Here is a 224,586-nt window from a genome sequence, read left to right as displayed (position 1 = left end):
AGCTCCCCGTCCAGGCCCCGCACGACCAGCGTGGGGCACTGGACCTGGGACAGCTCGTCCCAGTGCGCGTCGTAGACCCACGTCGCCCGGGACTCCAGCATCTGGCGGCGGGAGAAGACCGGGCGCCAGCCGTCCGCCCGCTCGGCCATCACCTCGGCGAAGAACTCGCCGCGTGCCGGGGAGGGGCGTTCCACCCAGGGGTCGTCCTCGCCGAACCACTTCCGTACGTCGGCGAGCGTCGCGAACGGCACCGGCCACGCCTTGAACCAGTCCTCCCACTCCCGCTGGGAGGCCGCTCCGAGCGCCGAGGCCCGCATGTCGCAGACGACCAGGGCGCGCACCAGGTCCGGGCGCTTGGCGGCGAGCTGCCAGGCGGTCAGGGCGCCCATGGAGTGGCCGATCAGGGTCACCGGGCCGAGGCCGAGCTGCTCCACCACGGCTTCCGCGTCGGCGACGTAGGCGTCACGGGTGAAGGGCCCGTCGGAGGGCTTCTCGCTGCGGCCGTGGCCGCGCTGGTCGAGGGCGACGGCCCGGTGCCGCTCGGACAGCCACCTGGCGGTCGCCGCCCAGTGCGAGGAGCGGCCCATCAGGCCGTGCAGCAGGAGGACGCCGGGAAGCGGCTCAAGGTCGCCTCCGCCCTTGGGAGGGTCGGTGAACTCCCAGGCGGCGAGGTGTGCGCCGTCGGCTCCGGTCACGTCGATGCGCCGCACCATATGGCCTGGCACCCCCTTCTCGTACGGATTCCGGGTATCCGGGTACTCGTCCCTCGCCTGCTTCCGGCTGGTGTCCACCCAAGCTATCGAACTCGTATTCGAACATCGGGATGCAGCGACCAAGAACCCTCTTTCGAGTGACAGCGCTCAAGGATTGGCGTTCGCTGCCGAGGGGAGATCTTCTTCGGGAGGCGGGCCGCTCGGGGAAGACGGTCCGCGGGGGTCGGCCTGAAGAGCTCGGGGCTCCAGGCCGACGCAGGGGAGGACAGGCCCCGGCGCCTCAGGGCGCCGGGGCCCTCCTCGTGCGGTTCGTACGACGGGCGCATCCCGCGCCTCCTCCCCGGCCGTGCGACGGGCCCGGTCGGCAGCCTCACTCACGACGTGTGCCCCGGTTTCCTGTTCCGCAGACACAGCGTGGCACGCGATCCGTCCGGCCGCTGGGATTCCGATACGAAAGTGGTCGGGGGAAGGAGACCTCAAATCCCCTTCCCCCGACCGGAGTTGACCTTCGCGGAGCGTTCGGCGCCCGGCTCAGCGCTTGGCGACGAAGACGTGCGACGCCGTCTCCGCGTCCAGCTCCGCCGCCTCGCCACTGCTGCCGACCAGCACCCCGCCGGGCGACTCGGTCACGCTGACCACCGAACCGGGCTGCACGCCCGCGCGGCGCAGCGTGTACATCAGCTGGGCGTCGGTCTGGATGGGCTCGCCGATGCGCCGTACGACGACCGTCTTGCCCTCCGGGCCCGGCGCGAGGTCGTTCAGGCTGACCATGCTGTCGTCCAGGAACGGGTCGGCCTCGGACTTCTCGCCGAGCTCCTCCAGACCCGGGATCGGGTTGCCGTACGGGGACTCGGTGGGGTGCCGGAGCAGTTCGAGGACGCGGCGCTCGACCGCCTCGCTCATCACGTGCTCCCAGCGGCACGCCTCCGCGTGCACCTGCTCCCACTCCAGGCCGATCACGTCGACGAGGAGGCACTCCGCGAGCCGGTGCTTGCGCATCACGCGCGTGGCCAGCCGACGGCCCTCCTCGGTGAATTCCAGGTGCCGGTCGCCCGCGACCGTCACCAGGCCGTCGCGCTCCATGCGGGCCACGGTCTGACTGACCGTCGGACCGCTCTGGTCAAGGCGCTCGGCGATGCGGGCGCGCATGGGGACGACGCCCTCCTCCTCAAGTTCGAGGATGGTGCGGAGATACATCTCCGTGGTGTCGATCAGTCCGGACATGTGTGCCCCTCGATGCTGTGACAGAAATCGTCGTGCGCTCGGTCTTCGTGCTCGGTTGTGCTCAGTCGTCCTGCGCCGGCCCTGTCCCAATTCTGACGCATCGCACTGACAACCGTGCCGGGGCGGGGCGCGGCCGTATTGACAGGTCGCGGCTCCAGACCGCAACGTGATCCGCGGCACGGACGCCGCCCCTGTTCGTAACCTTGGGTAACTGCCCCGCATTCCCGACACCCCGGACGAAATCGTCACTGGAAAGGCCCTCCGCGATGAGCGAGAACAAACTGGCCGGTCAGTTCTTCGACGCGGCGATCGGGCTGCTCCATCGCGTACGGGACGAGGAGGCCGACTCCGTCGCGGCGGCGGGCACCGCCATCGCCGACACCGTGGCCTCGGGCGGCAGGCTCTTCGCGTTCGGCGCGGGCCACTCCTCGCTCGCCGCGCAGGACGTCGTCTACCGCGCGGGCGGGCTCGCCCTGATGAACCTCCTCGCGGTGCCCGGCGTCGTCGGCATCGACGTCATGCCCGCCACCCTGGGCTCCGCCCTGGAGCGCGTGGACGGCCTCGCGGGCGCGGTGCTCGACAGCAGCCCCGCCAAGCCCGGCGACGTCCTCGTGGTGATCTCCCTGTCGGGGCGCAACGCGCTCCCCGTCGAGATGGCGATGAACGCGCGCGCCCTGGGGCTCAAGGTCATCGGCGTGACCTCAGTGGCTTACGCGGAGGGCACCAGGTCGCGCCACAAGTCGGGCAGCTTCCTGAAGGACCACTGCGACATCGTGCTGGACAGCAAGATCGCCGTCGGTGACGCGGAACTGACGAAGGACGGCATCGACGCACCCTTCGCCCCCGCCTCGACCGTGGTCACCACGGCACTGATGCAGGCCGTCATGGCGGCCGCGGCGGGCGAACTCGCCGACCGGGGCGTCGAGGTGCCGCTGTTGCGGTCGGGGAACGTCGACGGGGGCCACGAGTGGAACGGCCGCGTGATGACCGAGTACAGGGACCGGATCTTCTTCCGCCACTGATCCGTCACTGACCTGCCGCCGACCCGTTCACCGACCCGTCCCACCGACCCGTTCGCTGCCCCGTCGCCGTTGCCGCCCCTCGGGGTGTCACCCGCCCCTCAGTACCTGTGCCAGGTCCACCGAGGCGGCCACCCGTACGGCGATGCTCTCCGCGTACGTCGCGTCCGGGCGCTCGAAGGCGGGGCGGGTCGCACCGCGCAGGAAGGTGACCGTGCCCACCGTCCGGCCCCGGCTGCGCAGCACCGTGCACAGGGCGTGCACGGCGTCCCTGGGCCACTGCCGCTCCGTCGCCCACCCCTCCTGGTCCGTGCGCGGGCCCGCGCTCGCGCGCACCGCCCCGGTGCGGTCGAGCGCCTGGAGTGCCGGGTGGCCCTCCCCGTACCGCACCGGAATTCCCGCCTCCGCGTTGTCCCCGTTGCACGGTCCCGGCTCACCCTCCGGGGTGACCGCGACCCGCACCAGCCGCTCTCCGCGCAGTACGTCGATCAGGGCGTGGTCCGCGAACCCGGCGAGGCCGAAGTCCAGGTAGGCCGCGGCGGCCTCCATGGGGTCCTCGCACTCGGCGGCCGTACGGGCCGCCCGCTGCAACTGGTTGCCCCGGAACCGGAGCCTGGCGGCCTCCTGCTCGGCCGTCTTGGCCTCGGTGACGTCCTGGAACAGCCAGCCGACCCCCAGCGGCACCGGTTCCTCCGCAAGCGGCGAGGCGAGGCGCAGGAAGCCGCTGCGCCAGCAGCGCCGCCGCTCCCCCTCCGGGGTGCGCAGCGTCACCCACAGGTCGACGGGCGCGGGCGGGGTGCCCTCCGCCAGTACGTGCTGCAGGGCGCCCTCCAGCTCGTCGACGCCCTGCACGACGGTGTCGCCCAGCGGGCGCCCCAGGAGCGTCGTACGGCCGCCGCCGAGGGCCCGTGCGGCGTGCACGTTGACCACGGTGGGGCGCAGGTCGACGTCGACGAGGACGACGCCCCAGGAGGCGTCCTCGAAGAGCACCTCGCTCAGCGCGATGGCGCGCTCCAGGTCGATCTGGGCGTGCACCTCGCCGAACGCGCTGTAGACCCCGGCCGGTTTGCCGTCCGCGCCGGTGACCGCCGCCGACTGCGTCCGTACGAGGACCCGGCTGCCGTCCTTGCGCAGCAGGGCGAACTCGTGGACCTGCCGCCCTCCCCCGTGCATGGCCGCCATCAGCCGTGCCTGCACCTCGTCGGCGTCGGCGCTGCGCACCGCCCACCCGGCGAACCCCTGCCGTCCCACGGCGTCCTCGGCACTCCAGCCGAGGATGCGGGTCGCCTCGCGGTTCCAGTGCGTGACGACCCCTTCGGCGTCGAAGGCGCACAGGGCGGCGTCCATGCCGTCGAGGAGCGCGGCGAGGAGTTCCGCCCCCACTCCGGCCTCGGGCTCAGGCCCAGCGGTTCCGTTGCTCAGAGAAGCATTCACCCGGCACCCCCGCAGGTGTTCACCTGTGCTGCACATCGGATCATTCAACTCGAACGTGACGCAGAGCACACCGGCTTCGGTGAAATCGAAGTGCTCCGTTAATTCGGTTGAGGCCGCCCCGGAGGGCTCCTAATGTGTGGCCCACACTGAAAGGAGGTGATTCGGAAGATGTTCTCTTTCCGGACTCGTGAGGTGACTGCGGGCTAGTTGCCCGTCGTCGCACTCAGTGCGGTACCGGCGCAGCCGGTTCCAATCCAAGCAGTCACCGCCCCGCGGGCTCGCCGGTAAGTCCGGCCGGCCCCCTCCTCGGAGGGGACCAGAGCCCGCGGGGTTCTGCGTTTCCCGAGCGTCTTCCCGAGTGTCTTCCCGAGCGCTTTCCCGTGCGGCTACGGATTCAGGCGCTGCACCGACCAGTCGCCCGCGTCCGTCCTGGCGTAGCGCAGCCGGTCGTGCAGGCGGTTCTCGTGGCCCTGCCAGAACTCGACCTCCTGGGGCACCACCCGGAAGCCGCCCCAGTGCGGCGGCACCGGGACCTTCTCGCCCTCGGGGTAGCGGGCCGCCAAGTCGTCGTACGCGCTGGTCAGTTCCTCGCGGGAACCGATGGGCCGGGACTGGTTGCTCGCCCACGCGCCGAGCTGGGAGCCGTGCGGGCGGGTGCGGAAGTAGGCGGCGGTCTCGGCGCGGGAGACGCGGGCCGCGGTGCCGGTGACGATGACCTGGCGGGCGATGCGGTGCCAGGGGAAGAGCAGCGAGACGTACGGGTTCGCCGCGAGTTCCTCGCCCTTGCGGGACTGGTAGTTGGTGAAGAAGACGAAGCCTTCGCCGTCGTACGCCTTCAGGAGCACCGTACGGGTGCTGGGACGGCCGTCGGGGGTGGCGGTGGCGACGACCATGGCGTTGGGCTCGTCCAGGCCCGCGGTGACCGCCTGACGGAACCAGTGGGCGAACTGTTCCATGGGGGTGGCCGCCAGGGCCTTCTCGGCGAGCGGTTCGCTGCGGTACTGCTCGCGCATGACGGCGGGGTCGACGGTGGAACCCTCGGTCGAGGAGGGGTCGGATGCGGCGGGGGCTGTGTTCGGCACGGGGCCATCCTGCCGCAGGGGGTACGGCGCGTCCGCACAGAGGGTGCACGCACGTGCGGTGAGGTGCGGGCGCAGTCTTCCCGGACCCAACTGCCCTTAACCCTCTCGTCAGTGGGTCGTGCAGTGTGCCTGTTCTCACGCTTCCCCGCATCGGTGGAACCCGCCAAAATCCCCGGTGGAGCCACTGTCGCCTCCCCACAGCAGGGGTATCGTTCCTGCCTCCCGCCGCATGGCCTACACGCATAGAGGAGCCGCCTGATGTCCGACTTCGTACCCGGACTTGAGGGAGTCGTCGCGTTCGAAACGGAGATCGCCGAACCGGACAAGGAGGGCGGGTCGCTCCGCTACCGCGGCGTCGACATCGAGGATCTCGTCGGGCACGTGTCCTTCGGGAACGTGTGGGGTCTGCTGGTCGACGGGGCGTTCAACCCGGGACTGCCGCCCGCCGAGCCGTTCCCGATCCCGGTGCACTCCGGCGACATCCGCGTCGACGTGCAGTCGGCGCTGGCGATGCTCGCACCCGTGTGGGGCCTGAAACCCCTCCTCGACATCGACGAGGCCACCGCCCGCGACAACCTGGCGCGGGCCGCCGTGATGGCCCTGTCGTACGTCGCCCAGTCGGCGCGCGGCCAGGGGCTGCCGATGGTGCCGCAGAGCGAGATCGACAAGGCCGACTCCGTGGTCGAACGTTTCATGATCCGCTGGCGCGGCGAGCCCGACCCCAAGCACGTCAAGGCGGTCGACGCGTACTGGACGTCGGCGGCGGAGCACGGCATGAACGCCTCCACGTTCACCGCCCGCGTCATCGCCTCCACGGGTGCCGACGTGGCCGCCGCCCTGTCTGGTGCGGTGGGCGCGATGTCCGGCCCGCTGCACGGCGGTGCGCCCTCCCGCGTGCTCGGCATGATCGAGGAGATCGAGCGCACCGGTGACGCCCGTGCGTACGTCCGCCAGGCGCTCGACAAGGGCGAGCGGCTGATGGGCTTCGGCCACCGCGTGTACCGCGCGGAGGACCCGCGCGCACGCGTCCTGCGGCGTACGGCCAAGGAGCTGGCGGCCCCGCGCTTCGAGGTGGCGGAGGCCCTGGAGAAGGCCGCGCTGGAGGAGCTGCACGAGCGCCGCCCCGACCGGGTGCTGGCGACGAACGTGGAGTTCTGGGCGGCGATCATGCTGGACTTCGCGGAGGTCCCGGCGCACATGTTCACGTCGATGTTCACGTGCGCGCGCACGGCCGGCTGGTCGGCGCACATCCTGGAGCAGAAGCGCACCGGCCGTCTGGTGCGCCCGTCGGCGCGGTACGTGGGTCCCGGCGCGCGGAACCCGCGGGAGGTCGCCGGGTTCGAGGACATCGCGGGCTGAGGTCCGTACCTGCGGCACGGGTAAGGGGCGGCCTCCCGGAGGCCGCCCCTTACCCGTGTCCCCTACGGCTTCCGCAGTGCTTCCTCCAGCAGGTGCGCCCACTGGGCCACCACCCTGTCCCGGCGCGCGGTGTCGTCGGTGAGGAGGTTGGCGAGTCCGAGCCCGCGGGCCATGTCGAGGAAGCCCTGCACGATCTCCCGGACGCCGGGGCGGCTCTCGTCGGCGTGCAGGAGCTCCACCGCTGTGCGGTGGCTCTCGCGGCCGACCCTGGCCTCCAGCTCGGTGACCCGGGCGCGCAGCTGTTCCTCGTTGGAGGCGGCCACCCACAGGTGCAGGGCGGCCCGGAAGAGCGGCCCCGTGTACAGGTCGACGATGGCGCCGACGACGGCCGCTATGTGGTGTCCCGGCAGGGCGCGCAGTGCGGAGGAGCGTTCTTCGGCGACGTACTCGACGGCGGCGGTGAAGAGGTCCTCGCGGGTGGGGAAGTGGTGCTGGGCGGCCCCCCTGGACACGCCCGCCTTCTCGGCGACGACGGACACCGTGGAGCCCGCCCAGCCACGCTCGGCGAGACAGGCCACGGCGGCCTCCAGCAGGCGTCTGCGGGTGGCCCGGCTGCGGTCCTGCTTCGGAGCGGTCACAACAGCCACGCGGGGTCCCGTCGTTCGAGGTGTGCGGTGACGCCCTCGCGCGCCTCGGCGGACGCGAACAGCGCTGCCGAGCGTTGTACCAGGTCCTCCGCGTCCTGGTCGAAAGCGTCCCGCATGGCGGCCGTGAGCAGCCGCTTCGTCTCGGCGAGGCCCTGCGGCGACGCCCTGCGCAGTGCGTCCAGCACAGGTGCGACGGCGTCGTCCACATCCGGTGCCGTGGCGGTGAGCAGTCCGATCTCCCGGGCGCGCGGCCCGTCGAACACCTCCCCGGTGAGGAAGTACCGGGATGCCGCCCGGGGGTCGAGGCGCGGCAGCAGCGGGATCGAGATGACGGCGGGGGCCACCCCTATCCGTACCTCCGAGAACGCGAAGTCGGAGGTGTCGGAGGCGAACGCCATGTCGCACGCGCCGAGCAGCCCGAGGCCGCCCGCGCGCGCGTGCCCGTCGACGCGCGCGATGACGGGCTTGGGCAGTTCGGCGATCTGCCGCAGCAGGGCGACGAACGCGTAGGGGCTGGCGGGCGACTTGAGGTCGGCGCCGGCGCTGAAGGTGTTGCCGCTGTGCGCGAGCACCACCGCCCGCACCGAGGAGTCCTTGCCGTAGCGGTCGAGGGCCATCCCCAACTCGCCCACGAGGGAGGCCGAGAGGGCGTTGCGGTTCGCGGGCGAGTCCAGGGTGAGGGTGGTGATGCCTCGGTCGTGCGTGGTGGGGGCCAGGGCCTGCCGTGTCACTGGTGTCGTTCCCTTTCTCGGAGCTCCCGGCGCAGGATCTTGCCGGAGGCGGCACGGGGCACCGCGTCGGTGAATTCAACGCGGCGCACCTTCTTGTAGGGGGCGACGCGTTCGGCGACGTACGCGATCACGTCCTCCTCCGTGAGGTGTGCGGCGTGCGTCTGCCGTACGACGTACGCCTTGGGGATCTCGTTGTTGTCCGAGTCGTATACCCCGATCACGGCGGCATCCGCGATGCCGTCGTGGGTGAGCAGGAGCGCTTCGAGGTCGGCGGGGGCGACCTGGAAGCCCTTGTACTTGATGAGTTCCTTGACGCGGTCGACCACGAAGAGCCAGCCGTCGGCGTCGGTGCGGCCGATGTCTCCGGTGTGCACCCAGCCGTCGGCGTCGATCATCTCGGCGGTGGCGTCGGGACGCCCCAGGTAGCCCTTCATGCGCTGCGGGCCCCGGATGGCGATCTCGCCGTCCTCGCCGACGCCGAGGTCCTTCCCCGGCGTCTCCAGGGACAGGATGCGCATCTCGGTGCGCGGGAGGAGCTTGCCGACGGTGCCCGGGGGCGGGTTCTCGGCGTTCAGGGGCACCACGTGCGTCCCCGGGGACAGCTCGGTCATCCCGTACGCCTGGAGGACCGGCGGGAGCCCCAGACGGTCCGCACAAGCCTTCGCGAGGTTCGCGTCGAGCGGGGCGGCGGCGCTGACGACGTACTCCAGCGAGGAGAGGTCGTAGCTGTCGACGGCGGGGTGCTTGGCGAGGGCGAGGACGATCGGCGGGGCGACGAAGAGGGCGTTGATGCGCTGGTCCTGGATGGTCCGGAGGAACTGTTCGAGCTCGAAGCGCGGCAGGGTGACCACCGTCGCGCCGTGTGCGAGGGGGACGTTGACGAGGGCGGTCAGACCGTAGATGTGGAAGAACGGCAGGACCGCCAGAAGCCGGTCGCCGGGCTTCATCGGGATGAACGGTTCGAGCTGCGCCATGTTCGTGGCGATGGAATGGTGGGTGAGCATGACGCCCTTGGGGACGCCGGTGGTGCCCGAGGAGTAGGGCAGTGCGGCGACGTCCTCGCGGGGGTCGATGCCGATCTGCGGCTCGGGGTCGGTACTGGCGAGCAGGTCCAGTACGGAGCGGTGGCCGGGAGCACTGTCGCAGACGAGGATCTCCGCGATGCCGCCGGCGAGTTCGGCGGCCCGCTGGGCCGTCTCCAGGAGAGGCGACACGGTGACGATCCAGCGCGCCGAGGAGTCGCGGAGCTGTTTGGCGAACTCCTCCGCGGTGGCCAGTGGATGCACGGTGGTGACCGAGGCGCCTGCCCTGGTGGCGGCGAAGAACACCATTGGGTAGGCGACGGTGTTGGGACTGTGCAAGGCGAGCACGTCACCCTTGCGGAGGCCCGATGCGGCCAGTGCTGCGGCGATCCTGCGGTGGTAGGCGTCGAGCTGGGCGTACGTCAGGGTGGTGCCGTTCGTCCCGTCGATGAGCGCGGGGGTGTCTCCGTACTGTGCGGCGTGTCCGAGTACCGCCTCGTGCAGCGGCAGTTCGACGTCCGGCACATCGGCGTACTCACTGTGGAACACCATGCTGACGGTCCCCTTCGACACGATGGTGCGACGGTGTGCGCGACCGGTGCGACGGTCGTGCACGGAGTGTGGACGGACAGGATGCGTGCTGCCGGCACGACTTGGGGAGACCCCGGCTGAGGTCCGTCCGGGTCCGTCCGAGGCCCGTCCGGGGCCGTCCGGGGTCTCCGTGCGCCCGGTGCGGTTCAGTACGACTTCGGGAGCCCCAGGGACTGGTGGGAGACGAAGTTGAGGATCATCTCCCGGCTGACGGGGGCGATCCGGGCCACCCGGGAGGCGACGATCAGCGAGGCGAGCCCGTACTCGCGGGTGAGTCCGTTGCCGCCGAGGGTGTGGACGGCCTGGTCGACGGTCTTCACACAGGCTTCCGCCGCCGCGTACTTGGCCATGTTGGCGGCCTCCCCCGCGCCCATGTCGTCGCCCGCGTCGTAGAGGGTGGCGGCCTTGCGCATCATGAGGCGGGCCAGCTCGATCTCTATGTGCGCCTGCGCGAGGGGGTGCGCGATGGCCTGGTGGGCGCCGATGGGCGTCTTCCAGACCGTGCGCTCCTTGGCGTACCGGACGGCCCTGCCGAGGGCGTAGCGGGCCATGCCGACGGCGAACGCGGCGGTCATGATGCGCTCGGGGTTGAGCCCCGCGAAGAGCTGGAGGAGTCCGGCGTCCTCGTCGCCCACGAGGGCGTCGGCGGGCAGCCGTACGTCGTCCAGGACGAGCTCGAACTGCTTCTCCGGGGCCTGGAGTTCCATGTCGATCCGGGAGCGCTGGAAGCCGGGGGCCTCGCGCGGAACGATGAAGAGGCAGGGCTTGAGGCTGCCGGTCCGCGCGTCTTCCGTCCGCCCGACGACGAGCGTCGCGTCGGCGATGTCGACGCCCGACACGAACACCTTGCGGCCGGTGAGGACCCAGGTGTCGCCGTCGCGGCGGGCGGTGGTGGTGATGCGGTGGGAGTTGGACCCGGCGTCGGGCTCGGTGATGCCGAAGGCCATGGTGAGGCTGCCGTCGGCGAGGCCCGGCAGCCACTGGGTCTTCTGCGCCTCGGTGCCGAAGCGGGCGATGACGGTGGCGCAGATCGCGGGCGAGACGACCATCATGAGGAGCGGCGATCCGGCCGCCCCCAGCTCCTCCAGGACGATGGAGAGTTCGGTGATGCCGCCGCCGCCCCCTCCGTACGCCTCCGGGATGCTGACGCCGAGGTAGCCGAGCTTGGCGGCCTCGGCCCACAGCTCGTCGGGGTGGCCCTCTTCCGCGACGACCTTCGTCAGGTAGTCGCGTCCGTAGCGCTTGCCGAGGGCGGCGACGGCGGCGCGGAGCGCCTGCTGCTCCTCGGTCTCGATCACACTGTTCGCGGTGCTGCTCATGCTTCCTGGTCCTCCTGTGCACTGGTGTCCGTGACGACGGCGAGCAGGGTGCCCACCTCGACCTGGCGGCCGGGGGCGGCGTGGAGTGCGGTGAGCGTGCCGGAGGCGGGAGCGGTGACGCGGTGCTCCATCTTCATGGCCTCCAGCCACAGCAGGGGCTGTCCCGCTGCCACGTGAGCCCCTTCCACGAGCCCTTCGGCGACCCGTACGACCGTCCCGGGCATGGGGGCGAGGAGGGAGCCGGGGGCGGTGCGGGAGGTGGGGTCGGGGAAGCGCGGGACGGGGGTGAGGGTGTGCGAGCCGGTGGGGGTGTCGACGTAGACGGTGCTCGCGTGCACCTGTACGAGGTGACGGCGCCGCACCCCGTCGACGTCGAGGACGACCTCCTGGGGGGTGACGGACACGACCCGGTCGACGCCCTCCACCTGATAGCTGCCGTCGCGCTCGCGCCGGTAGCGGACTTCATGGCCGTTGTACGTCTTGCTCTGGGGCTGCGAAGGGACGTTGCGCCACCCCCCGCCGAAGCGGCTGCCCCGGCTGGCGGCGTCCGCGAGTGCGGCGGCGACGGCGGCGAGGTCTTCGCCGGGCTGCGGCGTGGTGAGGGCGTCGAGGTGACGGTCGTAGAAGCCGGTGTCGACCTGCCCGGTGCGGAAGTCGGGGTGGCGCAGGGAGCGCACCAGGAGGTCCCGGTTGGTGACGGGTCCGTGCACGCGGGTGCGGGCGAGGGCGTGCGCGAGGGCGCGGACGGCTTCGGCGCGGGTGGGCGCGTGGGCGACGACCTTGGCGAGCATGGGGTCGTAGTGCACGCCGACGGTGTCGCCGCTCTCGAAACCGGTGTCGAGGCGCAGTCCGGGCCCGGTGGGGACGTCCAGGGCGTGCAGGACGCCGGTCTGGGGCCGCCAGCCGTTGGCGGGGTCCTCGGCGTACAGGCGGGCCTCCACGGCGTGCCCCAGGGCTTCCGGGGGCGTCTGCGGGAGGGCGTGCCCCTCGGCGATGCGGATCTGAAGGGCGACGAGGTCGATGCCGAAGACCGCCTCGGTGACGGGGTGTTCGACCTGGAGGCGGGTGTTCATCTCCAGGAAGTAGGCCCTGCCGCTGTTGTCGACGAGGAACTCGACAGTGCCCGCGCCGACGTACCCGACAGCGCGCGCGGCGGCGGTGGCGGCGTCGTGCAGAGCACCGCGCCGCGTGTCGTCCAGCCCCGGTGCGGGGGCTTCCTCGATCACCTTCTGGTGCCTGCGCTGGAGGGAGCAGTCGCGGGTGCCGAGCGCCCATACGGTGCCGTGCGCGTCGGCGAGCACCTGCACCTCTATGTGGCGTCCGCGCTCGACGTACGGCTCGGCGAAGACCTCGCCGTCGCCGAAGGCGGAACGCGCTTCGGCGGAGGCGGCCTTCACCTCGGCTTCGAGCTGGGTGAGTTCCCGGACGATACGCATGCCGCGTCCGCCGCCCCCTGCCGCCGCCTTGAGGAGGAGGGGCAGATCGGCCTCGGTGGCGGTCGCCGGGTCGACGGGAGCGAGGAGCGGGACTCCGGCCTCCGCCATGAGGGCCTTGGCGCGGGTCTTGGACGCCATGGCCTCGATGGCGGGCGGGGGCGGCCCGATCCAGGTCAGCCCGGCGTCGGTCACCGCGCGGGCGAAGTCGGCGTTCTCGGAGAGGAACCCGTACCCGGGGTGCACGGCGTCCGCCCCGGCGGCGAGGGCGGCCTTCACGATGAGTTCGCCGCGCAGGTAGGTGTCGGAGGGCGCTGCCCCCGGGAGACGTACGGCCGCGTCCGCCGTACGGGTGTGGAGTGCGTCGGCGTCCGGGTCGGAGTGGACGGCGACGGTGTCGATGCCCAGTTCCGCGCAGGTGCGGAAGACGCGGCAGGCGATCTCGCCCCGGTTGGCGACGAGGAGGGTGCTGATCATCGGGGTCGGGTTCATGGGTGCTGCCTCACATCCGGAAGACGCCGAAGCCGCCGCGCACGCCCTCGACGGGGGCCGTGTGGATCGCGGACAGGCACAGGCCGAGGACGGTGCGGGTGTCGCGGGGGTCGATGACCCCGTCGTCGTACAGCCGCCCGGACAGGAACATCGGGAGGGACTCCGACTCGATCTGCTGCTCCACCATGGCGCGCAGTCCCGCGTCCGCCTCGTCGTCGTACGGCTGCCCCTTGGCGGCGGCCGAGGCCCGCGCGACGATCGAGAGCACCCCTGCGAGCTGCTGGGGGCCCATCACGGCGGACTTGGCGCTGGGCCAGGCGAAGAGGAAGCGGGGGTCGTAGGCGCGCCCGCACATGCCGTAGTGCCCGGCTCCGTACGAGGCTCCCATGAGGACCGAGAGGTGCGGGACCCTGGAGTTGGCGACGGCGTTGATCATCATCGCGCCGTGCTTGATGATGCCGCCCTGTTCGTACGCCTTGCCGACCATGTAGCCGGTGGTGTTGTGCAGGAAGAGCAGGGGGATGTCGCGCTGGTTGGCGAGCTGGATGAACTGGGCGGCCTTCTGCGACTCGGCGCTGAACAGCACTCCCTGGGCGTTGGCGAGGATGCCGATCGGATAGCCGTGGAGGGTGGCCCAGCCGGTCACCAGGCTGGTGCCGTACAGCGGCTTGAACTCGTCGAAGTCGGAGGCGTCGACGATGCGGGCGATCACTTCGCGGGGGTCGAAGGGGATCTTGAGGTCGTCGGGGACGATGCCGAGGAGTTCTTCCTGGTCGTAGCGGGGCTCGACGACCTGGGCGGGGTCCGGGTCGGGGTGCGCCTTGCGCCAGTTGAGGCGCGCGACGATACGGCGGGCCTGGCGCAGGGCGTCGCGCTCGTCGACGGCGTAGTGGTCGGCGAGACCGGAGGTGCGGGCGTGCATCTCGGCGCCGCCGAGGGACTCGTCGTCGCTCTCCTCGCCGGTGGCCATCTTGACGAGGGGCGGGCCGCCGAGGAACACCTTGGACTGTTTGCTGATCATGACGGTGTGGTCGGACATGCCCGGGACGTACGCGCCGCCTGCGGTGGAGTTGCCGAAGACGACGGCGATGGTGGGGATTCCCGCGGCGGACAGGCGCGTGATGTCGCGGAAGAGCGCCCCGCCGGGGATGAAGATCTCCTTCTGGGAGGGGAGGTCGGCGCCGCCCGACTCGACGAGGCTGATGCAGGGGAGGCGGTTCTCGTACGCGATCTGGTTGGCGCGGAGTGCCTTCTTGAGGGTCCAGGGGTTGGAGGCGCCGCCCCGGACGGTGGGGTCGTTGGCGGTGATGAGGCATTCGACGCCCTCGACGACGCCGATGCCGGTGACCATGGAGGCGCCGACGGGATAGTCGCTGCCCCAGGCTGCCAGGGGGGACAGCTCCAGGAAGGGGGTGTCGGGGTCGAGGAGGAGCTCGATGCGCTCCCGGGCGAGGAGTTTGCCGCGGGTGTGGTGGCGGGCGACGTACTTTTCGCCGCCGCCGGAGAGGGCCTTCTGGTGGGCCTCTTGGAGGGTGGCGATTGTGGCCGCGGTGGCGGTGCGGTGGGTGGTGTAGGCGGGGGTGGTGGGGTCGAGGGTGGTGGGGAGGGTGGTCATGGGGTGGCCTCTCCGGGGGCGGGGGGCTTGGCCCTGGCGGGCGGCTCGGGCACTGGCGGGTGGAGGGGTGGGGCTCCGTGCGGGTGGGTGGGAGCTGGCGTTCAGGCCGCTGCGCGGGGCGTTTTCTCCCCTCTCCGCCCCTTCCCTAAAGCGCTTGGCCGCGCGGCTGGTTCCGTTACGTGCGGGTGCTTTGTGGCTGGTCGCGCCCGCGCGGCGGAGCCGCACAGTGACACCGCCCCGCGCCCCTGGATGCCCTTCGGGCATCGCCAGGGGGCGAGTGGCGCAGCCGCAGGCGAACCGGTCACAGGAGGGCCTCCGGGACGTCCGTGTGGCGGGAGCGGAGCCATTCGCCCAGGGCCTTGGCCTGGGGGTCGAAGCGGGACTGGGAGGCGACGCCCTCGCCCAGGAGGCCCTCGATCGTGAAGTTCAGGGCGCGCAGCTGGGGGAGCACGGTGCGCGTCACCGTCAAGTCCGCCGTCTCCGGCAGGAGTTCCTGGAGGCGGGCCACCGTGAGGTGGTGGGCCAGCCAGCGCCACGCGTCGTCCGTGCGGACCCAGAGGCCCACGTTCGCGTCACCCCCCTTGTCCCCACTGCGGGCTCCCGCCACGAGCCCGAGGGGGGCCCGGCGCGTCGGCCCGGCGGGCAGCGGGCGCGGAAGGTCGGGCTCGGGGACGGGGGCGAGCGGCCGGGTCCTGGTCGGGGCGCGGACCTCCTGAGTGTCCCCGGACGGGAGGACCGCCACATGAGGCACCGTCGCCGCGTCGACGTACCGCGCCTCGAAGACCCCGTAGGGCGCCCCCTTCCCCGGCGGCGCGGTGACGTGGAAGCCGGGGTAACTGCCGAGGGCCAGCTCCACGGCCGCCCCGCTCACCGCCCGCCCGACCTTCTCCGCGTCCGGGTCGCGCACGACGAGCCGCAGCAGAGCGCTCGCGCGCTCCTCCGTGTCGGCGTCCTCGCGGTCTGTGCGGGCCAGTTCCCAACGCACCTCCGCCGGGCGCCCCTTGGCCCCGCCGAACGCCTCCTCGACCTGCCCCCGCACCAGCTCCGCCTTCTCCTCCACGTCGAGCCCGGTGAGCACGAAGACGACCTCGTTGCGCCAGCCCCCGACGCGGGTGAGCCCCGTCTTGAGGGTGGGCGGAGGCTCCTCGCCCCGTACGCCGGTGATGCGCACCCGGTCCTGGCCGTCCTGCGTCAGCGAGACCGTGTCCAGGCGGGCCGTGACATCGGGGCCCGCGTAGCGCGCGCCGCCCGTCTCGTAGAGGAGCTGGGCGGTGACCGTACCGGTGTCGACGACGCCGCCCGTGCCGGGGTGCTTGGTGATGACGGACGAGCCGTCGGCGCGGATCTCGGCGAGCGGGAAGCCGGGGCGGCGCACATCGTGCGCGCCGAAGAAGGAGTAGTTGCCGCCCGTGGCCTGGGTGCCGCATTCCAGTACGTGACCGGCGACGACCGCGCCCGCCAGCTCGTCGTACGCCTCGGGGCCCCAGCCGAACCAGTGCGCGGCGGGCCCGGTGACCAGGGCGGCGTCCGTGACGCGGCCCGTGACGACGACGTCCGCCCCCGCGTCGAGGCAGGCGGTGATTCCGGCGCCGCCGAGGTAGGCGTTGGCGGTGAGCACGCCCTCACCCCACTGACCGTTTCCGATCAGGTCGTCCCCCTGTACGTGACCGACCTTGACCGGTATCCCTAACCGTCCTGCCAACTCCCGTACCGCTGTCGCGAGTCCGGCGGGGTTGAGCCCTCCGGCGTTGGTGACGATCTTGACGCCCCGGTCGTGGGCGAGACCGAGGCCGGTCTCCAGTTGGCGCAGGAAGGTCTTGGCGTATCCCTGGGCGGGGTCCTTCAGACGGTCGCGGCCGAGGATCAGCAGGGTGAGTTCGGCGAGGTAGTCGCCGGTGAGGACGTCGAGTTCGCCGTCGGTGAGCATCTCGCGCACGGCGTCGAAGCGGTCGCCGTAGAAGCCGGAGGCGTTGCCGATGCGCAGGACCTCCAGCCGGGGCGAGGCCCCGGACCGGGTCACGAGCCCGACCCCTCGGCGGCGGCCCCCTTCGGCGCCCGCCCCTCCCCCGGCGGCCCCGCGAACGCCTGCGCGATGTCCAGCCACTGGTCCGCCTCCGCGCCTTCCGCACGCAGCGCCAGGTCCGCACGGTGGGCGCGCTGGGTGGCCAGGAGGCAGAAGTCGAGCGCCGGTCCTGTGACGCGCTGGGCGGCGTCCTCCGGGCCGTACGCCCACGACTCGCCCCCGGGACCCGTCAGTTCCACCCGGAAGTCCTCCTGCGGCGGCTTGAGGCCCCGCGCGACGTACGCGTAGTCGCGGGCCCGGACGCCGATCCTGGCGACCTGGCGCAGGCGCGGCGTCGGCGTGCGGTGCACGCCCAGCGCGTCGGCGACGTCCTGGCCGTGCGCCCAGGTCTCCATCAGGCGTCCGGTGGCCATGGAGGCGACGCCCATCGACGTCCCGTACCAGGGGAACCGGGTGCCCGAGGGGGCGTCGGCCAGGACGCCGTGCAGGCGCTCGCGGCCCGCGCGCCAGCGGGCGAGCAGTTCGGCGGGCGGCACGGACGCCCACGCGTCGGCGCTCTCGTCGACGAATCCGCCGGGGTCCGCCGCCGCCCGCCCGACCTCGGCCGCGAACGCGCCCGGATCCGTCGCGGACAGCAGCGCGACCGAGTCGGTCCAGGCGAGGTGGGCTATCTGATGGGCGACGGTCCAGCCGGGGGCCGGGGTCGACAGGCGCCACTGGGCGTCGGTCAAGTCCCTTACGTGAAGATCGAGTTCGGCGCTCTCGTCGCGCAAGTCGCTGATTACCGCATCGAGTTCGGACACGTGGCGCTCCCGTCGGGGCATGGCTGCGTGTCCCGGAGCATGGCAGCCCCCGCAGAAACAAGCAAGCGTGCTTGAATCTCGCGGGGGCTGCCGAAGGAGGCCGGAATGTCTATTTCTGGGGGAGTGCGCGGCGGGTCTGGCTGCGTACCGCGCCCACGCTCGCACCGATCACCAGCGCGATGGCCAGCGCGTCGACCAGCGACAACGCCTGGTGCAGGATGAGGAATCCGGCACCGGCGGCGATCGCGGGCTCCAGGCTCATGAGGACCGCGAAAGTCGGTGCGGGCATCCGGCGCAGGGCGATCAGTTCGAGGGTGTACGGCAGGACCGACGACATCAGCGCGACGGCCGCGCCGAGGCCGAGCGTCACCGGGTCGAGCAGCTTGCTCCCGGCTTCCATGACGCCGAGCGGGAGGCTGAGGAGCGCCGCGACCGCCATCGCGAGGGCGAGCCCGTCGACCTGCGGGAAGCGGCGTCCGGTCTTCGCGCTGAAGACGATGTACGCCGCCCAGCACGCACCCGCCGAGAGCGCGAAGGCCGCCCCGACTGGGTCGAGGCCGCCGAAGCCCGCCGCGCCGAGGAGGGCGACTCCGGCGAGCGCCAGGCCCGCCCACAGCACGCTCGACCACTGCCGGGAGCCGAAGACGGACAGTGCGAGGGGGCCGAGCACCTCCAGGGTGACGGCGGCGCCGAGCGGGATGCGGTCGCCCGCCTGGTAGAAGAGGCCGTTCATACCGGCCATGGCGACACCGAAGACGACGATCGTGCCCCAGTCCCGGCGGGTGTAGCCACGGACGCTGGGGCGGCACACCAGGAGCATCACGACGGCGGCGACGGCCAGGCGCAGGGTGACGACGCCGAGCGCACCGGTCCTGGGCATGATCAGCACGGCGAGCGCCGAACCGAACTGGACGCTCAGACCTCCGGCGACGACGAGCGCCACGGGGCCCAGGGCGGTGGCACGGCTGCGCCTCACGGAGGGAGCGGTGGCGACCGCGGCGGCGGCTTCCACGTCCAGGAGAGGGGCTGGGGCGCCCCGGGTGCCCTGGGCGCCTCGGGGCTCAGCGGCGTTCACTGTGGTGCACCTCGCGTTCAATGGGATGTACTCCCATGATGGCACGGGAGGTTGGGGCGTCCGTAGGGGATGCCGAGGGCGGGCGGAGGCTCCGGCGACCGGCGGCCGTTCACCCCAGCCCCTCCGCCAGCACCTCCGCCAGATGCCTCCCCCGTACCCCTCCCAGCTGCTCCGCCTGCGTCCGGCACGAGTAGCCGTCCGCCAGGACCGAGCCGCCCTCCGGCAGCCCCCGCATCCCCGGCAGCAGTTGTTCCTCCGCGCACGCGGCCGACACCTCGTAGTGGCCCTTCTCGAAGCCGAAGTTGCCCGCGAGGCCGCAGCAGCCGCCCGCCAGTTCCCCCACCAGGCCCGCCTTCTCCCGCAGTCGGCGGTCCGCGCCGTCGCCCAGTACCGCGTGCTGGTGGCAGTGTGTCTGGCCCGTCACGGGCCGGTCGACGCGCGGCGGCGTCCACTCCGGCGCGTACTCCTCCAGCGCCTGCGCGAACGTGCGTACGCGGGAGGCCAGCTCCGCGGCCCTCGGGTCGTCGCCGAGGAGCTCCGGCAGGTCGCTCTTGAGGGCCGCCGCACAGCTCGGTTCCAGGACCACCAGGGGAAGGTCCGCGGGTACGGCTGCCAGCGTCCGCCGCATGACCTCGCGGGCGCGGTCCAGCTGCCCCGTGGAGACGTACGTGAGGCCGCAGCACAGGCCCGCGCGGGGCAGCCGCACCCGCAGCCCCGCCGCTTCCAGCACCTGGACCGCCGCGATGCCCACAGAAGGCGAGAGGTGGTTGGTGAAGGTGTCCGGCCAGAGCGTGACGAGGGGGGCCGACGCCGGGGAGGGAGTGCGGGGGCGGTCGGCGGCCCAGCGGCGGAAGGTACGGGTGGCCAGGGGCGGGATCGGGCGCTCGGGGGTGATTCCGGCCGCCCTCCTGGCGAGGGAGGACAGGAGTCCGTTCCGCGAGGCCGCGTTGACCGCGCCCGCCAGGGGAGACGCCAGGCGGAGCCACTCCGGGAGGCGGCCCAGCGCGTAGTGGGAGGCGGGCCGCACCCGTCCCGCGTAGTGGTGGTGCAGGAACTCCGCCTTGTACGTCGCCATGTCGACGCCCACCGGACAGTCGCTCCTGCACCCCTTGCAGGACAGGCACAGGTCGAGTGCGTCACGCACCTCCTCCGAGCGCCAGCCGTCCTCGATCACCTCACCCGCCAGCATTTCGTGCAGCAGTCGCGCGCGCCCGCGCGTGGAGTGCTCCTCCTCTCCGGTGGCACGGAAGGAGGGGCACATGACGCCGCCTGCCGTGGTGGCCGTCGTACGGCACTTGGCGACGCCCACACAGCGGCGCACGGCGGCCGAGAAGTCACCGCCGTCGTGGGGATAGGCGAAGGCGACGTCGCGCACCGGGGCAGGCGGCAGCACGGCGAAGCGGAGGTTGTCGTCCAGGCGGGCGGGGCGGGCGAGCATCCCCGGGTTCATGCCGCCGACCGGGTCCCAGGCGTCCTTGAACTCCTCGAAGAGGGCGACCAGTTCACTCCCGTACATCCTCGGCAGGAGTTCGGCGCGGGCCTGGCCGTCGCCGTGTTCGCCGGAGAGGGAGCCGCCGTGGGCGGCCACCAGGTCGGCGAGCTCCTCCGAGAAGGCGCGGAAGCGGGCGACGCCCTCGCCGCTCAGCAGGTCGAAGTCGATGCGTACGTGGATGCAGCCGTCACCGAAGTGTCCGTACGGGGTCCCGCGCAGGCCGTGCGCGAGGAGGAGCGCGCGGAAGTCGCGCAGGTAGGCGCCCAGCCGGGCCGGGGGAACGGCGCAGTCCTCCCAGCCAGGCCATGCCTCCGAGCCGTCCGGCATGCGGGTGGCGGTGCCGCTGGCGTCCTCCCGGATGCGCCACAGGGCCCGCTGTCCGGCCGCGTCGGCCACGACCGTGCCGTCGACGGCGTCCGCGCCCCGGACGATCTCCCGGGCCCGCACACGGGCTTCTGCGGCGCTGTCGCCGCCCGTCTCGACGAACAGCCAGGCCGTCCCGCGCGGCAGCAGCCGCCGCTCCCGCTCCGGCACGAGGTCGGCGGCCATGCCCTCGACGGTCAGCGGGCCGTACGGCAGGAGGCCGGGCGCCGCCTCGGCGGCCGCGCTCTCGTCCGTGTATCCGAGTACGGCGAGGGCCCGCGCGCGGGGTGCGTCCACCAGGGAGACGACGGCCTCGGTGACCACCCCGAGGGTGCCCTCGCTGCCGCAGAAGGCGCGGGCGAGATCCACCCCCTTCTCGGGGAGGAGCGTGTCGAGGGCGTATCCGGAGATCCTGCGCGGCAGTTCGGGGAAGCCCGTGCGCAACAGTGCGAGGTTCTTGTCCACAAGGGTGCGCAGACCTGTGGACAGCAGTGCCTGTGGAGCGTGGTCCCAGCCGCCGCGCGACAGGTGCAGGCGGTCGCCCCCGTAGGTGAGGACCTTCAGCTCGCGCACCTGGTCCGCCGTGGTGCCCCAGGCCACCGAGTGCGATCCGCAGGAGTTGTTGCCGATCATGCCGCCGAGGGTGCAGCGGCTGTGCGTGGACGGGTCGGGGCCGAAGGTCAGTCCGTGCGGAGCGGCCGCGGCGCGCAGCTCGTCCAGTACGAGACCGGGCTGGACGACCGCCGTACGGGAGGCGGGATCCAGGTCGAGGAGGGCGCGCAGGTGGCGGGTGGTGTCCAGGACGACGCCCGTGCCGGTCGCCTGGCCCGCGATGGAGGTGCCGCCGCCGCGCGGGACCACCGGCACGCCGTGCGCCCGGCAGACGGCGAGCGCGGCGGCGATGTCGTCGCTGTCGCGCGGGGCGACGACTCCCAGCGGGACCCGTCGGTAGTTCGACGCGTCCATCGTCATGAGGGCCCGCGAGGCGGCGTCGAAGGACACCTCTCCGCGCACGGCCGACCTCAGGTCTGCTGCCAACTCGGTCGTCTCGCCCTGTCGTTCAGCCATGCGTCCAGCATGCACGGTGCTACGAATCGGGCGGAGTCGGTCGACTTGTCCCCCTGTTCAGCACGGGATCCGCTCATAGAAACAAACAAGAACTTTCCCAACTGATCATCAACTCTCCTATAGTGGGCACGCTTTAGACGGACATTCCGCTTCCGTTTCACCACCCCGGACATCCGGAACCACCCCGGAGACCCGGAGCCACCCCGAGCCACCCCGAGCCACTCCAAGAGGGCCCCTTCCATGTCGTTGCGCCGCACGTCCGCACTGGTCCTGTCGATCTCGGCGGCCGTCAGCGGCCTGCTGCTCCTGGGGGCGGTGCTCCTCGCCCCCGCAGAGGTGAAGACTCCGCTGGCCTGGGGCGGCGGGGCGGTGGCCCTGCTGCTGACCGCCGCCGTCACCGTCGCCACGCGCGCCACCGTGCGCGCACGCGCCCTCGCGGGGGTTCTCGCGCGCGGGCAGGCGGACGCCGACCGGTTCATCGGCGAGACCCTCCCGCAGCTCGTCACGCGGCTCCGGGCGGGCGACTCCGCGTCCACCGCGCTGAACGTCGCCACGCGGGGGCTGGGAGAGCTGGACAACGCGAACGCCCGGGCGCTGCTGAACATCCTCGCCACCGAGGTCGGACGCGGCGAGTCCGCCCGCGCGGCAGCCATGTCGGCGTGCGCGAACGCGGCAGGCCGCATGCAGGCGCTCGCGACGGGCATGCTCGCGGACCTCCGCGAGATGGAGCACCGGCACACCGACGAGGACGTGCTCGGCGACCTCCTGCACCTCGACCACCGCACCGCACAGGCCGGTCGCCTCGCGGACAGTATCGCCATCCTCACGGGTGCGCGTTCCGGTCGCAGATGGGCAAAACCGATCGTGATGGAGTCGGTTCTGCGCGGGGCGATGGGGCGTATCAACGGCTACCAGCGTGTTCGGCTGCACTCCACGAGCGAGGTCGCGGTCGCGGGTCACGCCGCCGAGGGCGTCATGCACGCCCTCGCCGAACTCCTCGACAACGCGGCGAACTTCTCGCCGCCGACGGCCGAGGTCCACGTCTACGTGGAGGAGGTCCCGGCCGGGGTCATCATCACGGTCGAGGACAGCGGCCTGGTCATGAGCGACGTACAGCTGCGGCGGGCGGAGCGCGCGGTGTGCACGAAGACGCCGCTGGACCTGACGGGGCTCTCGGGCACGCGGCTCGGGCTCGCGGTGGTGGGGTGCCTGGCGCGCAAGCACAACTTGACGGTGTCGTTCCGGCCGTCGGCGCGGGGTGGGACGGGGGCACTGATTCTGCTGCCGCAGGAGGTGCTGGCGCAGGTGGTTGCTCCGGCGCCCGTTCCTGCTCCTGCTCCTGCTTCTGCTCCCGCTCCCGCTCCCGCTCCAGTGCAGGTGTCCGCTCCGGCTCCGGCTCCGGCTCCGGCTCCGCTTCCGATTCCGGCACCGGCGCAGGTGCGCGCGCTGCCGCCAGTGCAGGTGCCCGTGCCTGGTGCCGACGTACGGGAGGAGCCGACGACGCTTCCCGTACGGCGGCGGGAGGTCGCGCCCGAGCGTGCCCGCGAGCACGTCCGTGCGGAGGAGCCCGGTCAGGGGTCCGACACCACTGGCGGGCTTCCCCAGTTCGGGGAGAGCGGGCTGCCGAAGCGGCGGCGGGGGCGCACGTTGGCCGCGGCGCATCCCGAGGGGCCGGAGGCGCCGGCCCGGCCTGCTCCTGAGGCGGCGGCGCGGCGGAATGCGGCGAATCGTTTCAGCACGTTTCGGCAGGCCGTGCAGGGTCAGGCCCTGCCTCCGGCGGCTCCGTCCCCGGGGCCCCGTTCCTCGGACGAGGGAGGGGCTGTGGACAGGCCGTCCAGTGGCTGAGGGCCCCCGGGGTGCGCCTGCGGCGGGCGCCCTTCCCCGCCCCTTCACCTCAACCCTGCGGGGCCGAGGTCCCGTTACGTGCGGGGACGTCGTGGCGGGTCGCGCCCGCGCGGCGGAGCCGCACATCGACACAGCCCCGCGCCCCTGAAGGCATGCTTCGCAGCCCCATCCCGCACAGCACCCCCACCACCCCCGAGAAACCCCCCGCACCCGGAAGGCAACGAGATCCGATGACCGCCACCACCGACGAAAAGCTCAACTGGCTGCTGGAGAGCCTCCTGGAGCGCACCCCCGGCGCCCGGCACGCCCTCGTCCTGTCCCGGGACGGCCTCAAGCTGTGCCGTACTCCCGAGCTCTCCGTCGATCAGGCAGATCAGCTCGCCGCCATCGCCGCGGGCATCCAGAGCCTCACGCATGGCGCCTCGATCGAGTTCGGCGACGGGACCGGTGGCGTACGTCAGGCGATGGCCGAGTTCTACGGCGGCATCCTGTTCATCGTCGAGGCCGGCGCGGGCGCCCACCTCGCGGTCGTCGCGGGCGAGGACTCCGACGTCGGCCTCATCGGCCACAACATGAACGAACTCGTCGAGCAGCTCGGCGAACACCTCAGTGCGGAACCCCGCGCCAGCAAGGACGCCGACAGCACCCTCTCCGCATGAGTACCGGGGGCAGCAGCAACACCCCCGGCCACCCGGCGCGCCGGACCACGCCCCGCCCCGGCCGCGACGACTCCCCGGACCGGCTGTACACCGTCACCGGTGGCCGCAGCCGTACGCACTCCGACGCGTTCGACCTGGTCACCCTGGTCGTCGCCGAGTGTGCCCCGGTGCCCGGCATGCAGTCCGAGCACGCGGCGATCCTGCGCATGTGCGACTACCCGGTCGCCGTCGTGGAGATCGCCGCCGAGCTGGGCCTGCCCGTGAGCATCACGCGCATCCTGCTGGCCGACCTGCTCGACACCGGCCGGATCAGCGCCCGCCACCCGCGCGCCGCCCCCGAATCCGCGCAACTCCCCGAACCCGAACTCCTGGAGCAGGTGCTCGTTGGCCTCCGCAACCTCTGAACAGGCGCAGCAGCAGGCGCTGCAACAGGCGCAGGAACAAGTGCAGCAGCAGGCGCTGCAACAGATCCCGCGCGCCCAGCGGCAGCTGTCCCGCACCGCCGACAACGGCCTCAAGATCGTCGTCGTCGGCGGCTTCGGCGTCGGCAAGACGACCCTCGTGCGCTCCGTCAGCGAGATCCGTCCCCTCAACACCGAGGAGACGATGACCCGGGCGGGCGAGAGCGTCGACGTCCTCGACGGCGTCTCCGCCAAGACCTCGACCACGGTCGCCTTCGACTTCGGCCGGATATCCGTCGACGCCCGCACGGTCCTCTACCTCTTCGGCGCGCCCGGCCAGGAACGCTTCTGGTTCCTCTGGGACCGCCTGTTCTCCGGCACCCTCGGCGCGGTCGTCCTCGTCGACACCCGCCGCCTCGCCGACTCCTGGTACGCCATCGACCGGCTGGAACACCACGGCACCCCGTTCGTCGTGGCCCGCAACGACTTCGGCGACGCCGCCCACCACACCGACGCCCAGGTGCGCGAGGCACTCGACCTGCCCGAGCACATACCGATGGTCACGTGCGACGCCCGCGACCGGGAGTCGTCGAAGAACGTGCTGATCACCCTCGTCGAGCACCTGTACACCCTGTCCACCGCGGCCCGCACGACGCCCACCGCGGAAGCCGCCGCAGCCCGAGGGAGCACCTCCCAGTGACCACACCGCCCCCGGGCTGCCCCGCGCACGCCGGCAGCACCGGAGAAGTCCGGGTCCCGCTCTCCGGCCCCCGCTTCCAGACCGACCCGGTCGCCCTCTACCGCGAGATGCGCCGCGCGCACGGCCCCGTCGTCCCGGTCGTCCTGCCCGGCGACGTACCGGCCTGGCTGGTCGTCGGCTACCGCGAGCTGCACCAGGTCACCTCCGACCCGGTGCTCTTCTCCCGCGACTCCGAGCTGTGGAACCAGTGGCCGCGCATTCCCGCCGACTGGCCGCTGCTGCCGATGATCGGCCGCAAGCAGCCGTCGATCCTCTACACGGTCGGCGAACGCCACACCCGCCGCGCCCGGCTGATCAGCGACGCGCTGGAGGCGGTGGACCCCTTCGAACTGCGGCGGATCGCGGAGCAGTTCGCGGACGGGCTCATCGACGCGTTCTGCACCAAGGGCGAGACCGACGTCATCAACCGGTACGCGATGCTGCTCCCGGTCCGCGTCCTGGCGAAGGTCTACGGCATCCCCGACGCCCAGGGCCCCGACCTCGTCGCCGCCCTGAACGACATGATCGACGGCCGGGAGCGGGCCCTCGCGGGCCAGCAGCACGTCGCGGCGACCTTCCAGGCGCTCATCGCCGAGCGGCAGGCCGCGCCCGCCCACGACGTGGCATCCGCCATGCTGGCGGCCGGTGCCGGGCCCGACGGCTTCAGCCCTGAGGAGATCCTCCAGGACCTGATGGTGATGATGGCCGCCGGCCACCAGCCGACCGCCGACTGGATCGGCAACACGCTGCGTCTGATGCTCACCGACGACCGGTTCACCGCCTCGCTCTCCGGTGGTCGGCACAGCGTCGCCGAGGCCATGAACGAGGTGCTCTGGGAGGACACCCCCACCCAGAACGTGGCGGGCCGCTGGGCCTCCCGCGACATGCGCCTGGGCGGCCGCGCGGTCGCCTCGGGCGACCTCCTCCTGCTCGGCCTGGCCGCCGCGAACGGCGACCCCCAGGTCCGTACCGACGCCTCCGTCCTGACCGGCGGCAACAACGCGTTCTTCTCCTTCGGGCACGGCGAGCACCGCTGCCCGTTCACCGCGCAGGAGACGGCGGAGGTCATCGCCCGTACGGCCGTGGAGGTCCTGCTCGACCGGCTGCCGGACATCGACCTGGCCGTGCCCGCCGCGTCCCTCACCCGTCGCCCCTCCCCCTGGCTGCGCGGACTGACCGCACTGCCGGTGACGTTCACGCCCACCCCCGCCCTCAGAGGCACCGCATGACCGAACTTGGAGGCACCGCATGACCGACACGACCGCAACCCCCGCCCCCCTGACCTGCCCCGTCACCGGGGCCGGGGCGGCAGCGGAGGCGATAGTCCTGGACCCACTGGTCAGTGACCTCGTCGGCGAGGGCGCGAGACTCCGCGCGGCGGGCCCGCTGGCCCGCGTCGTGCTTCCCGGCGGGGTGCCCTGCTACGCCGTGACCCACCACACCGAGGCCCGCGCCCTGCTCAACGACCCGCGCGTGGTCAAGGACATCGGCCACTGGAACGCCTGGCAGCGCGGCGAGATCGCCATGGACTGGCCCCTGATCGGCTTCGTCAACCCGGGCCCCTCCATGCTGACCGTGGACGGCCCTGAGCACCGCCGCCTGCGGCTGCTGGTCGCCCAGGCGCTGACCGTGCGCCGGGTGGAACACCTGCGCGGCAACATCGAGGCGATCACCGACGCCCTCCTGGAGAACCTCTCCTCGCACACCGCGAACGAGGTCGTCGACCTGAAGGCCCTGTTCGCGGCGCCGCTGCCGATGCAGGTCGTCACCGAGCTGATGGGTGTCGAGCAGGTCGTCAGCCCCCGTCTGACGGCGGTCTTCGACCGGTTCTTCTCCAGCGAGACCGAGCCGGGCGAGATGCCGAAGGTGATCGCCGAGATCGACGAGATCTTCACCGCCGTCATCGCGGAGAAGCGCGCCACCTCCTCGGACGACCTCACCAGCGCCCTGCTCAACGCCTCGGAGGAGGGCGACCGGCTCACCGAGGAGGAACTCCTCAACACCATCAAGGTCATGGTCATCGCCGGTCACGAGACGACGATCAGCCTGATCCTCCAGGCCGTCATCGGCCTGGAGACCCACCCCGACCAGCGCGCCAAGGTGATGGCGGGCGAGGTCTCCTGGGAGGCCGTCATCGAGGAGACGCTGCGCTGGTCCACGCCGACCTCGCACGTCCTCCTCCGGTACGCGACCGAGGACGTGCCCGTCGGCGACAGCGTGCTGCCCAAGGGCGAGGGCCTGGTGATCTCGTTCGGCGCGCTCGGCCGTGACGAACTGGTCCACGGCGACACGGCGGAGGACTTCGACATCACCCGCGAGAGCGGCGTGAAGCACATCTCCTTCGGGTACGGCCCCCACGTCTGCCCCGGCGCGGCGCTGGCCCGCCTGGAGGCGGCCGTCGCCCTGCCCGCCCTGTACGCGCGCTTCCCCGACCTCACCCTCGCGGTGCCCGCCTCCGACCTCCGCAACAAGGCCGTCGTCACCCAGAACGACCTCGTCGAGGTGCCCGTACGCCTGGGCAAGCGGACCTGACCTGCGTCTTCCCGTACAGGGATCTCGTACGAACCGACGACACGAGCCGGAGTGTCCGTCGTCTCATCCGCCGGACGGATGTAACGACCGCCCCCCACAAGGGGCTACGCTCCGGCTCGTGGCTGAGATCCAGATTCCCGCTGACATCAAGCCCGCCGACGGCCGTTTCGGCGCGGGCCCCTCCAAGGTACGGACGGAGGCGCTCGACGCGCTTGCCGCCACCGGCACTTCCCTCATGGGCACGTCCCACCGCCAAGCCCCGGTCAAGAACCTGGTCGGCTCGGTCCGGGACGGCGTGCGCGACCTCTTCTCCCTCCCCGAGGGCTACGAGGTGATCCTGGGCAACGGCGGTTCCACCGCCTTCTGGGACGTCGCGACGCACGGCCTGATTGACAACAAGTCCCAGCACCTGTCCTTCGGCGAGTTCTCGTCGAAGTTCGCGAAGGCGGCCAAGCTCGCCCCGTGGCTGGCCGACCCGACCGTGATCGCCTCGGACCCGGGCACGCACCCGGACCCGAAGGCGGAGGCGGGCGTCGACGTCTACGCGTACACCCACAACGAGACCTCCACCGGTGTCGCGGCCCCGATCAAGCGGGTCGCGGGCGCGGACTCCGGGTCCCTCGTCCTGGTGGACGCCACGTCCGGTGCGGGCGGCCTGCCGGTCGACATCACCGAGACCGACGTCTACTACTTCGCCCCGCAGAAGTCCTTCGCGGCGGACGGCGGCCTGTGGCTGGCGGCGTTCTCCCCGGCCGCCCTGGAGCGCGCGGCGCGCATCCACGCGTCGGGCCGTCACGTCCCGGAGTTCTTCTCGCTCCCGACGGCGATCGACAACTCGCTGAAGAACCAGACGTACAACACCCCGGCTCTCTCCACGCTGTTCCTGCTCAACGAGCAGCTGACCTGGCTGAACAAGCAGGGCGGCCTGGACTGGGCGGTGAAGCGCACGGGCGCCTCGTCGAACGCGCTCTACTCCTGGGCGGAGACGTCGAAGCACGCGACGCCCTTCGTCACCGACCCGGCGAAGCGCTCGCAGGTCATCGGCACGATCGACTTCGCGGACGGCATCGACGCGGCGGCCGTCGCGAAGGCCCTGCGTGCCAACGGGATCGTCGACACGGAGCCGTACCGCAAGCTGGGCCGCAACCAGCTGCGGGTGGCGATGTTCCCGGCGGTCGACCCGGCGGACGTGCAGGCGCTGACGGCGTGCATCGACTACGTCATCGACCAGCTCTGACGCGTTTTCCGTACGGAGTGGAGGGCCCCGGCGCACCCAACGTGCGCACCGGGGCCCTTCGCGTTCACCCGAAGGCCATTGTCGAGGCGAACATCCCCGGCATCAGGAACTCCTTGTAGTCCCCTCCGCCCGGCACCACCATCGCCGCCCCGAAGACGAATCCGTACAGCAGTACGGAGACGATCGGGAAGCCCAACTGCCAGACGATGAGGGAGGGTTGACGCTGGTAGGCGGTCAGACTGCGGCGGGCGACGTTCCATCCGTCGGATACCGCCCAGCCCAGTCGCCCGACAGGGCCCGGGTCCTGCACCTTCAGTTCCACCGCGCTCATGCCGCGACCTCCTCGGCCCGCTCGTTCTCCGAGATCTCCGTACGGTGCCCGGTCAGGCTCAGGAACACGTCGTCCAGGCTCGGCCTGCGCAGCCCGATGTCCTCGACCGCGACCCCCTGGTCCTGCAAGGTCCGCGCCACCTCGGTCAGCGCGGCCACCCGGTCGGCGACCCGCGCATGCACCTTGCGCTCCAACCCCACGCATTCCGGCGACACTTCGGACACTCCCGCGACCACCTTCAGCACCACCGGCAGGTCGGCCGCCTGCTCCACGACGACCTCGATACGGTCCCCGCCGACCTGGCTCTTCAGCCCGTCCGGGGTGTCGTCGGCGATGGCCCGCCCCCGGTCGATGACCGTGATCCGGGAGGCCAGCCGGTCGGCCTCCTCCAGGCACTGGGTGGTCAGCAGTACGGTCGTGCCGCGTTCCACCAACTCCCGGAGGGATGACCAGACTTCGAGGCGCCCGCGCGGGTCGAGCCCGGTCGTCGGCTCGTCCAGGAACAGGACCTCCGGGGCCAGGATCATCGACGCGGCGAGGTCGAGCCGCCGCCGCATGCCTCCGCTGTACGAGCCCGCGTTCTCGTCGGCGGCCTCGACGAGGCCGAACTGTTCGAGAAGCTCCCCGGCCCGCGCCCTGGCCCGGCGCGATCCGAGGTGGAACAGCCGCCCGAACATCTCCAGATTCTGACGCCCGCTCAGGATCTCGTCCACGGCGGCGTACTGCCCGGTCCGCCCGATCCTCGTCCGCACTTGCCTGGCCTGCCGCGCCACGTCGAGCCCGGCGACCTCGGCCCGGCCCCCGTCCAGCGACAGCAGTGTCGCCAGGGCGCGGACCGCCGTGGTCTTCCCCGCTCCGTTCGGCCCGAGCAGGCCGTGCACGGTGCCGCGCCGGACGGTCATGTCGAAGCCGTCGAGGGCCTTCTTCTCGCCGTAGACCTTACGCAGCCCTTCCGCGCGGACCGCGCAGTCGCCTTAACCTTGGTCGATGTCGCTCATGGAACGCCCCTTCCCATCGAACTGGGTACACCGTACTCTAATTCGGGTACGTCGTACCCAGTTTCCGAGAAATAGGGTGACCCCCATGAGCGACACGGACAGCACGAACGGAACGAAGGACCTGGACGAGGGCTTGAGCGAGGGCCCGAACGAGGACCTGGAAGAGATCACGGAAGCCCGCGTCGGCGCGCTGCGCCCCAGCCTCGAACTCCTCTGGGGCACCGACGAGCGCCCCGCCCGAGGCCCCAAGCGGGGCCTCTCCCTGGAGGCGGTCGTCGACGCGGCGGTCCGCCTCGCCGACGCGGAGGGCCTCGACACCCTCTCCATGCGCCGCCTCGCGAGCGAGCTCGGCACCGGGACGATGTCGCTCTACCGGTACGTCCCCGGAAAGACGGAGCTGCTCGACCTGATGCTGGACCGGGTCCAGAGCGATCTGATCGAGGCCCACAACCCCGCCGAGGCAACGGACTGGCAGGGGGCCGTGTCGGCGATCGCGCACGGCACGCTCGAACTGCACCGCAGGCACCCGTGGCTGCTCAAGGTCAACCAGAGCCGCGCCCTGCTGGGCCCGCGCTCGCTGAACACGCTGGAGGCGTCACTGAAGGGCCTGCGCGCCATGACCGGCTTCACCGACCCCGAACTGCTCTCGGTCATCCTCGCGGTGAACAGCTTCGCGGCCGGAACCGCCCGCATGGAGATCGAGGCGACGGAAGCCGTGGACGAGACCGGCCTCGACCACGACTCCTTCTGGGCGGGCCAGCAGCCCTACCTGGAGAGGGCGATGCTGAGCGGGGACTACCCGGCGATGGCCGCCCTCTCCGAGGACACCTTCGACCCCTCCTTCGACCACTTCGCCTTCGGCCTGGAGCGGCTGATCGACGGGTTCGCGGTGCTGGTGGAGCGGCGCGCGGGCAGCTGATCCGGCGCGGGTACGGGCGCGGGTACGGAGCCGCCGCCGTGCGGACCGACGACTGCGTGCCGGTCCGCACGGCGGCGGGGGTGGGGCGGGGTGGGGCTGTTGGCCCCGCACGTTCCTAGCTGTACGAAGAGCAGTAGGCGTACGGGGTGATCTGGAAGGTGGTCGCCGAGGAGTTCATCTGCTGCCAGGAGACCTTCCACGAGTTGGTCGGCAGGTCGGCCTTGCTCTGCCAGAACCAGTTGTCGAGGTTCCCGTCGCTCTGGGTCCGGGCACCGTGCAAGAAGCCGCCGCCCGTCACCTGCGAGCCTGCGGGGCACACGGCGGTGGCCGTGACGTTCTGGCCCCGAGTGGTGGGCAGCATGACCGGAGGGCCCGCCACCTCGGTCACCTTGGGAAGCTTGTTGGGCCCGGGGTCGCCCTTCTCACCCTTGGCTCCGTCAGCCCCGGCAGGACCGGTGGGCCCGGCGGCACCGGTGGGCCCGGCAGGACCGGTGGGTCCAGCAGGACCGGTGGGCCCGGCGGCACCGGTCTCGCCCTTCGCACCGTCCGCACCGGCCGGACCCGTGGCGCCAGCCACGCCGGTGTCACCCTTCTCGCCCTTCTCGCCCTTCACACCGTCCGCACCAGCCGGGCCCGTGGGACCAGCGGCACCGGTGTCACCCTTCGCACCAGCGGGGCCAGCAGGGCCAGCAGGGCCAGCAGGGCCAGCAGGGCCAGCAGCACCGTCCGCGCCCGCAGGCCCGACCGGCCCGGTCTCACCCTTCACACCGTCCGCACCAGCAGGCCCAACCACACCGGTGTCACCCTTCGCACCGGCAGGACCAGCAGGGCCGGTCTCGCCTTTCACACCGTCCGCACCAGCAGGGCCGACGGGGCCAGCGCGGCCATCCGCGCCCGCAGGCCCGGCCGCGCCGGTGTCACCCTTCTCGCCAGCGGCACCCGTCTCACCCTTCGCACCAGCAGGGCCAGCAGCACCCGCAGGCCCGACCGGTCCGGTCTCACCCTTCACACCGTCCGCACCAGCAGGACCCGTCGGACCAGCCGCGCCGGTGTCACCCTTCTCGCCAGCGGGGCCAGCGGGGCCGTCCGCACCCACAGGCCCGGCCGGGCCCGCCGGGCCTGCGGGGCCGCTCGCACCGTCGGCTCCGGTGTCACCCTTCTCGCCCTTCGGGCCCGCCGCACCAGCGGCCCCCTCCGCACCCTGGGGGCCAGCCGGACCGGCCGGACCCGCAGGACCCTCGGGGCCCACGTCACCCTTCCGAGCGGAAGCACCGGGCTCTCCCCGCTCACCCTTGTCGCCCTTCGGGCCGACCGGGCCGACCGGGCCGACCGGGCCGGTGTCCCCCCTCGGGCCCACGGGTCCCGGCTCGCCCCTGTCCCCCTTGTCGCCCTTCTGGCCCTTGCCCCCCTCGTCGTCCTTCGGGCACCACGGCACGTACGCCAGGTTCGTCACGTACCGCGCGCTCATCCACCCGGTCCTGTCGTACAGCCGGTACCAGATCGAGTTGCCCGCGACGTTCTGACCACGCACCTTGCACTTCAGGTTCACGCGCGCACCCGGCCGGTACTCGCCGATGCGCGGCGGTACCGCAGCCGGTTTCGTCCGGACGAACTGGCCGATCCGGGAAGTGACCTTGCCCGGCACGGGCCGCGCCGCCGCGGCGGGCTCCGGGGAAGTGGCGGCGAGATCCGCGAGAGTCGTGGCCTGCGCGACGCCGGGGGCCACCAGCGCCGCAGAGACGCCGAGTGTCACCACCCCGGCACCCAGGCGGCGGGCGGCGTCCGACCGGAAAGTTGACGATGCTGACACTGGCGTCCCTTTTCTGATGTTGCGTCAGATGGCAGGGCCAGTGTGGAGTGACCGATCTTCGGACAATCATCCGGCGCGCTGGCATGCACCCAAGTGGCCGATCACCCACAGTCCGCCACGAACCGGCACCCGCGCTGACCGGAGCCACCAGGCCGAAGGCCCGCTCTCCGCGTCCTCGCCTCCCGCCACCGCCTACCTCTTCCGGCGGAACCCCAGCCACGCCAGCACCGCCACCCCCGCAAGCCCCAGCACCAGCACGCCCTTCCCCGACAGCCCCGTGTCCTCCGGTGAACCGGACCCACCGGACCCACCGGAGCCGGAGCCCGAGCCCGAGCCCGACGGGGACTCGGAGGTCCCGCCTCCGGGAGTGGCCCCCTCGCCCTCCTCCACCGCCAGCGCGAACACCTCGCTCTGCTCCCCCTCCGCCCCGAACAGCATCGTCCTCCCGTCCGGCGTGAACGTCACCGACTCCGCCTGCCCCCGGTAGCCGATGCCGAGCCCCTTCCCCTCCCCCATCTGGGGCCACGCGAAGCTCTCCGCCCCCAGATACGACCGCAGCACCAGCCGCTTCCCGTCCGGCGAGAACGCCCCGTCCGTCACCCACGGAATCCCGTGCACCTTCCGGAACACGTTCGTCCGCCCGGAGTCCAGCTTCGAAGGCCCCTCGTAGAGCCCCGCCCCGTCCTCCTCCTTGGACCCGATGTACACCCGCCCCGTCTTCGGATGGACCATCATCGCCTCCGCGTTCCGCGCCCCGTCCGCGTACTTCACGTCGTACTGAGTGGCCCGTACGGTCTGGTCCTTCAGCTCCTTCGGCTCGGGAAACCGGTAGATCCACACGTGGTCCCACGACCCGCCCAGGTTGTCCCCGATGTCCCCCACGTACACGTCACCGTCCGGGCCGACCGAGATCGCCTCCATGTCACGGGGCTTCCCGACCCCCTTCATCGTGATCCGCGCGACGGTCTCCCCGGTCCTGGAATCCACCGCGTACACGTACGGCCCGTCCTGGTCGTTGTGCGTCCAGTACACGCCGGGGTGCGCGCGGCTGGCCGCGAGCCCGCTCGACTCCGTGATCCGGGGGTCCTTGATCGTGAACCCCCCGTCGTCCGCGACGGCCACCGCCGGGGACACGAGGGCCAGCCCCAGAGCGGCGACCGCGACTACACACGTACGAGAAGAGCGCATGCACCCAAGTGTTCAGCATCACGATGCAGCCCCCGCGTCCCATCCCCGAAGATGATCGGATGCACAGCTTCCTCTTCGTCGGTGACTCCATGACCATCGGCTGTCCCGGCGACTACACCTGGCGCTACCGCATGTGGCAGCACCTGGAAGCGACGACGCCCGGGGAGTACGAGATCGTCGGCCCCCGCACCACCCTGTACGACCCGGCCACGGCCGCCCCCACCTCGCACGCGTACGCCGCCGAGGACTTCACCGCCCGCCGCCACCTCGCGGGCTGGGGCGAGGGCTGGCTGCACATGGCCCCGGCGATCCGCTCCACGGTCCTGGAGACCGGCGCGGACACCCTCCTGGTCTCCCTCGGCCTGATCGACCTCGGCTTCTACACGAACGCCGAACAGACCGCCGCCAACCTCGACCTCTTCCTCACCGAGGCCCGCGCCGCGAACCCCCGCATCCGCGTCGCCGTCCACCCGGTCATCCCCAACGTCCGCGCCGAGCGCGACGCCCCCTTCGCCGCCCAGTGCGCCCGCTTCAACGAACTCCTCGCCACGACGGTCGCCGACCGGGGCTCCGCCGCCTCACCCCTCCTGCTGGCCACGCCCCATCCCACGTACGACATCCACACAGACACGTACGACGGCACGCACCCGGGCCCGACCGGCGAACACAAGCTCGCCGCGGCCTTCGCCGACGCGATGCACCAGGCGTGGGGCGTCGGTGCCGCATACTCCCTGAATCATGAATTCGCGTAAGCCGCAGAAGGCCACGGGCTCCTCGGGGCCCACCCCCGCCCCACCCGAGATCACGTACACCAACTGCCGCCGCTGCGGCACGGAGATAGCGGGCCTCGACGGCCGTTACGCGTGCGGCGTCTGCGGCTGGACGAACCACTACTCGGAGGGGTACCACACCCTGCCCACCGCCCAGGACGACCCGGACTGGACCGGGCCCAACTGCCGCTGATCCAGGCGCTGTTCGCTGCGCCTGCGCGTGGGCATGCGCGTGGGCATGCGTGCGCCGGGGCGGGGAAGCCGAACTCCCCGCCCCGGACGCCGCTCAGCGCCTCACGGCCCTCAGTTGTAGTGCGGCAGGATCTCCGCCGAGCCGCCCGAGCCGCCCGACAGCCCCGGCCGCGTCGTCATGCCGCCACCCGACTCCGGGGGCACCCCCGCCGACTCGCGCGGGTCCGGCCGTGCGGGCACACCGCTCGTCACGGGAGCCGAGGGAGGGGCCGCACTGCTGGTCTCCGGCGCGGGAGGCGGTGCCGCACTGCTCGACACGGGTGCCGAGGGCTGCGGCTTCCCGGACTCGGGCGGCGATCCCGGCACACTGCTCGACGCGGGCGCGGAGGGACGCGTCGTACTGCTCTCCGAGTGCGTCGGCAGCGCCGACGACGGAGCGGACCCAGGGGTCGACGGGGCCCCTGAAGGACACAGCCACGAGCCGTCCCCGTCACCCTCTGCCGCAGCCTGACCCGCCGCGCGGGCCCGGTCCCCAGCGGGTTCCGAAGGTACGTCCGTCGCGCCGCCGGAATCCGGCACGGGCGGAGGCGTCGTCCCACCCTCCGACTCCGGGGGCTCGGGGGCACTGCTCGACGCAGGAGGCTCGGGCGCACTGCTCGAAGCAGGAGGCTCCGGCGGACTGCTCGACGCAGGGGGCTCGGGGGCACTGCTCGACGCAGGGGGCTCGGGGGCACTGCTCGATGCCGGAGGCTCGGGCGGGCTGCTCGACACCGGCGGCTCCGGTGCACTGCTCGACACCGGCGCGGACGGCGGCGTCGACGACGGCTCCGCCCCAGGAGCCGACGGCGGCGCCGATGACGACGGCCCGCCGGGGCCGCACAACCCCAGATAGGTGCCCACGCCCTCCGAAGCGGACGCGTTGACGACCACCACCCCCGCCGACCCGGCGGCCAACACAACGGCTAACGCCGTGGTGACGATTCTTGCCTTCATGGAGCCCTCTTCCGTGCTTCGCCCGAAACGGGTTCAAGATCGCATCAGCCCCATATTGGCGAACCCCGCTAACACTCCACTAACGCCCAACACACCCACCCCACACGCCACTTCACATCCACCCGCCAGCCACTTTCCCCCCACCTCTCCTCACTTCACCTCAGCCGCCCCGCCAACCACGGCGAGAGCAGATTCGACGGCACCATCTCCTTGTACGTCTCGTCCCCCGGCAGCGGTACGACGAGGAAGTAACCGGGCGGGAGGAGGCGGCCCTTCACATACGCCAGCCCCCCGTACACCGACCGCAGGAACGCGGGCACCGAGTCGCGCGGCACGTCCGGCACGTCCACCCCGTCGACCACGAACCTCGCGTCCCCGTCCGCGTACAACTGCACGGCCACCACGGGCGACCCGCTCAGCTCGACGAACGCGTCGTGCGGCAGCGCGCCGCCCGCGTCCGTCACCGCGAAGACACCCGCGCCGGTGCGCCGCGTCACCTGGTCGGTCCCGATGTCGTCCGTCACCTTCACCTCCCGCCCGTACTGGCGCGCGACCTCACGGATCGCGGCGACGGCGGATTCGGTCGACGGCAGCTTTTCCTGTCCCATCCCTTGATCATCGCGCAGGGCCGTCCGGGTGGCACCCCGGGCCCCGGCCCGTGTGCGGCATGACCTGCGGCCCTCACCGCCCTGCCACCACCAAGGCCCTCGCGTCCCACGCGCCGGGGACGATCGCGCCCCGCGTCCGCACCCCACGTCTACGCACTGACCTGCACATTCATGGCCCGGTTGGCAGCCCGCACCCCCCAGGTGTCAGGATTGCCCCCATGACGATCCAGACGTACTTCGACATCACGATCAACGACGAGCCCGCGGGCCGCATCACCTTCAACCTCTTCGAGGACGTCGTCCCGAAGACGGCCGAGAACTTCCGCGCCCTCTGCACGGGCGAGCAGGGCTTCGGCTACGCCGGATCCTCCTTCCACCGCGTGATCCCGGAGTTCATGCTCCAGGGCGGCGACTTCACGCGCGGTGACGGCACCGGCGGCAAGTCGATCTACGGCGAGAAGTTCGCGGACGAGAACTTCCAGCTGAAGCACACCAAGCCGGGTCTGCTCTCGATGGCCAACGCGGGCAAGAACACGAACGGCTCGCAGTTCTTCATCACCACGATCGTGACCGGCTGGCTCGACGGCAAGCACGTCGTGTTCGGTGAGGTCGCGGACGAGGAGAGCATGAAGCTCGTCAAGAAGATCGAGTCGCTCGGCTCGCAGTCGGGTCGCACCTCGGCGAAGATCACGATCGCCTCTTCCGGCCAGCTCTGACCGGCGGCCGCCTCGGCGGCCTCCGCACGGGTTCCCCGACGGCCCGGCGTCTCCCCGACGCCGGGCCGTCGCCCCCTCCCCGGAAGCCCCGGAAGCCCCGGAAGCAGGGAGCAAGTCCGCTACCCCACAAGGCGGTTGGCGAAGGTGGACAGGGTGTACGTACCGATCCCGAGGACGACTTCGAGGGCGTTGCGCCGCGTGTACCCGTGCGCGTAAAACGCTTCGAGCCGGGCGTCGTCGACCTCCCCGCGCCCGTCCAGCACGGCACACGTGAAGACGCGTACGGCTTCCAACTCGGCGGATTCCAAAGGGCGTTGCTCCGCGAGCGCCGCGACGAGCGACTTCCCCGCCCCCAACTTCTCCAGTTTCCCCGCATGCATTCGCACGCACAGCCCGCACTCGTTGCGCGCGGCGACCGTCATGATGACGACCTCCCGCGCCACCGGCTCCAGCGTCACGCTCTCGAACAGCGCGCTCATCCGCAGGAACCCGTTCAGCAGCTCGGGCGACTCGGCCTGCTTCGCGGCCGGGGGCGGCACGGAGCCGAGGTTCTTGGCGATGCCCTCAAGGGCCCGGACGGAACCGGCGGGGGCCGTCTCGACGGTGTGCTCGGCGAAGGGTTCGGTGAAGGGCACGGGCGACTCCTCAGTCGTACGTCGCAGAACCTAGAATGGACAACATGGTTGACGACAAGAAGGTAAACCAGGTTGTCGAACAGGGCAAGGGGATCCCGCACGCCGAAGGGGCCGACACCCCCGGCTGGGAGCTGCCCTTCCTCCTCCTCGCCGGTTTCCGCTCCCTGATCGACCGCCTGCACACCGAACTCGCCGCCCAGGGCCACCCCGACGCCCGCCCCGCCCACGGCTTCGCCATGCAGGCGATCGGCCAGGACGGGGCCACCGCCAGCGAACTCGGGCGTCGGCTCGGCATCTCCAAGCAGGCCGCGGGCAAGACCGCCGACCGCCTCACCGCCCTCGGTTACGTCAGTACCGCCCCCGACCCCACCGACGCCCGCCGCAAGCTCCTGCGCCTCACGCCGCACGGCCTCGACGCCCTGAACCGTTCGGCGGCGATCTTCGAGTCGCTGCGCGCCGAGTGGGCGGAGTCCGTCGGGCCCGGCCGCGTACATGATCTGGAGGCCGCGCTCCGTACGGTCGTCCCCGCGTCGGACCGGTACCGGCTGGACGCGGCGGGGTGGCTGGGCGGGTAGACCGGTACGGGACCCCGCACACCGGCGGCCTGGTCCCCGGGGGCCATTGGCCCTAGTCCCCAGGTCCCCTTGCGTCGAGTGCGCTCGAAGGCGTTGGCTTGGGCGGCATGAAGTACACACAGCTCGGACGCACCGGACTCAAGGTCAGCCGTCTCGTCCTCGGCACGATGAACTTCGGACCGCAGACCGACGAGGCCGACAGCCACACGATCATGGACGCCGCCCTCGGCGCGGGCGTCAACTTCTTCGACACCGCGAACGCGTACGGGTGGGGGAACAACAAGGGCCGCACCGAGGAGATCATCGGGTCCTGGTTCGCCCAGGGCGGCGGGCGGCGCGACAAGGTCGTCCTCGGGACGAAGGTGTACGCCAACATGGCGGGCGACGGCGAGGCCCCGTGGCCCAACCACGACAAGCTCTCGGCGGTCAACATCCGCCGCTCCGTCGAGGCCAGCCTGCGGCGGCTGGGGACGGACTACATCGACGTCTACCAGTTCCACCACATCGACCGGTCGACCCCCTTCGAGGAGATCTGGCAGGCCGTGGACGTGCTCGTGCGGCAGGGGAAGATCCTGTACGCCGGGTCGTCGAACTTCGCGGGCTGGCACATCGCGCAGGCGAACGAGACCGCGCGGCGGCTCGGGTCGTACGGTCTGGTGAGTGAGCAGTGCCTGTACAACCTCGCCGAACGGCGTGCCGAGATGGAGGTCGTCCCGGCGGCCCGGCAGTACGGGCTCGGGGTCATCCCTTGGTCCCCGCTGCACGGCGGGCTGCTCGGCGGCGCGCTGCGCAAGGAGCGCGAAGGCGGAGGCTCGCGCACCGCTTCGGGGCGGGCCGCGGAGGAGCTGGCGAAGCCGGAGGTGCGGGCGCGCGTCCAGGCGTACGAGGACCTGCTCGGCAAGCACGGCATCGAGCCCGGCGAGGCGGCGCTGGCCTGGCTGCTGACGCGGCCCGGCGTCACCGGACCGATCGTCGGCCCGCGCACCGCCGACCAGCTCGCGTCCGCGCTGCGGGCGGTCGAGCTGGAGCTTTCGGGGGAGGTGCTGGGGTCCCTGGACGAGATCTTCCCGGGGCCGGGGGCCTCGCCGGAGGCGTTCGCCTGGTGAGAGCTGTCTCGGGCCTGTCCGGCGGACAGGCCCTAGTTCCCGACGACGGACGCCGCCGCGATGACGACGAACAGGAGGACCAGGACACCGGCCATGATCTGGTTGCGGATTTTGGGATTCACGTATCGAGCGTAACCGGCGGGGCGGGTGGGGACGCTCACCGCCCCAGGGGCCACGCGTCGACGGTCTCGTAGCGCGGGCTCGTGTGCGGGTTGCTGCGTACGAGGGTGAGCTCGGACACCGTCCAGGGCGTGCCGGTGAAGGGGGCGAGGGCGGCGAGGTACGGGCCGAGGTCCGGATCTCCCGCCCTCGCCTCCTCGCGTCGGCTCCGGGTACGGGCGAGGGTCAGGTGCGGGCGGAACGGCAGACCGGTGTCGGGCTCGACCCCGGCCTCCCGGGCGGCGTCCCCGGCGGCCCGGGCCAGGCGGTGCAGCTTCGCCGTCTCCCCGGCGGCTCCGGCCCACAGGGCGCGGCCCGAGAAGTGGCCGCCGCCCCGGAGGGCGAGGGAGAAGGGCGCGGAGTCCTGGGCGGCGTACGCGAGGGCGCGGCCCAGCGGGGGGATCAGGTCCTCCTCGACCTCGCCGAGGAAGGCGAGGGTGAGGTGCCAGCCGGGACGGCCGGTCCAGTGGAGGGCCCCGCCCCCCGGCAGCTCTGCCAACCGGTCGACGGCCGCGCCGAGTTGGGCGAGGGCTTCGGGCGGCGGGAGGACGGCGGCGAAGAGTCTCATACGGCCATTCTGACCGGCCGTGGTGGAGGGGTGGGCCGCACAGGGCTTGGCTGCGGGTGCCCTCCGCGTGCCCTCTACCGCTCCCCGGCCGCGCTCTCGATCGCCGCGAGCATGAGGTCCAGGGCGCCCTCGAACGCCGAGCCCGCCATCACCGGCAGGTACTCCCGTACCGCGTGGAGATGCGGGTACTCCTCCCGCGAGACCTCCGCGTACGCCGACTTCCACGCCCCCGCGTCCGCCTCCTGCTGTTCCGGCCGCAGGCCCTGGGAGGCCGCGTCCAGGGCCGCATGGCCCAGCACCGTGTCCACGAACGCGTGGTAGTACCGCACCGCCCTCTCCTCGTCGAAGCCCGCCGCGAGCAGCAGGCCGACGCCCGTGTCGATGGCGCGCTGCTCGTTGGGGAGGCGGGTGACGCGGAAGCCGGACAGCAGGGCCGCGCGCGGGTGGCGCTGGGCCGAGTGGTACGCCCGTATGCCGAACTCCCGCAGTGAGGCACGCCAGTTGGCGGGGTCCGGGTCGGTGCTCAGGCCCGACATCGTCTCGCCGATCAGGCGGTCGCCGAGCGCCAGGTGCAGGTCCTCCATCGAGCGGAAGTACCGGTAGACCGCGCTCGGGTCGGCGCCCAGCGCCCGGCCCAGTCTGCGCATGGTGAGCGCTTCGGCCCCATGCTCCTCGACCAGCGCGAGCGCCTTCTCGACGATCGACTCCGCGGACAGCACCGCCCCGGACCGCGTCGGCCTGCGCCGCTTGCGCTCGGCGGGGATGCGCGTTGTGCCGTCGCCGTCGCTCGTCGCCACCACCGGGGCCACCCCTCCCTCGCCGTACACCTTCTCGCCGTACACCTTCTCGCCGTACATCCTGCGCGCGCCAGTTAACCATCGCGTTACGACAACACCATTGACATAACTCTGACGGCGGCTGTTTCATCGGCGCACACCACCCATACGCCCCGTACCCGCAGGAGTGTGCGCCGTGCCCCCGAACACGCAGCAGCCACCATCCACGCAGCCGTCGGCCCCCGCGCTGCGCCGCTCCCTCGGCGTCAAGGACGGCATGGCCATCGCCGCCTCCAGCACCGCCGCCACCACCAGCATCGGCATCGGGATGGGGTCGCTGGCCGCGTACGCGGGCCGTCAGACGCCGATCCTCCTGCTCCTCGCCTTCCTGCCGATCGTCGGCATCGCCCTCGCCTACGCCCGCCTCAACCGCACCGAGCCCAACTGCGGCTCCGGCTACACCTGGGTGGGACGGACCATCGGGCCCTGGTCCGGGTTCCTGACGGGGTGGGTCGTCCTCGTCGGCACCATGATCTTCATGGCGTACACCGGGGCGGTGACCGGCTCGGTCATCCTCCAGTTCCTCAACAAGCTGGGGATCGACTCCGCCTTCGGCATCGCGCTCGACCCGTCCGCCACCGGCATCAGCACGGTGGTGGGGCTGATCGCCCTGGTCGTGGTCACCATCACCGCCATCACGGGCGTACGGGGCGCCACGCGCCTCCAACTCGGCCTGCTGGTCTTCGAGTACGCGGTACTGATCGTCTTCTGCGGGTGGGCGATCCTGGTCGGCGACCAGCCCTTCTCCTTCTCCTGGCTGAACCCCTTCGAGATCTCCTCCGGGCAGGCGCTCGCGCAGGGCCTCGTGCTCGCCGTCTTCATCTTCTGGGGCTGGGACGCGGCGTTCAGCGTGAACGAGGAGAGCAAGGACCCGCGCGACGCGGCCCGGGGCGGCTTCATCGCCCTCTTCACCATGCTCGGGCTCTTCCTCTTCGCCTCGATCGCCTTCCAACGGGTCATGGACACCAACGAGTTGATGGAGAACGGTCCGGCCGCCCTCACCTTCCTCGGTTCCTCCCTCGCCTCCGAACCGTGGGCCTCGCTCCCCCTCGCCGCCCTGATGTGTTCGGCCTTCGCCTCGCTCCAGTCGAGCGTCATCCCGACCGCGCGCGGCAACCTCGCCATGAGCCGCGACCGTACGCTGGGCAAGATGTGGTCCCGGTTGCACCCGCGCTTCGGCACCCCGGCGATCGGCACGCTCGTCCTGATGGCGATCGCCGCCGGGATCTCCGTCCTCGCGGTCGGCATCCCCAAGCTCAACGACATGATCCTCACCGCCGTGAACTCCATCGGCCTGACGGTGTCCCTCTACTACGGCCTCACCGCCATCGCCTGCGCGGTCCGCTTCCGGGCCAACCTGCGGGCGGGTGCCCGCGAGGCCATCGCCTCGGTGATCGTCCCGGCGGTGAGCGGGCTGGCGCTCTTCGGGCTCGGCGGGTACCTGGCGTACACCTACGCCACGATGAGCGACCACTTCGAGGCCAGTCCCGACAACGGCTGGTTCATGCTGACCATTCCGGTGCTGGTCATCGCCTCCGGCCTGGTGGCGGCGGCCGTCGCCAAGTGGGTCCGCAAATCCCCGTACTTCACCCCGGAGGGCCGGGGCCGGGGCACCGACCCGGACGCGGTCGTCCTGCCCATGGACACAGCGGCCACCCCTCTCTGAACCTCTCCGACCACCCCCTTCTTCCGCAAGGAGCACCACCCATGCCGACGTTCGACCAGCCCGCCGACCTCGTCTTCACCGGCGGCCCCGTGCACACCGTCGACGCCGCCCGGTCCCGGGCGACCACCGTCGCGGTGCGCGGCGGGCGCATCGTCGCCGTCGGGCACGACGAGGTGCGCGACCTGATCGGACGCGGCACCCACGTCGTCGACCTCGCCGGGAAGCTGCTGCTCCCCGGCTTCCAGGACGCGCACGTCCACCCGGTCGGCGGCGGCGTCGAGATGGGCCAGTGCGACCTGACCGGCGGGCGGAACGCGGCGGAGTACCGCGAGATCATCCGTGCGTACGCCGACGCCCACCCCGAAGCGGAGTGGATCACCGGCGGCGGCTGGTCGATGGACGCCTTCCCCGGCGGCACCCCCGAGCGCGGTTTCCTCGACGAGGTCGTACGGGACCGCCCCGTCTACCTGGTCAACTGCGACCACCACGGCGGGCTCGCCAACTCCCTTGCCCTGGAGCTGTGTTCTGTCACCCGGGACACCCCGGACCCGGCCGACGGCCGACTGGAGCGGGACCCGGACGGCGTACCCACCGGGATGCTCCAGGAGGGTGCGATGGCCCTGGTCTCGGCCCACGTCCCCGCCCCCGGCCAGGACGAGATCCTCGCCGGGCTCCTGCGCGCCCAGCGTCTCCTGCACTCGCACGGCATCACCGCCTGGCAGGACGCCATGGTCGGCACGCACGCGGGCATGACCGACCCGTCCCCGGCCTACGCGAAGGCCGCCCGGGAGGGCCTGCTGACCGCCAGGGTGAACGGCGCCCTGTGGTGGGACCGCGCCAGGGGCGAGGAACAGATCCCCGAACTCATCGCGGCGCGCGCCGAGTTGGAGATCGGCGACCGGCTCCGCGCGTCCACCGTAAAAATCATGCAGGACGGCGTCGCCGAGAACCACACGGCCGCGATGCTCGACCCCTACCTCACCTCCTGCGGCTGCCCCTCCGACAACTCGGGCATCTCCTTCATCGACCCCACGTCCCTCTGCTCGTACGTCACTTCACTCGACGCGGCGGGCTTCCAGGTGCACTTCCACGCGCTGGGCGACCGAGCCGTACGGGAGGCGCTGGACGCGGTCGAGGCGGCCCGTACCGCGAACGGCTGGGCCGACACGCGCCCGCACCTGGCCCACCTCCAGGTGGTCCACCCGTCCGACGTCCCCCGCTTCCGCGCCCTCGGCGCTTCGGCCAACATCCAGGCCCTGTGGGCGGCCCACGAACCCCAGATGGACGAGCTGACCATCCCCTTCCTCGGCCCCGAGCGTGCCGCCCACCAGTACCCCTTCGGCGACCTGCTCCGCTCCGGCGCGACCCTCTGCGCGGGCAGCGACTGGCCGGTCAGCAGCCCGGACCCGCTGGCCGCCCTCCAGGTCGCGGTGACCCGCCGCGAGCCCGGGGCCTCGGCGGACGTCCCCGCCTTCTTCCCGGAACAGCGCATCGACCTGGGCGCGGCGGTGGCCGCCTACACCGCAGGCACCGCCTACGTGAACCACCTCGACGAAACGGGCTCCATCCGCCCGGGAATGCTCGCCGACCTCGCCGTCCTGGACCGCGACATCTTCGCGGGGGCGGCGGAGGAGATCGCGGAGGCGCGGGTGGTGGGGACGTACGTGGGCGGCGAGGCGGTCTACGGGGCGTAGGCCGGGGACCGGCCGGAAGGCGCCGGGGCCGGGAGTGCGCCGGTGCGCTGAGGGGCCGCCCCTTGGGGCGGCCCCTCCACCCACGGGGGCTACGCCACCGCCACCAGGTCCTTGTTGCGGCGGCCCGCCCTCGCACTCGGCACCAGCCGGAAGTGCTCGTGCCCCCGGCGCAGATCCACCTTCGGCCGCAGCCCGCCGACGCGAAGGAGCAGCGCGCCGACCCCCAGCGCCGCCACCGCCGAGATGACCCCGCCCGCCGCGAAGCCGATCCGGGCCCCGTACGTGTCGGTGATCCAGCCCAGCAGCGGCGCCCCCAGCGGCGTACCGCCGGTGAACACCATCATGAACAGGGCCATCACCCGCCCCCGCATCGCGGGATCGGTCGCCATCTGCACGCTCGAATTCGCGGTGACGTTCACCGTGAGTCCGAACATCCCGATCGGCACCATCATCGCCGCGAACATCCAGAACGACGGCGCGAACGCGGTCACCGCCTCCAGCACGCCGAACAGCAGCGCGGCCCCCACCAGCAGCCGCAGCCGCGACGTCCCGCGCCGGGCCGCCAGCAGCGCACCCGCCAGCGAGCCCGCCGCCATCAGCGTGTTCAGGAGCCCGTACGTTCCGGCGCCCTCGTGGAAGACGTCGTCCGTGAAAGCACTCAGCCAGATCGGGAAGTTGAACCCGAACGTCCCGATGAAGCCCACCAGCACGATCGGCCAGATCAGCTCCGGGCGGCCCGCGACGTACCGCAGCCCCTCCCTCAACTGGCCCTTCCCGCGCGGCGTCCGCTCCACCTTGTGGAGTTCCGACATCCGCATCATCAGCAGTCCGGCGATCGGCGCCAGGAAGGAAAGCCCGTTCAGCAGAAAGGCGTACCCACTTCCCACCGCCGTGATGAGCACGCCCGCCACGGCGGGCCCCACCAGCCGCGCCGACTGGAAGTTCGCGGAGTTCAGGCTGACGGCGTTGCGCAGGTCCTTCGGCCCGACCATCTCGGCCACGAACGTCTGGCGCGCCGGATTGTCGACCACGGTGACGAGCCCGCCCACGAAGGCGGTCGCGTACACGTGCCAGACCTCCACGTTGCCGCTCAGCGTCAGGGCGGCCAGCGCCAGGCCCGTGAGCCCCATCGCCGACTGGGTCACCAGCAGCAGGGGCCGCTTGGGCAGCCGGTCGGCCAGCACGCCTCCGTACAGCCCGAAGAGCAGCATCGGCAGGAACTGCAACGCGATGGTGAAGCCCACCGAGGAGGCGGACCCGGTGAGCGAGAGCACCAGCCAGTCCTGGGCGATGCGCTGCATCCAGGTGCCGGTGTTGGAAACGACTTGCCCGCTTGCGAAGAGCCGGTAGTTCCGGTTCCTGAGCGAGCTGAACATGGATTGCTTGGGGGTGGTCGGTGCGGGGGCGGAGTCTGCTCCGGATCCCGTACTCAAAGTGGGTTCGCCTCCTCGACGGCGCGCGGGGTTGTTGTCGGCAGGGCCCACCCTGAACGGTTCCTACAAGTGGGCGAGTTTCTCCAGGACCGGGGCGGCAGCGCGCAGCTTCGCCCAGTCGTCCTCGTCCAGACCGTCGGCGAGGTGTGCCAGCCAGACGTTCCGCTTGCGGCGGCTCTCTTCGAGCATCGCCTCGGCGGTCTCGGTCTGGCTGACCACCTTCTGGCGGCGGTCCTCGGGGTGCGGCTCCAGCCGGACCAGTCCCTTGGCTTCGAGCAGTGCCACGATGCGCGTCATGGACGGCGGCTGTACGTGCTCCTTGCGAGCCAGCTCGCCCGGGGTGGCGCTGCCACAGCGGGCCAGGGTGCCGAGCACCGACATCTCGGTGGGGCTCAGCGACTCGTCTACTCGTTGGTGCTTCAGACGCCTGCCCAGCAGCATGACTGCGGAGCGGAGGGCGTTCACGGCGGCGGCGTTGTCGCCGTGGGACAGGTCAGGCATGTTTGTTAGCGTAACTCATTACCCACGCTAAAGACCACCTGAATCACAGGCGTACGGGCAGCGGTGGCGGATGTCACCGCACATGTCACCCGTACGAGTGAGCCGCGACCGGAAAGTGACACACCCGGCCGACCCCCGGCCCGACTCTGGGCAGATGGATTCGTCAGTGCTCAGCCTGCGGATAGACGGCGACCTCCTCGACCGCCTCCGGGACCGTGCCGCAAAACGCGGAATGAGCGTCCAGGACTATGTGACCCGGACGCTCATTCGCGACGACTTCGACGAGCGCTTCAAGACGGCGGTCGACGAGACGGAGAAGTTCTACGGGCTGACGTGACAGCCCGTTCCGGCGGACCTACGTGAGACCCCGTACCGGCGGACCTACGTGAGACCCAGCGCCGGCATCAGGTAGTAGAAGGCGAACACCGCCGACACGGCGTACATCGCCACCGGCACCTCGCGCCCTCGGCCCGCCGCGAGCCGCAGCACGCAGAAGCTCACGAAGCCGATGCCGATGCCGTTCGTGATCGAGTACGTGAACGGCATCATCAGCATCGTCAGGAACGCCGGGATCGCGATCGTGTAGTCGCTCCAGTCGATCGCCCTGACCGAGCCCGCCAGGATCATGAAGCCGACCGCGAGCAGCGCGGGCGTCGCCGCCTGCGACGGGACCATCGTGACGATCGGCGTCAGGAACAGGCCGACCGCGAAGAGCCCGCCCGTCACCATGTTGGCGAGACCCGTGCGCGCGCCCTCACCGACACCCGCCGTGGACTCCACGAAGCAGGTGGTGGCGGAGGACGAGGTGCCGCCGCCCGCGGCGACCGCGAGCCCGTCCACCAGAAGGACCTTGTTGACGCCCGGCAGGTTGCCCTTCTCGTCCGTCAGCCTGGCCTCGTCGCCGACCGCGAGGATCGTGCCCATCGCGTCGAAGAAGCAGGACAGCAGCACCGAGAAGACGAACAGGACGCCGGTCAGGATCCCGACCTTCTCGAACCCGCCGAACAGGCTCACCTTGCCGACGAGCCCGAAGTCGGGCAGAGCGACCGGGTTGCCGGGCCACTGGGGCGTCGTCAGGCCCCAGCTCTTCGCGTCCAGGCCCGCGACCTGGTGAATGACCATCGCGACCGCCGTCATGACGACCATCGAGATCAGGATCGCGCCCGGCACCTTGCGGGTCATCAGGGCGAGCGTCAGCAGCACGCCCAGGACGAAGACGAGCACCGGCCAGCCGGTGAGGTGGCCGCCCGTGCCGAGCTGGAGCGGGACGGTGGTGTGCGCGGCGTCCGGCATGCGCGTGACGAAGCCGGAGTCGACGAGGCCGATCAGCATGATGAACAGGCCGATACCGATGGCGATGCCCTTGCGCAGGCCCAGCGGCACCGCGTTCATCACGCGCTCCCGGAGCCCCGTGGCCACCATCAGCATCACGATGACACCGGCGAGGACGACCATGCCCATCGCGTCGGGCCAGCTCATCTGCGGCGCGAGCTGGAGGGCGACGACGGTGTTGACGCCGAGGCCCGCGGCGAGCGCGATCGGTACGTTGCCGATGACCCCCATCAGCAGAGTCGACAGGGCGGCGGTGAGCACGGTCGCCGTGACCAGCTGACCGTTGTCGAGCTGGTTCCCGTACATGTCCTTGGCGCTGCCGAGGATGATCGGGTTGAGCACGATGATGTACGCCATCGCGAAGAAGGTGGCGAGACCGCCGCGCAGTTCGCGGCCGACGGTCGAACCCCGCTCGGTGATCTTGAAGAACCGGTCGAGTCCGTTGACCGGCCCCGTCGGCTGCGTCGCGGACGACTCGGGGGCGGGCGGTTGCTCGGCGGCATCCACCGGGGAGCTGGCGGGGGGCATGCGTGACCTCACGGGAGAAGGACAGGAGCGGGGCGAAATTCGGCCTGACTTGGAGGTTTAAACGAACGGAACAAGTCAAACCAAGGCAGTTTCAGTATGAATGCATAACAGGAAGATCGGTATCTCCGCGCGTAGACCCTTGTCCCGACTGGCCCGACGGCCTTGCCGCGACCCCCTCACGAGTGCCGCCTACACTGACTCGCATGGCGAAGTGGACAGCGAAGCACGAGGCACCCGAGCCCCTGGAGGGGCCCGTCGTCGGCACGATCGTCGGCGGCACGATCATCTGGTTCGTGCTCTTCCTCGCCCAGGCCGCCTTCTACGGCTGGTTCGCCGACCGCGACCTGATCTGGTGGTACTGGACTCCGCTCGCCGGTGCGGGCCTCGGCCTCATCGGCATCTGGTACGTCCGTGGGCGCGACGCCGCGCTGAAGAGGTTCGCTGCGGAGAAGGCGGCCCAGGAGGCTGCCGAAGCCTCCCCCTCCGCCCCGTAACCGACCAAAGTCGACCGGCGTGTACGTCTTCGGGTCCGGCCGCATCGTCCGAGGGTCGGATCTTGCCCTCCGGTGGCCCTGAAATTCGGCTACTCGACGGGTGAACCCGAACATCCGGCCGTACCGTCGGTGCCATGACGCACATTGACGCGGGCTCGGAGCTGGACCCCGTACACCCGGTGAAACCACCCGCCTCAGAAGGGCCCGTCGCCGTGCGCGCGAGGGGGCTGACCGCCGCCGAGGTGGCGGAGCGGATCGCGCGGGGCGAGGTCAACGACGTACCGGTACGGAGTTCGCGCTCCACGGCGGAGATCGTCCGGGGCAACGTCTTCACCCGCTTCAACGCGATCATCGGCGTGCTGTGGATCATCATGCTGTTCGTCGCGCCGATCCAGGACAGCCTCTTCGGCTTCGTGATCATCGCGAACACCGGCATCGGCATCATCCAGGAACTGCGCGCCAAGAAGACCCTCGACGGGCTCGCGGTCATCGGCGAGGCCAAGCCCACGGTCCGTCGTGACGGCGTGGCCGCCGAGATCTCGACCTCCGAGATCGTCCTCGGCGACGTCATCGAACTCGGCCCCGGCGACAAGGTGGTCGTCGACGGCGAGGTGGCCGAGGCCGACAGCCTCGAAGTCGACGAGTCGCTGCTGACCGGTGAGGCCGACCCGGTCCTGAAGAAGCCGGGCGACGTGATGATGTCCGGCTCGTTCGTGGTCGCGGGCGGCGGCGCGTTCACCGCGACGAAGGTCGGCCGGGAGGCGTACGCGGCACAGCTCGCCGAGGAGGCGTCCCGCTTCACCCTCGTCCACTCCGAGCTGCGCTCCGGCATCTCCACGATCCTCAAGTACGTGACGTGGATGATGATCCCGACGGCGATCGGCCTGATCATCAGTCAGATGGTCGTCAAGGACAACGACTTCAAGAACTCCGTCGCCCGCACCGTCGGCGGCATCGTCCCGATGATCCCCGAGGGCCTCGTCCTCCTCACCTCGGTCGCCTTCGCGATCGGCGTGATCCGCCTGGGCCGCAAGCAGTGCCTCGTCCAGGAACTCCCCGCGATCGAGGGCCTGGCCCGCGTCGACATCGTCTGCCTCGACAAGACGGGCACGCTCACCGAGGGCGGCATGGACGTCACGGAGCTGCGCCCGCTGGGCGGGGCCGACGAGGCGTACGTACGGCAGGTGCTCGGCGCACTCGGCGAGTCCGACCCGCGCCCGAACGCCAGCCTCCAGGCCATCAAGGACAAGTACCCGGACGAGGCCGAGTGGCGGGTCCAGGAGTCCCTGCCCTTCTCCTCCGCACGCAAGTACAGCGGTGCCTCCTTCAGCGACGGTACGGGCGAGAACTCGACGTGGCTGCTGGGAGCGCCGGACGTCCTGCTGCCCTCCGGGGACCCGGCCCTCGCCGAGATCGACGAGCTGAACGCCCAGGGCCTGCGCGTCCTGCTCCTCGCCCGCGCGGCGGGCGAACTGGACGACCCGCAGGTGGGCGCCGGTGCCACGGCGACCGCCCTGGTGGTCCTGGAACAGCGTCTGCGCCCCGACGCGGGCGACACCCTCGCCTACTTCGCCGACCAGAACGTCCAGGCCAAGGTCATCTCCGGCGACAACGCCGTGTCCGTCGGCGCGGTGGCCGCGAAGCTCGGCCTGCCCGGCGCGGAGAACACCGTCGACGCGCGCACCCTCCCCACCGACCAGGCCGAGATGGCGAAGGTCCTGGAGTCCAACGCGGTGTTCGGCCGCGTCACCCCGCAGCAGAAGCGGGACATGGTCGCCGCCCTCCAGTCGAAGGGCCACACGGTCGCCATGACCGGCGACGGCGTCAACGACGTCCTCGCCCTCAAGGACGCCGACATCGGCGTCTCGATGGGCTCCGGCTCGGAGGCCACCCGCGCCGTCGCGCAGATCGTCCTCCTCAACAACAGCTTCGCCACCCTCCCCTCGGTGGTCGCCGAGGGCCGCCGCGTCATCGGCAACATCACCCGCGTCGCGACGCTCTTCCTCACGAAGACCGTCTACTCGGTGCTCCTGGCGATCCTGGTGGTCTGCTCGCAGGTCGACTACCCCTTCCTCCCCCGCCACCTGACGCTGCTCTCCACCCTCACCATCGGCGTCCCCGCCTTCTTCCTCGCGCTCGCCCCCAACAAGGAGCGCGCGAAGCCGCACTTCGTGAAGAGGGTGATGCGGTACGCGATCCCCAGCGGCACCATCGCGGCCGTCTCCACCTTCACGACGTACCTGATCGCCCGCCACTACTACACGGGCCCGGACGCCCTGGCGGCCGAGACGAGCGCGGCGACCCTGACCCTCTTCCTGGTCTCCATGTGGGTGCTGGCGATCATCGCCCGCCCGTACACGTGGTGGCGGATCGGGCTGGTCGTGACGATGGGCCTCGGCTTCCTGATCGTGCTGGTCGTGCCGTGGCTCCAGAACTTCTTCGCGCTGAAGCTGATCGGGACGACCATGCCGTGGACGGCGGTCGGCATCGCGGTGGCCGCCGCCGCGCTGCTGGAGCTGTCGTGGCGCTGGGTCGGCAAGAAGTGGCCCGCGTGACGCACTGAGCGGCTTACGGAAGTACGCAGCGCGGGGCCCGACCGGATCCACCGGTCGGGCCCCGCCCTCCTTGAGTGGCGAACTAGTCGAACCAGCGGTTGCGGGCCAGTTCCGCCGTCCGCGTCGGGTCCTCCAGGAGGGCCGCCACCTCGAAGCGCCTCGGCCACTGGCCCGCCGCCCAGGCGAGCCCCGCCGCCACGCCCTCCAGCGTGGCCGCGTGCAGCGAACCGTCGGGCGTCTGCCGCCAGTCCAGCTCCACGCCGCCCGCGAGGAGCTCCTCGTGCTCGTAGTACGACGTCGGGGCCGCCGGGCCCAGGAGCTCGCGCACCTCCCCGGGCACCTCGTGCGCCGTCCCCTCGGACGTCACCTGCGCCGGTACGGTCTCGCTCAGCCGCCGCACCTGGAGCAGTTCGGCGAGCGCGCCCGCGCGGGACGGGGCGACCGGCAGCAGCGGCAGCCCCACCGTCAGCGGAAGCAGGTCCGGGGCGTCGACGACGAGCGCGTCGGCCGCGTCCACGACCTCCACCCGCCCGTCCGTGACGACGCACAACTCCTCGGGTACGGTGACCTGTTCCGGGTCGAGGTCCGCCAAGGCGGTGTAGAGCGCGTGGAGTTGAGAGGTCGTCACCTCGCTCCGCGGGTCGGTCATCCGGTCGAGCAGCTCCGCCGCACCGCCCGGCTCGGCGAGCAGCGAGGCGAGGGTCGTCCGTACGCCCAGCGCCCTCAGCACCTGCTCGTCCGCAAAGCCGGTCGCGTCCGCCTCGTCGTACAGGCCCTCAAGCAGCGCGTCCCCGCCCGCCGCGAGCAGGCCCGCCGGGCGGCGTCCGTCGAGCACCGGGTGGTCGCGCAGCCACCACGCCGTGTACGGGCGCACGGACTGCGTCGTGCCGTCGGGCAGCAGCACCCGCACCTGCTGGGTGAGGGCGTCGCGCAGCGGGGGCCGGGCCAGCAGCGCGAGGGCCTGCGGCCACTTGTCGTCGTCGACCAGGTCCAGGTCCCGTACCGCCACGATCTCCGTCGCGACGGGCGGCAGCGGCGTGTCCGGCAGCCGGTCCAGGACGTCCTCGCACCACACGTCGACCGCGTCGAGGAGCCCCGCGTCGTCGGGTTCGGCGAAGTCCCCGTCGCGCGGCTCGAACTCGTCCGGGTCGAGGACGACGTCCGTCGCCCGTACGAGCGCGAAGTTGGCAAGGACGCCGACCGCCGCCAGCACCTCACCCCCCCACCGCTCCGCCAGTTCGGCTTCGCAGAGGGCGAGTTCGTCCTCCCGCATGACCTGCGCGAAGTGGCTACCGGGCACCACCAGCTCCCCCGCGGGGGACAGCTCGCCGTCCTCGTCGGGGAGGGCCAGCGCGCCGAGCCAGGGTTCGTCGCCGGGGGCCAGGTCCGCATCCCGTACGAGACCGAGAACGGCGTCGGCCAGCTCCTCCGCGTCGAGCCCGTCCTCGTCCCACACGTCGGAGCCGTCGAGGGAGGCGGCGACCGCGGCCCGCACCTGAGGCGTCGTGAGCACCGCACGCGGCGTCGCGGGGAGCGCGCCCAGCTTCTCCAGGAGCGGATGGGCGGCGTCGGCGTGCGCCACCCGCAGCCCCAGCCGGGCGAGTTGCCGCGCCGCGTCGGCGGACGTGTCGGGGAGCGGCAGGAGGACCTGCCGGGGGCCGATCGCGGTGCGCCCGTTGGCGAGCGGCACCGGAAGCCCGGCGAGGCGGTCCGGGTCGACGCCCGCCAGGGACTCGTACAGCCGGTGCCACCAGCCGGGAGCCCGCTCCGCGCCCGCGATCCGCTCGATCGCGTCGCCGAGCGGGAGCCGCCCGACGCCGAGCGTGCGCAGCTCGGCACGCCGCTCAAGCCCGGCGGGCAGCAGGGTGGGAAGGACCTCGGCGAGGACCCGTACCGTCTCCTCCCCCGCCCCCTCCACGACCTCCGCCTCGAACGGGCGCAGCGCGGGCTGCTCCTCGGTCGGGTGGGCGGGCAGCAGGAAGGCGACGCGGGGCAGCCGCGCCACGATCGCGGCGCGCAGCGCCCCGTCCAGCTCGCCCTTGCCGAGGGGACCGGGGGTGAGGCTGATCGTCCCGACACCGACCGGATCCCAGTCCCGGAGCAGTTCCGCGTACGCGTCGGCCGCCCGCTCCACCAGGAAGTCGGTCAGCGGCCCCGGCGCGGGGTGACGGCGCGCGGTGTCCAGCGGGAAGGAGGCGATGAGCAGCGCGGGCACGCCCAGCGGCTCGTCGGTGGGCGTCGGCGCGTGCACGACGCGGGCGGTCCGGGGCGGCAGCGGAGCCCCGTCGTCGTCGACGGGAACGGCCCAGGTCAGGGACCAGTGGGGCCGCAGCCGCTCCTCGACGGGCCGGTCGGCGAGAAGATCGCGGGCAAGGGGTCCTGAGGCGGCGGAGGTGCGCCAGCGGGTGGGGCCGTGCGCACTGTCGTCGACGTGCGTGTACGGGCCGTCGACCGACCGGGTCAACGTCCGCACCCCGTCCGGGGTGTCGACGGCGACCTCGGTCAGCCCCGGCAGGGTGAGCAGCAGCGCGTCGTCGATCGCGGCGAGCAAGTGCTCGACGAGGGCGACGGCGGCCGGGTCGCGCAGCGGCAGGACGACGACCGTGTCGTACCCGTCCGGCGCGGAGCCCTCGGCGGGCAACGGCAGCCGCAGCAACGGGACATGCCCGTCCCGGCGGCGCAACTCATCAATCAGCCCGGGGCTCTTCAGCGCGGCGGCCTCCTCCGCCATGCCCCTGGCTTCGGCGAGGGACCACCGCACGCCGCCGTGCCGCCCGAGCACGGCGGGCTCGTCGCTGACCGCGAGTACGGCGGCGAAGCCGACGCCGAAGCGGCCTACGGCGGTCTCGGTGTCCTCGCGCTTGGCGGAGGCCCGCAGGGTGCTGAGGGACTCCGCGCCGACGGCGTCCAGCGGCGCCCCGGTGTTCGCGGCGGCGAGGAGGGCGGGGCTGTCGGCGGTGGCGGGGTGCAGCGTCAGCCGCAGCCGCCCCTCGACCCCGGCGCGCCCGGCCGCGTCCGCCGCGTTCTGGGCCAGCTCGACGACGAGGCGGTCGCGGTAGCCGCCGAGGGCGAGGTCCTCCTCGGCGTTGGCGTCCTCGCGGAAACGGGCCGGGGTGGCGGTCCAGGCGTCGAGCACCCCGCGCCGGAGCCGGGCGGTGCCGAACGGGTCGCCGGGGGCGGTGTCTTCGGCCCCGGTCGTGTCCGTCTCCTGAACGCTCACGGTGGTGCTCCTCTGTCGTGGTCTGCGGCGTGCAAGGTACCGCGCGGCTGACCCTTGCCCCTGCCCGGTGACGGCGGGGTCAGTCCTGCCGGGGGAGCTTTCCGGCTGCGACGCGGGATGCCCCGGAGGGGCATTCAGGGGCGCGGGGAACTGCGCGCCCAGCCACGACGTACCCGCACATCACCGGGACCAGCCGCGCGGCGAGCGCTTTCGGGAAGGGGCGGGGCGGGGAGAAAACGCCCCGCGCAGCGGCCTGAACCCCAGCCCCCACCCACCCGCACCTGCGCCCCGCATCCCCTGCCCCGCCGGACGGCTACGAGTGGCCCAGGTCCTCCGACTCCGGGTCCGGGGAGCCGGGCACCGACCCGCCCTCCGGGTCCGGCCGCAGCGGAAACGCGTCGACCGCCATCGAGTCCAGCACCGGCACCGGCTGCTTCGCGGGCTTCGGCACGACGGCCGCCTCGGAGTGCCCTCCGCAGCCGTACGAGAGCGAGACGACGTGCCCGTCCGCCGGACCGAATTCATTGGCGCAGATGCCGAAAGCCTGCCCCAGCGAGCCGGAGACCGGAATCAGGAAGGCACAGGAGACGCAGGTGGCCGGAGCGGCCAGGGCCATCGGGGTCTTCGCCCCGTACTCCTCGTCCCAGCGGTCCGCCGCCAGGTGGAGGCCGTAGCGGGACAGGACCCGGGCCCGGCGCATGCCGAGTTCCTCGGCGACCGAGGTGATCGAGCCCCGGACGGGCGGCACCGGAGCGGCGGCGAGCTCCGCGTCCTCCGCCTCGACGAGGGACTCCATCTCCTCCGACAGCAAGGAGTTCGGCGGCGGGGCGTCCTCGCCCGTCCAGCCCGGCTCCAGGCGGAGGTCTTCGGCCTCCGTCGGGAGCAGGTCGCCGGGACCCATGTCACCGGGACGCAGCCGCTCGCTCCACGGCACCCATTCGGGCGGCTGGAGGGAGTCGGGGCCGGGGAGCAGGACGGTCTCGTCGATCGTCACGAGCTTCGCGCGGGAGGCGCGTGCCACCGTGACGGCCCAGCGCCAGCCCCGGTAGCCGGGCTCCTTGGCCTCGAACAGATGGGTGACCACCCGGTCGCCCTCGGAGAAGAGAGTGACGTGCTCGCCCACCACCCCGGGGAAGGCGGCCTCCTCGGCGGCCTCGCGTGCGAGGTCGACCGCTTCGGCGCACAGGCGGTCAGGGGTACGGCTTCTCGTCGTCGCAGCACTCACAGGTTTCGCTTCTCTCCTACGCCGTATCACGGGTGCGCCTGCCGAGGAGGGATGTAGACGGATGCACGAGCTGCGGGCGGAGCGGACCAAAGGGCCGCGTCGACGTCCGCGCCCGTCCTGCCTACGTGTCTCGGGCACACCTTCCGGGATCCATTCTGCGGGATCGCTGAGAGGCGCGCGGCCGAGAACAACCGCCGGTGGCGCGCTACGCACGCTACCCCCTCCGCCGCCCCCATCCCACCTGCACGTCCGAATCCCGGTTCGGGTCGGGTGGGGTCGGCGCGTCGTTGGGGCACTATGGCGTGGTGGCCGGTACTCGTACATCGTCACGCTCGTCCGTCTCAACTGGGCCGCTGCGCAAGGCGGGCCGGGCGGTCGGACGCGCCCTCCACCTGCCGTTCACCGGTACGGCGAAGGGCATCCGGCGGGCCACGCACGCGCACGGAGCGGGTGAGTCCGGGCTCGGGAAACTGATCGAGTTGCACGCCGTCAACGGCGCGGGCGACGTATTGATCACAATTGCGCTCGCGTCGACAGTTTTCTTTTCCGTGCCGACGGATGAGGCGCGGGGCCGGGTGGCCCTGTACCTGGCGATCACCATGGCGCCCTTCACTCTTCTCGCCCCGGTCATCGGGCCGCTGCTCGACCGGCTGCCGCACGGGCGGCGGGCCGCCATGGCGGGCGCGATGCTGGCGCGGGCGGTGCTGGCGCTGGCGATGTCGGGTGCGGTGGCGACCGGCGGGATCGAGCTGTATCCGGCCGCGCTGGGCGTGCTGGTGGCGTCCAAGGCGTACGGAGTCGTCCGCAGCGCGGTCGTGCCGAGACTCCTTCCACCGCGCTTCTCCCTGGTCAAGGCGAACTCGCGGGTGACACTGGCCGGACTCCTGGCGACCGGGGCCGCCGCTCCGATCGGGGCGGCCTTGCAGCGGATCGGCCCGGCCTGGCCGCTGTACGGGGCGTTCCTCGTCTTCCTCGCGGGGACGTTCCTGGCCTTCTCCATGCCGGGGAAGGTCGACTCCGCGAAGGGCGAACGGCGGGCGCACCTGGCGTCGGAGCACGTGGGCGAGGCGCAGACCAAGACGGGGCTGCGGGACGTGGGGCCCTCCGTGGTGCACGCCCTTCAGGCGAACGCGGCGCTGCGCGCGCTGTCGGGGTTCCTGATCTTCTTCCTGGCCTTCCTGCTGCGGCAGCATCCGCTGGCCGGGCAGAGCGCCGCCGTCTCGCTCGGGATCGTCGGGGTCGCGGCGGGTCTGGGCAACGCGGTGGGGACCGGGGTGGGGGCGTGGCTGAAGTCCCGCGCGCCGGAGCTGATCATCGCGACCGTGCTGGGGGTCGCGCTCGGGGTGTCCGTAGTGACGGCGGTCTTCTTCAGCGGGTTCCTGGTGGCCGTGCTGGGGGCGACGGCGGGGCTGTGCCAGGCGCTCGGGAAGCTGTCGCTGGACGCGCTGATCCAGCGGGACGTGCCGGAGGGCGTGCGGAACTCGGCGTTCGCCCGCTCGGAGACGTTGTTGCAGGTGGCGTGGGTGATCGGAGGTGCGATCGGGATCGCGCTGCCGTTGGTGGCGTGGCTGGGCATGGGGGTCGGGGCGGCACTGGTGGCGCTGGGGGCGCTGGTGGCGGTACGGGGGCTGCTGCGGGCTGCACGGGCGAAGGGGCGGGCCGCGCTCGCGTAGTCCCGGGAGCGCCCCCGCGGATGCTCCCGGAAACGCGTCCACGGACACCGGACACCCCGGAAACCCCCCGACGCAGCCCAGCCCACTCGGAGCGATAGCCTTCGCGCATGACCGTTGCGCTGTTCTCGGGCCAGGCCCGCCGTACCACCGCCGCCCTGGCTGTCGCCTCCGCGGGGCTTCTCCTCCTGTCCGCCTGCGACAAGCCGACGCCGCGTGCGACCGTGACGGTCGGCTCGGACTCGGTGAACACCGAGGCCGCCTGCTACGGCGAGAAGGGCCTCAGCGAGAAGGAAGCCCCGGGCTGCCTGAACAAGAAGCCCACCCAGACCATCAAGGTCGCCGCGGAGGACAAGGTCCGCCTGGGTGTCGACCCCGAGATCGCCGAGAACGGCTGGACGATCTTCATCAACGGCCAGCCCGCCGAGCAGGAGCCGTTCAAGAAGACCTACCGCTCCATCCCCGGCAGCGCGTTCTTCAACAGCGGCCAGCAGGGTGCCCCGGCGGTCAAGGAGGCGACGGTCAGCGTCGTCGAGACCAACGCCACCACCAAGAAGCTCGTCGGTGTGTACAGCTTCAAGCTGGAGAAGTCCTCCTGACGGGGGCCGAACCTCTCGTGAACGTCCTCGTCGTGACCGCTGTCCCCGCTGAGCGGGACGCGGTCACGCGTGCGTTCGGGGCGGACCGGGCAGCGCACCTCACCGTGCTCGCGGGCGGCGTCGGCCCCGCATCGGCCGCCGCCGCCACCGCCCGTGCGCTGGCCACCGGTGCGTACGGTCTGGTGATCTCGGCCGGGATCGGCGGCGGTTTCGCGGACCGCGCCCCCGTCGGCTCCGTCGTGGTCGCGGACGCGATCGTCGCCGCCGACCTCGGGGCCGAGACCCCGGACGGGTACGTGCCCGTCACGGGCCTCGGCTTCGGCACCGTCGAGCACCTGCCTCCGGCCGATCTCGTACGGGTGACGAGCGAGGCCGCCGCAGCCGCCACCGGCACCGTCCTCACGGTCTCCACCGTCACCGGCACGGCCGCCCGCGCCGCCGAGCTGGGCGCCCGCCACCCGCGCGCCGCCGTCGAGGCGATGGAGGGCTTCGGGGTGGCGGAGGCCGCCGCGCTGTTCGGCCTTCCCGTACTGGAGATCCGCGCGGTCTCCAACGCGGTGGGTCCGCGCGACCGCGACGCCTGGCGGATCGGGGAAGCGCTCGCCGCACTGAGCGACGCGTTCGGGAAGATCGGGCCCGTACTGGAGGGTTGGACACCACATGACTGACCACATGACCACTGACGCCGTACAGATCGCCTTCTCGCCCTGCCCCAACGACACCTTCGTCTTCGACGCGTGGGCGCACGGCCGCATCCCCGGGGCCCCCGCCCTGGACGTCACCTTCGCGGACATCGACATCACGAACGGCATGGCCGAGCGCGGCGAGTTCGACGTGCTGAAGGTGTCGTACGCGGTGCTGCCGTGGGTGCTGGACGACTACGCCCTGCTGCCGTGCGGCGGGGCCCTCGGCCGGGGCTGCGGCCCGCTCGTCCTGACCCGCGAGGCGGGCGTGGACCTCACCGGCAGGACCGTCGCGGTGCCGAGCGAGCGCTCGACGGCGTACCTGCTGTTCCGGCTGTGGGCGGCCGACGTCGTCCCGGGCGGGGTCGGCGAGGTCGTGGTGATGCCGTTCGACCAGATCATGCCCGCCGTGCGGGACGGCAAGGTCGACGCGGGACTCGTCATCCACGAGGCCCGCTTCACCTACCAGAACTACGGTCTGCACAAGCTCGCCGACATGGGCGAGCACTGGGAGGCGACCACCGGGCTGCCCATCCCGCTGGGCGCGATCATCGCGAAGCGTTCGCTGGGCGAGACACGGCTGCGGGAGCTGGCCCGGGCCGCGCGGACGTCCGTACGGATGGCGTGGGACGAGCCGTCGGCGTCCCGCCCCTACGTCGCGGCGCACGCCCAGGAGATGGACCCGGCCGTCGCCGACCAGCACATCGCGCTGTACGTGAACGAGTTCAGCGCCGACCTCGGCGAGGACGGGTACGCGGCCGTCCGAGGGCTCCTGGAACGCGCGGCGGCCGAGGGGCTCGTTCCGCCCCTCGGCCGCGACGCGCTGAGCTTTCCCTAAGCGCTTCTCCCAGGCGTTTTCCCAGGCCCTAGACGTCCAGCTGGTCCGCCACCGCGCGCAGCAGGCCCGCGATCTTCGCGCCCGCCGCCTTGTCGGGGTAGCGGCCCCGCTCCAGGGACGGGGTGATGTTCTCCAGGAGCGTCGTGAGGTCCTGGACGATGGAGGCCAGTTCGTCGGGCTTGCGGCGCTGCGCCGCGGCCACCGAGGGGGTCGGGTCGAGGACCGTCACCGAAAGCGCCTGGTCACCGCGCTGACCCGCGACGACACCGAATTCGACGCGCTGTCCGGGCTTGAGGCTCTCGACACCGGCCGGGAGCACCGAGGAGTGGACGAAAACGTCGCCGCCGTCGTCGCGGGAGAGGAAGCCGAAGCCCTTCTCGCTGTTGAACCACTTGACCTTGCCGGTAGGCACCGTCTGTCCTCGTCCTCGTACTCGTCGGGTCCGGACGGCCGCGAAAACGGGTCCGGATAGCACTGCAGCGGGTCTCCAGTGACCCGCCACTCACCAGGCTAATGCTCTGTACGCCGCTGACAAGAGCCGCCGGAGCTTCCCGCGTTCCCGCCCTGTGGCCGCCCCGGAGCCGTCGGGCCCCGGGCCGACTCCCAGGGCTGGGAACTACCCTTGCCGGGTGAGCAATGAAACCCGTACGACAGAGTCCTCGGAGTCCACGGCCGGCGATCGGCTGGTTCGCGTCGGTGGAGTCGTCTTCTTCATCGGGGCTGTCGCGACGCTGGTGACGGTGGCGCCGCTGTTCCTGGGCACCGAACCCTTCCCGTCGATCGCCTACGCGGTGTGCATGCTGATGGGCGTCGGTTTCGTGGTCGCGGCGGCCGGTGTGCTGACGTCGATCGCGGCGCAGCGGCGCGCGGCCCGCGGGGTCTGACCCGCAGGGTCTGAGGGGCGCACCGGCGTCGGGCGTCGAAGGCGAGGGCGCGGGCCGGGTGCCCGTCGTGTTCCTGACCGCGAGCGACGGCGCCGTGGAGAAGTTAGCCGGGCCGACCGTGGGCGACGACCACATGACGAAGCCCTTCAGCCTGGCGGAGCTGATCGCCCGCATCCGCTCCGTACCGGACCGCACGCGGGACGCGGGACGCGCATTGACGCGATAGCACCTCTGGGACCACGTCCGGGAGTACGGCTTCGGGGGCGACGCCGCAGCCATCCGGACGGTCCATCGGGTACGTGTCACGGGTACGGGACGACGGGCGGGCCGTCGCGGAGGTGAGGCGGCCCTCAACGCAGGGGTGGGCATTCGGGGCCGTCCCGGCACAATGGCGACATGACTTCCGCGCCTGCCCAGCCCGCCGAAACCCCTCTCTCCGCTCCCTTCGCGATCGGTTTCGACCTCGACATGACGCTGATCGACTCGCGCCCCGGCATCCGGGCCGCGTACCGGCGGCTCTCGGTCGAGACGGGCGTGCCGATCGACGCGGACCTGGTGGTCACGCGGCTCGGCCCGCCGCTGGAGCAGGAGATCGCGAACTGGTTCCCCGCCGAGCGGGTCGAGGAGATCGCCGACCGCTACCGCGCCCTGTACCCGTCGTACGCGATCGAGCCCTCGACGGCGCTGCCGGGGGCGCGGGAGGCGGTCGCGGCGGTCCGGGCGGCGGGCGGCCGGGTGCTGGTCGTCACCGGCAAGTGGGAGCCGAACGCGAAGCTCCACCTGTCCCACCTGGGCATCGAGGTCGACGCGCTCGCGGGCAACGTCTGGGCGGAGGGCAAGGCGCTGGCGCTCCGGGAGGAGGGGGCGCGGGTGTACGTGGGCGACCACCTGGGGGACATCCGGGGCGCGAAGGCGGCGGACGCGGTCGCAGTGGGCGTGACGACGGGTCCGTACGGTGCGGAGGCCCTGCGGGAGGCGGGCGCGGACGTGGTCCTCCGCGATCTGACGGAGTTCCCGGAGTGGTTCCGCTCGGTGACCGGTTCCAGCCCGTCACGCACCTCCGGCCCGTTGGAGGGGTCTCCCCTGCTCGAACGGAGTTGAGAGCTTGGGGGGAGGAAGGGCTTGGGGTGGCCCGCCGCGGGCACCTCCGGGTGCGGTGCACCCGTCGTGGGACCCCGACTCACCCCCGCACGCCCATCGGCGCCCTACGGGCTCATCCGCCGTGCCCGCCACACCACGAAGAGGGCCGAGGCCACCGCCGCCACCCTCATCAGCACCGGCCACAGGCCCGTCAGCGCCTCCCCCATCGCCCCCTCCGCCTGGAGCGACAGCGGGGCGCCCCACTTGCCTTCCGTGCGCCCCCACAGCCACACCGCGCCCCCCACCAGCACCACCCCGGGCAGCCCGATGGCCGCCCACTTCGCCTCGGCGCGGCTGAGCCTGCGCGAGACGTACGTGAGGAACCAGCCGCCCAGCAGGAGCAGCAGGTTCCCGGCCACGGCCCCCGCCACCAGCAGGGCCGCGGCCAGCAGCAGGAAGGGGCTCCCGCGCGGTACCAGCGGGGCCCGCACCGGCTCCTCGGTCCCGCCCTCGGCCTCGGCCTCCTCGACGACCGGTACCCCCGCACGCCGCCTCCGCAGCCCCGCCGGAATCCACCGCCGCCGCCCCTCAGGCTCCGCCTCCCCCTCGGCGGGGCCTTTGCCGGGACCCTTGGCGGAATCCTCCTCGTCCTCCTCGGGCGGCCGGAGTATCTCCGGGATCTCCACACCCCCGGTGAAGCCCGGAACGGCCGTCCCGAGCCCCCCGAACGGGCCCGGTTCCGTGCGCCACCAGTCGGCGTCCCCCGAGCCCAGCTCATCGGTGCCCGCGACATGCGGCGACGAGGGCCCGGACGACGGCGGCGCGGCGTCCCCCTTCTCGAACCCCACCGGCTTCCCGAACCCCGTCGGCTTCCCGAACCCCACCGGCGTCTCGGCCCGCCCCGCCCCGCCCGGGGCGGTGCGCCGCTGCCGGGGCACCTTCCGTGACGTACGGGCGGACAGGACGGCCTCCACCCCGCCCCCGTCCGCCGCGTCGACGATCTCGTCGGGGGTCCCGAGCCTGCCCAGGATCCGCTGCACGGCGGCCGAGCTGTCCGGCCCGCCGATCGCCTTGGACCGCTGCCGGTCGATCTCCCCGCGCAACGCGCTGACCAGGCGCATCCTGTCGCCGGAGGTCAGCTGGCGCTGCTGGGCGAGGTCGCCGACCCGGCTCAGGTAGTCGAAGACCAGCTGGTCGCTCTCGATGCCCACGACGTCCGTCCCTACGTGCTCCGCAGCCTGCTGCGCTGTCTGTCCCGCGTGCCCCGACGGCTTCGGTACGCCGTGAACTCGTACGTGGATCTCGTACCCCGCAAGTGCCCGTCCGCCACGCCCAGTTGCCGACCCGCCCGGGACCGACGTTAGCGCCTGGCGCTCGGGAGGGGGCGCTCCAGGGGCTAACGTGGGGCGGATGGGGACCAGCGAGCGCGACCTGGAGGCGCACGTGCCCGAACAATTCACCACCGGGAACCGCACGGCGGCCGTGACACCGAACACGCCACCGCCGCGCCCGAGCACGCCCTCCGCCCCTCCGGACGCCAGCCCTCCGCGGACCCTGGCCGAGTCCCTGCGCACCCGGCCCGACCCGTCCCTCGCGGCGCTCCTGCGCACCCGCCCCGACCTCCTCAACCCGGTCCCGGGCGACCTCACGCTCCTCGCCACGCGGGCCGGAACCCGGGCTTCCGTGGTGCGCGCCCTGGAGCGGCTCGACCGGTTCTCGCTCCAGGCAGCCGAGGCCCTCGCGGTGGCCCAGGACCCGGCCCCGTACGACGTGCTGCTCCACCTCATGACCGGCGACGAGGGCGACCCGGCGACCGCCGCCGCGCTCCCGCACGCCGTGCACACCCTGCGTGAGCAGGCCCTCGTCTGGGGCGCCGACGACCGGCTCCGCCTGGTCCGCACCGCCCGCGAGCTCCTCGCGCCGTCCGCCACGCACCCGTCCCCCACGGGCCTGGGCCCGACCGTCGCCGAGGCGACCACCGGGATGTCCCCGACCCGCCTCCAGGAGATCCTGCGGGCGATCGGCATCCCCACCACCCACGACCCGGTCTCCGCCGTCCGCGCCCTCACCTCGCTGTTCACCGACCGCCCCCGCATGGACGCCCTGCTGGACACCGCCCCGTCCGACGCGCTCACCGTCCTCGACCGCCTCGTGTGGGGTCCTCCGTACGGCGAAGTCAGCTCGGACCCGGCCCCGCCCGTGCGCTGGCTGCGCGACCACGGCCTGCTCCTGCCCACCAGCGCCCGTACGGTCGTCCTGCCCCGGGAGGCCGCCCTGCACCTGCGTGCGGGCCGCGCCCACCGCACCACGGAACCCGCCCCTCCGGAGCTCGTCCCGGCCCCCGCCCACGACCCGAAGATGGTGGACCTGACGGCGGCGGGCCAGGCGTTCGCCGCCCTGTCCACCGTCGAGGAGCTCCTCAAGGGCTGGGACAGGGGCGGCCCGCCCGTCCTGCGCTCGGGCGGCCTCAGCGTCCGCGACCTCAAGCGGACGGCCACCGCCCGCGACCTCACCGAGCAGTCCACCGCCTTCTGGCTCGAACTCTCCTACGCGGCGGGCCTGCTGGCCTCCGACGGCGAGAGCGACGAGCGCTACGCCCCGACCCCCTTCTACGACACCTGGCTCGACCTCCCGCCGCAGGACCGCTGGTCCAGGCTCGCCGCCGCCTGGCTGCGCGCGACCCGTACGTCGGGCCTGGTCGGCGGCCAGGACGCGAAGGGCCGCACCCTGTCCGTGCTCGGCCCCGACCTGGACCGCTCCGCCGCCCCCGAGGTGCGCCGCCGGGTCCTCACCCTGCTCGCCGCGCTCCCGGAGGGCACCGCCCCCGACCCGGAAGCGGTCCTCGCCCGCCTCCGCTGGGAACGCCCGCAACGCGGCACCACGGGCGAACTCCGCGCCCGCCTCGCCCTGTGGGCCATGAACGAGGCGGAGCTCCTCGGCGTGACCGGCCGGGGCGCCCTGTCGGCCCACGGCCGCGCCCTGGCCGGCCTCGACGGCACGCGGGACACGCGGGCGGGCTCCGACCCCGCCCAGGCGGACACCGACGGCACGGAGGCGGACACCGGGGGAACCCCCGCCTCCCTCCCCACCGAGGCCGAGGCCGCCTCGGCGGCCCTCCGCGCCTCCGCGCTCCTCGCCCCGCTCATTCCCGAGCCCCTGGACCACGTCCTCCTCCAGGCCGACCTGACCGCCGTGGCCCCCGGCCCGCTCCAGCGGCCCCTGGCCGAGACCCTCGCCGCGCTCGCCGACATCGAGAGCCGGGGCGGCGCGACCGTCTACCGCTTCACCCCGGGCTCGGTGCGCCGCGCCCTGGACTCCGGTCTGGCCGCCGCCGACCTGCACGCCTTCCTCGCCGCGCACAGCCGCACCCCGGTCCCGCAGCCCCTCAGCTACCTGATCGACGACGTCGCCCGACGCCACGGCCACCTCCGCGTGGGCTCGGCGTCCTCGTACGTACGCTGCGACGACGACGCCGTACTGGGCGAGATCCTGGCCGACAAGCGCTCGGCGGGACTGGGCCTGCGCCGCCTCGCCCCGACCGTCCTGGCCTCCCGCACCGAACCCGCCGCGCTCCTGGAAGGACTGCGCTCCATGGGCTTCGCCCCGGCCGCCGAATCGGCCGCCGGCGACGTCCTGATCACCCGCGCGGACGCCCACCGCACGCCGCCCCGCACGGCCCCCGCCCCGGTGCCGGAGGGTCCTCCCGTACCGGACGAAACCCTCCTGCACGCGGCGCTGCACGCGATCCGCGCGGGCGACATGGCCGCCCACGCGGTCCACAAGCCCACGGGGACCCCCGCGCCGCACACGCCCGGTTCCTCCCTCCCCCGCACCTCCTCCGCCGAGACCCTCGCGACCGTCCAGGCGGCGGCCATGACGGGCTCGACCCTGTGGATCGGCTACGTCAACGCGGACGGCGCGGCGAGCCAGCGCGTCATCGCGCCCGTACGGGTCGAGGGCGGGTTCGTGACGGCGTACGACCACACAGCGGACCAGGTGAAGACGTACCCCCTGCACCGCATCACGGGGGTCGCGGAACTGGCCGACGACCCGGCCTAGTCGGGCCCGGTCACGGAGTACGGGCGGCGGCGCCCCCGGACCTGCCGAGCCGCCGCCCCCGGCTCCACCGGGACGCCTTCCCGGTCCCGGGTCCCGCCGGCTCGGGCCGCCCGGCGGCGGGACCTCCTGCAGCATCCTCATCGGCGGGACCGTCGGTGACGGGCGGCTCCTCCCGGAACCGCTTCCGGTGCACCACGCGTCCCAGCCGCCTCCCCAGCACCAGGTACCCGATCAGCGCGCCCGTCGTATTCATGATCACGTCGTCCACGTCGAAGGCCCGCCCGGTGACGATCGCCCCCTGCGCCAGCTCGACCAGCACGATCACGGCGACCGTCGCGAAGAGCATCCGCAGGAACCGCCACCGCCTCGGCCCCAGGATCGGCAGCAGCACCCCGAACGGCACCCCCAGCAGGACGTTCCCCCCGACCTGCTTGCAGGCGGCCAGGAAGGTGTAGTCCCGCGCGTACTGCCGCAGCGAGTCCCCCGGCCGCAGATTGCTGTGCACGAGCCCCTCGGAGGCGGGCGAGGGGACCAGGGTCAGCTTGGCCAGGACGACGGAGAAGGCGATCAGCACGAGGAAGGCGAGGAGGATCAGGGCCGTCCGTAAGACCACCCAGGTCCACAGGGGGCGCGGTGCCGCGTCGGCGGCGGGCGTGCGTTCGGCAGTCATGGCCTCTCGCTTACCCCCTCGATCGCGGCTCTCACCCGCCGCCCGGGGGCGCGTGAGGCACACTGGAGGTTTGACCGCGCGCGGAAGGACTCACGGCGTTGAACGGACCTCTCATCGTCCAGAGCGACAAGACGCTCCTCCTGGAAGTCGATCACGAGCGGGCGGACGCCTGCCGTCGTGCCATCGCGCCGTTCGCGGAGCTGGAGCGCGCACCGGAGCACATCCACACCTACCGCCTGACCCCGCTCGGCCTGTGGAACGCGCGGGCCGCCGGGCACGACGCCGAGCAGGTCGTCGACGCGCTGGTGGAGTTCTCGCGGTACCCGGTTCCGCACGCCCTGCTGGTGGACGTCGCCGAGACGATGGCGCGGTACGGGCGGCTGACGCTGAGCAAGCACCCGGTGCACGGGCTCGTGCTGACCTCCACCGACCGCCCGGTGCTGGAGGAGATCCTCCGCTCCAAGAAGGTGCAGCCGCTGGTCGGGGCGCGGCTCGACCCGGACACGGTCGCCGTGCACCCCTCCGAGCGCGGCCAGATCAAGCAGACGCTGCTGAAGCTGGGCTGGCCCGCCGAGGACCTCGCCGGGTACGTGGACGGCGAGGCCCACCCGATCGAGCTGGCCGAGGACGGGTGGTCGCTGCGCCCGTACCAGAAGCAGGCCGTGGAGGGCTTCTGGCACGGCGGGTCGGGTGTGGTCGTACTGCCGTGTGGTGCGGGAAAGACGCTGGTCGGGGCCGGTGCGATGGCCGAGGCGAAGGCGACGACCCTGATCCTGGTGACCAATACGGTCTCGGCGCGGCAGTGGAAGCACGAGCTGGTGAAGCGGACGTCGCTGACCGAGGACGAGATCGGCGAGTACAGCGGTACGAGGAAGGAGATCCGCCCGGTCACCATCGCCACGTACCAGGTGCTGACGACGCGGCGGAAGGGTGTGTACCCGCACCTGGAGCTGTTCGACTCGCGGGACTGGGGGCTGGTGATCTACGACGAGGTGCATCTGCTGCCCGCGCCCGTCTTCAAGTTCACCGCCGATCTCCAGGCGCGGCGGCGGCTGGGCCTGACGGCGACTCTCGTACGGGAGGACGGGCGGGAGTCGGACGTCTTCTCGCTCATCGGGCCGAAGCGGTTCGACGCCCCGTGGAAGGAGATCGAGGCGCAGGGCTACATCGCGCCCGCCGACTGCGTGGAGGTACGGGTCAACCTGACCGACTCGGAGCGGCTCGCCTACGCGACGGCGGAGGCGGAGGAGAAGTACCGCTTCTGCGCGACGACGGCGACCAAGCGGAAGGTGACGGAGGCGCTGGTCGCCAAGCACAAGGGTGAGCAGACCCTCGTCATCGGCCAGTACATCGACCAGCTCGACGAGCTGGGCGAGCACCTCGGGGCGCCCGTCATCAAGGGCGAGACGCCGAACTCGCAGCGCGAGAAGCTCTTCGACGCGTTCCGGACGGGCGAGCTGAGCGTCCTCGTCGTGTCCAAGGTCGCGAACTTCTCGATCGACCTGCCGGAGGCGACGGTCGCGATCCAGGTGTCGGGCACGTTCGGGTCGCGGCAGGAGGAGGCGCAGCGGCTCGGGCGCGTACTGCGGCCGAAGGCGGACGGGCACGAGGCGCGGTTCTACTCGGTGGTCGCGCGGGACACCATCGACCAGGACTTCGCGGCGCACCGCCAGCGGTTCCTGGCGGAGCAGGGGTACGCGTACCGGATCGTGGATGCCGACGATCTGCTGGCGGAGGGGCAGGGGCCGGGGCCGCAGGCGGTGTAAGCGGGGGGTGCGGTGGCTGGTGGTGCGGTGGCTGGCGGTGCGGTGGCTGGTGGTGCGGTGGCTGGCGGTGCGGGTTCCGGGGCGCGGAAGTCCGGGGACGGCAGAGTCGAGGATCTGCACCACCAGCACCAGGGGCGGGGGCGGGGGCAGCAGTGGGCGGGACCCGCCCCCGCCCACTCAGAACTCCCTCACGCCTCCCTCACGTACGTACTCAGGTGGCGCTCGCGCTCACGGGCGTGGCTTTCGCCGCCCGCAGCCGCCACGCCAGCCAGCCCAGCAGGGCCAGTCCCAGGAGCGGGTACGGCGACAGGGCGGGCTGCGCCCACAGGCCGTACGCGATGTCCGTGTCGCCCTGGTGGGGGAAGGCCCAGAAGCTGCGGGCGGTGAACAGCACGGCGAGCACGATCGAGAGCCGGTAGCGTCCCTCGGCCAGCAGCAGCGCCAGCAGCGGCACGCACCACACCCAGTGGTGGGACCAGCTGATCGGCGAGACCAGCAGCATCGTGAGGGCGACGGCGACGATGCCCCACTCCTCCTGCCCGGCCCGCACCGCACGGCGGGCGACCCACAGTCCGGCGAGGCCGACGACGACGGCGCAGGCGAACCAGACGAGGCCGGGCTCCATGGAGTTCATGGCGCGGGCGAGGAGGCCCTGGAGGGACTGGTTGTCGACGATCCAGACCTTGCCGACCCGGTCCGTCTCGAACATCCGCCGGGTCCAGAAGTCCAGGCTCGCCGACGGCAGTACGAGGATGCCGAACAGGACGGTGGCGACGAAGGAGGCGAGGGCGGTGAGGCCGTTGCGGACCTTGCCCGTGATCAGCAGGTACACGATGAAGATCGCCGGGGTGAGCTTGATCCCGGCGGCGATCCCGAGCGCCACGCCCTTGCCGAGGGACCCCTGGGGGCGGGTCAGGTCCCACAGCACCAGGCAGGCCAGCACGAGGTTGATCTGCCCGTACACGAAGGTCTGGAAGACCGGCTCCAGCCAGATCGCGAAGGCGGTGGCGGCCGTCACCAGCTCGGGCCGCTTCGGGAGCTTGGCGAAGCGCCAGGAGAGGCGGACGAGGAGGGCCAGGAGGGCCAGGTTGCCGATGAAGAAGCAGACCTTCATGGCGGTGACCGGCAGCCAGGTCGTCGGTACGAAGAGGATCGCCGCGAAGGGCGGGTAGGTCGCGGGGAGCTTCCACTCGGTCGTCACGAAGTCGTAGAGGCTGGTGCCGTTGACGACGGCCTGCCCCTCGGCCCGGTAGACGAGGGTGTCGCCGAGGGGGATGCGGGTCACCACGAAGAGGGTGGCGAGCGCGACCACCGAGAGGACGAGCAGCAGGCGCGCGGCGAGGAGGGCGCGGGGGCGGGGGGCTGGAGCTTTCCCGCTCGGGGCGCCCTGGTCGCCCTGGGCGCGGGGGGAGGTTACGCGGGCGGCGGCGGCGCGGGCGTTCTCGGTCCGGTCTGTCGTCACGACGGCAACCCTATGAGGGTTCGGCGGGGGCGTGCACGGGTGCGCCCGGTCGGGGGCGGGGGGTTGTGCTGAAGTGCGGGTGCGCGGTGGGGGAGCTCCGTGCGCCGTCAGGGGCGCGGGGCTGTGTCACTGTGCGGCTCCGCGGCGCGTGCACTCCCGGCTCCGTCAGGGGCGCGGGGCTGTACCACTGTGCGGCGCCGCGGCGCGTGCACTCCCGGCTTCGCTGGGGCTGGGGGGTGCGCCCCGTTAGGGGCGCGGGGAACTGCGCGACCAGCCACCCACCCAGCCGCGCGGCCGAGCGCTTTAGGTGAAGGGGCGGGACCGGGGCAGCGCCGCAGGCACCCGGGTGCGGCGCACCCATCGGCGGAGCCCGGGCAGACGGCACCAGGGTGGGGCGCACCCGTCGGCGGAGGCAAAAGCGGGCGGCACCGGGGCGGGCCCGGAGCGAGAGGGGCCGCCCCCTTGCCCGCCCGTCCCGCCCCCGGGGGGCGGCCCCGCCGCCCAAGGAGGCTAGGCGGAGGCGGAGGGCGGAGCCAGCCCGAGGAGGCTGGGCGGAAGCGGAGAGGGGCTGGCCCGCCGCCCAACGAGGTGGGGCGGAGGGCGGCCCCGCCGCCCAAGGGGGCTGGGGAGGCGGAGGGCGGAGCCCGAGGGGGCTCGGCGGAAGCAGAGAGGGGCTGGCCCCCTCGCCGCCCAAGGAGGGCGAGGGGGCGGCCCCGCCCGCCGAGGGCGGGCGGGGGAAGAGAAGGGTGGCCCCGCCGCCCAGGGAAGGGGGTGGAGGGTGGCCCCGCCGCGCAACGAAGGGAGGCGGAGGGTGGGCTCGCCGTGCGAGGGGCCGAGGCGGAGGGTGGGCTCGCCGTGGATGTGGGCGGGGGAAGCGGGGGCACGGAATGACCGAGTGAGCCGGTTCGGCGGTGTTAAGTGGTCAGTGCCTCCGGCAGCTCCTCCGCGTGCCGCACCGAAAGCCCCGACACCGCCCGCGTCAGCGCCACGTACAGCCGCCTCAGCCCCGTCCGCTCGTCCGGCTCCCCCGCCACGATCGCCGCGGGCTCGTCCAGCACGACGTAGTCGTACTCAAGCCCCTTCGCCAGCGACGCGGGCACCAGCGTCAGCCGGGACGACGCCGTCGTCTCCTCACCGGGGGACAGGGGCACGTGCCCCGCCGCCCCCAGCGCCCCCGCCAGCACCGGAATCCGCGCGTCCGCCGCGATCAGCCCGATCGACCCCTCGTGCCGCAGCGCCTCCTCGCACGCCGCGACGACCGCCGCGTCGAGATCGGCCCCCTGCGCGACCCGCGTCACCGACATCGCCCCCGGCGACTCCCGTACGGACGACACGGGGGCGAGCCCCGGCGACATGTACGGCAGCAGCCGTGACGCGTACGCGATCACGTCCCGGGGCACCCGGAAGCCCGCCGTCAGCTCCTCCACCACCGCGTCCGGCTTCCCCAGATGCCCGAGCGCCTCGGCCCAACTCCCCGTCGCCCAGGGCGTGGTGCCCTGCGCCAGGTCCCCGAGCACGGTCGCCGACCCCGTGCTGCACCGCCGCCCCACCGCCCGGTACTGCATCGGCGACAGGTCCTGCGCCTCGTCGAGCACCACGTGCCCGAGCGAGTGCGTCCGCGCCACCAGGTCCCGCGCCTCGTCGATCAGTACGGCGTCCGCCGACGACCACTTCACCGACCGCACCGACCGCGCGGGCTTGGTCCACAGCACGGCGGCCTGCTCCTCCTCGCTCAGCACCCCCTCCGCGTGCGCGGCCAGGAACTCCGCGTCCGACAGGAGCCGCAGCACCAACTTCGCCGGGTCGACCGGCGGCCAGATCGCCTTGACCGCGGCCTTCACCGCGGGGTTGCGGGCCACCGCGTCCTGCACCCGGTCGTCGGGCGCCTCCCCGGCCTGCTCCATCCGTACCAGCACCTGGTGCGAGATGCGCTGCGGAAGGGCCTCGCGGGCCGCCCCGTACCGGATGTCCCGGTCGAGCAACTCCCGTACCAGCTCTTCCAGTTCGTACACGGCAACCCGCCACCGCCGCGAGCCGCGCACCACCACGAGACCTTCCTCGGGCAGGGTCACGTGCGAACGCACCGCACGGCGCAGGACCTCCGCCATCCGGGCATCGCCCTTGAGGACAGAGGCGGCTGACGTTTCATCAGTTCCGAGGATCTCGATTCCCGCACCCTCCCCGCTGGTCACCAGGTCGTCCACCGTCGCCTGCTTGACCTCCAACTCGCCCAGAGCGGGGAGTACTTGCTCGATGTAGTGGAGGAAGGACTTGTTGGGCCCGATGACGAGCGTGCCCGTGCGGGCCAGCCGCTCCCGGTGTGCGTACAGCAGGTAGGCGACACGGTGCAGACCGACCGCCGTCTTCCCGGTCCCCGGGCCCCCCTGCACGCACACCGAACCGGCGAGTCCGGACCGTACGATCTCGTCCTGCTCCGGCTGGATCGTCGCGACGATGTCGCGCATCGGGCCGACGCGCGGCCGTTCGATCTCCGCCTGGAGGAGCTTGCTGGTCAGCGGGTCGTCGGCGTCGGACGGGTCGGAGAGGTGCTCGTCCTCGTACGCGGTGAGCTCGCCGGAGGTGTAACCGAAGCGGCGGCGCAGGCCGACGTCCTGCGGATCCTTCTTCGAGGCCCGGTAGAAGGGCTGCGAGACGGGCGCGCGCCAGTCGATGACCATGGGGTCGCCGTCGGCGTCGTGGACGTGGCGGCGGCCGATGTAGAAGTTCTCGCCGGGGGTGCCCTCGGCGTCCTCCGCGCCGACCGTGTGGAGGTAGTCGAGGCGGCCGAAGAAGAGGGGGGTGTGGGAGAGGTCCGCGAGGGCCTTGATGCGGTCCTCGATCTGGGCGGTGAGGACGACGGCGTTGACCCAGTTCGCGGTGACGTCCTTGATGTCGAGGTTCTCGATGTCCTCGCGCATGGCGCGCAGGGCGGCGCGGGACGCGAAGAGGTGGGCGCGCTCTCTGGCGAGCGGGTCGTCAGAAGAGTCGGCGGTGACGGTGATGATCTCGTGCGCGGGCACGGTGGAGCCTCCGGCTGTACGCGGGCCGGGCGGCCGGGTTCCTTGCGGCGGCCGGGGCCCTGGCGCGGAGCGAGGACCGGGGCGGCCGGGTGTGCGGCTCGGCTCGGCGGGGAAGTCACGTCTGGCTGCCGACCGGTTTCCGTCCGGGCGGCGCGCTCCACGAAAGGGAGGCGGGCAGACGCGCGATTCTAGCTTCGGGGGCGGGTTCTGGCGAATGATTTCTTACGGGGCGGAGGCCGCGGCCCCTCCGAGCGGCCCCTCCGGGCCCTGCGGGTGAGGGCGGATGGGACCCAGGTCTGAGGGGCGGGGCCCGGAGCGTCAGTCTGAGGGTGGAGGGGCGGGAGGGGGAGGTTCACCCCGGGGTCCGATGTGCCGGGGAGGGGCGGCGGACACCATGGATGCATGAGTACAGCGACCTTCACCCCCGGTGCGGGTACGGGCAGGGCAGCCGCCCGTACGACGACGAACACGGACCGCGCGCACACCGGCGCCACGGCGGTCTCCGACAAGCCCCACCGCGTGGCCCGCGCGGTCCGGGCCGTGCGGATCTTCCTGGGGGCGGCGGTGGGCGTCGTCCTGCTGGGGGACTACGCGGACGACTGGAAGCGGGATGTGCGGGCTGGGCGGGGGGAGGGTGGTGACTGGCGCTACGAGCGTGACGCCTGGGCGGCGGGCCAGCATGGCACATCCCCCCACCCCCACCACTGACCCACTCCCCCTCGCCCTCCACTCCACCTCACTCCCTCAGGCTCCGCCCCGCTCCCTCAAGCTCCGCCCAGCCCCCTCTGGCTCCGCTCCCGCCTAGCCTCCTCCTCCACCTCCACCTAGCCCCCTCGGGCTCCGCCTCCACCTAGCCCCCTTGAGCTCTGCCTCCGCCGAGCCCCCTTGGGCTCTGCCCTCCGCCTCCGCCTAGCCCCCTTGGGCGGCGGGGCCGCCCCCCCGGAGGCGGAACGGGCGGGCAAGGGGGCGGCCCCCCTCGCTCCGGGCCCACCCCGGAGCGGCCCCGGCCCGCCCCGGTACCGCCTCGCCCCTCGCGAGGGGGTCGGACCGGTGCTGCCCGCCGTTACCTCCGCCCATGGGTGCGCCGCACCCCGGTGCGCCTGCGGCGGGCCGCCCCAGACCCACCCCTTCACCTAAACTCGCGAGGCTTGGGGTTGGGATGTGCGGGTGCGTCGTGGCTGGGCGCGCAGTTCCCCGCGCCCCTAAAGGGGCGCCCCCCCAGCCCCAGCGGAACCGGGAGCGCACGCGCGGCGGAGCCGCACAGTGACACAGCCCCGCGCCCCTAAAGGGGCGCGCCCACCAGCCCCAGCAGAACCGGGAGCGCACGCGCGGCGGAGCCGCACAGTGGCTCAGGCCCGCGCCCCCGAAGGGGCACCTCCACGCAAGCCCCAGCCAGCAAGGACCGCCCCGCTACGCGTCGAGGACCGCCCTCCACTCCCCCACCGCATCCGCGGAAACGGGCTTCGCCCACCCCTCCGGCCGCGCCGCGCCGCCGATGTGGAACGCGTTGATCCCACCCGCCCGCAACACCGGCAGGTGGTCAAGCCGCAGCCCACCCCCGACCAGGATCTCCGCCCCGTACCCGGGCGAGCCCGCCCGGCCCGCCTCGGCCAGCAGCGTCTCCAGGCCCGCGTCGACACCCTCCGCCGCGCCCGCCGTCAGGTACGTGTCCAGGCCCGGCAGGTCCGCCAGCTGCTTGCGCGCGGCGTCGCGGTCGGTGGCCCGGTCGATCGCCCGGTGGAAGGTCCAGCGGCAGCCGTCCAGCTCCGCCACCAGCCGCTCGACCGCGACGAGGTCCACGGTCCCGTCCGGGTCGAGGAACCCGATGACGAACTCCTCCGCCCCTGCCGCCCGCAGTGCCCGCGCGTCCGCGACCAGCGCGTCCACCTCCGCGGGCGTGCCCGCCGCGAACCCGTCCGCGGATCGCAGCATCACGCGCAGCGGGATGTTCACGGCCGCCCGGATAGCGGCGAAGATCTCGACCGGGGGCGTCAGCCCGTCGGCGGACATGTCCGTCACCAGTTCGAGCCGGTCGGCTCCTCCGGACTGGGCCGCGACCGCGTCCTCGACGTTGAGGGCGATCACCTCCAGGACTGCACGCTCACTCATGGGGTTCGGTTTCCTTCGCCATCGCCGACACGGATATAGGTCTAGTCCAATATCAAGACTAGAGCTCATGGCGGGCCCGCGCACCACCCCCGCACGGCGTGTGATCAACCTCTGCCTGCGACCTGCCTCCGGGGCCCGACATCCAGATACCCCTTGGGGGTATACATCAGCTCCTTGCATCACATGGGGGAGGGGGGTATATATGAAGTCAGCAGATACCCCCTGGGGGTAATGAATAGCCCAAGAGCAAGCCACCCGCGAAGTCGCCGCCACCAGCGCGCCACCAACACACCAGCCCCCTAGCGCCACCAGCGCACCAGCGCCACGGCCACGACGAAGGAGCAGTTCATGCCCGTCCATACCCCGGCACCCGCCCCGGCACCGGCGGCTCCCCCCGCCCACGTCGAGCTCGCCATCGGCGGCATGACCTGCGCCTCCTGCGCCGCCCGCATCGAGAAGAAGCTCAACCGGATGGACGGCGTCGAGGCGACCGTCAACTACGCCACCGAGAAGGCGAAGATCGCGTACGACCGCGAGAACACCGAGGTCGCCGACCTCATCGCCACCGTCGTGAAGACCGGCTACACCGCCGAGGAGCCCGCTCCCGTACGGGACGAGACCCCACCCGACGGCGAGGACGCGGAGGAACCGGCCGACCCGGCCCTCATCTCCCTCCGCCAGCGCCTCATCACCGCCACCCTCCTCGCCGTACCGGTGATCGCGATGGCGATGGTCCCGGCCCTCCAGTTCGAGTACTGGCAGTGGCTGTCGCTGACGCTGGCCGCACCCGTCGTCACGTACGCCGCCTGGCCCTTCCACAAGGCCGCGTGGACCAACGCCCGGCACGGGGCGGCGACGATGGACACGCTCATCTCGGTCGGCACGTCGGCCGCCTTCCTCTGGTCCCTGTGGGCGCTGTTCTTCGGCACGGCGGGCATGGCCGGAATGACGCATCCCTTCGAGTTCACCATCGCCCGCAGCGACGGCGCCGGGAACATCTACCTGGAGGCCGCGGCCGGTGTCACCGCGTTCATCCTGGCGGGGCGCTACTTCGAGGCCCGGTCGAAGCGGAAGGCGGGGGCCGCCCTGAAGGCCCTGATGCACCTGGGCGCGAAGGACGTGACCCTCGTGCGCGACGACGGCGGTGAAGTGACCGTTCCCATCCGGGAGTTGAAGGCAGGGGACCGCTTCCTCGTACGGCCGGGCGAGAAGATCGCCACCGACGGGAAGGTCGTGGAGGGGTCGTCGGCGGTCGACGCCTCGATGCTCACGGGCGAGTCCGTGCCGGTCGAGGTGGCCGTGGGCGACAGCGTCACCGGGGCCACCCTCAACGCGGGCGGGCGGCTCGTCGTCGAGGCGACGCGGGTCGGTTCGGACACCCAGCTCGCCCGGATGGCCAAGCTGGTCGAGGACGCACAGAATGGCAAAGCAGCAGCTCAGCGGCTCGCCGACAAGATCTCAGCGGTCTTCGTCCCGATCGTCATCGCCCTCGCGCTCGGCACGCTCGGCTTCTGGCTCGGGAGCGGGGCCGGGCTGACGGCCTCCTTCACCGCGGCCGTCGCCGTACTGATCATCGCCTGCCCCTGCGCCCTCGGCCTCGCCACTCCGACCGCCCTCATGGTCGGCACCGGGCGCGGCGCCCAGCTCGGCATCCTGATCAAGGGCCCGGAGGTCCTGGAGAGCACCCGCAAGGTCGACACGATCGTCCTCGACAAGACCGGCACCGTCACCACCGGCAAAATGACCCTGCTGTCCGTGCACACCGCGCCGGGCGTCGACGAGGCCGAAGTCCTGCGGCTGGCGGGCGCGTTGGAGAACGCATCCGAGCACCCGATCGCCCAGGCCGTCGCCACGGGGGCCGTCGAGAAGGTCGGCAAGCTCCCCACTCCCGAGGACTTCGCGAACGTTCCCGGGCTCGGCGTCCACGGCGTCGTCGACGGGCACGCCGTACTCGTCGGCCGTACGAAGCTGCTGGCGGATTGGGCGATGGCCCTCCCCGCCGGGCTGGAGCGGGCGAAGGCGGACGCCGAGGCGGCCGGACGTACGGCCATCGCCGTGGCCTGGGACGGCGAGGCCCGTGCGGTCCTCACCGTCGCCGACGCCGTCAAGGACACCAGCGCGGAAGCGATCCGCCGTCTCCGCGCCCTGGGTCTGACCCCGATCCTGCTCACCGGCGACAACAAGGCCGTCGCCGAGGCGGTCGCCGCCGAGGTCGGCATCGACCGGGTGATCGCCGAGGTCATGCCGGAGGACAAGGTCAGCGTCGTCAAGTCCCTTCAGGAGGAGGGCCGTTCGGTCGCCATGGTCGGCGACGGGGTCAACGACGCCGCAGCCCTCGCCCAGGCCGATCTGGGTCTGGCCATGGGCACGGGCACGGACGCCGCGATCGAGGCGGGCGACCTGACGCTCGTACGGGGAGACCTGCGGGCGGCGGCCGACGCGATCCGCCTCTCCCGCCGGACCCTCGGCACGATCAAATCGAACCTCTTCTGGGCCTTCGCCTACAACGTCGGCGCGCTGCCGCTGGCGGCGATGGGACTGCTGAACCCGATGATCGCGGGGGCGGCGATGGCCTTCTCGTCGGTCTTCGTGGTCGGCAACAGCCTGCGGCTGCGGAGCTTCAAGGCGGCGTAGCCGCTCACGGAGAGAGCAGCAGCAACTCCGTGGTGAGGTTGTGGCGGGCCGCGTCCTCCCAGTGGGAAGTGCCGTACGGAGTGCGGAACAGCCTTGGCATGGCGAGGAGTTGGGCGAGTACGGCGGCCCGGCCCGTGCGGAAGTCGGGGTCCGGGACGAAGGCGTACTCGGTACGGACCGCCGAGGCGTAGGCGGCGTAGTCCTCGGGGGCGGAGGCGAGGACGGCGAGATCGGCGTCGCAGAGGGCCTCGCCGTTGGTGTCGCCGTCGTCGGGGTCGTGCGTGACGGTCAGGCGGACCAGCCGGGCGACTTCGGCGACGTCCTCGTCGCCGACGCCCAGCTCGGCGAGGGCCCGCTCGGCGAGCCGCGCCGAGCGCTCCTCGTTGGTGTCGCGCTCGGGGTCGTACACGGCGTCGTGGAACCAGGCCGCGAGGCGTACGAGGTCGGGGTCGGCGGGGTGGTCGGCGAGGGTGTCGAGGTGCGTGAGGACAGCGGCGAGGTGGGTGGGGGTGTGGTAGGCGCGGTGGGGCTCCGCCCAGCGGGTGAGCAGGGCTTGGGCGTACGGGGCGGGGTCGGCCGCACCGGCCGAACCGGCCGAACCGGCCGGGCTGATGGCGGCGATCACCGCGGCCCAGCGGTCGGGAAGGTCGGGAGGCAGGATCGTCATGGAGCCAGTGTGCCTGCCCACGAACACGGAGCCACGCTCCGCCGGGGCCCCGGGGCCGCCACCACTGTGCGGCTCCGCCGGGTCTGGGAGGGTGCGCCCCTTGAGGGGCGCGGGGCTGTGTCACTGTGCGGCTCCGCCGCGGGTGCGCTCCCGGCTCCGCCGGGGCTGTTAGGGGCGCGGGGAACTGCGCGCCCAGCCACGACGCACCCGCACATCCCCACCCCAAGCCTCGCGAGTTTAGGTGAAGGATGGGGTCTCCCCTGCTCGAACGAAGTTGAGAGCTTGGGGAAGGGTCTGGGGCGGCCCGCCGCAGGCGCACCCGGGCGCGGCGCACCCATAGGCGGAGGTAACAGCGGGCAGCACTGGGGCGGGCCCCTTGCGCGGGGCGAGGCGGCACCGGGGCTGGTCGGGGCCGCTCCGGGGTGGGCCCGGAGCGAGGGGGGCCGCCCCCTTGCCCGCCCGTCCCGCCCCCCCGGGGGGCGGCCCCGCCGCCCAAGGGGACGAGGTAAGGCGGAGCCCGAGGGGGCTAGGCGGAGGCGGAGCCAGAGGGGGCTGGGCGGGAGAGGAAGGGCGGAGCCAGAGGGGGCTGGGCGGAGCCCGAGGGGGCTCGGTGGGGAGGGGAGCGAGGCGTGGCGGCCTCGCTCCCCCAGGGGGCTGGGGAAAGGCGGGGCGTATGGGGGCCGAGGGCGTGGGGTGGCGGGGGCCCGCCCCTACGCGCCCGGCCCGCCCGACCCCGGCCCGCCCGACCCCGGCCCGCCCGGTCCCTGTGCAGCCCTCGCATACGCCCGTACGAGAGGCCGAATGTCATCCCTCCGCCACGCCAACGCGAACCGCGACGGCGTGACCCCCCGCACCGGGACCGCCACCACATCCCCCCGCAGCAGCGACGCCGCGTTGCCCGCGGCGACCAGCACCACCCCCTGCCCCGCCACCAGCGCCTCGTACGTCTCGTCGGGGCCGCCCACGACCGCGCCCACCCGCACAGCGACCCCCTTCCTGGCGTCCGTCGCCAGCCAGTAGTCGCGCAGCGGGCCCGCCGAGTCGGGCAGTGCGAGGAAGGGCTCGTCCAGCAGTTCGGAGAAGTCGACCGAGGTGCGCCCGGCCAGCCGGTGCCCTGCCGGAAGGGCGACCAGCCGGGGTTCCTCCGCCAGGACCAGATGCGCGTACCGCGACGGTTCCGGCAGCGGCAGCCACACGTAGGCGACGTCGCTGCTGCCGTCGGCGAGCCCGGCCGTCGGGTCCCCCCAGTCGACCTGCCGCAGCACGGGCGTCGCCTCCGGGTGCGCGTCCGTGAACCGGGAGCGGATCGCGGGCAGGATCCCGCCCCGCGCCGGACCCGTACTCATGCCGATGGTGAGCACACCCGCCGTCGCCGTGCGCAGCGCGGCGATCGCGACCGTCCCCAACTCCCATACGGAACACGTTTGTCGGGCATGCGGCAGCAGCGCCTCACCCGCCTCGGTCAGCCGCACCTCGCGCCGGTCCCGCACGAACAACTCAGCACCGATGGCCCGTTCGAGCTGCCGTATCTGCTTGCTGAGAGCGGACTGAGACACGTACAGCGTCTCCGCGGCCCGGGTGAAGTTCAACTCCGCGGCCACCGCGAGAAAGTAGCGAAGGTCCCTGGTGTGCACATCCATAGCTGATGGTTATCACCGAAGGTCTTGGACGGATACGGACGTGACCCAGCAGAGTTCAATCCGTAACGGGACACCGCCCAGGGCGGGCCCGCCGAAGGCGATCCGGATCGCCCGAAAGCCCCCGGGAGACAAAGACGCCACCGCCGCGGCTGCCGCCCGGCCCGACAGAAGGTACTGGACAGGCACTGGACCCTGACCCAACAGGAGGCCCTACCTTCACCCGCATGAAGATCGTCGTGCACGACACCCTCCCCGCCCACCTCCGCCTCCTCCACCTCCCCGTCCCTGCCCGCCCCGCCGCCCTCCGCGAGATCCTCGCTCCCCTCCACCCCTTCCTCTCCCCCGCTCTCGGCGGCGCCGACCTGGTCGCCCTGCACGAGCAGGGCGTCGGCTTCCCGCTCGACCGCGACGACCCGCGCCTCGTCCCCGCCGTCGAGCAGATGCGGAGGGCCGGGGTCCGGGAACGGATCGAGACGGCCCTCGCCACCGCCCGCGACCGCATCCTCGACACCGCCGCCCCCACCCTCCGCACCCCCGAAACGGTCCACGTCGTCCTCGTCCTCGGCGACCCCGACGACGAACACCTCGTCTCCCGCAGCGCCGGCTACTTCGGCTTCGGCGGCATCCCCGGCGCCGTCCACCTCGTGATGTGGCCGACCCCCACCGCCCTCGCCAAGATCGAGCACGCCGCCGTCCACGAGCTCCACCACAACGTCCGCTACGCCAACGTCGTCTGGGACCCCGAGACCGTCACCGTCGGCGAGCAGGTCGTCGCCGAGGGCCTGGCCGAGGCGTTCGTACGGGAACTGGCCGGGCCGGAAGCGATGGGCCCGTGGGCGACCACCCTCACCGGGGCCGCGCTGGACGACGCGTACGCGAAGGTGACGGCCGGGATCGACGTCTCGGGCATGCAGAACCTGCCCCCGTACGTCTACGGCGACGATTCCGCCGCGTACCTGAACACCACCCCTCTCGGCATCCCCGCCATGGCGGGCTACGCCACCGGCCTGCGCATCGCCGACGCCCACTGCGCGGCCACCGGCCTCACCGCCGCCCAGAGCGTTGCCCTGCCCGCCCGCGACGTACTCACCAACGCGGGAGTACCGACAGTCACCTGAGCCACACTGACCCCATGGAGCACGAGAACCCAGCGGAGAACCCAGCGGAGAAGCCCGCCGAGAACCCTGCCGAGAACCCAGCGGAGAACCCCGCTGAGAACCCCGCCGAGCCCCCCGCCCTCACCGTCGGCCGCACCGCCGCCCTCGTCGGGGTCAGCGTCAAGGCCCTCCACCACTGGGACTCCATCGGCCTCGTCCGCCCCAGCGCACGCACCTGGGCCGGATACCGGGTGTACGGGTCCGAGGACATCGCCCGCATCCACCGGCTCCTCGTCTACCGGGAGTTGGGCATCCCGCTCGCCGAGATCGGCCGCATCCTCGACTCCCCCGGCGCCGACGCCCGCACCCACCTCCGCCGCCAGCGCGCCCAGCTCACGGAGCGCATCGACCGCATGACGCGCATGGTCGCCGCCGTCGACCGCATGCTGGCCGTCTCGCCCCCCGGCGGCATGCGCCTCACCCCCGAGGAACAGGTCTCGGTCTTCGGCGCGGACTGGCAGCCGGAGTGGGTCGGGGAGGCGGAGGAGCGGTACGGCGAGAGCCCGCAGTGGGCGCAGTACGAGGAGCGGGCGTCCCGCCTGACCCGCCAGGAGTGGGAGGAGGTCGCCGCGACCACCCACGCCCTCCACGAGGACCTCGCCACCGCCCTCCGCGCGGGCACCGCCCCCGGCTCCGCCAAGGCGAACGCCCTCGCGGAACGTCAACGCGCCCTGCTCTCCACGTACTTCGACTGCACGTACGGCATGCAGGTGTGCATCGCCCGGACGTACGTCACCGAGCCCGGCTACGCGGACGCCTTCGAGGCCCTGGAGCCGGGCCTCACCGCGTGGCTGCGCGACGCGGTCTTCGCGAACGCGGCGGCGCACGGGGTGGACCCGGAGACGGCGGAATGGGGCTGACCGACAGCCCGGCGGAGTGGGGCTGACCCGCATCACCCCGGCACGTCAGTGGGGCCACTCCAAGCGCACCGGCTCCGCCGGAACCCGCCCGGCCACCAACTCCCGCACCAGAGCGGGCAGTCCGTACGGATAGACCGTCCCGCCCCCCTCGATGAACTCCTCCAGTTCCTTCACCGGCCACCACCGGTGCCCCGCGTGGAAGGCCAGCTCCACCCCCTCAAGCCCGCTCACGTCGACGTCGTACGCGGCCACCCGGCAGTGGAAGAACACATCGCGGAACACCCCTTCCGCCCACCCCAGATCGGCGTACCCGGAAGTCTCCGCGACCATCCCTCCCAGCGCCTCCGCCGACAGCACGAGGCCGGTCTCCTCGCGCAGCTCCCGCGCGGCGGCCTCGGCCAGGGACTCGCCGGGCTCGACGCCGCCGCCGGGGGTGCACCACCCGGGCTCCTCGTCGGCGGCGGCCTCCCCCGCCTTCTCCCGGAAGCCGAACAGCAGCACCCGGCCGCCCTCGTCGATCACCAACACCCGTGCGGACAGCCGCCGTACCTCTTGCTGATCAGTCATCCGGACACCCTAGGCAGGGGCGCCCCGGACGTGGACCCCCGTGCGCACTCCCTCCCTCGTGGGACCCTCCCTCGTGGGGCCTCTCCCGTGGGACCCTCCCTCGTGGGACCTCTCCCGTGGGACTCTCCCTCGCGGAACCTCTCCCGTGGGGCTCTCCCTCGCGGGACCCTCACTCGTGGGGCACGTCCTCCATCGCTGCCCGCTCGGCAGCACTCCTCAGCACGCAGAACTCGTTGCCCTCCGGGTCGGCGAAGACGACCCACCCCCCGCCGTCCGGCTTCCGCCGGTCGTCGAGCAGCTTCGCGCCGAGCCCGAGGTACCGCTCCACCTCGTCGTCGCGCCGCCCGTCGGGCTGGAGGCACACGTGCACCGGGTTCTTGCGGTGCCTGCCCTCGGCCGCCTCGGGGACCTCCGCGAAGAAGAGGCTCATGCCGGTGGGCAGCGGAACGCTGGCGGTCGAGTCCCCTGGCCGGTCCCTGGGGTCCATCGGATGCCCGACGACCCGGCTCCAGAACCCCGCTAGCTCATATGCGTCCACACAGTCGAAGGCCACGTTGTACACGATCGCGCCCATCACTCACACCTTCCGTCACACCGACCACAACTCCCTCTACTGTGCCGGAGGTTCCCCGCCGGGACCCCCCACCCGCACCGCCTCGGCCAACCGCCGGGCGGTCTCCACGTCGCACCGGCCCAGGTCGATCAGCGGCGCGGGAACGTCCCGGGCGCACGACGCGGAGTCCAGCCCCAGCGAGGGAAGGCTCACACCGGCGGCGACCAGGGCCTCACGGAGAGTGCGGATCGTTTCTTCAGCGGCTCGGATACCGAGTTCCTTCGTCGTCATGATCTATATCTCTACCGGCCGTATGGTGCTTATGCATCAAGGGAGTTGAAAGCCCCCGCAAGGGGACCGATGAGATGACCCGTGGGGCCGGGAATGGCCGGGTTCGGCAGCTTGTTGAACGCTGTCATGCCCCCCTCTGATCAGCCGCGTCAACCACACGCCTCCACCCCCGCTCCGGCACCCGTGTCCACCCCCGCATCCGCGTCCGCCCCCGCCCGTACCGGCATGCCGCTCGCCGTGTACATGCTGGGCCTCGCCGTCTTCGCACTCGGCACGAGCGAGTTCATGCTGTCGGGCCTGCTCCCCCCGATAGCCGCCGACATGGACGTCTCGATCCCGCAGGCGGGCCTGCTGATCTCCGCCTTCGCGATCGGCATGGTGATCGGCGCCCCGCTCCTGGCCGTGGCCACGCTCCGCCTCCCCCGCCGGACCACCCTCATCGCGCTGATCAGCGTCTTCGGCCTCGGCCAGGTGGCAGGCGCGCTCGCCCCCACCTACGAGCTCCTCTTCGCGTCCCGCGTGATCAGCGCGTTCGCCTGCGCGGGCTTCTGGGCGGTCGGCGCGGCAGTCGCCATCGCCATGGTGGACGTGGGCTCCCGGGCCCGTGCGATGGCGGTCATGATCGGCGGTCTGAGCATCGCCAACGTCCTGGGCGTTCCCGTCGGAGCCTTCCTCGGCGAGAGCCTGGGCTGGCGCTCCGCCTTCTGGGCTGTGGCCGCAGCCTCCGCCGTCGCCCTGATCGGTGTCGTCACCCTCATCCCCCGCATCCCCCTCCCCTCCGAGAAGCCGAGCCTGAAGCGCGAGTTGGGCATCTACCGCGACCGTCAGGTGCTCGTCTCCATCGTCATCACCGCCCTCGCCGCAGGCGGCGTGTTCTGCGCCTTCAGCTATCTCTCCCCGCTCCTGACCGACGTCGCGGGCCTGGACTCGACGTGGGTCCCCTGGGTCCTCGGCCTCTTCGGCATCGGCGCACTCGCCGGTACGACGGTGGGCGGCATGGTCGCGGACGCGCGCCCCTTCGGCGTCCTGATCGGCGGCATCACCGCCTCCACCGTCCTCCTCGCCGCCCTGGCCCTCTTCGCCTCCACGGCAGCGGTCGCGGTCACCCTCTCCTTCGCCCTCGGCTTCTCCGCCTTCTTCACGGCCCCCGCCCTGAACGCCCGGATGTTCAACGTGGCGGGCGCGGCCCCGACGCTCGCGGGTGCCACGACCACCGCCGCCTTCAACCTGGGCAACACGGGCGGCCCGGCCCTCGGCGGCTCGGTCATCGACGCGGGCTGGGGCTTCTCCTCCACCGCCTGGGCGGGCGCCTCCATGACGATCGTCGCGGTCGCCCTGGTCCTCCTGGCCCTGCGCTGGCAGCGTACGGACGCGAGGGCGTCGAGGCTGGTGGCATCGGGTGCGCCGACCGGTTCGCCGTCCCCGAAGGCGGTCACCGCCTCGTCCTCTGCCTCTTGCTCTTCCTCGAACTAGCACAACCCATTTACATGTAGCCCGCAACCGCCGCCCGTGCCCCCGGTGTCTCCCCTCCCGTACCTGACACGACTGATCAACCCGGGGGAACTCCCATGCGCCTGCGCCGTACCGCTCCGCTCGCCGCCGCCGTCCTCGCGGCCGGACTCGCCCTGACGGCGTGCAACGACAACTCCGGTACGGGGGCCGGGTCGGGCGCGAGCACCGGCGCACCGGCCCCCGACCGGTCGTCCGGGACGTCGGCCACGGGCGGCTCGTCGGAGGGCACCGGCAAGACCACGGGCGGCACGGGCGGCGACACCGGCAAGACCACGGGCGGCGACACCGGCAAGGCGACGGGCGGCACGGGCAGCACGACCGGCGGCGGAGGGATAGCCGCCGCAGCGAAGTGCAGGACGTCCGCGCTGGGCTTCCAGGTCGACCCGGGCGGCGAGGCGACCGCACAGGCCCAGGGCAAGGTCACCATCACCCTCACCAACAAGGGCACGGCCCCGTGCTCCCTCAAGGGCTACCCGGGCGTGGACCTGATGAGCTCCCCCGGCGACACGTGGTCCCTGACCCGCCAGACCTCGGTCAAGCCCAAGGCCCTCACCCTGGACCCGGGCGGCGACGCCTACTTCACGATCACGTACCTCCCCTACTCGGCGGAGGGCAACTCCAAGGACGCCGAGTTCAAGGCCGCCACGATCACCCTGACTCCCCCCGGCGAGACGGAGTCCAAGGACCTCCCCTGGCCGCACAGGACCCCGCTCCTGAAGCAGGACGCGGCCACCCACCCGGGCACGTACGTGGGTCCGGTCACGGACGAGCCCGCCGACGTGTGACCACGACGACCCGCGAGAGAGCGGTGCCGCTCAGCCCGTCCGGTGACCGTGCTTGCGGCGGCGCAGGCCCGCTGCCGTGATGCGGCGGACCAGTTCCTTGCTGCCCACCTCCACCGCGCCCGCCGCGACCGCGTCCGCGTAGCGGGCTTCCGGGACGTCGTAGTGGTCGCGCTCGAAGGCCCTGGGCGGGCAGCCGATGGCGGCGGCGAAGGCGTGGAGTTCGTCGTACGACGCGTCGCTGACCAGGTGCGACCAGAGGCGGCCGTGGCCGGGCCAGGTCGGGGGGTCTATGTAGATCGTCATGCCGGGGGGAGCTTTCCGACGGGGGCGACGGCGACGACGGCCTTCGTGCAGACCCAGTGGGGGTCGGGGCCGAGCTCCGGTTCGACGTCCAGGGCGTGCGGGTCGCCGTCGTGACAGACCGGGCACAGGGGCCAGCGGCCGTACTTTTCGAGAAGCGCGTCCTGTACGTCCTGGGCGATGAGACCCACGACGTACTCGGCCCCCTCGGGCCACTGCTCGACCCACCAGCGGCGGTGCGCGACGGCGTCCTCGACGATCGACACGATGCCGGGGTCCGCGACGTCGCGGGCGGTCAGGTCGGCCATGACCTGGGCGCGGGCGGTGTAGAGGGACTGTTCGAGGGGGGTCATGGGTCCATTGTCGCCCGACGGGACCAAAGTCCCGATGGGTGCGTGACCTACGCACCATTGACGCACCCCCGCCCTGAAAATATCTTTCAGGTATGAGCGACATGGTGAAGGAAAGTTCCAAGGGGTCGGGTGCGAGCCCCACGACCGGGACCACGGCCGCCCCCGCCCCCGCCGCCCTGGCCGCCAAGGTCCGGACCCTCGCCCCCTCCATGACCCGCTCCATGCAGCGCGTCGCCGAAGCCGTCGCGGGCGACCCCGCCGGGTGTGCCGCACTCACCGTGACCGGGCTCGCCGAGCTCACCGGGACGAGCGAGGCGACTGTCGTACGGACGTCACGGCTGCTCGGGTATCCCGGATACCGCGACCTGCGTCTGGCTCTCGCCGGGCTCGCCGCGCACCAGCAGTCCGGGCGGGCCCCCGCCGTCACCGCCGACATCGCGGTCGACGACCCCCTCGCGGACGTCGTCGCCAAGCTCGCGCACGACGAGCAGCAGACCCTCGCCGACACGGCGGCGGGGCTTGACATGGTCCAACTCGGGGCGTCCGTCGCCGCGTTGGCGACCGCCCGGCGCGTCGAGATCTACGGGGCCGGGGCGTCGTCCCTCGTCGGCATGGATCTCGCGCAGAAGCTGCTGAGGATCGGCCTGTTCGCGCACGCGCACAGCGACCCGCATCTCGCCGTCACCAATGCCGTACTGCTGCGGGCCGGGGACGTCGCCATCGGCATCACCCACTCCGGTTCGACGGGCGACACCATCGAGCCGTTGCGCGTCGCCTTCGAGCACGGGGCGACGACGATCGCGATCACCGGACGGCCCGGGGGCCCCGTCGCCCAGTACGCCGACCACGTCCTCACCACCTCCACCGCCCGCGAGAGCGAGCTGCGGCCCGCCGCCATGTCGAGCCGGACGAGTCAACTCCTCGTCGTGGACTGCCTGTTCGTGGGCGTCGCCCAGCGTACGTACGACACGGCGGGCCCCGCGCTCTCCGCCTCGTACGAAGCACTCGCCCACCGCCACGACCCCCGCTCCGCCCGATAAGGAACCCTCACGCCATGACCAGCACCGCCCCGTACGGCGAACTCCGCGCCCAGCTCGACACCCTCACCACCGAGGCGTTCCGCCCCGAGCTCGCCGAGATCGACCAGTTGTCCACGCCCGAGCTGGCCGCGCTCATGAACAGCGAGGACGCGACCGTTCCGGCGGCCGTCGCCGCGCAGCTCCCGCAGATCGCCGCCGCCATCGACGGCATCGCGGCGCGGATGGCGCGCGGGGGTCGGCTGATCTACGCCGGTGCGGGGACCGCAGGGCGGCTCGGTGTGCTCGACGCCTCCGAGTGCCCGCCCACCTTCAACACCGACCCCAGCGAGGTCGTCGGGCTCATCGCGGGCGGCCCCTCCGCCATGGTGAAGGCCGTCGAAGGGGCCGAGGACAGCAAGGAGCTGGCGGCCGAGGACCTCGACGCGCTGAAGCTGACGGGGAACGACACCGTCATCGGCATCTCCGCCTCGGGCCGCACCCCGTACGCCGTCGGAGCCGTCGAGCACGCCCGCGCCCAGGGGGCCCTCACCGTCGGACTGTCCTGCAACGCCGACAGCGCGCTCGCCGCCGCCGCCGAGCACGGCATCGAGGTCGTCGTCGGGCCCGAGCTGCTGACCGGGTCGACGCGGTTGAAGTCGGGCACGGCACAGAAGCTCGTACTGAACATGATCTCGACGCTCGTCATGATCCGGCTCGGCAAGACGTACGGGAACCTGATGGTCGACGTCCGGGCCTCGAACGAGAAGCTGCGGGCCCGCTCGCGGCGCATCGTCGCCCTCGCCACCGGTGCGGACGACGCCGAGATCGAGGCCGCCCTCACCGCCGCCGACGGGGAGGTGAAGAGCGCGATCCTGATCATCCTCGGAGGCGTGGAAGGCCCCACCGCCACGAGCCTGCTCAACGAGGAGCACGGCCACCTCCGCGCGGCCCTCAAGGCCGCCCGCACCACCGTCCGACCCGTCTGACCGTCTGACCCCCACCCCCCGCACAGCAAGGCACCACGCACCATGAGCACCGACACCCCTGAGAACAAGAACCGCGCCACTGCCGCCGCGATCCTTCCGCTCGTCGGCGGCGCGGACAACGTGACCTCGGTCGTCCACTGCATGACCCGGCTCCGGCTGGGCCTGCGCGACCGCGCGCTCGTCCAGGACGACGCCCTGAAGGCGCTGCCCGCAGTCATGGGCGTGGTCGAGGACGACACGTACCAGATCGTCCTCGGGCCCGGCACGGTCGCCCGGGTCACCCCCGAGTTCGAAGCCCTCGTGGCCGAGGGCCAGTCCGCGCACTCCCCGTCGGCCGATCAGCTGGCCGCCGAGGGGGCCGCCCTACGGGCCGCCCAGAAGGCGAAGAACGCCACCCCGTTCAAGCTCCTCCTGCGGCGGATCGCCAACATCTTCGTGCCGCTGATTCCTGCTCTGATCGGCTGCGGCATCATCGCCGGGCTCAACGGACTGCTCGTCAATCTGGGGTGGCTGCCCGCCGTCACCCCGGCGCTGGCGTCCGTCGCGTCCGGGTTCATGGCGCTGATCGCGGTCTTCGTCGGCTTCAACACGGCGAAGGAGTTCGGCGGTACGCCCATCCTGGGCGGGGCGGTCGCAGCGATCATCGTCTTCCCGGGCGTCGCGAAGATCGACGCCTTCGGGCAGACGCTGTCGCCGGGTCAGGGCGGCGTGCTCGGGGCGCTGGGGGCAGCGGTCCTCGCCGTGTACATCGAGAAGTGGTGCCGTCGCTGGGTCCCCGAATCCCTCGACGTGCTGGTCACCCCCACCCTCACCGTCCTGCTGTCCGGGCTGGTCACGATCTTCGGGCTGATGTTCGTCGCGGGTGAGATCTCCACCGCCATCGGTACGGGCGCGGACTGGCTCCTCACCAACACCGGCGCCTTCGCGGGCCTGGTCCTGGGCGGGCTCTTCCTGCCGCTGGTGATGCTCGGCCTGCACCAGGCCCTCATCCCCATCCACACCACCCTCATCGAGCAGCAGGGCTACACCGTGCTGCTGCCGATCCTGGCGATGGCGGGCGCGGGTCAGGTCGGCTGCGCGGTGGCCGTGTTCCTGCGGCTGAAGAACAACCACTCCCTCCGCAACACCATCAAGTCCGCCCTCCCGGCAGGCTTCCTGGGTGTCGGTGAGCCGCTCATCTACGGTGTCTCGTTGCCGCTGGGGCGTCCGTTCGTCACGGCGTGCGCGGGGGGTGCGGCGGGCGGTGCGTTCGTCGGGCTCTTCTCGATGCTGGGTGACAAGGTCGGATCGACGGCGATCGGGCCGTCGGGGTGGGCGCTCTTCCCGCTGCTCCAGGGCAATCAGGGGCTGGGTACGACGATCGCGGTCTACGCGGGCGGGCTGCTCGTCGGGTACGTCGTCGGCTTCGCCGCCACCTACTACTTCGGCTTCACGAAGTCGATGCTGGCGGACATGAACGCTCCGGCGGCGGAGACGGCCGCCGACCCGGCCAGGGCCGAGACCAAGGAACCGGTCAGCGTCTGATGCGCGGCCCCTGCGGTACGAAGCGAGAGCGGTGCTCCCACCCGGGAGCACCGCTCTCGTGCTCCTCGGCGGAGCTCTTCGGACTGTGCGGTCCGCGCCCGGTTGCGTCGTGGCTGGCCGCGCAGTTCCCCGCGCCCCTCAAGGGGCGCTACCTCTGCCAGCAGTCCACGTCCCGCAGCTCCGGCATGCGGTCCCGGGCGAAGACCGGGTCGATGCCCATCCGGCGTTGGGCGCGGTAGTCCTCCAGGAGGCGGAAGGCGATGCCCGAGAGGGGGATGATCGCGGCCATGTTCACCAGCGCCATGAAGCCCATGAAGACATCGGCCAGGTTCCACACGATGGACACGGAGCCGAGGGCTCCGAGGAAGACGGTGGCCAGCACCAGCACCCGGAAGGCCGGCAGGACCCACTTCTTGTCGTCCCCGGTGATGAACTCGATGTTGGACTGGCCGTAGTAGTAGTTCCCGATCATCGAGCTGAAGGCGAGCATGAAGACGACCACCGTCAGGACGTGCCCCGCCCAGTTCCCCAACGACGCGTTCAGCGCGTTCTGCGTGAGGTCCGCACCCTGGCGCGCGCCCGCCAGTTCCGGGTTCGTCGTCAGGATGATGAAAGCGGTCATCGTGCAGATGAGGATGGTGTCGAAGAAGACCCCGAGGGACTGGACCAGACCCTGCTTGACCGGGTGCGAGACCTCCGCCGCCGCGCCCGCGTTCGGTGCCGAGCCGAGGCCCGCCTCGTTGGAGAACATGCCGCGCCGGATGCCCTGCTGGATCGCGGTGCCGATCGCGCCGCCCGCGACCTCCCGGAAGCCGAAGGCCCCGCCCACGATGTCGGCGATGACGCGCGGCAGGTCGTCGATGTTGAGGATCACGACGGCACACCCGAGCAGCAGGTACAGCACCGCCATCACCGGGACGAGGACCTGCGTCACGCTGCTGATGCGCCGGACGCCACCGAAGATCACCAGTCCCAGCAGGGCCGCCAGGGCCGCCCCGATGACCGGCTCCCGCCAGGACGCCGCGCCGCCGAAGGACCCGCCGACGACGGAGACGATCGTGTTGGCCTGCACGGCGTTGAAGACGAAGCCGAAGGTGACGGTGATGGTGACCGCGAAGAGGACGCCCAGCCAGCGCTTCCCGAGGCCGCGCTGCATGTAGTAGGCCGGTCCGCCACGGTACGTACCGTCGTAGTCGCGCACCTTGTACAGCTGGGCGAGGGCCGACTCGACGAAGGCCGAGGCCGCGCCGACCGTCGCCATCACCCACATCCAGAACACCGCGCCAGGACCGCCGAGGGTGATCGCCGCGGCCACGCCCGCGATGTTGCCCGTGCCCACCCGGGCCGCCGCCGAGATGGTGAACGCCCCGAAGGAGGAGACGGACTTGCGCCCGTACGCGTCCGGCTCCGCCTTGTCGCCCAGGACTCTGATCATCTCCGGGAACATCCGGACCTGGACGGCCTTCGAGCGGATGGTGAAGTACAGCCCCGCCCCGATCACGATCGGGATGAGCAGATAGCTCCAGAAGACGTCGTTGATGTCGACGATGACGGAGTCCAGGGTGTCCATGACCCCAGCTTCTGCGCGGACCCGCAGGTCAGCCACCCGGGAACACCCACCTGGGCGGGCCCGAGCCGAGAACGCCACGGGGGCGGCACCCCCGAAGGGATGCCGCCCCAGTGGACCGTACGGAAACCGTACGTACTGCTACCCGCGAGAGGGAGAGGGACTTAGAAGTCCATGTCTCCGCCCGGCATGCCGCCCGGGGCGGCCGCGCCGGCCTTCTCGGGCTTGTCGGCGATGACGGCCTCGGTGGTGAGGAACAGCGCGGCGATGGAGGCGGCGTTCTGCAGGGCAGAGCGGGTCACCTTCGCCGGGTCGAGGATGCCCTCGGCGATCATGTCCACGTACTCGCCGGTCGCGGCGTTCAGGCCGTGACCGATCGGGAGGTTGCGGACCTTCTCGACGACGACGCCACCCTCAAGGCCACCGTTGACGGCGATCTGCTTGAGCGGGGCCTCCAGCGCGAGCTTCACGGCGTTGGCGCCGGTCGCCTCGTCGCCCGTGAGCTCCAGCTTGTCGAAGACGGCCGATGCCTGGAGGAGGGCGACGCCACCACCGGCGACGATGCCCTCTTCGACGGCGGCCTTCGCGTTGCGAACGGCGTCCTCGATGCGGTGCTTGCGCTCCTTGAGCTCGACCTCGGTGGCGGCACCGGCCTTGATGACGGCCACGCCGCCGGCCAGCTTCGCCAGGCGCTCCTGGAGCTTCTCGCGGTCGTAGTCCGAGTCGCTGTTCTCGATCTCGGCGCGGATCTGGTTCACGCGACCGGCGACCTGCTCGCTGTCACCGGCACCGTCGACGATGGTCGTCTCGTCCTTGGTGATGACGACCTTGCGGGCGCGGCCGAGGAGGTCCAGGCCCGCGTTCTCCAGCTTGAGGCCGACCTCTTCGGAGATGACCGTGCCGCCCGTGAGGATGGCGATGTCGTTCAGCATGGCCTTGCGGCGGTCGCCGAAGCCCGGAGCCTTGACGGCGACGGACTTGAACGTGCCACGGATCTTGTTGACGACCAGGGTGGAGAGCGCCTCGCCCTCGACGTCCTCGGCGATGATCAGCAGGGGCTTGCCCGACTGCATGACCTTCTCCAGCAGCGGAAGGAGGTCCTTCACGTTGCCGATCTTCGAGTTGACGATCAGGATGTACGGGTCGTCGAGAGCCGACTCCATGCGCTCCATGTCCGTCGCGAAGTACGCGGAGATGTAGCCCTTGTCGAAGCGCATGCCCTCGGTGAGCTCAAGCTCCAGGCCGAAGGTCTGCGACTCCTCGACCGTGATGACGCCTTCCTTGCCGACCTTGTCCATCGCCTCGGCGATGAGCTCGCCGATCTGGGTGTCGGCGGCGGAGATGGAGGCCGTGGAAGCGATCTGCTCCTTGGTCTCGACATCCTTCGCCTGCTCCAGCAGAGCGGCGGAGACGGCCTCGACGGCCTTCTCGATGCCACGCTTCAGGGCCATCGGGTTGGCACCCGCGGCGACGTTGCGAAGACCCTCGCGGACCAGCGCCTGCGCGAGGACGGTCGCGGTGGTCGTACCGTCACCGGCGACGTCGTCCGTCTTCTTCGCGACCTCCTTGACGAGCTCGGCGCCGATCTTCTCGTAAGGGTCTTCGAGCTCGATCTCCTTGGCGATGGAGACACCGTCGTTGGTGATCGTGGGGGCGCCCCACTTCTTCTCAAGGACGACGTTGCGGCCCTTGGGGCCAAGGGTGACCTTGACGGCGTCGGCGAGCTGGTTCATGCCACGCTCGAGGCCGCGCCGGGCCTCCTCGTCGAACGCAATGATCTTGGCCATGTGAAGTGGTCCTCCCACGGGGTGGATTTCTCCGGACCGGGGGATCGGCGCCCGCGACGGACGGCTTCGCAATGCCCGGGATTCCGTACCCCGACACCTCTCGGCCTCACCGAACCTGGTCCAAGTTCTGTCACTCTCACTGGGAGAGTGCTAACGCCAATGATTAGCACTCGACCCATTGGAGTGCAAGGCCGTCCCGAAGGGATGTCGATGAGGGGCGGTGGTCGGGCGGCGGGTGGGCGCAAGCGGGTACCACAGATCCAGGGGGTTCGCGCACTCGGTACGCCCGGCGTACGCAGGCCGTACGCCGAACGCACCAAGGGCCCGTACCCCTGTGTCGGGATGCGGACCCTTGGTGCGTGAGTGCCGGTAAGTCTTGGTAGTGCGTCGGTGGCCGATCGCGCCGAGATCAGACGGCGAGCTTGACCATGTCCGCCTGCGGACCCTTCTGGCCCTGCGAGATCTCGAACTCAACTCGCTGACCCTCTTCAAGGGTGCGGTAGCCGTCCATCTGGATCGCGCTGTAGTGGACGAAAACATCCGCACCACCGTCGACCGCGATGAAGCCGTACCCCTTCTCCGCGTTGAACCACTTGACGGTGCCCTGAGCCATGCCTAACTCCCCTATTACTGGCCCTTGCGCGAGACCGCACTTCGCGACCCCGGGTCAGACCCCACCCGCCGACAGGAACGCGGTAGGTGTGCGCCGTAGCGCGTCGACCGCGGCTGAATGTATCCGCCCAACTGCCCTCTGCAACAGGTCAATCCGACGAGAATTCTGGGCAGGCTCGAACGCCCGGATCGGTCAACTCCCGTAATTCCAGGGCAAGTCGGGCCGGACATAGCGTGAACATCGGCGTCAAATCGCTCGAACACGCGGGCCGCATCTTGTCGCCTTCTCATATGCACATGGCATGAGCGGCGACCGGGGCTTCCCCTACTCTACCTCTTTCAACCATGCAGAATTGCCCCCTCCGCTTGTGAGCGGAGGGGGCAACTTGGGTTAACGCGGGGCGCGTTGAAGGAGGCCGAGTGCGCCCCCTGCGCGCAGGAGGCGAAGGATCAGCCGCCCGCGACGGCCGGGATGATCGAGACGCCCGCGCCGTCCGGAGTGGCCGTCTGAAGGCCGCTCTCGAAGCGCACGTCGTCGTCGTTCACGTACACGTTGACGAAGCGGCGCAGCTTGCCCTGATCGTCCAGGACGCGCGCGGCGATGCCCGTGTGGTTCTTCTCCAGGTCGGCGATGACCTCGGCGAGGGTCGCGCCCTCGGCGGCCACCTCCGCCTCGCCGCCCGTGTACGTGCGGAGGATGGTGGGGATGCGGACCTTGACGCTCATGGTGTTCGGCCTTCCTTGCGTACGTACGAATCGCTGACGGGTTTCTAGCGGGCCAGACCGGCGTCGCGGAACGCGTCCAGGCTCGGGCGGATGGTCGCGGAGGGCCCGGTCGTCGGGGCCACCGCGTCCAGCGTCTTGAGGCCGTCGCCGGTGTTGAGGACGACGGTGGTGAGGGTCGGGTCGAGCAGACCGGCCTCGATGAGCTTCTTCGTGACGCCGACGGTCACGCCGCCCGCGGTCTCCGCGAAGATGCCCTCGGTACGGGCCAGCAGCTTGATGGCGTCGACGACCTGCTCGTCGTTGACGTCCTCGACCGCGCCGCCCGTACGGCGGGCGATGTCCAGGACGTACGGGCCGTCCGCCGGGTTGCCGATGGCCAGCGACTTGGCGATGGTGTTCGGCTTCTGCGGGCGGACCACGTCCTGCCCGGCCTTGAAGGCGGTGGAGACCGGCGAGCAGCCCTCCGCCTGGGCGCCGAAGATCTTGTACGGCTTGTCCTCGACGAGCCCGAGCCTGATGAGCTCCTGGAGCCCCTTGTCGATCTTCGTGAGCTGCGAGCCGGAGGCGATCGGGATGACGATCTGGTCGGGCAGCCGCCAGCCGAGCTGCTCGCAGATCTCGTACGCGAGCGTCTTGGAGCCCTCCCCGTAGTACGGGCGGAGGTTGACGTTGACGAAGCCCCAGCCCTCGCCGAGCGGGTCGCCGATCAGCTCGGAGCAGAAGCGGTTCACGTCGTCGTAGTTGCCCTCGATGCCGACCAGCTCGCCCCCGTACACGGCGGCCATGACGACCTTGCCCTGCTCCAGGTCGTGCGGGATGAACACGCAGGAGCGGAAGCCCGCGCGGGCCGCGGCGGCGCCCACCGCACCGGCCAGGTTGCCGGTGGAGGAGCAGGAGAGGGTGGTGAAGCCGAAGGCGCGGGCGGCCTCGACGGCGATGGCGACGACGCGGTCCTTGAAGGAGTGCGTGGGGTTCCCGGAGTCGTCCTTGACGAACAGGCCGCCGGTGACGCCGAGTTCACGGGCCAGGTTGTCCGCCTTGACCAGCTTCGTGAAGCCGGGGTTCAGGCTGGGCTTCTCGGCGACGTCGGCGGGGACGGGGAGGAGGGGGGCGTAGCGCCAGATGTTGTCGGGGCCCGACTCGATGAGCTTGCGCAGCTCTTCGGGGCTTCCGGTCGGCAGCTCGTACGCGACTTCCAGCGGGCCGAAACACAGCTGGCAGGCGAAGATCGGGCCGAGCTCGAAGCGCTCTCCGCACTCGCGGCAGGACAGGGCGGCGGCGGGGCCGAGGTCGACGGAGGTAACAGTGGCTTCGGTGGTCTGCACAGCCATGATGGCGAGGTCCTTTCCTCATCTTCCCCGCGACGACTTTCGTACGCGAGACGGAATTGGCACCTTCCTGGCCTGACCTCGCGGTCGGCTGGGGGGTTGCCGGGACTTCAACGGGCCGTTTCCCTCTGTCCCTCTGGATGAGCGCTATGACTCCGGCGGCCGCAGCAGCGGTCCGGGTGTTTGTGTACGCGACGACCCCGACATGCACAGGTCGTCCGCGTTGTTCAAGACTGTAACCGAACCCCCGGACGGGTGTGCCAGACGTCCGGACCGCGAGATGGATCACAAATGTCGCCACGAGCAGACACGAATCAGACACGAGCAGAGGAGTGACGGGCGTGCTGGAAGAGGTGGAGCGCTGGCTTCAGGCGCGGTCCTGGTCGGCCGCCGACCGCCCGCTGGAGCAGCTCCTCGCCGCGAAGGCCGCCCAGGGCGCCGCGAGGCCGCAGACGGTCTCCGTGGTCCTGCCCGCCCTGAACGAGGAAGCCACGGTCGGCGAGATCGTCGCCACGATCCGCCGGGACCTGATGAGCCCGGCCGTCCCCCTGGTGGACGAACTCGTCGTGATCGACTCCGGCTCCACCGACCACACCGCGAAGGCGGCGGCCGAGGCGGGCGCGCGGGTGGTGCACCGGGACGAGATCCTGCCCCGCGTACCGGCCGTGCCGGGCAAGGGCGAGGTCCTGTGGCGGTCGCTCCTGGTCACCACCGGTGACATCGTCTGCTTCGTGGACGCGGACCTGAAGGAGTTCGACGCGTCGTTCGTGTCGGGCATCGTCGGCCCGCTCCTCACCGACCCGGGCGTCGACTTCGTGAAGGCGACGTACGACCGCCCGCTGGACGGCGCCACCGGCCAGGGCGGCCGGGTCACCGAGCTGATGGCCCGCCCCCTCCTCAACCTCCACTGGCCCCGACTGGCCGGATTCGTGCAGCCGTTGGGCGGCGAGTACGCGGCCCGCCGCTCCCTCCTGGAACGCCTCCCCTTCCCCGTCGGATACGGCGTCGAACTCGGCCTCCTCATCGACTCGCTGCACACGGTCGGCCTGGACGCGCTCGCCCAGGTGGACGTGGGCGTGCGCGTCCACCGCCACCAGGACGGCCAGGCGCTGGGACGGATGGCAGCCGCGATCTACCGAACGGCCCAGCTCCGCCTGTCCCGGGGTCATCTGATCCGCCCGGCCCTCACGCAGTTCGAGCGGATCGGCACGGCCTTCGTCCCTCGTACACACCCTGTGGACACGGAGGAGCGCCCGCCGATGCGGGAGATCGCGGAGTACGCGGAGCGGCAGGCGGCATAGCCGTACGGCCGCACTCGCACGCCGGGGGCGGCCGTACGCACGTTTGAGGGGAATCCGTACCGGCTAGGTTTCGCCACATGACTTCCCCGATCGACGCCGCACAGCCCCAGCCGGACCAGGCCCAGTCGGCCCAGGCCCCGTCGGACCAAGCCCCGGCCCCGTCCGGGCAGGCCCGGATCCTCGTCGCCTCCAACCGGGGCCCGGTGACGTACGCCCTCGGTGACGACGGCGGGCTGACCGCCAGGCGCGGCGGCGGCGGGCTGGTCTCGGGCCTGTCCGCGATCGGCCCGGACGCGGGCGCGCTGTGGGTGTGCTCGGCGCTGGGCGAGGGCGACCGGGAGGCCGTGCGGCGCGGGGTCGCGGAGCCGGGCGTACGGATGCTCGACATCGACGCGGACACACACGCGGCCGCCTACAACGGCATCTCGAACTCGGTGCTGTGGTTCATTCACCACATGCTCTACCAGACCCCGACGGAGCCGGTGTTCGACGCGGAGTTCCGGCGGCGGTGGGCGGCGTACGAGACGTACAACCGGGCCTTCGCCGAGGCGCTGGCGCAGGCGGCGGCCCCGGGGGCGACGGTCCTCGTCCAGGACTACCACCTGTCCCTGGTGCCGGGCCTGCTCCGGGCCCTGCGCCCCGACCTGCGCATCGGCCACTTCTCGCACACGCCGTGGGCGCCGGTGGACTACTTCCGCCTGCTCCCGGACGACATCGCCCGCCAGCTCCTGCTGGGCATCCTGGGGGCGGACCGGGCGGCGTTCCTCACCCGGCGCTGGGCGGACGCGTTCACGGCGTGCGCGCTGAACGTGCTCGGCGAGGAGGCGCTCGACGGGAAGCGGATCGGCGTGCACGGCCTGGGCGCGGACGCGGACTTCCTGCGCGAGCGCGCCCACCGCGACGACGTGGCGGAACGTCTCGCCTCCCTGCGCGCACAGGTCGACGGCGGCTCGGCGGACGGCTCGGCGCGCCGCACCATCGTGCGCGTGGACCGCACGGAGCTGTCCAAGAACATCGTGCGGGGCCTGCTGGCGTACGAGCACCTCCTGGACACGCACCCGGAGTGGCGCGAACGCGTGGTGCACATCGCCTTCGCCTATCCCTCGCGGCAGGACCTGTCGGTGTACCGGGAGTACACGGAGGCCGTGCGGAGGACTGCCGAGTCCATCAACTCCCGCTTCGGGACGCCGACGTGGACGCCCGTGGTCCTGCACGTCAAGGACGACTTCGCGCGGTCGCTGGCCGCCTACCGGATGGCGGACGTGGCCCTGGTCAACCCCATCAGGGACGGGATGAACCTGGTCGCCAAGGAGATCCCGGTCGTCTCGGACGAGGGCTGCGCGCTGGTGCTGTCGCGGGAGGCGGGGGCGCACGAGGAGCTGGGCGAGGACGCGATCGTCGTCAACCCGTACGACGTGACGGGCACGGCACAGGCGCTGCACGAGGCGCTGACGATGGAGCCGGGGGAGCGGGCGGAACGGACGAAGCGGCTGGCGGTGGCGGGGACGGCGTTGGCGCCCGCGCGGTGGTTCGTGGAGCAGGTGGAGGCGTTGGAGGGGTGAGAGGGCCCCTCCGGGCGCGCGGGAAACGGCCGAAGGCCCGGAACTCTTTCGAGTTCCGGGCCTTCGGATCCATCTAGTAGCGGGGACAGGATTTGAACCTGCGACCTCTGGGTTATGAGCCCAGCGAGCTACCGAGCTGCTCCACCCCGCGTCGGTAAACACGACAGTACGGGGTTTCGGGCGCGGTGGGAAATCGGTTGACGGGAGCCGGAGGGGCGAAGCCTCGAATGCGGCGCCCCTCCTACACACCCCCGCCCAGCTGCCTCCCCAACTCCCCGAGCATCGCGACCACTTCAGCAGGCCCTGGCAGCAACACGTCCGCCTGCTCGGCGAGTTCCGGGATCGCGGTACCACTGCACACGAGCAGCCCCAGCACCCCGTCCGACCGGAGCTTCTCGACCGCCGCGTACGCGGGAAGGTCGCCGAGGTCGTCCCCCGCGTACAGCACGCAGCGCGCACCCACTTCCCGTACGTACGCCGCCAGAGCGACCCCCTTGTCGACACCGGGCGGCCTCAACTCCAGCACCAGGCGCCCCGGTTCGAGGATGAGCCCGTGCCGGGCGGCGAGCTCGGAGAGGGGGGTGCGGAGGGCCTCGAAGGCGGCCTCGGGGTCGGTGGCGCGCCGGGTGTGGACGGCGACGGCCTGCCCCTTCTCCTCCACCCAGGTCCCGCGCCACGCCCCGTGCGCGTCCAGTACTCCGGGCAGCTCGGCGCGGACGGCGGCGACGCCGGGGTGCGCGGCGGGGGCGCGGACGGTGCCGGAGACGGCGTCCCAGCGCTCGGCCCCGTAGTGCCCGAGGACGACGAGGTGCTCAAGCCCCGGCACCCCGGCGAAGCCGCCGTACCGTACGGCGACACCTGCCGGGCGGCCGGTGACGATCGCGACGGACGCCACGTGCGGGGCGAGGGCGGCAAGGGCGGGCACGGCGCCGGGGTGGGCGCGGGCCTGTTCGGGGTCGGGGACGATGTCGGCGAGGGTGCCGTCGAAGTCGATCGCGACGAGGGCGCGCGCGGGCTCGGCCAGCAGGGCGGCGAGGGCCTCGCGGCCGGCGGTGGTGGACGGTTCGGGAAGAGTGTCCATGCCAGGAGCCTACCGAGCCCGGTCCCGGGCCGAACGGACGCTTCCGGCCTGAGCGGGCGGCCCCCGCGGCACGACCCGCTCGGCACCGGCTAGCGGCGGGCCCTGCGCTCGTCCCGTACCCTCCGCAGCCGCTTCACGGTCGTCGGGTCGTGCTCCCAGGCGCGCGCGTCGTCCAGCAGGGCGTTGAGGAGCTGGTAGTAGCGGGTGGGCGAGATGCCGAGCTGCTCGCGGATGGCGCGCTCCTTGGCGCCGGGTCCGGCCCAGCCCCGCTTCTCGACGGCGAGCACGGCCAGCTCGCGCGCGGAGAGCGCCCCGCCCGGCGCTCCGGCGGGGCCACTCTCACCCTCGTACGGCTGATCAGGGGGCTCAGGGAGCTCGGAGGACATGCACCCAGCCTAGGCCGGGCCACTGACATCGCGCCCCGCTCGCTGCTCCCGCTGCTCCCGCTGCTCCCGCTACTGGAGCGCCGCGCTGTCCAGCGCCGCCGCCTCGCGGGAGAGGACGCCGAGGACGGCGCCCGGGGTGTTGTTCGGCTCGACGGCGTTGCCGATCTCCTGCTTGATGTTCTCGCTGACCCTCGCCCAGGACGTCTTGGCGGACGGGTACGACTGCGAGGACGACAGCGCTTCCAGGAACTTGTGCACCTTCTGGTGCTTGCTGTCGGCAGCCATCTTCTCGGATGCGGAGACGGTGACGGGCAGCAGGTCGAACTCGTCGGCGAAGGCGAGGACGTTCTCGTCGTCGAAGGCGAAGTCGAGGAACTTGCCGATCTCCTTGCGGTGACCGTTCTGCTTGAAGCCCATCATCCAGTCGGCGACGCCCATCGAGGGCCGGGCCTTGCCGTCGGAGGAGGGCAGCGGCGCCATCTCGTACTTCACGCCGTTCTTCTCGGCCTGCTGCATCAGCGACGGGTGGCCGTTGAGCATGCCGACCTCGCCCTTGGCGAAGGCTTCGAAGGCGGCCTTGCGGTTGAGCTTGCCGGGGGCGACGGGGCCGGTCAGGCCGGGCATGACGAGCTTGGTCTTGAGGAACTCGAACGCGTTGATGTTGTCGGCCGAGTTGAGGGAGTACGTACCGATGTCGTCGACGTAGCCGGAGCCGCCGGCCAGCATCCAGTTGAGGGTCTCGGCCTGGGCCTCTTCGGGGCCGAGGGGCAGCGCGAACGGGTAGTTCACGCCCTTGCCCTTGAGCTTCTTCGCGTCGGCGGCGAGCTCGTTCCAGGTCTCCGGGGCGCCGCTGATGCCGGCCTTCTCGAAGAGGGTCTTGTTGTAGAAGAGCTGGCGGGTGCTGGCGACGAAGGGCATGCCGTACTGGACGCGGTTGACCTTGCCGGTCTCGGCGAGGGCGTTCACGAAGTTGGCCTGGGTGGGGATGGAGAGCATTTCGGGCACGGAGTAGAGCTTGCCGTCGGCGGCGTAGTCGGCGTACGCACCGATCTGCGCCATGTCCGGGGCCTCGCCCGCCTTGACCATCTCGCCGACCTTGCGGTCGACGTCGTCCCAGGAGTAGATCTGGACGTCAACCTTGATGCCCGGGTTCTTCGCCTCGAATTTCTTCGCGAGCTTGTCCCAGTACTTCTTCGTGCCGTCGCCGCCGTCGAGGTTGTAGTCGGCGGCCACCAGCTTCAGGGTGACGTCGCCGCCCGTGCCGCCGACGGTGCCGCAGCCGGAGACGGTCGTTGCCATCGCGAGTGCGGCGACTGCCGCGGTCAGACCCAAGTAGCGCCGCTGCACAGCCCGTTCCACCCTTTATCGCCCGTTTTGCTACCCATTGGCGTGGATATCCGCGTGCCCTCGTGAGGCTTCTCGCGTCTCACCCACACCCTTATCCACATGAGTTGTGATTTTGTCTCATGTGCGACCGCAAGGTCTACACCACTTGGGTATCTCTTCCGCAACACCTTCCGCAAATCGCGTACGGCCTGCTAAGCAGGCGGAAGCAAGGTCATCTCCACACTCACCCGTGTTCGCCCGCGTTCGAGGAGTCGTCGCGCATGTCCCGCACCGCAGTTGAGATAGCCACACAGCCGACCTGTTGGCGGCGCGCCGCTGAGTACGCGGCCGACTTCGAGGGGCTTCCCCTGCCTGGTGAGCGCGTTGCGATCACCGGCTGCGGCACTTCGTGGTTCATGGCGATGGCGTACGCGGCACTGCGCGAGGCGTCGGGCCAGGGCGAGACCGACGCCTTCGCCTCGTCCGAATTCCCGGTCGGCCGCTCGTACGACCGTGTGGTGGCAATCACGCGCTCGGGCACGACGAGCGAGGTGCTGGCGCTGCTCGCGGAGGTCAAGGGCACCACTCCCACCCTGGCCCTCACCGGCGACCCCAAAACGCCCATCATGGACGCGGCGGACACGATCGCCGTCCTCGACTGGGCGGACGAGGAGTCGGTCGTCCAGACCCGCTTCGCGACGACGGCTCTCGCTTTCCTGCGGGCGGGCCTGGAGCGCACGGGCACGCTGGCACCGGGCGTGAAGACGGTGACGGAGGCGGCCGTCGACGCGGAACTGGCGATCACTGAGCCGCTCCCGGAGTCCGTCACCTCGGCCGAGCAGTGGACCTTCCTGGGCCGCGGCTGGACGTACGGGCTGGCCCAGGAGGCCGGCCTGAAGATGCGCGAGGCGGCGGGCGCGTGGACGGAGTCGTACCCGGCCATGGAGTACCGCCACGGCCCGATCTCCATCACGGGCCCGAACCGGGTGGCGTGGATGTTCGGCACGCTGCCGGAGGGGCTGGCGGGAGACGTCGCACGCGTCGGCGGAACGGTCGTCGCGCACGCGTCGGCGGACCCCATGGCCGACCTGATCCGCGCGCAGCGGCTGGCGGTGGTCCTGGCCGAGTCGAAGGGCTACGACCCGGACCACCCGCGGAATCTGTCGCGCAGCGTGATCCTGGGCTGACGGGGTCTCTCGGCGGGGACCGCACCTTGGTACGGCCCCGGCCGCGGGGCTGCACCAAGGTGCGGCTCGCCCGCAGGGCTGCGCCGAGGTTGCGGCTCCGCGGCGCGTGCGCTCCCGGCTTCGCTGGGGCTGGGGGGGTGCGCCCCTTTAGGGGCGCGGGGAACTGCGCGACCAGCCACCCACCCAGCCGCGCGGCCGAGCGCTTTAGGTGAAGGGGCGGGACCGGGGCAGCGCCGCAGGCACCCGGGTGCGGCGCACCCATCGGCGGAGCCCGGGCAGACGGCACCAGGGTGGGGCGCACCCGTCGGCGGAGGCAAAAGCGGGCGGCACCGGGGCGGGCCCGGAGCGAGAGGGGCCGCCCCCTTGCCCGCCCGTCCCGCCCCCGGGGGGCGGCCCCGCCGCCCAAGGGGGCTAGGCGGGCGCGGAGTCCCAGGGGGCTGGGTGGAGGCGGAAGGGTGGTTCCGTCGAACCGGGAGGGCGGGGAAGTGGAGCCCCTCCACAGAGCCCCTCCGACCGCCGCGCGGAGCCCGCCCCCGCCCTGGCCGGACCCGCCCACCCCCGCACCCCCACCCGAGGTGAACACTCAGTGGACTAGACCTCTCAGGGCAGACGCGCGACACTGACCCCGTGAAACACGTCATCGCCCTCGATGTAGGCGGCACCGGCATGAAAGCCGCCCTGGTCGCCCCCAACGGCACCCTCCTCCACGAGGCCCGCCGCCCCACCGGCCGGGACCGCGGCCCGGACGCCGTCGTCGAGTCGATACTCGCCTTCGCCGACGACCTCCGCACCCACGGCGAAACCCACTTCGGCGAACCCGCGTCCGCCGCCGGCGTGATCGTCCCCGGCATCGTCGACGCCGAGAACGGCATCGCCCTGTACGCCGCGAACCTCGGCTGGTCCGACGTCCCGATGCGCACGCTCCTCTCCGAGCGCCTCGGCGGCATCCCCGTCGCGCTGGGCCACGACGTCCGCACGGGCGGCCTCGCCGAGGGCCGCATCGGCGCGGGCCAGGGTGCCGACCGGTTCCTCTTCGTACCGCTCGGCACCGGCATCGCGGGCGCGATCGGCATCAACAACACCATCGAAGAGGGAGCTCACGCCTCCGCGGGCGAGATCGGCCACATCGTCGTCCGCCCCGGCGGCGTCGACTGCGGCTGCGGCCAGCGCGGCTGCCTGGAGCGCTACGCCTCCGCGTCCGCCGTCTCCCTCGCCTGGGCCACGGCCACCGGTGACCCCACCGCCGACGCAGCCGACTGCGCGAAGGCGGTCGAGGACGACGACCCCCGAGCCCTCGCCGTCTGGCGCGAGGCCGTCGACGCCCTCGCCGACGGCCTGGTCACCGCGCTGACCCTCCTCGACCCGCGCACGATCATCGTGGGCGGCGGCCTGGCCGAGGCGGGGGAAACCCTGTTCGCCCCCCTGCGCAAAGCGGTGGAGGACCGCGTGACCTTCCAGAAGCTCCCGACGATCGTCCCGGCCGCCCTCGGCGACACGGCGGGATGTCTCGGCGCGGGCCTCCTCGCCTGGGACCTCCTGGCGACGTACGAAGAACCCAGCACGCCCACCACGAGCCCCACCACGCCCACCACGAACCCCACCACGCCCACCACGAGCCCCACCGCACCCCCGGCGCACCCCACCACACCCCCCACCCACGCCATGCACACCGACGTCATGGCCCCCACGGAGGTATCCGACTGATGGCCAGCAGCAAGGTCCAGGTCCTGTCCGGCGCCAAGGTGGTGCTCCCCACCGGCACCGTCGACGGCGGCCGGGTCATCGTCGACGGCACGAGGATCGCGGGAGCGCTCCCCGACACCGCGTCGGCCTCCCCCACGCTCGACCTGACCGGCCACTGGATCGTCCCCGGCTTCGTGGACATGCACGTCCACGGCGGCGGCGGCGCGTCCTTCACCTCCGGCACCACGGAGGAGGTCCTCCGGGGCATCGAGACCCACCGCCACCACGGCACGACGACGATGGTCGCCTCCACCGTCACCAACGACATGGACTTCCTGGTCAACCGCGCGGCCCTCCTCGCCGAGCTGGTCCAGCAGGGCGACCTGGCGGGCCTCCACTTCGAGGGCCCGTTCATCTCCCCGTGCCGCAAGGGCGCGCACAGCGAGTCGCTGCTCCGCGACCCGGACCCCGCCGACGTGCGCAAGCTGATGGACGCCGCGCACGGCACGGCCAAGATGTTCACGCTCGCCACCGAACTGCCCGGCGGCCTCGACTCCGTACGCCTCCTCGCCGAGAACGACGTGATCGCCGCGATCGGCCACACGGACGCCACGTACGAGCAGACCGTCGAGGCGATCGACGCGGGCGCCACCGTCGCCACGCACCTCTACAACGCGATGCCCGCGATCGGCCACCGCACCCCGGGCCCGATCGTCGCGCTCCTCGAAGACGAGCGTGTCACCGTCGAGCTGATCAACGACGGCACGCACCTGCACCCCGCCGCCTTCCAGTTCGCGTACCACCACGCGGGCGCGTCCCGCGTCGCGCTGATCACGGACGCGATGGACGCGGCGGGCTTCGGCGACGGCCAGTACCAGCTCGGCCCGCTCGCCGTCGAGGTGCTGGACGGCGTCGCACGCCTCGTCGAGGGCGGCTCCATCGCGGGCTCGACCCTGACCCTGGACACCGCCTTCCGCCGCTCGGTCACCGTCGACGGCCTCTCGGTCGACGACGCCGTACGCTCCCTGTCCGCCAACCCGGCCCGCCTGCTGGGCGTGGACGACAGGGTCGGCTCGCTCGACCCGGGCAAGGACGCGGACCTGGTCGTGCTCGACGCGGAGTTCACGGTCGTCGGCGTGATGCGCAAGGGCGAATGGGTGATTGAACCCCAAGTGGGTTGATTTCACCTCGAATTCATTTGAAGTGGCTGACCCGTACCCCTGGGCCAGCCACTTTTCTTTTGGCATGATCCCCCTGGCAGGCAGTATAGAAAGCGCTTTCTACGCTGGATGGGCAAGCAACGCTACGGGGGTGGACGCGGATCATGGCCAGGATCCTCACCGTCACGCTGAACACCGCACTCGACCTCACCCACCACGTCCCCGAACTCGTCCCCCACACCTCCCACCGCGTCACGGACGTGAGGGAACGCCCCGGCGGCAAGGGCCTCAACGTGGCGCGCGTGCTCTCCGCCCTCGGCCACGACACGATCGTCACGGGCTTCGCGGGCGGCTCCACCGGCGAGGTCCTCCGCACCCTCCTCGCCGCCGAACTCCCCGCCGACGCGCTGGTCCCCACCGCCGGGAACACCCGCCGCACCCTCGCGATCGTCGACGCGTCGACCGGCGACACGACCCAGCTCAACGAGCCGGGACCGACGATCAGCCCCTCCGAGTGGGAGTCCTTCCTCCTCTCGTACGAGTCCCAGCTGAGCGGCGGCACGGCGGCGGTGGCCCTCTGCGGGAGCCTGCCGCCCGGCATCCACGTGGGCGCGTACGCCGACCTGGTCCGCCGCGCCAGGGCGGCCGGGGTCCCGGTCCTGCTGGACACCAGCGGGGAACCCCTGTTGCGGGGCATCGCCGCCCGCCCCGATCTGGTCAAGCCGAACTCCGACGAGCTCTTCCAGCTCACGGGGTCGCGGGACGCGTACGCCGCGTCGGCGGAGGCACGGAGGAAGGGGGCGCACGCGGTGGTGGCCTCGCTCGGCCCGGACGGCATCCTCGCCAGCACCGACGCGGGGGTGTGGCAGGCCACGCCTCCTGCGCTGGTGCGAGGGAACCCCACCGGGGCCGGTGACTCGGCGGTGGCCGCTCTTCTGGACGGTCTGGTACGCGGCCTCCCCTGGCCGGAGCGGATCGCCCGGGCGGTGGCCCTGTCGGCGGCGACGGTCGCCGCTCCCGCCGCAGGCGAATTCGACACGGAGACCTACGCCTCCCTACTCCCCCAAGTCAAGGTCACCCAACGGACTGCGGGCCCCACACTTCCGTGACCACCGGGCTCGCCTCGCCCCCTTGGGCGGCGAGGCCGCCCAGCCCCCTTGGGCTCCGCCCTCCGCCCAGCCCCCTTGGGCTCCGCCTCCGCTTCCGCCCAGCCTCCTTGGGCGGCGGGGCCGCCCCCCGGGGGCGGAACGGGCGGGCAAGGGGGCGGCCCCCTCCGCTCCGGGCCCACCCCGGAGCACCCCCGCCCAGCCCCGCTACCGCCCGCCCCCTCCGAGGGAGCCCCGCTCCACCCCGTACCGCCCCACCCAGAACAGGAACCCCTCCCATGCCCCTCCACCCCACCGGCGACCTCATCGCCGCCGCCACAGCCCAAGGCACCGCCCTCGCCGCCTTCAACGTCATCACCCTCGAACACGCCGAAGCCATCGCGGCCGGAGCCGAACAAGCCAACTCCCCCGCCGTCCTCCAGATCTCCGAGAACGCCGTCAGGTTCCACGGCGGCAACGTCCTCGCCATCGCCGCCGCAGCCGCCGCCGTCGCCCGCTCCTCCTCGGCCCCGCTCTCCCTCCACCTCGACCACGTCGTCTCCGTCGAGCTCCTGCACGCCGCCCACGAGGCAGGCTTCAGCTCCGCGATGTTCGACGCCTCGAAGCTGAGCTACGACGACAACGTCAAGGCCACCGCCGAAGCCGTCCGCTGGGGCCACCGGCGCGGCATCTGGATCGAGGCCGAACTCGGCAAGGTCGGCGGCAAGGAAGGGGAGGCCGCACTCGACGCGCACACCCCCGGGGTAAGGACCGACCCCCAGGAGGCCGCCACTTACGTCGCGGACACCGGCGTCGACGCCCTCGCCGTCGCGGTCGGCTCCTCGCACGCCATGACCGAACGCACGGCCACCCTCGACCACACCCTGATCGCCGCGCTCAAGGAGGCCGTCCCGGTCCCCCTCGTCCTGCACGGCTCCTCCGGTGTCCCGGACGACGAGATCCGCCGTGCCGTGGCCGCCGGAATGGTCAAGATCAACGTCGGCACGGCCCTCAACACGGCCTTCACGGGCGCGGCCCGCGCGTACCTGGAGGCGAACCCCTCCACCGTCGACCCGCGCAAGTACCTCACCCCCGGCCGCGACGCGATGGCCGCGACGGTGGCGCACTTCCTGACGACGGTCAAGTAGCAAGCAGCGCGCACGCGAAGGCCCCCGCCGGAACACTCAGTCCCGACGGGGGCCCACCTCGCTGTTTCGTCCTACTGCTTCTTCAGCGGCTGCAACGCCACTCTGTCCAGGTTGACCTCACACCCGGCCGGGCACGAGATCACGAACGTGTTCTCGCCCTGCTTGGCGCTCACCTGGGCCCAGGTGTTGGTCCAGCCCTTGTCCCAGGCGTCGGCCTGAGCATTGGCGAAGTTCTTCATCCGCAGCCCGGTCTGGTGCGGCTTGCCGTTGACCGTCAGGTCGGCCTTGGTATCGCGGCCCGGCACTCCGTAATCGACGGACAGCTTGTACTGACCCGCCTCCGGCACCTTCACCGTCCACGTCGCCGACGAATTCGGCTGGCTCAGCGGCACGTACGTCTTCGAATCGGACGTCGCCCCCGGCACGTCCTTCACCGCACTCAGCCCCGGCGACAGCATCAACAGCGCCGCATCCGACTTCGGCAGCTCCGTCGGCGGCTTGTCGCCCTCGGTCGGCTCCGCCGTCGGCGACGGCTTCTGCTGCTGGCCCGAGGTCGCGCCGTCCTTGCCGGACGCCTTGTCCTCCGGCTTGTCCTTGCCGTTGATCAGCGCCACACCGATGCCGATCACCACGGCCGCGACCACCGCGATCGCGCCGATCAGCAGCCCCCGGGTGTTGGGCCCGCGCCCGCGCCCGCCGCGCCCCTGGTCGCCCGGCGACTCGGCCGGACCGCGAGGGGCGCCGCCCGGCTGCGTCTCGGGGGCCGCGTAGTGCGCGTTGGGCTGCCCGTACTGCTGCTGTCCCGGCTGGCCCTGCTGCGGGAACGCCTGGGTCGCCTGACCCTGGCCCTGCTGGCCCTGACCCTGCTGCCCGTACTGGCGCTCGCCGACCGGCCGGACCTGGTTGTACGACGTCCTGGGGACCCCGCGCTGCGACGACGCGCTCGGGTAGCCGTAGCCGCCGCCCGAGCTCGGCGGCTGAGCGCCCGCCGCACGTCCGTCCTCGTAGAGGTAGCCGAACGGATCGTCGTCCTCAGGCGTGCCCGTGCCGTTGTTCGCGGCCGTCATCCCAGCGTCACTCCTCACCATGTTTCCGCCAGCATCGCCGACCGGGCGAGCCTACCTGGTGCGCGCGAACGCCCTCTGGGACGTTGAACACAGCATGCACCGGGGGAAGTGCGGGGAGGAACGCGCGCGGGAGCTACCCCGGAGCCGTCCCGAAGCCACCCCGGAGCTATCCCGCGCGCCGGTGCACTTTCGAACGGGACCGCTTCTCGATGTACATCCGCTGGTCGGCGGACTGGAGGACTTCCTCCACCGTCATCCCGCACTCCGCCCACCCGATGCCGAAGCTCGCCCCGACCCGGACCGCGCGCCCGTCCACCCGGATCGGCGGGATGATCGCGTTGCGCAGCCGGACCGCGAGATCAGCCGCGTCCGCGTTGCCAAGACCGTCCGCCAGCACCACGAACTCGTCACCGCCGAGCCGCGCCACAGTGTCGCCGTCCCGGACACAGGTGGTCAGTCGTCGTGCCACTTCGATCAGAACCGCATCACCGGCCTGGTGCCCGAAGCGGTCATTGATGGACTTGAAGCCGTCGAGGTCGCAGAACAGCACCGCGAGCCCCTTCGTGCCGTCGTCGGGATGCCCGGGGGCGCCCTCCCCCGCACCTTCCTGAGGCGCGACCGTGTGCACGTGGTGGTCGTAGAAACCGGGGTCGCCCTCCTCCATCAGCCCCATGGAGCCGGCGGAACCCATCGGGTTCGCCGAGCCCCTCGGGCTCATCGGGTCGCCGTAGAACCCGTCGTCGTACGCCACCGGTCCACCACTGCCGTCGCCGTACGTCAGCCCCTGGTCGTACGCACCGTCGTACGCCGCGTCCAGCGCCTCCACCGCCGTCGCGCGCACCGCGTGCGGGCGACGGCACAGGCGGGCGGAGAGCCGGGCCCTCAGCTCCGCGCTGTTGGGCAGGCCGGTGAGGGAGTCGTGGGAGGCGCGGTGCGCGAGGTGCAGTTCGTGCCGCTTGCGCTCCTCGATGTCCTCGACGTGGGTGAGGAGGAAGCGGGGCCCGTCGGCGGTGTCGGCGACGACGGAGTTGCGCAGGTTGACCCAGACGAAGCTGCCGTCGCGGCGCTGGAGGCGGAGTTCGGCGCGCCCGCCCTCCGCCGACGTGCGCAGCAGCGTACCGACGTCCTCGTGGTGGACGAGGTCGGCGAAGGAGTACCGGCGCATGGCGGAGGCGGGGCGGCCCAGCAGGCGGCACAGCGCGTCGTTCGTGCGCAGCAGGCGGCCGTGCTGGTCGCCGCCCATCTCGGCGATGGCCATGCCGCTGGGCGCGTACTCGAAGGCTTGGCGGAAGGATTCCTCACTGGCGCGCAGGGCCTGCTGTTCCCGCTCCAGGCGGACCAGGGCGCGCTGCATGTTCGACCTGAGCCGAGCGTTGGTGATGGCGATGGCGGCCTGGGAGGCGTACATCGTGAGCGCTTCCTGGCCCCATGCGCCGGGGCGGCGTCCGCCGCGCGGGCGGTCGACGGAGATCACGCCGATCAGTTCGCCCTCGCCGCCCGATGCGTACATCGGCGCGTACAGGCGGTCTCTGGGGTGCCATTCGTCGGCGAAGCGCGGATCGGGCCCCTCCGTGTGCCACTGCGGAACGTCGTCCTCCATCAGCACCCAGCCCTCGTGGTGCGGGATGAAGTGGAGTGCGCCCCACCGCTCGCCCATCAGCAGCCGCCGCTCCCACGAGCCGCGCGAGCCGACCCGGCCGGTGATGAGGGCCTCGGCCGCGGTGTTCCCCGCGAAAGCGGCCACGACGAGATCACCGTCGGGACGTACGAGATTCACACACGCCAGCTCGTATCCGAGACCGGTGACGATGCCGTCGGCGACGGCCTGCACGGTGTCCGACAGACTGCGTGCGGTGTTGAGGTCAGCGACCACCTGGTGCAGTTGCCGCAGGGTCGCAAGACGGACGTACGGCTCCGACTCGGCCTCCATGGCCCGCTCCCCGAGACCTCGACAGCAACGACAGCAACTCCAGGCTTCTCATCGTCCGATTGCCACCGCCACTGAATCACAGCGCGCCTCCCTCCCGGTACACAGGGTTAACAAATACTTCCTTCTGTGACTCAAGTCACAAGCCAGTAGCGGAAGTTCATGTTGCACTTGTGGGAGCGCTCCCGCCCTGTTCCGGGCACCCGTGTGGCCGAAAACGGGCGGCGAACGGAGGACACGGGACGCGTCCCCCGCAGACCTCGCGCACCCGGGACCCCCGCGGGACCTAGGTCCCGTCTGGTCCCTCTGCCCGATGTGCCCGGCACATGGTCCCGCCTAGCGTTGATCATGTGTTGCAGACGACTGAAGCCACCCCGCAAAGCACCCTCCCTTCACCCCGCCCGTCCCTGATCCCCCATCCTGAGGGGGTGAGCGATGACGAGTTCCGCGCTGCGATGTCCCGCTTGACGGCGGGCGTGACGCTGGTGACGGCCCATGACGAGGACGGCGGCCCGCGCGGCGAGGACGTCGGGATGACGGCGACCGCCTTCATGTCGGTGTCCCTGGAACCACCGCTGGTGATGATCAGCCTGCGCAACGGCTCCCGCATGGACGACCTGCTGGAGGAGCAGCCCCTGTGGGCGGTCTCCCTGCTCTCCGAGAGCCAGCGGCACATCGCGGGGCGGTTCGCGATGAAGGGCCGTCTGAGCGACCGGCTCCTCTTCGAGGACATCCCGTGGAAGCGCGGCGAGGTGTCGGGTGCGCCGCTCGTGGGGGGCGCGCTGGCGGTCGTGGAGTGCCGTACGGAACAGCGCGTGGTGGCGGGCGACCACACCCTGGTGATCGGCCGCGTCCTGGCCGTGGATCTGCCGAGTACGGACGGCGGCCCGCTGACGTACTTCCGGGGCAGGTACCGCCAGCTGAGCTGAGCGCCCGGGACCTGTCCCTACGGGTCCCAACGGGTCCTTACGGGCTCAGTCCCAGCTGCGTCCGGACCGGCCGCCCTTGGTCTGGCTCCGCTGCTTCTTCTCCCGCAGCCGCCGCTCGTTGATCCCCCGTGGGATCTTGGTCGCCCGCCTCGGCTTGGGCGGTGGCGCGGACGCCTCCGCGAGCAGCGAGGCGAGCCGTACGGCGGCCGTCTCCCGGTTCCTCCACTGCGAGCGGTGCTCAGCGGCCTGTACGGAGACGACACCGTCGACCAGCCTCCCGGCCAGCCGCTCCAGGGCGCGCGCCTTCCACACCTCGGGCAGCGCTTCCGTCTTCGCGAGGTCGAAACGCAGCTCGACGCGGGTGTCGGAGGTGTTCACGTGCTGCCCGCCCGGCCCCGACGACCTGGAGAAACGCCACATGAGCTCGGCCTCCGGGAGGGAGACGGAGCCACGGATGACGTAGGGACCAGACATGCGTCCATAGTCCCTGCTCGCAGCGGGTCCGTCACACCGTTTTCGGGGTACGGGTGTGCGCTTCGGCAAAGAAAGTAAAGAGAACCGGGCGATGCTGGAACTTCCTGGGCCCCTGGCCGCGTTAGATGGGGTGACGGTAGCTTCGGGACTCATACCGAAGCCCGCACATCACGCACGAGGAAAGGGACATCCCATGGCAGTCAGCCTCAGCAAGGGTGGCAACGTTTCGCTCTCCAAGGAGGCCCCGGGCCTGACCGCCGTCACGGTCGGCCTCGGTTGGGACGTCCGCACGACCACGGGCACGGAGTTCGACCTCGACGCCTCCGCCATCGCGGTGAACCCCGCGGGCAAGGTCTACTCGGACGGCCACTTCGTCTTCTTCAACAACAAGGCGACGCCGGACCAGTCCATCGTGCACACCGGCGACAACCGCTCCGGTGAGGGCGAGGGCGACGACGAGCAGATCAACGTCAACCTGGCCGCGCTGCCCGCCGACGTCGACAAGATCGTCTTCCCGGTCTCGATCTACGACGCGGAGTCCCGCTCGCAGAACTTCGGCCAGGTCCGCAACGCGTACATCCGCATCGTGAACCAGGCCGGCGGCACCGAGCTCGCCCGCTACGACCTGAGCGAGGACGCCGCCACCGAGACCGCGATGGTCTTCGGCGAGCTGTACCGCAACGGCGCCGAGTGGAAGTTCCGCGCCGTGGGCCAGGGCTACGCCTCGGGCCTCACGGGCATCGCCCAGGACTTCGGCGTCAGCGTCTGATCTCCGCCGTACGAGTCCGGGCCGACCGGCCCGTACGCCTCCGAGGGCCCCGGCCGCCAACCCGCTTCAGCGGCGCGGCGACCGGGGCCCTCGGGCGTGCCCGTCCGGGCTCCTGGAGGGCCGCCGCTCCTCCATCTCGTACCGGATGCGGTCCGCCTTGCCGCGTACGACGTCGGCGGGCAGCCCCCGCTCGGGCCGCGCCGTGTACGGCGTGCTCCGGCAGGGCCCGCACAGTCCGCCGGGAAGGGCCTCGGCCGTTCCCGGCACGCCGCACCCCGTGCACTCCACCGCGATCAGCCCTTGCACCGGGCCCGGGAGTTCCGGCGGCATCTCGTTGATCAGGCGCTGCTGCACGAACCCGAAGGGGTGCCGCACCGGCTGGGGCAGGCAGAAGGTCAGCGTCAACACGAACTGCGACTCGCTCATCCCCCGCTTGAACCACTCCCCCGCGAGCGGTGCGAGCGCTTCGCAGGAGGCGGCGGAGAGGGGTAGCCGCGGCTCGGTCCTGGCGATCCGCGCGAGCGCGCTGTACCCGCGCCGCTCCGCCTCCCCCGGCTCGTCCACCGGTACGCCCGGCTCCTTGCCGGACTCGGGCACGTCGTCGCACAGCAACGCCCGCCACCAGTGCTCGTGCCGCGCGGTGCGGGAGAACCAGGTGCGGGTGACCTGCCGGTATCCCTCCCGCTCCACCCACACTTCCTCGACGAAGCGACGCAGGTGCCCGGCGGTGGTGAGGTACTTCAGCGCGCTGCCGACGGCCATCTGCCCGTACCCCTCCATCTCCTTGGCCAGCGTCTTGATGCTGATGTCGGAGCCGTCGGGGAGAAGGTCGATGTACCGGGCAATCGCCGCTTCCCGCCTGGGCAGGTGGGCGAAGGTGCCGCCGTCGAACGGGAGTTGATCGGGCGCCGCCTTCTTCCCGTACCCGGGCTTGGCCATCGGGTGGGCGGGGGCGTGGAGGGTACGACTAAGCTGCTGAATAGCCATGTGGATCGCCTCTATTCGATCTCGCAGTGGTCAGACCCTCATGCGGCTTAGGCCCCGCATGGGGGTCGTCTTGTTGTGACGCACGGTACACGTCCGCAACACATGGTCGCGACCCGATCACAAGAAGTCATCTCGCGGACGCCGTGGGCAAGTTGAAGCCCGCACGCCCGTCACGCGCACGCGTCCCGCGCTCGGGAAAGGGTGGGTGGGCGGGGATCAGTCCCACCCACCCTTCCGAGTAAAGAAGACTCGAATCTCGCCACCCGGGTCTCAAGCTCCCGAGGGGCCCAACGCACCCCGCGCTCAATCGACTTGGGGCACAGTTGGCACACCCGTTCGCTCTTGACGAGGACTCGCCAGCAAGTGATGGTCGTGCAACGACGCGCAATCGACCGGACTCGGGAGATCACCGTGAGACTAAAGTTCGTCGGAATCGACCCGGACACCGGCCAGCAGGGTTCCCCCACCGTGTGGGTGGACGAGGAGACGGCGGAGCTCGTGTTCCAGGGATGGAAGCCCAGCGCTGAACTCCAGGCCGAGTGCGCCAGGTTCGAAGCGCCCGGTCACGCGCCCGGCATTCCGCCGCACGAGGCCGTGATTCGAGTTCCGGCCCGCATGGTGTCCATCATCAGGAAGGCGTGTGATGTCGCAGAACGACGCTCCCAGCTTTGAAGCACTGCTCGCCGCCGCCGAGCACTCCGCATTCCACTTGGAGATGCGTGACACCTACGACGTGGGCGACGAAGCATCCGACTTCGAGCACTGGCGCAACACCGGGGAACGCGACACCGACCCTGACTCGGCCTACTGGGCTCCGTGGGTCGACCTGATCGGCCGCACTGTGGCTCGGGGCGTAACCGTACGGCGGGCCCGCATCGTCTCCGAACCGGTGACCGAGTACATCCGCTACGAACACGCGGGCGCATCGGTCAACGTGCTCGCCGGGGAAGAAGTGCGCTGGCTGCCTCGGAGGCTGGCTTCGGCCATCCCCTTGCCGGGTAACGACTTCTGGCTCTTCGACCGCACCGCAGTACTGTTCAACCACTTCTCCGGCGACGGAGGTTGGGCCGACCCGAAGTGGGAGATGCGCACGGAACCCGAAGTGATCGAACTCGCCGCCCGAGCCTTCGGGCTCGTCTGGGAGCATGGCATCCCGCACGCAAAGTACGCGGTCTGACCGCATCGTCCACTGGAAGCCTCGCCTTGCCCGCAGCCTCGTCCGCCGCACAAGCAGCCCGCGAAGCCCTCGCCGCTCGGCTGGGGGAACTACGTCGTGCGGCTGGGCTGTCGGGCCGCGATCTGGCACTGCGGTGCGGTTGGAGCCCGGCGAAGTCCTCCCGCATCGAGCACGCCAAGACCCCGCCGTCCGATGCGGATGTCAGGGCTTGGTGCACGGCATGTGATGCCGAGGACCAGGCCCCTGACCTGGTGGCCGCCAACCAGCAGGCCGACCAGATGTACGTGCACTGGAAGCGGCTTCACCGGCACGGTATGCGTCGCGCTCAGGAGGAGATAGTCCCGCTGTACGAAGGGACCCACAGCTTTCGGGTGTACTGCTCCAACGTCGTGCCGGGAATGCTCCAAACCGAGGCTTACGCGACCGCGCTGCTGTCGACGATCGCCACGTTCCAGGACACCCCCGACGACTCCCCTGAGGCCGCCGCCGCGCGTGTGGCACGTTCGCACGTCGTCCAGGACGGCAAGCGCCGGTTCGCCTTCCTCGTAGAAGAGACGGTTCTGCGCTACCGCATCGGCGACGCCCGGACGATGGCTGGCCAGCTTGGCTACCTGCTCGCCGTCATGGCCCTGCCGAACGTCAGCCTCGGGATCATTCCCTTCACCGCGAGTCGACGCGTCTGGCCACTCGAAGCCTTCTACCTGTTTGACGGACACAGGGTGAGCGTGGAGTTGCTGACCGCCGCTGTGAACGTCACTGCACCCAGCGAAGTAGCCGTCTACGCGAAAGCCTTTGCCAAGCTGTCCCCGATGGCCGTCCACGGGGCGGCGGCGCGCTCTCTCATCACGGAGGCAATCGCCGCGCTCGAAAAGCCCGCATGCAAGCTCGCGCAAGAACGTAGAACGGCAACATGACCCGCTTCTAGCCTCATGAGCATGGCCAACACACCGGTCGCCCCACACGGCACCGTCAAGTCCGCCCTCGCCGAGGCCCAGCACGCCGTCGACCTCCTCACTCAGGCCCTCACCGCCGCGCAGGTCACCCTCCCCTCGCTGCGGATCGACCTGACCGGCGCGACTTCTGGTCGCCCCCTGGTCGAGCTCGGCCGTCTCCACGCCGGAGAAGCCCTCCGACTCGCCCAAGCCCTCCGGCCCGGCAGCCCACGCATGGGCACACACGGTGACGGCAAGGGCGGGTCCGACGGGGACAAGCAGCAGTCGCCCCGCGAGTCGGACGGACAGTGGAACCGTCCCGTCTCGAATCCGCCGAAGAAGGATGAAGGGAAGGGAAAGTGAGCTCACCCGAAGAGCTGCTACGAATTCTCACCAACAAGGCGACTGTGGAATCGAGTTGGCGCGAGGTGGTCGCCTCCGTGCCCCGGGCCGCGTTCCTGCCGGAAGTGGTGGAGACTCCGTCCAGAACCGTTTCGCGCCAGGACGACCCGAATGCCTGGCTGGCTGCCGCCTACGACGACCTGCCCCTGATCACGCAGGTGAACGACGGACGGGAGCCCGACGAAGGGGCCTACCGGCTACCCACCTCGTCCAGTTCCTCCCCCTCGCTGATGTTGCAGATGCTCGGGCTGCTCGACGTACGGGACGGGCATCACGTACTGGAGCTGGGCACCGGTACCGGCTATCACGCGGCCTGGCTCGCGCGCCGACTGGGCGACGACCGGGTGACCTCCGTGGAGATCGATCCCGTGCTCGCGGAGGCCGCCGCAAAGAACCTCGCGGAGGCCGGGTTCCGGTCCCGGGTGGTGTGCGGCGATGGGGACGCCGGATGGGCGGACTGTGCTCCGTACGACCGGGTGGTCGCCACCTATGCAGTGCCGTCGGTCCCGTACGCATGGGTCGAGCAGAGTGTCGCCCCGGACGGGCGGATCGTAACGCCCTGGGGCGGGAGCTTCTTCCCGTACTCGTTCGCGACGCTGGAGGTACGCAGGAGGAGGGCCGATCCACCGGTCGCCCAGGGGCGGTTCAGCGGATATCCGGCGTTCATGCGGAGCCGCAACAACCGCCCCCCACGCGGATTCCTGGCCGACTTCCTGCACCACCGGGGGAAGGAGCAGACAGGTAGGACACAACTGTGCCCGCGTGTCCTGGCGGCGGACGCGGACGCCCAATTCTGGGTAGGGCTGGAACTGCCGGATGCCTGGTACCTGCTGGCGGAAGCCGATGACGGCAGTGGGGAGGCGACGTTGTGGGTGCTGGCGGACGACCGTTCGTCGTGGGCCGCTGTCGAGTTCGTACCGGACCGGGAGACATATGAGGTGGGGCAGTACGGGCCGCGGCGACTGTGGGACGAAGTGGAGGCGGCGCACCGGGCCTGGGCCCGCCTCGGCCGTCCCGGGCGCGACCGGGCGGGGCTCAACGTGACGCGGACGGAGGAGTGCGTGTGGCTCGACACCCCGGCGAAGGTCGTTCGTACCCTCCATCACGCTCGCTGACGGAGGCCCGTGTCGACGCCACTACCGCCTGACCTCAGGCCGTGTGCAGCAGCCGGAAGTTCTGGGCCACCACCATCGTGTCGTCGTCGACCGTGAACTCCGGGTCGCCCAGTTCCGCCCGCATCTCCGCACTGTGCCAGAAGGACTCGTGGCCGGTGCGCCAGTCCGCCACGGAGGTGAAGCCCTCACCCTCGTCGACGGCGTGTTGCAGGTCGACGTCCGCGAGGCGGAGGATCCGGACCTCGGTCGTCTCGATCGCTGCGACCCGGCGGCCGTCGGAGTCCACCACGGCCGTCCGGTCGCCCGGCCGGGGCAGGGGATCACCGGCCAGCTCGTAGTCCAGTACGAGACCCGTGGTGGAGGTCTTCTCACCGGACAGGATCGCGGCGACCAGTTGGTCCCGGAGCGGGCCGGGGAAGGCGAATTCCATGACGGGGAGGGCGTTGAGGTCCATGCCGTGCAGGTTACGGAGCCTGCCTTCGGAGGGCTCTCGCATTTACGGGCGAGTCGGGACGCGGCACCTACCACGGGTAACCACAACTCCCCTCCAACCCACACCCGTTGACCGAATATCGGGCAGACTCCGCCACAAATGGACTCTCAACGGACGATCAAGAGGCAAGAGATGGTCAAAAAGTTGTGAGGCAATTGTCGGCACACGGTCATCCCCTGCCGATCAGTGTCACTCTCACATCGCTCAGCTCATACCCCCCACGGAACGAGTGATGGAGAGCGCATGACCCCCCACGTTTCACGGAAGAACTCTGTCCGCGCCGCGGCCCTCGCCGCCGCAGCCGCCATGGTCGTCGTCGGCGTCCAGGCCGGTACCGCCACCGCCGCCCCCGAGAAGGCGCAGCAGGCACAGGTCCCCACGGCCTCCGCCTCCGCCGCCGCCGTACGGGCGACCGCCATCGCATCCGCCCAGGTCAACGCCGGTTCGGCGGCCAGAAGCCTCGGGCTCGGCGCGGGTGAGAAGCTCGTCGCGCGCGATGTCATCAAGGACGCGAACGGGACGGTGCACACCCGTTACGAGCGGACGTACGACGGACTGCCCGTCCTCGGCGGTGACCTCGTCACGCACGTCGCCAAGGGCGGAAAGCTCAAGGGCGTCGACAAGGCGACCGACGCGAAGATAGCCGTGGCGTCGACGACGCCGAAGCTGAAGTCGGCGGCCGCCGCCCGCAAGGTGATCTTCGCGCTCAAGGGCACGCCCGTCCTCGCCTTCGAGACCGTGAAGACGGGCACGAAGAAGGACGGCACGCCGAGCAGGCTGCACACCGTCACCGATGCCAACACCGGCAAGACGCTGTACTCGTTCGACGAGATCGAGACGGGCACCGGCAGCAGCATGTACAGCGGTGAGGTGCCGCTGACCTCGACGAAGGGCGGCTCGGGCTTCGACCTGACCGACGGCGAGCGCGGCGGGCACAAGACGTACGACCTCAAGGGCGGGCAGTCCGGCACCGGCACGCTCTTCACCGACGCCGACGACAAGTGGGGCACCGGCAAGCCGGACGACGCCCAGACCGCCGCCGCCGACGCCGCCTACGGCGCGGCCATGACCTGGGACTTCTACAAGGCCGAGCTGGGCCGCAACGGCATCGCCGGTGACGGCAAGGCCGCCTACTCCCGCGTCCACTACGGCAAGGCGTACGTCAACGCCTTCTGGGACGACAGCTGCTTCTGCATGACGTACGGCGACGGCGAGGGCGACAAGAAGCCGCTGACCTCGATCGACGTCGCCGCGCACGAGATGAGCCACGGCCTGACGGCCGCGACCGCGAACCTTGAGTACGCGGGCGAGTCCGGCGGCCTCAACGAGGCGACCTCCGACATCTTCGGCGCGGCCGTGGAGTTCTTCGCCAAGAACAAGGAGGACGTCGGCGACTACCTCATCGGCGAGAAGATCGACATCAACGGGGACGGCTCGCCGCTCCGTTACATGGACAAGCCGAGCAAGGACGGCCAGTCGCTCGACTACTGGGACGAGAAGGCGGGTGACGTCGACGTGCACTACTCGTCCGGCATCGCCAACCACTTCTTCTACCTGCTGGCCGAGGGCAGCGGCGCCAAGGAGATCAACGGCGTGAAGTACGACTCGCCGACCAAGGACGGGTCGAAGGTCACCGGCATCGGCCAGGACAAGGCATACAAGATCTGGTACAAGGCGCTGTCGACCTACATGACGTCGACGACCGACTACAAGGCCGCCCGTGAGGCGACCCTGAAGGCGGCGACCGACCTGTACGGGGCCGACGGCGTCGAGGCGAAGACCGTGGCCGCCGCCTGGACCGGGGTCAACGTCAAGTAATCAAGTAGGCGTCAGACGTTGGGAGTTGCGGGGCGCTCGCCCCCGTAGAGCCAGACGTCCCAGACCGCCGACAGATCCGCGTCCGTCTTCTCCTCGACGAACGCGGTGAAGTCGGCGGTCGACGCGTTCTTCCCCCGGTACTTCGCGGGCCACTCCTCCAGGATCTCGAAGAAGGTGTCGTCGCCGACCGCCTGGCGGATCTTGTGGAGGACCATGGCCGCGCCCTCGTACACGGGCGCGTCCGTCACCTTCGAGGGTCCGGGCGGGCTCGCGGGCGGGAACTCCCAGTTGGCGTCCACCGCGAAGGCCGCCTCGAAGGACTCCTGCACCGTGTCGCCGCCCTCGATCTCGTCCTCCTCGTACAGCCACTCGGCGTACGTCGCGAAGCCCTCGTTCAGCCAGATGTCCTTCCAGCTCCTGGGTGTGACGGAGTTGCCGAACCACTGGTGGGCGATCTCGTGGAGCTGCGCGTCTTCGAGTGAGCCGTCATTGCCCGTGACGCCTGAGTAGACCGGCTTGGTCTGCGACTCCAGCGCGTAGCCGATGTCCTGCTCGGGGACGACGACCGACCCGATCGAGCCGAAGGGATACGGGCCGAAGTACGTCACGGCCCAGTCCATCAAGTCCGGGATCTGCTTGCGGAGTTCGAGGCTCCCGGCGTCGACGGACCTCTCGGCCGCCGCGTACACCGGGACGGTCCGCCTGGGCGTCTTCCCGTCGGCCTCGAACTCGGCGGTGGCCTTCGACTCCCACACCGCGAAGTCGCCGACCGCGACCATGGCGAGGTAGCTGGCCATGGGCTCGCGCGTCTGCCAGTCGAAGGTGGTGCGGCCGTTCGACGTGACGGGCGGACTCCTCAACTCCCCGTTGGAGATGGCCTTCTGGCCCTCCGGGACGGTCACCTTGATGTCGTACGTCGCCTTGTCGGAGGGGTGGTTGTTGCCCGGGAACCAGGCCATGGAACCGGCGGGCTGGCCGACCGCGACCGACAGCTCGCCGTCCGCCGAACGCAGCCAGCCCTCGCGGGCCTTGTCGACGTCCGTGACGACCTGCGGCGTGCCCGAGTACCGCACGACCGCCGTGAAGGTCTCGCCCTCGCGCAGGTCCCGCTTGGGCCGCAGGGTCAGCTCCGTACCGGCCTGACGGGCGGCGGCCTTCTCGCCCCCGACGGTGGCGCTGTCGACCTTGAGCCCCGCCAGGTCGAGGTTGAACGCGCTGAGGCCCTGGGTGGCCTTCGCGGTGAGGGTGGCGGTGCCCTTGAGGCGGTGGGCGGCGGGGTCGTAGTCGAGGTCGATGGCGTAGTGGGTGACGTCGTAGCCGCCGTTGCCCAGCTTGGGGAAGAGGGAGTCGCGCAGGCCGTGCGTGCCGGGGGTGCCGGTCGGCACCCCCTCGCCGGTGCAGCCGGACACCGCGAGGAGGAGGGCCGCGAGGGGGGCGGCCAGCGTGGTGCGGGGGCTCGGGAGGGGGCGGCGGCTGCGGGAGGGCATCCCCCGATCCTAGGCGGGGCCCCGGCGCCTCGGAGCCCCGGCGACGGCCCGCCCGGCGGTCACGGGACCAAGACGACCTTGCCGATGGTGCGCCGGTTCTCCAGGTCGTCGTGCGCCCTGGCCGCCTCCGCGAGCGGGTAGAGCTGGACGGCCGGGCGGAGCGCGCCCTCGGCGGCCAGGGCCAGGGAGCGGGTCTCCAGGATGCGGATGGCGTCGGGGCCGCCGCCCGCCTTGGCCAGCATGACCGGGCCGAGGACGACCTCGGAGGTGATGGCGCGCTCGGCGAGTTCGGCGTCGGTGAAGGTGAGGGGTTCGCCGTCGTGGACGCCCTTGCCCGACCAGCCGAAGACGAGGTGCTTGCCGCCGGGGGCGAGCAGGTCGACGGCGGCCAGACCCGTGTCGCCGCCGACCGAGTCGAAGACGATCGTCGCCCCGCCGATGCCCCGCTCGGCGAGGAACTGCGCGACCTCGTCCTGCCAGTCCGGGCGGGTGTAGTCGACGGCGAGGTCCGCGCCGTTCTTCTCGACGAGGGCGACCTTGGCGGGCCCCCCGGCCAGCCCGATGACGGTCCCGCCCGCGTTCTTCACGTACTGCACGAGAAGCGTCCCGATGCCGCCCGCCGCTGCCGGTACGACGGCGACGGTCGCGTTCGTGACCTCGGTGAAGCCGAGGATGCCGAGGGCGGTGCGGCCGGTGCCGATCATGGCGATGGCCTCGGCCTCGGAGAGGTTCTCGGGTACGGGGTGGAGCTTGGCGGCGTCGGTGACGGCCAGCTCGGCATAGCCACCCGGGTTCATGCCCAGGTGGGCGACGACACGGCGGCCGAGCCAGGACGGGTCCGTGCCCTCGCCGAGCGCGTCGACGGTGCCCGCGACCTCGCGGCCGGGGACGGTGGGGAGGGCGGGCGGCTCGGGGAAGGGGCCGGGGTTGCCCCGGCGCAGGGACGTGTCGACGAGGTGCACGCCGGCGGCGGTCACGGCGATCCGCACCTGGCCGGGGCCGGGGGCCGGGTCCTCGGTCTGCTCGTACGAGAGGTTCTCGGCGGGACCGAAGGCGTGGAGGCGGATCGCGTGCATGGTCAACTCCCTTAGTGCGCGGGGCCGTTCGTGGAGGTTCCGGCCGCTTCTCGATCACCCTCACACCTCAAGCGCGATTGAGGTCAAGGGGGCGGGCGGTACGGATACGGGGTGCGCGCATCGCGAGCGAGGCGGCCTCCAGGGCGCTGTTGAACGAGACTTCGGCGAGCAGCCCCGGCGCGGCGACTTGGTCCCCGGCGAGGTAGATCCCGTTCCCCCGGTCGATCGCGGGCCGGTCGCGCCAGGTGGTGCCGGGCAGGTCGAGGGCGCCGGTGCGCCCCGCCGCGAGGGCCTCGGAGCGGTACGTGACACGGTCCCGCCAGCCGGGCATGCCGAGGTCGAGGAGCCGCTCGCCGCGCGCGATGCCAACGGCCTTCGACTCCCCCTCCCCGATGGGGAATTGGGCCTGCACGAGGTGCTCACCGGCCGGGGCGAGGGTCCGGTCCTGGGCGGTGAACCGCTCCACCCACCCCGGCGCGTCCAGGTCGGACACGATGAACGCGTCGCCGCGCCGGGCCCGCAGACCGAGGTCGAGGAGCGCGGTCCGCCCGCTCTCCCAGGTCAGGGAGTCGTCACCGAGCAGGGTGCGGGCGGCGGCGAGCGAGGTGGCGACGACGACGGGCCCGCGCCCGGCGGCTTCGGCGAGGCCGGAGGGGGTGACACGGGACGAGGTCTCGATGCGCACACCGAGCGACCGGGCCCGCCCCACGAGCCCGTCCACCACGGAACTCCACCCGCCCACCGGGTACTTGGCCTCGGGCGGCATGGCCAGCACCCGGTGCAGGCGCTCCTGGACGAAGCGGGCGGAGAGGATGCCGGGGTCGTGGTGGAAGAGGGCGACCCCGGCGGCGTTCGCGGCGAACCGGGCATGGCGTTCGCCGACGAGGGCGGCCGCCCAGGAGAAGAAGTCCTCCTCGACGGGGGCCTGTTGGGGGTCGCGGCGGCCGAGACGCATCACGGGCAGCGGGGGCATGCGGTGGAGGGAGCCGTCGCGGTGGAAACGGGTGCGGGCGGCGGCGCTGAGGGGCACGGCCGAGGCGGGCCCGACGAGGTCGCGCTGCTGGAGCCAGGTCCAGAGGGGGCCGCGCGAGTAGAGGGCGTGCGGCCCTTCGTTGGTCTTGTACGGACTGTCGCCGGTGGCGGTGCGGGCGCGTCCGCCGGGGTCGCGGTGGGACTCGTGGAGGGTGACGGGGGCGCCGGACTCGGCGGAGGTGATGGCGGTGACGAGACCGGCGAGGCCGCCGCCGATGACGGTGAGGGGGGTGGTGTCGGCCATGGTGTCTGCTCCCGGTGGGTGGGTGAGTGGATGGGTGGCGTGCTGTGGATGGGTGGTGCGCTGCCTTCGGGAGGGGGACGGATCGGGGCCGCCGGGATGTGACATCCGGCCCGGGGCCTCTTGCGCGACCGCTCGCCGGGGCGTTGTCAGTGGGGTGCGGCAGCATGGGTGCATGGCACGCGATGCGAAGAAGAACCAGGTCCCTGCCGTACGGCGCGCGGAGGTGCGGCTCCCGGAGCTGCTGCCCTTCGAGGGCGGGGAGCTGGAGTCGGAGGGGGACTACGACGGGTTGGAGCTGCGGGACCTGGACTTCGCCGGGCAGGAGGGGCGGGGCGCGAGGTTCATGGACTGCGGTCTGTACGGGGTGGGGCTTGACGAGACGCGGCTGGGTCGGGCGCGCTTCATGGACTGCGTACTGGAGCAGGTTCGCGGCGTCGGGACGCAGCTGGCGGAAGCGTCCCTGCGGGACGTGGAGGTGGTGGACGCGCGGCTGGGCGGTACGCAGCTGCACGGGTCCGGGTGGGAGCGGGTGGTGGTGCGGGGCGGAAAGATCGACTTCATGAACCTGCGGAAGGCGAGGCTGACGGACGTCGTCTTCGAGGGATGCGTGCTGGTGGAACCGGACTTCGGGGACGCACGGCTGACCCGGGTGGAGTTCCGGGACTGCGTACTGAAGGGGGCGGACTTCACGGGCGTGACGATGAACGACGTCGACCTGCGGACAGTGGCTCAGCTGGAGATCGCGAGGGGAGTGGAGAGGCTGAGGGGAGCGGTGGTGAGCCCGACCCAGCTCCTGGACCTGGCTCCGGTCTTCGCGGCGGCGATGGGAGTACGGGTCCTCAGCCCGTCCGGCGATTGAGGACGCGCGGGCGGACCCAACTCAGCCCGTCCGGCGATTGAGGACGCACAGGCGAACCCACCTCAGCCCGTCCGGCGATTGAGGACGCACAGGCGAACCCACCTCAGCCCGTCCGGCGATTGAGGACGCGCGGCGAAGCCGTGCAGGGGGCGAGGGGCGTAGCCCCCATCAGTGACCCCGGCCCCGGCCCCGGCAGAAAGCAAAACCCGCCCCCGACCGGCCCGAGGTCAGCTCACGCGGGGAAACTTGGCCTGGAGCGTCCACAGCGCCGGATTGTCCGCCAGCCCCTCGTGCATGTCGGTCAGATCCGCGATCAGATCGTGCAGGAAGTCCCGCGCCTCGCGCCGCAGCACCCGGTGCCCGAAGGTCAGCGGAGCCTCCTCGACCGGCATCCAGTCCGCCTCGACGTCCACCCACCCGAACCGCCGCTCGAAGAGCATCCGGTCCGTCGACTCCGTGAAGTCGAGCTCCGCGTACTGCCGGTTCGCGGACCGGTTCCCGCGCGGGTCCTGATCCAGCTGCTCCACGATGTCGCACAGCGCCCACGCGAAGTCGAGCACCGGCACCCATCCCCAGGCTGTGGAAACCTCCCGGTCCGCCTTGACGTCGGCGAGGTACACGTCCCCGCAGAACAGGTCGTGCCGCAGCGACCGCACATCCGCACGGCGGTAGTCCGTCTGCGGAGGATCGGGGAAGCGGCGGGAAAGGGAGTAGCCAATGTCGAGCACGTTCCCGATGGTCGCACGGGAGGGGGTGGGGCGGAGAAACGTATCCGCTCACACGTTCGGGTGAAGGAGGGGAGTTCCGGGCAGGCGGCCCGGCCTACCCTGAGAGAGTCGCGCTGCGCGAAGGAGGTCCGCCATGGCACTGCCCGCACCCGAGTGGGACGCGTTCGAGTTCGAGGACGAGTCCGACGAGTTCCAGGACAAGAACCCGGCCATGTCGGTCGACGAAGCCTTCGACATGTTCAGCGCCGTCGCCCCCAAGGGCTGGCGCGTGGAATTGATCGAAGGGGACATCCACATGACGCCTCCCGCCAACGGCGAGCACGAAGAAATCGTCTCCGAGATCAGTGGGCAGGTCCGCGACCACCACCGCAAACTGGGCCGGTACACAGGGGTCGGCCTCGACGTCCCCGGTGCCTCCAAGACCGGCAAGGTCATCCCCGACCTCGTCATCGCCCCCAAGGGCAGCTTCGACGACACGCTGGAGTTCCACGACTCCTCCCCAGTCGTCCTCGTCGCCGAGGTCACTTCCTCCTCCACCGTCGGCAACGACCGCGTCAAGAAGCTCCGGGGCTACGCCCGCGCCGGGATCCCCGTGTACCTGCTCATCGACCGTGAGGCGGGCAAGGCCGTCCTGTGCACGGAACCCGCAGGTGACGACTACGTCAACAAGGTTCCGTACGACATGCCCGGCAAGGTTCCGCTGCCCGCACCGCTCGGCTTCGACCTCGACACGAGCGAGTTCTGACCCTCTCCCCCGCCTACGGCAGCAGCCGCTGCTCCTTCGCCACCGCCACCGCGCCCGCCCTCGTGTCCACCCCGAGCTTGGCGTAGATGCGGCCCAGGTGGGTCTTGACCGTCGCCTCGCTGATGAAGAGCGCGCGGGCGATCTCGCGGTTTCCCAGGCCGTGGGCGAGCTGGGCCAGGATGTCGGACTCGCGGTCCGTGAGCGTGGGGCGGCCGGTGCCGCGCATCTGGGCCATCACCCGGCTCGCGACCGGCGGGGACAGGGTGGTGCGGCCCTGGGCGGCGGAGCGGATCGCGGCGAAGAGCTCCTCGGGGCGTTCGGCCTTCAGCAGGTACCCCGTGGCGCCCGCGGCGATGGCCCGGGTGATGTCGGCGTCCGTGTCGTACGTGGTGAGGACCAGGACGTGGGGGCCGGTCCCGGCGATGCGGCGGGTGGCTTCGACGCCGTCGATGCCGTCGCCGAGCTGGAGGTCCATGAGGACGACGTCGGGGGCGAGCTTGGCGGCGGTCGCGACGGCCTCCTCCCCGTTTCCGGCCTCGCCGACGACCTCGATGTCCGGCTCGCTGGAGAGGAGGGCCAGGAGTCCGGCCCGTACGACCACGTGGTCGTCGCAGAGCAGAACCCGTACGGGAGTGGTGGTCACGGCTGGGGCTCCAGGGGGATCGCGGCGGACAGGACCGTGCCCTCGCCGGGGGCGGACTCGACGGCGAGGGTGCCGCCGAGCTGCTGGACGCGGGCGCGGATCGCGGGCAGGCCGTGGCCCCGTACACCGCTCGGGCCGCGAAGCCCGTCCGTGTCGAAGCCCCGGCCGTCGTCCGCGATGTCGAGGACCACTTGATCATCCAGGTAGGTGAGGGTGAGGGCGGTGGTGGTCGCGTCCGCGTGTTCGTGGACGTTGGCGAGGGCGCCCTGGGCGATGCGGAGCAGGGCGGACTGCACGCGGTCGGGGAGGGGGGTTGCGGGGGGCGTGCCGTCGATGTGGAAGCGGGCGTTCTCGCGGGTGGCGACGGTACGGAGGGCCTCCTCCAGGCCGCCGCCGCGCGCGCCCGCCTCGGCGAGGTCGGCGGGGGCCAGGTCGTGGACGAAGCGGCGGGCCTCGGCGAGGTTGCGTTCGGCGATGGCGGTGGCCGTACGGACGTGGCGGCGGGCGGTCGCCGGGTCCGTGTCCCAGGTGCGGTCGGCGGCCTGGAGCAGCATCTGCTGGCTGGACAGGCCCTGGGCGAGGGTGTCGTGTATCTCGTACGAGAGACGCTGACGCTCCGCGAGAGTGCCCTCGCGGCGCTCGGTGGCGGCGAGTTCGCGGCGGGTGCGGATCAGGTCGTCGATGAGGGCGCGCTGACGGGCGGCCTGGCGCTGCATGTAGACGAAGGTGCCTGCGGCGATGGCGGCCACGGCGGGCGGGGCGAGCAGGAGGGTGGGGTCGAACTCCCCGCCCGCGAGCTGGAGTTGGGCCGCCACGACGAAGGCGGTGAGGAGGGCGACGAGGGCCAGGGAGATCCGGGTGGGGAGGGTGCGCAGGCCCGTGTAGAAGAGCGGGACGGCGCACCAGGCGAAGCTCGGGGCGAGGACGACGAGGACGGCCCAGACGGCGACCACCGCGCCGAGCCGGAGGCGGGGGTGCGGCGGGGCGGGGGTGCGGTCCCGGCTCCGGGCCTGGTCCCGGCTCTGGTCTCGGCCCTGGTCCCGGCCCTGGTCCCGGCCCTGGTCCCGGCCCTGGTCCCGGTGGCCGCCCGCCCGGACGACGTACAGGAGGACGTGGAGGACGGCGAGCGCGATGCTCAGGCCGATGATCCACGGGGTGCGGGCCTCGCCGGGGTGGCGGAGGAGGAAGCGGGCGAGGGAGCCGCCGAGGAGGAGGAAGAAGGCGATGTGGAGGAGGAGGGTGAGGGGGCGGGAGTCGGGGTCGGCCTGGTCCCGGGGCGGGAGGGCGGGGTCCGCTTGAGGGAGGGTGGGATCCGCTTGCGGGAGGGCGGGGCTTCCCTGCGGGAGGGCGGGGTCCACTTGCGGGAGGGCGGGGCTTCCCGGCCGTGAGTCGGGGGTGTGGGGGTGGGCCATGGGGTCCGTGTCCTCGTTCCGGTCGTACGTGGTGCGGTTCCGCCGAGCGTGGCCCGCCCCGGCCCTTTCCCCGGCTCTCCACCTCGTTCGAGCGGGGGAGGCCCCGTCGTTCGCCTCCGGACATCCATCCTCCCCCCTCCGAGGACCACCCCCGCATCAACCGATCGGCTGACCCCCGTATCCGCCCCCCGGCCCGCCGGGAGCAGCCGGAGCACCGACCGTACGGAGCCTTCCCCGCACCCAGGATTGAGGACAGAAGGAGCCAGGCACTCACGCCGCTCCCCGCCCCACAGCCCTCCCCAGGAGCCCACCATGCGCAAGCTCTCCGTCCGCACCCGCGTCCTCACCGCCTCCGCCGTCCTCGCCGCCGTCGGCGCCGGTACCTTCGGCGCGGTCAGCGCCAACGCCTCCGCCCCGGCCGCCGAGTCGCTCGCCGCCGTCAAGGCCGACACCTCGAACCGCAACCTCCAGCAGTCGACGCACCTCACCGTGGCCGCCGCGACGAAGGCCGCCGAGGCCGTCCTGGACGCCGCGAAGAAGGAGAACCAGCGCGTCTCCGTCGCCGTCGTCGACCGCAACGGCAACACCATCGTCACCCTGCGCGGCGACGGTGCGGGCCCGCAGTCCCCCGAGTCGGCCGTGAAGAAGGGCTACACCGCCGTCTCCTGGAACGCCCCCACCTCCGAGCTGGTCAAGCGCCTCGCCCAGGCCCCGAACCTGAAGGACATCCCCGGCACCCTCTTCCTCGGCGGCGGCGCGCCGGTCCAGGCCAAGGGCGCCCCGATCGCGGGCATCGGTGTCGCGGGTGCGCCGAGCGGCGACCTGGACGAGAAGTTCGCGCAGGCGGGTGTCGCGGCCCTGGCCCGCTGATCCGCGCCCCGCAACACACGGGAGTGGGCCCACCCGACAACGGGCCCGCTCCCTTACCGGCCCCAGAAAGGCCCCCCATGGCCACCCCACCCCCCACCCCCGACCACCACCTCCTCACCGCCTCCAAAGCGGGCGACCCACACGCCATCCGCTCCGCCCTCCGCGACGGAGCCCGCGTCACCGCCCGCGACGCAGAACTGCGCACCCCCCTCCTGCACGCCTCCCTCGGCAGCCACGTGGAAGCCGCCCGGCTCCTCGTCGCCGCCGGCGCCGACCCCAACGCGCAGGACCTCCGCGAGGACAACGCCTGGCTGGTCACCGGCGTGACCGGCAACGTCGCGATGATGCGTACGCTGCTGTCCGCCGACCCCGCCCCCGACCTCAAGCTGTGCAACCGCTTCGGCGGCATCTCCGTCTTCCCGGCGAGCGAACGCGGCCACGTCACGTACGTACGAGCCGTCCTCACCGAGACCGACACCGACGTCGACCACGTCAACCGCCTCGGCTGGACCGCCCTCCTGGAAGCCGTCATCCTTGGCGACGGCGGCCGCCCGCACCAAGAAGTCGTGGAGGCCCTGCTCGCGGCAGGCGCCACCCCCACCCTCGCGGACAACGACGGCGTCACCCCCCTCACCCACGCCGAACGGCGCGGCTTCGACGGCATCGCCCGGCTGATCAGGGACGCGTCGTGAAACCCCGCCTCGCCCTCTGGGCCGTCCTCGTCACCGTCGCACTCAGCCTCCTCTCCGCCTGCGCGGGCGCCGCCGAAAGCGCCCCCGAGCGACCCCGCCCCGCGACGGTCACCCCCACCGCGCCCACCCCCGCCTCCTCCCCCACCCCCTCCGGCACCCTCCTCGTCGCCGACTTCGACTCCGACACCGTCACCTTCGTCGACCCGGCCCCCGGCAAGGGCCCGACCGGCTCGGTGCGGGTCGGCACCGCCCCGTACGGTCTCGCCCTCGGGCCGGACGGGCGCGCCTGGGTGGCCACGGCGGAGGGCGTCGCGGTCGTCGACACCCGTACCCGTACGAGCCTCGGCCTGATCCCGTACGCGACGCAGGCGGACGGCCCCGCGACGATGGGCGAGTACCGCGCCGGAGGCATGGGCATCGCCCTCTCCCCGGACGGCAGGCACGCCTACGTCGGCGTCAACGTCCCCGACACCACCGGAGTGCTGGAGGTCATCGACACCACCACCCGCAAGGTCACGGACACCGTCCCCGTCGGCCGCCGCCCCTTCGACGTGGACGTCTCCGCCGACGGCCGCGAGGTCTACGCGACCGGTCACGACTCGTACGACGTGACCGCCGTCCGCACCGACACGCTCAAGCCCCGCCGCCTCGAAGTCGCCCCGTACGGTACGGAGGGCGGCCTCGGCTCCTGGCTGAAGCCGCACTACGCGGCGGTCCGCCCCACCGACGGCAAGCTCCTCCTCCCCTTCGAGGGCGAACGCCTCGCGGTCCTGGACCCGCGCACCGGCCGCGTCACGGTCGAGCCGATGACCGCCAACACCCACCAGCACGGCACGACCGTCACCCCCGACGGCACCCTCTTCGTCGTCGGAACGGGCCCGATCGGCGGCGACGACAAGGAGGCATCCCTGACGATCCGCCGCCCCGACGGCACGGAACGCGTGATCCCCCTGGACGGAGCCCACGAGGCCGTCGCCGTCTCCCGCGACGGCCGCACGGCCTACGTCACCGGAGGCTTCACCCGCGCCGGCTCCTGGGACGGCATCACGGTGGTCGACGTCCCCACCGGCGACACCCGCCGCGTGGCAGCAGGGGTACGGCCGTTGGGCATCGCGGTCCTGACCTGACCCCCGAAAGCCCCGGCCCAAGACGGACCCGAGTCGAAGCCGGGGCGGCCCCTCAGGCCCTATCCCCGCGCCCCGCCCAGCTTCCCCAACGCCCCGTCCGTCAGCCGGTACACGTCCCACTCCCCCTGCGGCCGCGCCCCGAGCGCCTCGTAGAAGTCGATCGTCGGCCGGTTCCACTTCAGCGTGATCTTGCGAGGAACCCCGGGGCTTCAGCCCCGGGAGGAATCGCATCCGGAGTTGAGCGACGCGGAGCGTCGCGGTGTCGTGAACGGCGGAGCAGGACCGGGAGGGAGGTGCCCGCGGAGCGGGACAGCGCCCCGGGTCGACGGAGCCGAGCACCACCACAGGGACTGGGTCACTCGATCGGGTGACCATGTAGGGAGCCGCTGCGATCTGGGTGGCGGGTGGCTATGTTCGGTTGCCATGAAGCTGGTGGTGCAGGTCAAGCTGATGCCGGACGCCGTGCAGGCGTCGGCGTTCGAGCGGACCCTGCCCGCCCTCAACCAGGCCGCCAACGAGGTGTCCGCGCTCTCCTTCGAAGCCTTCGCCCTGCGCGGCGGGGTACGGGAGCTGCGCAAGCGGTGTTACGGGGACCTGCGGGAACGCGGGTTCGGGGCGCAGGCCGCCCAGCACCTCATCAAACGCGTCGCCGACACCTACACCACTCTGCGGGCGAGTATCCGGGCCGGAACCCTCGGTCCGCCCACGGCGAGGCGCCGCCGCAAGGCGGAGTCGAAACCGGTCGCCTTCCGCCCGCACGCCGCCCACACCTTCGACGACCGCTGTTTGTCGTGGAACTACGACGCCCAGACCATCAGCATCTGGACGCTCGACGGCCGGGTGCGGAACGTCCGCTTCGCCTGCTCCCCGAAGACCCTCAAACAGCTCACCCAGTACCGGCGGGGCGAGTCCGACCTGGTCTTTAGGGACGGGAAGTGGTTCCTGTACGCCACCCTCGACGTCCCCGATCCCGAGGTGTACGAACCGCGGGACTGGGTGGGGGTCGACCGGGGCATCGTCAACCTCGCCACCACCAGCGACGGCACCAACCACCAAGGCCGCCGCCTCGGCCGCTACCGCCGCTGGCAGGCCCACAAGCGGGCCGAACTCCAGGCCAAACGCACCCGGTCCGCCACCCAGTTGTTGAAGAAGCGGGCGAAGAAGGAAGCCCGCCACGCCACCCACCTCAATCACAAGATTTCCAAGACAGTCGTTGCGGTCGCCCAACGCACCGGACGCGGTATCGCCCTCGAAGAACTTCGGGGCATCCGCGATCGGGTCACGGTTCCCCGCGACCAGCGCGCACGACTGTCGTCCTGGCCGTTCCACCAGCTCGGGGCGTTCATCGCCTACAAGTGCCGACGCGACGGGGTGCCGTTCATCGAGGTGGACCCGGCCTACACCTCGCAGCGCTGCCCGCGCTGCGGCCACACCGAGCGCGCCAACCGGCCCACTCGGGACCACTTCGCCTGTCGTCGGTGCGGCCTCGCTGGGCCAGCCGACCACGTCGCCGGGGTCAACGTACGCAACCGCGCACGCTCGGCGTGGGCCTTCGTCAACATGCCCGATCCTCCCCCGGCCTAGCCAGGGCAGGAGAAATGTGCCCCGTGACCGCCCTGCCGTAGGGGGCAGTCGGGAGCATAAACAAAGCCGTTCGGACTGAGTCTCCAAGCTCGGTCGTTTACGGCCGAGTAGTTGACCACCGACCACTCCAGCCGCTCGTACCCCCGCTCCACGCACGTCCGCGCCAGCTCGGCCAGCAGCGCCTTCCGTGCCCGCCGCCCCGCACCGTCGGCCGCACGTATCAGGTCCTCCAGGTAGATCCCGTGCACCCCCCGCCACGTCGAGAAGCTCAGGAACCACAGCGCGAACCCGACGGCCTCCCCGCCCTCACCCTCCGCCACATGGGCGAAAGCCGCCGGACTCTCCCCGAAGAGCGCCTCCCGCAGCTGCTCCTCGCTCGCCCTCACCTCGTCCAACGCCTTCTCGTACTCGGCGAGTTCCCGCACCATGGCATGAATCTCCGGAACGTCCTCGACCACCGCTCTGCGAATCATGACCGCACCCTAAGCAGCACCTCCGCCACCACCACATGCGCATCCGGCATCCGGACCTCCCCGTCCCCCAGCTCCCACAGACAGTCCTGGAGCACCCGCCCGAGCGTCCACGCCGCCGCCCGCCCCCGGTCCAGCCCCATCACCTCACTCATCAGATCGAACCGCCGCAGCACCTCCCCCTCCTCGAACCGGTTCTTGATCGCCGGGAACAGCTCGAAGCCCGGGTCCCCCGCCAGCGGCTTCGGATCGATCACCACCCACGGCTCGCCCCTCCCCGAGTCCGCCCGTGGCGCCAGCACGTTCTCCTCGTGCAGATCCCAGTGCAGCAACCGGTCCCCGGCCTCCCCCGCCACCTCCCGCACCGCGCCCGCGCACTTCTCCAGCAGCCTGCGCTCCCCCGGATCGGCAAGACCCGGCAGCAGCTCCGGTACGTCGTCGAGCATCCCGGCAGCGATGTCCCCCAGCCTCCGCACACCCGCCGGAGCGGGCACCGCGTTCAGCCGCGCCAATGCCTCCGCGATCACCTGTACGCCGTCCAGAGCATCCGGCACCCCGCCCAGCGACCGCCCCTCGTCGAGCCGCTCCAGCAGCACGGCCCCGCGCCCGGCATCGGCCGCCAGCACCTCCACCACGCCGCACCCCGCCCACGCCCGCAGCGCCGGAACCTCTCCCTCGTTCTCCTCGTCCCGGAGCTGAAGCTTGAGCACGGCCGCGCCCCCGTCCGCCACCCGCACCACGGGCAGCACGAGCGCCGCCGCCCCGTGCATCGCCGCCCCGTCCCGCCGCAGCCCCCACTCCTCCAGCCACCCACGGACCTGACCCGGCAGTCCGGCCACCCAGGCCCGCTCCTCCTCCCCGTTCCACCGGAGCTGCTCCTCCACCAGCCCTGCCGGGACCTCGACCCCGCCCCCGTACGCGTACCGCTCGCCCATCCCCGTGCCTCCTCAATCGCCGTACGAACCACAGATGCCCGCCCAAATCACCCCATACCCCCACAATCGATCCATGCCCCGCCCCCTCCATCACGCCCTCACCTACCTCCGCTCCACCCCCGGCACCCACCTCTGGCTCCTCGCCCTCTTCGTCACCACCGTCGTCATGCGCCACATGGACCCCGCCTTCACCGACGAGTTCCTCCGCCAGCGCTCCACCAACATCCACCACCTGACCCAGGACCCCAGCCGCGTCCTCATCACCTCCGCCTTCTGGATCGACGGCGACAACGGCCTGCGCGGCTGGCTCCTCTACGCCGTCCTCTACACCCTCTTCCACGCCCCCGCCGAACGCTGGCTCGGCACCGCCCGCTGGCTCCTCGTCGTCCTCACGGCCCACGTCGGGGCCACCTACCTCAGCGAAGGCATCCTCGCCTGGGCGATCCGCCACGGCATCGCCCCGCCGGAATCCGTCAACACCCTGGACGTGGGGGTGAGTTACGCGCTCGCGGGCATCGTCGCCGTGCTCGCCTACCGCATCCCCACCCCCTGGCGCTACCTCTACCTCTTCGGCGTCCTCACCTTCTACGCCCTCCCCCTCGTCACCGGCCGCACCTTCACCGACGTCGGCCACTTCACCGCCGTCCTCATCGGCCTCGCCTGCCACCCCGTCACAAGGAGTCCAAAGCCGCGGCGTCCGCGTACACCCCGCACTCCTCGTACGCCTCCATCAGCTCCGTCCAGAACCCCAGCCCCCTGACCTCCGCGTGCCGCAGCCGCTTCCCGCTCTCCCCGGTCGGCCGCAGCACCTCATACGCCTCCCGCAAACCCTCAGCCACCCCCACCGTCAGCGCCTCCAGCCGGTCCCGCACCAACACGTCCCAGTCCACCGCACCCACCCCCCGCCCCTCCCGGTGCAGCTCCACCAGCGGCAGCTGACGCCCCACCGCCCACACGGCCAACTGCGGCACGTCCCGCCACAGATGCGCGTGCCCGTACCGCTTCCCGCGTCCCATCCGCCCCACCACACCCCGTACGCAACGAGCGATCTCGACCGCCCGCAGCACCCCCACCGCCTCGGTGCTCTCGTTGAAGACCGTGCGGTACGCCTCCCCTCCCCGGTCCGCCCACAGCCGCTCCCTCCCCGCCGCGCCGTCCGCCGCGTGCGCCACCTCCAGCCGAGCCCCCGGCGCCAAACACGCCAGCGCCGACGTCGCCTCCTCAACCGTCATGCACCGCTCGGCCCCGTACGGCTCCCGCACCTCACCCCTGCGCACCGCGAACCGCACCCCGTCCGCCCGGAACTGCCGCATCACCCGCAGCACGTTCGCGTCCCGCACCAACTCGTCCTGCGCGGTCGCCGGGTTCCGCCGCCGGTCCTCCGCGTCCAGCTCTCCCCGTACGACGTCGACGGCAGGCCCCGTCACCAGCTCGACGCGCACCACGGACCGCTCCAGCGACTCGGCGGCCAACCCCTCCGCGACCGCCCTCGCCAGCACCCCCAACCGCTGCACACCATCCAGCACTTCGGGCCCGGACACCTGCACCATCCCCCCGCCCCGCAACCCCGTCGGCACCACCCGCACCTCCCGTGCGCCCAGCACCACGGACCCCACCACCCCGAAGTCCCACGGCCGTTGCCACAACAGCTCCGTCAACTCGACATTGGCAGCACTCTCACCCAGATAGCCGCGACGACCCCCCTCCCACTCCCACTCCACCAACTGATCGGCCCCCACCCACGCCGACCACCGGTGATCACCGATCCGCTCCACCCTCTCCGACCTCAGGACCAGCCCCTCGAAGGACGAGGGCACGGACGACGACACCAGCTGCGGCGGCAGAAACAGAACTTCGGTCATACCCGTCCAACGCCCACACCCCCCACGAGGTCGCGCCCGCACATCCGCCCCCCGACACACCGTCGAGCAGCACCCCCCGACCACACCCCTCCACGCCCATTGCGCCCCCCACCCCCGCCCGCTAGCGTCCCCGCACCACCGCCGACCAGCACCGGCCAGCGCCGACCACCGCACCCGAAGACCAGAAGCCGAAGCCCCGAAGCCGAACAGGACGAAGGCCCGCCATGAGCAGCACCCCCACCCCCCGCACCACCAACGGAGGCATCTCCTTCTGGTACGCCGACCACGGCATACCCACCCCCCGCGAGCCCCTCCCCGGCGATGCGACCGCCGACGTCTGCATCGTCGGCGGCGGCTACACGGGCCTGTGGACGGCGTACTACCTCAAGAAGGCCGTCCCCTTCCTCAACATCACCGTCCTCGAAGCCAAGTTCTGCGGCTACGGAGCCTCAGGACGCAACGGCGGCTGGCTCTACAACGGCATCGCGGGCCGCAACCGCTACGCGAAACTCCACGGCCAGGAGGCCGCCACCCGCCTCCAGCACGCCATGAACGACACCGTCACCGAAGTCGTCACCACCGCCGCAGCCGAGGGAATCGACGCCGACATCCACCAGGGCGGCGTCCTCGAAGTCGCCTACACCCCCGCCCAGTTCAGCCGCCTCCGCTCCTTCCACGCCACCGAACTCGCCTTCGGTGAGAAGGACCGGATCCTCCTCGGCGCCCGCGACACCGCCGCCCGCATCCGCGTCGCCGGAGCCGTCGGCTCCACCTGGACCCCGCACGGCGCCCGCCTGCACCCGGCCAAGCTCGTCAAGGGCCTCGCCGACACGGTCGAGGCGCTCGGGGTCACCCTCCACGAGTCGACCCCCGTCACCGAGATCACCCCGAAGCACGCCCACACCCCCTACGGCACGGTCCGCGCCCCGTACATCCTGCGCTGCACCGAGGGCTTCACCCCGAACCTCAAGGGCCAGAAGCGCGACTGGCTCCCCATGAACAGCTCCATGATCGTCACCGACCCCATCCCCTCCACCCTCTGGGAGACCATCGGCTGGGACGGCCGCGAGAACCTCGGCGACATGGCCCACGCGTACATGTACGCCCAGCGCACCGCCGACGACCGCATCGCCATCGGCGGCCGGGGCGTCCCCTACCGCTTCGGCTCCCGCACCGACAACGACGGCCGCACCCAGCCCGCCACCGTCGCCGCCCTGCGCGACATCCTGGTCCGCTTCTTCCCCACCCTCGCGGGCACCGGCATCGCCCACGCCTGGTCCGGCGTCCTCGGCGTCCCCCGCGACTGGTGCTCCACCGTCACCCTGGACCGCTCCACCGGCCTCGGCTGGGCGGGCGGCTACGTGGGCTCCGGCGTCGCCACCACCAACCTCGCCGCCCGCACGCTGCGCGACCTCTTCCTCCAGGACTCCGGCGAAGGCGGCGCCACCGACCTCACCACCCTCCCCTGGGTCAACCACAAGGTCCGCAAGTGGGAGCCCGAACCCTTCCGCTGGCTCGGCGTCCAGGGCATGTACGCCGCCTACCGCGAAGCCGACCGCCGCGAACTGACCGGCCACACGACCACCACCCACCCCATCGCCCGCTGGGCCGACCGCGTCGCGGGCCGCTGACCGCCGGCGCCTCCGGGCCTGGCGGACCCACCCCCGCCAGGCCCACCCATCACCGACCTACTCGACCTCGACCCCGTGATCCTCGATCAATTCACCCAGACCGCCCCGATACCCCTTCCCACCGGCAACGAAATCCCAGTCGCCACTGCTACGCCGCCGGAAGGACCCCAACACCAGAGCCGTCTCCCCCGGCCTCCCATCCGCCACCGGCAGCCTGCCCAGCTCAGCACCCGACACATCCCGCAACAACACACTCGCATCCGTGAAACCCGACAAGTCGGCACCCGGATTCGTCTCGACATCCACGGACGCCACCAGAACGAGGCGGTCCGCCCCCCTCGGCAACCCGTCGAACGCCACCCGCACAGCAGCCCGATCACCCGCCACACCCGGAACCATGCACACAGCACCGTCCGGCGTCCGGGAATTGTTGAAGAAGACGAAGTACTCCTCCCCCAACACCCGACCACCCGTGCACACCAACGCACAGACGTCCAGCGCCACGGCCCCCGCCCACGTCATACCCAACACGTTGAAGTCGTCGGAACCACTCGCATCGCCCGGCTCCCTGGGCGAGGGAACCGGCGCCACCGCACCCGCACCCGCACCACCCAACCTGCCGCGCAAACCACACCGATGCAGCAGATCCACCAACTCCGTCCCCGACACCAACGTCAACGGCTTCCCCTGAGCAAACGTGTACGACCCCGGCCCGAACCCCGACGTCGTCACCAGAACACCCTTGTTCGCCCCCGCCCCCTGCACCGTCCCAAACAGATCACGCACCGCACTCGGCGGCACCGTGTTCCGATACCGCTTCACCTGAACAATGATCTTCCCGCCACTGATCGGATCCGGATCCAACGCATCCACATCCACCCCGCCATCATTCGACCGCTGCGTCATCACCGCCTGCATCCCCCGAGCCCGGAACAACTCAGCGACCAACCCCTCGAACTCCACCGGATCCATCTCCAGCAAATCCGGCTCACCATCCGCCCCGTGCGACACCACCCCCGACCCCACCTGCTCCGGCAACCGCCCCGGCCGCACCGCCACCCGCTGATCCGGCCGCGCCGACAACTGCCCCCGCAACCCCTCCACCAGACAGTCCACCGCCGCCACGAACTCCAGATTCAACGCCCCAAAAGCAGCCTTCTCCACCATCACCGTGCTCAGAAAAACCTCAGCCGGCTGCCCCGTCACCGGATCCAGACCATCAACGAACCCGTTCAACACCACCGAGTCCAACGCCCCGAACTCATCCGCCACAAACACATCCCGCAACGCCAACAACACACACTGCGCCAACACACTCCGATACAACGCCTTGCGCTGCGTCATCGGACGCGCGGACTCCCGCTCCTCATCAGCACTCGCCACAAAACGCACCGACTTCACCCCAGGAACCACCTCGAACCCCGGCAGCTCCCAATTCAGCACCAGCTGACGCCCACCCCGGTCGAACGCACCCGACACCCGCCGCGGAAACCCCTCCGGCCACGCCGCCGACGCGTACAACGCCGCCGAAAAGAACTCCACCACCGTCTCCGGCTCACCCGCACGCAACGCATCCGCCATCCCGGCAATCCCCGCGTTGTGCCCACGCACCTCCGCCAACCGAGCCGCCGCCCACGCGTCGTACTGCTGCCGATACCCCGCCAACTGCCGCTGCCGCTGCGCCTCCGCCGCCTGCGCCGCATGCCAGTCCCGCTCGAACCGGGCCCGCGCCTCCTCCTGCGCCTGCGCCCGACGCGCAGCGGTCCACCCACCACCCTGCGCCTGATACCGCGCGGGATCCGGCATCACCACCGGCACCGCCAACTGCCCCGGCGCAAAAGGCTCCAACACCTCCGACCGCACCAACGCACCCACCCGGAACGGAACCGCCCGACACCCCGCAGCAAGCAACCCCTCCAACCGGGCCACCTCAGCACCCAGCTCTTCCGTACGCCGCCGCGCCTCCGCCTCACGAAGCTGCCGGTACGCCGCCTGCTGCTGCCGGTCCGCCCGCGCCCTCTCCCGCTCGTACGCACGCTGCTGCTGAACCTGAGCCCGCTGCTGGGCCTCCATCCGGCGCTGCTGCTGCCGCTGCGCCTCCGCCCAGGTGCCGATCAGCCCACTCGACCGACGACTCATCCCGCTGCCCTCCCCCACACGGGGCCAGGGAACGCCGCCCGGACCCCCGTACTGTCCCGGAAACGCAAGTGTCCCGGACCCTGGGGGTCCGGGACAGATGTTTCGTGGAGCCGCCTGTCGGAATCGAACCGACGACATCCAACTTACAAGGTTGGTGCTCTGCCAATTGAGCTAAGGCGGCGCTGCTCACACCGCGAATCGCGCGCACAAGCACTCTCACTTTACACAGCGGCCCCCGTGCTGATCCACGAACTTTCCCCCGCCCCCGTAACCCGCCCGACCACCCGTTCGTTGAACGCACTGAATCGCTGTTCCGACAATCGGACAACGCGACGAAGCGAGGGAGGGGACGTGACCAAGGCACCCGAGCAACCGCTCCCTCCCCGCGTCACCGGCGCCGAGGCCAAGCGCATCAAGCGCGAAGCCCTGCGCATCCCCGACCAGAGCAAGCACCACCAGCGCCCCGCCACCCCCATGAAGCGCCGCGCCAAGGAACCCGGCACCCACCAGCGCGTCTACCGCTACCGCTGCTACCCGACCCCGGACCAGGCAGAACAGCTCGTCGAGACCTTCGGCGCCTGCCGCTGGGTCTACAACGAGGGCCTGACACTGCGCGCCAACGCCTGGCGCGACCACCAGGTCTCAGTCGGCTTCGCCGAGACCTGCCGCGCGCTCACCGGCTGGCGTCAGGCCCGCGAGACGTACTGGCTCCAGAACGTCTCCTCGACCGTCCTCCAGCAGTCCCTCCGCCACCTCGAAAGCGCCTTCACCCGCTTCTTCAAGGGAGGGGCGAATTACCCACAACGCAAGAAGAAGGGCCGCTCCCGCGACTCTGCAACGTACGTACGCACCGGCTTCCGCTGGTTCGAGGACCCCGAGAAGCCTGGCACCGGCCTGATCGCCCTCGCCAAGCAGACCGACCCCCTCGACATCCGCTGGTCCCGCCCGCTCCCCGCAGGCACCACGCCCGTGAAGCTCACCATGACCCGGGACCGCGCGGGCCGCTTCTTCCTCTCCGTATTGGTCGAGGAACACATCGAGCCCCTCCCTCCCGTCTTCCTGCCGGGCACCCACGCCCCGAAGGCGGTCGGCATCGACCTCGGCCTGGCCACCCTCGTCACGCTCGACGACGGCGAGAAGCTGGACCATCCCCGTCTGCTCCGGAAGTACGAGAAGAAGCTCGCCAAGGCGCAGCGCGAGCTGCACCGCAAGAAGAGGGGATCGGCGAACCGCGAAAAGGCACGCCAGGAGATCGCCCGCCTGTACGCCCTGATCAGCGACGTCCGCAGGGACATGCTGGACCAGCTCACCACCCGCCTCGTGCGCGAGAACCAAGTGCTCGTGGTGGAAGACCTGGCCGTCATGAACCTGCTGCGGACGGCCACCGGCCCGGGTCGCAGACGAAAAGCGAAGCTGAACCAGTCGATCCTCGATGCCTCATGGGGCGAGCTCCTGAAGCAGCTCCGCTACAAGTGCGAGTGGTACGGACGGACGCTCGTCATCGTCGACCGCTACTTCCCGTCGACACGACGTTGCTCGTCCTGCCACGTGAAGGGGGAGCGCCTGGATCTCTCCGTACGGAAATGGACGTGCGGCAGTTGCGGCGCGGTGCACGATCGGGACGTGAACGCGGCGCAGAACCTCCGCGAGGAGGGGATGCGGCTGTACGGGCTGGTGGCCGAGGCTCTGCCTCCGGCACGGACCCCGCCACCTGTGATCCGCGCCTCCGAACTGCCGGAGGTACCGCTGGCCGCTTGATGTACATGCTGTACCGGACCGACGGGCCGTCGGCCGTCATGCCTGTGGAGCCCATGTAAGACCGGTGGGGTGCGGTTCTTGAGGACCGTGCTCGGTCGGCAGCGGGTAGTGAAGCAGGAAGTGCTGCGTACGCAGGCCAAAAGGCAACTGCTCTGCCCTCGCACCAGCGGGTCAAAAGTGCGGTGCTCTGCCCACCTCAGCGCACGGTCAAAAGTGGAGGACTCTGCCCACCAGCCAGTCCCCGAACTTTCCCTCCTCGCGAACTACTGACAGAACCCACCCGCCCAGGTAGCGTCACCCCTGGTCCACACATTGGACCAGACCACTTCACTCCCTTACTCGGATCGTCCGGCACGTTCCTGCCGGTGAAGGAGACGCATCACCATGGCGACAGTCACGTTCGACAAGGCCACCCGCATCTACCCGGGCTCCACCAAGCCCGCCGTGGACCAGCTGGAGATCGACATCGCGGACGGCGAGTTCCTCGTCCTCGTCGGCCCGTCCGGCTGCGGAAAGTCGACCTCCCTGCGCATGCTCGCGGGTCTGGAGGACGTCAACGGCGGTGCGATCCGCATCGGCGACCGCGACGTCACGCACCTGCCGCCGAAGGACCGGGACATCGCCATGGTGTTCCAGAACTACGCGCTCTACCCGCACATGTCCGTCGCGGACAACATGGGCTTCGCCCTGAAGATCGCGGGCGTGAACAAGGCCGAGATCCGCAAGAAGGTCGAAGAGGCCGCCAAGATCCTCGACCTCACCGAGTACCTCGACCGCAAGCCCAAGGCCCTCTCCGGCGGTCAGCGCCAGCGTGTCGCCATGGGTCGCGCCATCGTGCGTGAGCCGCAGGTCTTCCTCATGGACGAGCCGCTGTCGAACCTTGACGCCAAGCTCCGCGTCTCGACCCGTACGCAGATCGCGAGCCTCCAGCGCCGCCTGGGCATCACGACCGTGTACGTCACCCACGACCAGGTCGAGGCCATGACCATGGGCGACCGGGTCGCGGTCCTCAAGGACGGTCTGCTCCAGCAGGTCGACTCGCCGCGCAACATGTACGACCGGCCCAACAACCTCTTCGTCGCCGGATTCATCGGCTCCCCGGCCATGAACCTGGTCGAGGTCCCGATCACCGACGGCGGCGTGAAGTTCGGCAACAGCGTCGTCCCGGTCAGCCGTGAGGCGCTCAGCGCCGCCGCCGACAAGGGCGACACCACCGTCACCGTCGGCGTCCGCCCCGAGCACTTCGACATCGTCGAGCACGGCGGCGAGGTCGCGAAGACGCTGTCCAAGGACACCAACGACGCCCCGGCCGGTCTGGCCGTCTCCGTCAACGTCGTCGAGGAGCTCGGCGCCGACGGTTACGTGTACGGCTCCGCCGAGGTCGGCGGCGAGCACAAGGACCTCGTCGTCCGCGTGAACGGCCGCGCCGTCCCGGACAAGGGCACCGAGCTGCACGTCGTCCCGCGCCCGGGCGAGCTGCACGTCTTCTCGACGAAGACCGGCGAGCGCCTCAGCGACTGACCGCCGACAGGCTCCGGCTCCCGGCGGGCTGTCCGGCAAGCACACGGAAGGGCCCCGCACTTCGGTGCGGGGCCCTTCTGCCTGTGCCGTCTGTGCCGTCCACTCCGCCTGCGCCGTCCACGGAATGCGCTTCACCAAGCGCGTCGGTTTATGCGCGGCTTCGTCAAATACCCCGGCGCACGGGGAGTTTTCGATCTCCGTGCGTCAACATCACATTCGAAAAGGAGCATCGAACCATCCCCCGTGAGGGTGACTCAATGTCGCCATATCGTCACCTGCCGCTACGCTCACTCGCGTGACCCACTCAGCCCGCCGCATCGGCCGAACTCTCGCCCTCGTCCTGCCCGTCGTCCTGGTGCTCTCCGGGACCCTGGCCGTCACCCGCGTTCCGTGGGTGGCCGGCACTCCCGAGTCCCAGATGCTCACCGCATCCGCAGAGGACGTCTCCACCAAGGCCAAGTCCCGTGCCCCGCAGGATATTCTGCGCGACCGGCTCCTGGTGGAGCTTCAGGAGAAGGACCCCGGCACCGCCCTCACGCACCTTCAGCGCGAGGTCGAGCGCCGCCCCTCCCTCGCCAAGCACTGCATGAACATCGCCCGTGCCCTCGGCCGCGCCGCCGTCACGCACTACGGCCCCACCCGCGCCCAGTCGTACTCGCGGCCCGTCTGTGACACGTCCTTCGCGTCCGGCGTCGCGAACCACCACAACTGACCACCACTGCCCACGGATTGACGGATACCCGTACGCCGACTGACAGAGCTGACAGCCCTGCCCCCCGAAGGCGGCACGATCCGCGCCGCGTATCGTCCCCTGCATGACCACCCCCATTTCCGCGACGCCCGCGATGCCGACACAGGCCGTTGTCCTGGCCGGTGGCCAGGGGTCGCGACTGCGTCCGTACACCGACGACCGCCCCAAGCCGATGGTCGAGATTCCCGGAACCGGGACTCCGATCATCGGCCATCAGCTTTCCTGGCTCGCCTCCGAGGGCGTCACTGACGCCGTCGTCTCCTGCGGCCACCTCGCGGAAGTCCTCCAGGACTGGCTCGCCGAACAGGCGTCCGAACTCCCCTTGCGCGTCACGACGGTTGTCGAGACGGAGCCGCTGGGCCGGGGCGGCGGCCTGAAGTACGCCGCCAAGCACCTGCCCCACCCCGATCAGCCCTGGTACGCCACGAACGGCGACATCTGGACCCGCTTCTCGCTGCGCGAGATGGCCGCCTTCCACGCCGAGCGCGACGCGACCGCCACCCTCGCCCTGGCCCGCCCCCGCATCCCGTGGGGCGCCGTCGAGACGGACACCTTCGGCAACGTCACGGACTTCATCGAGTCCCCGCCGTCCCCGTACCTCATCAACGCCGGCGTGTACGTCTTCTCCGCCGCCTTCGCGGACCTCCTGCCCGACCTCGGCGACCACGAGCGCACCACGTTCCCCCGCCTCGCCCGCTCCCGCAGCCTGGCCGGGTACCCGCTCCCCCAGGGCGCGTACTGGCGGGCCATCGACACCGCCAAGGACCTCACCGAGGCCGCCAAGGAGCTCGCCGCGCAATTGCGTTGACGGAAGTACGGAAGTCCCCGTGCACACGGGACGCGTACGTACGACGGAGGGGCCCGGCACCAGATGTGGTGCCGGGCCCCTCTCCCACACGGGACGCGTGTGCGTGCGTGTCCCGTCGCTAGCCGAGCAGTCCGCCGATCACCTTGTCGCTGCCGGACCCGCCCGAGCTGCCGCCGTCCGAGCCGCCGGAGGAGCCTCCCGACCCGCTCCCGCCGGAGCTGGACCCGCCGTTCCCGCCACCGCCGCTGCCGCCCGATGAGCCTCGGCCGGACGAGGGGCCCGCTGTCGCCGAGGGGCCCGCCGAGGTCGTCGCCGGAGGGGTGTCGCGGGTGGGCCTACGGCCCGTGGAGCCCTGCGTCTGGCTCGGCCCGGCGGTCGCGCCCGCCGTCGCCGTGGCACGCGGCCCCGCCGAGGTGCTGGGCTTCGCCGACGGGGACACCGAAGCGCTCGCGGAGGGCTTCGGCGCCTTGCGCTGGGGGCCCTGCGGGGTGCGCTGGGCGGCGCCCGGCTCCTTGGGGAGCGGGCGGCCGGGCAGGTGGTTCGCCGGGTCGTCCTCGGGGCCGGGTACGACGACCTCGGCCGAGCGGACCGCCCCGCCGAGCACCGAACCGACCAGCAGCGTCAGGCCGACGACCAGCGTCACCATCAGGAAGCCTCGCCGCAGCACGCGCCGCCGCAGCTCCCACATCTCGCTGCGCGGGCCCAGCGTCCGCCATGCCTCGCCCGCGAGCCGGGAGTCCATCGAGTACACCGGCGCACCGGCGATGATCAGCGGCGACCAGGCGGCGAGGTAGATGATGTCCGGCGCGTCGTACGCGGGGACGCTCTTCCAGCTGACCGTCAGCAGCAGCGCCGCCGACAGCAGCGTCCCGACGACCGCCGCGACTCGCTGCCACAGGCCCAGGATCGTGAGTACGCCCACGATGACCTGGAGGAACGCCACGGTGAGCCCGGCACCGACCGGGTGCTGGAGGCCGAGGTCCCGCAGCGGCTCGGCGAGCGGCCACGGGTGCAGCGAGTTGAGCCACTTGACCATGGAGCCGCGCTCGCCGCCGTCGAAGAAGACGGGGTCGCAGAGCTTGCCCATGCCCGCGTAGATGGAGATGAAGCCGAGGAAGACCCTCAGCGGCAGCAGCACCACGCCGAGGTTCATCCGCCGGTCGGGGTAGAAGGAGTGCCGCGAGCGCCCGTCACCGCGCTCGTTGGACTCCGGCTCCTCTTCCTCGTACGGGAGTTGGTCGCTCTCGTACGTGTCGTACGCGCCCTCGGCCTGCCGCATGCGGGGCAGCATCCGGGTGGGTTCGCCACCCTGGACGGCCGGGGTCTGCATGGTGTCGTCGGTTCCCCCGCCCGGTGGCCCGATGCGCGGGATGAGCTGGGTCGCCCCGGCGTCGAGGTCGTCGGCGAGGCCCGGTGGGGGGCCGGCGGTACGGGTCGCGGTCGAGTTGCGCACGGCCTGGAGGAGTCCGCCGGCGCCGGGGTCGCCCGGCTCGGACCTGCCCGTCCACACGACGGGCGCCCGACGGCGTCCGGCCGCGCCCATCGCTCCTGCTGCGGCCCCGACCGCCGCGCCCGCCCCGCTCAGCACGGGGATCATCGCCGTCCGGTCGTCCAGAGCACCCCGCACCACGGTGGGGCGCGCGCTCTGGCTCGGGGCGAGCTGCACGCGGAAGCTGGCGTGGTTGACGATGACCTGCGCCGGGTCGCAGGGCACCTTGACCATGCTCAGTGCGGGCTGATCGTCGAACCCGGGTGTTCTGGTGTCCACACTCATCTAACCGAGTGATGTGTGTTTAGGACACTGCCTTGACGCCCCTGATCTGTCCGAGACCCGTCAAACCGGCACGTTCTCGCCGACACCGCAGGTCAACACAGGGTAGACGTTCGGGCCTGCCCGGCGGATCCTGCTGCGGTCGCGTGCCCTGGCACGCACATCTGCCGCGTTGTCGTCACTCGACGACGCTCCGCGTCGCCTCAATCCTCCGCCTTGCAGCTGCACGCACCAGACCCCGCTCGGGGCGTTGAACAGTCCAGGGCACTCCTGTGCGGCCTGATCCGCCGGGCAGGCCCGTGGGCCCCGGATCAGATCCGGGGCCCTTCAGCGCAAGCGGACGTGCTACTTCCGGCGGCGCGCCGTTTCGTACAGGACGATCCCGGCCGCGACACCGGCGTTCAGCGACTCGGCGCCGCCGGGCATCGAGATCCGCACCCGGTAGTCGCAGGTCTCGCCGACGAGGCGACCCAGGCCCTTGCCCTCGCCGCCGATGACGATGACGACGGGACCGGCGAGCTGCTCCAGGTCCTCGACCTTGTGCTCGCCGTCGGCGGCGAGGCCGACGATGGTGACTCCGGCCTTCTTGTACTCCTCCAGCGCGCGGGTCAGGTTGGTGACGCGCGAGACGGGCGTACGGGCGGCCGTACCGGCGGAGGACTTCCACGCACCGGCGTTCATGCCCGCCGCGCGCCGCTCGGGCACGACCACGCCGTGGCCGCCGAAGGCGTTGGTGGAGCGGATGATCGCGCCGAGGTTGCGCGGGTCGGTCACGCCGTCGAGGGCGACGATCAGCGCCTGCTCGTTCTTGTCGTGCGCGGCGTCGAGGAGGTCCTGGGGGTGCGCGTACTCGTACGGCGGGACCTGGAGGACGATGCCCTGGTGGTTGAGGCCGTTGGTCATCCGGTCCAGCTCGGCGCGCGGGGCTTCCATCAGGTGGATCTTGCCGCGCTCACCGGCGAGCTGGAGGATGTCGCGGACCCGCTCGTCGTTGTCGATGTACTGCTGCACGTACAGCGTGATCGCGGGAACGCCGTCGCGCAGGGCCTCGTACACCGGGTTGCGGCCGACGACCATCTCGGACGTGCCCTTGGCACCGCCGCGGCGCGGCGCGGGGCGGCGCGTCTGGGCGTGCTTGGCCTTGGCGGTGGCGAGACGGTTCGCCTTGTGCTTCTTGCGGTCCTCCGCCTTCGGGGTCGGGCCCCTGCCCTCAAGCCCCTTGCGGCGCTGGCCGCCGCTGCCGACCTGCATGCCCTTCTTGTTGGTCGTGCGGCGGTTCCTGCGTTGGCTGTTGCCGGCCATGACTACCTGTTTCCTGTGGATCCGGCGATCCACATGGTGATGCAGATCGTCTACGTACGTAAATGAAGTGTGCCGCCCGGGGCTCCGGGCGGCACATCGGAAGGCCCTGGTCCGGGCCCTGCTGACCAAGCCCCTAGCGGGGCCCGAGCGTCCACCTCGGTCCGGACGGGCTGTCCTCGATGACCAGCCCGGACTGCTGAAGCTGGTCGCGGATGGCGTCGGCCGCCGCCCAGTCCTTGCGCTCGCGCGCGGACTGACGCTGGTCGAGTACGAGCCGTACGAGGGTGTCCACGACGCCGTGGAGGTCCTCGCCCCGGTCCGACTCACCGGCCCAGTGCGGGTCGAGCGGGTCGAGACCCAGTACCCCGAGCATGGCACGGACCTCGGTCAGCCTGGCGACCGCGGCTTCCTTGTCGTCGGCGGCGAGGGCGGAGTTCCCCTGCCGGACGGTGGTGTGGATGATCGCCAGGGCCTGCGGGACGCCGAGGTCGTCGTCCATGGCCTCGGCGAACGCGGGCGGCACCTCGGCGGCGGGCTCCACGTGCCCCGCCTTCTCCACGACCCGCTGGACGAAGCCCTCGATGCGGGCGAAGGCGGACTCCGCCTCGCGCAGGGCGTCCTCGCTGTACTCGATCGCGGAGCGGTAGTGCGGGGTGCCGAGGTAGTAGCGCAGCACGATGGGCCGCCACGCCTTGACCATCTCGCTGACGAGGACCGAGTTCCCGAGGGACTTCGACATCTTCTCGTTGGCCATGGTGACCCAGTGGTTGTGCACCCAGAAGTTCGCGAAGTCGTCGCCGAACGCCTTGGCCTGGGCGATCTCGTTCTCGTGGTGCGGGAAGATCAGGTCGATCCCGCCGCCGTGGATGTCGAAGGCCCTGCCGAGGTACTTGTGCGCCATGGCCGAGCACTCCAGGTGCCAGCCGGGACGCCCTCGGCCCCAGGGGGTCTCCCAGGACGGCTCGCCGGGCTTGGCGGACTTCCACATGGCGAAGTCGCGCGGGTCGCGCTTGCCGGTCTCGCCCTCGCCGGAGGGCTGGAGGAGGTTGTCCAGCTCCTGGTTCGACAGCGCGAGGTAGCCCTCGTACGACCGCACGTCGAAGTAGACGTTCCCGTCGGCCTCGTACGCGTGCCCGCGCGCGATGAGTCCGCGCATCATCTCGACCATCTCGGTGATGTGGCCCGTGGCGCGGGGCTCGTACGTGGGCGGGAGGCAACCCAGTGCGTCGTAGCCGGAGTTGAAAGCGCGCTCGTTCTCGTAGCCGATCGACCACCACGGGCGGCCCTGGTCGGCCGACTTCGTGATGATCTTGTCGTCGATGTCCGTCACGTTGCGGATGAAGGTGACGTCGTAGCCTCGGTGGCGGAACCACCGCTGCATGATGTCGAAGTTCAGTCCCGACCGGATGTGTCCGATGTGCGGGGCGGCCTGCACGGTAGCGCCACACAGGTAGATCGAGACACAGCCCGGGACGAGCGGGGTGAAGTCACGCGTCTGCCGGGCGCTGGTGTCGTACAGGCGAATAGTCACCCCACAAGGGTACTGATTGTTTCACGTGAAACGGGCCCGTACCCCGCACCGGAACGGGCGGGATACGGGCGGCCCTCGGGTGACCCGCCGCTCAGATGCTGCCGACGACCTTCCGGGCCGTGACGCGGACGACGACGCGCTCGGTGTCGTTCACCGAGGTCGGGTTGAACTCGGCGTACTTCTTCCCCGTGTACTTCACCGCCAGCTCGTCGATCAGCTCCTGCCCGCCCTCCGTCGTCATCTCGGCGGTCCCCCGGATCTCCGCGTACGAGTACGGGGCGTCGAAGGGCTGGAGCAGCACGGTGACGCGCGGGTCACGGCGCAGGTTCTTCTCCTTCTGCCGCCCGAGCGTGGTGGAGAACAGCACGTCGTCCCCGTCCCGCTTCACCCAGACCGGCGAGACCTGGGGGCTGCCGTCGGGCTGGATGGTGGCGACGGTGATGAAGACGGGGGTGTCGAGGAGGGCCTTGAGGTCATCGCTGAGTGCGGCGGTCACGGCGTTTCGTTTCCTTCCGGGGGTACGAGTGGAGGCTTGCCCCTTACGTCTACCCCGCCGCCCGCTCCCCATGGCGGAGGCAGCGCGCGAGGAGTGCCCGGCAGAACCTCGGCCCCACCCCGGCCCCACCTCCGGCCCCGGCAGATCTCGGACTCGGTACGCCTCAGGCCCCGGCTGAGCCTCGGGCCCGGTAGACCAGGGCGGTGGCGATCGCCGCCAGCCCCTCCGCCCGGCCCGTGAGCCCGAGGCCGTCGCTCGTCGTCCCGGACACCGACACCGGTGCCCCGACCGCCGCGCTCAGCACCTTCTGGGCCTCTTCGCGCCGCTTGCCGACCTTCGGCCGTACGCCGACGACCTGCACGGCCACGTTCCCGATCTCGAAGCCCTCGGCCCGTACGATCCGTGCCGCCTCGGTCAGCAGCGTCACCCCGGACGCCCCGGCCCACTGGGGCCGCCCCGTCCCGAAGTGCGCCCCGAGGTCGCCGACCCCGGCCGCCGAGAACAGCGCGTCGCACGCCGCGTGCGCCACGACGTCGGCGTCCGAGTGCCCGGCGAGACCGAACTCCTCGTCCGGCCAGTGCAGCCCAGCGCACCACAGCTCGCGCCCGCGCTCGAAGGCGTGGATGTCGGTCCCGATCCCGACCAGCGGAATGACAGGGGCAGGGGTCTTCTCAGAAGCCGTCATTGGCCCTCCTCCGTGCGAGTACCGCCTCGGCCAGCACCAGGTCCAGCGGCCGGGTCACCTTGAACGCCTCTTCGTGCCCGGGGACCACCACGACCGGCTGTCCGAGCCGCTCGACCATACCGGCGCAGTCCGTGGCCCCTTCACCCGTCGCCGGTACGGTCTCGTGCGCGCGCACCAGCGTGGCCCGCTCGAAGCCCTGCGGCGTCTGCACGGCCCGCAGCAGCGCCCGCTCGGGCGTCGCGACGACCGGCTCCGGCACCCCGCCCGGCTGCGGCTCGACCTGCTTGACGGTGTCGGCGAGCGGCAGCGCGGGCACCACGGCGGGCGCTCCGGCCCGTACCGCTTCGACGACCGCGTCCACGGTGTCCACCGGGACGAGCGGACGTGCCGCGTCGTGCACCAGTACGGCGGTGATGTCGTCGGGCAGTGCGTCCAGGCCCCGCTTCACGGACTCCTGGCGGGTGTCGCCGCCGGGCACGACCAGGAACTCGGTGCGTTCGGGCAGCGCGTGCTCGTACTCGTCGAGCATGCCCTTGACCTCGGTCTCGCCGTCCGAGGGGGCCACCACGACGACCAGCGACACATACCGGGAAGCGGCCATCGCGCGTACGGCGTGGACCAGCATCGGGGTGCCGTTGAGGGTGCGCAGCGCCTTGGGCGCGCCGGGGCCGAGCCGTACGCCGCGACCGGCGGCCGGGATCACGGCGGCGGTGCGGCCCGGGGCCTGGGAAGGGCTCCCCGGGGGGCTCTCGGAGGGGTGCTCCGCAGGCGCAGAGGGGTGTTCGACTGTCATGGACTACTCCGGAGGTTTGTCGCCTCGCCCCACATGGGTATGGCCACAGCGAGCCGGGCGCACCGCCCTGACCGGACCCTTCCGTGACAGTCGGACGGGGTGGCACACCGGCCTCGCGAAAAACCGCATGCGGGATCAGACGCAGGGGACGTAGAAAAGAAGAATGCCGCGGTGTCCAACGGCCGACTGCGGACACAGTCGGTCGCCGGGCACCACGGCATTGCTCACACCATCAACGCACGCGCCACCAGACCAGCGACGACGCGTGAACGGTTACGACGCGAGAACCTCGTCCAGCAGGGCCTCGGCCTTGTCCTCATTGGTGTTCTCCGCGAGGGCCAGCTCGCTCACCAGAATCTGGCGCGCCTTCGCGAGCATGCGCTTCTCGCCGGCGGAGAGACCACGCTCGCGCTCACGACGCCACAGGTCGCGCACTACCTCGGCGACCTTGATGACGTCGCCAGAAGCGAGCTTCTCCAGATTTGCCTTGTAACGACGGGACCAGTTCGTCGGCTCTTCCGCATACGGCGCGCGCAGCACCTCGAAGACCCGGTCCAGCCCGTCCTGGCCGACCACATCGCGTACACCGACGAACTCCGCATTGTCCGCAGGCACACGAACCGTCAAGTCGCCCTGGGCGACCTTGAGCACCAAGTAGGTCTTGTCCACGCCTTTGATCTGGCGAGTCTCAATGGCCTCGATCAGCGCGGCCCCGTGATGGGGATAGACCACGGTGTCGCCAACCTTGAACGTCATGTGACAGGTACCCCTTCCGTGGCTATCCAGAGTAACACGGAAACTGCTTGTTCTGAATGGCGTTTCCGCAGGTCAGGGCATATCTCGGGGCTTGACAACTGCAACAGGAACGTGCTGCGGAGGGCTTCCGGAAGACGGTATTCGCAGGTGGGAGCGGCTCTGCGGGGGAAGAGAAACGCGTACGTTACACGCACCACAGAGTCCCAGACAGGGCCCGAACGTCCCGTTTTGCCGGGTTCCACGAGGTGAACTTCGTCTACTCCGTTCGGAGATCGATCACTCGTACGGCGGCAATCCCCGCCAATCCCGAATTGATCACGGTCACCCTTGATGGCCCTCTTGATCGCGTGCTTGATCGGCTGCTTGATCGCCCGCGTGATCAATTCTGCGGACCCTCTCGCGCGGCACTCTCCCATTCGGCCGTCAATATCGCGCCAATGCTCCGGCGCGAATTCCGCCAGGCGTGCCGGAGCACCCCGCACGTTCCGGTCCGGCACCTCCCGGGGAGCACCGGGGGCGCGGTGGGGCGGGTCGGGTGCGGGCCCAGGTCGGCGAGTCGATAACCTAAGCCGCAGTTAAGTCCCCCCGTCCGTAACGTCCTAGGAGTTGCCGCGCCCGTGAGCCGCAGCCTTCGACGCGGCACCCTCGCCGCCACCGCCCTCGCGTTCTCGATCGTCACGCTCGCCGCATGTGGCGCCGGCAACGACGCACAGACGCTGCAAGTCAAGCCGGACAACGCCGCGATCTCCGTCGACAACGGCAAGATCAAGATCCAGAACGCGATCGTCATCACCCAGCCCCGCGAGGAGGCCAAGGGTCACGCAGTCGGCGAGGGCCCCGCGGTCGTCGCCGCGACGGTCTTCAACAACGGCGACAAGCCGCAGACCCTGGACTCGGTCAAGCTGGGCGACTCCAGCGCCACGGTGAAGCTCACCCCCGCCAAGGACGACAAGGGCGGCAAGGGCACGATCACCGTCCCCGCCGGCGGTTCGGTGATCATCGGCGGCAAGGGCAACGCCTCCGCCGTCGTGGAGAACGGCCGCGAGGCCGCGAAGAACGGCAACGCCCAGCCCGTCACGTTCTCCTTCAGCGAGACCGGCGACGTGACGCTGCGCGCGTTCGTCGTCCCGGCCGTCGGCCACTTCGAGGGCTTCGGCCCGGACAAGGTCCCGGCCACCCCGGCGGCCACGACGTCCCCCACGGGCTCGCCGACCGGCTCCGCCACCGGCACCCCGGCCACCGGCACCCCGGCCACGGGTGCCTCGGGCACCCCGGCCAAGAAGGACGGCGACAAGGCCGACAAGAACGACGCCGCGAAGAACGACGGGGCGAAGAACAGCCCGACGGGCTCGGCGACGACCGGCGCGGGTCGCTGACACCGCCGCCACCCGTGACGAAGGGGCCCCGCCGGAATCCGATTCCGGCGGGGCCCCTTTCGTACGGCTGCGTACGTCACGTGAGAACGCGGTACGTCACGTAAGAACGCGGCGGTTTACGGCTCGAACTTGTAGCCCAGACCGCGCACGGTGACCAGGTAGCGCGGCGCCCCCGGGTCCGGCTCGATCTTGGCGCGCAGGCGCTTGACGTGGACGTCGAGGGTCTTGGTGTCGCCGACGTAGTCCGCGCCCCACACCCGGTCGATGAGCTGCATACGGGTCAGCACGCGGCCCGCGTTGCGCAGCAGCATCTCCAGCAGGTCGAACTCCTTCAGCGGGAGGTCGATCTTGGCGCCGCCGACGGTGACGACGTGACGGTCCACGTCCATCCGCACCGGACCGGCCTCCAGGGCCGCCGGAGTGACCTCCTCCGGCTCGCCGCGACGGCGCAGCACCGCGCGGATGCGGGCGATCAGCTCGCGGGAGGAGAAGGGCTTCGTGACGTAGTCGTCGGCTCCTATTTCCAGGCCGACGACCTTGTCGATCTCGCTGTCCTTGGCGGTCACCATGATGACCGGCACGTTGGAGCGCACGCGCAGCTGGCGGCAGACCTCGGTGCCGGGCAGGCCGGGCAGCATGAGGTCGAGCAGGACGAGGTCGGCGCCGTTGCGCTCGAACTCGTCGAGGCCGTCGGGGCCGGTGGCCGCGACGGCGACCTCGAAGCCCTCCTTGCGGAGCATGTAGGACAGGGCGTCGCTGAAGGATTCCTCATCCTCTACGACGAGCACTCGGGTCACGGAAGGACCTCCGGGGCAGGGGTGTTCTCACGGATGGGGTTCTTGGTGGTGGTCGCGTACGTGCCGTGGGTGGCCGGAGCCTCGGCCTCGTCGTCGAAGTCCTCGGCCGCGTTGTCGAAGTCCTCGCTGCCGAAGCCCTCCTTGCCGAAGCCGTCGTCGAAGCCCTCGACCGCGTCGGCGTCGCCGGGGCCGACGAGCGGGCGGCCGGGGGTGTGTTCCACCCTGGCCTCCCTGACGGAGCCCGCTTCGGGCAGCCGCAGGGTGAAGGTGGAGCCCTGTCCCTCGGAGCTCCAGACGGTGACCTCCCCGCCGTGCGAGGCGGCCACGTGCTTGACGATGGAGAGGCCCAGGCCGGTGCCTCCGGTGGCGCGGGAGCGGGCCGGGTCGACGCGGTAGAAGCGTTCGAAGACGCGGTCGCGGTCGCTCTCGGAGATGCCGACGCCCTGGTCGGTGACGGCTATCTCTATGAGGTCGCCGCCCGGGGCGGGGACCCGGCGGGCGGAGATGCCGACGCGGGTGCGGGCGGGGCTGTAGTTGACGGCGTTCTCGACGAGGTTGCCGAGGGCGGCGGCGAGCTGGCCCCGGTTGCCCCAGACGTGCAGGCCCGAGGTCCCCCCGGCCTGCATGGTGATCTGTTTGGTCGACGCGGTGTGACGGCTGCGGTCGATGGCTTCCGCGACCAGTTCGTCCACCCGTACGGGCTCGGAGTCCTCCAGCGGGTCGTCGTTCTGCACCCGGGAGAGGTCGATGAGCTCTTGGACCAGTGAGGTGAGGCGGGTCGCCTCGATCTGCATGCGCCCGGCGAAGCGGGTGACCGCCTCGGGGTCGTCGGAGGCGTCCATGACGGCCTCCGACAGCAGGGACAGGGCCCCCACCGGCGTCTTCAGCTCGTGGCTCACGTTCGCGACGAAGTCGCGCCGTACCGCTTCGATACGCCGGGCCTCCGTCAGGTCCTCCACCAGGAGCAGGACCAGGCGGGAGCCGAGCGGTGCCACCCGCGCGGACACCGCGAGGGCCTCGCCCCGGCCGGTCCCCCGGCGCGGCAGGTCCAGTTCGACCTGGCGTATCTCCCCGTCCCTCCGGGTGTCGCGGGCCATGTGCATCATCGGCTCGACGGCCAGCTTTCCGCCTCGGACCAGCCCCAGGGCGTACGCCGCCGAGCTGGCCTTCACCACGTTGTCGCTCTCGTCGAGTACGACCGCGGAGGAGCGGAGCACGGAGAGGACGGTGTCCACTCCCGGCGGCAGCGTGGCGTTCACCTCGGGGCGCACTGCGGCCCTGGTGGGGCGCTTCTGGTCGCGCTCGCTCCAGCGGAACGCCAGCATGGCGATGATGCCGGTGCACAGACCGGCTATCGCTGCTGCTGCGGCCACTGCCGCGTTCACGTCCATGTGCACAAGGTTATGCCTGGTCACTGACACTGCCCCAAGCGAATGGGTGCCAGCTCGAACGTTCGTCGCCCAGAGTTCACCAAGGGGATGGGGCTGGTTCACTTCGGCGGCCGGAACCGGACGCGTACCGGACGGATGGTGGGAACGTGGGGACCGGAGCCCCGCCAGACCCCGGAACACACCGCTGCGCCGCGCGCAGTCGGCCGTACTCAGGAAGTAGGAACCCCCATGCGGGACGCGTACCACGAGGAACTGGACTCGATCGGCGAGGACCTGGTCGAGATGGCCCGGCTGGTCGGCTCTGCGATAGGGCGCGCCACCACCGCCATGCTCGACGCCGACCTGAAGCTCGCGGAGAGCGTCATCGCCGCCGACCAGAAGGTCGACGACCTCCAGCACGACCTGGAGGCGCGCGCGATCGCCCTGCTCGCCCGCCAGCAGCCGGTCGCCACCGACCTGCGCATCGTCGTCACCTCGCTGCGCATGAGCGCGGACCTGGAGCGCTCGGGCGACCTCGCCCAGCACGTGGCGAAGCTGGCCCGGCTGCGCTTCCCTGCCAAGGCCGTGCCGAGCGACCTGCACGCCACCCTCCTGGAGATGGGGCAGCTCGCCCAGCGCCTGATGGCGAAGGCGGCGGAGGTCATCATCACCAAGGACGTCGACCTGGCCCTCCAGCTGGAGCAGGACGACGACGAGATGGACCTCCTGCACCGGACGCTCTTCCAGCACCTGATGGACGACCGCTGGAAGCACGGCATCGAGACCGCCGTCGACGTCACTCTCCTCGGCCGCTACTACGAGCGCTTCGCGGACCACGCGGTGTCGGTCGCCAAGCGGGTCGTGTACCTGGTGACGGGCGAGCACGCGGACGACGTGCAGGCCGCGCAGGACAACGCCGTACAGGCGTAACGGCGCGGGCGTACCGGAGCGGGCCCCGTGCAGGACACATCAACTCTCGTGCTTCCGCGCGCTGTTGATGCGCCTGCCGATCGGGCATGCAATGGGTGGGGGGAGACTCTCCGTCTCTCCTGCCGTGCCTTCGGGCATCGAGCCAGTGGTCCATCGAACACCCGAGGAGATCCCATGGCCGACACCCCCACCACCACCGAATCCCCGCAGGAAGCCCCGGCCCCGGCCCACCTGCCGCTGCTCGGCGCGTGCGGCTGCGGCTCGGGCTGCGGCTGCGGCTGCCAGTCCGGCGCACCGTGCCAGTGCGGCGGCTGCTGCGGCTGACGGCCGAGGAGCACGAGGAGGGGCCCCGCCTGCACCAGGCGGGGCCCCTCGTCGTGTGCTGGTGGGCTACTTCTTCTTGCCCTGGTTCTTGACCGCCTCGATGGCCGCGGCTGCCGCGTCCGGGTCGAGGTACTTGCCGCCCTTGGTGACGGGCTGGAAGTCGGCGTCGAGCTCGTAGTAGAGCGGGATGCCGGTGGGGATGTTCAGGCCGGAGATGTCCTCGTCGGAGATGCCGTCGAGGTGCTTGACCAGGCCGCGGAGGCTGTTGCCGTGGGCGGCGACCAGGACGGTCTTGCCGTCGAGGAGGTCCGGGACGATGCCGTCGTACCAGTACGGGAGCATCCGGTCCACGACGTCCTTGAGGCACTCGGTGCGGGGGCGCAGCTCCGAGGGGATCGTGGCGTAGCGGGGGTCGGCCGACTGGGAGAACTCGGTGCCGTCTTCGAGGGCGGGCGGCGGGGTGTCGTACGAGCGGCGCCAGAGCATGAACTGCTCCTCGCCGAACTCGGCGAGGGTCTGCGCCTTGTCCTTGCCCTGGAGGGCGCCGTAGTGGCGCTCGTTCAGGCGCCAGCTGCGGTGGACCGGGATCCAGTGGCGGTCCGCGGACTCCAGCGCGAGCTGGGCGGTGCGGATGGCGCGCTTCTGGAGCGAGGTGTGCAGCACGTCCGGGAGGAGACCGGCGGCGGTGAGCAGCTCGCCGCCGCGCACTGCCTCCTTCTCGCCCTTCTCGGTGAGGTTGACGTCCACCCAGCCGGTGAACAGGTTCTTCGCGTTCCATTCGCTCTCGCCGTGGCGGAGGAGGATCAGCTTGTACGGTGCGTCGGCCATGCGTACGAGCGTAATCGACATTTCGGCCTCCCCGCGCGGGACCACGGACCGTGGTTCGGGGACCTTCGTCGATTGAGGATCTGCGTCAATTGACTGGCGGGTGCACGGGGGGCGTACGTAAGTTCCGGGTGTTCGGTGAGCCGCTTACATCCCCGGGGGAATCGCATGTCCGCAGCAGGTCTGAGACGCGCCGTGCGCGAGAGCGTCTCGGGGCTCCCCCGGGAGTTCTGGTGGCTCTGGACGAGCACCCTCGTCAATCGGATGGGTGCCTTCGTCGCGACGTTCATGGCTCTGTACCTGACCTTGGACCGGGGGTACTCGGCGACGTACGCGGGGCTGGTGGCCGCGTTGCACGGGCTCGGCGGGGTCGTTTCGTCGTTGGTGGCGGGGGTGATGACCGACCGGCTCGGGCGGCGGCCCACGATGCTGATCGCGCAGGCGTCGACGGCGTTCTCGGTGGCGCTGCTGGGGTTCATGGAGCATCCGCTGGCGATTGCCGGGGTCGCGTTCCTGGTCGGCATGGCGTCCAACGCCTCGCGGCCCGCCGTGCAGGCGATGATGGCCGACATCGTGAAGCCCGAGGACCGGGTGCGGGCGTTCTCGCTGAACTTCTGGGCGATCAATCTCGGGTTCGCGATCTCCTCGACGGGGGCCGGGTTCCTCGCCGAGTACAGCTATCGGGCGGGCTTCCTCATCGAGGCGGCCATGACGCTGGCGTGCGCGGTCGTCGTCTTCGTGAAGCTGCCGGAGTCGCGGCCGGAGCGGACGGCGGCGGAGAAGGCCGACGAGGCGAGCGTCGGGCTCGGCACCGTGCTGCGGGACGGGCGCTTCATGAGCGTCGTGGGGCTGTCGTTCCTGGTGGCGCTGATCTTCCAGCAGGGGTACGTGGCGCTGCCGGTGGCGATGGGGACGGACGGGTTCAGCAGCTCGGACTTCGGGGCCGCCATCGCTGTCAATGGCGTACTGATCGTGGTGCTTCAGATCCCGGTGACGCGGTTCATCGAACACCGGGACCCGAGGCGGCTGTTGGTCGTGTCGTCGCTGCTCGCGGGGTACGGGTTCGGGCTGACGGCCTTCGCCGGGTCGCTCGGGGTGTACGCGCTGACCGTGTGCGTGTGGACGTTGGCGGAGATCATCAACTCGCCCATCCAGACGGGGCTCGTGGTGCGGCTCTCCCCGGTGCACGGGCGCGGGCGCTACCAGGGGATGTACACGATGTCCTGGGCGGTGGCGGCGCTGGCAGCGCCCCTGCTGGGGGGCTTCGTCATCGACCGGTTCGGAGCCGCGTGGCTGTGGGGTGCGTGCGCGGTGATCGGGATGGTGGCCGCGGGCGGGTACTGGCTGCTGATGCGGAAGCTGCCGCAGGAGGAGCGCGGCGGGGTCGCGCAGGTCTCCGTACCGGAGGAGGGGGCGGTGGCCGTGCAGGGGTCGGGGAAGGTCGCTTCGGCCGCGTAGGGCCGCGTAGGGCCGCGTGGGGCACCGGGCCCGTCCGTGCGCATACGTCGATACGTCGATACGTGGCACGGGCGGGCCTTCGCGCGTCAGGGGCGCGGCGCGGTCAGGGGCGCGGCGCGGTCAGGGGCGCGGCGCGGTCAGGAGCGCGGCGCGGTCAGGAGCGCGGCTGCGTCAGGTGCGTGAAGGCGTCCAGGTTGCGGGTGGACTCGCCGCGCGAGACGCGCCAGTCGTACTCCTTGCGGATGGCGCTCGCGAAGCCCAGCTCCAGGAGGGTGTTGAAGGCGCCGTCGGCGGCTTCCAGGACCGAGCCCAGGAGGCGGTCGATCTCCTCGGTAGTGACGGCCGTGAGGGGGAGCTTTCCCGCGAGGTAGACGTCGCCGAGGGAGTCGATGGCGTAACTCACCCCGTACAGGCGCAGGTTGCGCTCCAGGAGCCAGCGGTGGACGGCTTCGTGGTTCTCGTCGGGGTGGCGGATCACGAAGGCGTTCAGGGAGAGGGAGTGCCGGCCGATGATGAGCGACACCGTGGTGGAGAGCTTGCGGGTGCCCGGGAGCTTCACGACGTAGGAACCCGGCTGGGGGCTCTCCCACTCCAGGCCGGCGTCCTTGAGGGTCGCTTCGAGTATGTCCGGCGCCGCTTTCTCAGCCATGGTGCGAGCGTACGTGACGGCGGTGTTCGTGCATCGCGGCGGTGTAGACGTCGGCGGTGGCCGACGCGGCGGTGTCCCAGCCGAATGCCTGCGCGTGGCGGGCGGCGGCCGCGCCCATGGTGTCGACGAGTTCCGGGTGGTCGATGAAGCGGCGCAGGGCGCGCGCGTACGCGGCCGGGTCGTGCCCCTCTATGAGGAAGCCGGTCTGTTCGTCGCGTACGGCGACGGGGAGGCCGCCCACGGCTGCCGCCACGACCGGGGTGCCGGTGGCCTCCGCCTCGATGGCGACCAGGCCGAAGGACTCGCTGTACGAGGGCATGACGAGGGCGGAGGCGGCCCGGAACCAGTCCGCGAGGCGGTCCTGGCCCACGGGCGGGCGGAAGCGGACGACGTCGGCGATGCCGAGGCGGGCGGCGAGCTTCTGGAGCTTCTCGGGCTTGGCCATGCCGCTGCCGCTGGGGCCGCCGACGACGGGGACCACGAGTTTGCCGCGCAGGGAGGGGTCTTCGGCGAGGAGGACGGCGACCGCGCGCAGGAGGATGTCGGGGGCCTTGAGGGGCTGGATGCGGCCCGCGAAGAGCGGGATGAACGCGTCCTGCGGCAGGTCGAGGCGGGCGCGGGCGGCGGCGCGGCCGTCGGCGGGGCGGAAGCGTTCCAGGTTCACGCCGGGGTGGACGACGGCGACGTGGCCGGGGTCGGCCTCGTAGAAGCGGACCAGTTCGTGGAATTCCCCCTCGGTGTTCGCGATGAGGCGGTCGGCGGCGCGGACGATCTGGGTCTCGCCGATGACGCGGGCGGCGGGCTCGGGGGTGTCGCCCTCGGCGAGCGCGGCGTTCTTGACCTTGGCCATGGTGTGCATGGCGTGGACGAGGGGGACGCCCCAGCGTTCGGCGGCGAGCCAGCCGACGTGGCCGGAGAGCCAGTAGTGGGAGTGGACGAGGTCGTAGTAGCCGGGGCGCTGTCCGGCCCACGCCTGCATGACGCCGTGGGTGAAGGCGCAGAGCTGGGCGGGGAGCTCTTCCTTGGCGAGGCCCTCGTACGGTCCCGCGTCGATGTGGCGGACGAGGACGCCGGGGGCCAGCTCCACGCTGGGCGGCAGGCCGCCGGTGGTGGCCCGGGTGAAGATCTCGACCTCGATGTTGATCGCGGCGAGGCGCTTGGCGAGCTCGACGATGTAGACGTTCATGCCGCCCGCGTCGCCCGTGCCGGGCTGGTGCAGGGGCGAGGTGTGCACGCTGAGCATGGCGATCCGGCGCGGCTTGCGGGGGGCCGAGCCGGGGAGCCGCAGGCGCGCCGGAGTGGCCGCTGCCAGTGTGCCGGTGAGTCGGGAGACGTACTGGCTCACGTCGACGGTCCTCCTCGACTGCGCGGGCATGGCGAAGGGGGGCGGTGCCGCCCTTCCGAAGGGGGAGAACAGCGGAATGTCGCGGTCCATTTCCACTTTGCCAAAACATTGCCCGATGGATCGGCGCGTCTACGGCGTCGGGGCCGCCCGTGCGGACCTTGCCGTCGAGGTCGCCTGCGCGGTCCTTGCCGTCGGGGTCGGTATGTCCGGTGCGCCTTAGGATTTCGTTCATGGCCTCCCGCACCGCTTCCTCGCGCCCCGTCGGCGCCGTCACCCGGGGGACCACCAATCCGAACCGGCTGCGGCGTATGGACCGGTGGATCGCCGCCGTCCACGGTCAGGCGTTGCGTCGTACGGAGGGGGCGGTCGCGGTCGACCTGGGGTACGGGGCCGCGCCGTGGACGGCGGTGGAACTGCTGGGGCGGCTGCGGACCGCCGCTCCCGCCGTGGAAGTGACCGGTATTGAGATCGAGCCCGCGCGGGTGGCGGGGGCGAAGCCGTACGAGAGGGAGGGGCTGACCTTTCGGCACGGGGGGTTCGAGGTGCCGCTCGACGGGGGTCGGCGGCCGATGCTGATCCGTGCGGCGAACGTCCTTCGACAGTACGACGAGGAGCAGGTGGCCGCCGTCTGGGAGCGGTTGCGCGGGCGGCTGGCCCCGGGCGGGCTGCTGGTGGAGGGGACCTGCGACGAGATCGGGCGGCGGCACGTGTGGGTGGCGCTGGGGGCGCGGGGGCCCAGGACGGTGACGTTCGCGGCGCGGCTGGCGTCGCTGGACAGGCCGTCGGACCTGGCGGAGCGGCTGCCGAAGGCGCTGATCCACCGGAACGTGCCGGGCGAGCCGGTGCACGCGTTCCTGCGGGACTTCGACCGGGCGTGGGCGGCGGCGGCGCCGTTCGCTTCGCTGGGGGTGCGGCAGCGGTGGGTGCGGGCGGTGCGGGACCTGTCGGCGGACTGGCCGGTGACCGGGCCGCACGCCTCGGACGGCCATGCCCCGGCGGACGGGGAGCGGCGGTGGCGGCAGGGGGAGGTCACGGTGCGGTGGGAGGCGCTGGCACCGGTGGGGTGGGCGTAGGGGGCTGCGGAACTCCCGTACCGGGGCGGAATGCCACGTACCGCCGGACGCGGAATGCCAGGTGCCGCTGCGGGCGGAATGCCACGTACCGGTGAACATCACCGGACTTTTGGGGTGTTGGGGGCATGAGGGGAACGGGAAATCGATCTCGTTCGTCGGACAGGTGTACAGGGAAGGGCCGCAAGGTTCCTGGGGGTCGCGCGGGGATGCTGTTTCCGCCTCTGTCGCTTTCGCGGGAGGCGTGGCAGCATCGCGGCAGGGTCGCCAGGTTACTGACGGTAAATCAGATTCGACTAGTTCCGGGGGGGGAGCTCGTGTACCAACGCCGTAGAAGCAGCCGTGCCGTGGGCGGCCGAGTGGGTGGCCGACGCGTCACGACCGGCAGCCGGGTCACGACCGCGATAGCGCTGGTCTGCGCGCTGAGTGTGCTGGTGCTGCCGGGTCAGGCGTCCGCCGCGCCCGATCCGGGGCCGGGGGTCGGCAGCGACGGGGACAAGAGCCTCGAAGAGGTACGCAGAGAGATAGACGACCTGTACCGGAAGGCCGCGGTCGCCACCGACGCGTACAACCTCGCCGAGGACCAGGCGCAGGGGCAGTCCGGCGAGATCGTGAAGCTGGCCAAGTCGATCGTGGTCGGCGAGGAGAAGATCAACAAGCTCAAGGACCGGCTCGGCGCGCAGGCCCGTGCCCAGTACCGCACGGGCGGTGTGCCGCAGAGCGCGCAGCTGATGCTCAGCGGGAACCCCGACCTCTTCCTGCGCGGCGCGGGGCGGATGCAGCAGGGGCAGTCGGCGGTCAAGTCGATGATCGACGAGCTGAGCCGCACCCAGGAGGACCTGCGCACCTACTCCAAGGACGCGAGCACCCAGTGGACCAAGCTGGAGGCCAACCGCAAGAACAAGGAGAAGGCGCAGAAGGAGGTCAAGAAGCAGATCGCCGCCGCCGAGAAGATAGAGGCCCGGCTGGCGGTGAAGGACCGGGACCGGATGCTGGAGCTGGAGCGCGACGCGCAGTCCCGCTCGCAGACGGCCTGGCTGGGCTCCGGGGCGCTGAAGGGCGGCAAGGGCGGCGCGGGGACCGACCAGGGCCGACGGGCCGTGGCGTACGCGATGGACCAGATAGGCGACCCGTACGTGTGGGGCGCGGAGGGACCGTACGCCTTCGACTGCTCGGGGCTCACCCAGCAGGCGTGGATATCGGCGGGGCGCGGCATACCGAGGACCTCGCAGGAGCAGTGGCGGCTGCTGCCCAGGGTGGCGGTGTCGGACATGCGCCCCGGGGACCTGATCATCTACTTCGCGGACGCGAGCCACGTGGCGATGTACGTGGGGGACGGGGCGATGGTGCACGCCCCTCGCCCGGGGCGGAACGTGACGGTGGCGGGGGCCGGGTCCATGCCGATCCTCGGGGTCGTACGGCCGGGCTGAGAGCGCGTGATCCTTCGGGCTCCGGGCGCGTGACCCCTCTGGCTCCGGGCGCGTGATCCTTCGAGCTGAGGGCGCGTGATCTTTGTCATGGCCCGGGGGCGGGGACGCCCGCTCCCGACCCCCCGCCACAACCCGGTCATGCCGGGCCGCAAGCGGTGAAAACTCCCGGCATATGACCGGGGCGGATTCGTGAACGCCATTCCGTTGGCCCGCCGGGTACCGCTAAGGTCCCCGTTTGGCGGGGCGTCGATCGGCGTCCCACCGTGCCCTCGGGGGGAGGGAAGGAACCGAACCGATGCCCGTACCCATACCGCGGCAGAGAGCAGTGCCCGCCGTGGAAAGCGACGGACAGGGCGGCTCTCCGCACTCCGCACACCAGCTGTCACCCCACCAGACACCCCAGCAGCCGACCGACCTCACGCTGCTGGTCATCGAGAACGACCCCGCCGACGCCGTGGCCGTCCCCGACCTGCTCGACCGGGACTCCACGAGCGGCGGCCGGGTGCGCGTGCGCACCGCGCGCAACCTCACCGAAGCCCACCGTCTCCTGACCGACGACGTCCACTGCATCCTGCTCGATCTGGCCCTGCCCGGCTGCGGTCACTGCCCGGAGTGCACGGAGGCCGACGACGGGCGGGAGGGTCCGGGCCTGGGCGCGCTGCACGACGTACTGCGGATGGCTCCGCACCACGCGGTGCTCGCGCTGACCCCCTCGGACCGGCCCGAGTACGCCGCCGACGCGGTACGGGCCGGGGCGCAGGACTACCTCTTCCGGGACGAGCTGGACGGGCGGCTGCTGAGCCGGGCCATCCGGTACGCAGTGGAGCGCAAGCGCGCCGACACCGCCTCGTACAAGCTGGCCGAGTCCCGGCTGCACGCCCAGGAGAACGCCCGGCTGGAGCGCGGGCTCCTCCCGACGCCGCTGCTGGAGGGCTCGGACCTGAAGTTCGCGGCCCGGTACCGGCCGGGGCGCTCCCGGGCGCTGCTCGGCGGCGACTTCTACGACACCGTCCGCACCCCGGACGGCACCGTCCACGCGATGATCGGCGACGTCTGCGGGCACGGCCCCGACGAGGCGGCCCTCGGCGTGGAACTGCGCATCGCCTGGCGGGCGTTGACCTTCGCGGGCCTGTGCGGGGACGAGCTCCTGTCCACCCTCCAGCGGGTACTGGAGCACGAGCGGGAGAGCGAGGAGATCTTCGCGACCCTCTGCACGGTCGACATCGCGCCCGACGGCCGTCGCGCCGGTCTGTGCCTGGCCGGGCACCCGGCCCCGCTGATCGCCCGGCAGGGGCAGCTCGCACAGCTGATGCCGTTCGACGGCGGGGGCCCCGCGCTGGGCCTGCTGCCGCACGCGCGCTGGCCGCGCAGCCAGGTCGAACTGGGCGGCGCCTGGAGCCTGTTGATGTACACGGACGGCCTGATCGAGGGCAAGATCGCCGGGTCCGACGGTTCGGGCCGCCCCGGCCGGCTCGGCCAGGACGGCATGGTCGCGATGATCAACCGTCAGCTGTCGGAGGGGCTGCGCGGGGACGAACTCCTGGAGGCCGCCATGAGCCGGGTCCGCGAGCTGAACGGCGGCGAACTCACCGACGACGTCGCCCTCCTGCTCCTGGACCGGGACAGCAGGACGGCGAACGGGAAAGCGGCCGGAAAGGGTCAGCGCCCGCCGTTGTAGGGCCCGTAAGGACCGTCGCTGCTGCTGCCACCACTGCGCCGACCGCCGCCGCCCGAGACCTGGCGCAGTGCGGGCCGTACGTCCACCAGGAAGACGATCGTGGCGACCAGGCCCGCGATCTGGAGGAACAGCATGCCCAGCAGCGCGTCTACGGCGACCGTGACGCCGAGGATGATCAGCCAGAAGTTCTTGGACTGCTTGTCGGCCGCCCGGTAGGCGTCCGCACGCGCGGTCGCGGCCAGGACCAGCGCGACCACGGCGAACACCAGGAAACCCCAGTACACCAAGAACGTCAGCGTGCTATCGAACCCGTAGCGCAACATACCGAGCACCGCCTCATCAGCTTGACCACCTCTTGACCGCCTGCCCAAGGTACCCAAACGACGGACCGGACGCCCTTGCGGCGACCCGGCCCGTCGTGTCAGCCCCTGGCCGCCCCTGGGGCCGGGCTGCTACTTCTCCTCGGCAGCCGCCGCCTGCGGCTCCTCAGCCCCGGACACCTCGGCCTTCGGCTCGTCGGCCTTGGGCGCTCCGGCCTTGGGCTCCGGGTCCGGCTCGACCGCGACGGCGATCTCGGTGATCTCCTCGGCGGCCTCGTTGCGCCACTGCTTCACGGCCTGCTCGCCGTGCTCGGCGACCCTCTCGTACGTCTCACGGGCCTTGACCGCGTACTCGGCGGCCACGCCCACGCTCCGCAACGCGAGGTCCTGGGCGGTCTCGCCCAGCTTCTTCAGGTCGGTGTCGAAGGAGCCGACGACCTCGGTGAACTTCGCCTGAAGGGTGGCCTGCGCCTCCTTGGCCTGCGAAGTCACCTTCTCCTGCACGGCCTTGGGGTCGGTCTGGCGGACCTTCTCGAAGCGCTCCGGCGCCTCGTCGGCGAGCTTCTTGGCCTGCTGCACGGCGAGGTCGGCCGTACCGGCGAAGAAGTAGAGGGGGGTCGGGTCGGTGAGGGTCTTTCGCAGGTCATCGCTGATGGCCATAACTGTGGTCCTCCCGGATCGCATCAGTGTGAGGGTGGCGCTTCACTGCCGGCGCTGCCGGAATCGGCACCGGGGGCGTCCTCGGCCGCACTCTCCGTCGCGTTCTCCTTGCGGAAGGACTCGTAGATCTGGAGCAGCACCTGCTTCTGCCGCTCGTTGATCGAGGGGTCGGCCAGGATGACGGCGCGCGTCTCCAGCTCGTCCCGGTCCTTCTCGTCGAGGATTCCGGCCTGCACGTACAGCGTCTCGGCGGAGATCCGCAGCGCCTTCGCGAGCTGCTGGAGGATGTCCGCGCTGGGCTTGCGCAGGCCACGTTCGATCTGACTGAGGTACGGGTTGGACACCCCGGCCGCATCGGCGAGTTGCCGCAACGAGAGCTGCGCGTTGCGGCGCTGCTCCCGCAGGTACTCCCCGAGGTTGCCGACGTTCAGTGAAGCCATGCCCCCGATGGTGCACCCACCCCGCTAACTTTTGCAAGCACTTGCTTGCAAAAGTGCTCCACACCACTCGGGCGCGAGGTGTGACCCGCAGCGTTGTCGGTGGTGCGTGCCATGCTGGAATGCGTGGATCTGGAGGATTTCGCTCGGCTGCGGCGGGCGCGGGACGCGATGGACCGGTACTACGCGGAACCCCTGGACGTGCCCGCGCTGGCCCGGGTCGCCCTGATGTCCCCGGGGCACTTCTCGCGCAGTTTCCGCGCCGCTTACGGGGAGACTCCGTACAGCTATCTCATGACCCGCCGCGTCGAGCGCGCGAAGGCGCTGCTGCGGCGGGGGGACCTGAGCGTGACGGAGGTCTGTTTCGAGGTGGGGTGTACGTCGCTGGGGTCGTTCAGCTCGCGTTTCACGGAGCTGGTCGGCGAGACGCCGAGTGCGTACCGGGCGCGCTCGCACGAGGACGGGGCGTCGCTTCCGGCGTGCGTGGCGAAAGTGATCACGCGGCCGGGCGGGCGGGTCCGGAGGACGGGCGGCGGACGGAAGTCGGACGGGTGAGAACGGTCAGTTCTGGAGAAGCGGCCGAGGGCTCGTCGCCGTAGCGTCGACGGCATGGACATCACACTCGCTCAGTGCTTCATCGCCGTCGACGACCACGACAAGGCGCTCACCTTCTACCGCGACGCCCTCGGGCTGGCCGTACGCAACGACGTCGGGTACGAGGACATGCGCTGGGTCACGCTCGGCCCCGCCGACCGGACCGGCGGCGTCGAGATCGTGCTCGAACCGCCGCTGGCCGACCCCAACGCCCCCGCCGCCGACCGCCGGGCCATGGCGGAACTGCTCGCCAAGGGCTTCCTGCGGGGAGTCATCTTCTCGACCCCCGACTGTGACGCCACCTTCGAGAAGGTCAGGGCGGCGGGCGGCGACGTCATCCAGGAGCCGATCGACCAGCCGTACGGGGTCCGGGACTGCGCGTTCCGCGACCCGGCGGGGAACATGATCCGCTTCACGCAGGCCAAGTAGAGGCGGGGTACGGGCTACGGCGTGGGCGCGTTCGCACGGGCGCGTCCCGCCAGGGCCACGACCAGGGCCGTCGGCGGCAGGAGAAGCAGCCGGGGGCGAGGAGGGCTACTTGGCGGCTTCGAGGGCCGCGCGCCAGACCGGGCTGTCGACGTAGTGGTTGTCGTACAGCTCCGAGGAGTTCTTGATCTCGTCGGGGCTCGCCTCGCCGCGCACGACGCGGTTGAGGAGGCGCAGGTAGTCGAAGCGGGGCATGCCCGGCGTGAAGACGAAGAGGACGTCGGCCTCGCAGCCGGGTGCGGCGGCGAAGGCGTGCGGGGTGTGCGGGGGGACGAGGAGGAAGTCGCCCGCGTTCAAGGTCTCGACGGTGTCGTCGATGAGGACCTGGAGGGAGCCGCCGATGACGAAGAAGAGCTCCGAGGCCCGGGTGTGGAAGTGGGCGGGGGCGCCGACCGCACCGGCCGCGAAGGTGGAGCGGTAGCTGGTGATCGGGCTGCCGTCCGTGCCGCAGTCGGCGAGGAGGGTCATCACGCTGCTCGGGTCGCTGGTGGTCTCGGCGGTGGCGGCACGGGTGAGGAGGGGGCGGGGGGTTGTGGTGCTCTCCGTGGTGTTCATGTGGACAACTCTAGGGAGCGGAAAGACCCCGCACAGGGTGCATTCCTGAGCCGGTCAGTTGGGTCAATTGAGCCGTCCGCCACGCAGTCCGCGCAGGTCACACCCCCACCTTCGGCCGCACCGCCGCCAGGTACTCCGCGATCGCGTCCCGGTTGCGCTGCATGCACTCCACCCGCGCCTGCATCCGCTCCAGCTCCGTCTCCAGCGTGCTCAGCATCTCCGGCGTGGCGTCCGGGAAGTGGATCGTGCGGGGCTTGTCGAGGCAGGGGAGGATCTGCTTGATGATGCGGGTGGGCAGGCCCGCGTCGAGCAGACCGCGGATCTGGGCGACGCGGTCCACGAAGCGTTCGTCGTACAGGCGGTAGCCGTTGGGCGTGCGCTCGGCGGTGATCAGGCCCTGCTCCTCGTAGTAACGGAGCATCCTGCGTGGGGTGTTGGTGCGCTCGGACAGCTCGCCGATGCGCATGCCGTTCACCGTGTGACTCATGGAGGACCCACCTCACCGATCGTCGCGTTGACCCTCACACGAATGTGAGGGTTCGACCCTACGGGCAGGGGGGCGACACACGCCACAGTGCCGGTTGAGCGCAACGTGCCCAGCCGGGCCGGGCGCCTCAGACCTCAAGCCCCGTACGCAGCTGGCGAAACGCGTCGCCCGCCTCCGCCACCGCCACCCCGTACACCGCGTCCGCGCTCTCGCCCGCCTCGATCCGCCGCCAGTTCTCCAGGGCCAGGACCCTCAGTACGACCCCGATCTGCCCGGCGGCGAGGCGGGCCGGAGCGCCGTCGCCCAGCACGTCCGCGAGCGCGTCCGCCAGCGCCGCCTCCGAGCGGAGCAGGTAGGTGAACAGCCGCGCCTCCAGGCTCGGCGTCCCGTACAGCATCCGCTGGTACGCGAGCACTGCCGCGTCGTCGCACAGCCCCGTGATCGGGTCCCGCGCGGCGAGCCTCTCCAGCAGGTGCCGCTCCAGCGCGTCGAGCGCGCCGACGCCCTCCTCCCGCCCGGCCCGCACCACCCGCGCCGACTCGTCCTCGTGGTCGGCGAACCGGTACAGCGCCAGGTCCTCCTTCGCCGGGAAGTACCGGAACAGCGTCGGCTTCGACACCTCCGCCGCAGCCGCCACCTCCGCCACCGACACGGCGTCGAAGCCCCGCTCCAGGAAGAGCGCGACGGCGGCGTCCGAGATGGCCGCGTACGTCCGCTGCTTCTTCAGCTCCCGCAACCCGCTCACGCCCGGCCCCCCTGCTCGCCCATCTCACCCTGACGGGGACGCGCAGGGCCCACGGGTCGCGCCGCGAGCCGTTCCGCAGGGCGGTCGCCCACGCGGCCCGACCCGCCCGCCCTGTTGCCCTCGGTCACCGTGGCCTCCACCTCCGCCTGCTCCTGCTCCTGCTCCTGCTCCTGCTCCTGCTCCTGCTCCTGCTCCTGCTCCTGCTGACGCTCGACGGCCATCCTAGTTATGCGTAAGCCGTACGCAGTAGCGCGTATGCCATACGCCGCGCCGGAGGGTGCGGGGGGATACCGGGACCCTTCACGGGGTCGGCGGAAGCGGAGGTGCGCCCCGCCTCGCCAGCTGCCACAGCCCGTCGAAGTGCTTGACCCAGTGGTCGACGGTCTCCTCGGCCTCGGCGGTGCCCTCCTTCCGCGAGCGGATGTGGAGGTTGGTGTCGAAGCCCTTGGGATCGTAGATCTCCCGCCGGAGCTGGTGGTGACGCTGGCGGGTGGTCACGTCGTACAGGCCGTGGAGCACGATGTCACCGTTGAGGATGCAGACCTTGTCGCGGGGGATGCTGCGGAAGTGGCGGTACTCGAACCGCGCCTCAACGCGTCCGTCGACGCCGAACTGCTCCGCCAGGCCCTGGAGTTGCTGTTCGTAGTCCTGGCAGGACCGGGCGACCCGCTCGCGGAACTCCCGGTCGTCCAACGGCGCGCCGTCCGGGCCCACCTCGGACGGCACCGCCATCTCCACGCTGAAGTCCGGCACCAGAACGGAGATGGTCACCTTGCGCGTTCGCCGAGGGGCCTCCAGCAGTGCCTCCAGCCGGTGGTAGACCTCGTTGAAGAGGGTCTCCCCGGTGTAACCGATGAAGCGGATACTGACCTCGCGGGCCCGGAACGCCTCCCGCACGTACGGGCCCAGCTCCCGCGAGTTGACCCGGGTCCGCACCTCGGGCCGCTCCCCCGCCCCCACCAGCCCCTTGACCGCGTCGTACAGCACGTAGGCGACCAGGCTGAGCAGGGCTCCGCCGAGGAACACCTTGTCCCGCAGGGCATCGCCCACCGGCTTCGAGAACTGGGCCACCACCCCGACGACGGCCACCCCGAGGAGCGCCACCCGGACCGCCACCGACTCGGCCTTCACCATGTACGCCCGCAGACTGCCGGGCCTCGGAGCGCCTCTGCGCCCCCCACCGTCCCCCGACACGCACCCCACCTTCCAACTGGTCTGCCCAGTAAGGCAGTTCAGTGGATCGGTTGCCCCCCGTCGATGCGCGGGGTCTCATGGTCGCCCTGGGGAAGCGCCAGGGCAAGATACGGGTTCATCACGCGTGCGTGCGGCAGGCCCAGCGAGGCCGTGGCCGCGCGCAGGGTCATCGCGTACGAGTCGACGGCCCGCCGCACGTTCGGGGCGTCCAGGCTCGCCCCCGTGACCAGTCGGTCGAGGTCGATGTAGGCGGAGCGGACGATCTCGATCCAGCGGTACGTGTGCGCGTCCCGCATCCAGTCCTGGACGTATCCGCCGTGCTGGGCACCCAGCAGCCGCACCCAGCGGTTCAGCATCCGGCGCCGGATCTCCTGGCTGTGGGGTGTCAGGTGGAGGTGGCGCATCAAGTCGTAGAGCGGATCCCCCACGACCGCCATCTCCCAGTCGATGAGCACGAGTTGGCCCGGCCGGTCGGACCTGACCAGGTTCCAGGGGTTCAGGTCGCCGTGCAGCAGCACGGGCCTGCGGCGGGTGACCTTGCGGCTGCCCAGGATCTCCTGGAGCCGGTCGGCGGAGGGCAGCCCGAGCACCCCGGCGAGCCGCAAGGACTCCTTGGGCAACCTCCTGACGAGAAAGACGAGTTGGTCGCTCAGCCAGCGGTAGAACCCGCCCGGCGGATCGCAGGGCGTCAGCCTGCCCACATCGACTCCGGTCAGCGCGGCGAGCTGGTCCACCAGGTCGTCCGCCTCGTTCGGGCGGAGCCCGTTCACGGGATGCTCGGGCGGCCGGGCGGCCGGGCCCGCGTAGGAATGGACCGCGAACGCGTCCGACGGCACGCTGATGCCGAGTGCCAGCACGCGGGGCGCGCGCACCGCCTTGATGCCCTCCAGCGCCATCAGCACCGTGGACTCGTCGTTGAAGACGGCTTCCCGGCGGGCCGCCGAGGTCAGTTTGCGCCGTACGACCACCGTCCGCTCCCGCACCCGGACGACGGTGTTGAGGTGCCCGGTTCCCTTGAACACGCACTGCGAGGGGGCTGCCCCCTCCGCCGCGAGGGCCTCCATCACCAGGGGTTCGGAGAAGTCCCTGCTGCTCAGATAGCAGTTGGCCACCGGCTGCTGTTCGGGGTGGGAGCTCCTGCGCACCCGCGCCGCGTACCACCGGTACAGAATGCGCTCGATCTCCGGCACGTCGGGCGGCGTGCCCAGCCGCAGCGGCCGCTCCGCGGCGAGGAGTGCCCCGCGCACCGATTCCGCCGCCGCCCGCAGGCCCACGGGTTCCCTGTCGACGCCCAGCGAGCGGGCCGCGCGCATGACGTCCGGATACACGGACTGGGCCCGTTCGAATTCGACGTAGTGACGCAGGTCCACCTCCATGCCGTTGGCGGCCTCGGGCCGGGTCCCGCGCATGGCCCGGAACCACGCCTGCTTCACCTCGTCCCACTGGTGCGCCGGGTACTTCATCCGGACGAGATGGGTGGCCAGCTCGTGCAACGGGTCGCCGTAACTGGCGAGTTCCCAGTCGACGAAGATCAGTGGCGGATCACCGTGGTACGACACGATCACGTTGTCGCGATGGAGGTCGGTGTGGAGCAGGCTGAACGGACGGCGCACCATGGGCGGCACCCGGTTCGCGAATTCCAGTATCGCCTGCTCCGGAATGCCCAGTGCGGCCAACAGCCCGCCGAACTCGGCCCAGTTGGCCTGCCGGACGGTGCACTCGGTGAGCAGCGCCAGATGACGCAGGAAACTGCGGCTCTGCCCGTCCCGGGGCCAGTCGGCCGGCAGGTCGGGCAGGTTCTCCTTGCGTACCTCACCCATCTGGGACATCAGTCCGGCGAGCGCCTCGATCAGCCGGGAGTCGACCGGCTTGCCGTTCTGGCAGATGCTGGCGAGGGTGACGCCCTCCACATAGCTGTGGACCGCCGAGTGACCGCCCTTGGCCAGGCACTCCGGCACGTGCGGCAGCACGCCCGTGAGCGCGTCGAGGATCTGCGACTCGTCGGGCCAGGTCCTGATCACCACGGGAAGCGCGTCGGGAGCGCGCAGCCGGACGGTGACGGGGGTGCCCGGGTTCCGGTCCACCAGCCGGGCCATGGGTTCGGTCAGGGGCGTCAGGAAGTTGCGGTTGTGGAAGCCCCGCGTCATCTCGCCGTTGCGGATGGCGGCCGCGACGAAGGCGTCATAGACGTGCACCGCACTCGGTTTGGGGACCGGCCGGGTCGAAGCGCGGAGCACTACCGTCGCGGAAAGTTCCACAAGCCGCTCCCGAGCAGGTGCGCAGTGACTGTCAGAGGCGCGTCACATTAGTGGCCCCGCGAGGTTTGAGCGCGGTGGGTTACCCCATTGGCACCGGGTGCGTACGTCGTTGAGATGAACGGGAGGCACTCCACGAGGCACACGCGGCCGACGGCCCGACATGCGTACGGCATCGGGCTGCGGCGGTGGCTCAGCGGACCTCCGGGGAGGCCAGGAGGTCCCAGACGGAATCGAACCACTCCTGGGAGTCCGTGAAGAAGACCGACCCCTGGGAATTCGGGTTCCCGTCCTTCACGTACCGGAACAGCACCGCCCGCAGCCCCAGCACGTCGATGGTGTCCAGCTCCTCGCCGTCGGCCAGCTCGATCCGCCGCTCGACGATCTTGTAGTAGCCCTGGAGCGCGATCGTGCCGTTGAACAGGTAGAGCTTGGAGTGCGGGGTCAGACGCACCCTCCTGATCTCCCACGACATCTCGGGCACCAACCGCTCCCTGCGCAGCCCTTCGAGATTCGTCTTGATCAACTGGCTGTGCAGCGAACTGAGTTCGTGCATGCGCACGGCCAGCCGGTCGTCGCCCGAGCCGTCCTTGGGGCTCGGATACGGCATCGTCATCTGCTCGTCCGGGAGCAGCAGCCGCACCGTGATGCTCCTCGGCGCGATCTCCCCTTCGCGCACGCGCTGCACCTGTTCGGTCAGGTGCCCGCTCAGTGTCTCCGCCGTCAGGCTGAACACGTCGAGGGTGACGTCCTCGGCCCCGAACGCCTCCCGCACGACGGTGCGCAACAGACCCGGCCCCGCCTCCTCGTCCGTGTGGATCCGCTGCACCTTGATGACCCGCGTGCCGCTGCCCTGCCGGGCCTCGATCCAGCCCTCGCTGGCGAGCTCCTTCATCACTCGGCGGATGGTGTCCTTGGAGACTTCGAAGCGCTCGGCCAGCTCCCGCTGGGTCGGCAGCAGGGAGCCGGTGGTGTACGTGCCGTCGGACATGGCGTTCCGCAGCGCCGCCGCGACCCGGCGGAACACCTCACCGCCGCCGTCTGCACCAGGGGGACTCGTCACGAGGGGAACGTACCCTCCGCAGGCCGCTTCCCAACCCAATTCCCGCTCAAACACAGGGAATTGCACCGCCCGCGTTAGTCGATCAGCCCGAATGGAAAGAACCCGGTCAGGTCGATCAGCCCAATTGGACCGAAGGTCGGCCGGAAAGGGACGATTCTCATGAACTTCCTCATGCTGCTGGCCGATTCACTGGCCCAGTTCCGCGAGGGGCAGGTCTTTCTGCTCGGCCTGATCGTCGGGCTCCTGATGCTCAACCAGAAGCGCCACCGATGAGCCCCAGCACCTCGCCCAACGAGTCCACCACCACCTCTGCGCCCGCTCCCAGCAGCCTTTCCGTTCTGCGCGCGTCCTTCGCGTAACCCAGGAAGACGACTCCCGCGCGCCGGGCCGCGTACAGGTCCGACGGGGTGTCCCCGATCATCAGGGACTTGGCGGGGTCGGCGTTCAGCGCGCACAGTGCCCTGTTCAGGCAGTCGGGGTCCGGCTTGAGGCGGTCCAGGTCGGCGGTCCGGCCGTAGATGTGGCGGTCGAAGCAGGGGGCGAGGCCGCGCCTGTGGACGTAACGCTCCGCCGCGCGGGGGGAGTTGTTGGTCGCGATGGCCAAGGGGATGCCCAGCGCCGACCATTCACGTATGAGGTCGTCGACGTACGGGGTCGGGGCCGCCGTCGCGGCGGCCCTCAGTTCCTCGTCGGTCAGGGCCGCTTCCAGCTCGCGCACCAGCCGGGACGCGGGGTGGCTGTCGCCGATCGCTCTCAGTACGGCGTGCGGGTCCTGGCGGTCGTCCTCGGACAGCGGCACGGCGTGCCCCCTGCGGGCGAGCCAGGCGATCAGCCGGTCCGCGATGTCGTGCGCGCGGTGTTCGGCGAAGAGCCCGCAGATCGGGCCGTCGAAGTCGAAGAGTACGCAGGTGGCGCCGGTAATCGCCTGTGCCGCCCGCTCGATCACCGGCGCCGCCTGTTCGAGGTCTGTGGTTTCTGGGGTCACTAGGAGAGTGTCAGGTCCGACGTGATGGTGTTCCAGAGTGCGTCGAACCAGTTTGCGGATTGTTCGACGAAGGCCCGGTCGCGTCCGCTCGTCTCGGAGTCGAAGGCGAAGAGCACCGACTCCGCGCCCAGCGCGTCGTACATCTCCAGGTTGACGTCCTCGATCACCTCGGGTCGCCTGGCGACCCGGTAGTACGCGAACAGGGCCTCCGAGCCGTTCAGCACGTACAGCTTCAGCGGCGGCGTGAAGGGGAGGGCCCGGAAGGTGACGCTCACGTCGATGCCGTGGGAGCGGGACAGGGACCTCAGGTTGTTCCTGAGGACCTGGCCCTGGGAGTTGCGCTGTTGCAGCCAGCGTTCATGGACGAGTCCCGCTTCGCTCGGCTCCACGCCCTTGGGGAAGGCCAGGGTGATGCTGCGGGCGGGCAGGAGAATGCGCACCGTGATGCTGGTCGGCTTCACCCGGTTCTCGTGCACCAGCCTGAGCGGCTCCGCGATCGCCAGCATCAGCGACTCCGACGTCAGACTCAGCGTGTCGATCGTGACGTCCTCCGCCTCGAACGCCCTCGTCAGCCGAGGTCCCAGCGCGCTCACCGTCGGCTGCGGCTGCCCGCCCTCCGGGTCCCCCTCCGCCACCACAGGAGATCTCGAAGCCACCCTCGCCGGAGCCCCCCGCGTCGCCTCCGTCAGCAGGCCCTCGCCGTGCAGGATGCGCAGGGCCTGCCGGATCGTGCCCCGCTCCACGCAGAACTCCTCGGCGAGCCTGCCCTGCGTCGGCATCGGCTCGCCCGCCTTGATCTCGCCTCTTCGGATGCGGTCGCGCAGGGTGTCGGCGACTTCCCTGTACGTCCGCTTCCTGCCGTTCCCTGAACTGCTCACGTCGCTCACGACACAACGCTACAACTGCGCGCCATCTAACGGGAGTTGTCGCCATGTTGTTTATGGATCGCGACCAAGTGGGGACAACTTCATTGAGTTGGTTGCTACTTGGCAAACTTGGCTGAGGCAGCGTCGCCTCCCCGCCCCACTCGTCCCGCCAACCGCTCCACCGCTCATCCCGAGGGAGGGACCCCATGCCTGCTCTGCTGCTGCTCTCCGCCGTCCTCGTCATTGGATTCGAGAAGTTCGTCGAGTGGCGCTACGGGGCCGCCGGCTCCATCGGCCTGCTACTGCTCGCCATCGGGGCCAAGGCCAAGAGCCCCGCCTGCGCCAGTGTCGGCGCGACCGTCCTGACGGTCTCCGTGATCGCCCCCGCCGCCCCGTAGCGGGAGCAGAGGCGGCAGGAGCGGAGGCGGCAGGTGCGGCCGGCTGCCGAGGGGGCCGGGTGCACCGCGTACGGCTACCTGGCCGCCAGGTTGAGGTCCTGGCTGATCGTGTTCCAGATCGCGTCGAACCACAGCTGCGACTGCTCCACGAAGGTCCCGTCCCGCTGGCCGCCCGTCCGCTGGTCGAAGGGGAAGAGCATCGACCGCGTGCCCACCGTGTCATACATCTCCAGGGGCTCGTGGTCGTCGAACTGCTCCTTCTGCTTCGTGATCATGTAGTACGCGAAGAGAGCCTCGGAGCCGTTCAGCAGGTACAGCTTCACGGGCGGGGTGAAGGGGAGCGCCCGGAAGGTGACCTTCACGTCGATGCCGTGCGTACGGCGGAGATTGACCAGGTTGTGCCGCAGCACCTGGCCCTGCGCGTTGCGCTGCGAGAGCCAGCGGTGGTGCAGGCGGGCGTCGCTGCCGTCCGCGACCGGCGTCGGGAAGGCCAGGTCGATGTCCCGGCTCGGCAGGAGCACCCGCACCGTCACCCTGGAGGGTCTGATGCGGCCTTCGTGCACCATCCGCAACGCCTCGCCGAAGCCCAGCGTCAGCGACACCGCCGTCAGACAGAGCGCGTCGATCTCCACGTGGTCCGCCTGGAACGCCTCGGTGATGCGGGAGCCCAGCGCCACCATCGTGGGCTGCGGGGGAGCCGCCGCGTTGGTGGCCAGGGCGGCGGGTGCGTCGCCCGCGACCGTGGCGGGCGACCCCTTGGTCACGTTCGTGAGCAACCGCTCCTCGGCGAGGATACGGAGCGCCTGGCGCACCGCGCCGCGTTCCACCTCGTACTCCTGAGCCAACTGGGCCTGCGTGGGCATGCGGTCCCCCGGACGCAGCTGCCCGGCCCTGATCCGGGCCCGCAGCGCATCGGCCACATCACGGTGCGACCTTTTCCGACCGTTCACGGCGGCGCCGACTGTGCTCACAACCAGAACACTACAACTTCACGCCATCTAACGGGAGTTGTTGGCGAACCTGGTTAAAGGTTCTTGGTGCATGGGGACAACTTCAGAAGAGTTGGTCACCAACTCGGCGAAGGTGGCGGGGTGTTCGGGAAGCTGGCCGTTCTCCGGCCGCAGCCCGACCAGCGCACCGCCACCCTCGACCAGTGCCGGGACCAGCACTCCCACGGCCTCACCATCCCGACCACCCCTTGGAGTGATCCCCATGCCCGTCGTCGCACTCCTCACCATCGGCGCCTACTTCCTCGGCGAGATGGTCCAGCAGAAGTTCGGCCTGCTGGGCGTCGCAGCCGTCGGCTTCCTGACCGTCGGCGTCAAGACCAAGAACACCGCCTGCATCAGCATCGGCGCCGTCGCCCTCGCCGTGCTCGGCCAGTCGGCCCTGAACTAGGCCCTGCGACTGGTCCCACCGCACGTCCCACCACAGGTCCCCGCCACACGTCCCGCCACACGTCCCGCCCAAGACCCCTAGAAGATGTCCGGGCACCACGGCTGACGAGCCGTCCGGAACAGCCCGTCCACCCGGGCCGCCGCCCCGTCCACCGCCTCGGACACCTCACCCAGCGCCGCCATCCGCACCGCCGACCGGCCGCCCAGATACAGCGCCCCCAACTCCCGTACATCCAGAGCGAGTTCCGCCTCTTCGGCAGTCGGCACGCACGTCGCGGTCCCCGCCTCGGAGACCTCCAGCCGGAAGCGTCCGCCCGCAAGACCCATCCGGTCCGCCACCTCCAGCACCACCGACCCGCTCCTCTCGTACGTCCTGGCCTCCAGAGCCGACGCGACGTCCAGGACGCGCACCCACAGCCAGTCCGCGGACGTCACCACGCGCGCCGCACGCTGGTCCGGCAGCAGGTCGGGCAGCAGGTCGTCCTGCGCGCGGTAGCCGGTCCGCACCTTCGCCACCCAGTCGATCGAGCACAGGTAGTGCCACAGCGCGCGCTCGGCGTCCGGGGTGACGGCGTTGAGCGTGCTCACGCTCACCGTGTTCACCGGCTGCTTGCCGTCGCCCCACTTGTCGTCGGCCCGGTAGACGGCCAGACCCTCCACCTGCCCGCCCCGCTCGGCCGGTGCCCGGTAGACCACGAAGAAGGCGGGCGTGTACGGCTCGAAGGAGTACGAGGTGAGCCCCGTGCGGTTCTGCCACCATGCCTCGTTGCGGTCGATCGCCCCGCCCTGCGCGGCCCGGAAACGCTCGTGCAGTTCGGGGCCGAGCTTGCGGATCTCCTCGCCGTCGACGAGGTCGATCCGCCCGCCGCACTCGGGCCGCGACCAGTTCGGGTCGAGCCCGGTGCGGTGCGTGTCGATCTCCCACACGTTCACCGAGGTCGCGTGCCCGAAGCCGTACCGCCCGTAGATCGGGTACTCGGCGGCGATCAGCGTCGCCACCACGTCGCCCCGCTCCTTCGCCTCGGCGAGGTCCGCGCGGATCATCCGGCTGAGCAGCCCGCGCCGCCGGTGCGTCGGCGAGACGGTGACGCTGGAGACGGCGTCCGCCCGCACGAAAGCGCCCCCCGGCACCGTGAGCTGCTGTTCGAAGGAGCGGTACGTGGCCACGCACCGCCCCTCGTCGAACGCGCCCCGCGCCCGCCCGAGGTCCAGGCGCGACAGCCGCAGCGCGAGGTCCTCCTCGCTGCACGGAGTCGCCGTCAGGAAGCCGGTGTTGTTGGCACGCGCCCAGTCAGGGACGTCGGCCTCGGTCAGGGTGCGTACGTCGATCCGGTCCGCGTCGGCAGCAGCGGGTACGGGAGCAGGGGCAGCAGCGGAGGCGGAAACGGAGGAAGCGGGGGAAACGGGGGTGGCATGGTCACTCATGCCCCCACGCTAAGCACGCCCCGCTCAGAATGTCGCGCGGATTTCGCCGACCTTCACCGGGCCCCCGAGCAGCGGCGCGTCCCCGATCCTGGCCACCACGTCACCGTCCACGCCCAGCAGCCCGAGCGCCCTGGCCAGCACGGGCCCGAGCGCCCGCCCGGCCCCGTCGTCGATCTTGAAGGCGAGCGCCCTGCCGTCCGGCAGCGCCATCGCCTGCACCGCCTCCGCGCCCATCTTCGACAGCGCGCCCGGCACCTCCCGCATCAGCCACGTGTCGGGCCGCCGCGTCCCCGCCACGTACTCCGGGTGTGCCCGCATCGCGTCCGCCACCCGGCGCTCCGGGCTGCCCTCGTCGGCGGTCACGAAGTACCGGAAGGCCCGCGCCAGACCGACGAGGCTGATCGCCATCAGCGGCGCCCCGCACCCGTCCGTGCCGACGGCGGTGACCTTCTCCCCCGCCGCCCGCTCCACGCACTCCAGCACGAGCCGCTGAAGGGGATGCGCGGGGTCCAGGTACGAGCCCGTGTCCCATCCGTTGAGCCCGCACGCGGCGATCATCGCGGCGTGCTTGCCCGAGCAGTTCATGGTGACCCGCGCCCGCACCTGCCCGGCCGCCAGGTACGCCTCCGCCTCGACGGGGTCCAGCGGCAGGTCGGGCGGCGTCTGGAGGTCGTCCTCCGTCAGCCCGTGCTCGCTGAGCATCTTCCGTACGAGATCGAGCTGGAAGCCCTCCCCCGAGTGGCTCGCGGCGGCCAGCGCCAGCCGCTCGCCCGACAGCTCCAGGCCCGCCCGCAGCACGGCGGCGGCCTGCATCGGCTTGTTGCTGGAGCGGGGGAAGACGGGCGAGGCGACGTCGCCGAGGGCGAGCTCCACGCTGCCGTCGGCCGCGAGCACCACCAGCGAACCCCGGTGATGGCCCTCGACGAAGCCGGATCGGACGACTTCGGCGAGAACCGGGGGTATGACGGAGGTGGCGGCGGGGGCGGTGGAGGTCGTCATCGTCGACAAGGGCCTTCCGGACGGGGACCCGCCCCCCGTCGGCCGCCCCCGGGCGTCCGCCGCGCTCTCACGCGCGGTTTCGCCCGGTCACGCCCTCAATGGAGCAGATCGTCTACTTGTGCTTCGCCCTCACGGTACCTGCGGGCGATCTCCGCACTGCAATCGTCCGCGGTCCGCTGGAGGGCCTGCCGCTGCCGGGAAACCTGCTGTTCGTAGCCGATCAGGCGGCCCATTCCCGCATGCAGCTCTGCGTCCGTCCGGGCGTCGAGGTCGGACAGCTCGACCTCCGCGAGCATGTCGGCGGCCAGCCGCCGGTACTCCTCGCTGCGCGGCGTCGACAGGGTGACGTGCCGGGCGGAGGACCGGTGGCTCGACGGACTGTCCGCGAGGATCTCCGAGAGCCGCTCCACCACCGGTGTCTTGGGCCCGCCCCGCCGCCCCAGCTCGGCGCGCAGGATGTCGATGCGGCCGTGCAGCAGCCGCCGTACGTAACTCAGGTCGGCCTCGTCGCGCTGCGCGCCCTGGCGCAGCGCGCGCAGCTCGGGCAGGCCGAGGATGCCGAGGTCGTTCGGTGGAAACGCCGGGAGCGCGTCGTGGACGCCCTGCACGGTGCGCTGGCCGGGCGCCGGCACCGTACCCACGCCGCCTGCGGCTGCCGCCGCTTCCGCTGTCTGCATCGGTACGGGACCGGGCGGCTGCCCGGCGCCAGAAATGCTCATGAGTGTCCGTCCCCTCGAACGGTGCGGCGCACCGCCTTGTCACGCATCGTGCCACTCATGCCGCTTCCCACGCAGGCACACTGCACCCGTATGGCCCTTGCAGACCGGGGCTTTCTGCGAGCAGGGCATCATGGTCGGCATGCGAGCTGTGGTGCAGAGAGTGGACGGCGCGAGCGTCGTGGTCGGCGGCGAGACGGTCGGGGAGATCGTCGGCGAGGGCCTGTGTGTCCTGGTGGGAGTGACCCACGAGGACACCCCGCAGCAGGCGGCGCAACTGGCCCGCAAGCTGTGGTCGGTGCGGATCCTGGAGGGCGAGAAGTCCTGTTCCGACGTGAACGCCCCGCTCCTGGTGATTTCACAATTCACTCTGTACGGGGACGCCCGCAAGGGCCGCCGCCCCACCTGGAACGCGGCGGCTCCCGGCGAGGTCGCCGAACCGCTGGTCGACGAGGTCGTCACACAGCTGCGGGCGCTGGGCGCGACGGTGGAGACGGGCCGGTTCGGCGCGGACATGCGGGTGTCCTTGACGAACCACGGCCCGTTCACGGTGCTGCTGGACGTCTGAGAGCCGTACGAGAACTCCCTACGGCTCTACGACGACCTCCTGAGCCGCCGCCGTGTCCCCGGCCATCAGCTCGGCGTCGACGGCCACGTTCCGCTTCACCAGGGCCAGGGCGATCGGCCCGAGCTCGTGGTGGCGTACGGACGTGGTCACGAACCCGACCTGCCGCCCTTCGGGCCCGTCGGCGGCCACCCTGACGGGCGTCCCGGACGGCGGCAGCAGCACCTCGCTGCCGTCCAGGTGCAGGAAGACGAGCCGCCTCGGCGGCTTCCCCAGGTTCTGGACGCGGGCGACGGTCTCCTGGCCCCGGTAGCACCCCTTCTGGAGGTGCACGGCGCTCCCGATCCAGCCGAGCTCGTGCGGGATGGTCCGGTGGTCGGTCTCGAACCCGAGGCGGGGCCGGTGCCCCTCGACGCGCAGCGCCTCGTACGCCAGCACGCCCGCCGCGGGCCCGTGCTCGGCCGCGAACTTCTCCAGGTCGCCGCGCGGCAGGAACAGGTCCCGCCCGTACGCGGTCTCCCGTACGACGACGCCGTCCGGGACCTCGGCGATGGACCCGGCGGGCAGCCACACCACCGCGAACGCGTCGGTGCGGTCCTGGACCTCGACCCGGTAGAAGAACTTCATGCTCTCCAGGTACGCGATCAGCTCGCCCTGCGTACCGGGCTCGACGTGGATCCAGACGGTCTCCCCGTCGTCCACCAGGTACAGCGCGTGCTCGACGTGCCCGTTCGCCGTCAGCACCAGCGCCTCGGTGGCCTGCCCCGCCGGCAGTTCCGTCACGTGCTGCGTGATCAGCAGATGCAGCCAGCTCAGCCGGTCGGACCCGGTGACGCCGACGACTCCCCGGTGCGAGAGGTCCACGAAGCCCGTTCCGCCCGCGAGTGCACGTTGCTCACGGAAGAGGTCGCCGTAGTGCGCGGCCACACCCGCGTCGCGTCCCTCGGAGGGAACGGCGCCGGGCAGGGAGAGGAGGGGGCTGCTCGGTGAACTCTGCGAACCCTGTGAACTCGGTGAATTCGACTGCATGCACCCAGCCTACGACTCGGCTCCCGAGCCCTTCTTCGCCGAACAGGCCGCGCACCTGCCAAAGATCGCGAAGTGTTTCATATCGGTCTCGAACCCGAACTCGCCGCGCAGTTTCGCGATGAACTCCCCCGCGACCTCGACGTCCGCCTCGATGACGTCCGAGCAGTCCCGGCACACCAGATGGAGGTGGTGGTGCCGGTCGGCGAGGTGGTACGTCGGCGCCCCGTGCCCCAGGTGCGCATGGCTGACAAGACCGAGCTCCTCCAGGAGCTCCAGGGTCCGGTACACCGTCGAGATGTTGACCCCCGACGCCGTCCTGCGCACCTCGACGAGCAGGTCGTCGGGCGTCGCGTGCTCCAGCTTGTCGACGGCTTCCAGCACAAGCTGACGCTGCGGCGTCAGCCGATAGCCGCGCTGCCTCAGGTCGCTCTTCCAATCGGTGCTCACCACGCCACCCAGTCTAGGCAGCGCGGCGAGCTTCCGTCCCTGTCGTGTGCTCTACCGGAAGAACGCGATGCCGTCGTCCGGCAGGTCGGGGAGGTTCTTGGCCATCGCCTCGACCTCTTCCGGCGTGACGGTCTTCTTCAGGTGCGCCGACATGTACGGGCGCAGCTCGACCTCGGGGGTGGCCTTCTCGCCGACCCACATCAGGTCGCTCTTCACGTACCCGTACAGGCGCTTCCCGCCGGTGTACGGGCCCGAGGCGGCGGTCCGCGCCACGGCGTCCGTCACCAGGTCGATCTGCGGCTTCTGCTGGGCCAGCTCGCCGTACCAGATCTCGACGACGCCGGTGTCGCGGGTCATGACGACCTCGACCTTGCGGTCCTTGTCGATGCGCCAGAAGCCGGACTCGGTCTCCAGCGGCTTCACCTTCTCGCCCTCGGCGTCGAGGATCCAGGAGTGCGACACGTACTCCAGGAAGTCGCGGCCGTCGTGGCTGAAGGTGACTTCCTGGCCGAAGTTGGCCTTCTCCTGGCCGGGGAAGTCGGTGACGCCCGCACCCGTCCACTTTCCGAGGAGGAAGACGAGGGGGACGAGGTCCGGGTGGAGGTCGGACGGAATCTCGATCATGAGGGGCTCAGGCGATCTGTGTGGAGGGTGACCGGTACGGGTTAGCGCTGGCCCTGGTAGAGCTTCTTCACGGTCAGACCGGCGAAGGCGAGGACGCCGACGCAGACCAGGACCAGCAGGGCGGAGAAGACTGCCTCAAGCACGGGGTGCTCCTTGGGATGAGCGAGGTGTGAGTTACGGGCCGGGCCCCAGCTTAGTCCGCCGGGGTCGGGCGCTCTCGGTGAGGTTGGTCGCCTTAGGCTGCCCGCATGGCGAAGAAGCTCGTGATCAAGGTGACCGCAGGGGCCGACGCCCCGGAGCGGTGCTCGCAGGCGTTCACCGTGGCGGCGGTGGCGGTGGCCAGTGGGGTGGAGGTGTCGCTGTGGCTGACGGGTGAGTCGGCGTGGTTCGCGCTCCCGGGGAAGGCGGCGGAGTTCGAGCTCCCGCACTCCGCTCCCCTGCCGGACCTGATCGAGTCCGTCCAGGCGGCCGGGACCATCACCCTGTGCACCCAGTGCGCGGTGCGCCGCGACATCGGCGAGAAGGACGTCCTGGAGGGCGTGCGGATCGCCGGGGCGCAGGTCTTCGTCAGCGAGATCATGGCCGACGGCGTGCAGGCCCTCGTCTACTAGCGCTCTACTACTGGCGCTCTACTCCCGCTTGTGGCGGCCGTCCAGCTCGTCCCACCAGTCGTCGGACCGCCGGTCCCCGGTCGTCTCGTCCCTCCCCCAAGCTCTCGGCTTCGCTTGAGCAGGGGGTACCCCCTCCCGGTCTCCCGGGCCCTTCCGGTTCGCGACCATCGCCGCGAAGGGCGGGATGGCGGCGGCCACCACGCACATCGCGACCGCGACGGGCACCGACCACAGCCGCACGAACGCGCACGCCGTCACGAAGAGGACGAGGCACGTCCCCATCATGAGGAAGTAGCCGCGGCGGCGTCGCGCGTACATGCCTCCACAGTACGTCCGGGGGCCGGGAACGCGGCAAGGCCGGAGAGCCGCACCCTTCGTCACAGGTAATGGCGTCCAACCCCCTGTGGGTGCGGCCCTCCGGCCGGTATGCGTGCCACGGCGCTGCGCCGGAGTCCGGCGGACGGAGTCCGGCGCAGCGGGCCGAAGCCCGGGAGGCGCCCCGGCGCCGAGCGGTGCGAGGGGCGCGTGAAGAGTCAGACCGCGATCGCTACCTCTGCCAGGCCGCCCGGCTGGGCGACGACCGTGCGGTCGGCCGTGCCGCCCGGGACCAGGGCGCGGAGCGTCCAGGTGCCCTCGGCGGCGTAGAAGCGGAACTGGCCGGTGGCCGAGGTGGGGACCTCGGCGGTGAACTCGCCGGTCGAGTCGAGGAGGCGGACGTAGCCGGTGACCGGCTCGCCGTTCTTGGTCACGCTGCCCTGGATGGTGGTCTCACCGGGCTTGATCGTCGAGGCGTCCGGGCCGCCTGCCTTCGCTCCACACATGTTCGCTGTCCTTAGGGGTTGAGGGGCAGGGTTACTTGTTGGCGCCGAGCTCGATCGGGACGCCGACCAGGGAGCCATACTCGGTCCACGAGCCGTCGTAGTTCTTGACGTTGGAGACGCCGAGGAGCTCGTGCAGGACGAACCAGGTGAGGGCGGAGCGCTCGCCGATGCGGCAGTACGCGATGGTGTCGCGGGCCAGGTCGACCTGCTCGGCCTCGTAGAGGGCCTTCAGCTCGTCGTCGGACTTGAAGGTGCCGTCGTCGTTGGCGTTCTTCGACCACGGGATGTTGCGGGCCGAGGGGACGTGGCCCGGGCGCTGCGACTGCTCCTGCGGGAGGTGCGCGGGGGCCAGGAGCTTGCCGGAGAACTCGTCGGGCGAGCGCACGTCGACCAGGTTCTGGTTGTCGATGGCCGCCACGACGTCGTCGCGGTAGGCGCGGATCGACTCGTCCTGCGGCTGGGCCTTGTAGGAGGTGGCCGGGCGGGACGGGATCTGCGCGCCGTCGACCAGGTCGCGGGAGTCCAGCTCCCACTTCTTGCGGCCGCCGTCGAGGAGGCGCACGTCGCCGTGGCCGTACAGCTTGAAGTACCAGAAGGCGTAGGAGGCGAACCAGTTGTTGTTGCCGCCGTAGAGGACGACGGTGTGGTCGTTCCCGATGCCCTTCTCGGAGAGGAGCTTCTCGAAGCCCGCCTGGTCGATGAAGTCGCGGCGGACCGGGTCCTGGAGGTCCTTGGTCCAGTCGATCCGGATCGCGTTGCGGATGTGGTTCTTCTCGTACGCCGAGGTGTCCTCGTCGACCTCGACGAGGGCCACCTTCGGGTCGTCCAGGTGGGCCTCGACCCAGTCGGCGTCGACCAGTACGTCGCTGCGGCTCATGTGTTTCTCCTCCGGGGCAGTTACGGGGGGATACGTCCGTGGGGAATGCGGGTGGCGCGGGGTCCTGAGGGGTGCGCGTGGGTACGGCGGCGGGGCCGCGGGATACGGCGGCGCACGGTGCGGTACGGCGGAGCGGGTGGCGCGACTCGCCCTGGGAAAGCGGGAGTTGGGGCTACGAGGCCCGACGGGTCCCGCTCAGACGGCGCGGCGACAGAGCATGGCGGCGACGCGGCACAGGTCTACTGCCCGCCGCTTCGTGAGGTCCGCCTGTCGCTTCTGCATGGGTCCGATCGTAGGGACGTACAGGTGGGCGTGTCACCGGTGTGTCAGATCGTGAGACAAGAATGTTCGGTGGGTGGGATGAGCGAAGGGGCCGGGAGCGTGCTCCCGGCCCCTCGTCCCCCTTGTGCGCCCGGCGTCCTGCGGAGTGGACCGTTCCGTCTCGGTATCCGGCCAGGCGGGTCCTCACCGGCCAGGTGCACGTTTCTCAACCGGCCAGGTGCACGTTCGTGCCGCTGACGGAGATCTCCATGCCCGTCTGCACCGGAGTGACCTTGTCGAGCTTCAGGCCGTTCGGCAGGCCGCCGATCGGGCGTTCGAAGTCGATCTTCTTGCGGATGATGCCTTCGAGGCCGGGGATGCCCTGCCCGGGGACCTCGTCGGCGCGTACCGCGATGGACCTGCCGCCGTTCTTCAGGCTGACGGTCGACATGACGCTGCGGGTGAACTCCCGGCCGAGGACCGAGGCCGTGCCGGTCACCTTGACCTTGCCGTTCCCGCCGTACGCGAGCTTCACGTCCTTGTCGCCCGCCGCGCGCGTGAGGTCGTCGTACGAGATCACGGCGGTGCCCGTGGCGCGGGCGGCGGTGGCGGAGGTGAAGCTGCTGTTGAGGACCACCTCGTGGAGTTCGGCGGTCATCTTGCCCACCGCCAGCTTCTTGCCGTCGGCGCTGGCTTCGAGGCCGTCCATGGTGACGTCGACCTGTTCGAGTTCCTTGCCCAGGACCTGGGTGAGGAACGGGAAGCCCTTGATGTCGACCGTCGGCTCGGCCGAGAGGCCCTGGCTGGTGCGGACCTTGGAGGCGACCTCGTTCTCCGCGTAGTTGACCGCGAAGCGGTCCGCGGCGACGAAGATGCCGCCGAAGACCACCGCCAGGATGAGAAGTATTCGTATCGCGCGCATGACTGGTGTTCCCCCACCCGCATTCGTCGGCCCCGTACTGACGGTGAGCCTAACCGGTGGGGTTCACACCCTTCACTGTGTCACCACGTGCGCGGTCGTCCGCCCGGTCAGGCGAAGGCCCGGCCCAGCAGGTAGACCGCCGGGGCGGCGGCCGTCAGCGGGAGCGCGACGCCGGCCGTCATGTGCACGAACTTCGACGGGTAGTCGTAACTCGCCACCCGCAGCCCGACCAGCGCGCACACTCCCGCCCCGAGCCCGATCAGCGCCCCGCCCGAGCCGATCCCGTTCACCCCGCCGACCGCGATGCCGGAGCCCGCGGCGGCCAGCAGCGCCACGGCCACCGAGGCGATCGTCGGCAGCGGCAGCGCGCGGGCGACGACCGCGACGGCGACCGCGATCCCGCCGACCGTCATGGCCTGGGGGCTCGCCGCCAGGTGTCCGGCGGCGACGACGGTGAGGGCGGCCGTCGTGACCCCGGCCGTCAGGGCGTACATCCGTTCGTCGGCGGGCATCCCGTTGCGCAGGTGCAGTACGACCGTGAGCAGGACCCAGATCCCGAGCGTGCCCAGGATCGCGGCGGGCGCGTGCAGCCCCTCGACGGCCAGGATCGCGACGTCCGCGACCACACCGCCGAGGAAGGCGAGCGCGATGCCCTGCCGGGCGGGCCACATGCCGTTCAGCCGGAACCAGCCCGCCGCCGTGACCGCCTGGAGCAGCACGACGGGGACCACCAGCGCGAACTGCCCGAAGACCGCCGCCCCGGCGAGCAGCGCGGCCAGCACCGCCGTGATCAGGGCGGGCTTCGTGCCGGGCTCTATGATCGGCGACCGCCCTTCGGCGCGGGCCCGCTGGGCGTCCGTGATCCTGGCGTTGCCGCGGGTCGCGGGGGAGCTGTAGGCGGGGGCCGGAGCCGGGGGGATGTCGTACGGGGCGTGGGCCTGCCCGGTTCCCTGGGTGCCCGTGGCGGGCCGGGGCGGCTCGGGCTGCTGGGCCGGGACCTCGGGCGGGAGGGGCTGGCTGCCGGTGGGCTGGCTGCCGTACGAGCCGTAGGAGGGGTTCTGGCCGTACGAGGGGCTCTGGTCGTACGAGGGGTTCTGGCCGTAGGAGGGGCCGGAGGCGTTCTGCGGCGGGAGGTAGGCCGTGTCCGCCGCCGCGTTCTGCGGCTGGACCGGCTGGACCGGCTGGTACTGGGTGTCCCAGGTCTGGCCCTGCCAGGTCTGCGTGGAGTACGGGTCCTGCGCCGCCGGGGCCGGGCCCTGGGGCGGCTGGTACGGCTGCTGCGCCTGGGCCTGGGGGTCCGGATATGCCTGGTCGCCGTACGAGGAGCCGTACGGGGAGGGGGGCTGCTGCCCGGTCCCGTACGCGTCCTGGCCGTACTCGCCCTGCGGCGGCGGCTGCTGTCCGTACTGCTGGTTCTGCTGGTTCTGCGGGTACGGGTACTGCTCGTTGCTGTGGTTGCTCATGGTCTGGGGTTCACCCTCCTGCGAACGGCGGGAGCACCTCGACCGTGCCGCCGTCGGCCAGCCGTACCGTCCCGTGGTCACGAGTGCCGACGGGGTCGCCGTCGATCAGGAACGAGCACCGCTGGAGGACTCGCGTCAGCTCCCCGGGGTGCCGTTCGCGGACCGCGTCCAGCGCCTCGGCGAGGGTGTCCGCCGCGTACGGCTCCTCGGCGGTGCCCGCAGCGGCCTTGGCCGCCGCCCAAAAGCGGATGGTTCCCGCTGCCACAGCGGCACTCCTCTCGCGCGACGGCCGACGCGCCCCGGGAGTTCCGCGGGCCCGTCAGCCGTACCGGCTCGTCAGCTGCCCATCATGGGCCATCCGCCGCACCCCGGTAGAACCGGCGGGCCGGGGGCGCCGGCCGCCACCATCGCGTCGGCGCTCGCGCGGGGGTGCGCTTCCGTGCGCCCCCTTTGCACCGATGCGTACGAAGGTCCGTACAGCGCGCCGTGCCGGAGCACCACCGAGCTGCCCAGGTCCAGGACCTCGCCGTACGGAGCGTGGTGCGCCGGGTCTTGGGAGTGATCAAGGGAACAGGGAGCGTGCCTTTCCGGTGGGCTATTCTGCTGGGCAGAGGACTCGGGCAGCGTTGCCCCCGGGTCCTTTTGTGCTTTCCGGAAGACCTAAAAACCTCGGAAAGAACAGGGCAAGAGAGCAGGAAATCGGGCACGTCGGACCCCTGGGCGCGGGGGGCGGCAGCCTAGAACGCAGTACGAAGCAGTGCCGTAAACGCCCCCAAGCTCCACAGGGAGCAGGGGGGACCCCCTCCGCAGGGACCGAGGAGGAACCGACGTTATGGGCGAGCGAACCGTGCACCAACCGAAGACGAAGATCCGGCGAGCAGGTGGGGCGCGATGAGCTCTCTGCTGCTCCTCACCAATGCCCTCCAGCCGTCGACGGAGGTGCTCCCCGCGCTCGGCCTGTTGCTGCACAGCGTGCGGGTGGCCCCCGCCGAGGGCCCGGCGCTCGTGGACACCCCGGGCGCCGACACCATCCTGATCGACGGCCGCCGCGACCTCCCGCAGGTCCGGTCGCTGTGCCAGCTGCTGCGCTCCACCGGCCCCGGCTGCCCGCTGATACTGGTCGTCACCGAGGGCGGTCTGGCCGCCGTCACCGCCGACTGGGGCATCGACGACGTACTGCTCGACACGGCGGGTCCGGCGGAGGTCGAGGCGCGGTTGCGCCTGGCCATGGGCCGCCAGCACCTGGCCGTCGACGACATCCCCACGGAGATCCGCAACGGTGACCTGTCGGTGGACGAGGCGACGTACAGCGCGAAGCTCAAGGGGCGGGTGCTGGACCTGACCTTCAAGGAGTTCGAGCTGCTGAAGTACCTGGCGCAGCACCCCGGCCGGGTCTTCACGCGGGCACAGCTCCTCCAGGAGGTGTGGGGCTACGACTACTTCGGCGGGACGCGCACGGTCGACGTCCACGTCCGGAGGCTGCGCGCGAAACTCGGCGTCGAGAACGAGTCCCTGATCGGGACCGTCCGCAACGTCGGCTACCGCTTCGTCGTGCCGGAGAAGGCGGAGAAGGCGGAGCCGAAGCCCTCGCCCGAGAAGCAGCAGGGCAGCCGAGAGGCGGAGAAGGCCCGCGCTCGGGCATCGGCTTCGGTCGAGCGGGGCGGGTCGGCGTAGAGGGTGTGGGGCGGGTCCGTTCCGGACGTGCGGGGCGGGTCCGCTCGGGGCGGGCGGGGCGGGTCTGCTCAGGGCGTGCGGAACAGGTCCGCTCGGGGCGTGCGGAACGGCTCGGTGGTTGTCGCCCGACCGGCGGAATCGCCCGTACCGGAGTAAGTCGGCCGTTCCTTGGGACGACCGGCCTGTGCCCTTGTCTCTCCGCGTAGACTTCCGCGCGTGGCCAAGGTGACGCGGGACGATGTGGCACGACTGGCGGGGACTTCGACCGCGGTCGTCAGTTACGTCATCAACAACGGACCCCGGCCGGTCGCCCCGGCCACGCGCGAGCGTGTCCTCGCCGCGATCAAGGATCTGGGCTACCGCCCCGACCGGGTCGCGCAGGCGATGGCCTCACGCCGTACGGACCTCATAGGAATGATCGTGCCGGACGCCCGGCAGCCGTTCTTCGCCGAGATGACGCACGCCGTCGAACAGGCCGCCGCCGAGCGCGGAAAGATGGTCCTCGTCGGCAACTCCGACTACCGCAACGAACGCGAGATCCATTACCTGCGTGCCTTCCTGGGCATGCGCGTCTCCGGCCTCATCCTCGTCAGCCAGGGCATGAGCGAGAGCGCGGCGGCGGAGATCGACGCGTGGGACGCCCGGGTGGTGCTCCTCCACGAACGCCCGGAGGCGATCGACGACGTCGCCGTCGTCACGGACGACGTGGGCGGCGCGCAGCTCGCCACGCGGCATCTCCTGGAACACGGTCACGAGTACGTCGTCTGCTTCGGCGGCGTCGAGTCCACCCCCTCCGTGGGCGACCCGGTCGCCGACCACGTCGAGGGCTGGCGGCGGGCGATGCACGAGTCGGGGCGCTCGACCGAGGGCCGCCTCTTCCAGGCCCCGTACGACCGGTACGCCGCGTACGAGGTGGCGCTCGGCCTCCTCTCCGGACCCGACCGGCCCCCCGCGATCTTCTGCTCCACGGACGACCAGGCCATCGGCGTGCTGCGGGCCGCTCGCGAACTCCGCATCGACGTGCCGGGGGAGCTGGCGGTGGCGGGCTTCGACGACGTCAAGGAGGCGGCGTTGACGGACCCGCCCCTCACGACGATCTCCTCGGACCGGCCCGCGATGGCCCGCGCGGCGGTGGACCTGGTCCTGGACGACGGCCTCCGGGTGGCGGGCTCGCGCCGCGAACGCGTGAAGCAGTTCCCCTCGGCCCTGATCGTCCGCCGCTCCTGCGGCTGCGGGTAGCCGGTGCCGGGGTTCGCCTGCGGCGGGGCCGACGCCACTACCGGGGGCTACGCCCCTCGCCCCCTGCACGGGCTGCGCCCGCGCGTCCTCGAACGCCGGACGGGCTGATTCCTTACATCGGGCATACGGGAATCTGCCGGGCTTCTTAAGCGCCCCTCAGACGGTTCTCATACTGCGAGCCCAAGCTCATGAGCATGACGACCGAGACCCCCCGCCCCAGCGGCGAGCAGCCCGAGCCCAGCCAGTCGCAGACCCCGTACGCCCAGTACGCCGGGTTCCCCCCGCCTCCGGCCCACGCCCCCACCGCGCAACGCCGCCGCGCCGGTCGGCCCGTCGCCCTGCTCGCCGCCGTCGCGGTCGTCGCCGCCACCTTCGGCGGAGGAGCCGCGTACCTCACGCAGAAGTACGCGGGCGACGACACCACCGGCGTCAACAGCGCGGGAGCCCCCGGCAGCAACGTCTCGCAGTCCAGCATGGGCACCGTCTCCGGCGTCGCCCAGGCCGTCGGCCCCGCCATCGTCGAGATCAGCGCCCAGTCCTCCGCCGGTGCCTCCACCGGTTCCGGCGTCATCATCACCGCCGACGGCGAGGTCGTGACGAACAACCACGTCGTCGCCGGAGCCGACACCGTCAAGGTGACCCTGTCGACCGGCAGGTCGTACACCGCCAAGGTCGTCGGCACGGATCCCGACAAGGACCTCGCCCTGCTCAAGGTCCAGGGCGCGCCCAAGCTCCCCACCGCCAAGCTCGGCAGCAGCAAGGACGTCAAGGTCGGCGACGAGGTCGTGGCGATCGGCTCCCCCGAGGGCCTCTCCGGCACCGTCACGAGCGGCATCGTCTCCGCACTCGACCGGGACGTCACGGTGTCGAAGGACGAGCCCCGCCAGCAGCAGCGCGGCGGTGGCGGCGGCTGGCCCTTCGAGTTCGGCGGCGAGCAGTTCAACGGCGACACCGGCCAGTCCAAGACCACCTACAAGGCCATCCAGACGGACGCCTCCCTCAACCCCGGCAACTCCGGCGGCGCCCTCATCAACATGCGCGGCGAGATCATCGGCATCAACTCCGCGATGTACGCCCCGAGTTCGGGCGGGCAGAGCGCTTCGGGCAGCGTCGGCCTCGGCTTCGCGATCCCCGTCGACACCGTCAAGGCCGACCTGGACGGCCTCCGCAAGGGCGGGTCCGGCGGACAGCAGGACGCCCCGCAACAGCAGGAGCAGCGCGGCGGCGGCCTCATCGGCGGCCTCGGCGTGTAGCGCCTGTCCGGCGTGCAAAGCTGGGTGACGCCCCCGCCCCGTACCGGAGAAGAGCAGGACAGAAGCGACATGACCCCCGCAGCCACTGCCCCCGAAGGACAGTCGTCCGCCGAGCGCATCCTCATCGTCGACGACGAGCCCGCCGTCCGTGAGGCGCTCCAGCGCAGTCTGGCCTTCGAGGGGTACGGGACCGAGGTCGCCGTCGACGGGATGGAGGCGCTGACGAAGACGGCGGCGTACGCGCCCGACCTGATCGTCCTCGACATCCAGATGCCCCGGATGGACGGCCTGACGGCGGCCCGCCGACTGCGCCACGCCGGTGACACCACGCCCATCCTCATGCTGACCGCCCGCGACACGGTCGGCGACCGGGTGTCCGGGCTGGACGCGGGCGCCGACGACTACCTCGTCAAGCCCTTCGAGCTGGACGAACTCTTCGCGCGCGTACGGGCGTTGCTCCGCCGCAGCTCCTACGCCGCCCAGGCGGGCCTGCCCGAGACCCCCGACGACGTCCTCTCCTTCGAGGACCTGCGGATGGACATGGTCACGCGCGAGGTGACGCGCGGCGAGCGGCAGGTCGAGCTGACCCGCACCGAGTTCACCCTGCTGGAGATGTTCCTCGCACACCCCCGCCAGGTCCTCACCCGGGAGCAGATCCTCAAGTCCGTCTGGGGCTTCGACTTCGAGCCCTCGTCGAACTCCCTCGACGTGTACGTCATGTACTTGCGCCGCAAGACCGAGGCGGGCGGCGAACCCCGCCTCGTGCACACCGTCCGGGGCGTGGGCTACGTACTACGGGGCGGCGAGTGAACACCCCTGTCCCCCCGGACGCCCCCGCTCCCCCGGACGCCCCCTCCCGCCGCACCGGCCCCGTCCGCTGGTACCGCCGACTGCCCCTGCGCTCGCGCCTCGCCCTCCTGGTCGCCACCGCCGTGGCCCTCGCCGTCGCCGCAGCGTCCGTGACCTGCTGGTTCGTGACCCGCGAAGCCCTGGTGAATTCTCTGGACAAGGCGCTGAGCAGCAGCCGCCTGAACGACGGCGACGTCGTCCGGCAGATCGAGATCGACGCGGAGGCCGGACAGGCGCGGTGCCTGCGGCAGCTCCCCAAGCGGGACGCGACGAGCGGAGTCGACCGGACCACCGTCCAGGTCGTCACCAAGACCGGCGAGCAGTGCGTGATCTACGGGCGGCAGTCCGTCGCCGTCGGCCCCGAGGACTTCGCCGTGGCCGCCGGACAGGCCACCGAGTCCTCGCACGACGCGCCCGCCTCGACCGGCGAGAAGTACCGCGTCTACACCTACCAGCTCAAGAGCTACCCCCACCTCCAGCTCGCCGTCTCGGTGTCCCGCCCGCTCAGCGAGGTCAACGACCCCCTCGACGACCTGGCGCTCATCCTCCTCGTCGTCGCCGGAGTCGGTGTGCTCCTCGCGGGCGCGGCCGGTCTCTGGGTCGCCCGCAGCGGCCTGCGCCCGGTCGACCGCCTCACCGGCGCGGTCGAACACGTCGCCCGGACCGAGGACTTGAGCCTGCGCATCCCCGTCGAGGGCGACGACGAGATCGCCCGTCTCTCGGCCTCCTTCAACGCGATGACCGCAGCCCTCGCCTCCTCCCGCGACCTCCAGTCACAGCTGATCGCCGACGCGGGCCACGAACTCCGCACCCCCCTCACTTCCCTCCGCACCAACATCGAACTCCTCTCCCGCAGCGAGGACACCGGCCGCCCGCTCCCCCCGGACGACCGCAAGGCCCTCCTCGCCTCGGTCAAGGCCCAGATGACCGAACTGGCCTCCCTCATCACGGACTTGCAGGAACTGGCCCGTCCCGAGACGGCCCCCGGCCATGCCGCGCCGAAGGTCGTCGGCCTGCACGACCTGACCCGCACCGCCCTGGAACGGACCCGGTTGCGCGGCCCGGAGCTGACCTTCGACGTCTCCCTGGCCCCCTGGTACGTACGCACGGAACCGGCCGCGCTGGAACGGGCGTTGGTGAACATCCTCGACAACGCCGTGAAGTTCAGCCCCCCCTCCGGCACGATCGCCGTCCGCCTCCACCTCGGCGAACTGACCGTCCGGGACCACGGCCCGGGGATCCCGCCCGCCGACCTCCCGCACGTCTTCGAGCGCTTCTGGCGCTCGCCTTCGGCCCGCGCCCTGCCCGGCTCGGGCCTCGGCCTCTCGATCGTGGCGCGCGCCGTCCGCGAGGCGGGCGGCGAGGTCGCACTGCGCGCCCCGGCGGACGGGGGCCCGGGCACGGAGGCGGTCGTGCGCCTCCCGGGCGCACCGACTCCGCCGCCGAGCGAGGTTCCGTAAGACCGTCCCCTAGGTCAGACCACGGGGAGCCGGTCCACCAGGAGTTCGAGCCTCTGGTCGGCGAGTTCCGGGGGCAGCCGTCCCGCGCGGGCCAGGGTGGCGAGGCCGTGCAGGGCGGCCCAGAAGGTCTCGGTGAACAGGCCCGGGTGGACGCCGTCCCCCGCGACCTCGCCGAGGGTTTCCAGCAGGGCGGCGAAGGCGTCCTTGAGGGGGGCCGGGGTGTCCTCGCGGGCGTACGCCAGGCCGCCGTCGAGCTGAAACAGGGCGTCGTAGACCGCCGGGTTGCGGGCGGCGAAGTCGAGATAGGCGCGGGCGAGGGCGGCGACCCGCTCGCGCGGGCCGTGCGCGGCGGAGGTCGCGGCCCTGATCGCTGCGGCCATCTCGGTGGCGCCTTCGAGGGCGACCGCGCCGATGATCTCGCGCTTGCCCCGGAAGTGGCTGTAGAGAACGGGTTGGCTGTACTCGATGCGCTCGGCGAGACGGCGGGTGGTGACCGCGTCCCAGCCCTGTTGCTCGGCGAGTTCACGGGCCGTCGCCACGATGAGGCGTTCCCGCTCCGACCGTTCACGCTCCTTGCGTTCTTTAACTGACATGAAAGGAATCCTAGCATCGCTAGACAAGCGAGCGGCAGTAGAGCTAGCGTTGCCACATCACCTAGCAACGCTAGATCCGTGAAGGGGTCACCATGCTGGACGCACTTCAGGTCGTCACCACCGTGCTCGTCGGACTGATGGTGGGGGTGGAGGTCTCCGTCGCCTTCGTCATCAACCGGATACTCGACGCGCTCCCCGAGGACAGCGGCCAACTCGGCCGCGCCCACGGCGGCCGGATGCTCGGAGCCCTGATGCCGTTCTGGTACATCGGCTCGCTCGTGCTCGCCGCGATCTGGGCCGTCGCCGCGTGGGGCCAGCAGGGCACCGGGCTGGTCGTCACCGCCGGCGGACTGCTGATCCTCAGCGTGGTCATGTCGATCCTGCTGCTGGTCCCGATCAACAACCGGGGCAAGACGTGGACCCCGGAGAACCGTCCGGCCGACTGGAAGCAGCAGATGAACCGCTGGGACCGCTTCCACTACGTCCGCGTCGCCGTGATCATCGCCGCCTTCACCCTGCTCGTCGTCGCCCTCGTCTGAGCCCGGGGCTCACGAAGCCGACGAAGACACCTACGAAGACACCCACGAAGACTCGCAAGAAGACTCGCAAGGAGAAGAACGATGCTGCTGAAGAAGATCAACACCGCTCTGGTCGCCGTCCTGCTGCTCTTCGTCCTCTGGTTCGGCTCGGGGTACGTCCTGAGCCCGGAGACCATGGCACCCGGCTTCGGCCTGCCGAGCTGGCCGTCCGGCGACGGCGACGGTTTCCTGGTCGTCAAGGGGATCCGCGACGTCGTCATGGCCCTGACCGTGGGCATCCTGCTGGTGACGGGCCACCGCCGGGCGATGGGCTGGGCGCTGCTGGTGGAGGCCGTCGTCCCGTACGGCGACATGGCCAACGTGCTGGCGCACAACGGCTCCGTGGCCGCCGCGCTCCTCATCCACGGCCTCACCGCGACGCTGATGGTGATACTCGGCCTGCTGCTCCTGCGCGAGACCCGCGCGCCGGGTCGGGCACGCAGCAGCACGGGTGCCGCGCACGCGACGGCATGAGTGCCGCGCCCCTGCCTCCATTACCTCCGACGTCATCGACCGTGCTCCCGCACTGCGGCACCGTGGTGCACGTCGACGAGACCCCCACGGGGTTCGGCCCCAGCCCTGACCGAGGAGTGACCATGACCGCCAAGCCCACCGACGACACCGCACCTTCCACTGCCGAGGACACCCGTCGCGTCGTCCAGGAGTTCCTCACGGCGCGGATGGCCGGGAACGAGGCGCGGATGGTCGAGCTCTTCGCGGACAAGGTCGACTGGCTGCTCGCCGAGAACCCCGCAGCCCCGTGGATCCGGCCGCGCTCCACCGGACCCGAATGCGCCGCTCAGGCGCGGGAGTTGGCCGAGTACACGGTGCCGGAGGACTCCCGGGCCTCCCTTGACGCCTTCCTCGTCGACGGCCCGGACGCCGTCCTGACGGGGCACCTCTCGGGGACCGTACGCGCGACGGGAAAGTCCTTCGAGGGCCCCTTCGCGCTGCGTCTCACCGTCGAGGACGGCCGGATCACCCGACACCACCTCTACGAGCACAGCCTCGCGATCGCCGAGGCGTGCACGGCACCCTGAGCCCTTGTGCTCACGCGCGTGCCCGACGTGGGCGGTGCGCCGGGCGTGTGCCCTCGCGTTCCCGGCGGAGCCGCATCTCCCGGCGGATGCGGGCGGCCTTGCCCCGTACGGCCTTGGGCGAGGGCCCGCACGCGGGGTCGGCGCAGGCGGGGCGTCCGCAGCCCCCTCGATCGCCCTGTGCGCACCGCACCGGTTCCGTACTGCGGCAGGGTCGGCAGAGCCCACCCGTGAAGTCCTCGGGCCGCCCGGCCGCCCCGCATCCGACGCACTCGGTCATCGGTACGGCGAGGGGGGCCGGGGGCAGTTCCGGCGGCAGCTTGGCGAGCAGGCGCGCCTGTACGAAGCCGAAGGGGTGAGTGACCCTGGCGGGCAGCAACAGGGTGAGCGCGTAGACGAGTTGGGTCTCGCTGGCCCCTCGCCGGAACCACTCCCCCGCCGTTTCGGCGAGGGCGTAGCACTCGTTCTCCGACAGAGCCAACTGCGGCTCGCGCCGCCCGAGCCGGGCCAGCGCGCGGAAGCCTCGGCCCTCGTCCCCTCCGCCCCTTTCGGATACGCCCGGCTCGGGGTCGTCGTACCCGGAGGACGGGACGCTCTCGGTGAAGACGTCGTGCCACCAGGCGGCGGGCCGGGGCGTGCGGCTGAAGTGGGACTCGGTGACGTGCCGGACGTTGCCCTCGTCGTCCATGAGCCCGATGCGGCGGCGGTGCAGGTGTCCGGCGGCGGTGAGGGCGTTGAGGGCGGTGCCGATGGCGCACTGGCCGTAGGCGGCCATCTCGCGGGCGAGGGTCTTGATGCTGATGTCGGCACCCTCGGGCAGCCGGTCGATGTACTGCGCGACGGCCGCTTCACGCGTGGGCAGGTGTGCGAAATCGCCCTTGCGGCGGGGTTCCTGGTCGGGAGCTTCGCGCTTCCCGAAGCCGGGAGAGGCCATGGGGTGGGCGGGGGCGTGGAGGGCACGACTAAGCTGGCCAACAGCCATGAGATCGTCCTTCTGAGTTTACGATCGGAATGGTCAGGTCCCTGTGTGGTGCTTCCAACACCCGCAGGGGCCGTTCTGTTGTGACGGACCGTACAGGGTCGCCACGCGCTGCCGCCACTCGATCACGAAACGTCACCCGCCTTGCTGAACGGGCGAGTTGGCTTCCCGCGCATTGCTCGGGCACTGCTTGCGCGCGCGAAGGGCGGGTGGGTGGGAATGTGCCCACCAGCCTCTTCCGAGTAAAAGCGTCTCGACCCTCAGGTCTCGAAGCTCAAGCCTTGAATGCCTGGTCAGGGGCCTGGGGCTGCGGGGCCGGATAGAGGACCGGCAGCGGTGCGCGGCAGGCCGGGCAGCGACTCGTACCGTCCATCCACAGGACGATCTTCTTGCAGGAGGGGCAGAGGACCGCTTCACCCCCGTCCTCGGCACTCAACTCTGCGCTGCCTTGCGTCGCTTGCGCTCCAGGAGATCGGTACGCGATCTCCGGACCTCGGCTTCCAGGGCCAGCAGGAGGTTGAGCCGCCGGGCCAGGTTGAGACAGTCCAGCGCGCTCAGCCGACCGAGGTCAAGGGGGACGCCGGGCTCGTCGAGGCAGAGGGCGAGGTGCGGGAGGAGGGTGCCCGCTTTCACCATGGCTGCGAAGAGCTCGTTGAAGGCGACGGTCGCGGTCTGGTTCTGCCGCTCCTGGGCGGAGTCGCGTGGGGGTGTGGTGTTCATTCCTCTTCTTCCTGCTGTCGGAGCGCTGAACTCCGCTGTTCTCCTTCCAGGTTGACCACTCACGGTTACGATCGGTAGGAGTTCGCTATCGGACTGCGATCGAGGTGCGCGGCATATGCCAGGGATGCGGGAGCCGGACCCCAGCGAGAACATCGAGCAGTACATCGGGAACGTGGTTCAGGAGGCCCGCCTCGCCAAGGCCCGCGCGAAGGTCCCGGGCGAGGACTGGTCCCAGACGTTCCTGGCACGGCGGGTCTTCACCAGCCAGTCCCGAATCTCGGAGGTGGAGACGGGTGACGCGCCGCCGGACACCAGCCTGGCGAGGAAGCTCGAATCGGTGCTGGGACTGCGTCCGCTGGAGCTGGTGAACCTGGTCAAGATCCTGGATCAGGCAACGTACGTGGGCTACGCGAAACCATTCCTCCGCAGACAGCAGGAGGCGGCGATGATCCATGCCTGTGGGCACATTGTTCCTGGCCTCCTGCAAACTGCCGACTACACGCGCGAGTTGATCCTCACCGCAAATGCAGGCACCCCCGAGCAGGTCGACCGCACGATCGAACAGCGAAGGGCCCGCCAGGCCGTCTGGGAGCGGCAGGACCCACCGTGGATGTCCGTCGTCCTCGCCGAGTCCGCACTGTACGGGGCTACTGAGCCGCAACTCGCCCGGCTCATGGAAACCTACGGATCGCCCAACATCACCTTGCGGATTCTCCCGAGCCGAGCAGGGCACATCGTGGGAACCATGTCGATCCTGACCCTCCCCAACGGCACCCGGGGCGCATACACCGAGGGCTTCAACACCGGTTCGTACAGCGAGGAAGTATCCCAAGTCCTCTGGTACCAGAAGGTCTATGATCGCCTCGCTGCCCGCGCACTGGCGGTCGAGGAATCAGCAACGGCAACCCAAAAGGCCCTAAAGAGGTTCCATGAGTAGCGAAACCCTGAACTGGCACAAGTCCTCCTACAGCGGCCCGGTCGCCGACGACTGCGTCGAGGTCGCCGACAACACCCCCGGCCTCACCCACCTCCGCGACACCAAACTCGCCGACGGCAGCCCGGTCATCACCATCACCGACCCCACCTGGAACACCTTCCTGACCCTGGTCAAGTAGGCCCTGCTCCGGCCCTCGCACAGCGCTGGCGTGCACCCAGGAGATGCCCCGGCCCCACCCCTTCGCCTAAAGCGCTCGCCGCGCGGCTGGGTGATGGCTGATCGCGCAGTTCCCCGCGCCCCTGGTGGGGCGGGCCCGGGCCCCGTACATCCCTGGGCGGCGGAGCATCCGGTCCGCCCATACCGGGCGCCCTGAGGTTCACCAAGGACTCGGTGAACCTCAGCGTCGACTTCCTCACCGCCGAAGGGCTCGCGGAGGAGGGCCACGGAAGCCGCCCCGACCTCACCACCGGTGCCGGACACTCGATCAGCGTCGACTCGTACGTGAGCGTCGACGCCTAGCGGACGTGCCGGGGCGACAACGACCTTCACGCCCGGACTTGTGATTGCCGTTGCGGCAGCTTCTACGGTCGTGACCAGGGCCGGAAGGACCGGCCCGCAAGGCGATGCGTACGCGTGAGGAGTGACGGCCATGGACTGGCCGATCGCCGAGGTGGCCCGGATGTCGGGCGTGACCGCCAGGACCCTGCGGCACTACGACGAGATCGGACTGCTCGCGCCAGCCCGGATCGGGGCCAACGGCTACCGGTACTACGGCGAGCGGGAGTTGCTGGACCTCCAGCAGATCCTCGTGCTGCGGGCCCTGGGCCTGGGTCTCGATGACATCGGCCGGGTCCTGACCGAGCAGGTCGACGAGGTGGAGGCCCTGCGCGGCCACCAGCGGCGGCTGCTCGCCGAACGGGACCGGCTCGACACCCTGGCCGCCACCGTCTCCCGCACGATCGCCGAACTGGAGCAGTCCAGGAAGGACGGCAACCCCATGACCATCAACCGCCCCGAGAACCTCTTCGACGGCGTCCAGCCGGAGCAGTACCAGGAGACCCTGCGTGACTTCCCCGAGCACGCCGAGCAGGTCGCGCGGCGCGTCGCGGACATGAGCCCGCAGGACGTCGAGGCCGGGCAGCGCGAGCGCACCGCCCGGATGGCCCGCCTCGCCGAGCTCATGGCCGACGGCCACCCGGCCGGCGCCGAACCGGTGCGGACCGAGATCGACGGTCAGTACCGGGCGCTGACCACCCTGCGGCCGGTGTCCCCGGAGGAGTTCCGGGAGTTCGGCCGCTCCTGCGTCGACAACGCCGCATGGCGTGCCGCCTACGAGGCCGTCGCACCCGGCCTGGCGGCGTTCCAGCGCGACGCCATCGACGCTTACGCCACAGGCCACCTGGCCTGAACGGCAGGTGGGACAGTTCTCGCCGAGTCTGTCCCACCTGCGCTGAGAGCCGACTCACCCCTCCGGGACAGTTGACCTCAACGGAACTTGAGCTTCTAAGTTCGTTCCAGAGCCGCAGGAACCGACCGGCGGCCCTCGTCACCGGAGGTCCGCCATGACCGAACACTCCGCCCCCGCCGACATCCCCGACCGGTACCGCTACGCCGTGATCCCGCACATCATGGTCGCCGACGCCGCCGCCGCGATCGACTTCTACCAGCGGGCGTTCGGCGCGCGCGAGGACTTCCGGGTCGAGGCCCCGGGGGGCGGGATCCTGCATGCCGAGATCGCCGTCGCGGGCTCCGTGCTGATGCTGGGCGACGACATCGCGGACAACGACACCCCGGGCGCGACAGAGCTGCCCTCCTTCGTCCCACCGTCCTCGCTCGGCGGCAGGACCTCCGTCACGCTGCACGTCTACGTGCCGGACGTCGACGGCCTGGTGAAGCGCGCGGAGGCGGCCGGGGCGGAGATCCTTCAGCCTCCGACGGACATGTTCCACGGCAATCGCACGGCCATCCTCAAGGACCCGTCGGGTCATGTGTGGGCGTTCCTGATGCCGCTGGAGGACGTCCCGCAGGAGGAGCTCTCACGCCGCTTGGCCGCCGAGTAAGGGGCACCCGGCAAGCCAACGAGACGGAACGTCTTGCCAGAGGTGCCACAGGGGTCTGTCTTCGTTCAAGCGAGACGGAACGGTTCGTCTCTGTCTTGCGGCCTCAGCCGCCTCTCAAAGGACCCCACTTGTTCCGAGCCCCAAGCACCCCCCTCACCGCAGCCACCACCCAGCTCACCCTCCTCGACCTCACCAAGCGCTACGGCGACCGCACCGTCCTCGACCGGGTGTCCCTCACCGTCCGCCCCGGCGAGAAGGTCGGCGTCGTCGGCGACAACGGGTCGGGCAAGTCGACCCTGCTCCGGCTCGTCGCGGGCCGCGAACTCCCCGACAACGGCACCCTCACCGTCACCGCCCCCCCCCGGCGGCACCGGCCACCTCGCCCCCGCCCTGGTGGAGGAGCTGGAAGCCGCCCTCGCCGCCTTCCCCGGCACCCTGGTCGTCGCCACCCACGACCGCCGCCTCCGCGAGAGCTTCGCGGGCGGGGAGCGGCTGGAGCTGGTGGCCCGGTGAAACCCCGCGCACCGCAGCCACCACCACAACCGAAGCAGAAGGGGCGGCACCCGGGAGATTCCCGGGTGCCGCCCCTTCGCGTGCGTGCGGTCGGACTTACTGCACGATCTTGATGCGGTCCGTGACCGGCGGGGCGATCGGCTTGGCGGCGCTGGAGTTCGCGGCCAGGTAGGCGTTGAAGACGTCCAGGTCGGAGGCCGCGTTGAGCTTGTTCTTGCCGAGGGCGAGGGCGGGGAAGTTGTCGCCGCCGCCTGCCAGGAACTCGTTCATCGCGACGCGGTAGGTCTTGGCCGGGTCGATGGCCGCACCGTTGAGCAGAACCGTGGCGGCGTCGATGCGGTCGGCGCCCTTCTTGGTCAGGTCCAGGGTGTAGGTCAGGCCCTTGGATATCTGGAGGATCCGGGGGGATGCCTCGTTCAGGCCGCTGACCTGCTGCTTCAGGGCCGCGATGAGGTCGGCGCCGGTGAGGTCGACGACGTTCATGAGGTTGGTGAAGGGCTGGACCGTGAAGGCTTCGCCGTAGGTGACGACGCCGTCCCCTTCCGCGCCCGACGCCTTGAAGACGAGGTCCGAGCGGATGCCGCCCGGGTTCATCAGCGCGATCTGCGCGCCGCCCTTGTCGGCTGCGGACAGGCCCTGCTGCTGGGCGTCGGCGATGAGGTTGCCGAGGGGCTTCTCCATCGCCGTGGAGCCACGGCCGTTGATGTCGGCGGAGATGTAGCCCTGGGGGCGGTTCGCGATCGGGGCCGCGAGGACGTTCCAGCGCTCGATCAGGTCCCGCATGTCCGCGCCCAGCTTCTTCCGCTCGGGCTGGTCACGGGTGACGATGTAGTTGCGCGAGGTCGGCGACTTGGCCGTGGTGCGGACGATGTCCTTGGTACGGCGGTCGTAGGTGAGCGTCGTCTCCGTGTAGACCTTGCCGAAGGAGGCGGCGGAGGTCACCAGACGGGGGTTGCCCGCCGGGTCGGGGATGGTGCAGACGTACGACTGGTGGGTGTGGCCGGTGACCAGCGCGTCGACCTTGGGGCTGATGCCCTTGGCGATGGCGGTGATCGGACCCGAGATGCCGTCGCCGGGGCCGGGGCTGTCGCAGTTGTAGTCGTACGCGCTGGAGGCGGGCGCGCCGCCCTCGTGGATGAGCGCGACGATGGACTTCACGCCCTGCCGGTCGAGCTCCTTGGCGTACTTGTTGACGGTCTCTATCTCGTCGTGGAACTTCAGGCCCTTGACGCCGTTGGCCGTGACGACGCCCGGGGTGTTCTCCAGCGTGACGCCGATGAAGCCGATCTTGACGCCGTTCTTCTTCCAGACCGTGTACGGCTTGAGGAGCGGCTTGCCGGTCTTCTCCTTGGTGACGTTCGCGGAGAGGTACGGGAAGTCGGCGCCCTTGAACTTCTTGGGCTTGCCCTTCTTGTCCTTCTCGTAGCAGCCCTCGGTGGGGTGGCAGCCGCCGTTCTGGATGCGGAGCAGTTCCGCGGAGCCCTCGTCGAACTCGTGGTTGCCGACGGAGGAGACGTCGAGCTTCATCTTGTTCAGGGCTTCGACGGTGGGCTCGTCGTGGAACAGCCCGGAGAGCATGGGGCTGCCGCCGATCATGTCGCCCGCGGCGGCCGTGACCGAGTACTTCTTGCCCGCGCGAGCCTTGCGGAGGCTGGTCGCCAGGTGCTCCGCGCCACCGGCGTCGACCGTGCCGACCTTGCCCGAGGAGCCCGCCGGGGGCTCCAGGGTGCCGTGCAGGTCGTTGAAGGAGAGGAGCTGCACGTCGACCGTGCGGGACGGCTTCGGGTGGCCGTTGCCACCGTCGCCGTTTCCGCCGCCGTGGCCCTGCGCGGACGCGGGCAGCGCGGCGACGAGCGCGCCGACGGTGGTGAGACCGGCTGCGGCGACGAGGAACCGGCGGGCGGCACGGTTCGGACGAGGATTCGCTGACATCTGTCCCCTTGTGAGTTCAGCGTGAAGGGTGCGGGGTGCGTTCGAGAGCCTAAAGTCAACGCGCGTAGCGCAACAGGGGGTCACGGGTTACGAGGTGGTTTCCTTTGGCGGTACGTCAGGGTTTGGGTAGATGTCGGCCTTTCGGCCGGAGGCGGCGCGTCGGGTCTGCGTTCCCTCGGCTTTCCCCTCGGCTTTCCCTCGGCTTTCCTTCGGCTTTCCCCTCGGCTTTCCCTCGGCTTTCCCCTCGGCGTTCCCCCTCGCCGTACGCGCGTCTCGCCGTACCCTCGACCCCATGACCAGCGACGCAACCCTTCCCGGCCCCGGCCGCCTCCAGATCCTCGACGCGCTCGACGAGGAGCAGGCCGCCCAGGTGATCGAGCTTCTGTCCGACGCGGCCCGTTCGGACGGCGTGCAGGCCGTTTCCGAGCAGGGGCGGCTCCAGCTGCGCGGCGGAAAGCGAGAGGGAGTCACGCACTTTTTGATCAGCGACCGTGACAGCGGTGACCTCCTCGGGTACGCCCAGCTCGAAGGGGCCGACCCCGTCGAGGCGCCCGCCGCCGAGCTCGTCGTACATCCCGAGCAGCGCGGGAAGGGGTACGGGCGGGCGCTCGGCGACGCCCTCCTGGACGCGTCCGGGCGGCGGCTGCGGGTGTGGGCGCACGGCGGGAAGTCGGCGGCGCGGCATCTGGCGCAGGTGCTGGGGATGACGATGTTCAGGGAACTGCGGCAGTTGCGGAGGCCGTTGACGCAGCCGCTGGACATCGCGGAGCCCGTGTTCCCCGAGGGCGTGCGCGTACGGACCTTCGTGCCGGGGCAGGACGACGCGGCCTGGCTCGCGGTGAACGCCGCCGCGTTCGCGCACCACCCCGAGCAGGGGTCGCTGACGCAGCGGGACCTGGACGACCGGATGGCGGAGGAGTGGTTCGACCCGAAGGGGTTCTTCCTCGCCGTTCGCGAGGAGGGTGGGGAAATCGTCGGGTTCCACTGGACCAAGGTGCACCGCGCCGAGCAGCTCGGCGAGGTGTACGTCGTCGGGATCGCGCCCGGTGCGCAGGGGGGCGGGCTGGGCAAGGCGCTCACCGCGACCGGGCTGCGGCACCTGGCCGCCGAAGGGCTGCCGACCGCTTCCCTGTACGTGGATGCGGACAACGTCGCGGCGGTGACCGTCTACGAGCGGCTCGGCTTCACCACGTACGAAACGGACTTGATGTACCGGACCGAGTCGTAACGAACCCTGATTGACCCCCGACGCACTTTGATTGACCCCCGACGCACCCTGGTTCGTCCCCTAGGGGCCGGTGTCTCGATTGACACCGGCCCCTTTCTGGATCACCCTTTCACTACTTGATTAGTGAAAGGGGGGTGAGTGCGATGGTCGAGTACCGCATCGACCGGCGCAGCGGAGTCGCCACCTACCTCCAGATCGTGCAGCAGACCAAGCACGCCCTGCGGCTCGGACTGCTGGAGCCCGGGGACCAACTCCCCACCGCCCGCGCGGTGGTGGAGGCGACGGCGATCAACCCGAACACCGTCCTCAAGGCGTACCGGGAGCTGGAGCGGGAGGGCCTGGTGGAAGCCAGGCGCGGGATGGGGACGTTCGTGACCCGGTCCCTGGGGGCAGCGCAGCCCGCCGATTCACCACTGCGCGAGGAACTGCGGGAGTGGGCGGGGCGGGCCAGATCGTCAGGGATGGACAAGGACGACGTGGCCGCACTCATCACTTCCGTACTGGACCAGATCTTCGAAGGGGAGCAGGGATGAACGAGGGGGCAGGGATGGCCGAGGGGGCAGGGATGAATGAGGGGGCAGTGCGATGACAACCGCCGCGATCGAGGCCGTCGGGCTCGGCAAGAGGTACGGACGGCTCGGCAAGTGGGCCGTCCAGGACTGCTCCTTCCGGTTGCCGCAGGGGCGGATATGCGCGTTGGTCGGCCCCAACGGGGCAGGGAAGTCAACGCTGTTGGGGCAGCTGGCCGGGCTGATCCGGCCCACCGAGGGCGAGCTGCGCGTGATGGGGAAGGTGCCGGGTGCGGCGCGCGAGCACCTCGCCTTCCTGGCGCAGGAGAAGCCCCTGTACCCGCAGTTCACGATTGACGAGACCTTGCGGATGGGCCAGGAGCTGAATCCGGGACGGTGGGACGCCGAGCGCGCCGTCCGCATCGTCAGGGACGGAAACCTGGATCTGGGGACGAAGGTACGGGAGCTGTCCGGCGGGCAGCGCACCCGCGTCGCCCTCGCCCTGTGCCTGGGCAAGCAGCCCGATCTGCTGCTCCTCGACGAGCCGATGGCCGACCTCGACCCGCTCGCCCGGCACCAGCTGATGGGCAACCTGCTCGCGGAGGCGGGCGACAGCGGCACCACCGTCGTCATCTCCTCCCACATCCTGGCCGAGCTGGAAGGGGCCTGCGACTACCTGCTGCTGATGGAGAACGGGCGGATCCGGCTCGGGGGCGAGACGGAAGAACTGCTCGCCGCGCACGCGCTGTTGTCGGGTCCGGTGGCCGAGATCGTGTCGGGGACGACCGTCGTCGAGTCGAAGGTGACAGGGCGTCACATGACGGCGCTGGTGCGGCGGGACGGGGCTCCGTTCGGGGGCGGCTGGGAGGTCGTCGAGCCGACGCTCGAAGAGCTGCTGCTCGCCCACATGAGGTCGCCCGACGCGCCCCCGCTGCTCACGCCGAGTGCGGAGCCGATCCGCCTGGCAGCGGGGTCGGCGTCGGGGCGTTCCTCGGCGGGGGTGTCCGCATGAGTGCCGTTTCGCTGATGTCCAGGATGCCCAGGGCGGCCAGGCTGAGCGGGCCGCGCTGGGTGACGGCACGTCAACATCGCTTCACGGCAAGGGTGTTCTGCGGAGCGCTCGCCGTCGCCGCGCTCGGCGTGGCGGTCTTCCTCGTCGTGACGGCGCTCGTCGACCCGAAGGGCGCGTTCGCGCGGGACGCGGACACCGGAATGGGGATGCTGCTCCAGCGCGCCCTCTTTGTGACCGGACTGCTGCCCGCCCTGATCGGGGCGTTCGTCGCGGGGCCGCTGGTCGCGCGGGAGCTGGAGTCGGGGACGTACACCTGGCTGTGGACGCAGTCCGTGTCCCCCGTGCGGTGGCTCGCCACGAAGCTCGCGCTGGCGACGGCGGTGACGCTGGGCGGGTCGGCGGTGCTGGTGGTGCTGTTCCGGTTGACCGTGGGCAGCCTGACGGAGCGCGCCACGATGCATCTGGCCTGGGACGGGCCCGCGTACGAGCTGCTCGGTCCCGTGCAGGTCGCGCAGTCCGCGCTGGCCGTCGGGGTCGGCACGCTGGTCGGGTTGCTGATGCGCAGGACGGTGACCGCGATGGCGTTCACCGGGGTTTCGGTGCTCACCGTCCAGTTCGCCTTCTCCGAGCTGCTGCGGGAGAAGCTGTGGCCGGTCGAGACCCTGGTGTCGAAGCAGCCGATGTACGAGGACATGTACACCCCGGGCGTGCGGGTCGTCGAGGACGGCATGCTGACCGCTTCCGGGGAGCGCGTCCTGCCCCGGGAGTGCCTGGCGCAGACGGGCGGCGGCAAGTCGTCGGAGGAGTGCATGATCGACCAGGGCGGGGTCCAGTACTTCATGGACGTGCACCGCGAGGGTCACTTCTGGCCGCTCCAACTCGTCGAGTCCGGACTGCTGTTGGTGGCGGCGGGCATAGCGGTCGCCGTCGCCTTCCGGGTGCTGCGGGGCAAGCATGCGGGGGCGTCGTGAGCATGGCCGTGGCGCTTTCGAGGGGCGTGACGCAGGCGAGGGCTGTCCCCTACCGATACGTACTGCGACAGCACCGGGCCGCCCTGCGGACCGCTCTGGTCCTGGCCGCTCTCGGCTCGGTGCTGCCGCTGGCCGCGACGGTGTGGTCCGGGGCACAGGAGGCGCGGCAGGGGTGGACCTTCGCCGTCGGGGACGTGGTGTCGCTGGGGCTGCCGCTGTTCGGCGGGGTGCTGGTGGCGGGGCCGATGGTCGCCGAGGAGCTGGCCTCGGGGACGTACAAGCTGGCCTGGACGCAGGGCGTCACCCCGGCGCGCTGGCTGGCGGCGAAGCTGCTGGTGCCGGTCGGGGTGCTGCTCGCGCTCACGCTTCCGATGGCGGGGGTGATGGGGGCACTGCGGGACGCGGCGCTGCCGATCGGGCCCGCGCCCGTCGCGTACACGCTCTTCGCGGTGGCCTTCGGGGCGCTGTGCGGGCTGCTGGTACGCCGTACGACTGCGGCGATGGCCCTCGCGGGGCTGGTGCTGGGGGTCACGCTGATGGCGGGCGGGTCCCAGCCGTACGACACGTTCGACGCGCAACTCACCCTGACCGTACCGCTGTTGGCGGGCACGGCCGTGGCGGCCGCGGCTGCCTTCCTGCTCCTTCACCGCGCAGCACGGGGAGACGCTTCATGAGTACGGACACGAGTACGCTGCCGGCCTCGCCGCAGGCCCCCCGGACACGCCCCGGGAACCTGCGGCGGGGGGCGGTCCGCGTGGTGCTGCGGCAGCACCGGCGCGCGATCCAGGTGGCCGGAGTGCTGCTCGGGCTGGCGCTGGTGGCGGCGGTGATGATGCGCTGGGTGGGAGTGGAGGACGGCTCGCCGCTCAGGACGCGGATGCGGAGCCTCACGGAGGACGTCGCCTTCGTGGCGCTGGTGGGGCCGATGCTGCTGGGCGCGTTCGTGGCGGGGCCCATGGTCGCGCGGGAGCTGGAGTCGGGGACGTACAAACTGGCCTGGGCGCAGGGGGTGTCCCCGGCGCGGTGGCTGGTCGCGAAGCTGGGGGTGGCGGCGGGGCTCGCGGTGGCGGGGTGGGTGCTGCTGGGGGTGACGTACCGGGTGGGGCTCGGTGCTTTCGAAGCGGCTCCCTTCCAGTGGCACCAGGCCCACAGCTATGCGGCGTCCGGCATCGCCGGGACCGCGTACGCGCTCCTCGGGGTGGCCTTCGGGGCGCTCGCCGCGCTGTTGGTGCGGCGCACGGTGGTGGCGATGGGGGTGACCGTGGTGGTGACGGGCGGCGTGCTGCTGGCGCTGGGGCGCATACGGGAGTACCTGTGGCCCGTGGTGACGCTGGCGCGCAGGGAGGGGCCCTCGTCCGTGATGGGGATCGTCCCCTCCCAGTGGGAGACGTCCTACGGGATGCTCACCGAGTCGGGGCGGCGGCTGGACTGGGAGCACTGCTGGACCGAAGCGGCGTCGACGGCGTACCCCGACCCGAAGACGTGCATGGCGGCGCGGGGGGCCGTCGAGCACTACTCGGACGTGCACCCGGAGTCCCACTTCTGGCCGCTCCAGCTGGTGGAGACGGGGATCGTGGTGGTGCTGGGGGCGGGGGCGGTGTGGCTGGCGTTCCGGGTGTTGCGGAGGTTGCACGGGTAGGCCGGGGCGGGCCGCATCACTCGGTGGCCGTGAGGTCCTTCGCGTAGTACTCGATGGCCGCCCGGTACTGCCGCACGGAGGCGTCGTCGCTGGTTTCGGCGAGGAGGCGCAGCAGGAGCCGCATGCCTTCGTGCGCCTCGCCCGTGTTGAACAGGGCCATGGAGAGGAAGGTCCTCAGCGCGCCGTCCTCGGGGAACTCCGCCGCCCCGGTGCGCAGGGTCCGCACGGCGTCCTCGTACCGGCCGAGGATCCGGTAGGTGCTGCCGAGGCCGAGGAGCGCGCCCTTGCGGTCGGCCGGGGTCAGGGTCCCGGCGAGCGCGCTCTCGTAGAACGGCACCGCCTCCGCTTCGAGCCCGAGCCGGTCGTGGGCCCATGCGGTCTGGTACGCGATCTCCGCGTCGGCGGGGAAACGCTCGGAGAGGGAGAGGAGGCGGGTGCGGGCTTCCTCGGTGCGGTCGGCGGTGCGCAGGGCTATGGCTTCGGCGAGGAGGGAGGTGCGGTCGTTGAGGGTGGTCATGGGTGCATGATCGCAAGGGATAGGTGCGTCAGCGGACGTAATCCTTGAGTTCCTCGGTGTCGAGCTCGATGCCCACAGGCTCGGGGATCGTGATCGGCAAGCCGAAGGCAACGCTGTGTACGTCCCTGTACTTTCCACTTTCCTGATCGGGCCTGCTGAACACAGACACCTTGCAGGAGTCCCGGTCGATCAGCAGATACACCGGGATACCCGCTGCGGCGTAGGCTGCGGGCTTTTCGACTCGGTCCCGATTGTTGGTGTCCGAGTCGTACGAGGTGACCTCGACCGTCATCAGCACGCCTGCCGGATCGGCCCAGTCTCCGTGGCCTGCGAAGTTCTTCCTCGGCGCGAGCGATCCATCAGGCCGGACCCTTCCCTTCCGGTAGGACCCGACCTTGAGTCCCTGATCCGGTCCGTACAACGCCCACCCGGGTTTATGCTGCATGCATACAGCCCTCAGCCACTCGACGATCTCGTTGTGGTCCCCATCCGGCATGCTTCTGAATCCGATCCGCCCGTTGATGAATTCCAACCTGACGGCGTCGGTCTCCCTCTCCAGGGTCTTGGCGATCCCCTCGAACTCCTCCGGAGACATCTGCACTGCGCGCTCTGCCATAACCGTCATGCTGCACCCCCTTCTGTGCGGGCACCAGTGTGGCGGGACCGGAGCAGCGCCGAGCGGCATCGGGGGATCTTCACCCATCCGGGTGATCAGCCCCCTACCCCGGCGTCACCAGCCTCGCCTCGTACGCGAACACCGCCGCCTGTGTCCGGTCCCGCAGACCCAGCTTCACCAGCACCCGGCTCACGTGCGTCTTGATCGTGGACTCGGCGACGACCAGCCGGGAGGCGATCTCCCCGTTGGAGAGCCCGTTCGCGATCAGGACGAGGACCTCGGTCTCGCGTTCCGTGAGGTCGCCTATCTGGTCGGGCCCGACGGGCCGACGGGCCGACGACGACTCGGTCAGCTTGGAGAACTCGGCGATCAGCCGCTTCGTGACCGCCGGGGCGAGCAGCGCCTCGCCGCGCGCCACCACCCGTACGCCCTCGGCGAGCTGGCGGGCGGACGCGTCCTTCAGCAGAAAGCCGGAGGCCCCCGCGCGCAGCGCCTGGTAGACGTACTCGTCGAGGTCGAAGGTGGTGAGGACCAGCACCTTCGCGTCCCCGTTCGCGGCGACGATCTCGCGGGTGGCCTCGATGCCGTTCAGCTCGGGCATCCGGATGTCCATCAGGACGACGTCCGGGTGCAGCGCCGCCGTCTGCGCGATCGCCTGCCGCCCGTCGACGGCCTCACCGACGACCTCGATGCCGGGCATCGCGTTGAGCAGGACGGAGAACCCTTCCCTGACCATCATCTGGTCGTCGACGATCAGCACCCGGATGGGGTCGGCGGGGGCAGCGGACGGGGCGTGCGCGGTGGTCATGCGGCGGACTCCGGGTGCGGCTCGGCGGGCTCCTTGCGGAGCATCGACGGTACGGCGTCCTCGACGGCGCACCCCTGGGCGGGCACCGGAACGGTGTCCTCCACCGCCCCCGAAGCCACCGACGACGTCGCGGGCACCGAAGCCACGGCCCCCGCACCCACGGTCCCTGCCGCCACCGGCACGAACACCGTCACCTCGAAGCCCCCTCCTGCCGTCGGCTCCGCCGTCATCTCGCCGTCCAGCATCTGCACCCGCTCCCGCATCCCGGTCAGCCCGTGCCCGGCGCCGGGCGACGGCGGGGCGTCGGCCGTGCCGGGTTCGTTGACCACCCGCAGGCCCAGGCCGCCCAGGACGTGGCTCACCTCGACCCTGGCCGCCGCGCCCGGCGCGTGTCGCAGCACGTTGCTCAGGGCCTCCTGGACGATGCGGTACGCCGACAGCTCCACGCCCTGCGGAAGCGCGCGGACCGCACCGGTGGTGGCCAGCTCGACCGAAAGACCGGTCTCCTGGACGTTCGACAGCAGGCGCGGCAGGTCGGAGAGCTGTGGCTGCGGGGCGTCGGGGGCCTCGTAGTCCTCCGCCCGTACGACTCCCAGTACGCGGCGCAGTTCGGTGAGGGCCGCCACCGCGTTCTCCCGGATCGTGGCGAACGCCTGCTCCAGCTCGGGCGGCGGATTCTCCACCCGGTACGGGGCGGCTTCGGCCTGGATGGCGACGACCGACATGTGGTGGGCGACGACGTCGTGCAGCTCACGGGCGATGTTGGTGCGCTCTTCGAGCAGCGTGCGCCGGTCGCGCTCGACGGCGGTGACGGTCCTCTGGGCGACGATCTCTCGCTGCTGGGCGACGATCTCGCGCTCGGCCGTCCGGCGGACGTGGAGGAAGGAGACCAGGAGGAGGGGCAGGCCCACGGCGAGCAGGAACGCGGGCCCGTTGTAGATGACCTGCACGTCCTCCGACAGCATCATCGTGGTCAGCCCCACGTACACCGCCGCGAGGCTCCACATCCAGGCCGCCGCCCGGGGCCGGGTCCTGGCCGCGACCACCGTCATCACCACGAGCATCGCGGCGATGGAGCCGGGCGGCCACGGATACCCCGAGTCGAACGCCCCGATGTTGCCGGTGACCGGAGCCATGATCAGACACGCCCACCAGGCGAGCACCGGCCGGATCAGGCTGAGCGCGACCGGCACCGCCGAGAAGACGCCGATGAAGAACTGCGCCTCCACGTCGGAGTCGGTCGAGTAGCCGATGGCGAAGGTGATGACGGCCAGCACCAGGACCAACACGTGCACCGACCAGGTCGCCACGGCCCGTATCCGCTCCGGCACACGGGCCCACCCGGGACCGTCCGTGCGCAGGGGCGGGAGCGGCCGGAAGGCCAGCGGGGCACGCAGGAGGTCCTCGCGCAGTCCCCGCAGCGCCGTCGCGGCGAGGCGGAATTCCGGGCTTCGGCTGCTGGATTTCTGGTTCACGTTTCCCACGGTAGGACGGGGAACGCCCCAGGTCGTCCCCCGGGGCTCCGACCTTCGGGGTCCCCCTCAGGTACTACACGGCCCACCACCCGGCCCCTCGCTCCGGCCCGCACCTGACGTGCGGACAGGCAGGGTCCGCGATGCAGAGCCTCAGTAGGCGAGTTGCGCGATCTCCTCCGCCACCACCGCACACGCGTCCGCCGCCGGGTCGATCAGCGGGAAGTGGCCCACGTCCTCCAGGAGCGTCAGTCCGACGACCTCGCCCGCCTTCGCCGCCGCCTCCGCGTACGCCTCCGACACCTCGTGCGGAACGGTCGTGTCGGTGCGGCCCTGGACGACGGTGGTCGCGATGCCGGTGGGCAGCAGGGCGGCCGGGTCCGCGTACGGAAGGCGTTCCTCGTACGCCGACTCGCCGCCCAGGAGCTGGGTGACGGCGCCGCCGCACACCTCCATCCGTACAGACGTGGCGAAGTCCGCGATCGGTGCGAGTGCGACCACCCCGCGCAGCGGCGGCGGCCCGTCGAGCCGCCACGGCGCGCCCTCGGGGAGCACGTGCCGGGCGGAGGCCCACAACGCCAGGTGGCCCCCGGCGGAGTGTCCGGTCAGGACGGTGCGGCGGACGTCCGCCTCCGGCAGGGCCTCCTTCGCCAGGTGCGGCAGTGCGTCCAGGGCGGCGGCCACGTCGTCGAAGGTCTCCGGCCAGCGCCCTGCGACAGGCCCCTCCGCCCCCTGATGCGGCAGCGAACTGCCCCTCCGGTACTCGACATTGGCGACCGCGAAGCCCCGCCGGGCCAGGAAGTCCGCGAACGGGGTGATGTGCTGCCTGTCGTACGGTGCCCGCCACGCCCCGCCGTGCAGGACGACCACCAGCGGGGCGGCCCCGGCCCGTTCCCCGCGCGGCGCGTAGAAGTCGATGATCTGGTCGGGGTGGTCGCCGTACGGAACACTGGCGTCCGGGGCGACGGCGGGGAGCGTCGGCGGCTCGTCGAGGGGGAGCCCGGACGGCTCGTCCGGCAGGGGAACGCTCGGCATGACGGCTTCAACCTCCGGGCAATGGCGGTTCGTTCCTACACCCTTTTGGATCATTAAGCGCGGACGCTACCAGGCGCTTTGCGTGCGCGTGGCCACGCCGGGAACCGTTCCCTCCGACGTGGCCACCCGCTCCGTACGCCCTACAGGACCTCGGCGAGCACCCGGGCCGCCCGCTCCACGTCGCCGAAACCGACGTACAGCGGAGTGAACCCGAAGCGCAGCACGTCCGGGTGCCGGAAGTCCCCGACCACACCACGCGCGATCAGGCCCTTCATCACCTCGCCCGCGTCGCCACAGCGCAGGGCGATCTGGCTGCCGCGCTCGGCGTGCGCGAGCGGCGTGACCAGCTCGACCCGGCCCTGCGGGACGTATGCGTTCACGCACTCCACGAAGAAGTCCGTGAGCGCCAGCGACTTCGCCCGTACGGATTCCACGCCGACGCCCTCCCAGACGTCGAGGGAGGTCTCCAGGGCGAGCATCGACAGGATGTCGGGCGTACCGACGCGCCCGCGCACCGCGCCGTCGGCGGGCGCGTACTCCGGGTCCATCCCGAACGGGTTCGCGTGCCCCGTCCAGCCCGGCAGCGGCGAGTCGAAGCGGTCCTGGTGGCGGGCGGCGACGTACAGGTACGCGGGCGAACCGGGGCCGCCGTTGAGGTACTTGTACGTGCAGCCGATCGCCAGGTCCACGCCGTGCTCGTCCAGCCCGACCGGGAGTGCGCCCGCGCTGTGACACAGGTCCCAGACGGCCAGCGCACCCGCCTCGTGGATCGCGGCGGTCAGTCCGGGCAGGTCGTGGAGACGGCCCGACCGGTAGTCGACGTGGTTGAGGAGGACGGCGGCGGTACGGGGTCCGAGAGCGCCCAGCACTTCCTCCGGGCGGACCGGTCGCAGGGTGCGGCCGGTCATGCGGGCGGCGGACTCGGCGATGTACCCGTCCGTGGGGAAGGTGGTCGCGTCGACGAGGACCTCGTCGCGCTCGTCGCCCGCCAGCCGGACCGCACCCACCAGCGCCTTGAAGACGTTGACGCTGGTGGAGTCGCCGACGACGATCTGGCCCGCCGCCGCGCCGACGAGCGGGGCGATGCGGTCGCCGATCCGCTCGGGCGCGGTCCACCAGCCGCTCTCGTCCCAGGACCGGATGAGCAGCTCGCCCCATTCGCGGGAGGCCACGTCCTGGAGGCGTCCGGGGACGGCGCGGGGCAGGGCGCCCAGGGAGTTCCCGTCCAGATAGACGAGCCCTTCGGGGACGCTGAACAGCTCCCTGTACGGGGCGAGTTCATCGGCGGCATCGAGCTCCGCCGCACGTTTCACGTGAAACATCGCCGCCTCGCCCGCTGTCGCGTTCTCAGACATGGCTGCGCGCCGTCCACAGCTCGGGGAACACGTTCTTGCGGGCGCGCTTCTCCAGCCACGCCAGTCCGGCGGAACCGCCGGTGCCGACCTTCGACCCCATGGCACGCCGCGTGGCCACCAGATGGTCGTTGCGCCATCGCCAGACGAGCTCGCCGACCTCGGTCAACGCCTCACCGAGCACGACCAGTTCGGACCGGCCCACGCCGATCTCCTCGGCTCCGTACACCTGCGCCCAGACCGCCTCGACCTCGGGCGAGGGCTCGTACTTCTGCGAGAGGTCGCGGTCCAGGACCTCCTGCGGCACGGGCAGGCCGCGCCGGGCGAGGAGCCGCAACACCTCGTCGTACAGGCTGGGTTGGTGCAGTGCCTTCTCCAGCTCGTCGTACACGCGAGGCGCTCCCCGGTGCGGGACGAGCATCGAGGCGGCCTTGTCGCCGAGCAGGAACTCCATCCGCCGGTACATCGCGGACTGGAATCCGGACCCCTCGCCGAGCGCGCTGCGGTACGAGTTGAACTGGGCGGGGGTGAGGTTGGAGAGCGGCTTCCAGGAGGCGTTCAGGGCCTCCAGCTCTCGGGTGGAGCGCTTCAGCGCATCCAGCGCCACGGGGATCTTCTCTTCGCGCAGCGCGTTCGCCGCCGTCTCCCACTCGTGGACTATGACCGTGAACCACAGCTCCATGACCTGGGTGGTGACCAGGAAGACCATCTCGCCGGGATCGTCGGAGAGAGGGTTCTGGAGGTGGGTGAGTACGTCCGCCTGGACGTAGTCCTCGTACGGTGTGGTGCCCGCGAAGTCGAGGTTCGGGGTCGCCAGACCCACTGACTCGCTGTTGCCGGGCGCCTCGGGGGTGTGCGTCATCGCATGCTCCTCGACACGAACTTCCAGGTAGCGGTCCGCCCCTTCCTTGAAGGATTCTCGGGCCCCGGTCCCCTGCTGGGCAGCATAGTCGGGGCCTCCGGGAGGTGCTCCTCAGAGGGTGGGGCCTGAGAGATACGTCCCGTTCGCGGCATACGGGTGGGCATTGGAGCGGCATCCGCCGAGGCCCTTGATCTGCTGCATCATCACGGGTGCGGGACGCCCGGGGGCGGGGCAGCCGAGGTGTCCGAGGCCCAGCGCGTGGCCCAGCTCGTGGTTGATGATCAGGTGCCGGTACTCGGCGGGCGTTCCGGCGAACTGCGGCGACCCGGTCAGCCACCTCTTGAGGTTCACCACGACGCCCTTCCCGGTTTCGCAGTTCAGCTCGCCGCCGGTGTCGAGGTGGGCCTCGGCGCAGAGCCGGTCGGCGGTCTTCGGGGTGGCGACGCGGATGACGAAGTCGGCTTTCCCCGCGACCAGTTGGAAGCGCCCGCGCCCGTTCCGCGCCCAGCCCCGGGGGTCGGCGACGATGCGCTGGATCTCGGCGGCGGCCTGGTCGGGGGCGACGCCGCTGCCGGTCTCGACCTGGACCTGGTACCGGCGCAGGGTGCCACTGCCGACGGGGGTTCCGGTGAGGCGCGCGGGGGCGAAGGCGCCGGTGCCGGAGGCGGGGACCTGGTGGTCGGCGCGGTCACGGCTCGGGGGGTTGCGGGAGACCTCGCCCGAGCCGCCGGACGCTCCGTCGGTGGCGGCGGGCCCCGGGGCCGCCTTCCCGGTCTCGCCCGTCCCGGTGTCCCAGGCCGCGACGGCGAGCCCGGCGGCGCCCAGTCCGGCGACGAGGCAGAGGAGCGTGACGAGGAACCGGCCCCGGCGGGTGAGGCGGGTGCGGGGACCGGAGCGGGGGCTGGGGCGGGGGCTGGGGCTGCGGCGGGGGCGGGTGCTGGGGCGGGGGCTGGGGCTGCGGCGGGGGCGGGTGCTGGGGCGGCGGGCAGCCGGGTGCCCGGCGGACGGGTTGCTGTAGCGGCCTTGGCCCACGTCAGAGCCCTCCCCTGGTCGGTGCCTCCGGCAGGTGGGGGGAGCGGGGCGAGGAGCCCTCGTGCACCGGCGACGATCTTCCCTCACGGTCCGGGCGATCGTACAGGCGTCTTATCGGCGCCCCTCGGGCTTGCGGGCACGGGGGCGTGTCGCCGCACCGGGACGCCTGGGGAAGCCTGTCGCCGCACCGGGACACCTTCCGCGACGCCCGGGGAAGCCCGCCGCCGCTCCGGGACCGTGCGCCGCCCGGCCCCGGAGCGTACGGGCATACGGGTGTCAGCCCAGGGTGTCCGCGGCGAGCGCGGAGGAGTCCCGGAGGAAGGTGGAGCAGCGGGCGTACTCCTCCTGGTCGCCGATGGACTGCGAGGCGCGGGCCAGGGCGTGCAGGGCGCGCAGGAAGCCTCGGTTCGGCTCGTGCTCCCACGGCACCGGGCCGTGTCCCTTCCACCCGGCGCGGCGCAGGGAGTCCAGGCCGCGGTGGTAGCCGGTGCGGGCGTACGCGTACGACTCGACGACGGAGCCCTTCTCGAAGGCGTCGTCGGCGAGCTGCGCCCAGGCCAGCGAGGAGGCCGGGTACTTCGCGGCGACGTCGGCGGGGGCGGTGCCGTTCGCGAGGAGCTCGCGGGGCTCCGGGTCGTCGGGCAGGTGGGTCGGGGGCGGTCCCCCGAGGAGGTCCTGGTGAATAGCCATGCCCCTAGTCTGCCTTCCCGCTACGACAACCCGGGCCGTTCCCCTCGGTCCGCCGCCTCACCGTGTTCGGTGCGATCCGTGTGATCCGGCTCCAGAGGCGGCGCGGCGACCCCGCAGTGCGTACGGCACTCGCCCTCGGGCACCCCGCCCTTCGGATTCCGTACGGCCACGAACGCGATCAGCGCACCGAGCACCAGCACGCCCGCGCACAGGGGCATCGCCCGCCGGAACGTCGCCCCGAACTCGGCCGCCGAGCGGTACGCGTCCGGCCCCATGCCCGCCAGCAGGGGCAGCGCGGCCACGGCGATGAGCCCGGCGGCCCGGGCGGCGGCGTTGTTGATGCCGGAGGCGAGCCCGGCCCGCCCGGCGTCCACGGACGCCAGAACGGTCGCGGTGAGCGGGGCCACCAGGGTCACCATGCCCATGCCCAGCACCACCACCGCGGGCAGCACATCAGCCACGTACGACGGGCGCTCCCCCACCCGCAGCATCAGCAGCATCCCCGCCGCGCACAGCAGCGGTCCCACGGTGAGCGGGATGCGCGGCCCGATGCGCTGGGCGAGCTCCCCGGAGCGGGCGGACAGGAAGAGCATCAGCGCGGTCGTCGGCAGCATGGCGGTGCCCGCCTGGAGCGCGGAGTACCCGGAGACCACCTGCAACTGGAGCGCGGCCAGGAAGAAGAACCCGGCGAACGCCGCGTACACGCACAGCGTCACGACGTTGATCGCGCTGAACTGCCGCGAGGCGAAGAGCGTGAGCGGCATCATGGGCTCGGCCCGGGTCCGCTCGACGTACAGGAACGCGCCCGCCACCAGCACTCCCACGACGGCGCACCCGATCACGACCGCCGATGCTCCCTGCTCCGGGGCTTCGATGAGCGCATACGTCACCAGGGCGAGCGCCACGGCGGCGAGCGCGGCCCCCAGCACGTCGAACCGCCCATGCGCCTGCGGATCTTTCGACTCCGGCACGTGCCGGAGCGCGACGGGCACGCACAGCGCGGCCAGCGGCACGTTGATGAGGAACGCCCAGCGCCAGCCGGGCCCGTCCACGAGCCATCCGCCGAGGAAGGGGCCGATCGCGGCCCCGATCCCGCCGAGCCCGGACCACAGGCCCACCGCCCGCGCCCGGTCGTCGGGGTGGAACGACGCCTGGATCAGCGCGAGGGAGCCCGGGGTGAGCAGTGCTCCGCCGATGCCCTGCAACGCGCGGGCGGCGATCAGGACGGTCGCGTTGGGTGCGAGCCCGCACAGCAGGGACGCCACGGCGAACCACACGACCCCGATCACGAACACCTTCCGGCGGCCGTACCGGTCGCCGAGCGCTCCGCCGAGGAGGATCAGCCCGGCGAGCGTCAGCATGTACGCGTTGACGGTCCACTGGAGACCGGCCAGATCGGCGTCGAGGTCCTTGCCGATGCGGGGAAGGGCGACGTTGACGACGGTCGAGTCGAGCATGGCCATGCTGGATCCGAGGACGGTGGTGAGGAGGACCCATCGCCCGGTCGCGCTCTTGACGCGGAGCCCTCCGGCACTCTCGATTTCGGCCATAGGAGGATCGTCCCCGCTCCGACCCGCTTCTGCCATGCGGGTGCGCCCCGCCTCAGGTGAAGGAGGGGCACACGCACGGGCCCGGCGCCCTCGGAAGGTGTCCGAGAGGGGCCGGGCCCGTGCGGTAAAGCGTTACTTCAGGCGGGTGCCCGTGGAGCGGAGGGCCGCGCACGCCTCCGTCACCCGCGCAGCCATGCCCGCTTCGGCAGCCTTGCCCCACGTACGCGGGTCGTACTTCGACTTCGTGCCGACCTCGCCGTCGACCTTCAGCACCGCGTCGTAGTTGCGGAACATGTGGTCCACGACCGGACGCGTGAAGGCGTACTGGGTGTCCGTGTCGAGGTTCATCTTCACGACGCCGTTCTCCAGCGCGGTGGCGATCTCCTCGGCCGTCGAGCCCGACCCGCCGTGGAAGACGAAGTCGAACGGGGACGCCTTGCCGTACTTCGAGCCGACGCCCTCCTGGAGGTCCTTCAGCAGCTCCGGACGCAGCACGACGTTGCCCGGCTTGTACACGCCGTGCACGTTGCCGAACGAGGCGGCCAGCAGGTAGCGGCCCTTCTCGCCCAGGCCCAGCGCCTCAGCGGTACGCAGCGCGTCGTCCACCGTCGTGTACAGCTCGTCGTTGATCTCGTGGCTGACGCCGTCTTCCTCGCCACCGGTCGGGGTGATCTCGACCTCAAGGATGATCTTCGCGGCGGCGGCCTTGGCCAGCAGCTCCTGGCCGATGGCCAGGTTGTCGGCCAGCGTCTCGGCCGAGCCGTCCCACATGTGGGACTGGAAGAGGGGGTTCTCGCCACGCGCGACGCGCTCGGCGGAGACCTCGATCAGCGGACGGACGTACGTGTCCAGCTTGTCCTTGGGGCAGTGGTCCGTGTGCAGCGCGACGGTGATGTCGTACTTCGCGGCGACGATGTGCGCGAACTCGGCCAGGGCGACCGCACCGGTGACCATGTCCTTGTTGTGCTGGCCACCCAGGAACTCCGCACCACCGGTGGAGATCTGGATGATGCCGTCGCTCTCAGCCTCCGCGAAGCCGCGCAGGGCAGCGTGCAGGGTCTGGGAGGAGGTCACGTTGATCGCCGGGTAGGCGAACTTCTCCGCCTTCGCCCGGTCGAGCATCTGGGCGTAGACCTCGGGGGTTGCGATGGGCATCTGTCCGCTCCTTGGGATATGCGGGTGTGCGTGCTGGTCCCTGACCTGGGGGCGACGTCATCGTCAGGCCCCATCTTTCCAGACTCTTCACGGGACTCCACCCGACGGATGCCCGCCTCCCGCGTCCCGGAATGTACGAAGGTCGGAGTGTTTCACGTGAAACACTCCGACCTCGGACAAAACCCCAGGTCACAGCCCCGCAGCAGCGGAGCCGGGACCTAGGTCACAACTTCAGGCGAGATCCAGGTCCGCCAGCTGGTACCCGGTCAGGTAGGGCAGCCCCGCGTCCGCGATGGCCTTCGCCGCACCCCGGTCGACGATCGTGGCGACCGCGACGACCTCGCCGCCCGCCTCGCGGACCGCCTCGACGGCGGTGAGCGGCGAGCCACCGGTGGTGGAGGTGTCCTCGACGACCAGGCAGCGACGGCCCTTGACCTCGGTGCCTTCGATGCGGCGCTGCATGCCGTGCGCCTTCTGGGCCTTGCGCACGACAAAGGCGTCGAGGCGCTGACCGCGCGCGGCGGAGGCGTGCAGCATCGAGGTGGCGACCGGGTCGGCGCCCAGGGTCAGACCGCCGACGCAGTCGAAGTCCAGGTCGGCGGTCAGGTCGAGCATGACCTGCCCCACCAGCGGCGCGGCCTCGCCGTCCAGCGTGATCCGGCGCAGGTCGATGTAGTAGTCGGCCTCCAGACCCGAGGAGAGGGTCACCTTGCCGTGGACCACGGCCTTGTCCTTGATCTGCTGGAGCAGTTCAGCGCGTACGTCAGTCATGGTGACGAGCTTAGGGCCTGTCCGGCGGATCAGGTCGTATGGGGTGACCTGCGGTTTCTCGGTGCGGCTGAGCGGGGTCGATGGGGTCTCCCCTGGTCGAGCGAAGCCGAGAGCTTGGGGAAGCGTGCAGCTGCAAGGCGGAGGAGGGAGACGACGCGGAGCGGATGGGGTCTCCCCTGCTCGAACGAAGTTGAGAGCTTGGGGAAGACCGACGACAACGCCGCAGGGGGTCCCCCCTGGTCCTTAAGACCTTGGGGGAGTGCGTGCCAGGGCACGCGACCGCGACAAGATCCGCCGGACAGGCCCTAAGTGGAGGTCAGGAGAGCCGCCGCCACGTCCACGTCGTCGACGCCTCCAGCGGGTCGACGGGCGTGACCAGGCGCGGGAGGGTGTTGAGCCCGTTCGGCGGGCCGGTCTGCGGTTCGACGCACACGGCCGCCTCCTGCTCGTCGTACACGACCACCCACTCCTCGCGGCTGGTCACCTTGATCTCCAGCTCGCCGGGCCAGGTGAGGGTGACGTCGACGCCCTCGGGCATGCCGAAGCAGTCGTCCCAGGGGCTGGGGAGGGGGTCGATGCGGCGGCCGGTGGGGAGGTGGTCCTCGCCGCGCTCCTCCTGCCAGGCGGCGGTGAAGTCCAGGGTCACGTCCTCGCCGCCGAGGTTGCGGCGGAACCAGGGGTGCCAGCCGACCTGGGCCGGGAAGGAGTTGTCGTACGTCTCGACGCCCATGGTGAGCGTGAGCGCGTCGGGCGTCAGCTCGAAGAGCTGGGTGACCCGGCCCGCGTAGGGCCAGGGGCTGGTGAGGTCGTACGTGAACGAGGCCGACGCGGTGTCCCGGGCGGCGGTGCGCCAGCGGGAGTCGCGGCCGGTGCCGTGGATGGCGTGCGGGGCGGAGTTCACCGGGAGCTGGTGAACCTTGTCGCCGTCGCGGAACTGCCCGTTCTCGGTGCGGCCGCACCAGGGGACCATCGGGAAGCTGCCGAAGTGCTTGCCGTTCTCCGGCTGGCGGAGCACCTCGGTGCCGCCGATGCGGAGGCTGTCGATGCGGCAGCCGTCCGCCGGGTCGACGGTCAGCTCGACGTCTCCGGCGGTGAGGACGACACCGGTGTTCTTGTTCTGTTCGCTGGTCACGCTCCGACAGTACTGGCGCGGGGCCCGGGTGTTGGCCGCGTCCGGCCCACCCGCGTCCGGCCCACCCGCGTCCGGCCCACCCGGGTACGGCCCACTCGGGTACGGTTCCCCGCCTGTCGCTACCTGCGTCGGCGCAGTACGCGTCCCACGACCACGGCCGAGGCCACCGCGAGGGCGGCGGCGGGTGCCAGGCGGCGCAGTGTGAACGTGGCGGAGGTGGGAGCCGGGGCCATGACGGGCGCGTACCGGCCGCGCGGCGGCGCGTGGTCGACCTCTTCCGCGCTGCGGCCGATCATCGTGCGGCGGGCGTGCGCGGCCTCGGCGGGGGGCTCGTCGTCGAGGAATGCCTCCGGGATGTCTCCCGGCAGCCCTTCGAGAGCCTCGCGCAGGGCGGCCTCCTCGTCCTCGGGGAGGGGGTCGTCCATGGTCAGCTCTTCGTCACTGAGGCGGTCGAGGGCGGGGTCGGGCTTGGGCTTCGTCGCCTTGGGCTTGGGCTTGGGGTCCGGCTGTGGCTTCGGGGCAGGCTGTGGCTTCGGGGCAGGCTTGGGCTTGGGAGCTTCGGCCTCCGTGGCGAGACTGGCTCCGAAGCGGTCCAGGAGGCGGTGCACGGCGGACTCGACGGTCGGGGCGTCCACTTCGGTGATGCGGCCGTCGCCTTCGGCGGTGCCGGTGAAGCTCAGCATCGTGCCGTCGTCGGCGGGGGCGGTGCGCACGGTCAGGGACAGCTTCACGGAGCCGTTGCCGCGTGCTTCCGAGCCCTCGCCCTCGACGGTGAAGGCGCCCTTGGTGGTGGGTGTGACGGTCAGCGCGCCGCGATAGGTGATGGTGTGGCCGCCGAGGCGGACCTTCAGGCGGCCGGTGAGCGGCGTGGACGACGTGTCGGCGTCCTGCTGGAAGCCGGGGAGGCAGCGGGCCAGCCGGGCGGGGGTGGCGAGCGTTTGCCGTACGGCGGTGGGCGGAACCGGAACGAACACCTCATGGTCCATGGTTCCTGAGCCTACTCAGCCGGGCGGATTTCACACCCCACTCCCCCAGATGCGCCCCCTCCACCGCACCGGTCATTGGCCGTAGCGAGGGTGGATCAGCGTCGAGGGGCCCGCGCCCCCGATCCGGGCGGATTCCGCCGACCTCGCCCCTTCCAGCAGTACCGGCACGGTCAGGGAGCGCAGGTGCGGCGCGTCGGGGGCGATGCCCAGGCCCGGTCGGGTGACCGCGGCGAGGATCAGGCCCCAGTCGCGCGGGGCCCTGGAGTTGCCGGAGGAGCGGTCCGGGCCCGCGCTGAAGTCGGAGAGGCGGCCGGTCGCCCGGTACGGGCGGGTGGCGAGGCCCGCCGCGCGCAGGGTGGCCTCGACGGTCCAGTAGACGTGGGGGCGGGCCCCGATCGGGCCCGCGTGGACCACCATCCGGCCCCCGGGAGCGAGCACGTCCGCCGCCAGCCCGTAGAACTCCTGCGAGTAGAGCTTCGTGGCGGCGGTGATGCCCGGATCGGGCAGGTCGGAGATGACCACGTCGTAGGGGAGGTCGCCGAGCGGCGCCGAACGCAGCCAGCCGAAGGCGTCCGCGTTCACGACGTGGAGGCGGGGGTCCTGGTGCACGCCCCCGTTGAGGGCTACCAACGCCGGGTCGGTGCGCGCGAGTTCCACGACCCCTGGATCCAGCTCGACGAGCGTGACCGTACGGACGTCCGGGTAGCGGAGCACCTCGCGGGCGGCCATTCCGTCGCCCCCGCCCAGGATCAGGACGCGGGCGTGTTTGCCGCGCATCGCGGGGTGGACCAGGGCCTCGTGGTAGCGGTATTCGTCGCGGCTGGAGACGCGGAGTCTGCCGTCGAGGAAGAAGTCCATCGGGCCCGACACACTGCCGGTGATGACGACCTCCTGCGCGTCGGTCTGTACGGCGACCCGCACCCGGTCCCCGTACACCGCCCGTCTCGCGGCCCGTTCGAAGTCGTCGACCAGGACGGTCGCGGTGGCCAGGGAGGTGAGGACGGCGACGTTGACGCCGATCAGCAGCCAGCGGTTGCGCCGCGTGAGCTCGCGCCGGAACAGCCACAGGACCAGGGAGCCCCCGGCGGCCGTGTTGACCGCCCCGGTGAGCAGCGCGCCCGTGAGCTGTCCGAGCATCGGGAGGAGGAAGAAGGGGAAGAGGAGCCCGCCCACGAGCGCCCCCACGTAGTCGGCGGCGAAAAGGTCCGCCACGTCGCCACTCGCATCACCCCCGTCACTCCCATCGCTCCCGTCACTCCCGTAGCCCTCGTGGCTCCCGCCGTCCGGGGAGACCGTGGACGCCGGAGAGACCGGGGAGCCCGCAGGACCGCCCGCAGCGACCGCAGCGACCGCAGCGCCCGGCACCTCCCGCCCGATTCGCTGGATCAGCGTCATCAGCAGCGGGATCTCCGCCCCGATGAGCACGCCGATCGCGAGCGAGAACGCCACCAGCACGTACCGCGCCCCGCCGAACCACGCGAACGACGCGTACAGCACCAGCGCCGAACTGCCGCCCACCGCCGCGAGCCCCGCCTCCAGCATGCCGAAGCCCACGGCCGCCTGGGTGCGCAGGCGC

General features: G+C 71.3%; 223 protein-coding genes, 2 tRNA genes, 3 pseudogenes and 1 riboswitch (2 of these 229 running past the window's edge). Of the genes and pseudogenes, 100 read left to right on the top strand and 128 right to left on the bottom strand.

The features are described from left to right. Together OG897_RS03460 and OG897_RS03455 are read right to left on the bottom strand one after the other, a co-directional pair. Positions 1-713: the 5' portion of an alpha/beta fold hydrolase gene (locus tag OG897_RS03460; RefSeq protein ID WP_266656534.1), read on the bottom strand. It extends 166 nt beyond the left edge of the window; only the first 713 of its 879 coding nucleotides appear in the window; it begins with the start codon at positions 711-713; its stop codon lies off the left edge, out of view. A gap of 531 nt (positions 714-1,244) precedes the next feature. Then, positions 1,245-1,937 carry a metal-dependent transcriptional regulator gene (locus OG897_RS03455; RefSeq protein WP_266652764.1) on the bottom strand — a complete coding sequence of 231 codons (693 nt, stop codon included), beginning with the start codon at positions 1,935-1,937 and terminating at the stop codon, positions 1,245-1,247. Positions 1,938-2,203: 266 nt separating this feature from the next. Between OG897_RS03455 and OG897_RS03450 the strand changes: the two genes are divergently transcribed. Then, entirely contained in the window at positions 2,204-2,959 is a 756-nt protein-coding gene (locus tag OG897_RS03450) for an SIS domain-containing protein (protein ID WP_266652763.1), read from the top strand. Positions 2,960-3,046: 87 nt separating this feature from the next. On the opposite strand, the gene OG897_RS03445 is transcribed toward OG897_RS03450, so the two are convergent. Together OG897_RS03445 and pdxH are read right to left on the bottom strand one after the other, a co-directional pair. Continuing rightward, positions 3,047-4,390, bottom strand: a complete 1,344-nt coding sequence (locus OG897_RS03445) for a PAS domain S-box protein (protein ID WP_266652762.1) — start codon at positions 4,388-4,390, stop codon at positions 3,047-3,049. Between the two features lie 386 nt (positions 4,391-4,776). Then, entirely contained in the window at positions 4,777-5,403 is a 627-nt protein-coding gene (pdxH, locus tag OG897_RS03440) for a pyridoxamine 5'-phosphate oxidase (protein ID WP_266656532.1), read from the bottom strand. 327 nt (positions 5,404-5,730) lie between these two features. Between pdxH and OG897_RS03435 the strand changes: the two genes are divergently transcribed. Next, a complete protein-coding gene (locus tag OG897_RS03435) occupies positions 5,731-6,831 on the top strand; it encodes a citrate synthase 2 (protein WP_266652761.1) in 1,101 nt (366 codons plus the stop codon). Positions 6,832-6,893: 62 nt separating this feature from the next. On the opposite strand, the gene OG897_RS03430 is transcribed toward OG897_RS03435, so the two are convergent. The 10 genes from OG897_RS03430 to OG897_RS03385 form a co-directional block, all read right to left on the bottom strand. Beyond that, positions 6,894-7,478 carry a TetR/AcrR family transcriptional regulator gene (locus tag OG897_RS03430; RefSeq protein ID WP_266652760.1) on the bottom strand — a complete coding sequence of 195 codons (585 nt, stop codon included), beginning with the start codon at positions 7,476-7,478 and terminating at the stop codon, positions 6,894-6,896. Continuing rightward, positions 7,466-8,209, bottom strand: a complete 744-nt coding sequence (locus OG897_RS03425) for an enoyl-CoA hydratase family protein (protein WP_266652759.1) — start codon at positions 8,207-8,209, stop codon at positions 7,466-7,468. Before OG897_RS03425 ends, OG897_RS03430 begins: the two co-directional genes overlap by 13 nt. After that, complete coding sequence (locus OG897_RS03420; protein ID WP_266652758.1) at positions 8,206-9,783, bottom strand: 4-coumarate--CoA ligase family protein; 1,578 nt, start codon at positions 9,781-9,783, stop codon at positions 8,206-8,208. Before OG897_RS03420 ends, OG897_RS03425 begins: the two co-directional genes overlap by 4 nt. A 185-nt stretch (positions 9,784-9,968) precedes the next feature. Beyond that, positions 9,969-11,141, bottom strand: a complete 1,173-nt coding sequence (locus OG897_RS03415; protein ID WP_266652757.1) for an acyl-CoA dehydrogenase family protein — start codon at positions 11,139-11,141, stop codon at positions 9,969-9,971. After that, positions 11,138-13,051, bottom strand: coding sequence for a biotin carboxylase N-terminal domain-containing protein (locus OG897_RS03410; RefSeq protein ID WP_323188046.1), 1,914 nt, complete (start codon positions 13,049-13,051; stop codon positions 11,138-11,140). The genes OG897_RS03415 and OG897_RS03410 overlap by 4 nt, the downstream gene beginning before the upstream one ends. Before the next feature lie 25 nt (positions 13,052-13,076). Next, positions 13,077-14,681: an acyl-CoA carboxylase subunit beta gene (locus OG897_RS03405; protein ID WP_266652754.1), complete on the bottom strand. Its 1,605-nt coding sequence runs from the start codon at positions 14,679-14,681 to the stop codon at positions 13,077-13,079. Between the two features lie 301 nt (positions 14,682-14,982). Further along, positions 14,983-16,701: an acyclic terpene utilization AtuA family protein gene (locus OG897_RS03400; RefSeq protein WP_266652752.1), complete on the bottom strand. Its 1,719-nt coding sequence runs from the start codon at positions 16,699-16,701 to the stop codon at positions 14,983-14,985. After that, entirely contained in the window at positions 16,698-17,507 is an 810-nt protein-coding gene (locus OG897_RS03395) for a TIGR03084 family metal-binding protein (protein ID WP_266652750.1), read from the bottom strand. Before OG897_RS03395 ends, OG897_RS03400 begins: the two co-directional genes overlap by 4 nt. A 109-nt stretch (positions 17,508-17,616) precedes the next feature. Beyond that, positions 17,617-18,519 carry a DMT family transporter gene (locus OG897_RS03390; protein ID WP_266656530.1) on the bottom strand — a complete coding sequence of 301 codons (903 nt, stop codon included), beginning with the start codon at positions 18,517-18,519 and terminating at the stop codon, positions 17,617-17,619. Between the two features lie 172 nt (positions 18,520-18,691). Then, positions 18,692-21,505, bottom strand: coding sequence for an FAD-binding and (Fe-S)-binding domain-containing protein (locus tag OG897_RS03385; protein WP_266652748.1), 2,814 nt, complete (start codon positions 21,503-21,505; stop codon positions 18,692-18,694). Positions 21,506-21,745: 240 nt separating this feature from the next. Here OG897_RS03385 and OG897_RS03380 point away from each other — a divergent pair, with 240 nt between their 5' ends. The 7 genes from OG897_RS03380 (at position 21,746) to serC (ending at position 28,918) form a co-directional block, all read left to right on the top strand. After that, the gene (locus tag OG897_RS03380; RefSeq protein WP_266652746.1) at positions 21,746-23,350 is read left to right on the top strand and encodes a sensor histidine kinase KdpD; all 1,605 of its coding nucleotides are present in this window, start codon (positions 21,746-21,748) and stop codon (positions 23,348-23,350) included. A gap of 230 nt (positions 23,351-23,580) precedes the next feature. Next, positions 23,581-24,009, top strand: coding sequence for a roadblock/LC7 domain-containing protein (locus tag OG897_RS03375; protein WP_266652744.1), 429 nt, complete (start codon positions 23,581-23,583; stop codon positions 24,007-24,009). Next, complete coding sequence (locus OG897_RS03370) at positions 24,006-24,413, top strand: DUF742 domain-containing protein (protein ID WP_266652742.1); 408 nt, start codon at positions 24,006-24,008, stop codon at positions 24,411-24,413. Before OG897_RS03375 ends, OG897_RS03370 begins: the two co-directional genes overlap by 4 nt. A 55-nt stretch (positions 24,414-24,468) precedes the next feature. Next, a complete protein-coding gene (locus tag OG897_RS03365; protein WP_266656528.1) occupies positions 24,469-25,110 on the top strand; it encodes an ATP/GTP-binding protein in 642 nt (213 codons plus the stop codon). After that, on the top strand, positions 25,107-26,378 hold the full coding sequence (locus tag OG897_RS03360; protein ID WP_266652740.1) for a cytochrome P450: 1,272 nt from the start codon (positions 25,107-25,109) through the stop codon (positions 26,376-26,378). The genes OG897_RS03365 and OG897_RS03360 overlap by 4 nt, the downstream gene beginning before the upstream one ends. A gap of 19 nt (positions 26,379-26,397) precedes the next feature. Next, complete coding sequence (locus tag OG897_RS03355; protein WP_266652738.1) at positions 26,398-27,681, top strand: cytochrome P450; 1,284 nt, start codon at positions 26,398-26,400, stop codon at positions 27,679-27,681. A 118-nt stretch (positions 27,682-27,799) separates the two neighbouring features. Continuing rightward, on the top strand, positions 27,800-28,918 hold the full coding sequence (serC, locus tag OG897_RS03350; RefSeq protein ID WP_266652736.1) for a phosphoserine transaminase: 1,119 nt from the start codon (positions 27,800-27,802) through the stop codon (positions 28,916-28,918). 73 nt (positions 28,919-28,991) lie between these two features. Here the strand turns inward: serC and OG897_RS03345 are convergent. After that, positions 28,992-29,249 (bottom strand): annotated as a pseudogene (locus OG897_RS03345) (ABC transporter permease); the annotation flags it as partial. Continuing rightward, complete coding sequence (locus OG897_RS03340) at positions 29,246-30,196, bottom strand: ATP-binding cassette domain-containing protein (RefSeq protein WP_266656526.1); 951 nt, start codon at positions 30,194-30,196, stop codon at positions 29,246-29,248. The pseudogene OG897_RS03345 and the gene OG897_RS03340, both read right to left, overlap by 4 nt. Positions 30,197-30,332: 136 nt before the next feature. On the opposite strand from OG897_RS03340, the gene OG897_RS03335 reads away from it, so the two are divergent. Continuing rightward, a complete protein-coding gene (locus OG897_RS03335; protein ID WP_266652734.1) occupies positions 30,333-31,166 on the top strand; it encodes a TetR/AcrR family transcriptional regulator in 834 nt (277 codons plus the stop codon). Between the two features lie 115 nt (positions 31,167-31,281). On the opposite strand, the gene OG897_RS03330 is transcribed toward OG897_RS03335, so the two are convergent. The 4 genes from OG897_RS03330 to OG897_RS03315 all read right to left on the bottom strand — a co-directional run bounded on the left by OG897_RS03330 (position 31,282) and on the right by OG897_RS03315 (position 32,303). Continuing rightward, positions 31,282-31,743: a hypothetical protein gene (locus OG897_RS03330; protein WP_266652732.1), complete on the bottom strand. Its 462-nt coding sequence runs from the start codon at positions 31,741-31,743 to the stop codon at positions 31,282-31,284. Positions 31,744-31,775: 32 nt separating this feature from the next. Continuing rightward, positions 31,776-31,925, bottom strand: coding sequence for a hypothetical protein (locus OG897_RS03325; RefSeq protein WP_266652730.1), 150 nt, complete (start codon positions 31,923-31,925; stop codon positions 31,776-31,778). A gap of 84 nt (positions 31,926-32,009) precedes the next feature. Next, positions 32,010-32,168, bottom strand: a complete 159-nt coding sequence (locus OG897_RS03320; protein ID WP_266652728.1) for a hypothetical protein — start codon at positions 32,166-32,168, stop codon at positions 32,010-32,012. A gap of 3 nt (positions 32,169-32,171) precedes the next feature. Continuing rightward, positions 32,172-32,303: a hypothetical protein gene (locus OG897_RS03315; protein WP_266652726.1), complete on the bottom strand. Its 132-nt coding sequence runs from the start codon at positions 32,301-32,303 to the stop codon at positions 32,172-32,174. Between the two features lie 263 nt (positions 32,304-32,566). Between OG897_RS03315 and OG897_RS03310 the strand changes: the two genes are divergently transcribed. Next, entirely contained in the window at positions 32,567-32,689 is a 123-nt protein-coding gene (locus OG897_RS03310) for a hypothetical protein (RefSeq protein ID WP_266652724.1), read from the top strand. A 479-nt stretch (positions 32,690-33,168) separates the two neighbouring features. On the opposite strand, the gene OG897_RS03305 is transcribed toward OG897_RS03310, so the two are convergent. Next, positions 33,169-34,164, bottom strand: coding sequence for a WD40 repeat domain-containing protein (locus OG897_RS03305; protein WP_266652722.1), 996 nt, complete (start codon positions 34,162-34,164; stop codon positions 33,169-33,171). 59 nt (positions 34,165-34,223) lie between these two features. On the opposite strand from OG897_RS03305, the gene OG897_RS03300 reads away from it, so the two are divergent. The 3 genes from OG897_RS03300 to OG897_RS03290 all read left to right on the top strand — a co-directional run bounded on the left by OG897_RS03300 (position 34,224) and on the right by OG897_RS03290 (position 35,637). Continuing rightward, positions 34,224-34,916, top strand: a complete 693-nt coding sequence (locus OG897_RS03300) for a GDSL-type esterase/lipase family protein (RefSeq protein ID WP_323187977.1) — start codon at positions 34,224-34,226, stop codon at positions 34,914-34,916. After that, the gene (locus tag OG897_RS03295) at positions 34,903-35,127 is read left to right on the top strand and encodes a hypothetical protein (RefSeq protein WP_266652720.1); all 225 of its coding nucleotides are present in this window, start codon (positions 34,903-34,905) and stop codon (positions 35,125-35,127) included. Before OG897_RS03300 ends, OG897_RS03295 begins: the two co-directional genes overlap by 14 nt. Positions 35,128-35,304: 177 nt before the next feature. After that, on the top strand, positions 35,305-35,637 hold the full coding sequence (locus tag OG897_RS03290; protein WP_266652718.1) for a hypothetical protein: 333 nt from the start codon (positions 35,305-35,307) through the stop codon (positions 35,635-35,637). Here the strand turns inward: OG897_RS03290 and OG897_RS03285 are convergent. Next, complete coding sequence (locus tag OG897_RS03285) at positions 35,617-36,006, bottom strand: hypothetical protein (RefSeq protein WP_266652716.1); 390 nt, start codon at positions 36,004-36,006, stop codon at positions 35,617-35,619. The genes OG897_RS03290 and OG897_RS03285 overlap by 21 nt on opposite strands. 268 nt (positions 36,007-36,274) lie before the next feature. Continuing rightward, positions 36,275-36,727, bottom strand: coding sequence for a hypothetical protein (locus tag OG897_RS03280; protein WP_266652714.1), 453 nt, complete (start codon positions 36,725-36,727; stop codon positions 36,275-36,277). Between the two features lie 218 nt (positions 36,728-36,945). Here OG897_RS03280 and OG897_RS03275 point away from each other — a divergent pair, with 218 nt between their 5' ends. Continuing rightward, positions 36,946-37,443, top strand: coding sequence for a peptidylprolyl isomerase (locus OG897_RS03275; protein WP_266652712.1), 498 nt, complete (start codon positions 36,946-36,948; stop codon positions 37,441-37,443). Between the two features lie 119 nt (positions 37,444-37,562). Here OG897_RS03275 and OG897_RS03270 read toward each other — a convergent pair whose 3' ends face one another. Further along, positions 37,563-38,078 (bottom strand): carboxymuconolactone decarboxylase family protein, encoded by a 516-nt coding sequence (locus OG897_RS03270; protein ID WP_266652710.1) that lies wholly within the window; start codon positions 38,076-38,078, stop codon positions 37,563-37,565. Between the two features lie 35 nt (positions 38,079-38,113). Here OG897_RS03270 and OG897_RS03265 point away from each other — a divergent pair, with 35 nt between their 5' ends. Both OG897_RS03265 and OG897_RS03260 read left to right on the top strand, forming a co-directional pair. Next, positions 38,114-38,653 carry a MarR family winged helix-turn-helix transcriptional regulator gene (locus OG897_RS03265; protein ID WP_266652708.1) on the top strand — a complete coding sequence of 180 codons (540 nt, stop codon included), beginning with the start codon at positions 38,114-38,116 and terminating at the stop codon, positions 38,651-38,653. A 107-nt stretch (positions 38,654-38,760) separates the two neighbouring features. Further along, positions 38,761-39,759: an aldo/keto reductase gene (locus OG897_RS03260; protein WP_266652706.1), complete on the top strand. Its 999-nt coding sequence runs from the start codon at positions 38,761-38,763 to the stop codon at positions 39,757-39,759. A 157-nt stretch (positions 39,760-39,916) separates the two neighbouring features. On the opposite strand, the gene thpR is transcribed toward OG897_RS03260, so the two are convergent. After that, positions 39,917-40,486, bottom strand: coding sequence for an RNA 2',3'-cyclic phosphodiesterase (gene thpR, locus OG897_RS03255; RefSeq protein ID WP_266652704.1), 570 nt, complete (start codon positions 40,484-40,486; stop codon positions 39,917-39,919). Between the two features lie 74 nt (positions 40,487-40,560). Then, positions 40,561-41,343 carry a TetR/AcrR family transcriptional regulator gene (locus OG897_RS03250; RefSeq protein ID WP_266652686.1) on the bottom strand — a complete coding sequence of 261 codons (783 nt, stop codon included), beginning with the start codon at positions 41,341-41,343 and terminating at the stop codon, positions 40,561-40,563. 196 nt (positions 41,344-41,539) lie between these two features. Here OG897_RS03250 and OG897_RS03245 point away from each other — a divergent pair, with 196 nt between their 5' ends. Continuing rightward, complete coding sequence (locus tag OG897_RS03245) at positions 41,540-42,988, top strand: APC family permease (protein WP_266656522.1); 1,449 nt, start codon at positions 41,540-41,542, stop codon at positions 42,986-42,988. Positions 42,989-43,029: 41 nt separating this feature from the next. Next, a complete protein-coding gene (locus OG897_RS03240; protein WP_266652684.1) occupies positions 43,030-44,682 on the top strand; it encodes an amidohydrolase in 1,653 nt (550 codons plus the stop codon). 89 nt (positions 44,683-44,771) lie between these two features. Here the strand turns inward: OG897_RS03240 and OG897_RS03235 are convergent, their stop codons facing one another. Beyond that, on the bottom strand, positions 44,772-46,115 hold the full coding sequence (locus OG897_RS03235; protein WP_323187975.1) for an MFS transporter: 1,344 nt from the start codon (positions 46,113-46,115) through the stop codon (positions 44,772-44,774). A gap of 63 nt (positions 46,116-46,178) precedes the next feature. Further along, a complete protein-coding gene (locus OG897_RS03230; RefSeq protein WP_266652682.1) occupies positions 46,179-46,616 on the bottom strand; it encodes a MarR family winged helix-turn-helix transcriptional regulator in 438 nt (145 codons plus the stop codon). A 154-nt stretch (positions 46,617-46,770) separates the two neighbouring features. Between OG897_RS03230 and OG897_RS03225 the strand changes: the two genes are divergently transcribed. Then, positions 46,771-46,953 (top strand): ribbon-helix-helix protein, CopG family, encoded by a 183-nt coding sequence (locus OG897_RS03225; protein ID WP_266652680.1) that lies wholly within the window; start codon positions 46,771-46,773, stop codon positions 46,951-46,953. Between the two features lie 44 nt (positions 46,954-46,997). Here the strand turns inward: OG897_RS03225 and OG897_RS03220 are convergent, their stop codons facing one another. Next, positions 46,998-48,476: an NCS2 family permease gene (locus tag OG897_RS03220; protein WP_266652678.1), complete on the bottom strand. Its 1,479-nt coding sequence runs from the start codon at positions 48,474-48,476 to the stop codon at positions 46,998-47,000. 203 nt (positions 48,477-48,679) lie between these two features. Between OG897_RS03220 and OG897_RS03215 the strand changes: the two genes are divergently transcribed. Continuing rightward, positions 48,680-48,970: a DUF2530 domain-containing protein gene (locus OG897_RS03215; protein ID WP_266652676.1), complete on the top strand. Its 291-nt coding sequence runs from the start codon at positions 48,680-48,682 to the stop codon at positions 48,968-48,970. 134 nt (positions 48,971-49,104) lie between these two features. Further along, positions 49,105-51,525 (top strand): cation-translocating P-type ATPase, encoded by a 2,421-nt coding sequence (locus OG897_RS03210; RefSeq protein WP_266652674.1) that lies wholly within the window; start codon positions 49,105-49,107, stop codon positions 51,523-51,525. 82 nt (positions 51,526-51,607) lie between these two features. Here the strand turns inward: OG897_RS03210 and OG897_RS03205 are convergent, their stop codons facing one another. Further along, a complete protein-coding gene (locus OG897_RS03205; protein WP_266652672.1) occupies positions 51,608-54,745 on the bottom strand; it encodes a sacsin N-terminal ATP-binding-like domain-containing protein in 3,138 nt (1,045 codons plus the stop codon). A gap of 313 nt (positions 54,746-55,058) precedes the next feature. Then, the gene (locus OG897_RS03200) at positions 55,059-55,970 is read right to left on the bottom strand and encodes a DUF3027 domain-containing protein (RefSeq protein ID WP_266652670.1); all 912 of its coding nucleotides are present in this window, start codon (positions 55,968-55,970) and stop codon (positions 55,059-55,061) included. A 305-nt stretch (positions 55,971-56,275) separates the two neighbouring features. On the opposite strand from OG897_RS03200, the gene OG897_RS03195 reads away from it, so the two are divergent. From OG897_RS03195 to OG897_RS03180, 4 genes are all read left to right on the top strand, one after another. After that, positions 56,276-57,643 (top strand): MFS transporter, encoded by a 1,368-nt coding sequence (locus tag OG897_RS03195; protein ID WP_266652668.1) that lies wholly within the window; start codon positions 56,276-56,278, stop codon positions 57,641-57,643. A gap of 107 nt (positions 57,644-57,750) precedes the next feature. Next, positions 57,751-58,239 carry a DUF2771 domain-containing protein gene (locus tag OG897_RS03190; protein WP_266652667.1) on the top strand — a complete coding sequence of 163 codons (489 nt, stop codon included), beginning with the start codon at positions 57,751-57,753 and terminating at the stop codon, positions 58,237-58,239. A 17-nt stretch (positions 58,240-58,256) separates the two neighbouring features. Next, positions 58,257-58,907: a futalosine hydrolase gene (locus OG897_RS03185; RefSeq protein ID WP_266652665.1), complete on the top strand. Its 651-nt coding sequence runs from the start codon at positions 58,257-58,259 to the stop codon at positions 58,905-58,907. A gap of 4 nt (positions 58,908-58,911) precedes the next feature. Next, complete coding sequence (locus OG897_RS03180) at positions 58,912-59,760, top strand: 1,4-dihydroxy-6-naphthoate synthase (protein ID WP_266652663.1); 849 nt, start codon at positions 58,912-58,914, stop codon at positions 59,758-59,760. Between the two features lie 28 nt (positions 59,761-59,788). Here the strand turns inward: OG897_RS03180 and OG897_RS40770 are convergent, their stop codons facing one another. Beyond that, complete coding sequence (locus OG897_RS40770; RefSeq protein ID WP_323187974.1) at positions 59,789-60,172, bottom strand: cold-shock protein; 384 nt, start codon at positions 60,170-60,172, stop codon at positions 59,789-59,791. Between the two features lie 217 nt (positions 60,173-60,389). Here OG897_RS40770 and OG897_RS03170 point away from each other — a divergent pair, with 217 nt between their 5' ends. From OG897_RS03170 to OG897_RS03160, 3 genes are all read left to right on the top strand, one after another. Next, a complete protein-coding gene (locus OG897_RS03170) occupies positions 60,390-60,644 on the top strand; it encodes a hypothetical protein (RefSeq protein WP_266652661.1) in 255 nt (84 codons plus the stop codon). 58 nt (positions 60,645-60,702) lie between these two features. Further along, on the top strand, positions 60,703-60,870 hold the full coding sequence (locus OG897_RS03165) for a hypothetical protein (protein WP_266652659.1): 168 nt from the start codon (positions 60,703-60,705) through the stop codon (positions 60,868-60,870). 170 nt (positions 60,871-61,040) lie between these two features. Then, positions 61,041-61,745 carry an HAD family hydrolase gene (locus OG897_RS03160; RefSeq protein WP_266652657.1) on the top strand — a complete coding sequence of 235 codons (705 nt, stop codon included), beginning with the start codon at positions 61,041-61,043 and terminating at the stop codon, positions 61,743-61,745. A 104-nt stretch (positions 61,746-61,849) separates the two neighbouring features. Here OG897_RS03160 and OG897_RS03155 read toward each other — a convergent pair whose 3' ends face one another. Further along, a complete protein-coding gene (locus tag OG897_RS03155; RefSeq protein WP_266652655.1) occupies positions 61,850-62,935 on the bottom strand; it encodes a hypothetical protein in 1,086 nt (361 codons plus the stop codon). A 199-nt stretch (positions 62,936-63,134) separates the two neighbouring features. Here OG897_RS03155 and OG897_RS03150 point away from each other — a divergent pair, with 199 nt between their 5' ends. Further along, positions 63,135-65,783, top strand: coding sequence for a helicase-associated domain-containing protein (locus tag OG897_RS03150; RefSeq protein ID WP_266652653.1), 2,649 nt, complete (start codon positions 63,135-63,137; stop codon positions 65,781-65,783). Positions 65,784-65,793: 10 nt separating this feature from the next. On the opposite strand, the gene OG897_RS03145 is transcribed toward OG897_RS03150, so the two are convergent. After that, the gene (locus OG897_RS03145) at positions 65,794-66,453 is read right to left on the bottom strand and encodes a VanZ family protein (protein ID WP_266652651.1); all 660 of its coding nucleotides are present in this window, start codon (positions 66,451-66,453) and stop codon (positions 65,794-65,796) included. A gap of 98 nt (positions 66,454-66,551) precedes the next feature. Between OG897_RS03145 and OG897_RS03140 the strand changes: the two genes are divergently transcribed. Next, positions 66,552-68,219 carry a DNA repair helicase XPB gene (locus OG897_RS03140; protein ID WP_266652649.1) on the top strand — a complete coding sequence of 556 codons (1,668 nt, stop codon included), beginning with the start codon at positions 66,552-66,554 and terminating at the stop codon, positions 68,217-68,219. Between the two features lie 211 nt (positions 68,220-68,430). On the opposite strand, the gene OG897_RS03135 is transcribed toward OG897_RS03140, so the two are convergent. Together OG897_RS03135 and OG897_RS03130 are read right to left on the bottom strand one after the other, a co-directional pair. Continuing rightward, entirely contained in the window at positions 68,431-69,531 is a 1,101-nt protein-coding gene (locus tag OG897_RS03135; RefSeq protein WP_266656518.1) for a glycosyltransferase 87 family protein, read from the bottom strand. A gap of 1,064 nt (positions 69,532-70,595) precedes the next feature. Continuing rightward, entirely contained in the window at positions 70,596-72,701 is a 2,106-nt protein-coding gene (locus tag OG897_RS03130; protein WP_266652647.1) for an AAA family ATPase, read from the bottom strand. A 402-nt stretch (positions 72,702-73,103) separates the two neighbouring features. Between OG897_RS03130 and OG897_RS03125 the strand changes: the two genes are divergently transcribed. Next, positions 73,104-73,409, top strand: a complete 306-nt coding sequence (locus tag OG897_RS03125) for a hypothetical protein (RefSeq protein ID WP_266652645.1) — start codon at positions 73,104-73,106, stop codon at positions 73,407-73,409. 702 nt (positions 73,410-74,111) lie between these two features. Here OG897_RS03125 and OG897_RS03120 read toward each other — a convergent pair. Further along, positions 74,112-74,810, bottom strand: coding sequence for a copper homeostasis protein CutC (locus OG897_RS03120; protein ID WP_266652643.1), 699 nt, complete (start codon positions 74,808-74,810; stop codon positions 74,112-74,114). Between the two features lie 348 nt (positions 74,811-75,158). Here OG897_RS03120 and OG897_RS03115 point away from each other — a divergent pair, with 348 nt between their 5' ends. After that, entirely contained in the window at positions 75,159-77,444 is a 2,286-nt protein-coding gene (locus OG897_RS03115) for a cation-translocating P-type ATPase (protein ID WP_266652641.1), read from the top strand. Positions 77,445-77,448: 4 nt separating this feature from the next. Here OG897_RS03115 and OG897_RS03110 read toward each other — a convergent pair whose 3' ends face one another. Both OG897_RS03110 and OG897_RS03105 read right to left on the bottom strand, forming a co-directional pair. After that, positions 77,449-78,111 (bottom strand): HD domain-containing protein, encoded by a 663-nt coding sequence (locus OG897_RS03110; RefSeq protein WP_266652639.1) that lies wholly within the window; start codon positions 78,109-78,111, stop codon positions 77,449-77,451. Positions 78,112-78,821: 710 nt separating this feature from the next. Further along, entirely contained in the window at positions 78,822-79,751 is a 930-nt protein-coding gene (locus OG897_RS03105) for a LysR family transcriptional regulator (RefSeq protein ID WP_266652637.1), read from the bottom strand. Between the two features lie 224 nt (positions 79,752-79,975). Between OG897_RS03105 and OG897_RS03100 the strand changes: the two genes are divergently transcribed. Together OG897_RS03100 and OG897_RS03095 are read left to right on the top strand one after the other, a co-directional pair. Beyond that, positions 79,976-80,869, top strand: coding sequence for a DUF2268 domain-containing protein (locus OG897_RS03100; RefSeq protein ID WP_266652635.1), 894 nt, complete (start codon positions 79,976-79,978; stop codon positions 80,867-80,869). A 14-nt stretch (positions 80,870-80,883) separates the two neighbouring features. After that, positions 80,884-81,768, top strand: coding sequence for a MerR family transcriptional regulator (locus OG897_RS03095; protein WP_266652633.1), 885 nt, complete (start codon positions 80,884-80,886; stop codon positions 81,766-81,768). A gap of 45 nt (positions 81,769-81,813) precedes the next feature. On the opposite strand, the gene OG897_RS03090 is transcribed toward OG897_RS03095, so the two are convergent. From OG897_RS03090 to OG897_RS03080, 3 genes are all read right to left on the bottom strand, one after another. Next, positions 81,814-82,335, bottom strand: coding sequence for an NUDIX hydrolase (locus OG897_RS03090; RefSeq protein ID WP_266652632.1), 522 nt, complete (start codon positions 82,333-82,335; stop codon positions 81,814-81,816). Positions 82,336-82,504: 169 nt separating this feature from the next. Next, the gene (locus OG897_RS03085) at positions 82,505-82,909 is read right to left on the bottom strand and encodes a VOC family protein (RefSeq protein ID WP_266652631.1); all 405 of its coding nucleotides are present in this window, start codon (positions 82,907-82,909) and stop codon (positions 82,505-82,507) included. 36 nt (positions 82,910-82,945) lie between these two features. Further along, the gene (locus tag OG897_RS03080; protein WP_266652630.1) at positions 82,946-83,179 is read right to left on the bottom strand and encodes a hypothetical protein; all 234 of its coding nucleotides are present in this window, start codon (positions 83,177-83,179) and stop codon (positions 82,946-82,948) included. A gap of 225 nt (positions 83,180-83,404) precedes the next feature. Between OG897_RS03080 and OG897_RS03075 the strand changes: the two genes are divergently transcribed. After that, positions 83,405-84,652 (top strand): Cmx/CmrA family chloramphenicol efflux MFS transporter, encoded by a 1,248-nt coding sequence (locus tag OG897_RS03075; protein ID WP_266656516.1) that lies wholly within the window; start codon positions 83,405-83,407, stop codon positions 84,650-84,652. Between the two features lie 95 nt (positions 84,653-84,747). Next, the gene (locus OG897_RS03070; RefSeq protein ID WP_266652629.1) at positions 84,748-85,476 is read left to right on the top strand and encodes a DUF4232 domain-containing protein; all 729 of its coding nucleotides are present in this window, start codon (positions 84,748-84,750) and stop codon (positions 85,474-85,476) included. A 30-nt stretch (positions 85,477-85,506) separates the two neighbouring features. On the opposite strand, the gene OG897_RS03065 is transcribed toward OG897_RS03070, so the two are convergent. Together OG897_RS03065 and OG897_RS03060 are read right to left on the bottom strand one after the other, a co-directional pair. Continuing rightward, on the bottom strand, positions 85,507-85,779 hold the full coding sequence (locus OG897_RS03065) for a DUF4031 domain-containing protein (RefSeq protein ID WP_266652627.1): 273 nt from the start codon (positions 85,777-85,779) through the stop codon (positions 85,507-85,509). After that, on the bottom strand, positions 85,776-86,129 hold the full coding sequence (locus OG897_RS03060; protein ID WP_266652625.1) for a hypothetical protein: 354 nt from the start codon (positions 86,127-86,129) through the stop codon (positions 85,776-85,778). The genes OG897_RS03065 and OG897_RS03060 overlap by 4 nt, the downstream gene beginning before the upstream one ends. A gap of 101 nt (positions 86,130-86,230) precedes the next feature. On the opposite strand from OG897_RS03060, the gene OG897_RS03055 reads away from it, so the two are divergent. The 3 genes from OG897_RS03055 to OG897_RS03045 are packed head-to-tail and all read left to right on the top strand — an operon-like array spanning position 86,231 to position 89,658. After that, on the top strand, positions 86,231-87,169 hold the full coding sequence (locus OG897_RS03055) for a MurR/RpiR family transcriptional regulator (RefSeq protein ID WP_266656514.1): 939 nt from the start codon (positions 86,231-86,233) through the stop codon (positions 87,167-87,169). Positions 87,170-87,183: 14 nt separating this feature from the next. Further along, positions 87,184-88,134 carry an N-acetylmuramic acid 6-phosphate etherase gene (gene murQ, locus OG897_RS03050; protein ID WP_266652623.1) on the top strand — a complete coding sequence of 317 codons (951 nt, stop codon included), beginning with the start codon at positions 87,184-87,186 and terminating at the stop codon, positions 88,132-88,134. 42 nt (positions 88,135-88,176) lie between these two features. Next, positions 88,177-89,658 (top strand): PTS transporter subunit EIIC, encoded by a 1,482-nt coding sequence (locus OG897_RS03045; RefSeq protein WP_266652621.1) that lies wholly within the window; start codon positions 88,177-88,179, stop codon positions 89,656-89,658. A 148-nt stretch (positions 89,659-89,806) separates the two neighbouring features. Here OG897_RS03045 and OG897_RS03040 read toward each other — a convergent pair whose 3' ends face one another. From OG897_RS03040 to thrC, 5 genes are all read right to left on the bottom strand, one after another. Beyond that, complete coding sequence (locus OG897_RS03040; protein WP_266652619.1) at positions 89,807-91,228, bottom strand: sodium:alanine symporter family protein; 1,422 nt, start codon at positions 91,226-91,228, stop codon at positions 89,807-89,809. Between the two features lie 161 nt (positions 91,229-91,389). Continuing rightward, positions 91,390-93,012 (bottom strand): chaperonin GroEL, encoded by a 1,623-nt coding sequence (gene groL, locus OG897_RS03035; protein WP_266652618.1) that lies wholly within the window; start codon positions 93,010-93,012, stop codon positions 91,390-91,392. Positions 93,013-93,421: 409 nt separating this feature from the next. Beyond that, entirely contained in the window at positions 93,422-93,625 is a 204-nt protein-coding gene (locus OG897_RS03030) for a cold-shock protein (RefSeq protein WP_005315736.1), read from the bottom strand. 449 nt (positions 93,626-94,074) lie between these two features. Further along, positions 94,075-94,350, bottom strand: a complete 276-nt coding sequence (locus OG897_RS03025) for a MoaD/ThiS family protein (RefSeq protein WP_266652617.1) — start codon at positions 94,348-94,350, stop codon at positions 94,075-94,077. A 44-nt stretch (positions 94,351-94,394) separates the two neighbouring features. Then, entirely contained in the window at positions 94,395-95,681 is a 1,287-nt protein-coding gene (thrC, locus tag OG897_RS03020; RefSeq protein WP_266652616.1) for a threonine synthase, read from the bottom strand. Between the two features lie 15 nt (positions 95,682-95,696). After that, positions 95,697-95,825: riboswitch (SAM riboswitch) on the bottom strand. Positions 95,826-96,019: 194 nt separating this feature from the next. On the opposite strand from thrC, the gene OG897_RS03015 reads away from it, so the two are divergent. Both OG897_RS03015 and OG897_RS03010 read left to right on the top strand, forming a co-directional pair. Then, the gene (locus OG897_RS03015; protein ID WP_266652614.1) at positions 96,020-96,979 is read left to right on the top strand and encodes a glucosyl-3-phosphoglycerate synthase; all 960 of its coding nucleotides are present in this window, start codon (positions 96,020-96,022) and stop codon (positions 96,977-96,979) included. Positions 96,980-97,155: 176 nt separating this feature from the next. After that, positions 97,156-98,541, top strand: a complete 1,386-nt coding sequence (locus OG897_RS03010; protein ID WP_266656512.1) for a trehalose-6-phosphate synthase — start codon at positions 97,156-97,158, stop codon at positions 98,539-98,541. 77 nt (positions 98,542-98,618) lie between these two features. On the opposite strand, the gene OG897_RS03005 is transcribed toward OG897_RS03010, so the two are convergent. The 4 genes from OG897_RS03005 to OG897_RS02990 all read right to left on the bottom strand — a co-directional run bounded on the left by OG897_RS03005 (position 98,619) and on the right by OG897_RS02990 (position 101,367). Next, positions 98,619-98,692: transfer RNA gene (locus OG897_RS03005), tRNA-Met, on the bottom strand. A 90-nt stretch (positions 98,693-98,782) separates the two neighbouring features. Beyond that, positions 98,783-99,622 (bottom strand): trehalose-phosphatase, encoded by an 840-nt coding sequence (gene otsB / locus OG897_RS03000; RefSeq protein WP_266652612.1) that lies wholly within the window; start codon positions 99,620-99,622, stop codon positions 98,783-98,785. Between the two features lie 89 nt (positions 99,623-99,711). Further along, positions 99,712-100,008, bottom strand: a complete 297-nt coding sequence (locus OG897_RS02995; protein ID WP_266652610.1) for a DUF3263 domain-containing protein — start codon at positions 100,006-100,008, stop codon at positions 99,712-99,714. A 69-nt stretch (positions 100,009-100,077) separates the two neighbouring features. Further along, positions 100,078-101,367 carry an ABC transporter substrate-binding protein gene (locus OG897_RS02990; RefSeq protein ID WP_266652608.1) on the bottom strand — a complete coding sequence of 430 codons (1,290 nt, stop codon included), beginning with the start codon at positions 101,365-101,367 and terminating at the stop codon, positions 100,078-100,080. Positions 101,368-101,615: 248 nt separating this feature from the next. On the opposite strand from OG897_RS02990, the gene OG897_RS02985 reads away from it, so the two are divergent. The 5 genes from OG897_RS02985 to OG897_RS02965 all read left to right on the top strand — a co-directional run bounded on the left by OG897_RS02985 (position 101,616) and on the right by OG897_RS02965 (position 107,597). After that, positions 101,616-102,521, top strand: coding sequence for an SIS domain-containing protein (locus tag OG897_RS02985; RefSeq protein WP_266652606.1), 906 nt, complete (start codon positions 101,616-101,618; stop codon positions 102,519-102,521). 627 nt (positions 102,522-103,148) lie between these two features. Beyond that, positions 103,149-104,225 (top strand): ROK family protein, encoded by a 1,077-nt coding sequence (locus OG897_RS02980; protein WP_266652604.1) that lies wholly within the window; start codon positions 103,149-103,151, stop codon positions 104,223-104,225. After that, positions 104,225-105,385 (top strand): N-acetylglucosamine-6-phosphate deacetylase, encoded by a 1,161-nt coding sequence (nagA, locus tag OG897_RS02975; RefSeq protein WP_266652602.1) that lies wholly within the window; start codon positions 104,225-104,227, stop codon positions 105,383-105,385. Before OG897_RS02980 ends, nagA begins: the two co-directional genes overlap by 1 nt. Before the next feature lie 143 nt (positions 105,386-105,528). Next, positions 105,529-106,473: a 1-phosphofructokinase family hexose kinase gene (locus OG897_RS02970; RefSeq protein ID WP_266652600.1), complete on the top strand. Its 945-nt coding sequence runs from the start codon at positions 105,529-105,531 to the stop codon at positions 106,471-106,473. Between the two features lie 275 nt (positions 106,474-106,748). Beyond that, on the top strand, positions 106,749-107,597 hold the full coding sequence (locus OG897_RS02965; protein WP_266652598.1) for a class II fructose-bisphosphate aldolase: 849 nt from the start codon (positions 106,749-106,751) through the stop codon (positions 107,595-107,597). Positions 107,598-107,668: 71 nt separating this feature from the next. On the opposite strand, the gene OG897_RS02960 is transcribed toward OG897_RS02965, so the two are convergent. Continuing rightward, the gene (locus OG897_RS02960) at positions 107,669-108,664 is read right to left on the bottom strand and encodes a carbohydrate-binding protein (RefSeq protein ID WP_266652596.1); all 996 of its coding nucleotides are present in this window, start codon (positions 108,662-108,664) and stop codon (positions 107,669-107,671) included. A gap of 166 nt (positions 108,665-108,830) precedes the next feature. Continuing rightward, entirely contained in the window at positions 108,831-110,594 is a 1,764-nt protein-coding gene (cdgB, locus tag OG897_RS02955) for a diguanylate cyclase CdgB (RefSeq protein WP_266652594.1), read from the bottom strand. Positions 110,595-110,917: 323 nt separating this feature from the next. Here cdgB and OG897_RS02950 point away from each other — a divergent pair, with 323 nt between their 5' ends. After that, on the top strand, positions 110,918-111,520 hold the full coding sequence (locus tag OG897_RS02950) for a flavin reductase family protein (protein WP_266652592.1): 603 nt from the start codon (positions 110,918-110,920) through the stop codon (positions 111,518-111,520). 45 nt (positions 111,521-111,565) lie between these two features. Here OG897_RS02950 and arfB read toward each other — a convergent pair whose 3' ends face one another. Then, positions 111,566-111,994, bottom strand: a complete 429-nt coding sequence (gene arfB / locus OG897_RS02945) for an alternative ribosome rescue aminoacyl-tRNA hydrolase ArfB (protein WP_266652590.1) — start codon at positions 111,992-111,994, stop codon at positions 111,566-111,568. Between the two features lie 193 nt (positions 111,995-112,187). Between arfB and OG897_RS02940 the strand changes: the two genes are divergently transcribed. Further along, positions 112,188-112,763 (top strand): TerD family protein, encoded by a 576-nt coding sequence (locus OG897_RS02940; protein ID WP_266652588.1) that lies wholly within the window; start codon positions 112,188-112,190, stop codon positions 112,761-112,763. A gap of 66 nt (positions 112,764-112,829) precedes the next feature. Here the strand turns inward: OG897_RS02940 and OG897_RS02935 are convergent, their stop codons facing one another. After that, complete coding sequence (locus tag OG897_RS02935) at positions 112,830-113,750, bottom strand: hypothetical protein (RefSeq protein ID WP_266652586.1); 921 nt, start codon at positions 113,748-113,750, stop codon at positions 112,830-112,832. Positions 113,751-114,161: 411 nt separating this feature from the next. Between OG897_RS02935 and OG897_RS02930 the strand changes: the two genes are divergently transcribed. The 5 genes from OG897_RS02930 to OG897_RS02910 are packed head-to-tail and all read left to right on the top strand — an operon-like array spanning position 114,162 to position 117,376. Next, the gene (locus tag OG897_RS02930) at positions 114,162-114,422 is read left to right on the top strand and encodes a hypothetical protein (RefSeq protein ID WP_266652584.1); all 261 of its coding nucleotides are present in this window, start codon (positions 114,162-114,164) and stop codon (positions 114,420-114,422) included. Beyond that, the gene (locus OG897_RS02925) at positions 114,394-114,927 is read left to right on the top strand and encodes a DUF6879 family protein (protein ID WP_266652582.1); all 534 of its coding nucleotides are present in this window, start codon (positions 114,394-114,396) and stop codon (positions 114,925-114,927) included. Before OG897_RS02930 ends, OG897_RS02925 begins: the two co-directional genes overlap by 29 nt. Before the next feature lie 26 nt (positions 114,928-114,953). Beyond that, entirely contained in the window at positions 114,954-115,841 is an 888-nt protein-coding gene (locus OG897_RS02920) for a helix-turn-helix transcriptional regulator (RefSeq protein WP_266652580.1), read from the top strand. A 21-nt stretch (positions 115,842-115,862) separates the two neighbouring features. Continuing rightward, the gene (locus OG897_RS02915; protein ID WP_266652578.1) at positions 115,863-116,222 is read left to right on the top strand and encodes a hypothetical protein; all 360 of its coding nucleotides are present in this window, start codon (positions 115,863-115,865) and stop codon (positions 116,220-116,222) included. Next, the gene (locus tag OG897_RS02910) at positions 116,219-117,376 is read left to right on the top strand and encodes a methyltransferase domain-containing protein (protein ID WP_266652576.1); all 1,158 of its coding nucleotides are present in this window, start codon (positions 116,219-116,221) and stop codon (positions 117,374-117,376) included. The genes OG897_RS02915 and OG897_RS02910 overlap by 4 nt, the downstream gene beginning before the upstream one ends. 34 nt (positions 117,377-117,410) lie before the next feature. Here OG897_RS02910 and OG897_RS02905 read toward each other — a convergent pair whose 3' ends face one another. Further along, on the bottom strand, positions 117,411-117,830 hold the full coding sequence (locus OG897_RS02905; protein ID WP_266652574.1) for an ASCH domain-containing protein: 420 nt from the start codon (positions 117,828-117,830) through the stop codon (positions 117,411-117,413). A gap of 282 nt (positions 117,831-118,112) precedes the next feature. Here OG897_RS02905 and OG897_RS02900 point away from each other — a divergent pair, with 282 nt between their 5' ends. Next, complete coding sequence (locus OG897_RS02900) at positions 118,113-119,687, top strand: M4 family metallopeptidase (RefSeq protein ID WP_266652572.1); 1,575 nt, start codon at positions 118,113-118,115, stop codon at positions 119,685-119,687. A gap of 11 nt (positions 119,688-119,698) precedes the next feature. Here the strand turns inward: OG897_RS02900 and OG897_RS02895 are convergent, their stop codons facing one another. From OG897_RS02895 to OG897_RS02885, 3 genes are all read right to left on the bottom strand, one after another. Beyond that, positions 119,699-121,174: a M1 family metallopeptidase gene (locus OG897_RS02895; protein WP_266652570.1), complete on the bottom strand. Its 1,476-nt coding sequence runs from the start codon at positions 121,172-121,174 to the stop codon at positions 119,699-119,701. Positions 121,175-121,233: 59 nt separating this feature from the next. Further along, complete coding sequence (locus tag OG897_RS02890; protein ID WP_266652568.1) at positions 121,234-122,250, bottom strand: zinc-binding dehydrogenase; 1,017 nt, start codon at positions 122,248-122,250, stop codon at positions 121,234-121,236. 67 nt (positions 122,251-122,317) lie between these two features. Then, positions 122,318-123,526, bottom strand: coding sequence for an NAD(P)-binding protein (locus OG897_RS02885; protein WP_266652566.1), 1,209 nt, complete (start codon positions 123,524-123,526; stop codon positions 122,318-122,320). A 172-nt stretch (positions 123,527-123,698) separates the two neighbouring features. On the opposite strand from OG897_RS02885, the gene OG897_RS02880 reads away from it, so the two are divergent. Then, positions 123,699-124,385 (top strand): pentapeptide repeat-containing protein, encoded by a 687-nt coding sequence (locus tag OG897_RS02880; protein ID WP_266652564.1) that lies wholly within the window; start codon positions 123,699-123,701, stop codon positions 124,383-124,385. Between the two features lie 227 nt (positions 124,386-124,612). Here OG897_RS02880 and OG897_RS02875 read toward each other — a convergent pair whose 3' ends face one another. Next, complete coding sequence (locus OG897_RS02875; protein ID WP_266652562.1) at positions 124,613-125,113, bottom strand: hypothetical protein; 501 nt, start codon at positions 125,111-125,113, stop codon at positions 124,613-124,615. A gap of 211 nt (positions 125,114-125,324) precedes the next feature. Here OG897_RS02875 and OG897_RS02870 point away from each other — a divergent pair, with 211 nt between their 5' ends. Beyond that, positions 125,325-125,858, top strand: a complete 534-nt coding sequence (locus OG897_RS02870) for a Uma2 family endonuclease (protein WP_266656510.1) — start codon at positions 125,325-125,327, stop codon at positions 125,856-125,858. 13 nt (positions 125,859-125,871) lie between these two features. On the opposite strand, the gene OG897_RS02865 is transcribed toward OG897_RS02870, so the two are convergent. Both OG897_RS02865 and OG897_RS02860 read right to left on the bottom strand, forming a co-directional pair. Continuing rightward, on the bottom strand, positions 125,872-126,501 hold the full coding sequence (locus OG897_RS02865; protein WP_266652560.1) for a response regulator transcription factor: 630 nt from the start codon (positions 126,499-126,501) through the stop codon (positions 125,872-125,874). Continuing rightward, positions 126,498-127,913, bottom strand: coding sequence for a sensor histidine kinase (locus tag OG897_RS02860; RefSeq protein ID WP_266652558.1), 1,416 nt, complete (start codon positions 127,911-127,913; stop codon positions 126,498-126,500). Before OG897_RS02860 ends, OG897_RS02865 begins: the two co-directional genes overlap by 4 nt. Before the next feature lie 312 nt (positions 127,914-128,225). Between OG897_RS02860 and OG897_RS02855 the strand changes: the two genes are divergently transcribed. The 3 genes from OG897_RS02855 (at position 128,226) to OG897_RS02845 (ending at position 130,602) form a co-directional block, all read left to right on the top strand. Continuing rightward, positions 128,226-128,783, top strand: a complete 558-nt coding sequence (locus OG897_RS02855) for a heme-binding protein (protein ID WP_266652556.1) — start codon at positions 128,226-128,228, stop codon at positions 128,781-128,783. Positions 128,784-128,860: 77 nt separating this feature from the next. Then, positions 128,861-129,475: an ankyrin repeat domain-containing protein gene (locus OG897_RS02850; protein WP_266652554.1), complete on the top strand. Its 615-nt coding sequence runs from the start codon at positions 128,861-128,863 to the stop codon at positions 129,473-129,475. Next, positions 129,472-130,602 carry a YncE family protein gene (locus tag OG897_RS02845; protein ID WP_266652552.1) on the top strand — a complete coding sequence of 377 codons (1,131 nt, stop codon included), beginning with the start codon at positions 129,472-129,474 and terminating at the stop codon, positions 130,600-130,602. The genes OG897_RS02850 and OG897_RS02845 overlap by 4 nt, the downstream gene beginning before the upstream one ends. Positions 130,603-130,661: 59 nt before the next feature. On the opposite strand, the pseudogene OG897_RS02840 reads toward OG897_RS02845, so the two are convergent. After that, positions 130,662-130,784 (bottom strand): annotated as a pseudogene (locus OG897_RS02840) (GNAT family N-acetyltransferase); the annotation flags it as partial. Between the two features lie 241 nt (positions 130,785-131,025). Between OG897_RS02840 and OG897_RS02835 the strand changes: the two are divergent. Beyond that, positions 131,026-132,186: a transposase gene (locus OG897_RS02835; RefSeq protein ID WP_266652550.1), complete on the top strand. Its 1,161-nt coding sequence runs from the start codon at positions 131,026-131,028 to the stop codon at positions 132,184-132,186. On the opposite strand, the gene OG897_RS02830 is transcribed toward OG897_RS02835, so the two are convergent. Together OG897_RS02830 and OG897_RS02825 are read right to left on the bottom strand one after the other, a co-directional pair. Continuing rightward, positions 132,183-132,659 (bottom strand): GNAT family N-acetyltransferase, encoded by a 477-nt coding sequence (locus tag OG897_RS02830; RefSeq protein WP_266652548.1) that lies wholly within the window; start codon positions 132,657-132,659, stop codon positions 132,183-132,185. The genes OG897_RS02835 and OG897_RS02830 overlap by 4 nt on opposite strands. Next, positions 132,656-133,591, bottom strand: coding sequence for an aminoglycoside phosphotransferase family protein (locus OG897_RS02825; protein ID WP_266652547.1), 936 nt, complete (start codon positions 133,589-133,591; stop codon positions 132,656-132,658). The genes OG897_RS02830 and OG897_RS02825 overlap by 4 nt, the downstream gene beginning before the upstream one ends. A 73-nt stretch (positions 133,592-133,664) precedes the next feature. Between OG897_RS02825 and OG897_RS02820 the strand changes: the two genes are divergently transcribed. Further along, on the top strand, positions 133,665-134,351 hold the full coding sequence (locus OG897_RS02820) for a rhomboid-like protein (protein ID WP_266652545.1): 687 nt from the start codon (positions 133,665-133,667) through the stop codon (positions 134,349-134,351). Here OG897_RS02820 and OG897_RS02815 read toward each other — a convergent pair. Further along, entirely contained in the window at positions 134,263-135,453 is a 1,191-nt protein-coding gene (locus OG897_RS02815) for a hypothetical protein (RefSeq protein WP_266652543.1), read from the bottom strand. The two genes, OG897_RS02820 and OG897_RS02815, sit on opposite strands and share 89 nt — an antisense overlap. Before the next feature lie 224 nt (positions 135,454-135,677). Here OG897_RS02815 and OG897_RS02810 point away from each other — a divergent pair, with 224 nt between their 5' ends. After that, positions 135,678-137,084 carry an FAD-binding oxidoreductase gene (locus OG897_RS02810; RefSeq protein WP_266652541.1) on the top strand — a complete coding sequence of 469 codons (1,407 nt, stop codon included), beginning with the start codon at positions 135,678-135,680 and terminating at the stop codon, positions 137,082-137,084. Between the two features lie 57 nt (positions 137,085-137,141). Here OG897_RS02810 and OG897_RS02805 read toward each other — a convergent pair whose 3' ends face one another. Together OG897_RS02805 and OG897_RS02800 are read right to left on the bottom strand one after the other, a co-directional pair. Beyond that, a complete protein-coding gene (locus OG897_RS02805; protein ID WP_266652539.1) occupies positions 137,142-139,223 on the bottom strand; it encodes a restriction endonuclease in 2,082 nt (693 codons plus the stop codon). 105 nt (positions 139,224-139,328) lie between these two features. Then, positions 139,329-139,404, bottom strand: a tRNA-Thr gene (locus OG897_RS02800). A gap of 170 nt (positions 139,405-139,574) precedes the next feature. Between OG897_RS02800 and OG897_RS02795 the strand changes: the two genes are divergently transcribed. The 4 genes from OG897_RS02795 (at position 139,575) to OG897_RS02780 (ending at position 144,061) form a co-directional block, all read left to right on the top strand. After that, the gene (locus OG897_RS02795) at positions 139,575-140,981 is read left to right on the top strand and encodes an RNA-guided endonuclease TnpB family protein (protein ID WP_266652537.1); all 1,407 of its coding nucleotides are present in this window, start codon (positions 139,575-139,577) and stop codon (positions 140,979-140,981) included. A gap of 384 nt (positions 140,982-141,365) precedes the next feature. Beyond that, entirely contained in the window at positions 141,366-142,502 is a 1,137-nt protein-coding gene (locus tag OG897_RS02790) for an ABC transporter ATP-binding protein (protein WP_266652535.1), read from the top strand. A gap of 295 nt (positions 142,503-142,797) precedes the next feature. Further along, positions 142,798-143,214: a hypothetical protein gene (locus tag OG897_RS02785; RefSeq protein ID WP_266652533.1), complete on the top strand. Its 417-nt coding sequence runs from the start codon at positions 142,798-142,800 to the stop codon at positions 143,212-143,214. Positions 143,215-143,317: 103 nt separating this feature from the next. Further along, the gene (locus OG897_RS02780; RefSeq protein WP_266652531.1) at positions 143,318-144,061 is read left to right on the top strand and encodes a nucleotidyltransferase family protein; all 744 of its coding nucleotides are present in this window, start codon (positions 143,318-143,320) and stop codon (positions 144,059-144,061) included. A gap of 118 nt (positions 144,062-144,179) precedes the next feature. On the opposite strand, the gene OG897_RS02775 is transcribed toward OG897_RS02780, so the two are convergent. The 7 genes from OG897_RS02775 to OG897_RS02745 form a co-directional block, all read right to left on the bottom strand. Further along, positions 144,180-145,835 carry a DoxX family protein gene (locus OG897_RS02775; RefSeq protein ID WP_266652529.1) on the bottom strand — a complete coding sequence of 552 codons (1,656 nt, stop codon included), beginning with the start codon at positions 145,833-145,835 and terminating at the stop codon, positions 144,180-144,182. 342 nt (positions 145,836-146,177) lie between these two features. Next, the gene (gene rlmB, locus OG897_RS02770; protein WP_266652528.1) at positions 146,178-147,134 is read right to left on the bottom strand and encodes a 23S rRNA (guanosine(2251)-2'-O)-methyltransferase RlmB; all 957 of its coding nucleotides are present in this window, start codon (positions 147,132-147,134) and stop codon (positions 146,178-146,180) included. Between the two features lie 133 nt (positions 147,135-147,267). Next, entirely contained in the window at positions 147,268-148,665 is a 1,398-nt protein-coding gene (gene cysS, locus OG897_RS02765; RefSeq protein ID WP_266652527.1) for a cysteine--tRNA ligase, read from the bottom strand. A gap of 91 nt (positions 148,666-148,756) precedes the next feature. Further along, entirely contained in the window at positions 148,757-149,161 is a 405-nt protein-coding gene (locus tag OG897_RS02760; RefSeq protein ID WP_266652526.1) for a PPOX class F420-dependent oxidoreductase, read from the bottom strand. A gap of 163 nt (positions 149,162-149,324) precedes the next feature. Next, positions 149,325-149,846 (bottom strand): 2-C-methyl-D-erythritol 2,4-cyclodiphosphate synthase, encoded by a 522-nt coding sequence (gene ispF, locus OG897_RS02755; protein ID WP_266652525.1) that lies wholly within the window; start codon positions 149,844-149,846, stop codon positions 149,325-149,327. After that, positions 149,833-150,639, bottom strand: a complete 807-nt coding sequence (ispD, locus tag OG897_RS02750; RefSeq protein ID WP_266652523.1) for a 2-C-methyl-D-erythritol 4-phosphate cytidylyltransferase — start codon at positions 150,637-150,639, stop codon at positions 149,833-149,835. The genes ispF and ispD overlap by 14 nt, the downstream gene beginning before the upstream one ends. 273 nt (positions 150,640-150,912) lie before the next feature. Continuing rightward, positions 150,913-151,395 (bottom strand): CarD family transcriptional regulator, encoded by a 483-nt coding sequence (locus tag OG897_RS02745; protein WP_003953493.1) that lies wholly within the window; start codon positions 151,393-151,395, stop codon positions 150,913-150,915. Positions 151,396-152,012: 617 nt separating this feature from the next. On the opposite strand from OG897_RS02745, the gene OG897_RS02740 reads away from it, so the two are divergent. After that, positions 152,013-152,771: a DUF461 domain-containing protein gene (locus OG897_RS02740; protein ID WP_266652521.1), complete on the top strand. Its 759-nt coding sequence runs from the start codon at positions 152,013-152,015 to the stop codon at positions 152,769-152,771. A gap of 116 nt (positions 152,772-152,887) precedes the next feature. Here the strand turns inward: OG897_RS02740 and OG897_RS02735 are convergent, their stop codons facing one another. Together OG897_RS02735 and OG897_RS02730 are read right to left on the bottom strand one after the other, a co-directional pair. Beyond that, a complete protein-coding gene (locus OG897_RS02735; protein WP_266652519.1) occupies positions 152,888-153,568 on the bottom strand; it encodes a response regulator transcription factor in 681 nt (226 codons plus the stop codon). Next, entirely contained in the window at positions 153,565-154,959 is a 1,395-nt protein-coding gene (locus OG897_RS02730; protein WP_266652517.1) for a cell wall metabolism sensor histidine kinase WalK, read from the bottom strand. The genes OG897_RS02735 and OG897_RS02730 overlap by 4 nt, the downstream gene beginning before the upstream one ends. A 228-nt stretch (positions 154,960-155,187) precedes the next feature. Between OG897_RS02730 and phoU the strand changes: the two genes are divergently transcribed. After that, the gene (gene phoU, locus OG897_RS02725) at positions 155,188-155,868 is read left to right on the top strand and encodes a phosphate signaling complex protein PhoU (protein ID WP_266652515.1); all 681 of its coding nucleotides are present in this window, start codon (positions 155,188-155,190) and stop codon (positions 155,866-155,868) included. Between the two features lie 174 nt (positions 155,869-156,042). Next, positions 156,043-156,192: a hypothetical protein gene (locus tag OG897_RS02720; RefSeq protein WP_266652513.1), complete on the top strand. Its 150-nt coding sequence runs from the start codon at positions 156,043-156,045 to the stop codon at positions 156,190-156,192. A gap of 66 nt (positions 156,193-156,258) precedes the next feature. Here OG897_RS02720 and OG897_RS02715 read toward each other — a convergent pair whose 3' ends face one another. Next, positions 156,259-157,020 (bottom strand): phosphoglyceromutase, encoded by a 762-nt coding sequence (locus OG897_RS02715; RefSeq protein WP_266652511.1) that lies wholly within the window; start codon positions 157,018-157,020, stop codon positions 156,259-156,261. A gap of 165 nt (positions 157,021-157,185) precedes the next feature. Between OG897_RS02715 and OG897_RS02710 the strand changes: the two genes are divergently transcribed. Further along, positions 157,186-158,475 (top strand): MFS transporter, encoded by a 1,290-nt coding sequence (locus tag OG897_RS02710; protein WP_266652509.1) that lies wholly within the window; start codon positions 157,186-157,188, stop codon positions 158,473-158,475. 154 nt (positions 158,476-158,629) lie between these two features. On the opposite strand, the gene OG897_RS02705 is transcribed toward OG897_RS02710, so the two are convergent. Together OG897_RS02705 and mshA are read right to left on the bottom strand one after the other, a co-directional pair. Next, the gene (locus OG897_RS02705) at positions 158,630-159,124 is read right to left on the bottom strand and encodes a YbjN domain-containing protein (RefSeq protein ID WP_266652507.1); all 495 of its coding nucleotides are present in this window, start codon (positions 159,122-159,124) and stop codon (positions 158,630-158,632) included. Continuing rightward, a complete protein-coding gene (gene mshA, locus OG897_RS02700; RefSeq protein WP_266652505.1) occupies positions 159,117-160,469 on the bottom strand; it encodes a D-inositol-3-phosphate glycosyltransferase in 1,353 nt (450 codons plus the stop codon). The genes OG897_RS02705 and mshA overlap by 8 nt, the downstream gene beginning before the upstream one ends. A gap of 230 nt (positions 160,470-160,699) precedes the next feature. On the opposite strand from mshA, the gene OG897_RS02695 reads away from it, so the two are divergent. From OG897_RS02695 to OG897_RS02685, 3 genes are all read left to right on the top strand, one after another. Beyond that, positions 160,700-161,542 carry a class I SAM-dependent methyltransferase gene (locus OG897_RS02695; RefSeq protein ID WP_266652503.1) on the top strand — a complete coding sequence of 281 codons (843 nt, stop codon included), beginning with the start codon at positions 160,700-160,702 and terminating at the stop codon, positions 161,540-161,542. A 344-nt stretch (positions 161,543-161,886) separates the two neighbouring features. Continuing rightward, complete coding sequence (locus OG897_RS02690) at positions 161,887-162,969, top strand: C40 family peptidase (protein WP_266652501.1); 1,083 nt, start codon at positions 161,887-161,889, stop codon at positions 162,967-162,969. 295 nt (positions 162,970-163,264) lie between these two features. Beyond that, positions 163,265-164,647, top strand: coding sequence for a PP2C family protein-serine/threonine phosphatase (locus OG897_RS02685; protein WP_266652499.1), 1,383 nt, complete (start codon positions 163,265-163,267; stop codon positions 164,645-164,647). Here OG897_RS02685 and OG897_RS02680 read toward each other — a convergent pair. The 3 genes from OG897_RS02680 to OG897_RS02670 form a co-directional block, all read right to left on the bottom strand. After that, positions 164,629-164,970 (bottom strand): DUF2516 family protein, encoded by a 342-nt coding sequence (locus tag OG897_RS02680; RefSeq protein WP_266652497.1) that lies wholly within the window; start codon positions 164,968-164,970, stop codon positions 164,629-164,631. The genes OG897_RS02685 and OG897_RS02680 overlap by 19 nt on opposite strands. A gap of 129 nt (positions 164,971-165,099) precedes the next feature. After that, complete coding sequence (locus OG897_RS02675; RefSeq protein WP_266652495.1) at positions 165,100-165,627, bottom strand: hypothetical protein; 528 nt, start codon at positions 165,625-165,627, stop codon at positions 165,100-165,102. Between the two features lie 23 nt (positions 165,628-165,650). Beyond that, entirely contained in the window at positions 165,651-166,067 is a 417-nt protein-coding gene (locus OG897_RS02670) for a helix-turn-helix domain-containing protein (protein ID WP_266652493.1), read from the bottom strand. 123 nt (positions 166,068-166,190) lie between these two features. Here OG897_RS02670 and OG897_RS02665 point away from each other — a divergent pair, with 123 nt between their 5' ends. Both OG897_RS02665 and OG897_RS02660 read left to right on the top strand, forming a co-directional pair. Continuing rightward, complete coding sequence (locus OG897_RS02665) at positions 166,191-166,619, top strand: helix-turn-helix domain-containing protein (RefSeq protein WP_266652491.1); 429 nt, start codon at positions 166,191-166,193, stop codon at positions 166,617-166,619. Positions 166,620-166,673: 54 nt separating this feature from the next. After that, positions 166,674-167,087 carry a VOC family protein gene (locus tag OG897_RS02660; RefSeq protein WP_266652489.1) on the top strand — a complete coding sequence of 138 codons (414 nt, stop codon included), beginning with the start codon at positions 166,674-166,676 and terminating at the stop codon, positions 167,085-167,087. Between the two features lie 105 nt (positions 167,088-167,192). On the opposite strand, the gene OG897_RS02655 is transcribed toward OG897_RS02660, so the two are convergent. The 9 genes from OG897_RS02655 to OG897_RS02615 form a co-directional block, all read right to left on the bottom strand. Further along, the gene (locus tag OG897_RS02655) at positions 167,193-167,699 is read right to left on the bottom strand and encodes a cupin domain-containing protein (RefSeq protein WP_266652487.1); all 507 of its coding nucleotides are present in this window, start codon (positions 167,697-167,699) and stop codon (positions 167,193-167,195) included. Positions 167,700-167,796: 97 nt separating this feature from the next. Beyond that, the gene (locus tag OG897_RS02650; RefSeq protein ID WP_266656508.1) at positions 167,797-168,165 is read right to left on the bottom strand and encodes a MerR family transcriptional regulator; all 369 of its coding nucleotides are present in this window, start codon (positions 168,163-168,165) and stop codon (positions 167,797-167,799) included. A 148-nt stretch (positions 168,166-168,313) separates the two neighbouring features. Next, positions 168,314-168,931, bottom strand: a complete 618-nt coding sequence (locus OG897_RS02645) for a TetR family transcriptional regulator (protein WP_266652485.1) — start codon at positions 168,929-168,931, stop codon at positions 168,314-168,316. After that, a complete protein-coding gene (locus OG897_RS02640) occupies positions 168,928-169,152 on the bottom strand; it encodes a hypothetical protein (RefSeq protein WP_266652483.1) in 225 nt (74 codons plus the stop codon). Before OG897_RS02640 ends, OG897_RS02645 begins: the two co-directional genes overlap by 4 nt. Before the next feature lie 79 nt (positions 169,153-169,231). Then, positions 169,232-170,125 (bottom strand): hypothetical protein, encoded by an 894-nt coding sequence (locus tag OG897_RS02635; protein WP_266652481.1) that lies wholly within the window; start codon positions 170,123-170,125, stop codon positions 169,232-169,234. A 38-nt stretch (positions 170,126-170,163) separates the two neighbouring features. Continuing rightward, positions 170,164-172,320, bottom strand: a complete 2,157-nt coding sequence (locus tag OG897_RS02630; RefSeq protein WP_323187968.1) for an aminoglycoside phosphotransferase family protein — start codon at positions 172,318-172,320, stop codon at positions 170,164-170,166. 253 nt (positions 172,321-172,573) lie between these two features. Beyond that, entirely contained in the window at positions 172,574-173,443 is an 870-nt protein-coding gene (locus tag OG897_RS02625; RefSeq protein ID WP_266652479.1) for a GntR family transcriptional regulator, read from the bottom strand. A gap of 250 nt (positions 173,444-173,693) precedes the next feature. Next, positions 173,694-174,428: an HAD family hydrolase gene (locus OG897_RS02620; RefSeq protein WP_266652477.1), complete on the bottom strand. Its 735-nt coding sequence runs from the start codon at positions 174,426-174,428 to the stop codon at positions 173,694-173,696. After that, positions 174,428-175,315, bottom strand: coding sequence for a GntR family transcriptional regulator (locus OG897_RS02615; protein WP_266652475.1), 888 nt, complete (start codon positions 175,313-175,315; stop codon positions 174,428-174,430). Before OG897_RS02615 ends, OG897_RS02620 begins: the two co-directional genes overlap by 1 nt. Positions 175,316-175,500: 185 nt before the next feature. Between OG897_RS02615 and OG897_RS02610 the strand changes: the two genes are divergently transcribed. Next, positions 175,501-175,692 (top strand): hypothetical protein, encoded by a 192-nt coding sequence (locus tag OG897_RS02610; RefSeq protein ID WP_266652473.1) that lies wholly within the window; start codon positions 175,501-175,503, stop codon positions 175,690-175,692. A gap of 74 nt (positions 175,693-175,766) precedes the next feature. Here the strand turns inward: OG897_RS02610 and OG897_RS02605 are convergent, their stop codons facing one another. Then, complete coding sequence (locus tag OG897_RS02605; RefSeq protein WP_266652471.1) at positions 175,767-176,663, bottom strand: winged helix-turn-helix domain-containing protein; 897 nt, start codon at positions 176,661-176,663, stop codon at positions 175,767-175,769. 27 nt (positions 176,664-176,690) lie between these two features. Beyond that, positions 176,691-176,867, bottom strand: a complete 177-nt coding sequence (locus OG897_RS02600; protein ID WP_266652469.1) for a hypothetical protein — start codon at positions 176,865-176,867, stop codon at positions 176,691-176,693. A 37-nt stretch (positions 176,868-176,904) separates the two neighbouring features. Here OG897_RS02600 and OG897_RS02595 point away from each other — a divergent pair, with 37 nt between their 5' ends. Next, the gene (locus OG897_RS02595; RefSeq protein WP_266652467.1) at positions 176,905-177,090 is read left to right on the top strand and encodes a hypothetical protein; all 186 of its coding nucleotides are present in this window, start codon (positions 176,905-176,907) and stop codon (positions 177,088-177,090) included. Positions 177,091-177,167: 77 nt separating this feature from the next. Here the strand turns inward: OG897_RS02595 and OG897_RS02590 are convergent, their stop codons facing one another. The 3 genes from OG897_RS02590 to OG897_RS02580 form a co-directional block, all read right to left on the bottom strand. Then, positions 177,168-178,514: a GNAT family N-acetyltransferase gene (locus tag OG897_RS02590; protein WP_266652465.1), complete on the bottom strand. Its 1,347-nt coding sequence runs from the start codon at positions 178,512-178,514 to the stop codon at positions 177,168-177,170. A gap of 24 nt (positions 178,515-178,538) precedes the next feature. Then, entirely contained in the window at positions 178,539-179,513 is a 975-nt protein-coding gene (locus OG897_RS02585; protein WP_266652463.1) for an asparaginase, read from the bottom strand. A gap of 95 nt (positions 179,514-179,608) precedes the next feature. Continuing rightward, entirely contained in the window at positions 179,609-180,232 is a 624-nt protein-coding gene (locus OG897_RS02580) for an ABC transporter substrate-binding protein (protein WP_266652461.1), read from the bottom strand. Between the two features lie 139 nt (positions 180,233-180,371). Between OG897_RS02580 and dtd the strand changes: the two genes are divergently transcribed. Then, complete coding sequence (gene dtd / locus OG897_RS02575; protein ID WP_266652459.1) at positions 180,372-180,797, top strand: D-aminoacyl-tRNA deacylase; 426 nt, start codon at positions 180,372-180,374, stop codon at positions 180,795-180,797. A gap of 18 nt (positions 180,798-180,815) precedes the next feature. Here the strand turns inward: dtd and OG897_RS02570 are convergent, their stop codons facing one another. The 3 genes from OG897_RS02570 to OG897_RS02560 are packed head-to-tail and all read right to left on the bottom strand — an operon-like array spanning position 180,816 to position 182,894. After that, complete coding sequence (locus OG897_RS02570) at positions 180,816-181,823, bottom strand: folate-binding protein YgfZ (protein WP_266652457.1); 1,008 nt, start codon at positions 181,821-181,823, stop codon at positions 180,816-180,818. Positions 181,824-181,832: 9 nt separating this feature from the next. Beyond that, positions 181,833-182,273, bottom strand: a complete 441-nt coding sequence (locus OG897_RS02565; protein WP_266652455.1) for a Fur family transcriptional regulator — start codon at positions 182,271-182,273, stop codon at positions 181,833-181,835. A gap of 48 nt (positions 182,274-182,321) precedes the next feature. Further along, positions 182,322-182,894: an FABP family protein gene (locus OG897_RS02560; protein WP_266652453.1), complete on the bottom strand. Its 573-nt coding sequence runs from the start codon at positions 182,892-182,894 to the stop codon at positions 182,322-182,324. A 248-nt stretch (positions 182,895-183,142) separates the two neighbouring features. On the opposite strand from OG897_RS02560, the gene OG897_RS02555 reads away from it, so the two are divergent. Then, positions 183,143-183,505: a DsrE family protein gene (locus OG897_RS02555; RefSeq protein ID WP_266652451.1), complete on the top strand. Its 363-nt coding sequence runs from the start codon at positions 183,143-183,145 to the stop codon at positions 183,503-183,505. Positions 183,506-183,523: 18 nt separating this feature from the next. Here the strand turns inward: OG897_RS02555 and OG897_RS02550 are convergent, their stop codons facing one another. The 7 genes from OG897_RS02550 to OG897_RS02525 all read right to left on the bottom strand — a co-directional run bounded on the left by OG897_RS02550 (position 183,524) and on the right by OG897_RS02525 (position 188,114). Beyond that, a complete protein-coding gene (locus tag OG897_RS02550; protein ID WP_266652449.1) occupies positions 183,524-183,823 on the bottom strand; it encodes a DUF3099 domain-containing protein in 300 nt (99 codons plus the stop codon). A gap of 215 nt (positions 183,824-184,038) precedes the next feature. Beyond that, positions 184,039-184,326 carry a DUF1416 domain-containing protein gene (locus OG897_RS02545; protein WP_266652447.1) on the bottom strand — a complete coding sequence of 96 codons (288 nt, stop codon included), beginning with the start codon at positions 184,324-184,326 and terminating at the stop codon, positions 184,039-184,041. 31 nt (positions 184,327-184,357) lie between these two features. Beyond that, entirely contained in the window at positions 184,358-185,203 is an 846-nt protein-coding gene (locus OG897_RS02540) for a sulfurtransferase (RefSeq protein ID WP_266652445.1), read from the bottom strand. 195 nt (positions 185,204-185,398) lie between these two features. Next, the gene (locus tag OG897_RS40960) at positions 185,399-185,485 is read right to left on the bottom strand and encodes a putative leader peptide (RefSeq protein WP_353963751.1); all 87 of its coding nucleotides are present in this window, start codon (positions 185,483-185,485) and stop codon (positions 185,399-185,401) included. A gap of 205 nt (positions 185,486-185,690) precedes the next feature. Further along, on the bottom strand, positions 185,691-186,386 hold the full coding sequence (locus OG897_RS02535; protein WP_266652443.1) for a DUF2993 domain-containing protein: 696 nt from the start codon (positions 186,384-186,386) through the stop codon (positions 185,691-185,693). Positions 186,387-186,493: 107 nt separating this feature from the next. After that, positions 186,494-187,849 carry a hypothetical protein gene (locus OG897_RS02530; protein WP_266652441.1) on the bottom strand — a complete coding sequence of 452 codons (1,356 nt, stop codon included), beginning with the start codon at positions 187,847-187,849 and terminating at the stop codon, positions 186,494-186,496. A gap of 10 nt (positions 187,850-187,859) precedes the next feature. Next, entirely contained in the window at positions 187,860-188,114 is a 255-nt protein-coding gene (locus tag OG897_RS02525; RefSeq protein ID WP_266652440.1) for a MoaD/ThiS family protein, read from the bottom strand. Between the two features lie 626 nt (positions 188,115-188,740). Between OG897_RS02525 and OG897_RS02520 the strand changes: the two genes are divergently transcribed. The 5 genes from OG897_RS02520 (at position 188,741) to OG897_RS02500 (ending at position 194,324) form a co-directional block, all read left to right on the top strand. Then, entirely contained in the window at positions 188,741-189,523 is a 783-nt protein-coding gene (locus tag OG897_RS02520) for a response regulator transcription factor (protein WP_266652438.1), read from the top strand. Positions 189,524-189,739: 216 nt separating this feature from the next. Continuing rightward, positions 189,740-190,762: a LacI family DNA-binding transcriptional regulator gene (locus OG897_RS02515; RefSeq protein ID WP_266652436.1), complete on the top strand. Its 1,023-nt coding sequence runs from the start codon at positions 189,740-189,742 to the stop codon at positions 190,760-190,762. A gap of 188 nt (positions 190,763-190,950) precedes the next feature. Further along, the gene (locus tag OG897_RS02510; protein WP_266652434.1) at positions 190,951-192,015 is read left to right on the top strand and encodes a S1C family serine protease; all 1,065 of its coding nucleotides are present in this window, start codon (positions 190,951-190,953) and stop codon (positions 192,013-192,015) included. 69 nt (positions 192,016-192,084) lie between these two features. Next, positions 192,085-192,825, top strand: a complete 741-nt coding sequence (locus OG897_RS02505; RefSeq protein ID WP_266652432.1) for a response regulator transcription factor — start codon at positions 192,085-192,087, stop codon at positions 192,823-192,825. Next, positions 192,822-194,324 carry a HAMP domain-containing sensor histidine kinase gene (locus OG897_RS02500; RefSeq protein WP_266652430.1) on the top strand — a complete coding sequence of 501 codons (1,503 nt, stop codon included), beginning with the start codon at positions 192,822-192,824 and terminating at the stop codon, positions 194,322-194,324. Before OG897_RS02505 ends, OG897_RS02500 begins: the two co-directional genes overlap by 4 nt. A gap of 14 nt (positions 194,325-194,338) precedes the next feature. Here OG897_RS02500 and OG897_RS02495 read toward each other — a convergent pair whose 3' ends face one another. After that, complete coding sequence (locus tag OG897_RS02495) at positions 194,339-194,917, bottom strand: TetR/AcrR family transcriptional regulator (RefSeq protein ID WP_266652428.1); 579 nt, start codon at positions 194,915-194,917, stop codon at positions 194,339-194,341. 92 nt (positions 194,918-195,009) lie between these two features. On the opposite strand from OG897_RS02495, the gene OG897_RS02490 reads away from it, so the two are divergent. From OG897_RS02490 to OG897_RS02480, 3 genes are all read left to right on the top strand, one after another. Beyond that, positions 195,010-195,456 carry a DUF1772 domain-containing protein gene (locus tag OG897_RS02490; protein WP_266652426.1) on the top strand — a complete coding sequence of 149 codons (447 nt, stop codon included), beginning with the start codon at positions 195,010-195,012 and terminating at the stop codon, positions 195,454-195,456. Between the two features lie 81 nt (positions 195,457-195,537). Further along, positions 195,538-195,969, top strand: a complete 432-nt coding sequence (locus OG897_RS02485; RefSeq protein ID WP_266652424.1) for a DUF4267 domain-containing protein — start codon at positions 195,538-195,540, stop codon at positions 195,967-195,969. Positions 195,970-196,091: 122 nt separating this feature from the next. Next, positions 196,092-196,535, top strand: a complete 444-nt coding sequence (locus tag OG897_RS02480) for a nuclear transport factor 2 family protein (protein WP_266652422.1) — start codon at positions 196,092-196,094, stop codon at positions 196,533-196,535. A gap of 10 nt (positions 196,536-196,545) precedes the next feature. Here the strand turns inward: OG897_RS02480 and OG897_RS02475 are convergent, their stop codons facing one another. Together OG897_RS02475 and OG897_RS02470 are read right to left on the bottom strand one after the other, a co-directional pair. Beyond that, a complete protein-coding gene (locus tag OG897_RS02475; RefSeq protein ID WP_266652420.1) occupies positions 196,546-197,514 on the bottom strand; it encodes a hypothetical protein in 969 nt (322 codons plus the stop codon). Between the two features lie 429 nt (positions 197,515-197,943). Next, positions 197,944-198,231 (bottom strand): hypothetical protein, encoded by a 288-nt coding sequence (locus OG897_RS02470; protein WP_266652418.1) that lies wholly within the window; start codon positions 198,229-198,231, stop codon positions 197,944-197,946. A gap of 124 nt (positions 198,232-198,355) precedes the next feature. Here OG897_RS02470 and OG897_RS02465 point away from each other — a divergent pair, with 124 nt between their 5' ends. The 6 genes and pseudogenes from OG897_RS02465 to OG897_RS02440 form a co-directional block, all read left to right on the top strand. After that, on the top strand, positions 198,356-199,168 hold the full coding sequence (locus OG897_RS02465; protein ID WP_266652416.1) for a helix-turn-helix transcriptional regulator: 813 nt from the start codon (positions 198,356-198,358) through the stop codon (positions 199,166-199,168). Then, positions 199,161-199,346, top strand: coding sequence for a DUF397 domain-containing protein (locus OG897_RS02460; RefSeq protein ID WP_266652414.1), 186 nt, complete (start codon positions 199,161-199,163; stop codon positions 199,344-199,346). Before OG897_RS02465 ends, OG897_RS02460 begins: the two co-directional genes overlap by 8 nt. 212 nt (positions 199,347-199,558) lie before the next feature. After that, positions 199,559-199,687 (top strand): hypothetical protein, encoded by a 129-nt coding sequence (locus OG897_RS02455; RefSeq protein ID WP_266652412.1) that lies wholly within the window; start codon positions 199,559-199,561, stop codon positions 199,685-199,687. Between the two features lie 130 nt (positions 199,688-199,817). Further along, a complete protein-coding gene (locus tag OG897_RS02450) occupies positions 199,818-200,576 on the top strand; it encodes a MerR family transcriptional regulator (protein ID WP_266652410.1) in 759 nt (252 codons plus the stop codon). A 154-nt stretch (positions 200,577-200,730) separates the two neighbouring features. Further along, complete coding sequence (locus OG897_RS02445) at positions 200,731-201,228, top strand: VOC family protein (RefSeq protein WP_266652408.1); 498 nt, start codon at positions 200,731-200,733, stop codon at positions 201,226-201,228. Positions 201,229-201,356: 128 nt separating this feature from the next. Continuing rightward, positions 201,357-201,609: pseudogene (locus OG897_RS02440) on the top strand (ATP-binding cassette domain-containing protein); the annotation flags it as partial. Between the two features lie 228 nt (positions 201,610-201,837). Here the strand turns inward: OG897_RS02440 and OG897_RS02435 are convergent. Continuing rightward, positions 201,838-203,673 carry a bifunctional UDP-sugar hydrolase/5'-nucleotidase gene (locus OG897_RS02435; RefSeq protein WP_266652406.1) on the bottom strand — a complete coding sequence of 612 codons (1,836 nt, stop codon included), beginning with the start codon at positions 203,671-203,673 and terminating at the stop codon, positions 201,838-201,840. A gap of 292 nt (positions 203,674-203,965) precedes the next feature. On the opposite strand from OG897_RS02435, the gene mshD reads away from it, so the two are divergent. The 6 genes from mshD to OG897_RS02405 all read left to right on the top strand — a co-directional run bounded on the left by mshD (position 203,966) and on the right by OG897_RS02405 (position 209,032). Beyond that, the gene (mshD, locus tag OG897_RS02430) at positions 203,966-204,901 is read left to right on the top strand and encodes a mycothiol synthase (protein WP_266652404.1); all 936 of its coding nucleotides are present in this window, start codon (positions 203,966-203,968) and stop codon (positions 204,899-204,901) included. 143 nt (positions 204,902-205,044) lie between these two features. Continuing rightward, a complete protein-coding gene (locus tag OG897_RS02425; protein WP_266656504.1) occupies positions 205,045-205,434 on the top strand; it encodes a GntR family transcriptional regulator in 390 nt (129 codons plus the stop codon). A gap of 52 nt (positions 205,435-205,486) precedes the next feature. Continuing rightward, positions 205,487-206,422: an ABC transporter ATP-binding protein gene (locus OG897_RS02420; protein ID WP_266652402.1), complete on the top strand. Its 936-nt coding sequence runs from the start codon at positions 205,487-205,489 to the stop codon at positions 206,420-206,422. After that, positions 206,419-207,393: an ABC transporter permease gene (locus OG897_RS02415; RefSeq protein WP_266652400.1), complete on the top strand. Its 975-nt coding sequence runs from the start codon at positions 206,419-206,421 to the stop codon at positions 207,391-207,393. The genes OG897_RS02420 and OG897_RS02415 overlap by 4 nt, the downstream gene beginning before the upstream one ends. A 26-nt stretch (positions 207,394-207,419) precedes the next feature. Further along, positions 207,420-208,067, top strand: a complete 648-nt coding sequence (locus OG897_RS02410) for a hypothetical protein (RefSeq protein WP_266652398.1) — start codon at positions 207,420-207,422, stop codon at positions 208,065-208,067. Next, complete coding sequence (locus OG897_RS02405) at positions 208,064-209,032, top strand: ABC transporter permease (protein ID WP_266652396.1); 969 nt, start codon at positions 208,064-208,066, stop codon at positions 209,030-209,032. The genes OG897_RS02410 and OG897_RS02405 overlap by 4 nt, the downstream gene beginning before the upstream one ends. A gap of 16 nt (positions 209,033-209,048) precedes the next feature. Here the strand turns inward: OG897_RS02405 and OG897_RS02400 are convergent, their stop codons facing one another. The 15 genes from OG897_RS02400 to OG897_RS02330 form a co-directional block, all read right to left on the bottom strand. Further along, a complete protein-coding gene (locus tag OG897_RS02400; RefSeq protein WP_266652394.1) occupies positions 209,049-209,549 on the bottom strand; it encodes a tetratricopeptide repeat protein in 501 nt (166 codons plus the stop codon). Between the two features lie 28 nt (positions 209,550-209,577). Continuing rightward, a complete protein-coding gene (locus tag OG897_RS02395; RefSeq protein ID WP_266652392.1) occupies positions 209,578-210,174 on the bottom strand; it encodes a Uma2 family endonuclease in 597 nt (198 codons plus the stop codon). Positions 210,175-210,268: 94 nt separating this feature from the next. After that, positions 210,269-210,973 (bottom strand): response regulator transcription factor, encoded by a 705-nt coding sequence (locus OG897_RS02390; RefSeq protein WP_266652390.1) that lies wholly within the window; start codon positions 210,971-210,973, stop codon positions 210,269-210,271. Beyond that, positions 210,970-212,448: a sensor histidine kinase gene (locus tag OG897_RS02385; RefSeq protein ID WP_266652388.1), complete on the bottom strand. Its 1,479-nt coding sequence runs from the start codon at positions 212,446-212,448 to the stop codon at positions 210,970-210,972. The genes OG897_RS02390 and OG897_RS02385 overlap by 4 nt, the downstream gene beginning before the upstream one ends. Positions 212,449-212,598: 150 nt before the next feature. Further along, on the bottom strand, positions 212,599-213,480 hold the full coding sequence (locus OG897_RS02380; RefSeq protein WP_266652386.1) for an alpha/beta hydrolase: 882 nt from the start codon (positions 213,478-213,480) through the stop codon (positions 212,599-212,601). A gap of 140 nt (positions 213,481-213,620) precedes the next feature. Next, complete coding sequence (kynU, locus tag OG897_RS02375) at positions 213,621-214,802, bottom strand: kynureninase (protein WP_266656502.1); 1,182 nt, start codon at positions 214,800-214,802, stop codon at positions 213,621-213,623. 25 nt (positions 214,803-214,827) lie between these two features. Beyond that, positions 214,828-215,694 (bottom strand): tryptophan 2,3-dioxygenase family protein, encoded by an 867-nt coding sequence (locus OG897_RS02370; protein ID WP_266652384.1) that lies wholly within the window; start codon positions 215,692-215,694, stop codon positions 214,828-214,830. 111 nt (positions 215,695-215,805) lie between these two features. After that, on the bottom strand, positions 215,806-216,726 hold the full coding sequence (locus tag OG897_RS02365; RefSeq protein WP_266652382.1) for a DUF3152 domain-containing protein: 921 nt from the start codon (positions 216,724-216,726) through the stop codon (positions 215,806-215,808). 276 nt (positions 216,727-217,002) lie between these two features. Beyond that, a complete protein-coding gene (locus OG897_RS02360) occupies positions 217,003-217,416 on the bottom strand; it encodes a DUF3151 domain-containing protein (protein ID WP_266652380.1) in 414 nt (137 codons plus the stop codon). Between the two features lie 20 nt (positions 217,417-217,436). Beyond that, entirely contained in the window at positions 217,437-218,966 is a 1,530-nt protein-coding gene (locus OG897_RS02355; RefSeq protein WP_266652378.1) for an MFS transporter, read from the bottom strand. Between the two features lie 132 nt (positions 218,967-219,098). Beyond that, the gene (gene fbaA / locus OG897_RS02350) at positions 219,099-220,121 is read right to left on the bottom strand and encodes a class II fructose-bisphosphate aldolase (protein WP_266652376.1); all 1,023 of its coding nucleotides are present in this window, start codon (positions 220,119-220,121) and stop codon (positions 219,099-219,101) included. A gap of 231 nt (positions 220,122-220,352) precedes the next feature. After that, positions 220,353-220,892, bottom strand: a complete 540-nt coding sequence (pyrE, locus tag OG897_RS02345) for an orotate phosphoribosyltransferase (protein ID WP_266652374.1) — start codon at positions 220,890-220,892, stop codon at positions 220,353-220,355. A 316-nt stretch (positions 220,893-221,208) separates the two neighbouring features. Beyond that, entirely contained in the window at positions 221,209-222,024 is an 816-nt protein-coding gene (locus tag OG897_RS02340; protein ID WP_266652372.1) for an aldose 1-epimerase, read from the bottom strand. A 119-nt stretch (positions 222,025-222,143) separates the two neighbouring features. Further along, a complete protein-coding gene (locus tag OG897_RS02335; RefSeq protein WP_266652370.1) occupies positions 222,144-223,010 on the bottom strand; it encodes a CoxG family protein in 867 nt (288 codons plus the stop codon). A 72-nt stretch (positions 223,011-223,082) separates the two neighbouring features. After that, positions 223,083-224,586, bottom strand: the 3' portion of a protein-coding gene (locus tag OG897_RS02330; RefSeq protein WP_323188044.1) for a spermidine synthase. The gene runs 191 nt beyond the window's last position; only the last 1,504 of its 1,695 coding nucleotides appear in the window; the start codon falls outside the window, past its right edge — the gene reads right to left on this strand; the stop codon is at positions 223,083-223,085.

The organism is Streptomyces sp. NBC_00237, assembly GCF_026342435.1.
GTDB lineage: Bacteria > Actinomycetota > Actinomycetes > Streptomycetales > Streptomycetaceae > Streptomyces.
Note: the sequence above shows the minus strand (reverse complement) of the source record. Positions and strands in the feature narration are given on the sequence as shown.

Bases quoted from the DNA above. Each gene is read 5' to 3' on its own strand.
- OG897_RS03455 (WP_266652764.1), bottom strand. From the start codon at position 1,937: ATGTCCGGACTGATCGACACCACGGAGATGTATCTCCGCACCATCCTC.
- OG897_RS03450 (WP_266652763.1), top strand. From the start codon at position 2,204: ATGAGCGAGAACAAACTGGCCGGTCAGTTCTTCGACGCGGCGATCGGG.
- pdxH (WP_266656532.1), bottom strand. From the start codon at position 5,403: ATGCGCGAGCAGTACCGCAGCGAACCGCTCGCCGAGAAGGCCCTGGCG.
- OG897_RS03435 (WP_266652761.1), top strand. From the start codon at position 5,731: ATGTCCGACTTCGTACCCGGACTTGAGGGAGTCGTCGCGTTCGAAACG.
- OG897_RS03420 (WP_266652758.1), bottom strand. From the start codon at position 9,783: ATGGTGTTCCACAGTGAGTACGCCGATGTGCCGGACGTCGAACTGCCG.
- OG897_RS03415 (WP_266652757.1), bottom strand. From the start codon at position 11,141: ATGAGCAGCACCGCGAACAGTGTGATCGAGACCGAGGAGCAGCAGGCG.
- OG897_RS03410 (WP_323188046.1), bottom strand. From the start codon at position 13,051: ATGATCAGCACCCTCCTCGTCGCCAACCGGGGCGAGATCGCCTGCCGC.
- OG897_RS03405 (WP_266652754.1), bottom strand. From the start codon at position 14,681: ATGACCACCCTCCCCACCACCCTCGACCCCACCACCCCCGCCTACACC.
- OG897_RS03385 (WP_266652748.1), bottom strand. From the start codon at position 21,505: ATGGCTGAACGACAGGGCGAGACGACCGAGTTGGCAGCAGACCTGAGG.
- OG897_RS03380 (WP_266652746.1), top strand. From the start codon at position 21,746: ATGTCGTTGCGCCGCACGTCCGCACTGGTCCTGTCGATCTCGGCGGCC.
- OG897_RS03375 (WP_266652744.1), top strand. From the start codon at position 23,581: ATGACCGCCACCACCGACGAAAAGCTCAACTGGCTGCTGGAGAGCCTC.
- OG897_RS03370 (WP_266652742.1), top strand. From the start codon at position 24,006: ATGAGTACCGGGGGCAGCAGCAACACCCCCGGCCACCCGGCGCGCCGG.
- OG897_RS03355 (WP_266652738.1), top strand. From the start codon at position 26,398: ATGACCGACACGACCGCAACCCCCGCCCCCCTGACCTGCCCCGTCACC.
- OG897_RS03335 (WP_266652734.1), top strand. From the start codon at position 30,333: ATGAGCGACACGGACAGCACGAACGGAACGAAGGACCTGGACGAGGGC.
- OG897_RS03305 (WP_266652722.1), bottom strand. From the start codon at position 34,164: ATGCGCTCTTCTCGTACGTGTGTAGTCGCGGTCGCCGCTCTGGGGCTG.
- OG897_RS03300 (WP_323187977.1), top strand. From the start codon at position 34,224: ATGCACAGCTTCCTCTTCGTCGGTGACTCCATGACCATCGGCTGTCCC.
- OG897_RS03295 (WP_266652720.1), top strand. From the start codon at position 34,903: ATGAATTCGCGTAAGCCGCAGAAGGCCACGGGCTCCTCGGGGCCCACC.
- OG897_RS03290 (WP_266652718.1), top strand. From the start codon at position 35,305: ATGCCGCCACCCGACTCCGGGGGCACCCCCGCCGACTCGCGCGGGTCC.
- OG897_RS03280 (WP_266652714.1), bottom strand. From the start codon at position 36,727: ATGGGACAGGAAAAGCTGCCGTCGACCGAATCCGCCGTCGCCGCGATC.
- OG897_RS03275 (WP_266652712.1), top strand. From the start codon at position 36,946: ATGACGATCCAGACGTACTTCGACATCACGATCAACGACGAGCCCGCG.
- OG897_RS03265 (WP_266652708.1), top strand. From the start codon at position 38,114: ATGGACAACATGGTTGACGACAAGAAGGTAAACCAGGTTGTCGAACAG.
- OG897_RS03260 (WP_266652706.1), top strand. From the start codon at position 38,761: ATGAAGTACACACAGCTCGGACGCACCGGACTCAAGGTCAGCCGTCTC.
- thpR (WP_266652704.1), bottom strand. From the start codon at position 40,486: ATGAGACTCTTCGCCGCCGTCCTCCCGCCGCCCGAAGCCCTCGCCCAA.
- OG897_RS03250 (WP_266652686.1), bottom strand. From the start codon at position 41,343: ATGTACGGCGAGAAGGTGTACGGCGAGAAGGTGTACGGCGAGGGAGGG.
- OG897_RS03245 (WP_266656522.1), top strand. From the start codon at position 41,540: ATGGCCATCGCCGCCTCCAGCACCGCCGCCACCACCAGCATCGGCATC.
- OG897_RS03240 (WP_266652684.1), top strand. From the start codon at position 43,030: ATGCCGACGTTCGACCAGCCCGCCGACCTCGTCTTCACCGGCGGCCCC.
- OG897_RS03230 (WP_266652682.1), bottom strand. From the start codon at position 46,616: ATGCCTGACCTGTCCCACGGCGACAACGCCGCCGCCGTGAACGCCCTC.
- OG897_RS03225 (WP_266652680.1), top strand. From the start codon at position 46,771: ATGGATTCGTCAGTGCTCAGCCTGCGGATAGACGGCGACCTCCTCGAC.
- OG897_RS03220 (WP_266652678.1), bottom strand. From the start codon at position 48,476: ATGCCCCCCGCCAGCTCCCCGGTGGATGCCGCCGAGCAACCGCCCGCC.
- OG897_RS03215 (WP_266652676.1), top strand. From the start codon at position 48,680: ATGGCGAAGTGGACAGCGAAGCACGAGGCACCCGAGCCCCTGGAGGGG.
- OG897_RS03210 (WP_266652674.1), top strand. From the start codon at position 49,105: ATGACGCACATTGACGCGGGCTCGGAGCTGGACCCCGTACACCCGGTG.
- OG897_RS03190 (WP_266652667.1), top strand. From the start codon at position 57,751: ATGACCGTTGCGCTGTTCTCGGGCCAGGCCCGCCGTACCACCGCCGCC.
- OG897_RS03180 (WP_266652663.1), top strand. From the start codon at position 58,912: ATGACCACTGACGCCGTACAGATCGCCTTCTCGCCCTGCCCCAACGAC.
- OG897_RS03160 (WP_266652657.1), top strand. From the start codon at position 61,041: ATGACTTCCGCGCCTGCCCAGCCCGCCGAAACCCCTCTCTCCGCTCCC.
- OG897_RS03150 (WP_266652653.1), top strand. From the start codon at position 63,135: ATGGGGACCAGCGAGCGCGACCTGGAGGCGCACGTGCCCGAACAATTC.
- OG897_RS03145 (WP_266652651.1), bottom strand. From the start codon at position 66,453: ATGACTGCCGAACGCACGCCCGCCGCCGACGCGGCACCGCGCCCCCTG.
- OG897_RS03125 (WP_266652645.1), top strand. From the start codon at position 73,104: ATGAGTACAGCGACCTTCACCCCCGGTGCGGGTACGGGCAGGGCAGCC.
- OG897_RS03120 (WP_266652643.1), bottom strand. From the start codon at position 74,810: ATGAGTGAGCGTGCAGTCCTGGAGGTGATCGCCCTCAACGTCGAGGAC.
- OG897_RS03115 (WP_266652641.1), top strand. From the start codon at position 75,159: ATGCCCGTCCATACCCCGGCACCCGCCCCGGCACCGGCGGCTCCCCCC.
- OG897_RS03110 (WP_266652639.1), bottom strand. From the start codon at position 78,111: ATGACGATCCTGCCTCCCGACCTTCCCGACCGCTGGGCCGCGGTGATC.
- OG897_RS03105 (WP_266652637.1), bottom strand. From the start codon at position 79,751: ATGGATGTGCACACCAGGGACCTTCGCTACTTTCTCGCGGTGGCCGCG.
- OG897_RS03100 (WP_266652635.1), top strand. From the start codon at position 79,976: ATGAAGATCGTCGTGCACGACACCCTCCCCGCCCACCTCCGCCTCCTC.
- OG897_RS03095 (WP_266652633.1), top strand. From the start codon at position 80,884: ATGGAGCACGAGAACCCAGCGGAGAACCCAGCGGAGAAGCCCGCCGAG.
- OG897_RS03090 (WP_266652632.1), bottom strand. From the start codon at position 82,335: ATGACTGATCAGCAAGAGGTACGGCGGCTGTCCGCACGGGTGTTGGTG.
- OG897_RS03085 (WP_266652631.1), bottom strand. From the start codon at position 82,909: ATGGGCGCGATCGTGTACAACGTGGCCTTCGACTGTGTGGACGCATAT.
- OG897_RS03080 (WP_266652630.1), bottom strand. From the start codon at position 83,179: ATGACGACGAAGGAACTCGGTATCCGAGCCGCTGAAGAAACGATCCGC.
- OG897_RS03075 (WP_266656516.1), top strand. From the start codon at position 83,405: ATGCCGCTCGCCGTGTACATGCTGGGCCTCGCCGTCTTCGCACTCGGC.
- OG897_RS03070 (WP_266652629.1), top strand. From the start codon at position 84,748: ATGCGCCTGCGCCGTACCGCTCCGCTCGCCGCCGCCGTCCTCGCGGCC.
- OG897_RS03065 (WP_266652627.1), bottom strand. From the start codon at position 85,779: ATGACGATCTACATAGACCCCCCGACCTGGCCCGGCCACGGCCGCCTC.
- OG897_RS03060 (WP_266652625.1), bottom strand. From the start codon at position 86,129: ATGACCCCCCTCGAACAGTCCCTCTACACCGCCCGCGCCCAGGTCATG.
- OG897_RS03055 (WP_266656514.1), top strand. From the start codon at position 86,231: ATGGTGAAGGAAAGTTCCAAGGGGTCGGGTGCGAGCCCCACGACCGGG.
- murQ (WP_266652623.1), top strand. From the start codon at position 87,184: ATGACCAGCACCGCCCCGTACGGCGAACTCCGCGCCCAGCTCGACACC.
- OG897_RS03045 (WP_266652621.1), top strand. From the start codon at position 88,177: ATGAGCACCGACACCCCTGAGAACAAGAACCGCGCCACTGCCGCCGCG.
- OG897_RS03040 (WP_266652619.1), bottom strand. From the start codon at position 91,228: ATGGACACCCTGGACTCCGTCATCGTCGACATCAACGACGTCTTCTGG.
- groL (WP_266652618.1), bottom strand. From the start codon at position 93,012: ATGGCCAAGATCATTGCGTTCGACGAGGAGGCCCGGCGCGGCCTCGAG.
- OG897_RS03030 (WP_005315736.1), bottom strand. From the start codon at position 93,625: ATGGCTCAGGGCACCGTCAAGTGGTTCAACGCGGAGAAGGGGTACGGC.
- OG897_RS03025 (WP_266652617.1), bottom strand. From the start codon at position 94,350: ATGAGCGTCAAGGTCCGCATCCCCACCATCCTCCGCACGTACACGGGC.
- thrC (WP_266652616.1), bottom strand. From the start codon at position 95,681: ATGGCTGTGCAGACCACCGAAGCCACTGTTACCTCCGTCGACCTCGGC.
- otsB (WP_266652612.1), bottom strand. From the start codon at position 99,622: ATGGACACTCTTCCCGAACCGTCCACCACCGCCGGCCGCGAGGCCCTC.
- OG897_RS02995 (WP_266652610.1), bottom strand. From the start codon at position 100,008: ATGTCCTCCGAGCTCCCTGAGCCCCCTGATCAGCCGTACGAGGGTGAG.
- OG897_RS02985 (WP_266652606.1), top strand. From the start codon at position 101,616: ATGTCCCGCACCGCAGTTGAGATAGCCACACAGCCGACCTGTTGGCGG.
- nagA (WP_266652602.1), top strand. From the start codon at position 104,225: ATGGCCAGCAGCAAGGTCCAGGTCCTGTCCGGCGCCAAGGTGGTGCTC.
- OG897_RS02970 (WP_266652600.1), top strand. From the start codon at position 105,529: ATGGCCAGGATCCTCACCGTCACGCTGAACACCGCACTCGACCTCACC.
- OG897_RS02965 (WP_266652598.1), top strand. From the start codon at position 106,749: ATGCCCCTCCACCCCACCGGCGACCTCATCGCCGCCGCCACAGCCCAA.
- OG897_RS02960 (WP_266652596.1), bottom strand. From the start codon at position 108,664: ATGACGGCCGCGAACAACGGCACGGGCACGCCTGAGGACGACGATCCG.
- cdgB (WP_266652594.1), bottom strand. From the start codon at position 110,594: ATGGAGGCCGAGTCGGAGCCGTACGTCCGTCTTGCGACCCTGCGGCAA.
- OG897_RS02950 (WP_266652592.1), top strand. From the start codon at position 110,918: ATGGTCCCGCCTAGCGTTGATCATGTGTTGCAGACGACTGAAGCCACC.
- arfB (WP_266652590.1), bottom strand. From the start codon at position 111,994: ATGTCTGGTCCCTACGTCATCCGTGGCTCCGTCTCCCTCCCGGAGGCC.
- OG897_RS02940 (WP_266652588.1), top strand. From the start codon at position 112,188: ATGGCAGTCAGCCTCAGCAAGGGTGGCAACGTTTCGCTCTCCAAGGAG.
- OG897_RS02935 (WP_266652586.1), bottom strand. From the start codon at position 113,750: ATGGCTATTCAGCAGCTTAGTCGTACCCTCCACGCCCCCGCCCACCCG.
- OG897_RS02925 (WP_266652582.1), top strand. From the start codon at position 114,394: ATGTCGCAGAACGACGCTCCCAGCTTTGAAGCACTGCTCGCCGCCGCC.
- OG897_RS02915 (WP_266652578.1), top strand. From the start codon at position 115,863: ATGGCCAACACACCGGTCGCCCCACACGGCACCGTCAAGTCCGCCCTC.
- OG897_RS02905 (WP_266652574.1), bottom strand. From the start codon at position 117,830: ATGGACCTCAACGCCCTCCCCGTCATGGAATTCGCCTTCCCCGGCCCG.
- OG897_RS02900 (WP_266652572.1), top strand. From the start codon at position 118,113: ATGACCCCCCACGTTTCACGGAAGAACTCTGTCCGCGCCGCGGCCCTC.
- OG897_RS02895 (WP_266652570.1), bottom strand. From the start codon at position 121,174: ATGCCCTCCCGCAGCCGCCGCCCCCTCCCGAGCCCCCGCACCACGCTG.
- OG897_RS02890 (WP_266652568.1), bottom strand. From the start codon at position 122,250: ATGCACGCGATCCGCCTCCACGCCTTCGGTCCCGCCGAGAACCTCTCG.
- OG897_RS02885 (WP_266652566.1), bottom strand. From the start codon at position 123,526: ATGGCCGACACCACCCCCCTCACCGTCATCGGCGGCGGCCTCGCCGGT.
- OG897_RS02880 (WP_266652564.1), top strand. From the start codon at position 123,699: ATGGCACGCGATGCGAAGAAGAACCAGGTCCCTGCCGTACGGCGCGCG.
- OG897_RS02870 (WP_266656510.1), top strand. From the start codon at position 125,325: ATGTCGGTCGACGAAGCCTTCGACATGTTCAGCGCCGTCGCCCCCAAG.
- OG897_RS02860 (WP_266652558.1), bottom strand. From the start codon at position 127,913: ATGGCCCACCCCCACACCCCCGACTCACGGCCGGGAAGCCCCGCCCTC.
- OG897_RS02855 (WP_266652556.1), top strand. From the start codon at position 128,226: ATGCGCAAGCTCTCCGTCCGCACCCGCGTCCTCACCGCCTCCGCCGTC.
- OG897_RS02850 (WP_266652554.1), top strand. From the start codon at position 128,861: ATGGCCACCCCACCCCCCACCCCCGACCACCACCTCCTCACCGCCTCC.
- OG897_RS02835 (WP_266652550.1), top strand. From the start codon at position 131,026: ATGAAGCTGGTGGTGCAGGTCAAGCTGATGCCGGACGCCGTGCAGGCG.
- OG897_RS02830 (WP_266652548.1), bottom strand. From the start codon at position 132,659: ATGATTCGCAGAGCGGTGGTCGAGGACGTTCCGGAGATTCATGCCATG.
- OG897_RS02825 (WP_266652547.1), bottom strand. From the start codon at position 133,591: ATGGGCGAGCGGTACGCGTACGGGGGCGGGGTCGAGGTCCCGGCAGGG.
- OG897_RS02820 (WP_266652545.1), top strand. From the start codon at position 133,665: ATGCCCCGCCCCCTCCATCACGCCCTCACCTACCTCCGCTCCACCCCC.
- OG897_RS02815 (WP_266652543.1), bottom strand. From the start codon at position 135,453: ATGACCGAAGTTCTGTTTCTGCCGCCGCAGCTGGTGTCGTCGTCCGTG.
- OG897_RS02810 (WP_266652541.1), top strand. From the start codon at position 135,678: ATGAGCAGCACCCCCACCCCCCGCACCACCAACGGAGGCATCTCCTTC.
- OG897_RS02805 (WP_266652539.1), bottom strand. From the start codon at position 139,223: ATGAGTCGTCGGTCGAGTGGGCTGATCGGCACCTGGGCGGAGGCGCAG.
- OG897_RS02790 (WP_266652535.1), top strand. From the start codon at position 141,366: ATGGCGACAGTCACGTTCGACAAGGCCACCCGCATCTACCCGGGCTCC.
- OG897_RS02780 (WP_266652531.1), top strand. From the start codon at position 143,318: ATGACCACCCCCATTTCCGCGACGCCCGCGATGCCGACACAGGCCGTT.
- OG897_RS02775 (WP_266652529.1), bottom strand. From the start codon at position 145,835: ATGAGTGTGGACACCAGAACACCCGGGTTCGACGATCAGCCCGCACTG.
- rlmB (WP_266652528.1), bottom strand. From the start codon at position 147,134: ATGGCCGGCAACAGCCAACGCAGGAACCGCCGCACGACCAACAAGAAG.
- ispF (WP_266652525.1), bottom strand. From the start codon at position 149,846: ATGACGGCTTCTGAGAAGACCCCTGCCCCTGTCATTCCGCTGGTCGGG.
- ispD (WP_266652523.1), bottom strand. From the start codon at position 150,639: ATGACAGTCGAACACCCCTCTGCGCCTGCGGAGCACCCCTCCGAGAGC.
- OG897_RS02745 (WP_003953493.1), bottom strand. From the start codon at position 151,395: ATGACGTTCAAGGTTGGCGACACCGTGGTCTATCCCCATCACGGGGCC.
- OG897_RS02730 (WP_266652517.1), bottom strand. From the start codon at position 154,959: ATGGACGTGAACGCGGCAGTGGCCGCAGCAGCAGCGATAGCCGGTCTG.
- phoU (WP_266652515.1), top strand. From the start codon at position 155,188: ATGCGGGACGCGTACCACGAGGAACTGGACTCGATCGGCGAGGACCTG.
- OG897_RS02720 (WP_266652513.1), top strand. From the start codon at position 156,043: ATGGCCGACACCCCCACCACCACCGAATCCCCGCAGGAAGCCCCGGCC.
- OG897_RS02715 (WP_266652511.1), bottom strand. From the start codon at position 157,020: ATGGCCGACGCACCGTACAAGCTGATCCTCCTCCGCCACGGCGAGAGC.
- OG897_RS02710 (WP_266652509.1), top strand. From the start codon at position 157,186: ATGTCCGCAGCAGGTCTGAGACGCGCCGTGCGCGAGAGCGTCTCGGGG.
- OG897_RS02705 (WP_266652507.1), bottom strand. From the start codon at position 159,124: ATGGCTGAGAAAGCGGCGCCGGACATACTCGAAGCGACCCTCAAGGAC.
- OG897_RS02695 (WP_266652503.1), top strand. From the start codon at position 160,700: ATGGCCTCCCGCACCGCTTCCTCGCGCCCCGTCGGCGCCGTCACCCGG.
- OG897_RS02685 (WP_266652499.1), top strand. From the start codon at position 163,265: ATGCCCGTACCCATACCGCGGCAGAGAGCAGTGCCCGCCGTGGAAAGC.
- OG897_RS02680 (WP_266652497.1), bottom strand. From the start codon at position 164,970: ATGTTGCGCTACGGGTTCGATAGCACGCTGACGTTCTTGGTGTACTGG.
- OG897_RS02675 (WP_266652495.1), bottom strand. From the start codon at position 165,627: ATGGCCATCAGCGATGACCTGCGAAAGACCCTCACCGACCCGACCCCC.
- OG897_RS02670 (WP_266652493.1), bottom strand. From the start codon at position 166,067: ATGGCTTCACTGAACGTCGGCAACCTCGGGGAGTACCTGCGGGAGCAG.
- OG897_RS02660 (WP_266652489.1), top strand. From the start codon at position 166,674: ATGGACATCACACTCGCTCAGTGCTTCATCGCCGTCGACGACCACGAC.
- OG897_RS02655 (WP_266652487.1), bottom strand. From the start codon at position 167,699: ATGAACACCACGGAGAGCACCACAACCCCCCGCCCCCTCCTCACCCGT.
- OG897_RS02650 (WP_266656508.1), bottom strand. From the start codon at position 168,165: ATGCGCATCGGCGAGCTGTCCGAGCGCACCAACACCCCACGCAGGATG.
- OG897_RS02640 (WP_266652483.1), bottom strand. From the start codon at position 169,152: ATGGCCGTCGAGCGTCAGCAGGAGCAGGAGCAGGAGCAGGAGCAGGAG.
- OG897_RS02610 (WP_266652473.1), top strand. From the start codon at position 175,501: ATGCCTGCTCTGCTGCTGCTCTCCGCCGTCCTCGTCATTGGATTCGAG.
- OG897_RS02595 (WP_266652467.1), top strand. From the start codon at position 176,905: ATGCCCGTCGTCGCACTCCTCACCATCGGCGCCTACTTCCTCGGCGAG.
- OG897_RS02590 (WP_266652465.1), bottom strand. From the start codon at position 178,514: ATGAGTGACCATGCCACCCCCGTTTCCCCCGCTTCCTCCGTTTCCGCC.
- OG897_RS02585 (WP_266652463.1), bottom strand. From the start codon at position 179,513: ATGACGACCTCCACCGCCCCCGCCGCCACCTCCGTCATACCCCCGGTT.
- OG897_RS02580 (WP_266652461.1), bottom strand. From the start codon at position 180,232: ATGAGCATTTCTGGCGCCGGGCAGCCGCCCGGTCCCGTACCGATGCAG.
- dtd (WP_266652459.1), top strand. From the start codon at position 180,372: ATGCGAGCTGTGGTGCAGAGAGTGGACGGCGCGAGCGTCGTGGTCGGC.
- OG897_RS02570 (WP_266652457.1), bottom strand. From the start codon at position 181,823: ATGCAGTCGAATTCACCGAGTTCACAGGGTTCGCAGAGTTCACCGAGC.
- OG897_RS02560 (WP_266652453.1), bottom strand. From the start codon at position 182,894: ATGATCGAGATTCCGTCCGACCTCCACCCGGACCTCGTCCCCCTCGTC.
- OG897_RS02555 (WP_266652451.1), top strand. From the start codon at position 183,143: ATGGCGAAGAAGCTCGTGATCAAGGTGACCGCAGGGGCCGACGCCCCG.
- OG897_RS02550 (WP_266652449.1), bottom strand. From the start codon at position 183,823: ATGTACGCGCGACGCCGCCGCGGCTACTTCCTCATGATGGGGACGTGC.
- OG897_RS02545 (WP_266652447.1), bottom strand. From the start codon at position 184,326: ATGTGTGGAGCGAAGGCAGGCGGCCCGGACGCCTCGACGATCAAGCCC.
- OG897_RS02540 (WP_266652445.1), bottom strand. From the start codon at position 185,203: ATGAGCCGCAGCGACGTACTGGTCGACGCCGACTGGGTCGAGGCCCAC.
- OG897_RS40960 (WP_353963751.1), bottom strand. From the start codon at position 185,485: ATGCAGAAGCGACAGGCGGACCTCACGAAGCGGCGGGCAGTAGACCTG.
- OG897_RS02535 (WP_266652443.1), bottom strand. From the start codon at position 186,386: ATGCGCGCGATACGAATACTTCTCATCCTGGCGGTGGTCTTCGGCGGC.
- OG897_RS02530 (WP_266652441.1), bottom strand. From the start codon at position 187,849: ATGAGCAACCACAGCAACGAGCAGTACCCGTACCCGCAGAACCAGCAG.
- OG897_RS02520 (WP_266652438.1), top strand. From the start codon at position 188,741: ATGAGCTCTCTGCTGCTCCTCACCAATGCCCTCCAGCCGTCGACGGAG.
- OG897_RS02510 (WP_266652434.1), top strand. From the start codon at position 190,951: ATGAGCATGACGACCGAGACCCCCCGCCCCAGCGGCGAGCAGCCCGAG.
- OG897_RS02505 (WP_266652432.1), top strand. From the start codon at position 192,085: ATGACCCCCGCAGCCACTGCCCCCGAAGGACAGTCGTCCGCCGAGCGC.
- OG897_RS02495 (WP_266652428.1), bottom strand. From the start codon at position 194,917: ATGTCAGTTAAAGAACGCAAGGAGCGTGAACGGTCGGAGCGGGAACGC.
- OG897_RS02490 (WP_266652426.1), top strand. From the start codon at position 195,010: ATGCTGGACGCACTTCAGGTCGTCACCACCGTGCTCGTCGGACTGATG.
- OG897_RS02485 (WP_266652424.1), top strand. From the start codon at position 195,538: ATGCTGCTGAAGAAGATCAACACCGCTCTGGTCGCCGTCCTGCTGCTC.
- OG897_RS02480 (WP_266652422.1), top strand. From the start codon at position 196,092: ATGACCGCCAAGCCCACCGACGACACCGCACCTTCCACTGCCGAGGAC.
- OG897_RS02475 (WP_266652420.1), bottom strand. From the start codon at position 197,514: ATGGCTGTTGGCCAGCTTAGTCGTGCCCTCCACGCCCCCGCCCACCCC.
- OG897_RS02470 (WP_266652418.1), bottom strand. From the start codon at position 198,231: ATGAACACCACACCCCCACGCGACTCCGCCCAGGAGCGGCAGAACCAG.
- OG897_RS02465 (WP_266652416.1), top strand. From the start codon at position 198,356: ATGCGGGAGCCGGACCCCAGCGAGAACATCGAGCAGTACATCGGGAAC.
- OG897_RS02460 (WP_266652414.1), top strand. From the start codon at position 199,161: ATGAGTAGCGAAACCCTGAACTGGCACAAGTCCTCCTACAGCGGCCCG.
- OG897_RS02450 (WP_266652410.1), top strand. From the start codon at position 199,818: ATGGACTGGCCGATCGCCGAGGTGGCCCGGATGTCGGGCGTGACCGCC.
- OG897_RS02445 (WP_266652408.1), top strand. From the start codon at position 200,731: ATGACCGAACACTCCGCCCCCGCCGACATCCCCGACCGGTACCGCTAC.
- OG897_RS02435 (WP_266652406.1), bottom strand. From the start codon at position 203,673: ATGTCAGCGAATCCTCGTCCGAACCGTGCCGCCCGCCGGTTCCTCGTC.
- mshD (WP_266652404.1), top strand. From the start codon at position 203,966: ATGACCAGCGACGCAACCCTTCCCGGCCCCGGCCGCCTCCAGATCCTC.
- OG897_RS02425 (WP_266656504.1), top strand. From the start codon at position 205,045: ATGGTCGAGTACCGCATCGACCGGCGCAGCGGAGTCGCCACCTACCTC.
- OG897_RS02420 (WP_266652402.1), top strand. From the start codon at position 205,487: ATGACAACCGCCGCGATCGAGGCCGTCGGGCTCGGCAAGAGGTACGGA.
- OG897_RS02415 (WP_266652400.1), top strand. From the start codon at position 206,419: ATGAGTGCCGTTTCGCTGATGTCCAGGATGCCCAGGGCGGCCAGGCTG.
- OG897_RS02405 (WP_266652396.1), top strand. From the start codon at position 208,064: ATGAGTACGGACACGAGTACGCTGCCGGCCTCGCCGCAGGCCCCCCGG.
- OG897_RS02400 (WP_266652394.1), bottom strand. From the start codon at position 209,549: ATGACCACCCTCAACGACCGCACCTCCCTCCTCGCCGAAGCCATAGCC.
- OG897_RS02395 (WP_266652392.1), bottom strand. From the start codon at position 210,174: ATGACGGTTATGGCAGAGCGCGCAGTGCAGATGTCTCCGGAGGAGTTC.
- OG897_RS02390 (WP_266652390.1), bottom strand. From the start codon at position 210,973: ATGACCACCGCGCACGCCCCGTCCGCTGCCCCCGCCGACCCCATCCGG.
- OG897_RS02380 (WP_266652386.1), bottom strand. From the start codon at position 213,480: ATGCCGAGCGTTCCCCTGCCGGACGAGCCGTCCGGGCTCCCCCTCGAC.
- kynU (WP_266656502.1), bottom strand. From the start codon at position 214,802: ATGTTTCACGTGAAACGTGCGGCGGAGCTCGATGCCGCCGATGAACTC.
- OG897_RS02370 (WP_266652384.1), bottom strand. From the start codon at position 215,694: ATGACGCACACCCCCGAGGCGCCCGGCAACAGCGAGTCAGTGGGTCTG.
- OG897_RS02360 (WP_266652380.1), bottom strand. From the start codon at position 217,416: ATGGCTATTCACCAGGACCTCCTCGGGGGACCGCCCCCGACCCACCTG.
- OG897_RS02355 (WP_266652378.1), bottom strand. From the start codon at position 218,966: ATGGCCGAAATCGAGAGTGCCGGAGGGCTCCGCGTCAAGAGCGCGACC.
- fbaA (WP_266652376.1), bottom strand. From the start codon at position 220,121: ATGCCCATCGCAACCCCCGAGGTCTACGCCCAGATGCTCGACCGGGCG.
- pyrE (WP_266652374.1), bottom strand. From the start codon at position 220,892: ATGACTGACGTACGCGCTGAACTGCTCCAGCAGATCAAGGACAAGGCC.
- OG897_RS02335 (WP_266652370.1), bottom strand. From the start codon at position 223,010: ATGGACCATGAGGTGTTCGTTCCGGTTCCGCCCACCGCCGTACGGCAA.